The organism is Gilliamella sp. wkB178, assembly GCF_001690705.1.
Classification (GTDB): domain Bacteria; phylum Pseudomonadota; class Gammaproteobacteria; order Enterobacterales; family Orbaceae; genus Gilliamella; species Gilliamella apicola_K.
Genome location: NZ_LZGK01000011.1, coordinates 403,046 through 588,434 on the forward strand (window position 1 = coordinate 403,046; position 185,389 = coordinate 588,434).

Annotated in this window: 164 protein-coding genes, 7 tRNA genes, 2 other RNA genes and 1 riboswitch (1 of these 174 only partly in view); of the genes, 73 read left to right on the forward strand and 100 right to left on the reverse strand. The window is 36.7% G+C overall.

Annotated elements, in window-relative coordinates; translation table 11 throughout:
* Nucleotides 1-293, reverse strand: the beginning of a protein-coding gene (locus A9G13_RS03395; RefSeq protein WP_065556204.1) for an efflux RND transporter permease subunit. It extends 2,926 nt beyond the left edge of the window; the window shows 293 of its 3,219 coding nt (coding positions 1-293); its start codon is at nucleotides 291-293; its stop codon lies off the left edge, out of view.
* Between the two features lie 19 nt (nucleotides 294-312).
* A complete protein-coding gene (locus A9G13_RS03400) occupies nucleotides 313-1,509 on the reverse strand; it encodes an efflux RND transporter periplasmic adaptor subunit (protein ID WP_065556205.1) in 1,197 nt (398 codons plus the stop codon).
* Nucleotides 1,510-1,939: 430 nt separating this feature from the next.
* Here A9G13_RS03400 and zipA point away from each other — a divergent pair, with 430 nt between their 5' ends.
* From zipA to A9G13_RS03420, 4 genes are all read left to right on the forward strand, one after another.
* Complete coding sequence (gene zipA, locus A9G13_RS03405) at nucleotides 1,940-2,833, forward strand: cell division protein ZipA (RefSeq protein ID WP_176701939.1); 894 nt, start codon at nucleotides 1,940-1,942, stop codon at nucleotides 2,831-2,833.
* A gap of 249 nt (nucleotides 2,834-3,082) precedes the next feature.
* The gene (ligA, locus tag A9G13_RS03410; RefSeq protein ID WP_065556383.1) at nucleotides 3,083-5,113 is read left to right on the forward strand and encodes an NAD-dependent DNA ligase LigA; all 2,031 of its coding nucleotides are present in this window, start codon (nucleotides 3,083-3,085) and stop codon (nucleotides 5,111-5,113) included.
* A gap of 70 nt (nucleotides 5,114-5,183) precedes the next feature.
* Nucleotides 5,184-5,702, forward strand: coding sequence for an S-ribosylhomocysteine lyase (luxS, locus tag A9G13_RS03415; protein WP_065556206.1), 519 nt, complete (start codon nucleotides 5,184-5,186; stop codon nucleotides 5,700-5,702).
* Nucleotides 5,703-5,711: 9 nt separating this feature from the next.
* On the forward strand, nucleotides 5,712-5,900 hold the full coding sequence (locus A9G13_RS03420) for a 2-hydroxymuconate tautomerase (RefSeq protein WP_065556207.1): 189 nt from the start codon (nucleotides 5,712-5,714) through the stop codon (nucleotides 5,898-5,900).
* Between the two features lie 162 nt (nucleotides 5,901-6,062).
* Here A9G13_RS03420 and ribA read toward each other — a convergent pair whose 3' ends face one another.
* Nucleotides 6,063-6,668: a GTP cyclohydrolase II gene (gene ribA, locus A9G13_RS03425; protein WP_065556208.1), complete on the reverse strand. Its 606-nt coding sequence runs from the start codon at nucleotides 6,666-6,668 to the stop codon at nucleotides 6,063-6,065.
* 97 nt (nucleotides 6,669-6,765) lie between these two features.
* Between ribA and A9G13_RS03430 the strand changes: the two genes are divergently transcribed.
* The 6 genes from A9G13_RS03430 (at nucleotide 6,766) to A9G13_RS03455 (ending at nucleotide 12,543) form a co-directional block, all read left to right on the forward strand.
* Complete coding sequence (locus tag A9G13_RS03430; RefSeq protein ID WP_065556209.1) at nucleotides 6,766-7,485, forward strand: phosphatase PAP2 family protein; 720 nt, start codon at nucleotides 6,766-6,768, stop codon at nucleotides 7,483-7,485.
* A gap of 81 nt (nucleotides 7,486-7,566) precedes the next feature.
* Entirely contained in the window at nucleotides 7,567-7,872 is a 306-nt protein-coding gene (locus tag A9G13_RS03435) for a LapA family protein (RefSeq protein ID WP_065556210.1), read from the forward strand.
* Between the two features lie 12 nt (nucleotides 7,873-7,884).
* Nucleotides 7,885-9,063: a lipopolysaccharide assembly protein LapB gene (gene lapB / locus A9G13_RS03440; RefSeq protein WP_065556211.1), complete on the forward strand. Its 1,179-nt coding sequence runs from the start codon at nucleotides 7,885-7,887 to the stop codon at nucleotides 9,061-9,063.
* Between the two features lie 11 nt (nucleotides 9,064-9,074).
* The gene (locus A9G13_RS03445) at nucleotides 9,075-9,857 is read left to right on the forward strand and encodes a YchF/TatD family DNA exonuclease (protein ID WP_065556212.1); all 783 of its coding nucleotides are present in this window, start codon (nucleotides 9,075-9,077) and stop codon (nucleotides 9,855-9,857) included.
* Nucleotides 9,850-10,965, forward strand: coding sequence for a ribosomal protein uL16 3-hydroxylase (locus A9G13_RS03450; RefSeq protein WP_065556213.1), 1,116 nt, complete (start codon nucleotides 9,850-9,852; stop codon nucleotides 10,963-10,965). The genes A9G13_RS03445 and A9G13_RS03450 overlap by 8 nt, the downstream gene beginning before the upstream one ends.
* A gap of 336 nt (nucleotides 10,966-11,301) precedes the next feature.
* Nucleotides 11,302-12,543 carry an MFS transporter gene (locus tag A9G13_RS03455; protein WP_065556214.1) on the forward strand — a complete coding sequence of 414 codons (1,242 nt, stop codon included), beginning with the start codon at nucleotides 11,302-11,304 and terminating at the stop codon, nucleotides 12,541-12,543.
* Between the two features lie 37 nt (nucleotides 12,544-12,580).
* Here the strand turns inward: A9G13_RS03455 and A9G13_RS03460 are convergent, their stop codons facing one another.
* From A9G13_RS03460 to A9G13_RS03470, 3 genes are all read right to left on the reverse strand, one after another.
* Nucleotides 12,581-13,117: a hypothetical protein gene (locus A9G13_RS03460; RefSeq protein ID WP_065556215.1), complete on the reverse strand. Its 537-nt coding sequence runs from the start codon at nucleotides 13,115-13,117 to the stop codon at nucleotides 12,581-12,583.
* Between the two features lie 140 nt (nucleotides 13,118-13,257).
* Complete coding sequence (locus tag A9G13_RS03465) at nucleotides 13,258-14,145, reverse strand: SDR family oxidoreductase (protein WP_065556216.1); 888 nt, start codon at nucleotides 14,143-14,145, stop codon at nucleotides 13,258-13,260.
* 240 nt (nucleotides 14,146-14,385) lie between these two features.
* The gene (locus tag A9G13_RS03470; protein WP_065556217.1) at nucleotides 14,386-14,841 is read right to left on the reverse strand and encodes a hypothetical protein; all 456 of its coding nucleotides are present in this window, start codon (nucleotides 14,839-14,841) and stop codon (nucleotides 14,386-14,388) included.
* Nucleotides 14,842-15,241: 400 nt separating this feature from the next.
* On the opposite strand from A9G13_RS03470, the gene ilvG reads away from it, so the two are divergent.
* From ilvG to A9G13_RS03500, 6 genes are all read left to right on the forward strand, one after another.
* Nucleotides 15,242-16,918: an acetolactate synthase 2 catalytic subunit gene (ilvG, locus tag A9G13_RS03475; protein ID WP_065556218.1), complete on the forward strand. Its 1,677-nt coding sequence runs from the start codon at nucleotides 15,242-15,244 to the stop codon at nucleotides 16,916-16,918.
* A gap of 3 nt (nucleotides 16,919-16,921) precedes the next feature.
* Nucleotides 16,922-17,152, forward strand: a complete 231-nt coding sequence (gene ilvM / locus A9G13_RS03480) for an acetolactate synthase 2 small subunit (protein WP_065556219.1) — start codon at nucleotides 16,922-16,924, stop codon at nucleotides 17,150-17,152.
* Between the two features lie 170 nt (nucleotides 17,153-17,322).
* Complete coding sequence (locus A9G13_RS03485; RefSeq protein ID WP_065556220.1) at nucleotides 17,323-18,252, forward strand: branched-chain amino acid transaminase; 930 nt, start codon at nucleotides 17,323-17,325, stop codon at nucleotides 18,250-18,252.
* 107 nt (nucleotides 18,253-18,359) lie between these two features.
* Nucleotides 18,360-20,210: a dihydroxy-acid dehydratase gene (gene ilvD / locus A9G13_RS03490; RefSeq protein WP_065556221.1), complete on the forward strand. Its 1,851-nt coding sequence runs from the start codon at nucleotides 18,360-18,362 to the stop codon at nucleotides 20,208-20,210.
* Between the two features lie 2 nt (nucleotides 20,211-20,212).
* A complete protein-coding gene (gene ilvA / locus A9G13_RS03495; RefSeq protein ID WP_255307336.1) occupies nucleotides 20,213-21,754 on the forward strand; it encodes a threonine ammonia-lyase, biosynthetic in 1,542 nt (513 codons plus the stop codon).
* A 251-nt stretch (nucleotides 21,755-22,005) separates the two neighbouring features.
* The gene (locus A9G13_RS03500; protein WP_065556223.1) at nucleotides 22,006-22,995 is read left to right on the forward strand and encodes a Gfo/Idh/MocA family protein; all 990 of its coding nucleotides are present in this window, start codon (nucleotides 22,006-22,008) and stop codon (nucleotides 22,993-22,995) included.
* A gap of 120 nt (nucleotides 22,996-23,115) precedes the next feature.
* On the opposite strand, the gene A9G13_RS03505 is transcribed toward A9G13_RS03500, so the two are convergent.
* The 3 genes from A9G13_RS03505 to A9G13_RS03515 form a co-directional block, all read right to left on the reverse strand.
* On the reverse strand, nucleotides 23,116-24,036 hold the full coding sequence (locus A9G13_RS03505; protein ID WP_065556224.1) for an L-lactate dehydrogenase: 921 nt from the start codon (nucleotides 24,034-24,036) through the stop codon (nucleotides 23,116-23,118).
* Between the two features lie 775 nt (nucleotides 24,037-24,811).
* The gene (locus tag A9G13_RS03510) at nucleotides 24,812-26,227 is read right to left on the reverse strand and encodes a hypothetical protein (RefSeq protein WP_065556225.1); all 1,416 of its coding nucleotides are present in this window, start codon (nucleotides 26,225-26,227) and stop codon (nucleotides 24,812-24,814) included.
* Nucleotides 26,228-27,379: 1,152 nt separating this feature from the next.
* Nucleotides 27,380-28,768 (reverse strand): hypothetical protein, encoded by a 1,389-nt coding sequence (locus tag A9G13_RS03515; RefSeq protein ID WP_065556226.1) that lies wholly within the window; start codon nucleotides 28,766-28,768, stop codon nucleotides 27,380-27,382.
* A gap of 1,608 nt (nucleotides 28,769-30,376) precedes the next feature.
* Between A9G13_RS03515 and A9G13_RS03520 the strand changes: the two genes are divergently transcribed.
* From A9G13_RS03520 to A9G13_RS03535, 4 genes are read left to right on the forward strand one after another with little or no spacing between them, the layout of a single operon-like run.
* Nucleotides 30,377-31,237: a metal ABC transporter substrate-binding protein gene (locus A9G13_RS03520; RefSeq protein WP_141670862.1), complete on the forward strand. Its 861-nt coding sequence runs from the start codon at nucleotides 30,377-30,379 to the stop codon at nucleotides 31,235-31,237.
* Nucleotides 31,237-32,133 (forward strand): manganese/iron ABC transporter ATP-binding protein, encoded by an 897-nt coding sequence (locus A9G13_RS03525; protein WP_065556228.1) that lies wholly within the window; start codon nucleotides 31,237-31,239, stop codon nucleotides 32,131-32,133. Before A9G13_RS03520 ends, A9G13_RS03525 begins: the two co-directional genes overlap by 1 nt.
* Nucleotides 32,134-33,000, forward strand: coding sequence for a metal ABC transporter permease (locus tag A9G13_RS03530; protein ID WP_065556229.1), 867 nt, complete (start codon nucleotides 32,134-32,136; stop codon nucleotides 32,998-33,000). It abuts the gene before it with no gap.
* Entirely contained in the window at nucleotides 32,997-33,851 is an 855-nt protein-coding gene (locus A9G13_RS03535; RefSeq protein WP_081301143.1) for a metal ABC transporter permease, read from the forward strand. Before A9G13_RS03530 ends, A9G13_RS03535 begins: the two co-directional genes overlap by 4 nt.
* A gap of 24 nt (nucleotides 33,852-33,875) precedes the next feature.
* On the opposite strand, the gene dnaB is transcribed toward A9G13_RS03535, so the two are convergent.
* The 7 genes from dnaB to A9G13_RS03565 all read right to left on the reverse strand — a co-directional run bounded on the left by dnaB (nucleotide 33,876) and on the right by A9G13_RS03565 (nucleotide 38,529).
* Nucleotides 33,876-35,294, reverse strand: a complete 1,419-nt coding sequence (gene dnaB / locus A9G13_RS03540; protein ID WP_081301144.1) for a replicative DNA helicase — start codon at nucleotides 35,292-35,294, stop codon at nucleotides 33,876-33,878.
* Nucleotides 35,295-35,330: 36 nt separating this feature from the next.
* Entirely contained in the window at nucleotides 35,331-36,122 is a 792-nt protein-coding gene (gene truA, locus A9G13_RS03545) for a tRNA pseudouridine(38-40) synthase TruA (RefSeq protein ID WP_065556230.1), read from the reverse strand.
* On the reverse strand, nucleotides 36,109-37,113 hold the full coding sequence (locus tag A9G13_RS03550; protein WP_065556231.1) for an aspartate-semialdehyde dehydrogenase: 1,005 nt from the start codon (nucleotides 37,111-37,113) through the stop codon (nucleotides 36,109-36,111). Before A9G13_RS03550 ends, truA begins: the two co-directional genes overlap by 14 nt.
* Nucleotides 37,114-37,269: 156 nt before the next feature.
* Nucleotides 37,270-37,785 carry an endonuclease V gene (locus tag A9G13_RS03555; protein ID WP_065556232.1) on the reverse strand — a complete coding sequence of 172 codons (516 nt, stop codon included), beginning with the start codon at nucleotides 37,783-37,785 and terminating at the stop codon, nucleotides 37,270-37,272.
* A 99-nt stretch (nucleotides 37,786-37,884) separates the two neighbouring features.
* A complete protein-coding gene (locus tag A9G13_RS11150) occupies nucleotides 37,885-38,055 on the reverse strand; it encodes a hypothetical protein (RefSeq protein WP_176701934.1) in 171 nt (56 codons plus the stop codon).
* Nucleotides 38,006-38,269: a Txe/YoeB family addiction module toxin gene (locus tag A9G13_RS03560; RefSeq protein ID WP_065556233.1), complete on the reverse strand. Its 264-nt coding sequence runs from the start codon at nucleotides 38,267-38,269 to the stop codon at nucleotides 38,006-38,008. The genes A9G13_RS11150 and A9G13_RS03560 overlap by 50 nt, the downstream gene beginning before the upstream one ends.
* A complete protein-coding gene (locus tag A9G13_RS03565) occupies nucleotides 38,269-38,529 on the reverse strand; it encodes a type II toxin-antitoxin system RelB/DinJ family antitoxin (RefSeq protein ID WP_065556234.1) in 261 nt (86 codons plus the stop codon). Before A9G13_RS03565 ends, A9G13_RS03560 begins: the two co-directional genes overlap by 1 nt.
* A gap of 411 nt (nucleotides 38,530-38,940) precedes the next feature.
* Here A9G13_RS03565 and A9G13_RS03570 point away from each other — a divergent pair, with 411 nt between their 5' ends.
* Nucleotides 38,941-39,984 (forward strand): LacI family DNA-binding transcriptional regulator, encoded by a 1,044-nt coding sequence (locus tag A9G13_RS03570; protein WP_065556235.1) that lies wholly within the window; start codon nucleotides 38,941-38,943, stop codon nucleotides 39,982-39,984.
* 71 nt (nucleotides 39,985-40,055) lie between these two features.
* Here the strand turns inward: A9G13_RS03570 and truB are convergent, their stop codons facing one another.
* From truB to A9G13_RS03625, 11 genes are all read right to left on the reverse strand, one after another.
* On the reverse strand, nucleotides 40,056-40,961 hold the full coding sequence (gene truB, locus A9G13_RS03575; RefSeq protein ID WP_442902790.1) for a tRNA pseudouridine(55) synthase TruB: 906 nt from the start codon (nucleotides 40,959-40,961) through the stop codon (nucleotides 40,056-40,058).
* Nucleotides 40,962-41,027: 66 nt separating this feature from the next.
* Nucleotides 41,028-41,405, reverse strand: a complete 378-nt coding sequence (rbfA, locus tag A9G13_RS03580; RefSeq protein WP_065556236.1) for a 30S ribosome-binding factor RbfA — start codon at nucleotides 41,403-41,405, stop codon at nucleotides 41,028-41,030.
* A 65-nt stretch (nucleotides 41,406-41,470) separates the two neighbouring features.
* Nucleotides 41,471-44,131: a translation initiation factor IF-2 gene (gene infB / locus A9G13_RS03585; RefSeq protein WP_065556237.1), complete on the reverse strand. Its 2,661-nt coding sequence runs from the start codon at nucleotides 44,129-44,131 to the stop codon at nucleotides 41,471-41,473.
* Between the two features lie 17 nt (nucleotides 44,132-44,148).
* A complete protein-coding gene (gene nusA / locus A9G13_RS03590; protein ID WP_065556238.1) occupies nucleotides 44,149-45,624 on the reverse strand; it encodes a transcription termination factor NusA in 1,476 nt (491 codons plus the stop codon).
* A gap of 16 nt (nucleotides 45,625-45,640) precedes the next feature.
* Nucleotides 45,641-46,105 carry a ribosome maturation factor RimP gene (gene rimP, locus A9G13_RS03595; RefSeq protein ID WP_065556387.1) on the reverse strand — a complete coding sequence of 155 codons (465 nt, stop codon included), beginning with the start codon at nucleotides 46,103-46,105 and terminating at the stop codon, nucleotides 45,641-45,643.
* Between the two features lie 191 nt (nucleotides 46,106-46,296).
* Nucleotides 46,297-46,373: transfer RNA gene (locus tag A9G13_RS03600), tRNA-Met, on the reverse strand.
* Between the two features lie 221 nt (nucleotides 46,374-46,594).
* Nucleotides 46,595-47,401: a tryptophan synthase subunit alpha gene (gene trpA, locus A9G13_RS03605; protein ID WP_065556239.1), complete on the reverse strand. Its 807-nt coding sequence runs from the start codon at nucleotides 47,399-47,401 to the stop codon at nucleotides 46,595-46,597.
* Entirely contained in the window at nucleotides 47,398-48,591 is a 1,194-nt protein-coding gene (trpB, locus tag A9G13_RS03610) for a tryptophan synthase subunit beta (RefSeq protein WP_065556240.1), read from the reverse strand. The genes trpA and trpB overlap by 4 nt, the downstream gene beginning before the upstream one ends.
* A gap of 30 nt (nucleotides 48,592-48,621) precedes the next feature.
* On the reverse strand, nucleotides 48,622-50,004 hold the full coding sequence (gene trpCF / locus A9G13_RS03615; RefSeq protein WP_065556241.1) for a bifunctional indole-3-glycerol-phosphate synthase TrpC/phosphoribosylanthranilate isomerase TrpF: 1,383 nt from the start codon (nucleotides 50,002-50,004) through the stop codon (nucleotides 48,622-48,624).
* Nucleotides 50,005-50,015: 11 nt separating this feature from the next.
* Nucleotides 50,016-51,656 (reverse strand): bifunctional anthranilate synthase glutamate amidotransferase component TrpG/anthranilate phosphoribosyltransferase TrpD, encoded by a 1,641-nt coding sequence (trpD, locus tag A9G13_RS03620; RefSeq protein WP_065556242.1) that lies wholly within the window; start codon nucleotides 51,654-51,656, stop codon nucleotides 50,016-50,018.
* Nucleotides 51,656-53,218, reverse strand: coding sequence for an anthranilate synthase component 1 (locus A9G13_RS03625; protein ID WP_065556243.1), 1,563 nt, complete (start codon nucleotides 53,216-53,218; stop codon nucleotides 51,656-51,658). The genes trpD and A9G13_RS03625 overlap by 1 nt, the downstream gene beginning before the upstream one ends.
* A gap of 517 nt (nucleotides 53,219-53,735) precedes the next feature.
* Here A9G13_RS03625 and A9G13_RS03630 point away from each other — a divergent pair.
* Together A9G13_RS03630 and A9G13_RS03635 are read left to right on the forward strand one after the other, a co-directional pair.
* Complete coding sequence (locus A9G13_RS03630; RefSeq protein ID WP_065556244.1) at nucleotides 53,736-54,650, forward strand: SPFH domain-containing protein; 915 nt, start codon at nucleotides 53,736-53,738, stop codon at nucleotides 54,648-54,650.
* Nucleotides 54,651-54,754: 104 nt separating this feature from the next.
* Nucleotides 54,755-55,219, forward strand: coding sequence for an NfeD family protein (locus tag A9G13_RS03635; protein WP_065556245.1), 465 nt, complete (start codon nucleotides 54,755-54,757; stop codon nucleotides 55,217-55,219).
* A gap of 159 nt (nucleotides 55,220-55,378) precedes the next feature.
* On the opposite strand, the gene A9G13_RS03640 is transcribed toward A9G13_RS03635, so the two are convergent.
* The 6 genes from A9G13_RS03640 to dapD form a co-directional block, all read right to left on the reverse strand.
* A complete protein-coding gene (locus A9G13_RS03640; protein ID WP_065556246.1) occupies nucleotides 55,379-57,526 on the reverse strand; it encodes a carbon starvation CstA family protein in 2,148 nt (715 codons plus the stop codon).
* Nucleotides 57,527-57,843: 317 nt separating this feature from the next.
* The gene (gene btsR / locus A9G13_RS03645; protein WP_065556247.1) at nucleotides 57,844-58,563 is read right to left on the reverse strand and encodes a two-component system response regulator BtsR; all 720 of its coding nucleotides are present in this window, start codon (nucleotides 58,561-58,563) and stop codon (nucleotides 57,844-57,846) included.
* The gene (locus A9G13_RS03650; protein ID WP_065556248.1) at nucleotides 58,557-60,257 is read right to left on the reverse strand and encodes a sensor histidine kinase; all 1,701 of its coding nucleotides are present in this window, start codon (nucleotides 60,255-60,257) and stop codon (nucleotides 58,557-58,559) included. Before A9G13_RS03650 ends, btsR begins: the two co-directional genes overlap by 7 nt.
* Nucleotides 60,258-60,309: 52 nt before the next feature.
* Nucleotides 60,310-62,583 (reverse strand): beta-glucosidase BglX, encoded by a 2,274-nt coding sequence (gene bglX / locus A9G13_RS03655; protein ID WP_141670864.1) that lies wholly within the window; start codon nucleotides 62,581-62,583, stop codon nucleotides 60,310-60,312.
* A gap of 264 nt (nucleotides 62,584-62,847) precedes the next feature.
* Nucleotides 62,848-63,339 carry a YajQ family cyclic di-GMP-binding protein gene (locus tag A9G13_RS03660; RefSeq protein ID WP_065556249.1) on the reverse strand — a complete coding sequence of 164 codons (492 nt, stop codon included), beginning with the start codon at nucleotides 63,337-63,339 and terminating at the stop codon, nucleotides 62,848-62,850.
* Between the two features lie 105 nt (nucleotides 63,340-63,444).
* Nucleotides 63,445-64,269 carry a 2,3,4,5-tetrahydropyridine-2,6-dicarboxylate N-succinyltransferase gene (dapD, locus tag A9G13_RS03665; RefSeq protein ID WP_065556250.1) on the reverse strand — a complete coding sequence of 275 codons (825 nt, stop codon included), beginning with the start codon at nucleotides 64,267-64,269 and terminating at the stop codon, nucleotides 63,445-63,447.
* Nucleotides 64,270-64,491: 222 nt separating this feature from the next.
* Here dapD and A9G13_RS03670 point away from each other — a divergent pair, with 222 nt between their 5' ends.
* Genes A9G13_RS03670 through A9G13_RS03685 form a run of 4 tightly spaced genes read left to right on the forward strand, consistent with a single transcriptional unit; the run spans nucleotide 64,492 to nucleotide 66,262 of the window.
* Nucleotides 64,492-64,968 carry a hypothetical protein gene (locus A9G13_RS03670; protein ID WP_065556251.1) on the forward strand — a complete coding sequence of 159 codons (477 nt, stop codon included), beginning with the start codon at nucleotides 64,492-64,494 and terminating at the stop codon, nucleotides 64,966-64,968.
* The gene (locus tag A9G13_RS03675) at nucleotides 64,962-65,525 is read left to right on the forward strand and encodes a prepilin peptidase-dependent protein (protein ID WP_065556252.1); all 564 of its coding nucleotides are present in this window, start codon (nucleotides 64,962-64,964) and stop codon (nucleotides 65,523-65,525) included. Before A9G13_RS03670 ends, A9G13_RS03675 begins: the two co-directional genes overlap by 7 nt.
* The gene (locus A9G13_RS03680; protein WP_065556253.1) at nucleotides 65,509-65,946 is read left to right on the forward strand and encodes a DUF2509 family protein; all 438 of its coding nucleotides are present in this window, start codon (nucleotides 65,509-65,511) and stop codon (nucleotides 65,944-65,946) included. Before A9G13_RS03675 ends, A9G13_RS03680 begins: the two co-directional genes overlap by 17 nt.
* Nucleotides 65,939-66,262 carry a prepilin-type N-terminal cleavage/methylation domain-containing protein gene (locus tag A9G13_RS03685; RefSeq protein ID WP_176701940.1) on the forward strand — a complete coding sequence of 108 codons (324 nt, stop codon included), beginning with the start codon at nucleotides 65,939-65,941 and terminating at the stop codon, nucleotides 66,260-66,262. Before A9G13_RS03680 ends, A9G13_RS03685 begins: the two co-directional genes overlap by 8 nt.
* A gap of 17 nt (nucleotides 66,263-66,279) precedes the next feature.
* Here A9G13_RS03685 and A9G13_RS03690 read toward each other — a convergent pair whose 3' ends face one another.
* Nucleotides 66,280-67,035 carry an alpha/beta fold hydrolase gene (locus A9G13_RS03690; RefSeq protein ID WP_065556255.1) on the reverse strand — a complete coding sequence of 252 codons (756 nt, stop codon included), beginning with the start codon at nucleotides 67,033-67,035 and terminating at the stop codon, nucleotides 66,280-66,282.
* Nucleotides 67,036-67,172: 137 nt separating this feature from the next.
* On the opposite strand from A9G13_RS03690, the gene A9G13_RS03695 reads away from it, so the two are divergent.
* The 14 genes from A9G13_RS03695 to A9G13_RS03760 all read left to right on the forward strand — a co-directional run bounded on the left by A9G13_RS03695 (nucleotide 67,173) and on the right by A9G13_RS03760 (nucleotide 82,726).
* A complete protein-coding gene (locus A9G13_RS03695; RefSeq protein ID WP_065556256.1) occupies nucleotides 67,173-69,113 on the forward strand; it encodes an exoribonuclease II in 1,941 nt (646 codons plus the stop codon).
* Nucleotides 69,114-69,312: 199 nt separating this feature from the next.
* Nucleotides 69,313-69,555, forward strand: a complete 243-nt coding sequence (locus A9G13_RS03700) for a YecH family metal-binding protein (RefSeq protein ID WP_065556257.1) — start codon at nucleotides 69,313-69,315, stop codon at nucleotides 69,553-69,555.
* Nucleotides 69,556-69,715: 160 nt separating this feature from the next.
* Entirely contained in the window at nucleotides 69,716-70,381 is a 666-nt protein-coding gene (locus A9G13_RS03705; protein WP_065556258.1) for a hypothetical protein, read from the forward strand.
* Nucleotides 70,382-70,399: 18 nt separating this feature from the next.
* Nucleotides 70,400-71,962 (forward strand): glucan biosynthesis protein G, encoded by a 1,563-nt coding sequence (locus A9G13_RS03710; RefSeq protein WP_065556259.1) that lies wholly within the window; start codon nucleotides 70,400-70,402, stop codon nucleotides 71,960-71,962.
* Nucleotides 71,963-71,983: 21 nt separating this feature from the next.
* A complete protein-coding gene (gene mdoH / locus A9G13_RS03715) occupies nucleotides 71,984-74,338 on the forward strand; it encodes a glucans biosynthesis glucosyltransferase MdoH (RefSeq protein ID WP_065556260.1) in 2,355 nt (784 codons plus the stop codon).
* A 69-nt stretch (nucleotides 74,339-74,407) separates the two neighbouring features.
* Nucleotides 74,408-75,382 carry an elongation factor P--(R)-beta-lysine ligase gene (gene epmA / locus A9G13_RS03720; protein ID WP_218059137.1) on the forward strand — a complete coding sequence of 325 codons (975 nt, stop codon included), beginning with the start codon at nucleotides 74,408-74,410 and terminating at the stop codon, nucleotides 75,380-75,382.
* Nucleotides 75,383-75,384: 2 nt separating this feature from the next.
* On the forward strand, nucleotides 75,385-76,728 hold the full coding sequence (gene rmuC / locus A9G13_RS03725) for a DNA recombination protein RmuC (protein ID WP_065556262.1): 1,344 nt from the start codon (nucleotides 75,385-75,387) through the stop codon (nucleotides 76,726-76,728).
* 131 nt (nucleotides 76,729-76,859) lie between these two features.
* Entirely contained in the window at nucleotides 76,860-77,105 is a 246-nt protein-coding gene (gene xseB / locus A9G13_RS03730; protein WP_065556263.1) for an exodeoxyribonuclease VII small subunit, read from the forward strand.
* Nucleotides 77,098-77,967 (forward strand): (2E,6E)-farnesyl diphosphate synthase, encoded by an 870-nt coding sequence (gene ispA, locus A9G13_RS03735; protein ID WP_065556264.1) that lies wholly within the window; start codon nucleotides 77,098-77,100, stop codon nucleotides 77,965-77,967. The genes xseB and ispA overlap by 8 nt, the downstream gene beginning before the upstream one ends.
* A 27-nt stretch (nucleotides 77,968-77,994) precedes the next feature.
* Nucleotides 77,995-79,851 (forward strand): 1-deoxy-D-xylulose-5-phosphate synthase, encoded by a 1,857-nt coding sequence (dxs, locus tag A9G13_RS03740; protein WP_065556265.1) that lies wholly within the window; start codon nucleotides 77,995-77,997, stop codon nucleotides 79,849-79,851.
* 7 nt (nucleotides 79,852-79,858) lie between these two features.
* On the forward strand, nucleotides 79,859-80,143 hold the full coding sequence (gene zapA / locus A9G13_RS03745) for a cell division protein ZapA (protein WP_065556266.1): 285 nt from the start codon (nucleotides 79,859-79,861) through the stop codon (nucleotides 80,141-80,143).
* Between the two features lie 65 nt (nucleotides 80,144-80,208).
* A non-coding RNA gene (gene ssrS, locus A9G13_RS03750) (6S RNA) lies at nucleotides 80,209-80,389 on the forward strand.
* 24 nt (nucleotides 80,390-80,413) lie between these two features.
* Nucleotides 80,414-80,959, forward strand: a complete 546-nt coding sequence (locus tag A9G13_RS03755) for a 5-formyltetrahydrofolate cyclo-ligase (RefSeq protein ID WP_065556267.1) — start codon at nucleotides 80,414-80,416, stop codon at nucleotides 80,957-80,959.
* 306 nt (nucleotides 80,960-81,265) lie between these two features.
* Entirely contained in the window at nucleotides 81,266-82,726 is a 1,461-nt protein-coding gene (locus tag A9G13_RS03760; RefSeq protein ID WP_065556268.1) for a catalase, read from the forward strand.
* Nucleotides 82,727-82,793: 67 nt separating this feature from the next.
* Here A9G13_RS03760 and A9G13_RS03765 read toward each other — a convergent pair whose 3' ends face one another.
* The 5 genes from A9G13_RS03765 to purH form a co-directional block, all read right to left on the reverse strand.
* Nucleotides 82,794-83,417 carry a hypothetical protein gene (locus A9G13_RS03765; RefSeq protein ID WP_065556269.1) on the reverse strand — a complete coding sequence of 208 codons (624 nt, stop codon included), beginning with the start codon at nucleotides 83,415-83,417 and terminating at the stop codon, nucleotides 82,794-82,796.
* 13 nt (nucleotides 83,418-83,430) lie between these two features.
* Nucleotides 83,431-84,180 carry a 23S rRNA (guanosine(2251)-2'-O)-methyltransferase RlmB gene (gene rlmB, locus A9G13_RS03770; RefSeq protein ID WP_065556270.1) on the reverse strand — a complete coding sequence of 250 codons (750 nt, stop codon included), beginning with the start codon at nucleotides 84,178-84,180 and terminating at the stop codon, nucleotides 83,431-83,433.
* Nucleotides 84,181-86,577, reverse strand: a complete 2,397-nt coding sequence (rnr, locus tag A9G13_RS03775; RefSeq protein ID WP_065556271.1) for a ribonuclease R — start codon at nucleotides 86,575-86,577, stop codon at nucleotides 84,181-84,183.
* Between the two features lie 207 nt (nucleotides 86,578-86,784).
* A complete protein-coding gene (gene purD / locus A9G13_RS03780) occupies nucleotides 86,785-88,077 on the reverse strand; it encodes a phosphoribosylamine--glycine ligase (RefSeq protein ID WP_065556272.1) in 1,293 nt (430 codons plus the stop codon).
* A gap of 116 nt (nucleotides 88,078-88,193) precedes the next feature.
* On the reverse strand, nucleotides 88,194-89,783 hold the full coding sequence (purH, locus tag A9G13_RS03785; protein ID WP_065556273.1) for a bifunctional phosphoribosylaminoimidazolecarboxamide formyltransferase/IMP cyclohydrolase: 1,590 nt from the start codon (nucleotides 89,781-89,783) through the stop codon (nucleotides 88,194-88,196).
* 221 nt (nucleotides 89,784-90,004) lie between these two features.
* Here purH and A9G13_RS03790 point away from each other — a divergent pair, with 221 nt between their 5' ends.
* Nucleotides 90,005-91,015, forward strand: a complete 1,011-nt coding sequence (locus tag A9G13_RS03790; protein WP_065556274.1) for a hypothetical protein — start codon at nucleotides 90,005-90,007, stop codon at nucleotides 91,013-91,015.
* Nucleotides 91,016-91,206: 191 nt separating this feature from the next.
* On the opposite strand, the gene era is transcribed toward A9G13_RS03790, so the two are convergent.
* The 8 genes from era to A9G13_RS03830 all read right to left on the reverse strand — a co-directional run bounded on the left by era (nucleotide 91,207) and on the right by A9G13_RS03830 (nucleotide 100,624).
* A complete protein-coding gene (era, locus tag A9G13_RS03795) occupies nucleotides 91,207-92,112 on the reverse strand; it encodes a GTPase Era (RefSeq protein WP_065556275.1) in 906 nt (301 codons plus the stop codon).
* Nucleotides 92,109-92,786 carry a ribonuclease III gene (gene rnc / locus A9G13_RS03800; protein WP_442902791.1) on the reverse strand — a complete coding sequence of 226 codons (678 nt, stop codon included), beginning with the start codon at nucleotides 92,784-92,786 and terminating at the stop codon, nucleotides 92,109-92,111. Before rnc ends, era begins: the two co-directional genes overlap by 4 nt.
* An 8-nt stretch (nucleotides 92,787-92,794) precedes the next feature.
* The gene (gene lepB, locus A9G13_RS03805; RefSeq protein WP_065556277.1) at nucleotides 92,795-93,796 is read right to left on the reverse strand and encodes a signal peptidase I; all 1,002 of its coding nucleotides are present in this window, start codon (nucleotides 93,794-93,796) and stop codon (nucleotides 92,795-92,797) included.
* A 20-nt stretch (nucleotides 93,797-93,816) separates the two neighbouring features.
* Nucleotides 93,817-95,613 carry a translation elongation factor 4 gene (gene lepA, locus A9G13_RS03810; protein ID WP_065556278.1) on the reverse strand — a complete coding sequence of 599 codons (1,797 nt, stop codon included), beginning with the start codon at nucleotides 95,611-95,613 and terminating at the stop codon, nucleotides 93,817-93,819.
* A 138-nt stretch (nucleotides 95,614-95,751) separates the two neighbouring features.
* On the reverse strand, nucleotides 95,752-96,753 hold the full coding sequence (locus A9G13_RS03815; RefSeq protein WP_065556279.1) for a MucB/RseB C-terminal domain-containing protein: 1,002 nt from the start codon (nucleotides 96,751-96,753) through the stop codon (nucleotides 95,752-95,754).
* A gap of 6 nt (nucleotides 96,754-96,759) precedes the next feature.
* On the reverse strand, nucleotides 96,760-97,320 hold the full coding sequence (locus A9G13_RS03820; RefSeq protein ID WP_065556280.1) for an RseA family anti-sigma factor: 561 nt from the start codon (nucleotides 97,318-97,320) through the stop codon (nucleotides 96,760-96,762).
* A 43-nt stretch (nucleotides 97,321-97,363) separates the two neighbouring features.
* Nucleotides 97,364-97,939: an RNA polymerase sigma factor RpoE gene (gene rpoE / locus A9G13_RS03825; RefSeq protein ID WP_065556281.1), complete on the reverse strand. Its 576-nt coding sequence runs from the start codon at nucleotides 97,937-97,939 to the stop codon at nucleotides 97,364-97,366.
* Between the two features lie 219 nt (nucleotides 97,940-98,158).
* Entirely contained in the window at nucleotides 98,159-100,624 is a 2,466-nt protein-coding gene (locus A9G13_RS03830; RefSeq protein ID WP_176701942.1) for a class I adenylate cyclase, read from the reverse strand.
* 110 nt (nucleotides 100,625-100,734) lie between these two features.
* On the opposite strand from A9G13_RS03830, the gene A9G13_RS03835 reads away from it, so the two are divergent.
* From A9G13_RS03835 to A9G13_RS03845, 3 genes are all read left to right on the forward strand, one after another.
* Nucleotides 100,735-101,364 carry an NUDIX hydrolase gene (locus A9G13_RS03835; protein WP_065556282.1) on the forward strand — a complete coding sequence of 210 codons (630 nt, stop codon included), beginning with the start codon at nucleotides 100,735-100,737 and terminating at the stop codon, nucleotides 101,362-101,364.
* A 342-nt stretch (nucleotides 101,365-101,706) separates the two neighbouring features.
* Nucleotides 101,707-102,507: a YdgH/BhsA/McbA-like domain containing protein gene (locus A9G13_RS03840; protein ID WP_065556283.1), complete on the forward strand. Its 801-nt coding sequence runs from the start codon at nucleotides 101,707-101,709 to the stop codon at nucleotides 102,505-102,507.
* Between the two features lie 492 nt (nucleotides 102,508-102,999).
* Nucleotides 103,000-104,328: a gluconate:H+ symporter gene (locus A9G13_RS03845; protein WP_176701945.1), complete on the forward strand. Its 1,329-nt coding sequence runs from the start codon at nucleotides 103,000-103,002 to the stop codon at nucleotides 104,326-104,328.
* Between the two features lie 172 nt (nucleotides 104,329-104,500).
* Here A9G13_RS03845 and A9G13_RS03850 read toward each other — a convergent pair.
* The 23 genes from A9G13_RS03850 to A9G13_RS03955 all read right to left on the reverse strand — a co-directional run bounded on the left by A9G13_RS03850 (nucleotide 104,501) and on the right by A9G13_RS03955 (nucleotide 124,519).
* Nucleotides 104,501-104,575: transfer RNA gene (locus tag A9G13_RS03850), tRNA-Gln, on the reverse strand.
* A gap of 24 nt (nucleotides 104,576-104,599) precedes the next feature.
* Nucleotides 104,600-104,684 (reverse strand) — tRNA-Leu (locus A9G13_RS03855).
* Nucleotides 104,685-104,764: 80 nt separating this feature from the next.
* Nucleotides 104,765-104,839, reverse strand: a tRNA-Gln gene (locus A9G13_RS03860).
* 27 nt (nucleotides 104,840-104,866) lie between these two features.
* Nucleotides 104,867-104,951: transfer RNA gene (locus tag A9G13_RS03865), tRNA-Leu, on the reverse strand.
* 38 nt (nucleotides 104,952-104,989) lie between these two features.
* Nucleotides 104,990-105,066: transfer RNA gene (locus A9G13_RS03870), tRNA-Met, on the reverse strand.
* A 117-nt stretch (nucleotides 105,067-105,183) separates the two neighbouring features.
* Nucleotides 105,184-106,281 (reverse strand): hypothetical protein, encoded by a 1,098-nt coding sequence (locus A9G13_RS03875; RefSeq protein ID WP_065556285.1) that lies wholly within the window; start codon nucleotides 106,279-106,281, stop codon nucleotides 105,184-105,186.
* Entirely contained in the window at nucleotides 106,282-106,896 is a 615-nt protein-coding gene (locus tag A9G13_RS03880; protein WP_065556286.1) for a TIGR04211 family SH3 domain-containing protein, read from the reverse strand.
* Between the two features lie 157 nt (nucleotides 106,897-107,053).
* A complete protein-coding gene (recB, locus tag A9G13_RS03885; protein WP_065556287.1) occupies nucleotides 107,054-110,509 on the reverse strand; it encodes an exodeoxyribonuclease V subunit beta in 3,456 nt (1,151 codons plus the stop codon).
* Nucleotides 110,488-110,931 (reverse strand): phosphohistidine phosphatase SixA, encoded by a 444-nt coding sequence (gene sixA / locus A9G13_RS03890; RefSeq protein WP_218059138.1) that lies wholly within the window; start codon nucleotides 110,929-110,931, stop codon nucleotides 110,488-110,490. The genes recB and sixA overlap by 22 nt, the downstream gene beginning before the upstream one ends.
* Before the next feature lie 32 nt (nucleotides 110,932-110,963).
* The gene (locus A9G13_RS03895) at nucleotides 110,964-111,260 is read right to left on the reverse strand and encodes a YfcZ/YiiS family protein (protein ID WP_065556289.1); all 297 of its coding nucleotides are present in this window, start codon (nucleotides 111,258-111,260) and stop codon (nucleotides 110,964-110,966) included.
* A gap of 183 nt (nucleotides 111,261-111,443) precedes the next feature.
* The gene (locus A9G13_RS03900; RefSeq protein WP_081301146.1) at nucleotides 111,444-113,225 is read right to left on the reverse strand and encodes a DEAD/DEAH family ATP-dependent RNA helicase; all 1,782 of its coding nucleotides are present in this window, start codon (nucleotides 113,223-113,225) and stop codon (nucleotides 111,444-111,446) included.
* Nucleotides 113,226-113,567: 342 nt separating this feature from the next.
* Nucleotides 113,568-114,419 (reverse strand): lipoprotein NlpI, encoded by an 852-nt coding sequence (nlpI, locus tag A9G13_RS03905; RefSeq protein ID WP_065556290.1) that lies wholly within the window; start codon nucleotides 114,417-114,419, stop codon nucleotides 113,568-113,570.
* 24 nt (nucleotides 114,420-114,443) lie between these two features.
* A complete protein-coding gene (gene pnp, locus A9G13_RS03910) occupies nucleotides 114,444-116,558 on the reverse strand; it encodes a polyribonucleotide nucleotidyltransferase (RefSeq protein WP_065556291.1) in 2,115 nt (704 codons plus the stop codon).
* Between the two features lie 313 nt (nucleotides 116,559-116,871).
* A complete protein-coding gene (rpsO, locus tag A9G13_RS03915; protein WP_065556292.1) occupies nucleotides 116,872-117,141 on the reverse strand; it encodes a 30S ribosomal protein S15 in 270 nt (89 codons plus the stop codon).
* A 149-nt stretch (nucleotides 117,142-117,290) separates the two neighbouring features.
* Complete coding sequence (locus tag A9G13_RS03920) at nucleotides 117,291-118,214, reverse strand: LysR family transcriptional regulator (RefSeq protein ID WP_065556293.1); 924 nt, start codon at nucleotides 118,212-118,214, stop codon at nucleotides 117,291-117,293.
* Nucleotides 118,215-118,299: 85 nt separating this feature from the next.
* Nucleotides 118,300-119,052: a TSUP family transporter gene (locus A9G13_RS03925; RefSeq protein WP_065556294.1), complete on the reverse strand. Its 753-nt coding sequence runs from the start codon at nucleotides 119,050-119,052 to the stop codon at nucleotides 118,300-118,302.
* A gap of 2 nt (nucleotides 119,053-119,054) precedes the next feature.
* Nucleotides 119,055-120,122: a chorismate synthase gene (aroC, locus tag A9G13_RS03930; RefSeq protein ID WP_065556295.1), complete on the reverse strand. Its 1,068-nt coding sequence runs from the start codon at nucleotides 120,120-120,122 to the stop codon at nucleotides 119,055-119,057.
* Nucleotides 120,123-120,152: 30 nt separating this feature from the next.
* Nucleotides 120,153-121,046, reverse strand: a complete 894-nt coding sequence (gene prmB, locus A9G13_RS03935) for a 50S ribosomal protein L3 N(5)-glutamine methyltransferase (RefSeq protein WP_065556296.1) — start codon at nucleotides 121,044-121,046, stop codon at nucleotides 120,153-120,155.
* A gap of 139 nt (nucleotides 121,047-121,185) precedes the next feature.
* Nucleotides 121,186-121,273 (reverse strand) — tRNA-Ser (locus tag A9G13_RS03940).
* A gap of 68 nt (nucleotides 121,274-121,341) precedes the next feature.
* On the reverse strand, nucleotides 121,342-121,431 hold the full coding sequence (gene cydH / locus A9G13_RS11080) for a cytochrome bd-I oxidase subunit CydH (RefSeq protein ID WP_141670859.1): 90 nt from the start codon (nucleotides 121,429-121,431) through the stop codon (nucleotides 121,342-121,344).
* Nucleotides 121,432-121,474: 43 nt separating this feature from the next.
* Nucleotides 121,475-123,547, reverse strand: a complete 2,073-nt coding sequence (gene prc, locus A9G13_RS03945; RefSeq protein ID WP_065556297.1) for a carboxy terminal-processing peptidase — start codon at nucleotides 123,545-123,547, stop codon at nucleotides 121,475-121,477.
* A 9-nt stretch (nucleotides 123,548-123,556) separates the two neighbouring features.
* A complete protein-coding gene (proQ, locus tag A9G13_RS03950) occupies nucleotides 123,557-124,099 on the reverse strand; it encodes an RNA chaperone ProQ (protein WP_065556298.1) in 543 nt (180 codons plus the stop codon).
* Between the two features lie 63 nt (nucleotides 124,100-124,162).
* The gene (locus tag A9G13_RS03955) at nucleotides 124,163-124,519 is read right to left on the reverse strand and encodes a DNA-binding protein (protein ID WP_065556299.1); all 357 of its coding nucleotides are present in this window, start codon (nucleotides 124,517-124,519) and stop codon (nucleotides 124,163-124,165) included.
* A 166-nt stretch (nucleotides 124,520-124,685) separates the two neighbouring features.
* Here A9G13_RS03955 and A9G13_RS03960 point away from each other — a divergent pair, with 166 nt between their 5' ends.
* From A9G13_RS03960 to rnpB, 3 genes are all read left to right on the forward strand, one after another.
* Nucleotides 124,686-124,952: a helix-turn-helix domain-containing protein gene (locus A9G13_RS03960; RefSeq protein WP_065556300.1), complete on the forward strand. Its 267-nt coding sequence runs from the start codon at nucleotides 124,686-124,688 to the stop codon at nucleotides 124,950-124,952.
* A gap of 214 nt (nucleotides 124,953-125,166) precedes the next feature.
* A complete protein-coding gene (bamE, locus tag A9G13_RS03965) occupies nucleotides 125,167-125,529 on the forward strand; it encodes an outer membrane protein assembly factor BamE domain-containing protein (protein ID WP_065556301.1) in 363 nt (120 codons plus the stop codon).
* Between the two features lie 258 nt (nucleotides 125,530-125,787).
* Nucleotides 125,788-126,179: RNase P RNA component class A (gene rnpB, locus A9G13_RS03970), an RNA gene on the forward strand.
* A gap of 46 nt (nucleotides 126,180-126,225) precedes the next feature.
* On the opposite strand, the gene A9G13_RS03975 is transcribed toward rnpB, so the two are convergent.
* The 6 genes from A9G13_RS03975 to A9G13_RS04000 all read right to left on the reverse strand — a co-directional run bounded on the left by A9G13_RS03975 (nucleotide 126,226) and on the right by A9G13_RS04000 (nucleotide 132,496).
* Nucleotides 126,226-126,921 (reverse strand): DedA family protein, encoded by a 696-nt coding sequence (locus A9G13_RS03975; RefSeq protein ID WP_065556302.1) that lies wholly within the window; start codon nucleotides 126,919-126,921, stop codon nucleotides 126,226-126,228.
* 41 nt (nucleotides 126,922-126,962) lie between these two features.
* Nucleotides 126,963-128,414, reverse strand: a complete 1,452-nt coding sequence (tldD, locus tag A9G13_RS03980; RefSeq protein ID WP_065556303.1) for a metalloprotease TldD — start codon at nucleotides 128,412-128,414, stop codon at nucleotides 126,963-126,965.
* Between the two features lie 88 nt (nucleotides 128,415-128,502).
* Nucleotides 128,503-129,978 (reverse strand): ribonuclease G, encoded by a 1,476-nt coding sequence (gene rng, locus A9G13_RS03985; protein ID WP_065556304.1) that lies wholly within the window; start codon nucleotides 129,976-129,978, stop codon nucleotides 128,503-128,505.
* Between the two features lie 11 nt (nucleotides 129,979-129,989).
* Nucleotides 129,990-130,475 carry a rod shape-determining protein MreD gene (gene mreD / locus A9G13_RS03990; RefSeq protein ID WP_065556305.1) on the reverse strand — a complete coding sequence of 162 codons (486 nt, stop codon included), beginning with the start codon at nucleotides 130,473-130,475 and terminating at the stop codon, nucleotides 129,990-129,992.
* Nucleotides 130,462-131,304, reverse strand: coding sequence for a rod shape-determining protein MreC (mreC, locus tag A9G13_RS03995; protein ID WP_065556306.1), 843 nt, complete (start codon nucleotides 131,302-131,304; stop codon nucleotides 130,462-130,464). Before mreC ends, mreD begins: the two co-directional genes overlap by 14 nt.
* Before the next feature lie 148 nt (nucleotides 131,305-131,452).
* A complete protein-coding gene (locus A9G13_RS04000) occupies nucleotides 131,453-132,496 on the reverse strand; it encodes a rod shape-determining protein (protein ID WP_065556307.1) in 1,044 nt (347 codons plus the stop codon).
* 372 nt (nucleotides 132,497-132,868) lie between these two features.
* Between A9G13_RS04000 and accB the strand changes: the two genes are divergently transcribed.
* The 3 genes from accB to A9G13_RS04015 all read left to right on the forward strand — a co-directional run bounded on the left by accB (nucleotide 132,869) and on the right by A9G13_RS04015 (nucleotide 135,424).
* The gene (accB, locus tag A9G13_RS04005; protein ID WP_065556308.1) at nucleotides 132,869-133,333 is read left to right on the forward strand and encodes an acetyl-CoA carboxylase biotin carboxyl carrier protein; all 465 of its coding nucleotides are present in this window, start codon (nucleotides 132,869-132,871) and stop codon (nucleotides 133,331-133,333) included.
* 37 nt (nucleotides 133,334-133,370) lie between these two features.
* Complete coding sequence (gene accC, locus A9G13_RS04010; RefSeq protein ID WP_065556309.1) at nucleotides 133,371-134,717, forward strand: acetyl-CoA carboxylase biotin carboxylase subunit; 1,347 nt, start codon at nucleotides 133,371-133,373, stop codon at nucleotides 134,715-134,717.
* A 68-nt stretch (nucleotides 134,718-134,785) separates the two neighbouring features.
* Nucleotides 134,786-135,424: a bifunctional 4-hydroxy-2-oxoglutarate aldolase/2-dehydro-3-deoxy-phosphogluconate aldolase gene (locus A9G13_RS04015; RefSeq protein ID WP_065556389.1), complete on the forward strand. Its 639-nt coding sequence runs from the start codon at nucleotides 134,786-134,788 to the stop codon at nucleotides 135,422-135,424.
* 57 nt (nucleotides 135,425-135,481) lie between these two features.
* Here A9G13_RS04015 and A9G13_RS04020 read toward each other — a convergent pair whose 3' ends face one another.
* Together A9G13_RS04020 and A9G13_RS04025 are read right to left on the reverse strand one after the other, a co-directional pair.
* Nucleotides 135,482-136,252: an ABC transporter permease gene (locus A9G13_RS04020; protein ID WP_065556310.1), complete on the reverse strand. Its 771-nt coding sequence runs from the start codon at nucleotides 136,250-136,252 to the stop codon at nucleotides 135,482-135,484.
* A complete protein-coding gene (locus tag A9G13_RS04025) occupies nucleotides 136,249-137,190 on the reverse strand; it encodes an ABC transporter ATP-binding protein (RefSeq protein ID WP_065556311.1) in 942 nt (313 codons plus the stop codon). Before A9G13_RS04025 ends, A9G13_RS04020 begins: the two co-directional genes overlap by 4 nt.
* 221 nt (nucleotides 137,191-137,411) lie before the next feature.
* On the opposite strand from A9G13_RS04025, the gene mog reads away from it, so the two are divergent.
* The 4 genes from mog (at nucleotide 137,412) to cysS (ending at nucleotide 141,884) form a co-directional block, all read left to right on the forward strand.
* Nucleotides 137,412-137,981 (forward strand): molybdopterin adenylyltransferase, encoded by a 570-nt coding sequence (gene mog / locus A9G13_RS04030; protein WP_065556312.1) that lies wholly within the window; start codon nucleotides 137,412-137,414, stop codon nucleotides 137,979-137,981.
* A 124-nt stretch (nucleotides 137,982-138,105) separates the two neighbouring features.
* Nucleotides 138,106-138,564, forward strand: coding sequence for a transcriptional regulator ArgR (gene argR / locus A9G13_RS04035; protein WP_065556313.1), 459 nt, complete (start codon nucleotides 138,106-138,108; stop codon nucleotides 138,562-138,564).
* 106 nt (nucleotides 138,565-138,670) lie between these two features.
* A riboswitch (Lysine riboswitch) is annotated at nucleotides 138,671-138,845 on the forward strand.
* A gap of 78 nt (nucleotides 138,846-138,923) precedes the next feature.
* Nucleotides 138,924-140,288, forward strand: coding sequence for a lysine-sensitive aspartokinase 3 (lysC, locus tag A9G13_RS04040; protein ID WP_065556314.1), 1,365 nt, complete (start codon nucleotides 138,924-138,926; stop codon nucleotides 140,286-140,288).
* Between the two features lie 204 nt (nucleotides 140,289-140,492).
* Complete coding sequence (gene cysS, locus A9G13_RS04045) at nucleotides 140,493-141,884, forward strand: cysteine--tRNA ligase (RefSeq protein WP_065556315.1); 1,392 nt, start codon at nucleotides 140,493-140,495, stop codon at nucleotides 141,882-141,884.
* Nucleotides 141,885-141,948: 64 nt separating this feature from the next.
* Here cysS and trmJ read toward each other — a convergent pair whose 3' ends face one another.
* On the reverse strand, nucleotides 141,949-142,626 hold the full coding sequence (gene trmJ, locus A9G13_RS04050) for a tRNA (cytosine(32)/uridine(32)-2'-O)-methyltransferase TrmJ (protein WP_442902792.1): 678 nt from the start codon (nucleotides 142,624-142,626) through the stop codon (nucleotides 141,949-141,951).
* A 389-nt stretch (nucleotides 142,627-143,015) separates the two neighbouring features.
* Here trmJ and raiA point away from each other — a divergent pair, with 389 nt between their 5' ends.
* The 4 genes from raiA (at nucleotide 143,016) to A9G13_RS04070 (ending at nucleotide 146,917) form a co-directional block, all read left to right on the forward strand.
* Nucleotides 143,016-143,345 (forward strand): ribosome-associated translation inhibitor RaiA, encoded by a 330-nt coding sequence (gene raiA, locus A9G13_RS04055; RefSeq protein ID WP_065556317.1) that lies wholly within the window; start codon nucleotides 143,016-143,018, stop codon nucleotides 143,343-143,345.
* Nucleotides 143,346-143,449: 104 nt separating this feature from the next.
* The gene (pheA, locus tag A9G13_RS04060) at nucleotides 143,450-144,601 is read left to right on the forward strand and encodes a bifunctional chorismate mutase/prephenate dehydratase (RefSeq protein WP_065556318.1); all 1,152 of its coding nucleotides are present in this window, start codon (nucleotides 143,450-143,452) and stop codon (nucleotides 144,599-144,601) included.
* Between the two features lie 2 nt (nucleotides 144,602-144,603).
* Nucleotides 144,604-145,650 (forward strand): A/G-specific adenine glycosylase, encoded by a 1,047-nt coding sequence (gene mutY / locus A9G13_RS04065; RefSeq protein ID WP_065556319.1) that lies wholly within the window; start codon nucleotides 144,604-144,606, stop codon nucleotides 145,648-145,650.
* Nucleotides 145,651-145,723: 73 nt separating this feature from the next.
* On the forward strand, nucleotides 145,724-146,917 hold the full coding sequence (locus A9G13_RS04070; RefSeq protein WP_065556320.1) for an MFS transporter: 1,194 nt from the start codon (nucleotides 145,724-145,726) through the stop codon (nucleotides 146,915-146,917).
* Between the two features lie 62 nt (nucleotides 146,918-146,979).
* Here A9G13_RS04070 and A9G13_RS04075 read toward each other — a convergent pair whose 3' ends face one another.
* Together A9G13_RS04075 and tatA are read right to left on the reverse strand one after the other, a co-directional pair.
* A complete protein-coding gene (locus tag A9G13_RS04075) occupies nucleotides 146,980-148,164 on the reverse strand; it encodes an FAD-dependent monooxygenase (protein ID WP_065556321.1) in 1,185 nt (394 codons plus the stop codon).
* A gap of 10 nt (nucleotides 148,165-148,174) precedes the next feature.
* Nucleotides 148,175-148,351 carry a Sec-independent protein translocase subunit TatA gene (tatA, locus tag A9G13_RS04080; RefSeq protein ID WP_065556322.1) on the reverse strand — a complete coding sequence of 59 codons (177 nt, stop codon included), beginning with the start codon at nucleotides 148,349-148,351 and terminating at the stop codon, nucleotides 148,175-148,177.
* Nucleotides 148,352-148,993: 642 nt separating this feature from the next.
* On the opposite strand from tatA, the gene A9G13_RS04085 reads away from it, so the two are divergent.
* Both A9G13_RS04085 and A9G13_RS04090 read left to right on the forward strand, forming a co-directional pair.
* On the forward strand, nucleotides 148,994-149,683 hold the full coding sequence (locus A9G13_RS04085; RefSeq protein ID WP_065556323.1) for a LexA family transcriptional regulator: 690 nt from the start codon (nucleotides 148,994-148,996) through the stop codon (nucleotides 149,681-149,683).
* 242 nt (nucleotides 149,684-149,925) lie between these two features.
* Nucleotides 149,926-151,761, forward strand: coding sequence for an ABC transporter ATP-binding protein (locus A9G13_RS04090; protein WP_065556324.1), 1,836 nt, complete (start codon nucleotides 149,926-149,928; stop codon nucleotides 151,759-151,761).
* A 96-nt stretch (nucleotides 151,762-151,857) separates the two neighbouring features.
* Here the strand turns inward: A9G13_RS04090 and dacB are convergent, their stop codons facing one another.
* Nucleotides 151,858-153,294, reverse strand: a complete 1,437-nt coding sequence (gene dacB, locus A9G13_RS04095) for a serine-type D-Ala-D-Ala carboxypeptidase (RefSeq protein WP_065556325.1) — start codon at nucleotides 153,292-153,294, stop codon at nucleotides 151,858-151,860.
* Between the two features lie 176 nt (nucleotides 153,295-153,470).
* Between dacB and A9G13_RS04100 the strand changes: the two genes are divergently transcribed.
* Nucleotides 153,471-154,490 (forward strand): TerC/Alx family metal homeostasis membrane protein, encoded by a 1,020-nt coding sequence (locus tag A9G13_RS04100; RefSeq protein ID WP_065556326.1) that lies wholly within the window; start codon nucleotides 153,471-153,473, stop codon nucleotides 154,488-154,490.
* Between the two features lie 55 nt (nucleotides 154,491-154,545).
* Here the strand turns inward: A9G13_RS04100 and cycA are convergent, their stop codons facing one another.
* Nucleotides 154,546-155,919, reverse strand: coding sequence for a D-serine/D-alanine/glycine transporter (gene cycA, locus A9G13_RS04105; protein WP_065556327.1), 1,374 nt, complete (start codon nucleotides 155,917-155,919; stop codon nucleotides 154,546-154,548).
* A 200-nt stretch (nucleotides 155,920-156,119) separates the two neighbouring features.
* Here cycA and mltA point away from each other — a divergent pair, with 200 nt between their 5' ends.
* The 3 genes from mltA to asmA all read left to right on the forward strand — a co-directional run bounded on the left by mltA (nucleotide 156,120) and on the right by asmA (nucleotide 159,782).
* Nucleotides 156,120-157,208, forward strand: a complete 1,089-nt coding sequence (mltA, locus tag A9G13_RS04110; protein WP_065556328.1) for a murein transglycosylase A — start codon at nucleotides 156,120-156,122, stop codon at nucleotides 157,206-157,208.
* A 70-nt stretch (nucleotides 157,209-157,278) separates the two neighbouring features.
* Complete coding sequence (gene dcd, locus A9G13_RS04115) at nucleotides 157,279-157,860, forward strand: dCTP deaminase (RefSeq protein ID WP_065556329.1); 582 nt, start codon at nucleotides 157,279-157,281, stop codon at nucleotides 157,858-157,860.
* A 32-nt stretch (nucleotides 157,861-157,892) separates the two neighbouring features.
* Complete coding sequence (asmA, locus tag A9G13_RS04120; RefSeq protein WP_065556330.1) at nucleotides 157,893-159,782, forward strand: outer membrane assembly protein AsmA; 1,890 nt, start codon at nucleotides 157,893-157,895, stop codon at nucleotides 159,780-159,782.
* A 62-nt stretch (nucleotides 159,783-159,844) separates the two neighbouring features.
* Here the strand turns inward: asmA and hslU are convergent, their stop codons facing one another.
* The 11 genes from hslU to sucC form a co-directional block, all read right to left on the reverse strand.
* Nucleotides 159,845-161,173, reverse strand: coding sequence for an HslU--HslV peptidase ATPase subunit (hslU, locus tag A9G13_RS04125; protein ID WP_065556331.1), 1,329 nt, complete (start codon nucleotides 161,171-161,173; stop codon nucleotides 159,845-159,847).
* A 25-nt stretch (nucleotides 161,174-161,198) separates the two neighbouring features.
* A complete protein-coding gene (gene hslV / locus A9G13_RS04130; protein ID WP_065556332.1) occupies nucleotides 161,199-161,726 on the reverse strand; it encodes an ATP-dependent protease subunit HslV in 528 nt (175 codons plus the stop codon).
* A 155-nt stretch (nucleotides 161,727-161,881) separates the two neighbouring features.
* On the reverse strand, nucleotides 161,882-163,006 hold the full coding sequence (gene tolA / locus A9G13_RS04135) for a cell envelope integrity protein TolA (RefSeq protein WP_065556390.1): 1,125 nt from the start codon (nucleotides 163,004-163,006) through the stop codon (nucleotides 161,882-161,884).
* Nucleotides 163,007-163,038: 32 nt separating this feature from the next.
* On the reverse strand, nucleotides 163,039-163,458 hold the full coding sequence (gene tolR / locus A9G13_RS04140) for a colicin uptake protein TolR (RefSeq protein WP_065556333.1): 420 nt from the start codon (nucleotides 163,456-163,458) through the stop codon (nucleotides 163,039-163,041).
* A gap of 2 nt (nucleotides 163,459-163,460) precedes the next feature.
* A complete protein-coding gene (tolQ, locus tag A9G13_RS04145; RefSeq protein WP_218059149.1) occupies nucleotides 163,461-164,132 on the reverse strand; it encodes a protein TolQ in 672 nt (223 codons plus the stop codon).
* 9 nt (nucleotides 164,133-164,141) lie between these two features.
* On the reverse strand, nucleotides 164,142-164,537 hold the full coding sequence (gene ybgC / locus A9G13_RS04150; RefSeq protein WP_065556335.1) for a tol-pal system-associated acyl-CoA thioesterase: 396 nt from the start codon (nucleotides 164,535-164,537) through the stop codon (nucleotides 164,142-164,144).
* A gap of 180 nt (nucleotides 164,538-164,717) precedes the next feature.
* Entirely contained in the window at nucleotides 164,718-164,828 is a 111-nt protein-coding gene (locus A9G13_RS11325) for a cytochrome bd oxidase small subunit, CydX/CbdX family (protein ID WP_081301148.1), read from the reverse strand.
* A 9-nt stretch (nucleotides 164,829-164,837) separates the two neighbouring features.
* Nucleotides 164,838-165,974, reverse strand: a complete 1,137-nt coding sequence (gene cydB / locus A9G13_RS04155) for a cytochrome d ubiquinol oxidase subunit II (RefSeq protein WP_065556336.1) — start codon at nucleotides 165,972-165,974, stop codon at nucleotides 164,838-164,840.
* A gap of 19 nt (nucleotides 165,975-165,993) precedes the next feature.
* Complete coding sequence (locus A9G13_RS04160) at nucleotides 165,994-167,565, reverse strand: cytochrome ubiquinol oxidase subunit I (RefSeq protein WP_065556337.1); 1,572 nt, start codon at nucleotides 167,563-167,565, stop codon at nucleotides 165,994-165,996.
* 103 nt (nucleotides 167,566-167,668) lie between these two features.
* Nucleotides 167,669-168,538, reverse strand: a complete 870-nt coding sequence (gene sucD, locus A9G13_RS04165) for a succinate--CoA ligase subunit alpha (protein WP_065556338.1) — start codon at nucleotides 168,536-168,538, stop codon at nucleotides 167,669-167,671.
* An 18-nt stretch (nucleotides 168,539-168,556) separates the two neighbouring features.
* On the reverse strand, nucleotides 168,557-169,729 hold the full coding sequence (gene sucC / locus A9G13_RS04170) for an ADP-forming succinate--CoA ligase subunit beta (RefSeq protein WP_065556339.1): 1,173 nt from the start codon (nucleotides 169,727-169,729) through the stop codon (nucleotides 168,557-168,559).
* 177 nt (nucleotides 169,730-169,906) lie between these two features.
* On the opposite strand from sucC, the gene fldA reads away from it, so the two are divergent.
* The 5 genes from fldA (at nucleotide 169,907) to cls (ending at nucleotide 173,554) form a co-directional block, all read left to right on the forward strand.
* Entirely contained in the window at nucleotides 169,907-170,419 is a 513-nt protein-coding gene (gene fldA / locus A9G13_RS04175) for a flavodoxin FldA (RefSeq protein ID WP_065556340.1), read from the forward strand.
* 97 nt (nucleotides 170,420-170,516) lie between these two features.
* Complete coding sequence (gene fur, locus A9G13_RS04180) at nucleotides 170,517-170,975, forward strand: ferric iron uptake transcriptional regulator (protein WP_065556341.1); 459 nt, start codon at nucleotides 170,517-170,519, stop codon at nucleotides 170,973-170,975.
* Between the two features lie 69 nt (nucleotides 170,976-171,044).
* Nucleotides 171,045-171,590, forward strand: coding sequence for an inner membrane-spanning protein YciB (locus A9G13_RS04185; protein ID WP_065556342.1), 546 nt, complete (start codon nucleotides 171,045-171,047; stop codon nucleotides 171,588-171,590).
* A gap of 30 nt (nucleotides 171,591-171,620) precedes the next feature.
* Nucleotides 171,621-172,085 (forward strand): acyl-CoA thioester hydrolase YciA, encoded by a 465-nt coding sequence (gene yciA, locus A9G13_RS04190; protein ID WP_065556343.1) that lies wholly within the window; start codon nucleotides 171,621-171,623, stop codon nucleotides 172,083-172,085.
* Between the two features lie 5 nt (nucleotides 172,086-172,090).
* Entirely contained in the window at nucleotides 172,091-173,554 is a 1,464-nt protein-coding gene (gene cls, locus A9G13_RS04195) for a cardiolipin synthase (RefSeq protein ID WP_065556344.1), read from the forward strand.
* Nucleotides 173,555-173,599: 45 nt separating this feature from the next.
* Here the strand turns inward: cls and cpdA are convergent, their stop codons facing one another.
* Nucleotides 173,600-174,430 carry a 3',5'-cyclic-AMP phosphodiesterase gene (gene cpdA / locus A9G13_RS04200; RefSeq protein WP_065556345.1) on the reverse strand — a complete coding sequence of 277 codons (831 nt, stop codon included), beginning with the start codon at nucleotides 174,428-174,430 and terminating at the stop codon, nucleotides 173,600-173,602.
* 165 nt (nucleotides 174,431-174,595) lie between these two features.
* Nucleotides 174,596-175,225, reverse strand: a complete 630-nt coding sequence (gene nudF / locus A9G13_RS04205) for an ADP-ribose diphosphatase (RefSeq protein WP_065556346.1) — start codon at nucleotides 175,223-175,225, stop codon at nucleotides 174,596-174,598.
* 143 nt (nucleotides 175,226-175,368) lie between these two features.
* Here nudF and tolC point away from each other — a divergent pair, with 143 nt between their 5' ends.
* Nucleotides 175,369-176,721 carry an outer membrane channel protein TolC gene (gene tolC, locus A9G13_RS04210; RefSeq protein ID WP_065556347.1) on the forward strand — a complete coding sequence of 451 codons (1,353 nt, stop codon included), beginning with the start codon at nucleotides 175,369-175,371 and terminating at the stop codon, nucleotides 176,719-176,721.
* Nucleotides 176,722-176,818: 97 nt separating this feature from the next.
* Here tolC and A9G13_RS04215 read toward each other — a convergent pair whose 3' ends face one another.
* A complete protein-coding gene (locus A9G13_RS04215) occupies nucleotides 176,819-177,691 on the reverse strand; it encodes a LysR family transcriptional regulator (RefSeq protein WP_218059142.1) in 873 nt (290 codons plus the stop codon).
* A gap of 121 nt (nucleotides 177,692-177,812) precedes the next feature.
* Between A9G13_RS04215 and A9G13_RS04220 the strand changes: the two genes are divergently transcribed.
* Nucleotides 177,813-178,487 (forward strand): NADPH-dependent F420 reductase, encoded by a 675-nt coding sequence (locus tag A9G13_RS04220; protein WP_065556349.1) that lies wholly within the window; start codon nucleotides 177,813-177,815, stop codon nucleotides 178,485-178,487.
* 52 nt (nucleotides 178,488-178,539) lie between these two features.
* A complete protein-coding gene (locus tag A9G13_RS04225; RefSeq protein WP_065556350.1) occupies nucleotides 178,540-179,328 on the forward strand; it encodes an SDR family NAD(P)-dependent oxidoreductase in 789 nt (262 codons plus the stop codon).
* A gap of 195 nt (nucleotides 179,329-179,523) precedes the next feature.
* Here the strand turns inward: A9G13_RS04225 and A9G13_RS04230 are convergent, their stop codons facing one another.
* From A9G13_RS04230 to A9G13_RS11160, 3 genes are all read right to left on the reverse strand, one after another.
* Nucleotides 179,524-181,107 carry a hypothetical protein gene (locus tag A9G13_RS04230; RefSeq protein WP_065556351.1) on the reverse strand — a complete coding sequence of 528 codons (1,584 nt, stop codon included), beginning with the start codon at nucleotides 181,105-181,107 and terminating at the stop codon, nucleotides 179,524-179,526.
* An 896-nt stretch (nucleotides 181,108-182,003) separates the two neighbouring features.
* Nucleotides 182,004-183,395: a hypothetical protein gene (locus A9G13_RS04240; RefSeq protein ID WP_065556353.1), complete on the reverse strand. Its 1,392-nt coding sequence runs from the start codon at nucleotides 183,393-183,395 to the stop codon at nucleotides 182,004-182,006.
* A gap of 1,309 nt (nucleotides 183,396-184,704) precedes the next feature.
* Nucleotides 184,705-185,389 (reverse strand): hypothetical protein (locus tag A9G13_RS11160; protein WP_176701933.1); only part of this gene is annotated, 685 nt, incomplete at its 5' end.

Genomic DNA, 185,389 nt, shown 5'->3' on the forward strand with positions numbered 1-185,389 from the left:
GTTCCTGGTGCAAAGGTTAATGTTGTTTGCACAACACCTTGCGCACTACTGGTTGACTTCATATAAATCAAGTTATCTAAACCAGTTAAATTTTGTTCGACTAGCTGGGTAACAGTATTTTCAATAGTTTGTGCATCAGCACCCGGATAAGTAGCCGTTACGGTCACAGCTGGTGGTGCAATGTCAGGATACTGCTCAATGGCTAAAAGCTTGATACACAAAGCTCCGCCTAGCATCATCATGATAGCAATTACCCACGCAAAAACAGGTCTATCAATAAAAAACTTAGCCATAATTAAATCTACCCCTGTTTTATTTCATACTGTTTTTAGTGATATTATCTAACTGTTCTTGTGATAGAAGAGCCGGTTCGCCAACCATTTCGCCTTTCATTGGTTGTCCCATTTCTACAGGGGTCAAATTGAGTAATCCCGTTACAATGACTTGATCACCAATATCTATGCCCTTAGTCACCACCCAATACCCACTTACACCAGTGTAAACTTGGATATCTTGGCGATATTCAATAGTATTATCAGGTTTTAAAATTTTAGCGGTATATTGGCCTTTAACATTACTAGTTATACCTTGTTGAGGTACCAGTATGGCATTTTTGATATGACCCAGTGTCATTTGTGGTTTAACAAACATACCCGGTAAAATCTTGCCTTCGGTGTTTGGAAATTGCGAACGTAATGTTACAGTACCTGTGGTTTCATTAACGGAGATATCAGAGAATTTAATATTTCCAGGGTAAGCATACTTAGAACCGTCATTAAAAAATAATTCTACATTATCACCTTTGACTGGCTCAAAAATCACATTTTCATCTTGAAGATATTTATTATAACGGGTTGCAGCTTCAGTCATATCAACATAAATAGGATCTAATTGTTGAACTAAGGCTAAAGGGGTTGGTTGCCCTGCGGAGACTAAAGCACCTTCAGTTACACTTGATTTACCAATATAACCGTCAATTGGTGAGTACACTTTAGTATAATCTAAGTTTACTTTGGCCGTATGTTCTGCAGCTTGTGCCACTAATACACTAGCATCAGCTTGCTTGGCATCGGCAGCAGCTTTATCATAATCTTGTTGGCTGATTGATTTAGTAGTTAATAAGCCAGCATAACGTTTTAAGGTTAATTGAGCTATATTAGCATTTGCTTTAGCACTTGCTACACTAGCTACTGCACTATCATAATTAGCTTGATAAATAGCCGGATCAATTTGGTACAGTGATTGTCCAGTTTTAACATTGGAACTTTCGTCAAATTCACGTTTTAAAATAATGCCACCAACTTGTGGTCTAATTTCAGCGATTTGAGAAGCAACAACTCGTCCCGGCAAACTTACTTTTAAAGTGTAGTCTAAAGGTTGCACTTTAAATACAGTTACCTTGGGTATTTGACCACCAGCGCCTTGTGAATTGCTATTATCACAACTTGTTAATAAAAGTAGGCTGGTTAGCGCCATTGGTACTGTTAGTAATAGTTTGTTAAATCTCATATCAAAACGACCTCAGTAGACTTAATAATTATTATTTTAAAGGAATAATTAATTTTATTTAAAAGTAACGGGTGATTTTACAAAAAATATGCATAGATTGTAAGTAACTTTACAGGTTAATAGCACAGAGTTCTAAAAATTAACTATTTGAAAAGCTCCAATAAAAAAAATATCTGGATAATTATGATTATTTGCCGAAATAAAGTAATATATGTTTTAATCATTTTTAGTACTGAAAATATAGTACTAAAAAGTATTTTAAACAAAGTGATATACTAAACAGCCTTCAAAGGCAGTGGTAGTAACTATTTTTTAATTCAATTTGTTAACAAAATAAAAAGATTATATAGTGTTAGCAAATTAATAATTTAGTTTAACTGCTATTTGAATGCTATAAGTCTATATTCAATTTAATTTTGAGATGGTTATTATGGATAATTTACGTATTGTTCTGATTGTTGTTGCATCCTTGGTCATAATTGCATTATTGATTCATGGATTTTGGATCAATAAAAAAGAACGTTCTTCTCTTTTTAATTCAGCCAGAAAAGGAAAAAACTCGGTTAATACTCAGTCGTATGAGAATAATTACCAAGACGATTTAGGCGAAGATGATGTAATTTTGCTAACACCAAAAAATAAAAAAGATAATACAAATAACGAAAGTATAGTCGAAGAAGAAGTAATAGTTGCAGAAGAACCAATTATTCAACCTCAACAAGAAGATCTATTTGCTTATGATGATCGCTTAGACGATGAATTAGACGATGCCAAAGAGCCCACTATATCTGTTCACAATAAAATTGATAATAACACTTTAGAGACTCAAGATAAAAAACACCAATCCGAAGCTAACTCAAAACCAAATAAATCCGAAAAATTAAGTTTAAATACCAAAGACGAAACACAAACAGAAATTATTGTGTTAAACGTAACGGGAATAAATGGCAAATTATTGCAAGGTGATGTGTTATTAGCTAGCATTATGCAATCAGGATTTCAATTTGGTGACATGCGTATATTCCATCGTCATGTTGACCCTGCTGGTAATGGTTCTATACTGTTTAGTTTAGCCAATATGGTGAATCCGGGTTATTTAGATCCTGAAACCATGCATGAGTTTACCACACCTGGAGTTTCTATTTTTATGGTTGCACCTACTGAAGGTAATAACCAACAAAATTTCAAATTAATGTTACAAACTGCCCAACGAATTGCTGATGACGTAAATGGTGTTGTGTTGGATGATGAACATCACATGCTAACTCCACAAAAAATTGATAGTTATAAAAATCGTATCAAAAAGGCATGTAACGAAGTTTAATCATTTCAAAATTAGTAACAATTCTATGCAAAACCGCCAACTTTTGTTGGTGGTTGTAAGTAAAGTTCAAACAACAAGCAAGCTCGATTCCGAATTAGTTCGATACAATTTTGCAAGTGCTAGTTTATTCCACACAATGTTAAAACTGTTACAACTACAATAAAATAATTTAAGAGATAAAATAATTTAAGAGTTTTGATTATGTCACTATCTAATACAATAGAAAATTCAACTACGCAATCTAAATCGATAGAGGAAATTACTCAAGAATTGGCGTCTTTACGTAATCTTATTAGGCATCATGAGTATTGTTACTATGTGCAAGATGCACCAGAAATCCCTGATGCTGAATATGATAAATTAATCAAACAGTTGCAAACTATTGAACAACAACATCCGCAGCTTATCACCCCTGACTCACCAACTCAACGGGTTGGCGGTAGTCCATTATCCCAATTTGCAACGGTAAAACATGAAATGCCTATGTTATCGCTAGATAACGTATTTGATGCTCCAAGTTTTTTAGCTTTTGATAAACGCGTTAGAGATCGGTTACCGTCAAAGAATAACGAACCAATTGAATATTGTTGTGAACTTAAACTCGATGGATTAGCGGTAAGTTTACTTTATGAAAATGGTCACTTTATTCGGGCGGCAACCCGTGGCGATGGTACGACCGGAGAAGATATTACGGCTAATGTTAAAACCATCAAAACTATACCTTTAGTCCTTCATGGTGATAATATTCCCAATCGTTTAGAGGTCCGTGGTGAAGTTTTTATGACCCACAAAGGATTTGAAAAATTAAATGCTGATGCAGAAAAGCGAAATGAAAAAGCCTTTGCTAATCCAAGAAATGCCGCAGCGGGTTCTCTACGCCAATTAGATCCTAAAATTACTGCTAAAAGGCCATTAACTTTCTTTTGTTATGGAGTCGGTATCGTCGAAGGTGGTACACTTCCGGATACTCATTATACTCGTTTAATGCAATTTAAAGATTGGGGATTACCTGTTAGTAATAAAGTACAAATACGCCATGGTGCTCAAGAGGCATTGAATTATTTTGAACAAATTAGTGCCGAACGGATGTCATTGGATTTCGATATTGATGGTGTAGTAATAAAAGTTAACCAAATTGCCTTACAACAAGAATTAGGCTTTGTTGCGCGCGCACCACGCTGGGCTATTGCATTTAAATTTCCCGCTCAAGAACAAGTAACTCAATTAAGAAAAGTTGACTTCCAAGTCGGCCGTACTGGTGCAATCACACCAGTAGCTAGGCTTGAACCAGTATCAGTAGCCGGAGTAATTGTTAGTAATGCTACCTTGCATAATGGTGACGAAATAATTCGTTTAGGTATTCGAGAAGGTGACTACGTGACCGTTCGCCGCGCCGGTGATGTTATTCCTAAAATTGTTGCCGTACTATTAGATCGCCGACCAGCTGATACTAAACCCATTGTTTTCCCTACCCATTGCCCAATTTGTGGTTCATTAATTGTGCGTGATGAAGGGCAAGCTGTGTCCCGTTGTGCCGGTGGTTTAATTTGCCCTGCCCAACGTAAAGAATCTTTAAAACACTTCGTGTCTCGCCGAGCTATGAATGTGGATGGTATGGGCGATAAAATTATTGAACAGTTAGTCGATAAAAATTATGTTGAAACACCGGCTGATCTTTATAAACTCAATGTACCAATATTATGCTCTTTAGACAAAATTGGTGACAAGTCAGCTAATAATTTATTAAATGCCTTGAATGATTCTAAAAATACTACACTAAGCCGTTTTATCTTTGCACTGGGGATTCCTAACGTTGGCGAAGTAACTGCTGAAAATTTAGCCAACCAACTTGGTAATTTAAACGCGATTGCAAATGCTAGTTTAGAACAGTTACAAAAAGTAAATGATATTGGGGTAGTTATTGCTGAAAGCATTATAGACTTTTTTAAAGAACCGCATAACCGCAGTGTCATTGAACAATTAACCAGTCATGAAATAGGTATTCATTGGCAAGATATCGATATACAAGCACAGATAGTAACGACTACTTCACCTTTTTCTGGTAAAACTGTAGTATTAACCGGTACGTTATCTGTTTTAACTCGGGATGACGCCAAAAAAAGATTGAAGAGATTAGGTGCAAAAGTGACCGGAAGTGTTTCTAAAAACACAGATCTTGTCATTGCCGGTGAATCCGCTGGTTCTAAATTAGATAAAGCCCAAAAACTCAACATTACAATAATTGATGAGCAAGAAATGTTACGTTTATTAGATGAATAAACATACAATATCCAAGAACTAGTTAGATTATTAAATATCAAGTAACTCGCAAAAAACTAAGGAGAGAGTTATGCCATTATTAGATAGTTTTAAAGTTGATCATACCAAAATGAAAGCACCATTTGTGCGTGTTGCTAAAACCATGAAAACCCCAAAAGGGGATGACATTACAGTATTTGATCTACGTTTTACCATTCCCAATAAAGCACAGTTACCAGAAAAAGGCATTCATACTTTAGAACATTTATTTGCCGGTTTCATGCGCGATCATTTAAATAGTGATAAAGTCGAAATTATCGATATTTCGCCTATGGGTTGTCGCACCGGATTTTATATGAGCCTTATTGGTAAACCTAACGAATCAACAGTAAGTGATGCTTGGTTAAAATCAATGCAGGATGTAATAAATGTTAAATCGCAACAAGATATTCCGGAATTAAATGAATATCAATGTGGTAGTTATAAAATGCACTCACTAGATGAAGCAAAAGCCATCGCTGAACAAGTAATTAAATCCGGTATAGGTGTTTGCCATAATCAAGATATTGCATTAACAACTGAGCAATTAGCCAAAATTAACCATCGATAAGGAACTGTTATGCCAAATGTAGTCATTGATTTTATAGAAGGCCGAAGTGTAGAACAAAAAAGGGAAATGGCCAAACGTGTAACCGATGCCATTGTAGAAACCCTCAATTGTAAACGTGAAGCAGTACAAATAATTATGCACGAAATAACCAAAGACCAAATTGCTAACGGTGGGATATTACGTTGCGATAAAGATTAATAGTGATTAAGTGAATTATAAAATTATTATTAATATGGCTAATTAATCTCAAAATTTTATATCTATTTTGGGATTAATTAGTTTTAACAAATAATCAAGAACTGTTTAACTAAGCAATCCACTAGCTGAATAAAACAACCTGCATAAATAATAGTAAATACCTTAATGATCACAATGATGAAGATGTAATAAATGCCCCATTTTAGCGACTTTAGTCTCTAAATAATGTTCATTATTCGGGTTTTCACCTACTTCTAAAGGGACTCTTTCGACTATTTCAATACCTGCAGCTTCTAAAACTCTAATCTTTTCAGGGTTATTAGTTAACAAACGAATTTGCGATACACCCAATAAAGTTAACATGTCTGCACAAAGTGTAAAATCACGTTCATCGGCAGCAAAACCTAATTGATGATTAGCTTCGACTGTATCAAACCCTTGATCTTGTAAGGCATAGGCTCTAATCTTATTAAGTAACCCAATATTACGCCCTTCTTGACGATGGTAAATTAAAATACCTTTGCCTGCTTTAGCTATTTGCTGCAACGCAGCTTCTAATTGAAAACCGCAATCACAACGTAAACTATACAAAGCGTCTCCGGTTAAACACTCGGAGTGGATTCGAGTTAACACCGGTTGCGAATCGTTGATATTGCCAAATACTAATGCAGCGTGATCCTTACCTGTTGCAATCTCTTCAAATCCTACAATCTTGAAACACCCCCATGGTGTGGGCAGTTTCGCTTCTGCAACAAGTTTTATTTGCATCATTATCTCCAACTTTAAAAAACATAGATAAGAAATTTATAAAACAAAATATTATCTATGATAAAATAATCAAAAATGTGTTTAATTGAGTTTATAAATGGGGTTTGTAATAAAAAAAACAATAGCTTTATTGGCTATTTTTTTAATTGTACCATTAGTTATTATAGTCGCCAATTGGCATTGGCAACCAGAGTCTATAGATAATACTTCCGAGTATTTTTTTTGGCTCACCGAAACGGCTAGTTATCCTTGGGCCATAATCACATCAACGGCGTTGTTCTTGTTATTTTGTATATTAATACCAAACAAAAGCCCTAAAAAAATTGTGCTATTGTGGTTACTACTCACTACCACCATTTTAGGTGGACAAATTATTAAATCAATTATCAAATCTCATGCTGCAGAATCAAGACCATATGTATTATGGCTGACGCAAAATTACAATATTAGTGATGAACATTTTTATGCAATCCCTAAAATTGAACGCCAAGAAATAATCCACCAATTATTAAATGGGTCTTCAACTATTCCCCATTGGCTATCGCGACATTGGCAAAATGAAACTGGTTACGCTTTTCCATCCGGGCATACTTTATTTGCAACTACTTGGTCTTTTTTAGCCATTGTCTTATTAGGATTTAGGCGCCATTATTTAATTGTTTCTACGTTAATCCTATGGGCAGTACTAATGGAAATTAGCCGGTTATCATTAGGAATGCATTATCCTGATGATTTAATTTTAGGAACTTTTGTTGCATGGGTTATCTCATTAATCTGCTGTTTTTATGCTAGAAAATGGCTTATAGTAGATTCATAATTTTTTAAATCTGTAATTTTGTTAAAAATTGCAGATTTGATTTATACTTATGTGAAAAATAACAATAAAAAGGTTAGCATTATGAAATTAGTTATATCGATTCTATTGATAATTGTCATTTTTGCCATATCTATAACCATAGGTGCTGCTAATGATCAGGTAGTCACCTTTAATTATTTATTTGCCAAAACAGAACTTCGCTTATCAGTTTTAATGGCAATTCTATTTGGTTCCGGTTTTATTGTCGGTTGGATATTGACAGGTATCTTCTTTATTAAATCCAAATTACAACTTTCATCATCTAAACGAAAATTTAATAAATTACAAAAAAAATATGATGAAGAAGTAGCCAATAATCAACAAGTGAATTTAACTAACTCTAATTAAGAATAGAAAATTATGTTTGAACTGTTATTTCTGTTACTGCCAATTGCTGCTGCATATGGTTGGTATATGGGTGACAGAAATGCAAAACAAAAGTATTTAAATCAATCTAATCGGCTATCGCGTGAATATGTAGATGGTTTGAATTTTCTATTGTCTAATCAAAAAGACAAAGCAGTCGATCTATTCTTAGACATGTTAAAAGAAGATGAAGGTACGCTTGAAGCTCATTTGACCCTTGGTAATTTATTTCGCTCCCGCGGTGAAGTTGACCGAGCTATTCGTATTCATCAAGCATTAATGGAAAGTTCTTCCTTAACCTTTGAACAACGTTTATTAGCTATTCAGCAACTAGGTCGTGATTATATGGTTGCCGGTTTATATGACCGCGCTGAAGAAATGTTCCTACAATTAACTGAAGAAGAAGACTTTCAACAATATGCACTTCAGCAACTTATCATCATCTATCAATCCACTAGTGAATGGATAAATGCCATTAATGTTGCCACTAAATTAGTCAAACTTGGTAATGTAAAATATAAAACCAATATCGCCCAATTCTATTGTGAACTTGCCGCTTTAGCCATTGCTAATGATGATCTTGATAAAGCGTATAACTTATTATTAAAATCTGCCGCAGCCGACGCCTCGTGTGCTCGCACCTCTTTAATGCTAGGTCGAGTGTTAATGGTACAAGATAAAACCGAACAAGCTATCGTTACTTTACGACAAATCCTTGAGCAAGATAAAGCGTACATCGGTGAAGCTCTACCATTAATCAAAGATTGCTATATGCAGCTAAATCAACCACAAGAATTGCAACAATTTTTGAAATTATGTGTCGACCAAGATACGGGTAATGTGGCCGAACTAATGCTGGCGGATATCGTTGAACAACAAAAAGGCTTAGATTCAGCCCAATATTATTTGTATCGAGAATTAATTAAGCATCCAAACTTAAAAGGATTTTATCGTTTAATGGACTACCATGTCGCCGATGCTGAAGAAGGTAGAGCCAAAGAAAGCCTACTCTTATTACGTAATATGGTGGGAGAACAAATTAAATCTGTACCTAATTACCGCTGCACTAAATGTGGTTTCACGGTTAATTCAATCTACTGGTTATGTCCTGCTTGTCGTTCTTGGTCAACGATTAAACCAGTCCGTGATTTTGAACACCTTTCTGATAACTAAAAGAGTTGTTTATGTTTTTAATTGATTCGCACTGTCATTTAGATAGTTTGGACTTTAGTTCTAAATCTATTGACGATGTAATACAAACTGCTCAACGCAACGAAGTAAAGCATTGCTTAAGCGTGGCAACCACACTTTCTGGTTACCAATCCATGAAGCGTATGCTCATGCCCTATCAAAACCAATGTTCTTTTTCGTGTGGCATCCACCCGCTCAATCTGGATGATGAAGTTTATGATGCCGCACGCTTCGAAACTTTGGCTCAAGAACCGAATGTGGTTGCTCTTGGTGAAACGGGTCTGGATTACTATTACCAACAAGATAACATTGAGCAACAACAATATATCTTTAAAGAACATATTCGACTTGGTAGAAAACTAAGCAAACCAATAATTGTGCATACGCGTAATGCACGGCAAGACACCTTAACCATATTAAAACAACAACATGTCCATTCAGGGGTTTTACACTGTTTTACTGAAGATTTAGACACAGCTAAGCAACTATTGGATTTAGGCTTTTATATCTCGTTTTCAGGAATTCTTACATTTAAAAACGCCGAAAGTATAAGAGAAGTAGCTAGATATGTACCACTTGATCGTATTTTAGTTGAAACCGATTCCCCTTATCTGGCGCCGGTACCTTATCGCGGCAAAGAAAATCAACCCGCATATGTGCGCGAAGTTGCCAGTTATTTAGCCACTTTAAAAGGTATCGATTTGCAACAAATAGCTCAGCAAACCACGCATAATTTTTGTCAATTATTCAACCTGCAAGGGGGACTAAATGCATAACAAGTTAACCATAGACTGGGATGATTTTCTAACCAATTATTGGCAAAAAAAACCGGTTATTTTACGTGATGCTTTTGCTAATTTTAGAGATCCCATAACCCCCGACGAGCTAGCCGGACTAGCCATGGAAGAAGAGATCGAGAGCCGTATTGTATCCAATAAAAATGGTATTTGGGATGCTAAGTTTGGGCCTTTTATTGATTATAACAATTTAGGTGAAGATCATTGGAGTCTACTAGTACAAGCGGTAGATCACTGGCACGAACAAGCAGCAACCTTAGTTGAACCATTTAAATGCCTACCACAATGGCAATTTGAAGATTTAATGATTTCCTATGCAACTCAAGGTGCTGGCGTGGGCCCACATATTGATAACTATGATGTTTTTATCATTCAAGGCATGGGCTGCCGACGTTGGCAAGTAGGTGATCGTAACCCTAATTACAAACAATTTAGTGCTCATAAAGCTTTGTTACATGTTGAAGAATATCAACCAATCATTGATGAAGAGATCACCGCCGGCGATATTTTATATATCCCAATAGGGTTCCCACATAATGGGGTATCAATTGGCGAATCACTAAGTTATTCAGTAGGGTTTAGAACCCAAACTTCGCAAGAATTATTAAGTAATTTTGCAGATTATGTTATTGATAATTTGCCTAATGGCATCTTTTATCAAGATCCTAATTTAAAATTACCAAATGATGCCTATCGTATTCAAGCTTATGAATTGGCGAAATTACAAAATCAAATGATTGAGTTAATTAACAACCCAAAACTATTTAATGATTGGTTTGGTAAATACATAACTTTACCAATGCATGAATTAAATATTGTACCAGTAGAACCGACCTATTCATTTGACGAATTTATAGAATTATTCCAATCCGGACTAGAATTGTATCGAGTGCCTAGCATTCGTATTCTTAAAATCGGTGATTATGGTTATATTAACGGTGAAAAAATTGCATTACCAATGCCAATTATCGATGTTTTATGCGCTAACGATATACTTTATTATGAGCAGTTAGCCGATGACGCAACCCTGACTGTCATGCTTAACCTTGTTAATAAAGGTTATTGGTATTTTGCCGAACAACAATAAGTATTCATCCCCCTCCGCCGATGCAATTATCGGCGGTTTAGAAAATAATATTTTAAATAACCTCTATATAGTTATCTAATTATTGCCACCAATAAATTCAGTTTACAACCAAGCACCCTGCTTATAGCTTGGCATGCTTATTGATTAACTAATTTTTATTCTACTGATAAATTTTGTACACCAAAAAACTACTTTTTTACTACTTTTAATTTGGATTTTTAAAACGTTTGAGTATATACTTGCCAACGCTTTTAAATCCCTCCTGTTTAACAATGCGTTAAACATCTACAATAGCTTATTTAAGCAACTATATATCTTCAATAACTAGAGGTTAACATGAAAACTGATGCAAACTTAGTGCAGCAAGCAGAAAGTGAGAGTGAACATACAACACCTTATCAAAAGAGAACACTTTTTGCTTCAACTGTCGGTTACGCCCTAGATGGCATGGATATGATGATCTTAGGTGTTTGTTTTAGCCTAATTTCAGCTAGCTTTAACCTTACCAAAGCAGATCTGGGTACTTTAACCTCAGTAACGTTATTAGGTGCAGTACTTGGTGGCATCTTATTTGGAGTACTAGCCGACAAATATGGGCGGGTAAGAGTTTTTTCATGGACGATTTTAATTTTTTCACTATTTACAGGTTTATGCGCAATCTCCCCTAACTATGAAAGTTTTTTAGTGTTCCGTTTTTTAAGCGGCTTAGGGCTTGGTGGTGAATTTGGTATTGGCATGACGCTAGTTTCGGAAAGTTGGCCTAAAAATAAACGCTCACGAGCCACTTCGATTGTCGCTCTGGGTTTCCAAGTTGGTATAATTCTAGCAGCATTAACCGTTAATTTTGTGGGTGAGATTCATGGGTGGCGTTGGGCTTTTGCTATGGGCGTGTTACCTGCATTATTTGTAGCCTGGACTCGTAAAGGTTTAAAAGAACCGCAAATTTGGCAAAACATCAAAGACCAAAATAAAAATAATGTGGCGATTAGTAAACTGTTCAAAAACCCAAGAACTACCGCTACTACTATTGGTTTAACTATAGCTTGTGCAGTGCAGAATTTTGGCTTTTATGGCCTAATGGTGTGGATGCCCAATATGATTGCCACTGAACTTAAACTACCATTCAAAAACACCATGAATTGGACCATTTCTACCACTATTGGCATGTCTCTAGGGATTTTAGTTTTTGGTTGGTTATGTGACAAATTTGGTCGCCGTCCAGCTTATATTGTGTTCTTACTAATCTCAGCTGTATCTATTTGGTTTTATTTCCACCAAACTGACATGGTGGTGTTAATTATATTTGGCTCAGCTATTGGCTTCTTCGTAAATGGTATGATGGGTGGTTATGGTGCATTATTAGCTGAACATTATCCAACTGATGCTCGCTCCAGTGCCGAAAACATTATTTTTAATGTTGGCCGTGGTATTGCCGGAATATCCCAAGTGCTAATTGCTTACTTAGCTACCGTATATTCGATTAGTTATGCACTGGCGTTACTTTCAGCTACCTACTTACTCTCAGCCGCTGCCTTTGTATTCTTAATTCCAGAAACCAAAGGTAAAGCATTAGAATAGTAACTAATAACAGGGCTAATGCCCTGTTTTTCATGTTTTATTTATCTGAATTATCTTTACAATCACTAGGTTTGATGTTCAAGCTCAATACATTTTCGTCATTGATATAGTAATTATTGCTAACACCATCTGTGAATACTAGTTGTAACGCTTTCATAGTGGCATCTTTACCACAATAAAGCGCTAATAGATTATTTAACATCGCTTTTTGCGTATCCGCATTTTGTAAAGAGTCTTTGGTCATACCAACAACTGTATATTTATAACTAATGATATTATTATCATTAGTCACATCAACCAAGGTAGTATTACCGTCAAAGACTACTGGTAATAGTTTTTTTATGCCGTTAATCACTTCATCTTGAGCAACTTTGTAATTACCATCTTTGATTTTATTAATAGCATCTTCGCTTGCGGATTGGGTTTGGGCAAACAAATCTTTGGCTTTGTCATTAATATCAGCACTAGTTTGTTCAACTTTTTGTTTAATATCACTAACTGTAGATTTTGAATTATCACAATTAACTAAAAACAAGCCCATCATTGCCAATGTTATTACTTTAAAAATTTTCATTATTTTTTCCTTAAAGGATATGTGTTTGATATTGATACGATTATCTTTTACTAAAAAAGAGTGCACTAAATACTGCTTAACAAATAAAATTACCACAATAAAAGAGCTCTAAGCGGCTCTTTTATTAAGTTAAATAATCATTAATTAGTATGCAAACCGCCAGTGACACCATAAGTTTCGGCTGTGGTATAGCTTGATTCTTCAGAAGCTAAATGCACATATACACCACACAACTCAACTGGTTGACCGGCACGTTCTAATGGCGTTTGTTTACCAAATTCTGGTATCACTTCACTCGGTTGCCCACCGCAAATTTGTAGTGGGGTCCACACTGGTCCCGGAGCCACACAATTTACCCGAATACCTTTATGCCCTAATTGTTTAGCTAAACCACGAGTAAACGCAATAATTGCTGACTTAGTTGAAGCATAATCTAACAAATTAGCTCCCGGTTGAAAGGCTTGAACCGACGAAGTAGTAATGATGGTTGAGCCTGGTTTTAAATAACCTAAGGCAGCTTTAGTTACCCAAAATAGTGAGAACACATTAATTTCAAAGGTTTTTTTAAGTTGCTCGGTAGTTAAATCCATAATGTTTTCAACGGCAGTTTGTTTACCAGCAACCAAAGTCAAATTATCTAAACCACCAAGTTTATGATGTGCTTCTTCAACTAGCTTTTTGCAGAAAGACTCATCACTTAGATCACCCGGAATTAACACGGCTTTACGACCAGCAGCTTCAATGACTTTAGCCACTTCCTCAGCATCTTTTTGTTCATAAGGAAGGTAATTTATAGCAACATCTGCCCCTTCTTTGGCGTAGGCTATAGCGGCGGCGCGACCAATACCGGAATCACCACCAGTTACCAACATTTTACGCCCTACTAAACGTTGATGACCGATATAACTTTTTTCTCCACAATCAGGAAGCGGATTCATTTCACATTGTAAAGCGGGTGCCGACTGTTTTTGTTTTGGAAATTTATCGTGATAATATTTGGAAATTGGATTGTACGTTTGTTTACTCATAATTTTCTCCTAAGTTAAACATGCATTTATAAAAAATCAATATAACTTAAACAAAATCAATTAACTAACTACAAAATCCTATTGTTGAGAATATTCTACATCTGTAAAATATATAATTGATCTAAATGACTAGACTAGGTTATTGTTAATGTAAACCTCCTGCTTAAAAGCCAATAAAAACAAATTTGGGTGTAATTAAAGTTGTATAAAACGAAAAGCAGTTATCATTATCAAAACTAATTAAGTTTGATTGGGTGCACAATCACTAGGTTCGATTTCAATAATGATGATTTCTTGATTATTAATAAAATAATGATAATTGGCGCCATTGGGGAATAAAGTTTTTAGCTGCCTAATATCTTCGGTATCTTTACAATATGTTGCTAACAAATTATTACGTATTGTATCTTGAGTTGTTGGTAATAATAAAGCATATTTAGTTAATTTTTTTACATCATATTGATAATTAATCACGTTATCATTTTTATAAATACCCGTTAACGTAGTAATTTGATCAACCGTAATGGGTAATTTTTTTCTAATAGGATTAATCACCGCATCTTGAGCTTCATCCAAATAATTATCTGGCGATGAAGGTTCAATTATACTGTTATCATTCTGACTTGAATTGGGTTTGGCATTATCACAACTGACTAAAATTAAACTAACAAATATTAAAGCTATTTTTTTTAACATTTTCATATTCCCTAATTTAGTCACTAAATCGCAATTATGAAGACTTATAAAACTTAGCCAATATTTAGAACAATCTTTAAAATTTGTTTTTTTTAGATTTCTTAACATGTTATTTAGAACAATATTAAAAAGCAATAAAAAACAGTTGCACTTTTTTAAAAAACGAGTATTTTGTTAAAAATCAGTTTAATAAATGACAAGATAGTTTAAATATAACATTATGAATTTATCACTCACTACTCTCCTCATTAGCATTATTGTCAGCGTGGTCATTATTCCTGCGCGGGGGCGTTTTTTGAGTTAAATATATGTTGATATATAAAATCAAAACCCCCGCCCCAAAAAAGCGGGGGTTTTTTTTGAGGCTTAAATGATTAAAACAAAAACAAGTGAGGAATGAATGTTAGGAACACAGTGGATAGTAAAAACTCTAAAAGAAAAAGGGGTTACCACCGTTTTTGGGTATCCAGGTGGTCAAATAATGCCTCTTTATGATGCGCTTTATGATGGTGGTATTGAACATGTACTTTGCCGTCATGAACAAGGTGCCGCCATGGCCGCCATCGGTTATGCTAGAGCAACCGGAAAGATAGGCGTTTGTATTGCAACCTCAGGTCCAGGCGCTACTAATATCATTACTGGATTGGCCGATGCCTTAATTGATTCTGTTCCGGTACTTGCCATAACCGGTCAAGTTCCTAATTCATTAATAGGCACTGATGCCTTTCAGGAAGTTGATGTTTTAGGTTTATCCTTAGCATGTACTAAACATAGTTATTTAGTTGATAATCCCCAGGACTTACCTAATATCTTAGAGGAGGCGTTTAACTTAGCCAACTCAGGCAGGCCGGGACCCGTTCTTATTGATGTTCCCAAAGATATCCAGCTTGCTAACCTTGACTATCAGCAATACTTAACACCAACCACTTATAAACCTAAACTTAATAACCCTAAACTATCATCCTATACTCCTGCCGATATCCAACTGGCCAAAACCATGATTGCGCAAGCACAAAAACCAATGCTATATATTGGTGGCGGTGTTGGTTTGTCCGGGGCAATTTCAGAATTACGTGCATTTATGGTCTTGACCCAAATACCGAGTGTTTCAACATTAAAAGGATTAGGCGCTGCCGATCTTAATAATCCATATTATTTAGGGCTAATCGGCATGCATGGCTCTAAAGTTGCCAATTTAGCCGTTCAAGAATGTGATTTATTAATTGCCTTAGGTGTAAGGTTTGATGATAGAGTAACCGGTAATCTTAATGAATTTGCTCGTCATGCTAAAGTTATTCATGTAGATATAGATCAAGCAGAAATTAATAAATTAAAACAGACGCATTTAGGATTACAAGGTGATATTAAACAAGTATTACCACTTATTAACCAAACCGTTGCTATAGCACCATGGCAACATAGAATTGACGAACTAAAAAAACAATATCCAACCCGCTATGATCACCCGGGTGAACCAATTTATGCTCCGGCATTATTAAAAAATATCTCGGAACGCAAATCCGCCACCACTATTATCACTACTGACGTTGGCCAACACCAAATGTGGACTGCACAGCACATGCGTTTTAACCATCCACAAAATTTTATCACCTCTAGTGGCCTTGGCACTATGGGTTTTGGTTTGCCGGCAGCCATTGGCGCCCAATTGGCCAGACCGAATGATTGCGTAATTTGTATTTCTGGTGATGGTTCTTTTATGATGAATATACAAGAGCTAACTACGATTAAACGTAAAAAATTGCCGATAAAAATCGTATTAATAGACAACCAACGCCTAGGTATGGTGCGGCAATGGCAAGAATTATTTTTTAATGAAAGATATAGCGAAACTAATCTCTCGGATAACCCTGACTTTTTAATGCTAGCCAAAGCCTTTGACATTCCGGGGCAAAAAATCACTAGCAAATCCGAAATTAACTCAGCTTTGGATAATCTATTTAATTCACCTGGTGCCTATTTACTGCATGTCAGTATTGATGAATTAGAAAATGTTTGGCCATTAGTACCACCAGGCGCCGCCAATGAAAATATGCTAGATAAAAGTCACAAGGAGTAAGCCATGAGCGAATTAACTAACTACCAATTTACCATAAAGGCTTACGATCAATTAGGTTCACTAGAACGAATTTTACGAGTGATTCGCCACCGCGGCGGTCATCTTGAAAAGCTGCAAATGCAAACTGCGGAACATAATACCTTTGTATTAAACTTGGTGGTAACCACTAAAAGATCGATTACCAGTTTGCAAAATCAACTGGCAAAGCTAGTTGATGTAATAACCATTGAGTGATAGTTTTTTATTACTACCAAGTCAATAAAGTAATAACTAACAATTAGATAAGTATATATTTATAAGTTAAACAAAGTAGAAAGTATAGTATAATGCTTGACCGTTAATTAAGAAAAAGCACGCAGCAACATACATACTGAACAATTAAGAAAATTTGAGAGGAAAACAAAATGGGTTCTACAGCAAAATCTGATTATATTTGGTTTAATGGTGAAATGGTTCCATGGGCAGACGCTAAAGTACATGTAATGTCACATGCTTTACATTATGGAACGTCAGTGTTTGAAGGTGTTCGTTGCTATAATACGCATAAAGGCCCGGCTATTTTCCGTCATAAAGAACACGCACAAAGATTATTAAATTCAGCCAAAATTTATCGCTTACCTGTGCCCTATTCTCTTGAAGAAATCATGGCAGCCACAAGGCAAACCCTTATAAAAAATAAATTAAATAGTGCTTATATCCGCCCACTAGTATTTATTGGCGATGTTGGTATGGGCGTTAACCCACCAGATGGTTATAAAACCGATGTAATGATTGCTGCTTTCCCTTGGGGTGCCTATTTAGGTGAAGACGCCTTAGACCAAGGTATTGACGCTATGGTTTCATCATGGCACCGCGTTGCTTCCAACACCATCCCTGCGGCAGCCAAAGCTGGTGGTAACTATTTATCTTCATTATTGATTGGTTCTGAAGCCCGTGCTAATGGATTCCAAGAAGGCTTAGCCTTAGATGTTCATGGTCACCTTTCAGAAGGTGCTGGCGAAAATGTCTTTGTTATTAAAGATAAAGTGTTATATACACCGGTACTTTCATCTTCTGCCTTACCGGGTATTACTCGTGATGCCGTATTAACCCTAGCTCGTGATTTAGGTATCGAAATTCGTGAACAAACCTTATCGCGCGAAGCTCTTTACTTAGCAGACGAAGTCTTTATGACAGGTACCGCAGCTGAAATTACCCCAGTACGTAGCGTTGATCGTATTCAAGTTGGTATTGGCCGTTGTGGACCAATGACCAAACAAATCCAGCAAACCTTCTTCGGATTATTCAATGGCAAAACTGAAGATAAATATGGTTGGTTAGATCCGGTTAAATAACAAAGTATGCTCAAATCCACCGATAAGTTCGGTGGAGTTTTTTTTAAAAAATTGAATTAAGTACTGAAAAATCGGTCACTTACATAATAAAAACTTGGGAGCAAGAAATGCCTAAATATCGTTCCGCAACCTCAGTTGAAGGTCGCAATATGGCGGGGGCCCGCGCCCTATGGCGTGCAACGGGCGTAAAAAATGAAGACTTTGGTAAACCCATCATCGCTGTAGTCAACTCTTTCACTCAATTTGTACCGGGCCATGTCCACCTTAAAGATATTGGACAATTAGTTGCCAAACAAATTGAACAATCAGGTGGCATTGCCAAAGAATTTAATACTATTGCTGTAGATGATGGCATTGCAATGGGGCACAGTGGCATGCTGTACTCACTACCATCCAGAGAACTCATTGCCGATTCTGTAGAGTACATGGTAAATGCTCATTGTGCCGATGCCATGATCTGCATTTCCAACTGTGACAAAATTACTCCCGGAATGTTAATGGCTTCATTACGCCTTAATATTCCAACAGTGTTTGTATCCGGTGGTCCAATGGAAGCCGGTAAAACTAAACTATCCGATCAGATCATCAAATTAGATCTTATCGACGCCATGATTCAAAGTGCTAATCCTAATGTTAGTGACGACGACAGTCGTGTAATTGAAGAATCAGCATGCCCTACTTGTGGTTCTTGCTCGGGAATGTTCACCGCTAATTCAATGAATTGCTTAACCGAAGCCTTAGGACTCTCACTACCGGGCAATGGTTCACTAGTTGCCACGCATAAACAACGTGAACAATTATTCCTTGATGCGGCCAAACGTATTGTAGAAATTACCAAAAGTTATTATGAACACGATGACGAATCCTATTTACCACGCTCCATTGCCACTAAAGCCGCTTATGAAAATGCCATGTCATTAGATATTGCCATGGGTGGTTCAACCAATACGGTACTGCATTTACTAGCTACCGCCCAAGAAGGTGAAATTGACTTTACCATGTCCGACATTGATAGACTCTCTCGTAAAGTCCCGCATTTATGTAAAGTAGCCCCAAGTACTGCCATCTATCATATGGAGGATGTACACCGCGCTGGTGGCGTAATAGCGATCTTAGCCGAACTGGATAAAGCCGGCTTACTTAACCGCAATGTGCATAATGTGCTAGGGCTATCATTACCAGAAACCTTAGCTAAATATGACATTACCCAAACAACTGACGCCGCAATTAAAAAAATGTATCGCAGTGGCCCTGCGGGCATCCGCACCACTAAGGCATTTTCGCAAGATTGCTATTGGGACACCCTGGATGATGATCGTGAAAATGGTTGTATACGTGACCAAGCTCATGCGTACAGCCAAGATGGCGGATTAGCAACCTTATACGGCAATGTAGCCCTAGATGGTGCAATAGTTAAAACTGCTGGGGTAGCCGCCGAAAATCTAGTATTCCGTGGCCCCGCCAAAGTGTTTGAAAGCCAAGAAGACGCTGTAGATGCCATTTTAGGCGGTAAAGTTGTAGAAGGTGATGTGGTCGTTATTATTTATGAAGGCCCTAAAGGCGGCCCGGGCATGCAAGAAATGCTCTACCCAACCAGTTATTTAAAATCCATGGGATTAGGTAAAAAATGTGCCTTAATAACCGATGGCCGCTTCTCCGGTGGTTCATCAGGTTTATCCATTGGCCATATTTCGCCAGAAGCTGCTAATGGTGGCGTGATCGGATTAGTGCGTGACGGCGATATTATTGATATTGATATTCCTAATCGTAAATTGGTATTAGATGTTCCAGCCTGTGATCTTGATCTACGCCGGGTGGCCGAACTTGAACGTGGTGATAAAGCCTTTACCCCACATAAACGCGACCGCAATGTTTCATTTGCACTAAGAGCTTATGCTAGTTTAGCTACCAGTGCAGATAAAGGTGCCGTACGTGATAAAAGCAAATTAGGTGGCTAATTGTGAAACAACAAACGACAAATTTAACCGGTGCTGATTATTTAAAAGCAACCCTCCGCTCAGCAGTTTATGATGTTGCTCAAGTCACACCTTTAGAAACGATGGAAAAAATCTCCTCCAGATTAAATAACCAAATTTTCGTCAAACGTGAAGACCGCCAGCTGGTGCATAGTTTCAAAATCCGTGGAGCACAAGCAATGATTGCTAGCCTAAATGCGGAAGAACGCCAACGCGGAGTTATTGCCGCCTCAGCCGGTAACCATGCTCAAGGGGTAGCCTTATCAGCGAGCAGATTAGGGATTAGTTCCTTAATTGTCATGCCACTCACTACTGCCGACATCAAAGTTGAAGCAGTAAAAAGTTTTGGTGGTGAAGTGCTCCTATATGGTGCTAACTTTGATGAAGCCAAAGCTAAGGCTTTAGAACTAGTTGAACAACAAAATCGCATTTTCATTCCGCCATTTGATCATCCACTGGTTATTGCCGGGCAAGGTAGTATTGCCATGGAATTATTACAGCAAAATGCTAAACTCGATCGCATTTTTGTGCCAGTTGGTGGTGGTGGTTTAGCCGCAGGGATTGCTGTTTTAATCAAACAAATCATGCCATCAATCAAAGTCATCGCCGTAGAGCCCGCCGATGCTGCCTGCTTAAAAGCGGCATTAGATGCAGGTAAACCGGTTGATTTAGAACGTGTGGGATTATTTGCTGAAGGTGTTGCGGTTAAACGCATTGGCGATGAAACTTTCAGACTCTGCCAAAAATACATTGATGACATAGTAACCGTGGATAGCGACGAAATTTGTGCCGCTGTCAAAGATCTGTTTGATGATGTGCGGGCTATTGCGGAGCCTTCAGGTGCCGTTGCCCTTGCCGGGCTAAAAAAATATGTGGAACAACATAATATTTTTGGGGAAAACCTAGCACATATTTTATCGGGAGCTAATTTAAACTTTCACAACTTACGTTACATTTCTGAACGTTGCGAATTAGGTGAAAAACGCGAAGTTTTACTTGCCGTAACTATTCCTGAAAAACAAGGTAGTTTTTTAAGTTTCTGTCAACTATTAGGTGGCCGTTCGGTAACTGAATTTAGCTACCGTTATCATGATGAAAATTTAGCTTGTATTTTTGTTGGCGTTAAAATTTCCAAAATCAACGAAAAAGACGAAATCATGCAAGAACTCACCTCAGCAGGTTATCAAGTGGTTGATTTAACTGAAGACGAAATGGCTAAATTACATGTCCGCTACATGATCGGCGGTAAACCATTTAAACAGTTACAAGAACAAATATACAGCTTTGAATTCCCGGAATCGCAAGGTGCTTTACTCAAGTTTTTACAAACCCTAGGCACTAATTGGAATATTTCCATGTTCCATTACCGCAGTCATGGCACCGATTATGGGCGGGTATTAGCTGCATTTGAAATTAACGAAAGCAATAATAGTAATTTCAATGAACACTTAACCGAACTGGGTTATGGCTTCCATAATGAAACTGAAAACCCTTCGTTAAAACTATTCTTGACCAACCAACCTTAATCCCTTTAATAACGACTATTGCAAGCAATAGTCGTTGTCACTATAACCAATATAGAAGATTAAATGCTCCGTTAACAATCCTATTTAAGGATCATCCACAGCCTATTGCTATTATTAATGATTAAGTACATATTATGTATACAATAATAATATAAAATTCAATTTGATTGGTTAAAGTAAATAAGCAAATAATAGCAATATTCTCATTAGAATTTATTCATTTTACTAAATATTAAAATAGAGCCACCGCCATGATTAAACTCGCCATAATAGGCACTAATTGGATCACCGACAAATTTATTGCAGCTGCGTTGCAAAGCCAACAATACCAATTGGTAGCCGTTTATTCACGCAGCCTTGATAAGGGGCGACTATTTGCACAAAAATATCATATTGACAGCGTATATACCGATTTGGATGAGTTAGCTAAAAATCCGCAAATCGATGCCATTTACATTGCCAGCCCTAATTCATTACATTTTAACCAAGCAAAATTAATGCTCGAAAATGGCAAAGATGTGATTTGTGAAAAACCATTAACCTCAAATTTAAAGCAAACCCAAGCATTAATTGAGATTGCCATTAACCACCAGCAAGTCCTTTTTGAAGCACTAAAAACCTACTATTTACCTAATTACCAGCAAATACGCAACTATTTACCCAAATTAGGTAAAATCCATAAAGTGCTATTGAATTATTGCCAATATTCTTCCCGCTACCCGAGTTACTTAAAGGGGGAAAATCCTAACACTTTCAATCCATTATTTTCTAATGGGTCAATAATGGACATTGGTGTTTATCCGCTTAATTTTGCCATTGGCCTATGGGGCAAACCAACAACTATCTCAGCAACGGCTAGCTTACTCGAATCAGGTGTGGACGGGCATGGTTCGGTAATAATGGAGTATGAAGATTTTGAAGTCATCATTTGGCATTCTAAAGTGAGTAATTCCTATATCCCTAGCGAAATTCAAGGCCAAGATGGCGCCTTAATAATTAATCAGCTATCCATTTGCCAACAAGTCAGCTATCAACCTAGGCAAGCTGAGCTGCAAGATATTTCCGTACCGCAAAATAGTAATGACATGTTTTACGAAGCCAACCACTTTGCCCAACTGTGCCAGCAGCGGCAAATTGAACATAATGGCTTAAGCAATTCACTCACCGCAGCAGAATTACTAACTACTATAAGGCAACAAACTGGGGTGATCTTTCCGGCGGATCAATTTGATTTACCTTAACCCGGTAATAACCAATAAGCGGTGTTGGCAACCATTAAACTAACAATAAGTTAACCGTGCCACCACCGCTATCCATTAGCAAACTAATGCCAATAATCAAACTTGCCAGAGTTGTTTGGATTATTTAATCTGTTCAATATAGTCTTTTACAATGCCAATACTATTAGCAAAAAGTTGTTTTTCATTATCAGAAAAATCGAGTTCGATGATCTTCTTAATACCATGTTGATCCAAAATCGCCGGAACACCAATGGCAACATCCTTATAACCATATTCCCCATTCAAAATACAACTTAACGCTAAAGCACGGTGACTATTAGTAAAAATATGCTGACAAATTTCGGTAATAGTGCTGCTAATACCATATTCGGTACAATGCTTATATCTGACTATTTCAAAACCTTTTTCTTTCGCGACTTTACCAATTTCGGAAAAATCGAGCCTATTTTTATCTAATTGATTTAATTGAATACCATAAACCGACGAATGTGACCACACCGGGAATTGCGAATCGCCATGTTCACCCACAATAAAAGCATCGATACTTTGTGGCCCAATATCCATCTGTTCGCCCAACAAACGGCGTAGACGCACAGTGTCTAACCACACGCCAGTGCCAATAACTCGGTGGCGTGGCAAACCCGATAACTTCCAAACTTGGTAAGTAATCGCATCGCAAGGATTAGTGGCGATTAAAAAAATGCCTTTAAAACCATTTTTCATCATATTAGGCACAATACTAGCAACAATCTTAGAAGTACCAGCCAACTCCTCGGCCCTACTCTTTTGTGCTAATCCGGAAGTAACGGTAATAATAGCAATATCAATATCGGCACAATCGCTTGCTTCTCGCAAACTCACCTTAATCATATTTTGTCGATAAGCCGCAGCATCTAGTAAGTCTTGGGCATGCCCATAAGCTAAATCTTTATTAAGATCAACTAATGCAATTTCTTCACAAATACCACGATTGACAAACGTATAAGCTGTAGTCGAACCCACATTACCCACACCAATAATCATCACTTTACGCAATTTCATTTTGTACCCCATCTGAGTTAAGTTTACCCATTAACATTGAAAAACGCATAACCCCAAAATACCACTTAATACTTAAGCAATCTTATACCTATAAATAGCCAACCAGCAAGCGTAAAATTAGAAATGAGTTAACTAATTAGCTTAGTTGCCAACTAACCTTAAGGTGGATTTAAAACCATAGCCTAAATTGGTTGGATTTTGAATTTCCCGCCGTCGCACGGAATCTAAATTATCACTAATAATATGCTATTTTTATACTGAAACATACCCCTCTCAGGAAACATCTTAACGGGGAAGTTAATTATTTGAATCCGTTAGGTTGCGAGCGTTTTACGCTTGGGTGTTGGTTTTAATTCCCCCGCTTAAGTGGTGCCGAGGGAGGTAATTGGCATAGAACAACCGGCAGGAAGCCGGGTGAGCCGTGGGCGCACAGGGAGGTGCGATACGCGGCGGTTGGTTAAGTGCCAATTAGCGAGCGAGGGTAGTCACACAGTGACCACTACTTCCCGCAGTGTGTGGGGAGATTGTTAAGAGGGATTCACACCAATCCCTCTTAACGCCTAAGCGGCAGCGTAACTGATTAGCCAATTTTTATACTGAAACGTATACCTCTCAGGAAACATCTTGACAAGCATAAAAATGCCAGCGCTGTGGCTGGCATTTTAAAAAGCGGCTAGGTTTGCCCCTGCCGCTGCAACCGTCCTTTGGTTGCTTAAACTTTATTACCCCTTATTAAACACCTGTGACTTAAGGATTAAGGACTAAGAACTAAGGACTAAGGATAGGCGCAAACCCCGTAGGTGACGTAGGAGGGATTGACGCTGAAAACGTTGCCGAAGTTCGGCATGAGATTGAACTGGTACGAACCGTTGCTGTCGCTTGTACAGTAGCGGTTGTAGACGAAGCCGGCAGCGGTATAACCGGTCATGTCGCCCCATTCGGTGAACAAACCCGCACCAATATTACGTTGGTAATGATTACCATCTGATGACGGCGTGGCGCCCACTGCTCCTGTGCAAGGAAAACTTGGTTCTACACCAGAACCCGAACACACCGCGTTAGTTAAGTCTTTGACCTGGGGCAGACGGTAACCACCGCCTAAATTACTACACCAGGATGAGGTGTAAGCATAAATATCATCTCTATCTCCGCGGTTGACGAACCAATGCTGTAACTCAAAACCATATTTTAATACCTCTCTATTACTACTATCTTTACCGACTAACACGAATGTCTGTGGTAAGGTGGGTTTAGCAATACTACCCGGTGTGGCTGATTCTTGTTGCGCTGCTGTTGCAAACGGGCCAGTAAGGGTGACGCGGATGTTATTAGCATTATCGGGGGATGGCGTCATGGTAGCGGTTATACCTCCTTGGCTGACTGTTGTCCATGTCAATGCTGAACCTTTAACACCAACTATGTCTAAATCAAAATACAGATTATTAGCACCGGTAGTCGGGAAGTTACGACTGTAACCTGATGATTCAGTGGATTGCACCAGGAAGCCTTTAGTTGGGTTCCAGATAGTGGCGGGGCCGACGAAGTTCCATCCTGATGAACCCCAAATTGTCTCATTATTTTTACCATATTGTAGATTCGGCCGGGCGTAACAGATTGTTGGCACAGCTTTAGGACTAATATAATAAGTGGCGGTACCACCGCTGAAACTACTACTATTAGGCAGCCCATACTGAGTGGTTAAACTACCAGCAGTGCTGGTTAATTCCACTTTATAAGGCGCTTTATCACAAAGGCTTAATACAGTATCACGACTGACTACTTGTCCATTTTTATCGGTAATACGCACAGTTAAATCACCGCTAGCAGTAACACCATTAGCACCCTGGCCATCACCATCATCATCGCCCCAGTAATTATACGGGGCACTAATTAAGTCGTTTAAGGTAATGGAATCAGTAGTGGCTGGCACCAACATACCAATATCGGTAAAACTCTGGTTTTCCTTGAGTAATACTATTGGATTACTTGCAGTTGAGGTATTATCGGCTGGGGTATAAGTGATTTTAGTTGTGCCATCAGAGATAGTAATACCTAATAGACCATCACCCGTAGTAACCTTAGTTACCCCATTATCAAAGGTTAAATAGGGCTGACTACCATGGATTACCTGGGCGGTAGTAGCGGACAAGGCTTGGGTAGTGGTAGCATATGGCAACAATAGCAACGGCATTAAGGCTAGACAACGCTTTATACTAAAACCTAAACGCTGCGGGCGCTTAATTAATGATAATGATTGTAACTGCTGATTTTGGTTGCTGAATTGCCGACGGTGCGGGATTAAATCGGGGACTAAATTATCACTTCGGTGAAATGAGTCAACTACAGTGTGTTGAGATAGATTTTGGACGTAAAGCTGCCAGTGCTTGTGTCTTGTGTCTTGTGTCTTCCAGTATAAGGCATGATGAAGATTCCGTCAAGTAATTTTATGTTTTATTTACATTTTTTCCATTTGAGTGCGCGAAAATTAACCTCCGCACCACTCATCGCTAAAAGTATAACGCCTTGATAAATTTTAACTACTGTTTTGTTAAGTTTATTTGTAAAGAATAGTAAAGATGAAGGGATTTGTTTTATTTTTAAGCTGGGTTTGGGGTTGAGTTTTATACTGAAACGTATACCTCTCAGGAAACATCTTAACAGAGTTATTGTGCTTTAGTTATTTGAATCGGTTAGGTTTCGAGCGTTTTACGATTTGGTGATTATATTAATTGCGGAGTTAACGCTCGAGTAAGGGGATTTTAACGCGAAAATTCCCTTACAACCCAAACGCGGGCCTGCAGATGGTGGTCTACGACTGCCCTCCGCCTTCGCTTGGTCTTAACGCACCGGTCGTGATTTGTTCCTACAAAGCACTCCCTCGACAAACCTCCCTGTTTGCCGTGCTAACCGCCCTCAGTTGTCGGCACCATCCAACGGCCAATTTAACACCTAAAAACCCATTATCTAAATGACTTAATACCCTAGCCTATTACAGAATTGATGTTGCTGAATGCTGTTGGTTTTAATTCCCCCGCTTAAGTGGTGCCGATGGAGGTAATTGGCATAGAACAACCGGCAGGAAGCCGGGTGAGCCGTGGGCGCACAGGGAAGTGCGATACGCGGCGGTTCGTTAAGTGCCAATTAGTGAACGAGGGTAGTCACGCAGTGACCACTACTTCCCGCGGGGTGTGGGGAGATTGTTAAGAGGGATTCACACCAATCCCTCTTAACGAAAAAGCGGCTCGGGTTGCCCCTGCCGCTGCAACCGTCCTTTGGTTGCTTAAACTTTATTACTCCTTATTAAACACCCGTGATTTAAGGATTAAGGACTAAGAACTAAGGACTAAGGATAGGCGCAACCCCCACCGTAGCTGTAGTCGGGGTTGATGCTGTAAACGTAGCCGTTGCCCGTGTCGACACCGAACTGGAACGAACCGTCCCTGTCACTTGTCCAGTAGAGGGTGATGAAGAAGCCGGCAGCGGTATAATAGTCCATTCTGCCCCATTCGGCGAACAAACCCGCACCAATATTACGTTGGTAATGATTACCACTTGATGACGGCGTGGCGCCCACTGCTCCTCCTCGGCACCAAGAGCCTGAACCAGTTCCCGAACACACCGCGTTTGTTAAGTCTTTGACCTGGGGCAGACGGTAACCACCGCCTAAACTACTACACCAGGATGAGGTTTTACGATAAGTATATCTATCAGGTCCGCGGTTGACGAACCAATGCTTTAAGACAAAGCCATATCTTACTACCTCGCTATTACTACTATCTTTACCGACTAACACGAATGTCTGTGGCAAGCTGGGAGTAGCGATACTACCCGGTGTGGCTGAACTTTGTTGGGCTGCTGTTGCCGCCGGACCGGTGAGGGTGACGCGGATGTTATTAGCATTATCGGGGGATGGCGTCATAGTAGCGGTAATACCACCTTGGCTGACTGTTGGCCATGTCAATGCTGAACCTTTAACACCACCTATGTCTAAATCAAAATACAGATTATTAGCCCCGGTAGTTGGGAAGTTACGACTGTAACCTGATGGTGTAGTTGATTGCACCAGGAAGCCTTTATCTGGGTTCCAGATAGTGGCGGGGCCGGCGAAGTTATATCCTGTAAATTCTTGACCGTTGGTACCATAGGTCAGAATTGGTCGGGCGTAACAAATTTTAGGTGCAGCTTTAGGACTGATATAATAAGTGGCAGTACCACCGCTGAAACTACTACTATTAGGTAGCCCATACTGGGTGGTTAAACTACCAGCTGTACTGGTTAATGCCACTTTATAAGGCGCTTGACAGATATCTAAGCTGGCACTACGACTCACTACTTGATTGTCTTTATCGGTAATACTCACAGTTAAATCACCTGTAGCAGTAACACCATTAGCACCCTGACCATCACCATCATCATCACCCCAATAATTATAGGGTGCACTAATTAAGTCGTTTAAGGTAATGGAGTTAGCAGTGGTAGGCACCAACATCTGTACATCAGCTAAGGTTTGACCAACATCAGGTAACACTATAGGTGTAGTCGCTGAAGTATTGATTGCCGGTGTAATGTGAGTACCGTCAGATAAGGTAATCCATAACAGAGCATCCGTAGTTGTAACCCTAGTTACCCCATTATCAAAGGTTAAATACGGCTCAGTACCATGGATTACCTGGGCGGTAGTGGCTGACAACGCTTGGGTAGTAGTAGCATACGGCAACAATAGCAACGGCATTAAAGCTAAACAACGCTTTATACTAAAAGCTAAACGCGGTTGGCGGTTAATTGATGATAATGAATGTAACTGCTGTTTTGGGTGACCCGGTTGCCGACGGTGCGGGGCTAAATTGGGAACTAAATTATCACTTGGGTGAAATGAGTTAACTACAGTGTGTTGAGATAGATTTTTGACGTAAAGCTGCCAGTGCTTGTGTCTTGTGTCTTGTGTCTTCCAGTATAAGGCATGATGAAGATTCCGTCAAGTAATTTTATGTTTTATTTACACTTTTTCCATCTGAGTGCGCGAAAAATAACCTCCGCACCACTCAGTGTTAAAAGTATATCGCCTTGATAAAATTTAACTACTGTTTTGTTGAGTTTATTTGTAAAGAATAGTAAAGATGAAGGACTTTGCTTTATTTTTAAGCTGGGGTTGGGCTGAGTTTTTATACGCAAACATACCCCTCTCAGGAAACATCTTGACAGGAAATTAATTATGTAAATCCATTAGGTTTCGAGCGTTTTACGATTTGGTGATTATTTTAATTACGGTGCCGACGCTCGAGTAAGGGAATTTTAACGCGAAAATTCCCTTACAACCCAAACGCGGGCCTGCAGATGGTGGTCTACGACTGCCCTCCGCCTTCGCTTGGTCTTAACGCACCGGTCGTGATTTGTTCCTACAAAGCACTCCCTCGGCAAACCTCCCTGTTTGCCGTGCTAACCGCCCTCAGTTGTCGGCACCATCTAACGGCCAATTTAACACCAACACCTTAACACCCTAACCTATTGTTGAATTATCTGGTTTTTATGGTTATTGTTTTTAATTCCCCGCTTAAGTGGTGCCGAGGGAGTTAATTGGCATAGAACAGCCGGCAGGAAGCCGGATGAGGCGTGGGCGCACAGGGAGGTGCGATACGCGGCGGTTCGTTAAGTGCCAATTAGCGAGCGAGGGTAGTCACGCAGTGAACACTACTTCCCGCGGGGTGTGGGGAGATTGTTAAGAGGGATTCACACCAATCCCTCTTAACGCCTACGTGGCAGCGTGACCAGTCCTACAAAGCACTCCCTCGGCAAACTTCCCTGTTTGCCGTGCTAACCGCCCTCAGTTGTCGGCACCATCCAACGGCCAATTTAACACCAACACCTTAGCACCCTAATCTATTGTTGAATTAATTGGTTTTTACTTCCCGCGGGGTGTGGGGAGATTGTTAAGAGGGATTCACACCAATCCCTCTTAACGCCTACGCGGCAGCGTGACAGATTAGCCCGTTTTTATACTCAAACATCCCCCTCTCAGGAAACATCTTGACAGCAATTGTCTTAACCTCAAGCTGAATTTTTTATTTTAACTTTGCCATATAATCTATTAATTAAATAGATTTAATTATCTGCTATTTTCATTGATTTTTTTCTAAAATAGGTTGATTATTAAATAATTATTTTTTAATCATTATAACAAAAAGAAATTGATAACTATTCTATAAATGATAATAATTCTCATTACTAGTTTTATTTTAAAGTAGCATTATTGTTAAGTATATTTAAACAACAGGAGTGACTAATGGGGTTCAATTTCTTACCAAGCCGAAAGAAATTCTTTTTAATAATTTTTACTTCCCTGATGATTAGCATCGGATTTGCAAATTCAGCTATAGCCGCCAATAAAAAATTTAAAGTCGTTACCACTTTTACCATCATTCAAGATATTGCCAAAAATGTTGCCGGCGATGCGGCAACCGTTGAATCAATCACCAAAGTTGGCGCCGAAATTCATGAATATGAACCTACCCCACAAGACATTGTAAGAGCGCAATCTGCTGATTTAGTGTTATGGAATGGCTTGAACTTAGAACGTTGGTTTGAACGTTTTTTTGAAGATATTAAAGATGTGCCTGCCGTAGTAGTAACTGCTGGCATTGATCCAATGCCGATTCAAGAAGGTAGTTATAAAGGCAATCCTAACCCTCATGCTTGGATGTCGCCAACTTTAGCTTTAACCTATATTGACAATATTCGCGCAGCATTAGTTAAGTATGATCCGGATAATGCTAGTGTTTATAATCAAAACGCGGCTGATTACGCCGCTAAAATTAAAGCGCTTGATGCGCCATTACGTGAACGTTTAGCCAAAATCCCTAGCGAACAGCGTTGGTTAGTAACTAGCGAAGGCGCCTTTAGTTACTTAACCCGAGATTATAATCTGAAAGAAGCCTATTTATGGCCGATTAATGCCGAACAACAAGGCACGCCGAAGCAAGTTAAACATGTGATTGATTTAGTCAGAGCTAATAATATTCCGGTGGTATTTAGTGAGAGTACTATTTCCGACAAACCGGCTATTCAGGTAAGCCAAGAAACTAATGCCAAATATGGTGGTGTTTTATATGTGGATTCGCTGTCAACCCAAGATGGACCTGTACCAACCTATATTGATTTATTGAAAGTTACTGTAGAAACTATAGCCAAAGGGTTTGAAAAATAATGCCGAATATTTGCTTAAATGTTGATAACATTACCGTCACTTATAATAATGGTCATACCGCCATTCATGATGCCAGTTTTACGCTAAACGGCGGCACAATTTGTGCGTTGGTTGGTGTTAATGGTAGTGGCAAATCGACCCTATTTAAAAGCATCATGGGCATGGTGCGCCCAAAAATGGGGCAGGTTAGTATAAATAATCTCCCGGTCAAACAAGCGTTGAAACAAAATATTATTGCCTATGTGCCACAAACTGAGGAAGTCGATTGGGACTTTCCGGTGTTGGTGTCTGATGTGGTGATGATGGGGCGTTATGGGCATATGTCGTTTTTGCGCATCCCTAGTCAAGAAGATAAAAAGCAAGTGGATATCGCACTTGAACGCGTCAATATGACGGAATTTAAACATCGACAAATTGGTGAATTATCGGGGGGGCAAAAAAAGCGAGTGTTTTTAGCGCGCGCTCTGGCTCAGCAAGGTACTGTGTTGTTGTTAGATGAACCTTTTACTGGCGTGGATGTAAAAACTGAAAATGCGATTATCGATCTTTTAAAGGCGTTACGGAGCGAAGGGCATTTAATTTTAGTTTCTACTCATAATCTTGGTAGTGTGCCTGAATTTTGCGATCAGGTGGTGTTAATTAATCAAACTGTACTGGCGTTTGGACCAACAAAAACCACGTTCACTCCCGAAAACTTAATGACCACTTTTGGTGGTACTTTGCGCTATTTAAGTTTGTCTGGTGATAAATTGCATGAGGATTCCGATCCACGCATGGTTTCTGTTTTAACGGATGATGAACGTGCGGCAATATTTTATGGTGAAGGTAAACATGATGCACCGCATCAAGATTTGCTGATTGAACACCCTGATAATAAACCACAAGGACAAGACTAAATGGAACTACTATTTGAACCATTTACTTATGACTATATGCTCAAAGCAATTTGGGTGAGTTGTATTGTCGGTGCCGCCTGTGCGTTTTTATCGGCATTTTTGATGCTAAAAGGTTGGTCGTTAATGGGTGATGCCCTTTCACACTCGGTGGTTCCGGGCGTTGCCGGTGCTTATGCCCTTGGTTTGCCCTATTCAATCGGCGCCTTTTTTACCGGGCTTTTAGCCGCCCTTGCCATTGCCCTTATTCGTGCCTTTACTCGTTTGAAAGAAGATGCCATTATCGGTTTTATCTTTTCTACTTTTTTTGCTGTTGGTTTGTTGATTATTTCGTTAAATCCAACTTCAGTTAATGTGCAAACCATTATTTTTGGTAATATTTTAGGCATTGCCGATAGTGATATGTGGCAAGTACAGATTATTATTTTAGTCTCATTTATCTTACTGTTTTTTCTATGGAAAGATTTACTGGTGACTTTTTTTGACGAAGTGCATGCGCGATCGATCGGTTTAAACCCATTGCGTTTAAAGATCCTGTTTTTTACTATTTTAAGCGCGTGTACCGTGGCGGCACTGCAAACCGTGGGCGCAATTTTAGTCATCGCCATGGTGGTGACACCGGGGGCAACTGCGTATTTACTGACTAATCGGTTTTCGCGATTACTGATTATTGCGGTAATCATTGGTGGCTTAACCAGTGCCATTGGCGCATGGTTTAGTTATTTTTTAAATGGCGCTACCGGCGGCGTGATCGTGACCTTACAAACTCTTATTTTTATTGCTGCTTTCCTATTTGCCCCACAACATGGTTTAATCCCTAATCGGTTAAGGATTAAGCGCGATCTAGTAAATAAGGCAGCCAATATATGATGGAGTTATGGGATTTTATTAGCCACCCTTTTACCTATGCCTTTATGCAACGGGCAATTTTAGCGGCGCTAGCGACCGGATTTGTATGTGCTTTATTGTCCTGCTTTTTGGTACTTAAAGGTTGGTCGTTAATGGGCGATGCCATTTCACATGCGGTTTTACCGGGAATTGTGTTGGCTTATTTAGCGGGCATTCCAATTATTATTGGTGCTTTTGCTTCTGGCTTATGCTGTTCGGTAGCTACGGGTTACATTAAAGAAAACTGCCGCGTAAAAGAAGATACCGTTATGGGGATTGTGTTTTCGGGGATGTTTGCCTTTGGCTTAGTACTCTTTTCTAAGGTCGACACTTCGCAACACTTAAATCACATTTTATTTGGTAATGTACTGGGGACCACTTACGCCGAATTAAGCCAAATATTAACTATTGCGATCATCGTTTCGATTTTGGTCATTATTAAACGCCGTGATCTAATGTTGTTTTGTTTTGATCCGGTACAAGCCAAAGTCGTTGGTTTACCTGTCAAAGTGTTGCATTATGGTTTGCTGAGTGTTTTGGCCTTAACCATTGTCGCCTCGTTACAAGCGGTTGGCGTGATACTGGTGATTGCGATGTTAATTGCCCCCGGCATCACTGCCTTTTTATTATGCAAACGTTTTGAATTGATGTTAATTATTGCGATTATTGTTTCAGTATTTTCAACAGTAACCGGCACTTTGATTAGTTTTTATATTGATGGTGCAACTGGGGCTTGTATTGTTATTTTACAAGCAACTATTTTTATCTTAGCTCAGTGTTATCGCCTTATCGCTAATCGCGTCAAGCAAAACCATAGCTTTAATCCGGCGTAATGCTATTAGTATTTAGATGATGATTTACTCATCATCTAAATATTTACTGGCATCAGCATAGTTGTCAAAGCGTGAGAAGTGACCTTGGAATTTTAAGCGCACTTTCCCAATGGGGCCATTACGTTGTTTGCCTAAGATAATTTCGGCAACGCCTTTATGTTCGGACGCTTCATTATAGACTTCGTCGCGATAGATAAACATGATCACATCGGCATCTTGTTCGATTGATCCAGATTCACGTAGATCCGAGTTCACCGGGCGTTTGTCGCCACGTTGTTCCAAACTACGATTAAGCTGTGAAAGTGCCACTACCGGAATTTGTAACTCTTTAGCTAACGCTTTTAATGACCGTGAAATTTCTGCAATTTCTAAGGTACGATTTTCCGAGATATTCGGCACCCGCATTAGTTGCAAATAATCGACCATGATCATACTTAAACCTTTATGTTCACGGTAAATGCGGCGCGCGCGTGAACGTAATTCCATTGGTGTTAAGCCAGAGGAATCATCAATATAGATATTCTTCTTTTCCAGCAATAACCCCATAGTGCTAGAAATTCTAGCCCAATCATCATCTTGTAATTGACCAGTACGGATACGGGTTTGATCAACGCGTGACAGCGAAGCCAACATACGCATCATGATTTGATCTGCTGGCATTTCCAAACTAAAGATTAGTACTGGTTTTTCTTGCATCATCGCGGCATTTTCACACAAATTCATGGCGAAAGTGGTTTTACCCATGGATGGGCGTGCGGCCACAATAATCAGATCAGAGCGTTGCAAACCGGCGGTCTTTTTATCTAAATCAATAAAGCCAGTGGCTACACCAGTCACACCGTCATGTGGACGTTGGAAGAGTTCTTCGATTTTAGCCACAGTTGTTGCCAATACATCAGTGATGCTTTTAGGCCCTTCCCCTTGTTTAGTACGGCTTTCAGCAATCTGAAAAATTTTGCTTTCCGCTAAATCTAAAATTTCTGAACTATCGCGGCCTTCAGTGGAATAACAGTTATCGGCAATTTCATTAGAGGCGCTAATCAATTCGCGTAAAATAGCTTGTTGGCGAATAATATCGCTATAAGCCACCACATTAATGGCGCTAGGGGTGTTCTTTGAAAGTTCCGCCAAATAGGCAAAGCCACCAACATCTGCTAATACTCCTTTGCTTTCCAAACTTTCAGACAATGTAATTAAATCAATCGGCGTACCTTTAGTAATCAAGGTATGCATTTCAGAAAAAATCAATTGGTGATGGCGAGAATAAAAATCACGCTCGTTAATCGTCTCAGCAACGGTATCCCAACGTTGATTATCAATCATTAAACTACCCAATACCGCTTGTTCCGCTTCAATAGAATGCGGTGGTAATTTTAAATTATGCAGATTCGATTTGTTCGCATCTTTATTGGCATTGGTTTCATCAGTCTTCTTTGGATTCATTTTTCTCAAAGTTTAATCCTATCTAAATGCTTACGCTTATTGTAAAAATAATGGACCTAACGGCTGCTCAGGTATTTGGTATTCTGGTGGATAATCTACCTGAACTAAGTATAAACCTTCGGGTTTGGCTGTGGCTGCGGCTAAGGTTCTATCCTTAGCTTGCAACAGTTCTAAAATCCATATTGGCGGTTTATTGCCACAACCCACTTCTAACAAACTGCCAACAATATTACGCACCATATGATGCACAAACGCATTGGCTTTGACATCGACTATAATGTATTCACCTTGCCTTGTCACCTTAATATGCTGAATATTCCGCCATGGTGTCAGTGACTGACATTGCGCTGCACGAAAAGACGAAAAATCATTTTCCCCTAATAGGTGCTGTGCCGCTTGGTGCATTAAGCCTGCATCTAACGGTAAATAATAGTGCGTAACGCCTTTGGTTAAAATTGCCGGGCGGTAACGATGATTATAAAGCACATAACGATAACGTCTAGCTGTGGCGCTATGCCGAGCATGAAAACTATCGGCAACCGGTGTTGACCAGCGCACCGCAATATTAGGCGGTAAATTTGAATTTACCCCCATCGTCCAAGCACTTGCCGATCGCGTGGCATTAGTTACAAAATGCACCACTTGTCCGGTAGCATGCACGCCGGCATCGGTCCGCCCGGCACAAAACAAGCTTATCGTTTCGTTAGCAACAATCGATAAGGCAGTTTCTAACCTTTGTTGAATAGAGTCAACGGCTTGCTGGCGTTGCCAACCAAAATAGTCACTGCCATCATACTCGATCCCTAGGGCTATTTTACAGGTATTCATTAATGAGGATCTCTAACGTCTCAATCAACATTAATGCCCCCAAATAGCGAACATTATCGGCAACAGACCAAAATTGAATTTGTTCATAATTGCCATAACTGTGCCGTAAATTGGCAATTTTAATCGCTAGCGATTGCTCCGCCTCATTGCTAACTTGGGTGACCGGTGTAGGTAACTCACCTTCATGTATCTCAACACCATATTCACTAACGCGTGCGGTATCTAATTCAATCGGTAAACTGCTACTGACATTAACCGCTTGCGCCAGACCATAAAATACCGGCACCACCACTGATTCAATTGATACCGGCAAATCATAATTACAAATAACCTTACGGATCTGGTCAACTTGTGGTTGTTCACCTAATTGTGAATCATTGTTTTGCTGCGCAACTGGTAATAAGTTAAAGGCTAATTGTTGATCAAATAACTCATTATCAACTGGCATGCCATTGAGTAATCTGGCACTTTGCCCGGCCAGTTCATCGACGCCATTTTTTCCATACAATGATGCCGGAATAAAACTGGTCATATGCAAATTAGTTAATAGTTCGATATTAGTTAACGAAGCCACCGATCGTAATAACTGACAGACTGTGGCACTAGCTACTGCAATAATATTTTCATTGCGGTATTCAGTTAACACATTATTATTCACTCGCGGTACTAATAATGGAATGTGATCTTGCTGCGCAAAATAACCACTAGCGTCAATGACAACACACCCTGACTGAGCGGCCACTTGGGCATATTTTTCACTGGTTTTAGTCCCGGCAACAAACAAAGCAAAATGGCACTCACTCCATTCCATTTGGCTACTATCAATAACCGTCAGATTTTTACCGGCAAAACGCACAACTTCACCGGCACTATTATCACTACCAACTAAAAATAAATTTTCAATTTCAATTGCGCGTTGTTGTAATAATTCAACTAAAGCCGAACCAACTTGGCCGGTGGCTCCGACAATGGCAATATTCCATGCTGACATAATTTAAAACCTAAATAAAAAAATTTGCCGATGATTATATCACTTTATTGGCAAACACAGCGGAAAAAAGTAACTATCAATACGGCCAAAAGGTTAAGCGCATAAACTGGCGATTTTGGCTGGAATTATTAGCTATTATCACAACTTTTATTGGCGTTATTCTGATTTAAATAATTTGGTTTGTTGATCCAAAAAACTCAGTAAATCGGGGAAGCGATATTTGCCGGTCATGGATTTTATATTGCTAGCGGCGGCATCCAACTGCGTACCAATCGCGGTTACATAGAGTGGATGTTTACTGTTGCCACGTAACACCTCAATTAAATATTGGCTATTGCCTAAAAATGGCTTCTTCGCTACACCAATAATAGGAATAGTTTGCTTTAAGGCGTTGTACAAATGCCCACCTAAACCCAATTTGCCATCTTGCAGATGTACGTAGCCATCAATGATGATGGCGCTAATATTGCTTAAATCAATTTTATTTAACAAAGCCATAATGCAAGGTAATTCGCGTTGATAAAACTGACCAGATTGATAAGGGGCAACATTATCTTGGTAATCGGTAATGATGCCTGTGATTTCGGCTTTTGACGCTGACCAATGCTCAAACAAAATACCCACTGTTTTGGCACGATCTTGCATATAATAAACATCAATTGCTAGATACATTTTACTGGTTTCCTTACTTAAAAATGTATTATATGTGGTATATTTGCAGTAATTATATATAGTTAACTATATTTACTTTGATCTGAGTTATGAGAGATTTTAATCTGTTGTAACATGTTTTTGAACTATGGGTAAAGGCTTTTTTGCAAGCCAATAAGCAATATTATATTTTTTTATTTTGTTTGTTATATCAACTGCACAACCAAATATTTTATAGCGCTTATTTATCGTTATAATGACCTTTACATTGGTAAATTTCACAGCGGTCATTAACTACCTTGTAGACAAGTCTGTTTTTTGTGTCTATTCGCCTACTCCAAAAGCCCAACAAATTACCTGTTAATTGTTCAGGTTTACCTATGCCAGAAAAAGGGTTTCTGACTATATCTGTCAACAGTAGATTTATTTTTCTCAATGTTTTCTTGTCCTGTATTTGCCAAGCAAGATATTCTTCCCATCCTTTGGGAGTGAAATTTAAATCCATTACTCCATTGCCTTAAGCTCGGCTAGGTTTTTTTTAATGAATTCCCCGTTTTTTCCTTGTGCGATAGATTCTTTCAAGGCGCTTTGATTTTTATGGCTAAAAAATGGGTCTAACTCTGGTTTAAATGGTAAAGCACTATCAATAACCATTTGATTTAAAAATATGCGTACTGCCGTTGTTAAATCCATGCCTAAACCTTGAGCAACTTCTTGCGCATCTTTTCTTAATTTGTCATCTAATCTAATTTGTAAAACTGCCATTTTAACACCTCATTAACCCAATACAATATACATAAATTGTATTTCATATGTAATACATTTGCAATATTACTGCACTTATTTTGATTGGCTTGGCTAACACTTTTATCCCCATACTGCACTGAGACTTTAAAGTCGTCAGAACGGACAATGTATTTTCTAATTTTTCGCGCTCGGTCGGTATTGAAATTTCTATCTTCTATGGGTTAGATTTTTCTTCGGTTTCGGATGTGCTATAAGTGCTAACTAATTGTATTTCAATATAATCAACATATAACATATATATAAGTCAGTCAGCCATTCAAGCGCTACTAATAAAAATTTGGAACGCAGATCGTAAAATTAGATCGTAATAAAATACAAAATTAATGATTACCGCTAAAGTAAGGCATCTATAATAATTGAGCTATCTTGATGATTAAGAATAAAACCACTCTAGCAACTATTGCTAAACAAGCTAAGGTATCGATTGCAACGGTTTCGCGAGTTTTAAGAAAACCTAATTTAGCCTCACCATTAAGTCAATCTAAAGTCTTTCAAGCTATTCAAGAGTTGCGTGTAGATACTTATAATAAATTTAATGCCAATAATCCGGTTACTAATAACAAAACAATCTTAATTATTGATAACCAGCTTATTTGCCAAAGTTTGCTTAATTTTGGCATCGAGCAAGTTTTAAATGCCACTGGTTATAAAATATTTTACTTACGCTTTCCTTATTCTGATGAGACGGATATTCAGCATTTAATTAGATATGTTACTCAAAACTTACCCGATGGCATTATCATCATTAATGAGGCGCCCTACTTAAACAAACTCAGTCAATACAAGGCTTGTTTACCACCGATGATGCTGGTAAATCATTTTCATACCGATTTTAATTGTGTTTACTTTGACCACCTGGTAATGGCGCACCAAATAACTAAACATTTAATTAACCATGCTCACTCTAAAATTGCTCTATTGTTAAGTCACCCTGATAAAATCAGTTCCAGTCTTTTTCTGCAGGGTTATAAACAAGCACTTCATAGAGCCAATTTGGCTATAGACTCGGACTATATTATTAACGACTGTTTTACTTATGAACATGGGCAACTGGCTGTCAAAAATTTGCTGAGTAGCAATAAACCACCTACGGCTATTATCTGTGCCGATAACATTAGTTTAAATTACACCGATAAAAAATATTCTAGTGTGCAGCATTTTCAATTGGATTACAGAGTGGTACTTGGCGCCTTAGATCAGGCGCATGCCAGCCAAAGTAAAACACCAACTATAGTTTATATTAGCCACAGCAACCAGCGCCATTATAATGAACTGGATACTTTAACTAGAGTTTATAAGCCACTATATAAGATGGGGCAACAAGCCGCGGCTTTACTGAGTGAGAAAGTCAAAAAAAGTGATAACTTCACCAAGCACTATCATTTAATTAAAGCTGAGGCAATTTTTTATTAATATTTAACCATGTTCTATCAATGCTATAAAAAATTAGCCGTTATTAGTAATCAGGAATCATGCCTTTGGTACTATGTCGCAGTTGCGATCAAGCGTTTAGGGGATAACTTATTATCTAGCTGGCTGCCAAGCCCAATAAATTGCTCACCTTGATAAAGCCGCACTAAGGTTTTTGTTGGGGTATAGCTATCAAGCTCAATAATTCGCCCTAATAAAATCGCTGAGCCTTGAGCTTGCGTAAGGGTGATCATTGAATAAGCTTGTAAAGGGCTATCAACCGGCATTAATACGTGATCGCGTTCCGGCATAGCTTGTAATGCATCTAAAGTTAGCATTTTGGCAATAGGGTAATTCGCCACTTGCAAACGCCGGAGGTAGATCACATGGGCTCCGCAGCCGAGTAATTCACCTAAGTCATCAATAATGGTGCGAATATAAGTGCCTTTAGAACAGTGGATCTCTAAACTTAGTTGATTATTGCTGGCATCAAAACCTAAAAATTGATTCTCATAGACTGTGATCGGTCTGGCCTCACGTTCAATAACCATACCTTGGCGAGCATATTCATAGAGTGGTTTACCTTGATATTTTAACGCCGAAAACATGGTAGGTACTTGTAAAATATCACCCCGAAAATGTGTGAGTGCTTGCTGAATATCTGGTTCGGTAATCGTCACCGTTTTGGTGCTGATAATTTGCCCGTCAGCGTCGGAAGTATCGGTGCGCTCACCAAGTTTGGCAATCACTTGGTAACGTTTATCAGAATCGAGTAAGTATTGTGAAAATTTGGTCGCTTCGCCAAAACATATTGGCAACATGCCGGTTGCTAACGGATCTAATGCCCCGGTATGCCCGGCTTTTTTGGCATTAAATAGCCATTTTACTTTTTGCAGTGCATCATTGGATGTCATGCCTTGGGGTTTGTCTAATAATAAAACGCCGTGCAGATCACGGCGTGTTTTTTTAACATTCATAATGGTAAATTTATACTCAAACGTATGGTGCTCAGGAAACATCTTTACAATGCTTCAAGTCAACTATTCTTAATCTTTATGACGCTCATTATCGTGTTTGATAACATCAGATACCAAAGAAGACATCTGCATGCCTTTAACCAATGACTCATCATAAAAGAATTTTATTTCCGGAATGATGCGTAGCCGCATTGCCTTGCCAATCAATGTTCGAATATAGCCTTTGGCATCATTGAGTACCTGTAAACCTTGCTCAACAATTTCTGGATCATCATCATTTAAGAAGGTAACAAATACTTTTGCATACGCCAGATCACGCGAAATATCTACACCAGAAACCGTTACCATACCTAAACGGGGATCTTTAATTTCACGCTGTAAGATAATTGCGATTTCTTTTTGTAATTCATGTCCGACTCGGGATGAACGATTAAATGCTTTTGCCATATCTATTTTCCTCACACATGAATAAGCAAGGTTTACACCTTGCTTATAACATAATTACATACTTATTAAATAGTACGTTTAATTTCTATAGTTTCAAACACTTCAATAGTATCGCCAACACGAACGTCGTTATAGTTACGCACGCCAATACCACATTCCATACCGTTACGGACTTCGTTAACGTCGTCTTTAAAGCGGCGTAATGATTCAAGTTCGCCTTCATAAATAACCACGTTGTCGCGCAGTACCCGAATTGGATTGTGACGTTTAACTACGCCTTCAACCACCATACAACCGGCAATAGCACCAAATTTAGGTGATTTAAACACGTCACGTACTTCAGCAAGACCAATAATTTCTTGTTTGTACTCTGGTGCTAACATACCGCTCATGGCTTGTTTAACTTCATCAATCAAGTCATAAATAACTGAATAGTAACGTAAGTCTAAGTTTTCGGATTCAACTACTTTACGCGCTGATGCATCGGCACGCACGTTAAAGCCTAAAATAATCGCATTTGAAGCTGCTGCTAATGAGGCATCTGTTTCGGTAATACCACCAACACCAGAGCCAATAATTTTAACTTTAACTTCATCAGTGGATAGTTTAAGTAATGAATCACAAATCGCTTCGACAGAACCTTGAACATCAGCTTTTAAGACAATGTTAAGTTCAGACACGTCACCTTCGGTCATGTTAGTAAACATGTTTTCTAGTTTAGCTTTTTGCTGACGCGCTAGTTTAACGTCACGGAATTTTCCTTGACGATAAAGCGCTACTTCACGGGCTTTTTTCTCGTCACGGACTACGGTTGCTTCATCACCTGCTGATGGTACCCCGGATAGACCAAGGATCTCAACCGGAATGGATGGACCAGCGGCAGTGACTTCTTTACCAAGTTCATTACGCATAGCGCGAATACGCCCGTATTCAAAGCCACACAGAACAATATCACCTTTGTGTAAAGTACCAGACTGAACTAATACCGTAGCTACCGAACCACGCCCTTTATCCAAGAAGGATTCAATAACCACACCGCTAGCCATGCCTGATTCATACGCGGTTAATTCTAACACTTCCGCTTGTAATAAAATGGCTTCGAGTAACTGGTCAATACCGGTACCGGCTTTTGCTGACACATGCACAAACTGAGTATCACCACCCCACTCTTCCGACATTACGCCGTACTGAGCCAGTTCACCTTTAATGCGTTCTGGATCGGCTTCTGGTTTATCAATCTTGTTCACTGCAACCACAATTGGCACATTCGCAGCTTTAGCATGTTGAATAGCTTCAATAGTTTGTGGCATTACCCCATCGTCGGCAGCAACAACTAATACTACAATATCCGTCGCTTTCGCCCCTCGCGCACGCATTGAAGTAAACGCCGCATGGCCCGGAGTATCTAAGAATGTGATAGCACCATTTGGGGTTTTCACGTGGTAGGCACCAATGTGCTGAGTAATACCACCGGCTTCACCGGAAGCCACTTTGGCTTTACGAATATAGTCAAGCAATGAGGTTTTACCATGGTCAACGTGACCCATAATGGTAACCACCGGCGCACGCGATACTTTTTCTGCACCGGTGTCACGATCGCTCATGAGTGATTCTTCAAGCTCGTTTTCACGGCGTAATACCACTTTGTGACCCATTTCTTCGGCAACCAATTGCGCCGTTTCTTGATCGATAACCTGATTAATTGTCGCCATTGCGCCCATTTTCATCATGGTTTTAATCACTTCGGAACCTTTTACTGCCATTTTATTGGCAAGCTCAGCAACCGTAATGGTTTCGCCAATAACCACATCGCGGTTAACGGCTTGTACTGGTTTGGTAAAGCTCTGTTGTAAGCTGCTTTTGCCTTTCTTTTTATGACCACTACGAGTAGCGGCACGCGCTTCTTCACGTTCGGCTTTACCTTCAGATAATTTACTGCCTTTTTTCTGCTTAGTCTGTTTACCACTACGACCACGGCCACGAGCACCTTCTACTTCACGGTCGGTATCATCTTCCGCGGCACGAGCATATTTAGAAGTAGTAACGTGATAATCTTCATCTTCGCTATGATCGCTTTCGTCAACTTCACTATATTGTTCCGCTAATTTACGGGCTTCTTCTGCCATGCGTTTGGCATCGGCTTCTAACTTACGGCGGTTCTCTTCTTCAGCTTTGCGTTTAATTTCTTGCGCTTCGGCTTCTAAACGTGCTTTTTCCTCTTGTGCTTTTTTCACTTTTGGATCGGCTTGCTGTTCTTGAGTTTGCTTAGCCTTTTCTTGCTGAGCATGCTTTTTAGATTCAGTTTCTTGGCGTTTTTTGGCTTCGTCCACCGCTAATTTTGCCTTTTTCTCGGCATCTTTACGGGCTTTAATTTCCGCTTCTTGTTTAGCCTTTTGTTCGGCTTCCTTACGGGCTTTTTCTTGTTCGGCCGCTATCTCTGCCGGATCGCGTTTTACAAAAGTACGTTTTTTACGAACTTCGACTTTAATTTCTTTGCTTTTGCCACCACCACTGGACACATTAAGTGTTGAGTGAGTTTTACGCTGTAAAGTTAATTTTGTTGGGCCTTGCTGAGGATTTAAGTGCGCAAGCAAAGCTTCTTTTTCCTTTTGGCTAACAGTATCTGTTGCAGATTTTTTTATGCCTGCATCAGCAAACTGTTGCAAAAGAGTTTGCACTGGAGTGTTTATCTCTTGAGCCAGTGTTTCTATTGATACTTTGGTCATGTATTACTTTCCCTCAATTATTCATTTGCAAACCAACAAATATTACGTGCAGCCATAATAAAATCGCCAGCTTGTTTACTTGTTAAACCTTCAATATCCGCCAGATCATCGGTACCTTGTTCAGCCAAGTCTTCTAAGGTAATGATATCATGTTGTGCTAATTGATAGGCTAATTCTTGTGTCATACCTGACAAATTCAATAAGTCTTGTGCAGGCCTTTTATCACCGCTATGTGCTAGTGCTATAGTGGTTAACGCATCTTTAGCTCGGCTTCGTAATGCTTCGACCAGTTCTTCATCTAACTCTTCAATTTCCAGCAGTTCATCGACAGGTACATAAGCAAGTTCTTCTAATGACGTAAAGCCTTCTTCAACTAGTAGTTTGGCCAGCTCTTCATCAATATCTAAATGTTTCATTAAATTGTTAATTGCCGCAAAAGATTCTGCATGGTGTTTTTCTTGCAGATCGTCGGTGCTCATAACATTCAATGTCCAACCGGTTAGCTGTGACGCTAAGCGAATGTTTTGACCATTTCGACCAATGGCTTGCGGTAAATTTTCGGCATTTACCGCCACATCCATGGTATGTTTGTCTTCATCCACAACTATGGATACAACATCAGCCGGTGCCATAGCATTAATTACATATTGTGCTGGGTTATCGTCCCATAACACTATGTCAATGCGTTCACCACCAAATTCGTTGGATACGGCTTGTACTCGTGCACCACGCATACCCACGCAAGCCCCAACCGGGTCTATACGGCGGTCATTACTGCTTACCGCAATTTTAGCACGAGAACCAGGATCACGAGCAACACCTTTAATGTCGATCATTTCTTCACCAATTTCTGGTACTTCAATGCGGAATAATTCTTCCATCATTTCCGGATTTGAACGACTAATACATAGTTGTGCTGGTTTATTGTCTTGTTCAACTAAGTATAGTATACCGCGTACGCGGTCACCAATACGAAAGTTTTCGCGTGGTAACATATCGTGGCGTGACATCATAGCATCAGCATTATTACCTAAATCAAGAATAACACTATCGCGATTGGTTTTTTTAACAATGCCGGTAACAATATCACCAATACGGTTTCTAAACATGTCAATGATCATGGCACGTTCGGCTTCACGCACTTTCTGCACGATCACTTGTTTGGCTGTTTGCGTAGTAATACGGTCAAACGCCACTGATTCTATTTGTTCTTCAACATAATCACCTAGTTGTACTGAAGGATCTTCATATTGAGCCGCTTCTAGGGTGATTTCTTTAGTTGGTTGGGTAACTTCATTAACAACTTGCCAACGACGGAAGGTGTCATAGTCACCAGTTTTGTGGTCAATTTTAACTACCACATCAATGTCAACAGTATGTTTCTTTTTGGTTGCGGTCGCAAGCGCAGTTTCTAACGCTTCAAAGATTTTATCTCGAGTTAATGCTTTCTCATTTGATACTGCTTCCACCACAGCTAAAATTTCTTTATTCATCCTTACACCCGTATTTTTATTTATTAAGGTTAAAATTAGGTACAATATTCGCTTTTTGAATATTACTAAAAGCAAATACTTCATCATTATTATCAACTGTCAAAGTGATCATCTCATTATCGATCGCCTTAATTCTTCCTTTCCACTTACGCCGATTGGCAACAGGAATACGTAAACTTATGGTAATTTCTTCACCAATAAAACGTTGGTAATGTTCAAGAGTAAATAATGGTCGGTCCATGCCCGGAGATGATACTTCCAGATTGTAGGCATCTTTAATTGGATCTTCGACGTCCAGTACAGCGCTAATTTGGCGGCTAACGTCGGCACAATCATCAACAGTAATACCATTTTCACTATCTATATAAACACGTAATACCGGGTAACGGCCCCGAATATATTCGAGCCCAACTAATTCAAAACCAAGTGCGTTAACTGGTTCTTGAATAATTGCGGTTAATTGCTGTTCTATATTAGCCAAACAAACCTCCATAGTAGAAAATAAAAAAGGGCATGAAGCCCAATATTCCTTTAAATCTTACGCTTAAATCCCTACACGCAAAAAAAAACCTCGACAAGCGAGGCTACATTTAAAACTAACAATAATGAAGCCACTTGTTTCGAACTTTCATACAATAACAGGAAAAATTGATTTGTTAGTGAAAAGTTAAGTGGTTGCGGGGGCTGGATTTGAACCAACGACCTTCGGGTTATGAGCCCGACGAGCTACCATGCTGCTCCACCCCGCGCTAGATGGGTGACGAGTATACTGCATTTTGAATAAAATGCAACTGTGCACAGTACAATTTTTATTAGTTATTCTTGAAGTTATTGATAAATTTCACATACTAATTTGAAATTTTATTTTTCAATAATCGCTTATAACTCATTATGGTAATGCTCTACTAATTACTGCCGGTAAAACCAAAACCAAATAATAAATCCGCTGAATAATCAGCGGATTAATAGTTTATTTTTTACTTGCTGCTTTCATGGTTTTTACAAACTCAGCTAATTCAGTTAACATTTTTTGCGGATTGTTAAGGTTTTTCTCAATAATTTTAACTGTTGCCGAACCTGCAATTGCACCGGCAGCACCAGCTTTAATCGCTTCGGTCACTTGACTTGGTTCGGAAATACCAAACCCTTGAATTGCCGGTGGCGCACCATATTCAGCTAGTTTAGTTAATAAATGCGCTAACGGTTTATTGGCGCGATTTTCAGTGCCGGTAACGCCAGCTCGCGACACTAAATATGTGTATGCTTGCCCATGTTTGGCAATGTTTTTAATTACATTATCATCGGCATTAGGCGGACAAATAAAAATTGGCGCAATACCATATTTATTAGCCGCTCCGGTAAATTCTGGCGAGTATTCTACTGGCAAATCGGCAATCAATACCGAATCGACACCTGCTTTAGCACATTTAGCATAAAAATTGTCAATGCCATTTTTAAACACTAAATTTGCATAAATTAGTAATCCTATTGGGATATCAGTATTTTTAGATCTAACTTTAGCTAAGATTTCAAAACATTTTTCTACGCTGATCCCTCCATTAAATGCGCGGATATTGGCATTTTGGATGGTTGGACCATCGGCCATAGGATCAGAAAATGGAATACCTAATTCTAATGCATCCGCTCCTGCAGCCACCATAGTTTGAATAATTTGCAATGACAGCTCAGGATTAGGATCGCCAACTGGTACAAAAGGAACAAATGCACCTTCATTTTTGGCTGTTAATTGATTAAACAGTTGTTGATAACGGTTCATTCTATTTCTCCTCTTGCTTTTAAAATATCATAAACGGTAAAGATATCTTTATCTCCACGACCGGATAGATTAACAATTAATAACTGTTCTTTATTCGGATTTTGTTTGATCATCTTTAAGGCATATGCCAAAGCATGGGATGATTCAAGTGCCGGAATAATACCTTCATGACGTGATAATTCTTGGAATGCGTCCAAAGCTTCATCATCTGTAATTGACACATAATCCGCACGACCAATACTATCTAAATAAGCATGCTGTGGCCCAACTGCCGGGAAATCTAATCCCGCAGAAATGGAATAGGATTCTTCAATTTGGCCTTCGTCAGTTTGCATCATTGGTGTTTTCATACCAAAATAAATGCCTAATTTACCATGTTTAAGCGAGGCACCATGTTGGCCTGATTCTATGCCATGACCACCAGGCTCCACTCCAATTAATTTCACAGATTTATCATCAATAAAATTAGCAAACATACCAATTGCATTAGAGCCACCACCCACGCAAGCAATAACCGCATCTGGCAAACGCCCTTCTTTTTCGAGGATCTGTTGTTTAGCTTCACGGCTAATCATTTGCTGAAATTCACGCACAATAGTTGGGAAAGGGTGTGGACCAGCAGCAGTACCGAGCATATAGTGCGCTTTTTCATAACTCCCTGACCAATCGCGTAAGGCCTCGTTACAGGCATCTTTTAAGGTTGCGGAACCTGTTTCTACCGGGATCACCGTTGCCCCCATCAAACGCATTCTAAATACGTTTGGTGCTTGCCGTTTAACATCTTTAGCGCCCATATAAATGCGGCATTTTAATCCCAATAAAGCACAAGCTAACGCCGAAGCCACACCATGTTGGCCAGCACCAGTTTCGGCAATAATTTCGGTTTTACCCATGCGTTTGGCTAGTAATGCTTGCCCTAAAACCTGATTAGTTTTATGAGCACCACCATGCACTAAATCTTCGCGCTTTAAGTAAAGCTTAGTTTTAGTACCGGCAGTTAGATTTTTACATAAGGTTAGCGCTGTTGGGCGACCGGCATAATTAACTAGTAGATCGTTAAACTCTTTTTGAAAAGCAGGATCATCTTTAGCGGCTAAAAAAGCTTGCTCAAGCTGCTCAAGTACAGGCATTAATATTTGGGGTACATATTGCCCACCAAACTCGCCAAAATACGGATTTAATTTAGACATAATTATTACCTTTTAATTTAAATTATTCGATTAAATTTGTGCAAAAACGGCGGCTATTTTTTGTGGATCTTTTATTCCCGGGGACACTTCCACCCCGGAATTAAGATCAACGCCTATAACGCCAGTTGCTAATGCTGCTTTAATATTTTGTGGATTAATACCACCGGCTAAAATCACATTTTCCAGATTTTGGTCATTTAATAATGACCAGTTAAAACTTTTACCGCTGCCACCTTTACCATGGTCAAACACATAACGATCAATTAATGGATTATTATGTGCGGGGATGTTTTCAGCAATACTTAGTGCTTTCCATATTTGGCAATTTTCAGGCAAGTGATGGCGCAAAGTGTGTATATAGTCTTCATCTTCACTGCCATGAAGTTGCACTGCATATAATGACAGCTGTTTAGCAATCTGCGAAATCTCATCAATTTCGGCATTTTTAAAAACTCCCACCCAATTAAGGGGTGCCGCAGCAATAACCGTACGCGCTTTAACTGGCGGAATATAGCGTGGAGAATTACTAACAAAAATTAAACCACCATAAACTGCTCCCGCTTTATAAACAGTTAGCGCATCCTCGGCCCGAGTTAAACCACACACTTTATTTTCGCCAAGCATGACCTTGCGAATGGCTAAAGCTAGATTATTTTCCGCCATTAACGCACTGCCAATTAAAAAGCCATTCGCATAGTTGCTCAGTTCTTTAACTTGTTGATGGGTATAAATGCCCGATTCGCTGATAATAATGCGATCATCCGGTATGGTTTTAGCTAAGGTTTTTACCCGATTTAAATCCACGGTAAGATCACGTAAATTACGATTATTAATACCGATTACTTTAGCACCCAATTTAAGCGCACGTTCGACTTCACTGGCGGTACTGGCTTCGGTTAATACTCCCATTTTTAACTGATGAGCTAGTTTGCTAAAGCGTTGATACTCTTCGTCAGTAACCACGGACAACATCAATAATATTGCATCTGCTTGATAATAACGGGCCAAATAAATTTGATATTCATCGATAATAAAATCCTTACATAGTACTGGCTGCGTGACCTCGTTACGGACAATAGGTAAAAAATCAAAACTACCTTGAAAATATTTTTCATCGGTTAACACTGAAATAGCCGAAGCATAATCTTTATAAACTCTAGCAATACTGGCTGGATCAAAATCGTTACGAATCAAACCTTTTGACGGCGAGGCTTTTTTGCATTCTAAAATAAATACCGTTTTAGGCTTAGTTAAGGCTTGGTAAAAATCACGATCACTGGCGGTTATTGCTGATTTAAATGTTGCCAAAGGTTGTTGTGCTTGGCGACTTGTTAACCATACTTGTTTATCTGCAATGATCTTTTTCAACACTGTTGCCATTTCAACATTTTTAGTTAGTGCTGCAATTGCCATCTTATTTCCCTCTACTGCCTTGCTGCTAATTGAAGTAACAGTTGATAGGCTTTGCCGCTGCGCATCATCTCAATTGCTCGTTTAGCATTGTGTTTTAAATCTGACTCACCAAACAAGCTCATTAACATGGCTACATTAGCCGCAATAGCCGATTCATGCGCTAGCTTGCCATGGCCTTGTAAAATAGCCACTAACATATCGCGATTCATTTCTGGTGTTCCGCCTTCGATATCTTTTAAAGTGAACGTTTGCAAGCCAAAGTCATCTGGAGTAAGGCTAAAGTAACGAATTTCACCATTTTTAACTTCAGCAACTTGGGTTTCACCATGAATGGCGACTTCATCCATACCGGCACCATGTACCACATAAGCGTGAGTATAGTTAAGCATTGTTAAAGTTTCGGCAATTGGTTTAATTAAATCCGGATGATACACCCCTAATAAAATACGTTTAGGTCGTGATGGGTTAATTAATGGCCCAAGTACATTAAAAATAGTCCGCGTTTTTAACTGTTGACGGACAGGCGCTGCATGGCGAAACCCAGAATGATATTGCTGAGCAAACAAGAAACACACACCTAATTCGTCTAATGCCTTACGAGAGGATTCCGCAGACATGTTCAATTTAATGCCCAATGCAGACAGTACATCAGACGAACCTGATTTACTGGAAACCCCGCGATTACCATGTTTAGCCACTTTATAACCTAAAGCCGCCGCTACAAAGGCACTGGCGGTTGAAATATTGATACTATTAGTACCATCACCACCGGTACCGACAATATCAGTAAAGTCATAACTTGGGGCGGTAAACGGATCGGCATTTTCAAGTAAAGCTAACGCCGCGCCGGCAATTTCATCTGGCTGTTCACCACGGACTTTCATACTAATTATTGCTGTAGCCAAAACCGTTGGTGCAATTTTACCTTGGATAATCAGGTTAAATAGTATTTTACTTTCTTCCTGAGTTAAAACTTGTCCAAGGTACAACTTATTCAAAAGCGGTTGAATGTTGTATTCTTGCTTATCGACAATAGCTTCTGGTTGCGGTTGTGATGCTAATTGTTGTGCCGGAGGATTAAGTGCCCATGCAATAGTTTGTTCTAATAATTTCACACCATGAATGGTTAAGATTGATTCCGGATGGAATTGGAACCCACAAACGCGATCTTGGTCATTACGCACTGCCATAACAATATTATTGCAAATTGCATTAATAGTGAGTGATTTAGGGATATTTTCACCTTTTAATGAATGGTAACGCGCAACTGGTAACGGATTAGGTAAGCCTTGAAACATAGCTTGACCATCATGTTCAATTAGTGAAGCTTTACCATGTAAAATATCGCCAGCCGGCACAATGGTGCCACCATAAGACTCAACAATAGCTTGATGCCCAAGGCAAATACCAATAATTGGCAACTTACCCTTTAAGCGTTTAAGCAATTCCGGCATGCACCCGGCGCCACTTGGGGCGCCGGGGCCTGGTGATAAGAACAGAATCGGATTTTGCATCTGCGCTAATTTTTCAATAATCACATCGGCAGGAAGGGTATTACGATAAACCGTCACATGATGTTTGCTACTACGTAATTGATCGACTAAGTTATAAGTAAACGAGTCAATATTATCAATAAATAAGATATTAGCCATTAGAATACACCTTCTACATTATGTGCAGCCATAATTGCGCGCACTACCGCGCGCGCCTTATTGCGTGATTCATCCGATTCAGACTGTGGTTCCGAGTCCAACACCACACCACCACCAGCTTGTACCGTAGCGATACCATCTTCTACATACGCTGAACGAATCACGATACAGGTATCCAAATCACCATTAGCCGTAAAATAACCTATGGCGCCACCATAACTGCCACGTTTGATCTTTTCGGTTTCTGCAATTAACTGCATGGCTCTAACTTTAGGTGCCCCCGTTAATGTACCCATATTCATGGTTGCTTGGTAGGCATGCAGCGCATCTAAATCATCACGCAACTGCCCTACTACTCGCGAAACCAAATGCATCACGAAAGAATAACGATCCACTTTTAACAATTCTTTGGTATAACGGCTACCTGGCTGACAAATCCGCGCTAAGTCATTACGAGCTAAATCGACCAACATTAAATGTTCAGCCAGTTCCTTCTTGTCAGTACGCATTTCGAGTTCTAAACGACTATCTAAATCATGATCAATCTCACCATTAGCATTTATGCCTCGTGGCCGGGTACCTGCAATTGGGTAAATTTCTACTTGATTAGTAGCTTTAGCATATTTAAGCGCGCTTTCCGGAGAAGCTCCAAACAAAACAAAATCTTGATCTTGCATGTAAAACATATATGGACTTGGATTATTAGTCTTTAATACTTGATAAGCTGCCAACGGTTGCGGGCAAGGTAGGCTAAAACGTCGTGATGGTACCGCTTGAAAAATTTCGCCTTGTTGAATGGCATCTTGCATCTTTTTAACAATGGTATTGAAATCATCATCACTTTTATTACAGGTGACTTGCACCTGTGCCAATGGCTGCTTATTAATCGGTTTGCTTGGTTGCTGTAAAATTATTTGTAATTCATCTAATCTTTGTTTTAAACGAGCAATTTCATTAGCAGCGGAGGTAAAAGCCGTAGCTTTTAAGATAGAAGCATGATCTTTATGATTTATTTCTAATAAAGTTTCCGCCAAATAAAAGCAATAGTCTTGGCAACGTTGCTCGCTTGGTAATACTGGCAAATGTTCAAAGCCAGCCGCTAAATCATAGCTAAATAAGCCACCTACAAACAAAGCATCTTGACTGCAATCAGTTGGTACATTAACCACTTGTAACAAGGTTCTTAAAGCATCAAAAACAGATACTGACTTAAGCCTTGAATCTTCATCTTGCAGGTTATCTATTTCAGGAAACACTAAAACAAGTTGTTGCTGCGCTAGTTGGCTATCAGCAACTTTTTCAATCAATGCTTGTTGCAATAATGGTAATAACTTTTCACCATTGCTGGTTAATGCACTTATGGTTACTTGATTATTAATTGCGGAAATACGCAACGCACTATCAACAATCATTACACTTTTAATGCCCTGTTTATTATCAATTTCGGCAGATTCCAACAACAATGTTGCCGGACGACTCGCACATAATTGATTAAAAACCTGAGTCGGATCTTGATAATACCCCATTGCTTTGGTTATCTGTGTTAATGTCGGCTTATTCATTGTTGACTCTCTATTTTTAAATTTTTATCACATTATTTTTGATTATTACCCACTAACTAAAAAACCCGCAGTTAGCGGGTTTCGTGAAACAGACAATACGACTTCACCTCACCCGCCAACAGTGATACGCCACCAACCATAAACAGTTGTTTGTATAAATCTAGCGACTAGGTATTGTGATTGCATAGTAAGTTAAACCGGATAATTAATTTTGTACTATTAAACTAGTTCATTGATGCTTTGTCAAGCGATTATTTTATACTCACTTAATAAAATTCCTATTTACCGAAATAAAGTAAAATAAGGCGATTAATTCCAAGTGAATCAATCTAATAATGACATTAGTAACCAAGGCATTAATAAGGCTGTTTGTTAGCTAATTAGCGTATTAGCCAAAGCATAATCAGTAGAAGCTTGGATTTGTTCATCATACCAATTAAAACTGGTCAAAAAATCTAATAGCCTTTAGAATGACTAGAACTATCAACGAATAAATAATTTCAAGGGAATTTGATTTATGCCATTTTTTATCCTCATCGGTATTATCGTTTTATTAGCTATCGTTACCGTTTTCAAAGCAATCACTATTGTTCCTCAAGGTTACCAATACACTATTGAGCGTTTTGGTAAGTACACTCACACTCTTGAACCGGGTTTAAATATTATTATTCCATTTATGGACGGTATTGGGCGTAAGATTAATATGATGGAGCAAGTGTTGGATATTCCATCGCAAGAAGTTATTTCAAAAGATAACGCTAATGTGCAAATTGACGCCGTTTGTTTTATTCAAGTGCAAGAAGCCGCCCGAGCTGCATACCAAGTTAATCAACTTGAACGTGCCGTTATTAATTTAATGATGACTAATATTCGTACCGTACTTGGTAGTATGGAACTCGATGAAATGCTATCGCAACGCGATCATATCAATTCAAAATTACTAAGTATTGTCGATGAAGCCACCAGTCCATGGGGTATTAAGATCACCCGTATTGAAATTCGGGATGTGCGCCCGCCCGCCGAGCTTATTGCTGCCATGAATGCGCAAATGAAAGCTGAACGTAATAAACGTGCCGAAATTCTTGAAGCTGAAGGTGTTCGCCAAGCTGCGATTTTACGCTCTGAAGGTGAAAAACAATCTGAAATTTTAAAAGCGGAAGGTGAACGTCAAGCCGCATTCTTACAAGCTGAAGCGCGCGAAAGAGCAGCAGAAGCGGAAGCTAAAGCAACACAAATGGTTTCGGAAGCGATTGCAGCAGGAAACATCAATGCGATTAACTATTTTGTGGCACAAAAATATACCGATGCCTTACAACAAATTGGTTCAGCAGATAATAGTAAAGTCATCATGATGCCTCTGGATGCGGCAAACTTGATGGGTAGTATTGGTGGTATTGCTGAATTAATTAAAGATGCCAAACCAAATAAGTAATCAATGGCAATAATTTATATTGAAACGTATGCTTCTCAGGAAACATCTTGACAAGAAAGAGGAGCATTATCCCAATACCTAAATAAAATGAAAGGTAACCCATAATGATTGATTTTTTAACGGCTATCTATTATTCACCACACTGGGTATTTATTGCCTTAGGCGGTCTATTATTAATAGCCGAACTACTGGGCACCGGTGGTTATGCTCTATGGACCGGAATTGCAGCAATTATAGTCGGTTTAATTGCTTGGATCTTACCTTTGTCATGGCCAGTTTTATGGCTTTTATTTGCTATTTTCACCATAATCTCTGCCTACCTTTGGTGGTTATGGTTAAGAAAAAATGGCAAAGACAAATCAAGTAAAGGTGAAATTAACCAACCCCAACAAGATTTAATTGGCATTAAAACAGTGGTAACCGAAGCGGTGGTTAATGGTTTTGGGCGCGTTAAAATCAAAGATGGTAGTTGGTCAGCGCGCTGTGATAACGATTTGCCTATTGGTGAATTAGTAGAAGTTATCGCTGTTGACGGTTTAACCTTAACAATCAAACCAGTAAGTAAATAATTGTTATTTCCATAAATTAATTAAGTATCTGCCATTTAACAACTAGTTTTAAACTCGTTATCATTGCAAGCTAATCTATATAAAAAAGCCCAACTTAGTTGGGCTTAAATCTAATTGATTTAATAGAACATAATTGCTTATGTTCTGATTTATTAAATCTTAATGTGACATTGAAGTTTTAACACCTTCTTTTGGCATTGCCACATATGGAGTTTCTTTATCAGTTCTTTGTTTATTATTACGTACTTTAAGTGCTGTTTTAATACCAAAGAAGATAATACTATAAACCACCACCAAGAATAGAATACTGAGACCAGCATTGGTGTAATTGTTAATAACAATATGATGCATATTACCGATTTGTGCTGGAGTTAAATCAGCGCCTTCGGCAATGCGACGTTTGTATTCGTTGGCTAAGTAGAAGAATCCTTCTAATTTAGAATCGTCGCTGAATAGTTTCAATGCTAATGCCCAAGTTGTACAAACAAGCAACCATACTGCCGGAATGATAGTTACCCAAATATATTGAGCACGTTTCATCTTAATTAAAATAACGGTTGCAAGTACTAAGGCTACCGCGGCTAACATTTGGTTGGAAATACCAAATAGAGGCCATAAGCTCTTAACGCCACCTAATGGATCGACAACACCTTGGTATAATAGATAGCCCCACAAGCCAACACAACCTAATGTACCAACAAAACCAGCTAAGATAGAATCAGTTTTTTTCAAGAATGGTACAAAGTTACCTAATAAGTCTTGTAACATGAAACGACCAGATCGAGTACCGGCATCAAGCGCTGTTAAAATAAATAACGCTTCAAATAAAATACCGAAGTGATACCAGAAGCCCATATTGGCACCAGGAATAATTTGGTGGAATACATGAGCAATACCAACCGCTAATGTTGGCGCACCACCGGCACGATTCAATACTGATGGTTCCCCAATATCTTTAGCCGTTTGCATAATTTCTTCTGGTGAAATCACAAATCCCCAAGAACTTACAGTTGCAGCAGCATGGGCAGTTACGTCCTGCAGTTGTGACATAATCATTGGAGCATCTTCAGTGCCTAATCTATGTAAGTCAGGCATGGTGATACCTAAAGCTGCTGGAGGGGTATTCATAGCAAAATAAAGTCCAGGTTCAATAATTGAAGCTGCAACTAACGCCATTATTGCTACAAATGATTCCATCAACATGGCACCATAACCAATGAAACGAGAATCCATTTCATTAGCAAGTAATTTAGGCGTAGTACCTGATGAAATTAAAGCATGGAAACCAGAAACCGCACCACAGGCAATTGTGATAAATAAGAATGGGAATAAAGCACCTTTCCAAACTGGCCCGGTACCATCAATATATTTAGTAACATCTGGCATTTTTAAATCAGGATTCAAAATAAGAATACCTATTGCCAAGCCAACAATAACCCCAATTTTTAAGAAAGTAGCTAAGTAATCTCTTGGCGCTAGAATTAACCATACTGGTAACATAGCCGAAATAAAAGCATAACCAACTAACACGAAAGTAATAGTTGTATCTTTAAATGTTAATGCCGGGCCCCAATATGCATCATGAGCAATTACGCCACCAAACCAAATTGCTAATACCAGTAGCACAATACCAATAACTGATACTTCACCAACTCGACCCGGGCGAATAAAGCGCATATAAATACCCATAATTAAAGCGATAGGAACTGTTGAACAAACAGTAAACACACCCCATGGGCTTTCGGCTAACGCCTTAACTACGATTAACGCTAATACCGCCAGAATGATAAGCATAATCAAGAAACAACCAAATAACGCAATTGTTCCCGGAATGTTGCCCATTTCTTCTTTAACCATTTCACCTAATGAAGAACCATTACGTCTGGAAGATAAAAACAGTACCATAAAGTCTTGTACTGCACCGGCAAGGACTACACCAGCAATCAACCATAATGTTCCAGGTAAATAACCAACTTGAGCCGCCAATACAGGCCCTACCAGTGGACCTGCACCAGCAATCGCTGCGAAATGGTGACCAAACAATACATATTTATTGGTTGGCACATAATTCAATCCATCATTATTGATCACCGCCGGAGTAGCACGTGTTGGATCTAACTGCATTACATTTTTTGCTATATATAAACTATAGTATCGATACGCAACAAGATAGATCGATATTGCAGCTGCAATAATCCAAAGTGCACTGACATGTTCACCCCGCCTTAGTGCAAGAACAGCTAAACAACATGCACCAATAAAAGCTAGAATGAACCATGGAATATGCTTAAATAATTTATTATTCATATTGATTCTCTTCATGGATTCAAAGTTAAACAATTTATACTTAATCACCTGTTAAAGTTAAGTTTGGTTACTTATTAGTGATAAGTTAACAATAAAAAAATTTGTTAATTCCATCCCAACCCAATAAGTATGACTACAACTTATTAGCTTTCAGTATAGGTTTAAGGTTACGTTATACTCTAGGTTATAGTAATTTTTTGCTTTAGAGAATGATATGGATATTTAAGCTATAGGTTAAATCAAGATGGTTAGTGGTTAAAATAAGACCATGAGCGGTAAAGTTAACCATCAAAAGATGTAAGGAATAAGAGCAGTAATTACAATCCTAATAGTTCTTTTAGTAATTTTAGATAACGGCGACTGACTGGTACCGATACATCATTAACTAAAATAATATCTACACCACCGGCATCATTAAATTGAATCTCTTTTAGTTTTTTAAGATTAACTAAGTATTGTCGGTGGCAACGGATAAGTGGCGTTTTATCCTCTAAGGTTTTTAGTGTCAATTCAGTGAAATATTCATTATTAGCTTGATTAAACACATAGATACCACTGACTTTTGACGACACATAAAACACATCATCAATATTTAATAAATAAATCCGATTATGGCCCACACATGGAATATATTTAAGATCGCTGCTGACCCCTTCTAATTGATTAATATTCCCACTTGGAGCGCGATGATGCAAACGATATAAGGTTTTATTTAAGCGTTCCATTTCAACTGGTTTGAGTAAATAATCAACCGCTTGGGCCTCAAACGCTTTTACCGCAAATTCCCCATAAGCAGTTAGGAACACAATTTGCGGCATATTATCAGGATCAAGCATTGATAACATTTCAATGCCATTAATTTTTGGCATTTGAATGTCTAAAAAGACCACATCTGGTTGCAAGCGGTGAATTTCACGAATCGCTTCCATAGCATTATTACATTCAGCAACGATGTTAATTTCAGGATCATTTTCCAGTAAGCAACGCAAATTTTCACGTGCAGGTAATTCATCATCAACAATAATAACATTTAACATTGGATACTCGTTTCCTCTTCAAGAGGCAATGATAACATTACCTTGGTATAATCATCCGGTTCACACAGTATCTTTATACCATATTTTTCGCCATAACGAATATTAATCCTTTTATCGACTAAATTTAGACCCAATCCTTTCATGTCCTTTTTATTTTCGCGGTAATTACCGGCATTATCTATTACCTCTAAAATTAGTGTTTGGTCCTGAACATAGGCTTTTATAGTTACTCTACCAATACCTATCAACTGTGAAGTTCCATGTTTAATGGCATTTTCAACAATCGGTTGTAAAGTAAAGGCTGGTAAATGGGCATTTTCTAATTCTTGAGGGATATCGAATTCAATCGCTAGCTGATCCATAAAACGCATTTTTTCAATTTGTAAGTAAGCATTAATATGCTCTATTTCATCTTTAAGTGTGACTATCTCATCGGTGCGTTTAAGGTTTTTACGGAAAAAAGTAGAAAGATACTGAACTAATTGCGAAGCTTGGGCTTTATCCCGGCGAATCACCGCCAATAAGGTATTTAAGGCATTAAATAAAAAATGCGGATTCACTTGTGCGTGTAATAGTTTAATTTCAGTTTTGGACAGTAACTGTTTATAGTGTTCATTCTGACCTGCGAGAATTTGCGCCGATAATAAACTGGCTATACCTTCCCCTAGAGTACGATTAATCGAACTAAACAACGTATTTTTAGCTTCATAAAGTTTGATAGCGCCAACAACCGTATTATTTTCTCCACGTAATGGAATAACCAATGTCGAGCCTAAACGACAATTTTTGTTAATAGAACATTGGTAAGGTTGATGGACACCATCAAGATATTTAACTTCATTTTGTTCAATAACTTCTAAAGTACAATTTGAAGTAATTGGGGTACCAGGTAAATGATGATCATCACCAATGCCAATGAATGCTAATATTTTTTCCCGATCAGTAATTGCTACCGCGCCGACATTCAATTCTTGATAAATAATTTCTGCCACTTTAGTGCTATTTTTTTGATTAAAACCTTGACGCAATAGTCCTTCAGTACTTACGGCTATTTTTAAGGCCTTAGCCGAAAATGCTGAGGTATATCTTTCAAAGATAGCACGTCTATCCAATAAAATACGCATAAACATGGCGGCACCAATACTATTTGCCACAATCATTGGTGCGGCAATGCTGCGTACTGCATGCAAAACGACATCGAAAGGACGTGATATTAATAAAACCATTATCATTTCCAATGATTCGGTGAATAGCCCTAAAATTCCGACTAATAAAGGGTTATAAATTAAATCAACGCGTCCTTTCTTCATCAAAAAATAGTGCCATAAACCACTTAACAAACCCGTTAATATAGTTGATAGCATACAGCTTTCAGCAGTAATTCCACCTAAGGTGTAACGATGGATGCCCCCAGTAATACCGACTAACAAGCCCACCATGGGGCCACCAAGTAAGCCCCCCAAAATAGCCCCGATTGCTCGAGTATTAGCGATGGTATCTTCAATATGTAAGCCGAAATAACTGCCCATGATACAAAATGAGGAAAAGATTAAATAACAGATTAGTTTATGTGGCAAGTGCACGGTAACTTGCATTACGGGAATAACGATAGGTGTTTTACTTAGTAAATAAGCAATAACTAAATAAACACACATTTGTTGTAACAGTTGTAAGACGAGATCAAATTCAAACATAAGACCGCCAAAAATAACTCCGCCGAAACCATTGGCGGAGTGTGGTATAAGTTTATTTATCTAATAAAGTGAAGGTTTGTTTATCCTCGGTAGTAGAATCAGAACCGACAAACACATTGAATTGCCCTGGTTCAGCCACATACTGCATTTTATCATTCCAGAATTTTAACATTTCCGGTTTGATCACAAATTTAACTTCACCTTTTTCAAGAGGTTTTAAACTAATATTTTCAAAACCAATTAATTCTTTAACCGGCCTACTTACAGACGCAGTCACATCTTGCAAATAAAGTTGCACTGTGTGAACACCTGTTCTATCACCAATATTTTCCACATTAACAGTCACCACAATTTCGCCATCTTTAGTCATTTTATTACTTGAAAGTGAGTAATTAGTAGTGAAATTGGTATAACTTAACCCAAAACCAAATGGAAAAAGCGGTTCGTTAGGACTATCAAAATAAGAGGTAGTATATTTACCCATATTTTCGGTACCATGCGGGCGCCCGGTATTTAAATGGCTGTAATAGATCGGAATTTGCCCAACATTATCCGGGAATGTCATTGGTAATTTACCGGACGGGTTATAATCACCATACAAAACATCGGCTATGGCATTACCGCCTTCGGTACCCAAAAACCAAGTTTCTAACATAGCATCAGCTTGTTGATACTCTTCAGTTAAAGTTAACGGACGACCATTCATTAACACAATCACTAACGGTTTACGCGTAGCTTTTAAGGCTTTAATTAAGCGTTTTTGGCTAGCTTGTAATGATAAATCGGTACGGCTAGATGATTCGTGAGCCATGCCTTCGGCTTCACCAACAAACGCAACCACTACATCGGCTTTTTTAGCTTTCGCAACCGCTTCAGCAATCATTTTATCTGCTGGGCGTTCGTCAAATTTAGTGGTCATTTCATATAAATTTAAAAATTTATATAGTTGTTGATCTTCTGATAAATTAGCGCCAAAGGCATAACTGATTAAATCAGCTTTTTGAGCTACTTTTTGGATACCTTCTAACGGTGTCACTGCCAGTTTAGATCGTCCGGCACCAGACCAACTACCAAGAATATCCCGTTTTGAATCTGCCAGAGGCCCGATCACAGCAACTTTTTTGTTTTTAGCCAACGGTAACACTTTGTTTTTATTTTTTAATAAGACAATACTGCGGCGCGCTACATCTCTGGCTTCTTCGCGATGTAAGCGGTTATCTGCAAACATAGTATCAATATCTAATTTAGGATCTAAATTACGATAAGGGTCTTTGAATAACCCCATATCATATTTAAGTTCTAATACATGGCGACAGGCGTTATTAATTTCTGATTCAGTCAGCACACCTTCATTAACCAGTTCGGGAATGAATTTTAAAAAATACTCATCATTCATGCTGACATCAATACCGGCTTTAATGGCGACTCTAACTGCATCTTTAGCATCACTGGCAACGCCATGGTTAATCAGTTCTCGAATAGCACCATGATCGCTAATCACCACACCATCAAAATGCCATTGATTACGCAGAACTTCGGTTAATAACCAATGATTACCAGTGGCGGGAATACCATTAACTGATATTAGCGAAACCATAACCGCTTTGCTACCTGCATCTATTGCGGCTTTATACGGAACCAAATATTCTTGGAACATCTTGCGCTCACTCATATCAGCCGAGTTATATTCACGACCAGCTTCTACCGCACCATAAAGCGCAAAGTGTTTTACGGTGGTTACTAATGATTTTTTATCTGAAAGGATCTGTTTTTGCATTTTTTCTACAAAAATACGCCCAGCTTCTGAAGTTAAATAAGGATCTTCACCAAAACCTTCGGAAACTCGCCCCCACCTTGGATCGCGAGTAATATCCACCATCGGCGCCCAAGTGATATTAAGTCCATCTGATGTGGCTTCATCAGCCGAAACTTCAGCCGCTTTACCAATAGCATTACGATCCCAAGTCGCCGCGATGCCTAAATTAATTGGGAACACGGTACGGTGACCATGGATGATATCAAATCCAAATAACAGTGGGATTTTATTAGGTGTTTTTAACGCGCGATCCTGCATATTAGTTAAATCAGGCTCAACCACGGTATTAAAAATGCCACCAATTTCACCCGCTTCAATTTGCTCTAAGGCTTTGTCTAGAGTTAAATCACCTCCGACACTAATTAACCTCAATTGACCGACTTTTTCTTTGAGGCTCATTTTTGCTAATAAATCATCAATAAAGGCTTTTTTTTCTGGATCATTCGGACTCTCAGCTAACAATGCCCCCGAGAAAACCATCGCCATAAAAAATAAAACTAATTTTTTCATCATAATAAATATTGTTATAATTAAGAGGATAGACAAGCTAATAGCATAACGTATTCGCAAAAAAAAATCTCGAACTTTAAAAAGATTATTAGTTTTAAAAAACAAAGGGTTGGTTTTGAGTACAACTTTTACCGTGTTTATGTGAATTTTTATACTGAAACGTATACTTCTCAGGAAACATCTTGACAAAAGGTTGATTATAAAAAATCATTAACTCTGCCACTTCACCAACCTTAGCCAGCAAAGTAACAAAGTATAGAGGAACTAATCTCTAAAATTAGTAAATTGAAATGGTTGCCCTAATTCGGCCTTTTTAACTAAGGCCATTGTTGCTTGTAAATCATCTCGAGATTTACCAGTAACCCGCACTTGTTCACCTTGAACTTGAGCTTGAACTTTAATTTTGCTGTCCTTAATTAATTTAACTATCTTCTTGGACAACTCTTTATCAATCCCTTGTTTAAGTTTGACCGTAATACTGTAGAGTTTACCACTGTGTTCCATCTCTTCAGGAATTTCTAGAGCACCACTATCAATGCCGCGTTTAGCTAGTTTATCACGGAGGATATCTAGTAGTTGCTGCACTTGGAAATCGGATTGACTGGTTGCTTTAATAGTTTCATTTTTCTCGTTTAATTCAAATGAAGCTTCAACATTTTTGAAATCCCAACGGGTGGCTAATTCGCGGGTGGCATTGTCGACACCATTTTTAACTTCCGGCATTTGAATTTCAGATACAATATCAAAAGAAGGCATAAACTTTCCTCTTCTTAATTGTTATAAAAATATAACTAATTGTTTTAAAATAACTAAAATAAAGCGCTACCCATTAAGGCAGCGCTAAAGATCTAAATAAGACGATTAATCAATAGTACGTAATAATTCATTGATACCCACTTTACCTAAAGTTTTAGCATCCACTTTTTTGACTATAACAGCACAATAAAGGCTATATTTGCCATCTTTAGTTGGTAAATTACCCGAAACTACTACCGAACCGGCTGGAACTCGGCCGTAATGCACTTCACCAGTGGCTCGGTCATAAATTTTAGTGCTTTGACCAATAAAGACACCCATTGAAATCACTGAACCTTCTTCAACAATGACACCTTCAACAATTTCACTACGGGCACCAATAAAACAGTTATCTTCGATAATAGTTGGGTTAGCTTGTAATGGTTCTAAAACACCGCCAATACCCACTCCACCTGATAAATGCACATTTTTACCTATTTGCGCACATGAACCAACGGTTACCCAAGTATCAACCATAGTACCTTCATCAACATAAGCACCAATGTTAACATAAGATGGCATTAATACTGTGTTGCGGGCGACATAGGCACCTTTACGAGCAATAGCGGATGGCACTACACGGAAACCTTCTTGTTGGAACCTTGCTTGATCATACTCAGCAAATTTTAACGGCACTTTGTCATAATAATTAGTAGCACCACCATCAATTAATTGGTTTTCATTAATACGGAATGAGAGCAATACTGCTTTTTTTAGCCATTGATGAGTAACCCACTCACCTTTAATTTTTTCAGCAACTCGCATTTTACCGCTATCTAGTAGCGCTACAGATTGATTAATGGCATCACGAGTTTTTGCATCTACATTTGTTGGCGTAATATCGGCACGACGTTCAAAAGCGGTTTCAATAATAGTTTGTAATTGTTGCATCTCAAGTTTCCTTTAATTTATAAGTCCGTTAGCAAATAAAAATAGGCTCACAGTATAATATAATATGTTACGCTTTTTAAGCGGTTTGTCATATCTACACAATTCAACTAGCAAAAACCAAAAATTTGCGAGGCAGTTCCCAATATAACAAAAATCCTCAGGTCAATTGGTTAGTTATTGATAATATCACCGATATGTTAGGCTTTGATTAAGAATACCATTATGCAAAATGCAGGATTTTCCTTAATAGAAGTATTGGTAATTATTTGTATTAGTACCATTTTAGCGGCTATCGGCATCCAACAATGGAAGTCATTGCAACTTCGCAATGAATTGATTGTTACTACGCAACAGTTGGCGTATTTTTTAAATGAAGTTGAAGTTATGGCTTATACACATAATGACACTTATAATCTTCACCTTTTTTCATCACCTTGGTGTTTGGCGGTAACTAAAGAGAAACGCCCCAATAGTTGCGAACAAGGGTTGTTTAAATTTAATAAACCCTATGACTCGGTTGTTATCAATGGATTGACTGACAAAAAAACTATTTCTTTTTGGGGCAGAAGGAATATGGCGCAAACTATGTCGTTTCAACTCAAAAATGACATTGGGATGACTAAAGTGATTATATCTTTTCGCGGACGAATTCGCTTTTGTAGTAAAAATAATTTTTTAGCAGGCTTACCGCAATGTTAAAAGTAGCCGGCTTTTCATTACTAGAAGCGTTAATCAGCATTGTATTATCGAGCCTAATTGTAATTGGCTGTAGTTCTTTTTACCTACAATTACAAACCAATATAATACAATATTCTCAAACAATTCAATTACGTAATAATGTTAATCAGGCATTAGTTGGCCTTACCAAAGATATTCGTCGCGCAGGCTTTATTGCCAATGATCCAGCCAAAATGACTGCTAAAGCGCTAGATATTAATGCCCAACAAAATTGCGTCATTATTCGTTATGATAGTGAAATTCGTAATGATTGGATTTATAACCCTGCTAATAAAAAAGCTTCCGACATATTTGCCTATCGTTATCACAAAAACAATCTTGAATACAAAGTTGCCGCACTCGATTGCCAAGATCCTAATTGGGAAAAACTATTCGATCCAGCTAAATATAAAGTCACTCACTTTGTGATAAAGCCAATAAATAATGGTATCGAAATATCTTTAGCTGCAGAATTAATCAAAAATAAACACATCAACTATCAAGTAATTAAAATAGTTAAAAATGAAAACTTATTCTGATGCAGATAACATAACCTTTTCTGGTTTTAGTGCCATTGTCATGGTCTTCATCTTGATGATGATTGGACTGATAATAGTGACTGGCTTTAATTTATTAATTAATTCATGGCAAAAAACCGTAATTATGGAAAACCATTATTATCAAAAATTTAATCACGCCAGTTCAGCATTAACTTGGGCACTTTACCAAAATTGGTCAGTCCCAACAGCAAGTTGGCAATGTGCCATAGAATCGACTTATCAACTAAAAGCATGTATAAAAAAATCATTATTAACTATCGATAATTATGTTTTAGTACGTGGCGAAGCTGAGGATTTTTTCCTTTATACTTTAGCTTATTTTGATAATAATCAATTGGTTGTTGAAAAAGGTCACTGGCTCGATTATTGCCCGGAAAAAAGAAATTATGATTGTGAATAATCAAACCAGAACCGGATTTGGTTTAATCGAAGTGATGGTTGCTGTATTGCTGTTTGCCATAATTTTAGTTGGTTTTGTTAATTATCAGCAGGTGTTATTAAATAAATATCGCTATTTATCAATAAAACTGCAGGCGGGTCAAATAGCTTATCAGCTGCTGGATAGCTATCCACAAATTAACAATCAGCTCATACCACCAGAGTGGCAATATAGTATCAACAGTAAATCACTTAATTTCCGTTGTAAAATGGTAGTGGTTAGCATTATTCCTCCCCAACAAAGAAAGATTAAGCAGCAGCGACTATTTTGCAATTAATACCAGTTAAAATGAAATCAACCCTGATTATTTAAAAAGTGGTGTAAAATCTGTAAAACTTGGATCGTTTTTTCGGCATGCACATTATGCCCGGCTCCGGCTACTGTTTCTATTTTAGCTTGCGGGAATTGTTGTAAAATCTCCTTATAGTCGGCTTCGGAAATGTAATCAGAGTTACCACCTTTTATAAATAATGTGGGTTTTGCCCACGGCGAAATCCATTGCCAATCACAGAGATTAGCGTATTGTTTAACAATCACATCAGCATTAAATAACCAGTGTCCATTTTTGAAAGATTTTAGTAAAAACATGATAGTTGGCTCCGTCAAGCCAGTGACTGTCATTAGGTCGATGATTTGTTTTTTATCGGTTATATTTTGTGCCAAACATTGTGCTAACGCTTTTAAGACCAATGCATTGGATGAAACTGGGTATTTGACAGGCGCAATATCGATCGCCACAATTTGTTTAATGACATCAGGAATTACTTGTGTCAATTGCAAAGCAACTTTGCCCCCCATTGAATGCCCTATAAAAATTACATTCTGTAAACATAAATCATGACACAGTTCGGCAATATCATCGGCCATGCTTGGCAGTGTCATCTCATCAGACCATGGTGAAAGCCCATGATTACGCATATCAACTTGAATAGTTTGATAATTTGATTGTAAATCTTTAGCTAACATATTTAAATTATCTAAACTACCAAAAACTCCATGCAGAAAAACGATAGCCGAGCCACTACCTTGTAACTTATAATTTAATTTCATAAAGACACTTTATTAGTTAGGTTAATATCATCTAGTATACGTATTTTTTTAATACTTATCTTGGATTAATTCAAGGTTCACAATCTGAATAACTGTGATAGAATTCAAGACTGATTTTATTAATGATATTAAGTTACATGTTTCAAAATAATCCCCTACTTGCACAATTAAAACAAGAACTCCATGAACAAACTCCTCGGGTTGAAGGCATTGTTCGCGCCCATGACAAAGGCTTTGGCTTTTTAGAAGTTGATAATAAAACTAGCTATTTTATCCCGGTTAGTAAAATGAAACTGGTGTGTAATGGCGATAAAGTATCCGGCTCTATTATCAGCAATAATGATAAAGAATCATTCGAGCCTGAGCTATTAATCGAAACGTGTTTACAAAAATTTATTGGCAAAATTGGTTTCCAAGATCGGGCCATGGTTGTTTATCCTGAAAATATGCCTGCTAATTTTGCTATCCGTTGTAAAGTTAGTCCACAAGTATCAGAAAAATTGCAAGCAGGTGATTGGGTAGTTGCCACACTGGTTAATCACCCTTTAGACAAAGAAAGTCGTAATTTTCTAGCTGAGATTACGCGTTTTATTGTTGAAAGTACCTCACCTTTGCAATTATGGTTAAAAACCCTAGCACGTTACGATCTAGAAGCACAGGCTCCTCAAGCTGAAACCTTAACTATGCATGCGAGTGAAATTGAAAATCGTGTAGATCTAACCGCTGTTAACTTTTTTACTATCGATAGTGAAGATACCGAAGACATGGATGATGCTATTTCACTGATCAAAGATGAGCAAGGAAACTATCAACTTATGGTAGCCATTGCTGATCCAACCGCCTACGTATTACCTGATAGTCAACTGGATGAAATAGCAAAAATCAGGAATTTCACTACTTATTTGCCCGATTTCAACATCCCAATGTTACCTAGCAAGTTGGCCAATGATTTGTGTTCATTACATGCCAATCAAAAACGTCCAGCCATGGTATGTAAAATTAATCTTGATGCCAGCGGTAATATTAATCTTGATGATATTGCTTTTATGCTAGCGTGGATTGAATCCAAAGCCAAACTTTCTTATAGCAATGTGTCTGACTTTTTAGAAAATGGCAGTAAATTAGCATCTGATCAACCGACTTTACCCGAACAACTTAAACTATTATCTAATTTAGCTACAGTACGAATGAATTGGCGCCAAACCCATGCTTTAGTCTTTAAAGATAATAATGATTATCGCTTTATTCTGGATGAAAACCGTCAAGTTAAAGCAATAATTAAAGATTCTCGACGTATTGCTCACCGCATAGTTGAGGAAGTCATGGTAATAGCCAATCAAGCTTTAACTTGGCAATTAAAAAACCATATTGGTTTTGGTATTTTCAATATTCATTCAGGATTTGATAATAAATATATTGAACAAATTTTAAAAGTTTTGGCTGATAATGGCATCACTGAGTTTGATAAAGATTCGTTGTTATCTTTTGAAGGTTATTTACAACTACGGCGTCGGATTGAAGATAATGCCTTTTTAACTGCGCGGTTACGTAAATTTCAATGTCCGGCGGATTTTTCCATTACACCTCAACCGCATTTCGGTTTAGGGTTTGAATCTTATGCCACGTGGACGTCGCCTATTCGTAAATATGGTGACATGGTTAATCATCGCTTAATTAAAGCCTACATTCGCTCGCAACAGTTAATAGCGCCAGATCAAGAACAACTTAAAACCATGAATGAAAGGCGTAAAATGTTACGTTATGCCGAACGAGACATAGCGGAAAATCTTTATGCTCAATATTTAACCAATAAAATTGGTGATAGTTATACCGCCGAAATTATTGATATCAATCGTGGTGGTGCCCGTATCCGCTTAACAGACATTGGCGCTTTTGCGTTTGTACCACTGTCTATGATTCATGCGGTACGCGATGAAATTTCTGTAACCCCAGATGCCGGCAGTATAAAGATTAAAGATGAGATTTGTTATAAACTTGCTGATACTATTCCAATCCTAATTCATCAAGTCAAAAATGAGAATCAAGCTATTATTGCCAAATTAGCAATAAACGAATAGTTCAAGAATAGCATTTAACTCTCAATATTAAGCTATTAACAATATCAGTTACTACTTACCTCTTGAATTAGAGGTAAGCCACCAATATTTGAAGTTATTTTAACGATTAGCCTCTTTTTTTTCTCAATTAGATCTGCTATCTTGCTTCATTCATGAAAATTAATTATCACAACTTAATTAACAACAGTCAGAGGGAATTATGTTATCAATTCATGGGCATGAAGTTTTACATATGATGGATGGAAATAATTATACAGAATCTTCCCTACTTCAAGCTATTGAACAACGCTTTGGAAAAGATGCCAAATTCCACACTTGTTCAAAATCTGATATGGATGCACAGCAGCTCATTAATTTTCTTAAAGAAAGAGGCAAATTTAAGCCGGCTGACTCTAATGATACTAAGTTTACTGTCGATACTAAAAAGATATGTAACCATTAAATGATTAGACAGTTATTTTGCTTAGTATTTTTTTTATAAATTTAATTAATTAACCTAGTGTATTTATAAGAATATGAGTATATAATTTCGCGCTACTGCTATTGGTATTGTAGCTTTCACTGAAATTATAACTCAAGAATATGTTCATGGAATTTTATATATGAAAATAAGTAATATCCTTACATGTGCCATTGTCTCTATTCTTGTTATAAGTTGCGCCAAGAAACCTATTTCACAGTCGGTGAAAAATGAACAACCGATGGAAATAGATCCATTGACAACTTTACAACAGCAAACAGAGCATAATAACCCTTTTGTTGTTGATGCAAAAATTAAGTTGCTACAATTTGTAGGTGATAGTAATTTTAATAATTATATTACTAAACACGGTATATTGGCTTGTAATGGTAATGAAAACCAAACCTCCTGCGTTTTAAATTTTTATCTTCAAGAATACTATAAATTAAAATATGATGTACAAATAAAAAGAATAATTGAAGAAAACCAAACTGAACATGATATTGAATTAAGTAAAATTGAAGCGACTCAAATAAATATTGATAAATATTGTAAAATGTCAGCTGATTTTGTTGCGGCAATTTACAATAATGACAAATCTAACATTACCAAAAAGTTCCAACCATTATTTAGAATGACTGAACAAAATATGTCGACACTATATACCAAAGTTTCACGAGACAGTTATTCTCATTTTTTAATTGATGAAAACCCAAGTATGCTTCAAGAAATGAAAGCAGACTATGTGGAAAAATGTTTGGATAATCCAAAGGATAACATCATTAATTACTTCAACCTTTTTAGATAATACTAACGCGAGTATTTTATGCTTAATTTATTACCAACAAGTCATTTTAATAAAACCATAGCTTATAAATTACTAGGGGCATGTTCTATTGCTTGTATTAGTTTTTCCTCATGGGCTTTTTCGTTTAATGATGTTGTAACGCAAGCAGAAAACCTATCTAAACAAGCTTATGTACAACCAGAAAAAAACATTCCCAATGAATTAGCTTCATTACAATTTGCTGATTATCAGAAAATTTTTTTTAATCATTCCAAAGCTTATTGGGGTGATCGTAAAAGTCGTTTTAAACTTGAGTTTTATCATGAAGGTATGTATTTTGATACTCCAGTTAAGATTAATGAAATAATTAATAATCAAGCTCATGAAATCAAATTTGATCCTAGTTATTTTGATCTAAGTAAAGTAAATTTAGAAAATCTAGATACTAAGAATCTAGGATTTGCTGGTTTTAAAGTCCATTACCCAATCAATAATCCGACCAAAACCGATGACGAAATTTTTACCGCTTTGGGAGGCAGTTATTTTCGCGCTGTGGGTAAAGATCAAAGATATGGTCTTTCAGCTCGAGGGTTAGCGATTGACACTGGTGAAATGTCTGGTGAAGAATTTCCTCGCTTTAAAGAATTTTGGATCGAAAGGCCAGAACCTAATCAGAAACATTTAGTTATTTATGCATTGCTTGATTCAGCAAGCGTTTCTGGTGCGTATAAACTGACACTAATACCAAGTGTTGATACCACTATCACTGTTGAAGCAAAAGTATTTTTCCGTAATCCAGTTAAAAAACTGGGGATTGCACCTTTAACAAGTATGTTCTTATATGGACCGAACCAACCATCACCGATTTTAAACTATCGTCCGGCAATGCATGATTCTAATGGTCTATCTATTTTAGCCAATAATAATGAGTGGATCTGGCGCCCTTTAAATAATCCTAAGCGTTTATCATTTTCTTCCTACAGTTTAGAAAATCCTAAAGCATTTGGTTTGATCCAACGAGATAAAGGTTTTGATGATTATCAAGATCTCGATGATCATTATGAACAACGTCCTAGTGTTTGGGCAGAGATTTTAGGTGATTGGCAAAGAGGTCGTGTTGAATTGGTTGAAATTCCAACTGCTGATGAGACTAACGATAACATAGTTACTTATTGGGTACCTAAAAAACAATATGATGCGGGTGATACTCTAGATATTAAATATCGCTTACATTATTCTTTAAACGAATTGCAACGCTACCCGGATAATATAGCTAGAGCAATTAGTACCCGTTTATCATTAGGTGATATTAAACAAGCTAACTTAATCCGTAAGCTTGATGGCTCGAATGCTTATGTTATTGACTTCGCTGGACCGCAATTATCTGAACAAATACCAGTTAAAGTAATTTCTAGTATCAATAACGGTTCTATAGTTAGTTGTGAAGCTCAATACAATCCAGTTATTAAAGGTTGGCGAGTTATTGTGCGCTTTAATGTTGAAGATAACAAAAAGGCCACTGATATCCGCATACAATTGGCGTCAGAAAAAACTAATGAAGTTTTGTCTGAAACATGGAGTGGGCAATATCCTGCGCAATAAGCATAATCAAATGATAACGACATGAAAAAAGATTACTTTGTCAATCTTTCTGACGCTGAAAATTGGCGTCAGAAAGCTAAAAACGCGGCTACCATAACCGATAAACTGGCTTTTTTAAAATATCGCTTAAGTCAGATAGGTAACACTTCATCGTTTAACGATGCAAGGATGCAACAACCTAGTTACCCTAATATTGATCGGGTTGCTGTACAACCACAAATATGGAATCAGCATTACCAAGCTAAATCGAAATTAAATCTTAATGTTATTGCGTTGATCCGCAGACTTATTATGTTAGTCCTTATTGTGGTACAAACCTACTATGCCACCACTTACCTATCAACCTTATTACCCTATCAAAGTTGGCAACAAATCAACTTTATGAGCAATTGGGATATAAACCCTGAATTGGCAGTTTACAGTATCATTCCTTATATTGTTCAATGGATTATAATCGCACTATTTGCCATCTTATTTTTCTGGATATCAATTGGTTTTTGGACCAGTATTATGGGGCTAATTCTAGCGGTAATGGGTAAAGACCGTTATACCATTTCTATCCCTAAAGATCCTACTGCCCATATTGACACCAACCATCGTACCGCACTAGTTATGCCAATTTGTAATGAAGATGTAGCGCGTGTTTTTGCTGGAATACAAGCGACTTATCAATCATTAGTTGAAACCGGACATGCTGAATGTTGCGATTTTTATATTTTAAGTGATACCAACGATCCGGATCTTTATGTTAATGAACTAAAAGCTTGGGCTGATTTCAACGCACACAAATCAGATAATGGTTGTAACGTTTTTTATCGTCACCGCAAACGCCGTGTAAAACGTAAAAGTGGTAATATTGACGATTTTTGTCGGCGTTGGGGACATTTATATGAATATATGATGATTCTCGATGCCGACAGTATTATGACTGGCAATTGTATTATAAACATGATTGCCATGATGGAAATGACCCCTAAAGCTGGGATCTTACAATCACCACCAAAATCAGTAAGAATGAAAACGCTCTATGCGCGCATTCAACAATTTGCCAATCAAATTTATAGTGATATTTTTTGTGCTGGCACCCATTTTTGGCAATTAAGCGAAGCCCAATATTGGGGGCATAATGCCATGATTCGCTTAAAACCATTTATTGAACACTGTATATTATCCCCACTAAAAAAACGTAAAGCACCACTTCATATTTTATCGCATGATTTGGTAGAAGCCGCTCTAATGCGCCGAGCGGGTTATGGCGTTTGGATCGCTTATAATATGAGTGGTAGTTATGAAGAACTTCCTGGCAATATGATCGAGGATCTTAAGCGTGATAACCGTTGGTGTATGGGTAATTTAATTAATCTAAAATTAATTTTCAAAAGTGGAATTACCTTAACCCACCGCATAATGTTTGCTACTAGTGGTATGGCATATATTTCGTCATTATTGTGGTTGGTATTTTTGTTTTTCTCCACCCTGTTATTATTAGTATTTAATCTTTCAGATCAACAATACTTTTTCCAACCAAATCAATTCTATCCAACTTGGCCTAAATGGGATGAAAATTTAGCCATCCAACTACTATCTACTACCATGGTATTGTTGTTTGCGCCAAAATTCTTTAGCTACGGTATTATTATCGCTAGAAATGGAGCCAAAGATGTGGGTGGTATTTTTAAACTAACTTTATCGATCTTGATTGAAATAATTTGGTCTATGATTTTAGCGCCAATCCGAATGATTTTTCATAGTAAATTTGTGATAAAAGCTTGGTTAGGCAGCAAAATCCAATGGAAGTCACCATCTAGAAATGATGATGTTTTAACGTGGGCAGAATCTTTTTATTTTTGTTGGCCACTTTCTTTATTAGGCATTATATGGCTATGGATAATTATTTGGTTAAATCCACAATTTACTTATTGGTATATTGCTATTCTAATACCATTGACTATTTCTCCATTGGTAGTGCGCGTATCAGGACTTTCTAGCATTGGTATGAAAGCTAAAAAAGCCGGATTATTTTTAACCCCTGAAGAAACCCATCCGGCTCGAGCCGTAACACTAACTGGTGAGTATTTGGTTAATACGGAAGCGAATATCGTTGATCATGGTTTTATTATGGCCTTAATTGATCCTGTTTATAATGCCTTGGCTTGTGCATTATCTACCTCTAGACATTTAATTAATGATAAAAATCAACAGCGACGATTAGAACTTATTACACATTATCAACAAGTTGATTTAAATAAAATCAGCAAAGAACAACAATTAGCAATTTTAGAAGATCCTATCATTCTTTCCGCTTTACATGACCATATTTGGCAGGAACAAGAAAAATACGACAATTTGTTCACAATATGGCAAAATGAACAGTAGTAATAAGAAATAGGGTTACGCCCTATTTCTCTTCTTTTTAGTAATTAATTAACACCCACGGATATGTTTATGACTTGGCAACCAACTGCATCTATCGATAATTTACTTAAGCGCGCGAAAATTATTTCTCAGGTAAGGCAATTCTTTGCTGATCGCTGTATATTAGAAGTGGAAACACCTGCCATGAGTCAATATGCTGTTACTGATGTCCATTTAAGTTCATTCCACACCCTATTTTTTAAACCTGGCGAAGTGGATGAATTACAAGGGCGTAAGATGTCCCTTATTACTAGCCCTGAATATCACATGAAACGATTATTAGCGGCTGGGAGTGGTCCTATTTACCAAATCTGTAAGTGTTTTCGTAATCATGAAGAAGTTAGTCATTACCACAATCCTGAATTTACTATGCTTGAATGGTATCGCATCCAGTTTGACATGATGCAAATGATTAATGAAGTTGACGATCTGCTACAAAATATTTTGGATTGTGAGCCGGCTGAACGCATCTCCTATCAAAAAGTATTTCAACGCCATCTTAACCTTGATCCACTTGAAGCTGATCTGGCAACATTGACTAATGCTATTAATCAGCTTGATATTGGTTTTAACACCGAAAATTGTGATAAAGATACCTTATTACAGTGTTTATTTACTTTTGGGGTGGAACCACATATCGGCCAAGATAAACCTATCGCTGTTTTTAACTTCCCTGCCTCGCAAGCAGCATTAGCAGCAATTAGTCCTGAAGATCACCGCGTTGCCAGCCGCTTTGAGTTTTATTATAAAGGCGTTGAATTGGCTAATGGTTTTAAAGAGTTAACTAATCCTCAAGAACAAAAATTACGCTTTGAACAAAATAATCAAGCACGAACTAAACAAAACTTACCCACACAAAATATTGATATTACTTTATTAGCTGCTATGGAAGCGGGTTTACCAGATTGTGCTGGTGTTGCCGTTGGCTTAGACCGCTTAATAATGTTAGCGCTTAATACTATGACATTAGATGATGTAATTTCATTCACTTTTGATAGGGCTTAATTATGTTTGCATGGTTAGATTTAACTCAATGGATTGCGATTATTATTGCTTTAGTTGCATTGGTTTTAGTTGTTATGTTATTGAAATCCCAATTTGCTCTTAGCAATAGCAAGCAATTATTTGATTTACAATTGGCACAAAAAAAACAAGAAAATCAAACATTAGTCGATGAAGTAACACAGTTAGAAAATGAATTGAATCAGTATCGGCAACAAAATTTAGATCAGAATATTAAAATCAGTGAACTGAAAACGCGTTTACAAGAGACATTAACTTCCACTCAAGAACGCCAAACAATTCTTGAACAAAGCGAACAACGATTGACTACCCAGTTTGAAAATTTGGCCAACCGTATTTTTGAACATAGTGGCAAAAAGATAGAGCAACAAAATAAACAAAGTCTGGATTTTTTACTTGCGCCCCTTAAAGAGCAACTTGAAGGTTTTAAAAAACAAGTTCAAGATAGTTTTGGGCAAGAAGCCAAAGAACGGCATACACTAACTCATGAAATTCGTAACTTGCAACAACTTAATGAACAAATGACCAAAGAGGCAACTAACCTCACTAATGCCTTAAAAGGTAATAATAAAACTCAAGGCAATTGGGGGGAATTTATCCTTAGTCAGATCTTGGATAATTCAGGATTAAGATCCGGTTACGAGTATGAAACTCAAGTTAGCTTAACCAATGAAAATAATCAACGCTTGCAACCGGACGTCATTGTTCATTTACCACAAGGTGGCGATGTAATTATAGATTCTAAAGTTACCTTAGTGGCTTATGAACGTTATTTTAATAGTGATGACGAAACAGTTAAAGTTAAAGCAATGGCTGAACATTTAACTGCTGTACGTAATCATTTAAAACAATTAAGTCAAAAAGACTATCATAAACTTATTGGTGTTAATTCATTAGATTATATTTTAATGTTCATTCCGGTCGAACCGGCTTTTTTAAGTGCTATTGATCATGATCCGGGTTTAATTAACGATGCTTTAAAAAATAACATTATGATCGTCAGTCCAACGACTCTTATGGTTGCTTTACGTACTATCCATAATTTATGGCGCTATGAATATCAAAATCGTAATGCTGAATTAATTGCTGATAAAGCCAGTAAATTATATGATAAAGTCCGTGGATTTGTTGAGGATATGGAAAACTTAGGTAACTGCTTAGATAAAGCGCAACAAACTTATCAAAGTTCGATGAGTAAGTTATCAAAAGGCCGGGGTAATGTCATTGGGCAAATTGAACGCTTTCGCGAATTAGGCGTTGAAGTAAAAAAACCAATTAATCCCGATATTACTTTGTTAGCCACCGAGGAATTAGATAGTAAAAGCTAAAGTTAACAACTCCGATGATAATTTTAATCTATTGCTAAGATGCTTCATACCAACGTATGTTTCAATCTAAATGTTGATTCATCATTAAGTAAAATGCGAGTATACTTATCCAGTATCAAAAGGAATACAATATGGCAAAAAAACAAGAAAAAGAACTTAGTTTCGAAGAAACACTAAAGCAACTGGAAACCATTGTAGCTCAATTAGAAGGTGGTGATTTACCGCTGGATGAAGCATTAAATGAATTTGAAAAAGGTGTGAAATTAGCTCGTGCCGGTCAACAACAATTACAACAAGCAGAACAGCGTATTCAAATTCTATTAACTGAAAATAGCGATGCTGAATTATCTGATTTTTTAACTGATAATAATGAATAATTTTAAATCATTCCAACAACGAATTGACGCTTTTTTAGCAACAACTATCGCGCAATACCCTAATTCCAAACTACAACAAGCGGTTAGTTATAGTTTGCTTGCTGGTGGCAAGCGCATCCGCCCTATTCTAATTTATCTAACCGGTCAAATGTTTAATTGTCCATTAGCTAAACTCGATTTTCCAGCTGCCGCAATGGAAGCTATTCATACTTATTCATTAATTCATGATGATTTACCCGCGATGGATAATGATGATTTACGCCGTGGTAAACCAACTTGTCACATCCAATTTGATGAAGCCGAAGCCATTTTAGCTGGTGATGCCTTACAAAGCTTAGCTTTTACATTATTATCGGAAACACAACTAATTGATGATCAATCAAAAATCAACATGATTAAGGAACTAGCTCAAGCCAGTGGCCTTGCTGGCATGTGTTTAGGACAATCATTTGATTTACAAGCTGAACATCAATCAATCAGTTTAGAACAACTACAAAAGATTCATTGCTATAAAACTGGGGCTTTAATCAAAGCAGCCGTACGCTTAGGAGCCATTGCTAGTGGCGATATTGCCAAACTTTATTATTATGCTTTAGATAGCTATGCTGAAGCTATTGGATTAGCTTTTCAAATTCAGGATGATATTTTAGACGTTATTGGTGAACAAGCAATAATGGGGAAACCTCAAGGTTCTGATATGGCACATCAAAAAAGTACTTATCCGGCTTTAGTTGGGCTAGATAATGCCATAAATATGACACAGCAACTTTATCAACAAGCTATCGCTAGTCTTGAACAAATACCTTATAATAGTCAACCATTACTCGATCTTGCTGGTTATATTATTAATCGAAATAGTTAACAATTAGCTAAAAGATAATTTTACATAATGAATTTAGATAATTACCCATTATTAAAGCAAATAAATTCGCCTGAGGACTTAAGACATTACCCTCAGTCACAGTTGCCAGCAATTTGTCGTGAGCTAAGGCAATTTTTATTAGCATGCGTGAGTCAATCTAGTGGTCATTTAGCTTCAGGGCTTGGTGTAATTGAGTTAACCACTGCACTTCATTATGTTTATCAAACTCCATGGGATAAGATTATTTGGGATGTTGGTCATCAAGCTTATCCCCATAAAATATTAACTGGTCGCCGTGACCAAATGCTAACTATAAGGCAAAAAGGTGGTTTACACCCCTTTCCACATCGGAATGAAAGTGAATATGATGTACTGACCACGGGCCATTCATCCACTTCGATTAGCGTTGCTTTAGGGCTAGCAATTAGTGAACACAAAAAACACACCGGTCATAAAGTTGCTGCTGTCATTGGTGATGGAGCCTTGACCGCTGGCATGGCATTCGAGGCCATGAATCATGCCGGCCACATAAAACCTGACATGCTAGTAATAGTCAACGATAATGACATGTCAATTTCTGAAAATACCGGCGCCCTAAACCAACACTTGGCGCAAATTTTATCCAGCAGAGCCTATGCCTCGTTGCGTGAAAGTGGCAAAAAAGTACTATCGAATATTCCCCCGTTAAAAGAGTTTTTAAAGAAAACGGAAGAACACTTAAAAGGTTTAGTAACCCCAGCTATTTTATTTGAAGAACTCGGTTTTAATTATATTGGCCCAATTGATGGTCATGACGTTGAAAGCCTGGTCGTGACTTTACAAAAAGTTCGCCAATTGAAAGGCCCACAGTTATTACATATCATTACACAAAAAGGCAAAGGCTATGCTCCAGCTGAAAAAGATCCAACATTATGGCATGGTGTACCTAAGTTTAATCCGATTGATGGTGTGATCCCCTCGACCCCTAAATCAATACCTACTTATTCGCAGGTATTTGGTGATTGGCTGTGTGAAATGGCAGCAAAAGATCAACACCTCATTGCTATTACACCGGCAATGAGTGAAGGTTCGGGCATGACTGAGTTTGCTAAACGTTTTCCAGAGCAATTCTTTGATGTGGCTATTGCTGAACAACATGCAGTAACATTAGCAACTGGTTTTGCCATTGGTGGTTTTAAACCAATTGTTGCTATTTATTCAACATTTCTACAACGTGCTTACGATCAAGTGATTCATGATATAGCTATTCAAAACCTGCCAATTTTATTAGCTATTGATCGTGCCGGCATTGTTGGTGCTGATGGTGAAACTCATCAAGGTGCTTTCGATCTTAGCTTTTTACGCTGTATACCTAATTTTGTGATTATGACGCCGAGTGATGAAAATGAATGTCGACAATTGCTCTATACCGGGTATTTACATAATGGGCCAGCTGCAGTACGTTACCCGCGTGGTGACGCGCTTGGAGTAGCTTTAATGCCGTTGGCAGCAATCCCATTAGGACAAGCTAAAATCTGTCGCGAAGGCAAAACCATAGCTTTACTCAATTTTGGCACATTACTTCCTGAAGTTTTACACGCAGCTGAACAACTTAATGCTACAGTAATCGACATGCGATTTGTTAAACCATTAGATGAAAAACTAATTTTGCAGATTAGTCAAACACATAATATACTTGTTACTGTTGAAGAAAATAGTATTAAAGGTGGCGCTGGCAGTGGAGTCTGCGAATTTTTATTATCGAGAAAAATAAAATGTGATATTTTAAACATCGGATTACCTGACAAGTTTATTCCACAAGGGTCTCAAAGTGAGATGAGAACAGAGATCGGATTAAACAGTGAACAAATTATTAAAAAAATTAATGAATTTATAAATCAATAGGTTAATTATGGAAACTCAAGCTGTCACTATTCAAATTTTCGGACGAACTTTAAAGTTCAATTGTCCAGTTGATGAAGTTGAGGCATTAAGCACTGCGGCAAAAGATTTAGATAAACGCCTAATTAATTTACGCGAAAAATCACCTCATGTTGGTGGTGAACAACTGATTATGACTGCAGCCCTAAATATTTCGTATGAACTTACAAAAGAAAAAGAGAAAAATGAAGAATTTAGTAATCGATTAAAAATGCTACAACAGTTACTTGATTCCGCTTTAAATACCAACAATTAACGCTTTAAATTGTAAATTTACGCAAAATGTTATTGTATGATTTTCCAAATTTTGTATTATGATAAATATCTCTGGGATGTTCGCGATGAGGGTTAGTCCCCTGAGCCGATATTCTAAACTTAAGAACGAAGTGATTTTTGATTGGTGAGTATGCCTTACTTGTAAGGAAACCTAAAAATCGAAACACTAGTTCACCTTGAACCTTGGGTTCAAGGGTTACGACCCCAACGACATCTTGGAGAGCCTATCTACTTTTTATTGTGAAAACCAATGAATATTCGTCAAACCATGCGCCGAAGAAGGCGTGAACTATCACCAAGCCAACGCCATATTGCTCAACAAGCAATTTATTCAAAAATTTCTGCTCATCCAAGAGTAAATTCAGCAAAAAATATAGCCATATTTTTATCTTTTGATGGCGAAATAAATACTCAACCTATTATTGAGTATCTATGGCAACAAAATAAATCAGTTTATTTACCAATCATTCACCCATTTGCACCTAAACATTTACTTTTTTTAAACTACACCGCTAAAACTCCTTTAATTAAAAATCAATTTGGCATACTCGAACCACCTTTAAATGTGTTAAATGTTATTCCACTTCCTGAACTAGATATTATCTTTACCCCATTAGTTGCCTTTGATGATAGAGGTTATCGCATGGGAATGGGTGGTGGATTTTATGATCGTATGTTGGCTAATTATCAAGAACAACAAATCTTCCCAATTGGCCTTGCCTTCGCTTGTCAAAAAGTAGAAAAAATAGCCAATAAACCTTGGGATGTGCAATTACCAGAAATTATTTATGCTTAAAACTGTTATTAAATTGGAAATAAAAAATGTTGTTTTAAATTAACTAATTATTTTCATTAATAAATAATAATTTTGCTGGCCGACTGTCAATATCTATTTTAGAGATAGAATTTAGTTATTATCAATAGGTAATATTGTTCTTTAAAATAACTATAGATAAGCGTACAGTATAAATAAGTTTCTAAAACTATTTCTTTTTTACTACGCTCTACTGTCCTATACCTAAGCCTTAGGAATTTAATATTCAATTTGCTGGGTGTTCTATTCCATTAAGGCACTTTTAATATAAAAAAAAGGAGTGTTGCAATGTCAGAAAAAAAAGTACTAACCACTAATAATGGTGCTCCCATCGCTGATAATCAAAATTCTCGTACTGCTGGCCCTCGTGGTCCGGTCTTGATTGATGATTATCAACTAATCGAAAAACTAGCTCATTTTAACCGTGAGAATATTCCTGAACGCCGGGTGCATGCCAAAGGTTCTGGTGCACATGGTACCTTTACAGTAACTAATGATATCACCAAATATTCCTATGCAAGTCTATTCGCTAATGTTGGTAAAGAAACGCCTGTTTTTGCGAGATTTTCTACTGTTGGTGGTGAACGAGGTTCATCAGATACCGCCCGTGACCCACGTGGATTTTCGGTAAAATTCTATACCGATCAAGGTAACTGGGATATTGTAGGTAACAATACTCCGGTATTTTTTATCCGCGACGCGTTAAAATTTCCTGATTTTATTCATACTCAAAAACGCGATCCGAAAACCAATTTGAAAGATCCGCAAATGATGTGGGATTTTTGGTCATTATCACCTGAATCGCTACATCAAGTCACTATTCTATTTTCTGACCGTGGTATTCCGGATGGATTCCGCCATATGCATGGGTATGGCAGTCATACTTTTAGCTTGATTAATGCCGATGGGGTAAGAACTTGGGTTAAGTGGCACTTTAGAACAGAACAAGGTATCAAAAATATCCCACCAAAACGAGCAGCCGAATTAGATGGTAGCAACCCGGATTCAGCTCAAGAAGATTTGTTTAAAGCGATTGAGCGGGGTGATTTTCCTAAATGGCGCTTATATATGCAAGTGATGACCGAAGAACAAGCCAATAATCATCCGGAAAACCCGTTTGATGTAACTAAAGTTTGGTCACAAAAAGAATATCCATTAATTGAAGTAGGTGTAATGGAATTAAATCGTAATCCAGAAAATTATTTTGCCGAAGTTGAGCAATCAGCCTTCGAACCAAGTAATGTAGTTCCAGGCACAGGATTATCTCCAGATAAAATGTTGCAAGGTCGACTTTTTGCTTATGCTGATGCCCATCGTTACCGCATTGGTACCAATTACCAACAATTACCAATTAATGCGCCTAAATGCCCGGTACATAATTATCAACGCGATGGATCTATGCGTTTTTATAGTCCTGATAATGCTCCTAACTATGAACCAAATAGTGTTGATAGTGCGCCAAAACAACAATCACAATTTGCTGAACCTCCACTAACTGTTCTTGCAGGTACCATGGATCGACATGATCATCGTGTGGATGATGATTATTATTCACAACCAAGGGCACTATTCAATTTGATGAAGCCAGAACAAAAACAGTTGTTAATTGATAATATTACTGGATCAATGAAAAATGTTGATCGTGATATTCAAATTAGGCAACTAAAACACTTTTATAAAGTCCATCCAGATTACGGGCAAGGCATTGCCCAAGGATTGGGTATTGATATTGAGTTAATCAAAAGCTAATTAGTAAGAACACCATGCCGACTATGTTTAGTCGGCATGATTAAGTAGCAACTTTATAGTAAAACGATTATTTCTTTTTATTCTTTTTCAATTTTTTCAAAATCACAGTCATTAAAGGACGATGGCACTTATAAATCATATCTGGTGGCAACATGATTAACTCAGCAATTGGTTCTGCCCATACAGGAATTTCGGTATTTTCTGGGTTCTGATCATCGATTGGCGTATCAACTGTAAATAATTCGGTATTAGCAAACAGTTGTTGTTTTTTAACAATATCTTTATCATCGGTATCACTAAGCATTTTACAAGCATCTAATACTTGTTGAGCAAATTGTTCAGACCAATCTTCATCTGCATATCTAATTTTAATTACAGCGGCAATATGCCGTAACATATCACGAAAGAGCAGCAAATAGACCATTTGCACATTACGTCCGGATAACTTAGCTAACTGTTCATCGGTTAATGTATTATTAATTACACTTGGCCCCCATTTAAAAAATAGCGTTTCTTTATACATTTTTACAATTGGTTTGATGGATTTGTATTTAGTTTTTACCAAATTATCAATTTCACGGGACAATTGAAGGGTTGGGTAACCAACATGCTTACGTCCATTTAAATCACGTTCTGATAATTGTTGATCTTTTTGTTTTTTATTCAAAAATTTTTTCAGAAGATCTAGCATCTTATTTTCCTTGTTATTTATTTTTTTGCCTAACTATTTCAAATAAGCAAATACCTGTTGCCACTGATACATTAAGTGATGACACAATCCCTGCCATGGGAATACTCACTAATTCGTCACAATGTTCTTTAGTTAAGCGACGCATGCCTTCACCTTCAGCCCCCATGACCAAGGCCAATGGTATTGAAGATGTTTTATAAAAATCGGTTTGATAAAGTGTTTTATCTGCTTCACCAGCCGTACCAACGATCCATACTTGAAACTCATCTTGTAACATGCGCATAGTGCGCGCTAAATTAGTTACCCTGACTACTGGAACACTTTCGGCGGCACCACAGGCCACCTTTTGGACCGTCGAATTTAATGGTGCTGAACGATCTTTAGGTACAATAATAAAATCAACCCCAGCAGCATCGGCAGTACGAATACAAGCCCCCAAATTATGTGGATCAGTTACACCATCTAAAATTAAAATCACGGGCTGTTTCTTTTGTTGTATAAGCAATGGAATATCGTTTTCTTGATAACCTCGACTTTCTTTTACTATGGCTAAAATACCTTGATGCACACCATTATGCGTTTTTTCATCTAACCATTGGCGATTAGTTACCTTAACTGGCAAACCTAATTGTTCAAGTTCATGCACAACGGTTGTAAGGCGTTTATCTTCGCGACCTTTAGCTATAAATACTTCAATAATTCTTTCTGGTGAACGCGCGAGTAATGCCTCAATCGCATGGATACCATAAACAGTTTCACTCATCTATTTTTTACTCTTTGTCTTTTTATTACTTAATTTGCTTTTTCCGCGTTTTTTATTTGTACTTTTGTTGTTAATTTTACTGTTAGTTTTGCTGCCAGCTTTTGCACTTTTTGTGTTAGTCGCTGCTTTACTTTTGCGTTTCACAACAACATCAGCACTATTCTTGGCTACATTTTGCTTAATTTTATCTTTTGCCGTTTTACCTTGGCGTTGCGGCTTATTATTACTATCAACCAATGAGAAATCAATTTTGCGCTCTTCTGGATTGACATTATCCACTTTCACTTTCACTTTATCACCTAGACGATAGGTAAAATGAGTATTTTCACCTAGCAAACGGTTACGTGAAGCATCAAAGCTATAATAGTCATTTTCTAATGATGACACGTGTACTAATCCATCTATAAACAGGTCGTCAAGGCGCACAAAAAAGCCGAAATTAACCACACTGGAGATAGTGCCGTTATATACTTCGCCGACATGATCTTGCATATAATCACATTTGAGCCAATCAACAACATCACGAACCGCTTCGTCGGCTCGGCGTTCAGTCATTGAACAATGTTCACCAAAATATAACATTTCGCTGGTATTATAACGATGACCACCAGTTTTACTGGTCTTATGTTTTTCATTCGCTAACACCCATTTAATCGCGCGATGTAATAATAAATCCGGATAACGACGAATTGGGGATGTGAAATGCGCATATTCATCCAACGCCAAACCAAAATGTCCGCGATTTTCAGGATCATATATAGCTTGCCTCATTGATCTCAAAATAACGGTTTGTAACATTTCGCAATCTGGGCGAGTTTCTACGGTTTGCATTAATTGCGCTACATCTTTAGGTTGAGGTTTAGCCCCACCATTAAGTGTTAGTCCTAATTCACTAAGAATATTACGTAAATTATTCATGCGCTCTTCATCCGGCCGATCATGAACACGAAATAGAGATGGTATCTCGGCATTTATGACTAATTTAGCTGCGGCAACATTGGCTAAAATCATACACTCTTCGATAATTTTATGCGCATCATTACGCTCAGTCATTTCTATACTTTCGATGCGTTTATCTGCATTGAAAATAAATTTTGGTTCTTGTGATTCAAAAGCAATAGCCCCACGCACCTCGCGCGCTTTATCCAGTACTTTATATAATCCATATAGATTTTCGAGATGTGGAACCAAATCATGGTAATGTTGACGTAATTCCTCATCCCCTTGTAAGATTTTGGCAACTTTTGTATAAGTTAAGCGTGCATGTGAATTCATTACCGCTTCATAAAATTGATACCCCGTCAAACGACCTTTATTAGAAACGGTCATTTCACAAACTAAACATAAGCGATCAACTTGCGGGTTTAAAGAACAAAGACCATTGGATAATACTTCTGGCAACATAGGAATAACCCGAGATGGGAAATAAACTGATGTTCCACGAGCACAAGCTTCTTTATCGATTGCTTTACCCGGCCTGACATAATAACTCACATCAGCAATAGCAACCCATAAACGGTAACCGCCACCACGATTTTTCTGGCAAAATACCGCATCATCAAAATCACGCGCGTCTTCGCCATCAATGGTAACTAGAGGTAAATCGCGCAGATCTTTGCGACCTTTTTTGGCACTTTCAGGGACTTGTTCGGTGAATTTACTGGCTTCTTTATCAACGGCTTTAGGAAATTCATAAGGGATTTCATGATTACGCAAAGCTATATCGATGGCTAAATTAGTGCCCATTATTTCGCCAAGTACTTCTTTAATTATGCCTACCGCTTTTTGACGGCGCTCTGGTCGTTGTTGTAATTCAATTACGACCACCGAACCCATGCGCACAGTGCGGTCTGGCTTACCCGCTACTAAAATGTCAAAATTTAAACGACTATCATCCGGCACGACAAAACCAACGCCTTGTTCGATAAAATATCGACCAACAATCTGGTTGCTCCGCGGCTCTAAAATGCGCACTACACGGGCTTCAGTTTTACCACGATATTGGCTCCCAATCGGCTGCGCTAAAATAACATCACCTTGTAATACCTTTTTCATCTGATCCGGCGATAAATAGTAATCTTCAGGTTTGCCTTCAACGCGCAAAAAACCAAAACCATCACGGTGGGCAATTACACTTCCTTTTACCATATCGAATTTTTCCGGTAAGGCATAACATTTACGCCGCGTAAATACCACTTGCCCATCTCGCTCCATGGCGCGTAAACGGCGATGTAAAGCCTCTTTTTGTTCATCATTGTCGATTGACATTGCTTGAGCAATTTTTTCTAGATTAGCGGGTTTCGCTTCTTTAGTAAGATAATCTAAAATAAGTTCACGACTAGCTATTGGGGATTCATATTTCTTAGCTTCGCGATCATAAAAAGGATCTTTTATCATAAGCAATTTCCTTTGAGCAAATATTGGCTTAAGCATAACATAGAGTTAGATAACTTAAAATCCACAATCAATTTATTAACTATTAACCATGTATTAACACCGACTAATTTATACTGAAACGTATATGTCTCAGGAAACATCTTTACAAAAAAATATGGCGCTAAATAGCGCCATGATATTATTAGATTGATTAATTCAGTGATAGATTTATGCTTGGTTTTTCTCTCTATCAATTGCTCGATAGCCAATATCATGACGATAAAAGCAACCATGCCAATAAATATGTTTAATTTGTTCATAGGCACGTTGTTGCGCTTCATAAACAGTATTACCTAACGCAGTGACACAAAGCACTCGGCCACCATTGGTGTATACTCGTCCTTTTTCTAAGCTAGTCCCGGCATGGAATATTTTACAATCAGCAGTGGATTCTTCCGGTAAACCAATAATCACGTTTTGGGTGTTATATTCGCCAGGATAACCACCTGCAGCCATAACAACACCTAAAGCTGGTCGGGGATCCCATTGCGATTTAACAGTATCTAGTTTACCGGCAACCGCTGCCAAACAAAGTTCAACCAAATCAGACTGTAATCGCATAATGATTGGTTGGGTTTCAGGATCACCAAAACGACAATTAAACTCAATGACTTTGGGGTTGCCCTGTTTGTCAATCATTAAACCGGCATATAAAAAGCCAACGTACACATTGCCTTCCTGTGCCATACCATTAACTGTAGGATAGATAATTTCATCCATCACTCGAGCAAAAACTTTATCAGTAACTACCGGCGCCGGTGAATACGCCCCCATACCACCAGTATTTAATCCGGTATCACCATCGCCAACTCGCTTATGATCTTGACTGGTAGCCATAGGTTCGACATGTTTACCATCAACCATGACGATAAAACTTGCTTCTTCACCGTCTAAAAATTCTTCAATCACGACTCTATGACCAGCATCCCCAAAAGCGTTACCAGCCAACATGTCTTGCACGGCATCTTCAGCTTCTTTAACCGTGGTGGCAACAATTACCCCTTTACCAGCTGCAAGCCCATCAGCTTTAATAACAATAGGTGCACCGTGCTTACGAATATAAGCAATTGCGGGCTCAACTTCAGTAAAATTTTGATATTCTGCCGTAGGGATTTTATGCCGAGCTAGAAAATCTTTGGTAAAGGCTTTGGAACCTTCTAGCTGAGCAGCTGATTTTGATGGACCAAATATTTTTAATCCTGCTTTTTGAAAACTATCAACGATGCCAATAACTAATGGCGCTTCCGGACCTACAATAGTTAAATCAATTTGCTGTTGTTGAGCGAAATTAAGCAATCCACCAACATCGGTTGCTTTAATGTTAATGTTCTCTAGTGTTGGTTCAAGTGTGGTCCCGGCATTGCCTGGGGCAACAAAAACTTTTGTGACCAATGGGGATTGTGCCGCCTTCCAAGCAAGCGCATGTTCACGGCCACCATTGCCAATAACTAATACTTTCATACAAGATCCTTTAAATACTTCCCCTTGTAAGGGAAGGAAAATAGATAGAGTTTTATAAAGCTAGGTACAGAACTTTATGTTGTTTCTTAATACCAATTATACAAATTATCAAAATACTAGTGTCTAAAATGACGCATATTTGTAAAAATCATGGCAATATTATGTTCATTTGCTGCTTGAATGACTTCATCATCACGAATAGATCCACCAGGCTGGATCACACAAGTAACCCCAACTGCGGCCGCGGCATCAATACCATCTCTAAATGGGAAAAAGGCATCGGATGCAACCACTGAGCCTGCTACTTCTAAATTTTCATCAGTAGCTTTTATGCCGGCAATTTTTGCTGAATAAACTCGGCTCATTTGCCCTGCACCAATCCCTATGGTCATATTGTCTTTTGCATAAACAATGGCATTGGATTTAACAAATTTAGCAACTTTCCAACAAAACAGCGCATCAGCAAGTTCTTTATTGGTGGGTTGTCGTTTGGTAACTACTTTCAAGTCTGCTGTGGACACCATGCCTAAATCACGATCTTGAACTAAAAGTCCACCATTGACACGTTTAAAATCTAAACTTTGAGTGGCTGAATTAGACCATTCACCACATTGAAGCACCCGTACATTCTTTTTAGCGGCAGTAATAGCTAAAGCTTCTTGACTAACTGATGGTGCAATAATTACTTCAACAAATTGTTTGTCGACAATTGCTTGTGCTGTTTTAGCATCTAAAGTACGATTGAATGCAATAATACCACCAAAAGCTGAAGTTGGATCCGTTGTAAATGCATGCAAATAAGCATTTAAAATGGTATCACTGGTCGCCACACCACACGGATTGGCATGTTTTACTATCACACAAGCTGGTTCGGCAAAACTTTTCACACACTCAAGTGCAGCATCAGTGTCAGCAATATTATTGTAAGAAAGCTCTTTTCCTTGTAATTGTTTAGCTGTGGCAATACAGGCGTCTTTTATACCCTCTTCAATGTAAAAAGCCGCCGCTTGATGCGCATTTTCACCATAACGCATATTTTGTTTTTTAATAAATTGCAGGTTTAAAGTACGTGGAAATTCACCAGCTGGTTTTTCTGTTTCACCAAAGTAAGGTGGAACCAATTGACCAAAGTAATTGGCAATCATACCATCATATTTAGCCGTGTGCTCAAAGGCTTTGATCGCCAAATTAAAACGGTATTCCAAGGAAAGTGAGTTTTGATTACTATCCATCATAGCAATAATATTAGCATAATCATTACAATCAACGACAATAGCTACATCTTTATGATTTTTAGCTGCAGATCGAACCATTGTTGGCCCGCCAATATCTATATTCTCAACCGCATCCTCTAATGTACAATTGGTTTTGGCAACTGTTTGAGCAAAAGGATATAAATTAACCACCACCATATCAATTGGTTTGATCTGATGTTGTTGCATTATGGCATCATCAATGCCTCGTCGCCCTAAAATAGCCCCATGGATTTTAGGATGTAAGGTTTTTACTCTGCCGTCCATCATTTCCGGAAAGCCAGTATAATCCGCGACCTCAATCACCGGGATTTGGTGTTCCATTAGTAACTTAGCTGTACCACCTGTGGATAAGAGTTCTACATTTCGTTGAGATAATGCTTGGGCAAATTCTATTATTCCGGTTTTGTCGGACACACTAAGTAAGGCTCGACGGATAGGACGATGCTGCATGAAAAGGCTCCGAAGTTGATAGTTAACATCCAATTCTAGAAAGCCAATATTATATATAAAACCAGGACCATTGTTTAGAATTAACTTATTAAAAAGGATCAAAACATTTAAAATATAATATTTTCTTGCCGAACCAATTACAATTACATGTTTAATTCTTTTTTTGTTGTTATGAATTACAATATTAATGTTGAACAATATGATTTTAGGGATTAATACTTATGTCGATAACATGGATTCGCTGGTATGGTTTTCTGCAACCATTAGTTAAAAATTTTATAAATCATGCCAAAATTTTAGGGATAGTATTGATTTTTATTCTCATTCCTTCATCTGATAGCTTTGCACAGATAAAAGCTTACCGAAATATGACCGATCATAAGCTTTTTAATCCCGAGATCGATGATATCTATTTGTTAAATCTGGCTAATCTGGCTGAAAACGATAGTTATGATTTCGACAATAGTCTTTATGAAATTTATTTAGAGAAGTTAAATAAAATAGATGATACAGATATTACCAAATTAAATATACAGAAGATTAAGAAATATAAAAACCTTTATGTAGGAATGAAGTTAGTAAAATATGAATCAAGCAACTGGACTTTTCATGTTCTGGTTTCTAATATGGCTTTTACTTCATTAGAGCAGGCTAAATTATATCTATCTTCTCCATTGGTTTATAGTAAGCAAGATGATTTTTGGCTTGACGATATGGAAGTGGAATATTTTCGTGAAAATAGGATTATTACCAATGTTATTCGTAAATCTCAAAGTAAACCGATCCCTAACCCTTATAAATATGCGTTTATACCGAAGATAAATGATGTTTATATAATTGATTTAGTCAAATATGAAGCTGATAATCGTGAATACAGTTGGGAATATAGTAAAGACAATATTTATCAAAAATTATGGTCTGTAGATAACATTTATCCACCGGAATTTTATGAAAAAGCGGAAAATAAAAATAAGAAAGTTTATGTTGGCATGAAGCTGACTTCATATAGTGTAAAATATGATTCGTATGGTTTTGCTGTTACAACAACAGGTTTTTCATCATTAAATGAAGCTAAAATTAAACTACCTTTGTTTGATTTTAATCGTTCGTCTTTATCAATAGCTGGATCAGGTATACGGAGGATGATGAATGAAGGCATTATTGTCGATAAGGTTCGTGAATCTGAATATCATGTAGCAAACGTTGATAAAATCGATGAAGTCGATAATTAATAGTCATTTTTGAATTATTTTTTTTCAGTTTTATGGATTTCATGTTTTGGTGAAGTGGAGATTTGACTCTTGTGCTCACCCAAGAAACTTGTTTTTGTTAAGTTCTATTAATTCAGTAAATTTTTCACAAAAAAATCAGGTATATGCTGATACCTGATTTTTTATTTTTTGGATTAGATTAAATAAGATGATTAATCATCACTGTATCCTAAACTACGTAAAGCGCGCTCGTCATCAGCCCAACCTGCTTTCACTTTCACCCAAAGTTCTAAATGGACTTTGTTATCAAAGAAGGATTGCATGTCTTTACGCGCCTCAATACCAATTTTTTTGATTTTTTCGCCTTTATTACCGATGACCATTTTCTTTTGCCCATCACGCTCAACCAGTATAAGACCGTTAATACGATACATGCCGGTTCGTTCATCAACCTTAAATTGTTCTATTTCAACGGTTACAGAATAAGGTAATTCGTCACCTAAAAAACGCATTAATTTTTCACGAATAATTTCAGATGCCATAAAACGTTGAGATCGGTCAGTAATATAATCTTCCGGAAAATGATGTTCGCCTTCCGGTAAATGTTTTTTGACAATCTTTTTGATTATCTCTATGCCCTCACCTTTTTCGGCGCTAATTGGTACTACGTCCAGAAAATCAATTTTCTGACTAATTTCTTGAATATGTGGTAATAATTGGGTTTTATCAATCACATTATCGATTTTATTAATAACCAATAACACTGGGCATTTGCAACCTTTTAATTTATTCGCTACCATCTCATCATCATCATTCCAATGAGTACCTTCAACGACAAAAATCACCAATTCAACATCGCCTATTGAGCTGCTTGCTGCTCGATTCATTAGTCGGTTGATTGCTTTTTTTTCTTCTATATGTAGCCCTGGAGTATCAATGTAGATCACCTGATCATTATCTTGAGTATCGATACCAATAATTCGGTGGCGAGTAGTTTGGGCTTTACGTGAGGTTATCGAAATTTTTTGACCTAATAATTGATTTAATAATGTTGATTTACCTACATTTGGTCTGCCAACAATGGCAACAAACCCACAATGCTGTTTTATATCTGTCATTTTATACCTAATTGGTTTAGTGCTTCTTGAGCAGCAGCTTGTTCGGCTTTACGGCGACTTAAACCCCGCCCTAAATATTCATGGTTATCATTGTCAATTTTACATTGAATTAAAAATTCTTGTTCGTGATTATCACCCGTTACTTCAAGAATTAAGTAACATGGTCGCTCATGATGAATACCTTGCAAATATTCTTGCAGACGGGTTTTGGCATCTTTCTGTTTGATCCCTGGTTTTATTTCATCTAATCGTGACTGATACCAAGATAATATTAAATGGCGGATAGTTTCAATATCACTATCTAAATAAATTGCACCAATAATCGCTTCTACTGCATCAGAAATGATTGATTCACGGCGAAATCCACCACTTTTTAATTCACCTTGACCAAGAATTAAATAATCCCCTAATTTGAAGCTTTTCCCTATTACTGCTAGGGTTTGACCACAAACTAAAGTAGCACGCATTTGGCTCAAATCACCTTCATCTTGTTTTACAAAACGGTGATAAAGTTCATCTGCAATCACAAAACTTAAAATAGAATCGCCTAAAAATTCTAGACGTTCATTATGTAATTTATTAGCACTGCGATGTGTCAGTGCTAATTCAAGTAATGTAAGGTTTTTAAACTGATAGCCTAATGCTTGCTGTATTTGACTAAATTTTTTCATAATAGTTGTAATTAGTGTATGCCACCAATACGGTAAAATCGAATACCCGTTGGCCATTCATCCGGTTGTTTTTCAAAACTCATCCAAATTGCTACAGCTTTTCCAACAAAATTAGCTTCAGGAACGAAACCAAAGTAACGGCTATCACCACTATTGTCACGATTATCACCCATCATGAAATAATGACCTTCAGGTACTACCCAAGTAGCAATTGGTTGCCCTTCTTGGCGATAAAAATAACTAGGGTTTTCTTGTGTACCTACAGTAGTTAAAATGTTGTGAGCTTGATCACCTAATGTTTCTTGTTGTATCTGCATATTCAATGTCATTAATGAGTCAGTATCAACAATACCTTCATCTGCATATTGCTCTAAAGTATAAAAGTTAGGATTATTTTTATATTTTTGATGTACTTCTTTCCAATTGCTTGCTTTAGGCTCGGAATAATGCAAATCAAGTGGTTCTGATTGTTGCCCGGTACAATTTTCAGCTGTTGGTTGGCAAGCTGGATAGATTAGTAGTTTCTTTTCTTTAACTTGATAAACTATTTTATCACCAGGTACACCTACCACTCGTTTAATTAGATCTCTATACGGTTCATGCGGCTCTTTAAAAACAGCCACTTCACCACGCTGCGGATGACCAGTAGAAATAAGTACTGTATTAGTAATTGGATCACGTAAACCATAAGAATATTTTTGCACGGCAATAAAATCACCAATTAATAAAGTTTGGATCATTGAACCGGACGGGATTTGAAAAGGTTCTAATAAAAAAGAACGAATCACAAAAACCACAAATAAAACTGGAAAAAAAGATGCTAAACTTTCTACCCAACCTTTTGGTTTACCCACTTCAGCAAGTACTTTTCCATCGACTTCACCATTAGTTTGTTGGCGAACAGCTTCAACTCTACGTTGTCTTTCAGGTTTCCATTTGAATTTTTCAAGAAACCAAAAAATCGCGGTAATTAATGTAGCCAATGTTAATATGATGGCAAATGTTCCAGCCATTTTCTTCCCTCTTTAACTGTTTAATCTTTTCCTACATGCAAAATAGCTAAAAACGCTTCTTGTGGTAACTCTACATTACCAACTTGTTTCATGCGTTTTTTACCTTCTTTTTGCTTCTGTAATAGTTTCTTTTTACGACTAACGTCACCACCATAACATTTGGCTAAAACGTTTTTACGTAGCTGTTTAACTGTTGAACGAGCGATAATATGGTTACCTATGGCGGCTTGAATGGCGATATCAAACTGTTGACGAGGAATGAGATCTTTCATTTTTTCGACTAGTTCACGTCCACGATAAGCAGCATTATCTCTATGTGTTATTAAAGCTAAAGCATCGACACGTTCACCATTAATAAGTACATCTAATCGAACCATATCGGCAACCTGAAAACGCTTAAAGCTATAATCTAAGGATGCATAACCTCGAGAAGTAGATTTCAATTTATCAAAAAAGTCCAAGACTACTTCAGTCATCGGTATTTCATATGTTAAGGCAACTTGGTTACCATGATAAACCATGTGCGTTTGTATGCCTCGTTTCTCAACACATAAGGTAATCACATTACCTAAATAGGTTTGGGGAACAAGTATATTACACTCGGCAATAGGTTCGCGTAATTCTTGAATATTATTCACTGCCGGTAGTTTTGCCGGACTATCAACATAGATTATTTCATTCGAAGTGGTTAATACTTCATAAACTACTGTTGGTGCGGTGGTAATAAGATCTAAGTTATATTCACGTTCTAAACGTTCTTGGATGATTTCCATATGCAGTAACCCAAGGAAACCACAACGAAATCCAAAACCTAGCGAACCAGAATTTTCTGGTTCATAAAATAGTGACGCATCATTTAAACTTAATTTACCTAATGCGTCACGAAAGGATTCATAATCATCTGAACTAGTCGGGAATAAACCCGCATAGACTTGAGGTTTTACTTTTTTAAATCCAGGAAGCGGTTTATCAGCAGGAGTACGTGCTGAAGTTAAGGTATCACCAACCGGAGCACCTAAAATATCTTTAATTGCGCAAACAACCCAACCTACTTCACCGCAGTGTAAACATTCTTTATCCACTTGTTTAGGTGTAAAAATACCCAAGCGATCAACATTATAAGTCATGCCAGTACTCATCACTTTAATTTTATCGCCTTTTTGGAGTTCACCATTCTTTATCCGAATTAATGAAACCACACCTAAATAATTATCAAACCATGAATCAATAATCAATGCTTGTAATGGAGCATCGGTATTGCCTTCAGGTGGTGGGATGTCTTTTACTAATTGTTCTAAGACATCTATTACACCAACTCCTGTTTTAGCTGAACAACGAACGGCATTACTAGCATCGATACCGACGATATCTTCAATTTCTTCAGCAACGCGTTCAGGTTCAGCCGCTGGTAAATCAATTTTATTAAGAACTGGCACCACTTCAAGATTCATGTCTAAAGCAGTATAACAATTAGCTAATGTTTGCGCCTCTACACCTTGACCAGCATCAACAACAAGTAAAGCCCCTTCACAGGCTGCAAGTGAACGGGAAACTTCATAGGAAAAATCGACATGGCCGGGGGTGTCAATAAAATTAAGCTGATATGTTTGGCCATTTTTAGCATGGTAATCTAAGGTAACGCTTTGTGCTTTAATTGTAATACCACGTTCACGTTCTAGATCCATTGAATCTAGTACTTGAGCTTCCATCTCGCGATCAGAAAGACCACCACAAATTTGTATTATACGGTCTGAAAGCGTTGATTTACCATGGTCAATATGAGCAATGATTGAAAAATTGCGGATATTTTTATTCATATCAATAAATTATAATTTGTATTTTAGTTATGTATTGTTAATTATCTAAAATACCACTTAGTAAAATAATATTTTAAATAATCACGAAAGCAAATAGAAAAGCAACATTTTACACATTAATAGCCTGTAAGCATAGTATTATCGAGATGTTTCCGCTGTTTTTTCGACAATATTTTGAGCTATTCTTTCAATAGTTACTAGGGGTAAGTTACCAATAATAATAATATTTTTATTAGCAATATTGGTTGAAAATATTGATCTACCACCTTTTTGTATGAATTGGTTGGATTGTTTAGTTGCCTCAGATGAAACATTTACTGTGAACGAAAAGACACCATCTGAAAATAATTTAGTGGCTATATCTGAATTATAAAAATTTACATTATATGCAGCAATCTCTTTAAATCCATTAGGTAACCAAGCTAATCGCCATTCGTCTAATACATCATCTTGTTTGTCAATCGATAATAAAATTGGATAAGTCCGGCTATTGATATAATCGGCTATCTTTTTCTTATCAAAGTTTTTGTCAAGTAAAACGACTTTCAGTTGACTAATGATCTCATTATTTTGATCCAATAAGTCTATGCGCATTGGTAAATAAGTATCTTCATCGATCCATATAACATAGCTGTAACGATCTTTTTCTTTAGCTACCATTCTAACAAGTTGCACACTATGATTAGCTGTTCTTGTTTTTCCTAACAAAATAAAATCATATATGTCTGTAAGTTTTGTAAAATCATTATAAATGACATCTGGAAAAGCTTCGATAATGCGGGGACTAGTTATAGAAAATGATGGGCTATCGGGTTGAAAATAACTAGTGACACTGTTATGTAAAATAATTTCTTTCGCTGGCCCCTCAAGATAAAGTAAATAAGCATTAATATCTTCTTTTTTGGTTGCCCCTAAATGAGTATATTCGAAAGTAGTGGCATAATCATTTTTATCTTGGGAAACAAGATTAACACGATAGTTTTGTGTTTGCACTGCTTTAGTCATTTTATTTAATAGCATTAAGGCATCATCAGACTCAACTGCATAAGTGAATAAAGGTAAAAAAATAAAAAACAGAGTACAAATATATTTTCTACTCTGTTTAATAAGAAAAATCATTAAATTACGTTCAAATTTCATCTTGTATTAATGAGCATTTAACCTTTTTTGTAATTCATAATCTTGTACAAGTAATTTAATTTTATCATATTGTCTTTTTTCTAGTAATTGCTGATCATTCTTTTGTTGAACACCACCAACTGGGGCAACATTGACACCAACAGGAACAGTATTTAATGTTGGTACTCCATTAACTTCTTTAGTTTGATCTTGGTGGTACTGTACACCAGCAATAATAGCTAAGGTTACACAAGCAGCCAATCCAACTTGGCTTAAGTGTGTCATAACATCTTTCATACGAACCCAAAGCAAATTGCCTACTTTTGGAATAATGGTTTTGTGTGGGACCGGTTGTTCATCTAATTGATTATATAAATTATCATTAGCTATGGCCTGAGCTACTTGATTAGAAACATCTAATGTTAAAGCACTATTATGCAATTCACCGCGTAAGGCTCCCCTTACAATATGATAACGATGCCAACATAATCGTAAACTTTCATCGTTTGAGATATCATTAATTATATGATCATCTGTAAACTCACCGTCCATAAGTGATGAAAGTTGCTCTTTCTGTTCTTTTTGCATAGTAGATACCTTAAATTTACAACTGCTCTATTTAAATTTATTGTTAACCATTAATTAATGGCTTTATTTTTTCATCTATAACATCACGGGCTCTGAAAATTCGCGATCTTACGGTTCCAACTGGAGTATCCATAATTTCTGCAATTTCTTCATAACTTAAACCATCAATTTCACGTAATGTAATAGCCGTTTTTAATTCATCCGGTAAAGCTTCAATTGTTTCAAATACTACTTTTTCAACTTCTTTAGAAAGAACTAAACTTTCCGGGTTATCAAAATCTCTTAATGAATCAGCACCTTCATAACTTTCTGCTTCACTGGCATCAATGTCAGAAGAAGGAGGTCTTCGTCCTTGAGAAATCAAATAATTCTTCGCTGTATTTACTGCTATTCGGTACAGCCAAGTATAAAAAATACTTTCACCTTTAAATAAGCTTAAGGAGCGATAAGCTTTAATAAATGTTTCTTGCACAACATCCGGTACTTCTGATGCTTGTACATAACGAGAAACTAAATGAGCTAATTTATTCTGATAACGAACCACAAGCAAATTAAACGCATTCTTATCTCCTCTAAGTACACGATCAACTAATACTTGGTCTGTTACTTGCTCCGACATTGAAGGCCATTCCTCATTATGTTGATAATTGTCATTTGGCCTAAAATTATGCTATCAGACAATTAGATTCTTAAAATTAAAAAAAGTTCCCATTATTTTAATAGAAATTTCATTATTTTTTCTATTAAAAATAAATTTTTACTATTTTTATACTCAAATACAATAATTTTCTTAAAACTTTTTACAGAAGAAGAGTCATTCTAACACAAAGTAGATGTTTTAATTTAATAAAAAGATCTCTCGCTGACCATCTTGGTTATAGGTGATTTGGTAAAATTGAGGAAGATTAAAATTTACTGAACTACTGGTTATGAAGGTAAAACGATCATCTGACAATGCATAAAAATTATTAACATCTTTAACCATGTTTTCCTTTGAACCATTACAATTACGATATATTTCTATCTGATTATGTTCATTTAAAATATAGAGATCAAACCCTGTTTCCTTATCTTCAAAAAAGAACTGGATAATGCCTTCATAAGCTACACTATCAATCTCTTTAGGCAATTCGTTAGTTTCATCTAAAATATTTAAAGGCCTACCTTGAACTTTATTATTAGAAACAGCGCCATAAAAATCTATTGCATTATCAAATTGATGGAAAGAAACTCCCAAACGTTCAAAAAATAAATACCAAGATGAACCATTTATTCTAAGAGGTTTTACTTGAGTTGAGTTATTTTGCGTTGTTGTTAAACGTAATTCAATACAATCATCCATTAATTTTTTTACTTGATTCTTGATTTCAATATCTAAATACTGGCTATAACAAAAAATTTCCATTGAATGTGGTAAATCTGCATCTTTATGCATGCGGTTTAACAAGGCTTTAATTGCCTCTAATACGCATAATGAGTTGCTAAAATGTAATACCCTAATTTCATTCCAGGAATTTCGATAAAGCAGATCAATAGAACCAACTAGACTAATTTCTTTTTTACCATAATTTAAAGCATTGGTATTAATTTCATCATCATATTCTAAGTTAGAAGTAGGATCATTTTCTAAATTCAGAATAATAGCTAAGTGACGAATTTCGCATGGACCATATAACTGCTCTTCGGTTGCAGCAGGCACATCAATTGGAAAATATGCCTTTAAATCAGCAATTAATTTAGTAATTTTCCTATTACTACAATCTTCACCATCATGATAAAAAAATTCTGTTGTGTCAGCAATTAATCTATTGAAATAACACCAACCAACTAATTTAATAAGGTATTTACTGTATTCCAAATATTGATGGCCTATGATTGAATCCAGTCTAGGTTTTTGGTTATACACATACCAACCTGCTCGATTAATGCGATCTTCTTTGACATGAATAAATGTTAATGCTTCTTCTTGTAGGTTATTAGCAATATTAAGTTTTAATTCAGTTATTTTACTTGGTAAGACTTCAAAAGAAGCATAAAGTTTACGTGTTAATATGGCTAAATCTTGTGGACTAATTATTGAATCTAAATTATTACGTCGACCAAAATTAAGTAAATTACGGTAACCAGTCATCATCGCGTTCAGTAATATTTCGTGGATTTCCCGCACTTGTTCTATCTTCCAAGTATCACTGTCGTCTAATTTGGCAATAAGTTGTTGGCTCCATCCCCATTGTTTGACCAGATCACTAATAACCTCACGCCGCCAAGATGGCGATAATGTAGGTATTGATAATTTTTCTTTAACCTTTAAATAAAAACAATGTCTTACGAGTTCAAGCCGTTGAAAATCTTTAATTTCAATCAAATAATCTGTTATTCTCTGCAATAGGATATAATAAGAATCTAAATGACTACTCTGAATTTTGAAATGTTGTATACACTCTTTGATTTCAAGAGCTATTGGCCTATTTTCTGGATAAATCCAAGAATAAGCTTCAAGTAATAAAGTTTTTAATACCGCTTTGAATGGCGAATCTATACTTTTATATAGTTGCCATAAGCTAGCCCCAAAATATTCTTCTGCAGATAAATTATTTAAAGAACCAAAATCAATCCATTCCTCACGTTTGATGATTTTTTGACTAATTAAAGCATTAATACACTCACCATATGTTGGATAAGTTATATTATTAATGGTTAAATTGATGGGTACCGCAAACCATAATAGCAATTTCCCTGCTAATAGATTTGCTGAACGATAAAATTCTTCAAGTAATAATATATGTTGAGCAGAACCACAATTTTCACCCATTAAACATTCATGATGTTGATTAATAAAACGATCTGCATCAACAACAAATAATGTTAACTTTACTCCTAACCCATCAGCCCATTGTTCAATTAAACGGCATTTTTTTTGCAACATTTGTTTACCTGTTGCTGACAGATTATTTTCAATACATATCCAAATATCAAGATCAGATTCAATGGATTGACCAATGGAACAAGTGCTGCCCATTGAATATAATGCAGAAATATCATATTTTTTACTTGATGAAGCAATAAAATTATATTCTTGTTTAATTTGTTTATAAACCGATTCTGAAGGTTGATAATATGCAATACCTAATGGGCAATCTTCTTTAAAATAACCTGGTAATTCTGGACTATGAAAATGAAAAAGGGCTGGTAACAACGAAAATACACGCTGGAATTCAATAGACATTCCTGCTTGAGCTCGTTGACATTTTAGATGGGCAAGATCTTTAAGTTCTTTTTTTATTCTATTAATATAATATTGCATAGTATCATTTAGGAGAAACATGGGAACTACTAATGTACGATTTCAATCTAACATTTTATTGCAACAACGTAAATAGGAAGTAAATTTTATAACCAGACAAAATATTTATTATGATTACTATCACTGAGATATCTCAACAACTTGCAAAAAATAACTCAAAAAAAACAATTGCAGATAAAGCTTCAATATTAATACCTATTATCGAAATTGATGGGCAGCTTCAACTATTGTTTCAGATTCGTGCACAAACATTAAAATGGCAACCAGGAGATATTTGTTTCCCTGGAGGGCGCATCGAGCTAATGGATAGATCACCTGAACAAACAGCAATAAGAGAAACATATGAAGAATTAGGTATCCCTGAACAAGATATTACTATATTAGGTCAATTACCCAAGTTCCTAGCAACTCTCGGGTTAATTATTTACCCTTTTGTTGCACAAATATCTTCTTTAGATAAATTAAAACTTAATCCTAATGAAGTAGAAAAAATTTTTACCGTTCCGATTGACTGGTTTATAACTAATGCTCCTATACAAGCTACTATGGATGTTGGCCACAAACCAGCAGATAATTTTCCCTTTAATTTAGTACCAAAGCGTACACGAGAATGGCAAAAAAGATCTGAGCATAAAGTGCTTTTTTACCCCTATAATGAATATGTTATTTGGGGATTAACCGCACAAATAACATTAAATTTCATTAAAATAATTAGCAATATTGCTAACTCGATAAATTAATATGTATTCATGATAAACAACGCTATAAAGCTATTAATAATTAACATAAAAAGCTATTTTTAACAAAAAGTAGCTTTTTATACAAATCATGCTAAAAATAATATTTAGTAAAAAATACATCTTGAGAATCAGCTAAACAATCTTATATTTTATATACAAGTTGTTTGACATTTAAAACAAATGACTTCATGTCTACACATTATTAATCTATTTAAAATAACTTAATTCATTGCATAAAGAGATTTGAATGCTATATATAGTATGCAATTGTATTTTTATATTGAAAATAGCTGAAATATGAATTCTTAATTTCAATCATTTAAAAAATAAAGGATATTTATTATGAAAGGTTTAAATAAATCGTCTATTGCATTAGCAGTATTATTATCTTTACCTGTTGTTAACCTTTATGCAGCAGAGCCTCTATCAGCTAAAGATAGCAGCCACTTGATACCAATGAAAGAAATCGCAGTCACAGGTAAATATTTACAAGCTGATAATGCTGCTCAAGATATTTCAAGAGCTGCAGATGAAGCTGGCGCTAAATTTTATCACATAAAAGCAATTGAAAATGCAACTACAGCTGATTCAGCAGATCGAGCTATTGTCTATGCTGATATTTATGAATCAAATGTACCTTCTGCAGTTAAAAAAGAAGAGACTACTGCTAATGGAGTTGTCGCCTATGAACGTAAAAAAGCCCTTTATTATTTACCATTTGAAGTAGTTAAATTCAAAGGAAATTACAACAATACTTCTGAAATCATTAATTCTGCCAGTAAATTAGCTGCGGATAAAAAAGCATATGCCTTCTATGTTTACTCAATTTCTCCTGCTGATGTAAAAAACCAAGCACAAGATATTGATGTAGCTTTATACAAAAAAGATGCTCCTGTAAGAGATTATATTGTAAAAACATCTCAACAAGATCAAGAAGCGTATGAAATCAGTAGCGATGCCTTTAAAAAAATGAAAGCATATGAAACAATTAGTTTCCATGGTGTATTTAATAATACAGCTGAAATAAGTGCTGCAGCTCAAAAACAAGCCATTGCTCATAATGCCCATTTTTATTTTGTAAAAGAAGTATCAGCTAATCCATCTGGTACAGCTCAAACTGTTTATGTAAGTCTATATAAATAATTTAAGTTTTTTGTTGATTATCCACGTGTAGAGCTAAAGTTATACTCGTGGATAATTATTTTTATAAGATTTTATTAACAATAAACATAAATAGAATAAATTGTTATCACAATAACGAGTTAAAATATTTCTACCTGTCAGTCAACTACATCTTTATTGAAACTACTCTAATCATTCAATAAATAAACTTATTATCTAAAAATAATAATTAAGATTATTTTGCTTAATAAGCATCTCAGTAAATATGGCAAACCTGATTATTACAATGAATTCTGCCATTTAAATACTGTTTAATGCTATTAAAAACACATTTACCCTACAAATGTAATATGTTTGACTTAAAAATAACATTAGGAATATACATAAAAAATTCTTTTCTTAATTTACGTGATATTTATCACAAAATAAAATTCAAAACTTGTCATACCTATTTGTAAATGTAATATACCGAAAATATTTTTTATTATTTCGAGGTCTTATATGGAAACTATAATTAGTATGTTACCCATAATTTGGGTAGCAGTAGGTGTATTATTTTTATTAGTATTGAATATGAAGTTTAAAATAAATGGTATGTTGGCTTTATTATTAACTTCTATTCTTGTTGGTATATTAGAAGGGATGCCATTAGAAAATATCGGTAAATCAATTGAAAATGGTATTGGAGGAATTTTAGGTCATTTAGCATTTATCATTTTATTTGGAGCAATATTAGGTAAGTTAATGGTAGATTCTGGAGCGGCTCAACGAGTTGCTTCAACATTATTAATGAAATTTGGTCCTCGAAATGTCCAGTGGGCGATTTTAGTTATTGGATTAATATTTGGCTTAGCCATGTTTTATGAAGTGGCATTTTTAATTTTAGCACCGCTGGTAATTAGTATTGCAGTTGAAGCAAAAACACCATTTTTAAAATTAGGTATTACAATGGTTGCCGCAACAACTACAGCCCATAGTTTATTTCCACCTCAACCCGGTCCTACAGCTTTAGTTGCTGCATTAAATGCTGATATTGGTATGGTGTACATATATGGTGTTATCGTTGCTATTCCGACAATTATCTGTTCAGGTATTGTATTACCAAAACTATTAGGTAACTTAGAACGCCCTATTCCACAATTATTAGATCAACAAGAAAAATTTACCAATGATCAGATGCCTAGTTTTTTTGTTAGTTTAATTGTACCTTTGACCCCAGCGATTATAATCACTGCAGTAACTATAATGTTATTATTTATACCTGAAAATCAAAAAGGTACTATTTCATTTTTAAAGTTCATTGGTAGTGCGCAAATCAGTATGCTTATTGCAGTTATTCTTGCAATTTTTGCCTTTGGTATATGCCGGGGAAAAAGTATACTTGAAGTGATGAGCTCTTACAGTGTAGCTATTGAGAAAGTAGCCATCGTTGTATTTATTATAGGTGCGGGTGGCGCATTTAAACAAATTATTATGGATACAGGTGTTGGTAATTATATAGCTGATATGATGCGTGATTCATCGATCTCTCCTTTAATTATGGCTTGGTTTATCACAGTACTATTACGTTTAGCAACAGGCGCCGGTACAGTATCAGCTATCACTGCAGCAGGCATTGTTGGACCTATGATGCACACTTTCAATGTTAATCCTGCATTAATGGTTTTAGCTTGTGCATCTGGTAGCAATACATTTACTCATGTTAATGATGCTGCATTCTGGCTATTTAAAGAATATTTTGGACTCTCATTAAAAGATACATTTAAAACATGGGGATTATTAGAGTTAACTAATTCAGTGGTAGGTTTAATTATTGTTTTATTATTAAGTATTGTTGTATAAATTATTAATAATCAAAAGTTATACTAAAATATAATAAGTAAGAATAAGTGCCCAATAAATTTCATTGGGTATCTTATATCTGCTAATATGATTGAATATTTAATTCTGAATTTTTATCATAATCTTTAAGTTTTATTAACATGATCGTCTATAAAATTATTCCTAGCCTAAATGGCTGGGGTATCAGGATTCGAACCTGAGAATGGCGGAATCAGAATCCGCTGCCTTACCGCTTGGCTATACCCCAATATAAAGTAAGAAAAAAGACATTTGGTACGGGTAGTGAGATTTGAACTCGCACACCTTTCGGAACTAGAACCTGAATCTAGCGCGTCTACCAATTCCGCCATACCCGCTTAGAATACTGGAAATAAGTTATTTGCTTAAATCTAAAATAGTTTGGATTAGAATATCATAAAAAATATGCAGATTGGAATGGCTGGGGTACCAGGATTCGAACCTGGGCATGGCGGGATCAAAACCCGCTGCCTTACCGCTTGGCTATACCCCAATAGAGTTATTGGATATTAAGATTAAATGGTGCGGGTGGAGAGACTTGAACTCACACACCTTGCGGCGCCAGAACCTAAATCTGGTGCGTCTACCAATTTCGCCACACCCGCAGTATATACTTCCGGTAAAAGTACAACTTTAATCTTAATGGTGGCTACGACGGGATTTGAACCTGTGACCCCATCATTATGAGTGATGTGCTCTAACCAACTGAGCTACGTAGCCATTTCATTCGCAACGTCATAACCAACACTGCGAGGCGCATTATGCTTGTGTTACGCCAAATCGTCAACCCTTTTTTGGGGATATTTTAAAAAAAAGTCGTGATTGCTTAAGATGCAATCAAATCCAGTTTAATAACGCTTCAATTCGCTGTTTCTGCAATTCAAGTTGTATAAATTTGCCAACAAACCCTTGAGCAATAATATTTTGTACATTAACTTTTTGCGCTATTTTATAGGCTTCTATAAGGTATTGAGCTTGAGGGTATGATTTTGTTTTTACAAACGACTGACTTGCAATAATCAATTGCCGAAGATGGCGAGGACTACGCCATACATCAATTTTATTAAATAAATCGATAATTTGTTCTGCGGTAAATTTATCAATAAAATCCACATTTTTACGATATTGCTGAACCATAATAGCAATCTTACTAAAATTTTTAGGCGCTTTTATTTTATTACAGAGTAATTCAACGGCTATTTTAGTTGACATCTCCCCACATAACACAGCAAAACGCACAGTTAATTCCTCTGTCAATAAAGCTGAGCGCTTTAGTGCATCAACTATATCTGTCGTTAATATTAATGAAGGAAACCAATAAATAAGTACCCCACATTGTGCCAGAACTTGAAAATAAACTTGAGGATTTTGGGTTGATAAGGCTTTTTCAGTCTCTTTCCAAACTCGTTCTGCCGTGAGATAACTAACTTCTTTTGCTAATACTATTTGCTTCATTAAAGACATCGTTTCTTCTGCAATGACAAAGCCTAAATGATGATAACGAGCAGCAAAACGAGCAACACGTAGAATACGGAGAGGATCTTCGCGAAAAGCAGGAGAAACATGGCGAAGAATTTTTTGATTAAGATCATCAACTCCATGATAAGGATCAACTATATTGCCATTATCATCCATGGCGATAGCGTTAATGGTAAGATCTCGACGTAACAGGTCTTGCTCTAAAGTGATTTCTTTACCAAAATCACAAATAAAACCGGTATAACCTTTGCCTGACTTACGTTCAGTACGAGCTAAAGCATATTCTTCTTTGGTGATTGGATGTAAAAAAACAGGAAATTCTTTACCAACTTGTTGATAACCTGAGGAAATTAATTCATCGGGAGTAGCACCAACAACCACCCAATCGCGATCTTCAACAGGGAGATTTAATAATTTATCCCGAACACTACCACCAACAAGATAGGTTTTACTCATCTAACGCATCCAGCGATCTCTTTTGCGTCGACTAGGAATAATACTTGGTAGAATAAGTCCTAAAAGAAATCCACCACCAGCTACAAGCCCACCATAGGTAAACCAAGTAACAATAAGATCTCGGCGTTTATCATCAACCTGATTCATCATAGAGTCAATTTGTTTGCTCTGAGCTTTAACTTGTTTTTCTAATTCATTACTTTTGTTTTGCAGACTTTCAATCAATTTCTCATTATTTTGTAATTTTTGATTAGATTCATTAATAATATTCTGGTGGTACTGATCAGCATTGTCGGCCTTATCTTTATATTCAGCAAGCTTAGCTTCTAAAGATGGGAAAAGCTCTTTGTAACTTGGTTGTTCTTTAAGTTTTGCTGTTTCTATCCAAGCCACACTACCATTGCTAATCTGGATCCTAGTATATTTACCATCAGCACTTTTTTCTAATTCAGTCACTTTTTCACCTGCTTTAACTGAATTTGAATAGGCATATTGTGAACCAGGCCCACGACGTAAAAAAACATCAACATCATCTGTTACATATTTATCTATAGCATTAACCTGAAAAACAAGCATAAAAAAAGAAAGTAAGGTAATAATATTTTGTTTTTTCATGATATTTCAAATAATCATTAGTAAATGACTACATAATAGCATAAAAAAATAGCTTTTCGCATAATGATTTATAATATTTGCCATTAAAACACTATTGACTGTATCTTAAGAAATAAATTAACTTCTGAACTTATTTTTATATTTATCTAACTAAGATTTAGCCATCAAATAACTTATCCAGTTTTTCAATAAAATGCTGATGTGGTAAATGATAAAAAACACCGTTATCTGGCATGCCACGTAAGAAGAGATAATAAATACCGCCGAAATGTTTCTTATATTGATAATTTGGTAAACGGCTTTGTAAAAAACGGTGTAAAGCTAATGCATAGAGCTGATATTGTAAATCATAGCGGTGTTCACACATCACTTGTTTTAATGATTCTAAGTCGTAATTATCGACAGAATTACCTAACCAATTTGATTTATAATCAACAATATAATATTTACCTGCAAACTCAAACACCAAATCAATAAATCCTGTTAACATACCTTGTACTGTTTCAAATTCTAACGTAGGACATTGTTTTGATAAACTATCATACTCTTTACAAAGTTTATCTAATTGTTGACTTGTCACAGTATGACGAATAGGTAAATAAAATTGCAATTCATTAATACATTTAGTTTTCAATATTTGCCATAAAAATAAATCATTTTGATTAAGTTTTGTGGCTAATAATTGTTGCATCCAATTGGTTAATACTTCTAACCATGGTGACTCTAAATTAAGTTTATTGACTATTTCCAAACATAACTGATCAATATTATCCAGTGTTATTTTTTCCATTACTTTATGTAACAGAGTTCCAACATGAGCACCTTTAGGAAAATGATGAATATTATAAAGTATATTGCTAACATCATTAGCCGCTGATTCAGGATGATTTTCATCCCAGTCATCAATAATATCAGAATTTAAAGTCATTACTGTATGATGTTTTTGCAGTTCAGTATAGCTAGTCACTCGCCAACAGTTAGCAAGTTTACGCTGAAAAACATTGGCAGATAGAGTATGGTTAATCAATGTAGGTGGAACATACTGTTCATTTACAATTGGTAACTCGACGTTTATCAAATCAGCAAAATTTGCGATAGTCGTTAATTGATTTTTGAGTAAATGATTAATCGCTGATCGGTTTTTCTTCAAAGATGCAAGGCCAATACTACAATGATAGATAGAACGAGTCATGGCAACATATAATAAACGCAAATCTTCAGCAAGACGTTCATCATCAATTTGTTGTTTAATTTCTTCCGTTAATAACCATGCATAGCTAGGTTGATAATCATTATCTTTATCATGATAAAATTGAGTATCTGTCGTACGGTACTGAGCTATAAATGGTAGCCAAACTAATGGAAATTCAAGCCCTTTGGACTTATGAATTGTAATAATTTTAACTAGATCAGCATCGCTTTCTAGACGTTGCTCATGATTTTCTAAATTCAAATCAGGTTTAACAATTTGTTTAGTTAACCACCGAATTAAGGCATGAGGGCTATCCAACTCATCCGCAGCTTCTTGTAATAATTCGCCTAAATGCATCAAATTAGTTAACACGCGTTCACCATCTTGACGAGATAAGATATTTTCAGCTAAATGGCGTTTTTTCATCATCCTACGTAACATGACTAATACACCATAATATTGCCAAATAACTTGATATTGCTTAAATTCTTCGACTAAACTTTCCCACTTATCTTGGTCATCTATCATTTGTTCTAGTTGCATCATTGTTTGGCCTAATAATGAAGTCATTAATGCCGAACGCAATGTAGATTCATTTTCAGGCAACATTGCCGCTTGTAATATGCAAAGAACATCTTTAGCTTCCTGTGAGGAAAAAACACTACTATGATTAGACAAATAAACACTTTTGACACCACATGCAGCTAATTTTTGTTGCATAATTTCAGCCTCACGGCCAGTACGAACTAAAATGGCAATATCAGCAGATGTGACAGATCGTTGTTCATTTTCATTATTAGTCAAGATTGAAGCCCCTGAAAGCCAAGTTACTACTTGTTTAGCACAACAATTGGCAATATGCTCTTGATAATCAGCAATAGTTGATACCTCATCAGGCAATAGATAAGCGGTTAATGCATTAATTTTCTGATTATTAATTAACAAGTTTTTTTGCAGATTCTTATCCGCACAGCCCATTGGCAAAAAAGGAATATTCTCAAAAATAAAAGGATGATCATGATGTGAAAATAGTTCATTAACTGCATTTACCATAGATGATGATGAACGCCAGTTAACATCCATAGTAAAATAATTTTCGCCTACAGATTGTTTAGCTTTCAAATAAGTAAAAATATCAGCACCACGAAAACTATATATTGCTTGTTTAGGATCACCAATGAATAACAATCCAGCTTCTTTGTTTTGATTATTGTAAATACGATCAAAAATTTGATACTGAATAGGATCAGTATCTTGGAACTCATCAATCAATGCTACACAATATTTTGTGGCAATACTTTTAGCTAATCTGTTCCCTGTCTTAGCACGCAATGCACGATTAAGTTGTAACAATAAATCATCAAAGCTTATTTCACCGTATTTTATTTTTTCGGCATAAATACCTTGTCGAACTATTGCAACGATATCCATTAAAATCTGATTTTTTAAATCAAGTGGTTGCGAATATAATTCAGCAATTAATTCAAAAACAGCATGTATAGGTACCATTTTGCCTGGTTTTGTTTTAGAAACTAATATTGTTTGACTAAACTTTTTAAGTTCATCTGGTAATTCAAACGTATTGGTTTCTTGATTCGCCCACATCGATACTTTAGCAAGCCAATTTGGTAAATTACGGCTACTATAGGATTGTTTATTTACATCTGATTGCTTTATGATGCGAGTGATTTTTTCAAGTGAAGCTAGCCAGATTTTTTTTATTGCATCAATTTTTTTAAAGTTATTGTTATAAAAATCACTAATTTTAATTACAACATCGGGATTAAATTCCGTAGCATTATGTAAATCCCCATTTAGATAAGGTTTAATATCAGCTAATAATGAGATGGGATCTTGCCACGAATCAAGCACTAAATAAGCCAGATGTTTTTCTAGTGGGGTAAAATAAAAGCGCCAAAAATCTTGGACAACTTGCAACTGCAGTTGATACTCATCAGTCACTAAAATTTGCTCAAATAAAACCCCTGACTCAAAAGCATGACTAGTCAATATCCGTTGACAAAAACTATGAATAGTATAAATAGCAGCATCATCCATTGACTGTTGTGCTTCAGTTAACTTTTGGAGCGCAATTTTAGGATCATCTATTAATTTAATTAATTGTTGGTAAATAGGATCTGTGTGTTGACCTTGTAACAGGCCTAATTTTAGCTCTTGAATATTTTGCCGAATACGTGAACGTAGCTCTTGAGTTGCCGCTTTGGTAAACGTCACAACTAAAATCTTACTAACATCTAATGGTTTAGGGTAGCTATTTTTCCCAATACCAAGTAGTAATCTAAGGTAAATAAAAGCAAGTGAATAAGTTTTACCTGTTCCTGCTGATGCTTCAATCAAAGATCGACCAGTCAAAGGTAGGTCAAAAAGATTAAGTTTTTTTATTCCACTTGATGAAACCATTCAAGTTTTCCTACAATATCAAGGGATAAATCAATGCAGGCAATTGCCGCAGTAGTAAACATTGGATGAGAGATCTCAGGGCATAGTTCATTTACTAAATACCCTACTAAGGGAAGGTGAGATACTACAATTACATTGTTAACACCTGTTGATGATAACATTGCTAATAAATTTACTATTTTGGAAGGGTCGCCACTAGGAACAAGTATATTATTACTTTCAACATGTGAAACAACAAGTTGTGATGTCAATTCAGCAAAAGTTTGCTGGGCTCGTAAATAAGGACTAACTAATCCTAAATCAAATTGGTAATTTAGTTGCTTCAACCATTGAGCAGCTTGCTGTGATTGTTTTATACCACGGGAAGTAAGCGACCGGCCAGAATCTGATGAAGCAGAAAATCCTGCTTCACCATGTCTCATAATACAAACTTTCATTCGTGTTTAATTGTTTATTAACGTAATTTTAATTGAAAAATCATACATTCAGCACCACAGCAAAAGGTAAATTTTGCAGATAATTTATAACCGTCATTAACTTTTTCAATGTTACTATTAATTTCACAAGGCTCTGTTTCAACATCTTTTGCAGCTTGAGTTAATGAGGCTAATTTAGCTTGAGCTTCCGATTCAGTGGTAAACACACGCTCATATTCAGCACTACAATCTTCATTGTCAATAATTGTACCCACATCAACGCAACAACATGCAGGGGTTTCGTTTGCCTTACATTTATTTAAAGAATCTGCCATATTATACCTCTTCTTACCGATGGATTTTAGTATAGTATACTCTTAAACAGATTTAAGGGCAAAACTCAAAAAGTATTAGTATTATTTAATTCTAATGCTTTACCTAGAAGAACTGATTATCGTGATAAAGAATAGAGATAAAAGATGAAAAATTCCTCTACCATTATGGTAGAGGAATTAGTATTAAAATTTTGGAGCAGAGGAACGACCACTTCCGGATTGACGACTACGTTTCTTAGGTGAAGATGTTCCAGCTGAATCAGCTTTATTACTTCTTCGTCCACGTTTAGTTTCGGATGAACCTGTTACTAAGCTCATTTTCATTGGTTGGTTAAGTACTCTTACTTTTTCAAAGTGCTTTAATATATCTTTTGGCATTCCCTTTGGTAATTCTACTGTAGAATAGGTTTCATACAGTTTGATATTACCAATATAGCGGCTACTAATATCCGCTTCATTAGCTATAGCACCAACAATATGACGAACTTCAACACCATTTTCTTTGCCTACTTCAATACGATACATATCCATATCACCAACATCTCGTCGTTCACGACGTTTTGGTGTTTCACGGTTATCTCCTCGTAATCGACGTTCACCACTACCCCCAGTATGATCACGATTCTCTCGAGATGGTTTTAAGACCGGATCAGGAGGAAGAATTAATGAACGTTCTCCTTGAGCTAACTTTAATAAAGCTGTTGCAATAGTTTCTAGATCAGCACCACACCCTACTTGTATTTGTTCTAGTAGTGTCTGATATTGATCTAAATCACTACTTTCAAGTTGTTTTTGTACTTGCTCAGTAAATTTAACCAAACGACGTTTTTCTAATAATTCTTTGGATGGTAATCCTACTTCAGGAATCGGTTTTTTAATCGTTTGTTCAATATTTTTAAGTAAACGTCGCTCACGACTATCAACAAATAAAATTGCTCGGCCTGCACGACCAGCCCTACCTGTTCGCCCTATTCGATGCACATAGGATTCGGAATCTAACGTAATATCATAATTAATAACTAAACTAATGCGTTCAACATCTAAACCGCGTGCAGCCACATCGGTTGCAATTAAAATATCTAATCGTCCATTACGTAAGCGATCTAATGTTTGCTCCCGCAATTGTTGAGTCATATCACCATTAAGTGCAGCACAGCTATAACCATGTTTTTCTAGTACTTCTGCTACATCTAAAGTTGCGGTTTTGGTACGTACGAAAATAATTGCTGCATCAAAATCCTCTGCTTCCAAAAAACGAATAATCGCTTCGTTCTTACGCATACCTCGAACCAACCAGTAACTTTGATCAATATCTGGAGCTGTTTGATTAGTAGACTTAATCTGAACTTCCTTAGGGTTGTGCATAAATCGTTTAGTAATACGACGAATTGGTGCTGGCATTGTAGCGGAAAATAATGCTGTTTGGTGATCCTCAGGAATCGCCGCCATGATACTTTCAACATCATCAATGAAACCCATTCTTAACATTTCATCTGCTTCATCAAGTACTAAGCCTTTTAAATTAGAAAGATCCAATGTCCTACGATTTAAGTGATCAAGTAAACGGCCTGGTGTACCAACTACAATTTGTGGACCTTGCTTCAAAGCACGAAGTTGAACATCATAACGTTGCCCACCATACAATGGCAAAACTTTTAATCCTTTCATATATTTTGAATATTCAGCACAAGCTTCAGCAACTTGAATAGCTAATTCTCGGGTAGGTGCTAAAACTAAAAGCTGCGGAGCTTTAAGATTAATATCAATATTCATTAAAAAAGGAATCGAAAATGCGGCGGTTTTTCCACTACCGGTTTGCGCCATTCCTAATACATCATTTCCCGCTAATAATAGAGGAATACATTCTGATTGAATTGGTGATGGCTTGTTAAAACCAAGATCAGTTAGTGCATTAAGAATTTCCTCAGATAATCCAAGGTCAATAAAAGAAACTTCTGTTGTCATGTAAACTCGCTTATTATTTCTAACTATATAAACTAACTTTTTGAAATGTCATAACATTAACACTAATCCACAGTAAATAAGTATTACTAAGCAAGACTTAATAATTTATATTATTTGAAACATTTCAAATTAAAGAAAGTATATAAGAATATAATGCCAGCTTACTAAATTGAAAATTTACAACTCACCCCAATAACTAATTGTCAATAAATATCCTATCAAAATAAAATTTATTTTAATTAAACATAAAATTAACTAATAATATTATTTAAGAATACAATATTGGCAAATCAGAACTACGCTATAACAATATTTTCACTTTTAAAACTGGCATGACCCTTGTTACTTAGTTTCAAGTAACTTCATTTCGTATAGTGCCTGTTGATGTTCAACAAAGTTATAAATATTATTGGATAAAGCATATTTAAATAACATTTTGGCACGCTCGTTGTCACCTTTATTTAGATAATATTTACCTAAATAAAAGTAGGCTTCACAAAGACGTTCGGCTAATTGCCGATTATTTTCCACACCTTTTTGAAGATTTTGCATTAATTTAGATTCATTAATTTTCCCTAAATAAAATGCAATGATATCACTACTATAAATCGTTTTATCAGTCATAAGATCATAACGTTTTTGTAGCATTTTTCCGGCATCTTTATTATCGATTTCTTTTTCGATCAAATAAAGCCATAGAATTCTGATTGGTTCATTAACATCATATTGATAAAATTGCAGTGCATCACGCTGTGCTGCTTGATAATGTCCTGTACGGTATGAAGTAATTGCCCGATTCAAATAAGCATAAGCATAAGCACGATCTAGTTCTAATGTGGTATTAAAAGACATTAAAGCATTATCAAAATCACCGTCTCTTAATGCGTAAGTTCCTAAAAAATTGTAAACATCAGGAATTTCCGGATTAAAACTAAGTAATTGAGAAAAATCACTTTGTGCAAAAGCTTTAAACCCTAAAGAATCATACACAGTACCACGTTCAAAAATTAGCTGCATCCGTGTTACTGTGTCAATATCTCTGCGTGATAACTGCTGACTTAGCTGAGCAATTTTCAATTCATCATCATAAGAAACTTGTTCAGGCACTGATAGTAAAGGTTGAGAGTTAGAGCAACCCGATAAAAGAATAACAGTTAACAAACCGCATACAATCCTCAGGTTGAATAATCTCATTTCGAACTCCCAGTGAATAACTTTTTATTCTGCTATAGGTACGTCATCAGTTTTTGGTTCAATAGCATCTTTCATACTTAAACGAATTCGACCTTGGCGATCAATTTCTAATACTTTAACATTCACTTCTTGACCAACTTTTAGATAATCAGCGACTTTTTCAACTCGATGATCGGCTATTTGAGAAACATGAACTAGTCCTTCTTTTCCACCAATAATTGCAACAAAAGCACCAAAATCAACAATTCTGGTCACCTTACCTGTATAAATTTTACCAATTTCTACATCTGCGACTAAATTGTTAATACGATTCATGGCGTCTTTTGCCTTATTACCATCAGAGGCAGCAATTTTAACGGTACCATCATCAGTAATCTCAATCGTTGTTCCGGTTTCTTCCGTTAATGCTCGAATAGTGGCACCACCTTTACCAATAATATCACGGATTTTGTCAGGATTAACATTCATAGTATAAATGCGCGGTGCAAATTCGGAAATTTCTTTGCGAGGTTTATTTATCGCTTGTTCCATTACACCTAAAATATGCAATCGGGCACCTTTAGCTTGATTCAATGCTACTTGCATAATTTCTTTAGTGATACCTTCTATTTTGATATCCATTTGCAAAGCACTTACACCTTCACTAGTACCAGCTACTTTAAAATCCATATCACCAAGATGATCTTCATCACCTAAAATATCAGATAATACGACAAAATTGTCACCTTCTTTAACCAATCCCATTGCTATTCCGGCAACAGACGATTTAATTGGTACCCCCGCATCCATAAGAGCTAAAGAAGCACCACACACTGAAGCCATTGAGGATGAACCATTTGATTCAGTAATTTCTGATACTACGCGTACAGTATACGGAAACTCTTCAGGACTAGGCATTACGGCAGCAACACCTCGTTTTGCCAAACGACCATGACCAATTTCTCGGCGTTTAGGAGAACCAACCATACCAGTTTCACCCACAGAATAAGGAGGAAAATTATAATGTAATAAGAAACGGTCAGTATATTCACCAGTTAATTCATCAATTATTTGCGCATCACGTTCAGTACCTAATGTCGCCGTGACTAAAGCTTGGGTTTCACCTCTGGTAAACAGTGCACTTCCATGGGTTCTTGGTAATACATTAGTACGAATATCAAGTGCACGAATCATATCTTTTTCACGCCCATCAATTCGAGGTTCACCAGCAATAACACGTTTACGAACAATTTGACTCTCTAAATCAACAATAATATTGATAATTTCAGTTTCATCAAGTTCTTCATTTTGTGCTTTTAAAGTAGTCAATACATCATCTTTGATTAAATCAATCTGAGCATAACGCGCTTGTTTTTCAGTAATACGATAAGCTTCACCTAATCGATCTTTAGCAAGATCAGCTACAACATTATATAATGTTTCATTCTTTTCTGGCGCAATCCAATCCCATTTTTGGCAATTAGACTTAGCGACAAATTCATTAATATTATCAATCACTATTTGCTGTTGTTCATGACCAAAAACTACCGCAGCAAGCATTTGCTCTTCACTTAAAAGATCTGCTTCTGATTCAACCATTAATACAGCGCTTTTAGTACCAGCAACCACTAGATCTAAACGGCTATTTACCAGTTCTTTGACTGATGGATTTAATACAAATTCATCATTGATAAAACCAACTCTAGCTGCACCAATAGGGCCATGGAATGGAACTCCAGATAAACATAGTGCTGCTGAAGCACCAATCATTGCAACTATATCTGGACTAACGTCAGGGTTAACAGAAACCACCGTTGCAATAATTTGAATTTCATTGACAAATCCTTCCGGGAACAATGGTCGTAATGGACGATCAATTAAGCGAGCGATTAAAGTTTCACCTTCACTTGGTCGGCCTTCACGTTTGAAAAAACCACCTGGGATACGACCTGCTGCATAGCTACGTTCTTGATAATTCACAGTTAAAGGAAAAAAGTCTTGACCTTCTTTAACTTTTTTATTGGCTACAACTGTTACAAATACAGATGTATCATCCATATTTACCATCACTGCAGCGGTAGCTTGACGGGCCATGATACCTGTTTCTAATGTTACAGTATGACGACCATATTGAAATTTCTGATATGTCGGATTAAACAAAATAATGTCCTCTTGCTATTAATTATGCTGAAAAATATTAATTTCATAAAAAGTATTTTAAAATCAAACTTATATAAATTAAACAATCAACAATATGGGGATATTCAACAAAAGATTATTTCACTGTCACGACTAATGACAAATCTATAATTTATAGAGTTCTCATTAGTCGCGCGAAACATGAGAGATAATCATATATTTTGTTGATTTACAAAAATTACTAATTCAACTTTTTAAGGTTCTGCATTATATCAGAGCCCTATTTTTTCACAACGAAAAAGAGGCCTTAGCCTCTTTTCAAGTAGATTAATAATTAGCGACGTAAACCTAGTCTTTGAATTAATTGGTTATAACGTTCAATATCTTTACGACGTAAATAATCTAATAATTTACGACGACTAGACACCATACGTAATAAACCACGGCGGCTATGGTGATCTTTTTTGTGCTCAGTAAAATGACCTTGTAAATCATTAATACGTGCGGTTAAAAGAGCAACTTGAACTTCAGTTGAACCAGTATCATTAGTACCACGGCCATACTCAGCAACAATCTTCGCTTTTGCTTCTACAGTTAGAGACATAATAAACCTCTTAAAATTAATTTAAAAAATGGAGTGTCCGATCTCTAATTCAGATACCCCTCAATATTCATATCATATAATATGAATTGTGCGCAATTATACTGAAATTTACTAAAATAGCAATTTGATTTATTGCTATCATATTAGATTTACTTGAGTTGAAAACCATACTCTTCTTGAATTAATTTTTTGAGAGCCTCAATATAATTTTGCGCTGACATACTTAATTGGACTTTTTGTGAAGTAATCCAACCAATCAAGATTTTTTCCTCCACCTCAAGCGGTATAGATAAAATATCTGAGCCATTTAAATCTGTACTTAAAACCCCAGTACTAATGGTATAACCATTTAAACCATGTAACAAATTAAATAATGTTGCTCTATCACTAACATGAATACTTTTTTTATGATAAACAGTACTTAAAATTTCTTCCGAAAAATAAAAAGAATTATATTCCCCTTGTTCAAAAGACAAGTATGGATAATTTTCTAAATCGATAAGCGTCAAAGACTTCATCGCTGCTAAAGGATGATGTGTACTAATAAATACATGTGGATGAGCTTCAAATAGTGGATTAAAAGTCAGTTTATGTTCTTTGAGTAATCTTAAAATAACTTTTTGATTAAAATCAGTAAGATATAATATTCCAACTTCACTACGTAAATTAGCTACATCAGTAATTATGTCATAAGTTTTTGTCTCTCTTAACGTAAATTCATATTCATCAGTGTTATTTTTTTTTATAAGATTAACAAATGCATTAACTGCAAACGCATAATGCTGAGTGGAAATACTACACAATTGTTTAGAAGGTTCTTTTTTAGAATAATGTTGCTCTAACAGCTCAGCTTGATCTAAAACTTGTTTAGCATAACCTAAAAATTCAACACCATCAGTAGATAAAGAAACACCTTTAGAAGTTCGTACAAAAATTTCTATACCAAATTCGGTTTCAAGATCTTTAACAGCAGTTGAAAGGCTAGGTTGAGTAATATATAGATTTTTTGCAGCTTCATTAATTGAACCTGAGCGGGCAATTTCTATAATATAACGTAATTGTTGAAGTTTCATAATACTGCTTAAGTTAGGAATATGAAATTAATTATCTAATAAATTATAAATTCTTCCAATAGAAGAAATAATTACATTTATGCAGTTAAAAGAAATTTTCATAAATTAATTTAATACTCATAACAGTTGAAACGGTAATTAACATCGGTCTAATTAATTTACGCCCCTTAGCGATAACCATTTTGGCACCTATCCTTGCTCCAATAAATTGACCAATTAACATAATCAAACCAATTGACCAAACAACTTCTCCTCCAATTATAAAAAAAAGTAAAGCCGCAAAATTAGAAGTAAAGTTTAACACTTTGGTATGAGCAGTTGCTTTGGTAAGATTAAAACCAGCCAGAGTTATATAGGCTACAGCATAAAAAGATCCAGCTCCTGGACCAAAAAAGCCATCATAAAAACCTATTGTCAAAGCTGGTACTAAGGCAAATTGTAAAATAGAAAACCTACTTTTACGATCTTCTTCTCCAATTGTTGGTGAAAGTAAAAAATAAAGTCCTACACTAATTGTTAATACTGGTAGTAGCAACCGTAGAAAATCAGCTTTAATATGCATAACACATATTGTACCTATTGCTGAACCAATAAAAGCAAAACAAATCGCCCATTTTTGTTGTTTTAAATCAACCATCCGTTGACGAACAAAGTAAAGACTAGCAGAAAAAGAACCTCCACAACTTTGAAGTTTATTGGTGGCTAATGCACTAGCTGGTGGCAATCCAACTGCTAATAACGCTGGGACAGTTAACAAACCACCTCCCCCGGCGATTGAATCAATAAAACCAGCCAGAGTTGCAACAACAAAAAGCAAAATTAATAATTCATAATTCATCACTAAATTACATCATCACATTGGGCCCGATAACGAAGATAATGATCCATAAGTACAATTGCCATCATAGCCTCGGCTATCGGTACTGCTCGGATACCTACACAGGGATCATGCCTTCCATGAGTAGACACTTCGACCGTTTCTCCATAAATATTAATTGATTTACCAACTTTTTCGATACTTGGTGTTGGTTTAAGAGCAATACTAGCTGAAATAGTTTGACCTGAACTAATACCACCCAAAATACCACCAGCATGATTTGATAAAAAACCCTGTTTAGTCATTTCATCACGGTTTTCACTACCACGTTTATTAATCACAGCAAAACCATCACCTATCTCGACACCTTTTACCGCATTAATACTCATTAATGCATGAGCAAGATCTGCATCTAGTTTATCAAACACCGGTTCACCAAGTCCAACAGGAACCTTTTCGGCTAGCACACAAACTTTAGCTCCAATTGAATCACCATCTTTTTTTAAGGATCTTAGTAATTGATCAAGAGCGTCTAGTTTACATTCATCGGCACAGAAAAAAGGATTTTGCTCAACTAGTTGCCAATCTATAAGTTGGCATTCAATATTCCCCATCTGCGCTAAATAGCCACGAATAGTGATACCTAATTTTTCTTGCAAATATTTTTTGGCAATAGCACCAGCAGCAACTCGCATAGCGGTTTCACGAGCAGAAGAACGACCTCCTCCACGATAATCTCGGATACCATATTTTTTTTGATAAGTATAATCAGCATGGCTGGGACGGAAAATATCTTTTATTTGGCTATAATCTTGTGAACGTTGATCTGTATTTTCAATTAATAAACCGATACTAGTACCAGTAGTTAACCCATTAAATACACCAGAAAGTATTTTTACTTGATCTGCTTCCCTACGTTGAGTGGTATAGCGAGATGAACCTGGTCGACGGCGATCTAGATCATGTTGCATATCTATTTCAGTTAAAGCGAGCCCAGGAGGAACGCCATCAACAATACAGCCTAGTGCAACACCATGTGACTCACCAAATGTGGTAACTTTAAATAATTTTCCAATTGAATTTCCTGACATAATAATTTTATTCCAATTATTGCAAATTAGTTATTCAAAACAATAACGATATTTAATTAATTCTTCACATGTTAAAGAAAAAACTCCGTGTCCACCGTTTTCAAATTGAATCCAATTGAAAGGCACATCAGGATATTGTTCTTGTAAACTGACCCAACTATTACCTACTTCACAAACTAACACTCCATGTGGAGTTAAATAGTTTATCGCATCAAGCAAAATACGTTTTATTATATCTAAACCATCAAATCCCGCTTCAAGAGCCAATTTAGGTTCATATAAAAATTCATCAGGTAAATCACTCATATCTTCATCATCAACGTAAGGCGGATTTGACACAATCAAATCATATTGCTTCTCTGGCACCGCATTAAATAGATCAGATAAAATTGGCGTTACCTGATAAGTCATTTCATGCAAATCAATATTGGTTTGAGCAACATCAAGGGCTTCTAAGGAAATATCCGTGATATCAATCTGAGCGTCCGGAAAGGCATAAGCACATGCAATACCAATACAACCGCTTCCGGTACATAAATCTAAAATATTTTTAGGATTATAAGGTAATAATTCTTGAAAGTGGTGATTAATTAATTCACCAATTGGAGAACGAGGAATTAACACTCGCTCATCAATATAAAAACGGTGCCCACAAAACCAAGCTTGATTAGTTAAATATGGAGTAGGAACACGATCTACAATACGTTTTTGTATAATATCAAACAACTGCTTTTTTTCGTCATTGGTAAGATTTGCAGCAAAAAATTCTGGAGGAATAAACAACGATAAACCAAGCGTTTCTAAAATAAGTTGTTTAGCTTCATCGATAGGGTTATCGGTACCATGACCTAAATAAACATCTGATTGACTCATTTGAGATGTAGTCCAGCGGATAAAATCCTGAACGGTATATAAGTTCTCCATAGTAACTCCAAATGATCGCGGAGAGGAAGGTATTATTTATCATTAATGATGGCTAACCTTAAAACAAATTGCCAAAATAATATCTAAAGTTAACTTTGGCAATATTGTTAAGCCTAACTATTCTTAGCCTTCAATGACTTGGCGGTGAGGAAGGGATTCGAACCCTTGATACGTTGCCGTATACACACTTTCCAGGCGTGCTCCTTCAACCACTCGGACACCTCACCTAATTTTTATATAATGTTTTTACAAACAGGCCGCATACTATAATGATCACAAGATAATTAATCAAGTATTAATTCATCACCACAATAGCACCAAAGCCAGCCAAGATAACTAATATTGCAACTACAGTCATTAAAGAATATTTTAAATTTGAACTCATCTTCTTACCTCCTGCTAAATAATTTTACCTATAATTGTTAATATTATTTAATCGAAATATTAAATGACGTAATACCATTATCAGTTTTACGACTCTGTATTTTTGGATAATTAGTTGAAAGGTCAAGAAGAATTTCAACAGCTTCATCCAGATAAGCATCAGGTTGTTTATAATCTTTAGGTAGATCATCTATTTTAGTAATTGGCGGCAAACCAGCTCGATTTAAACGCTCATTCATTCTTTTCAAGTCGCGTTTATCATTTGTTTTTTGTTCTGCATCACGCGTATTTTTATTCAAAGAAACAATATATTGGCGATCTTTTTTATCATTAAATTGTTTAATATCTTCTTCTATATAAATAAACTCAGGATTTTTGGCAATACGTGCTAAATGCTGTGAACGTAAATCCGGTAATAGTGGCTGTATATTAGCTGCAGTAAGGTAATCTGCTGATGGTATTTTGTCCCACGGCATAGCATTATCTAAGAAGCGCTCACCTGTTTCATCAACATATTTAGTTTTACTCATTTCAATATCAGGCTCTACACCTTTTAACTGAGTACTACCACCATTGATCCGATAAAATTTTTGCACAGTATATTGTACCCCACCAAGTTCGGGCCAATTTGGGTGTAACCTAGCATCCACTGGATAAGATATATTACGAGATGTTTGTACCGTACCTTTTCCGTATGTGGTTTCACCAACTATAACTGCTCGTCCATAATCTTGCATGGCAGCTGAAAAAATTTCTGATGCTGAAGCACTATAACGATTTACCATAACAACCATCGGACCAGAATATTCGATGCCAAGGTTTTTATCATCATAAACAGTGACCTTTTGTAAATTATCGCGAACTTGAACAACTGGTCCCGCATCAATAAAAAGACCTGTTAAGGCAATGACTTCGGCCAACGAACCACCACCATTATCACGTAAATCAATCAAAAGGCCTTGTAAATTCTCATTATTGGCTTGTACTAATAATGAGCTAACTTTTTCGGTTAATCCCATATAAAAACTTGGTATTTCAAGAACACCGATCTTTCCTCTGGAATTATTGATAATTTTTAATTTCGCTTCACGATCTTCAAAATGAATTTTATCGCGAGTGATCTCAATAACTTTAGATTTACTCTTATTGCCAGCCGGTAAGATCTCTAATTTTACTACTGTTCCTTTAGGTCCCCGGATCTTATCGACAATATCATCTAGACGCCAACCAATAACATCTTCAATTGCCGAATTACTTTGCCCTACACCTATAATCTTATCTCCTACAGATAATAATTTACTTTTTTCAGCAGGACCACCAGTAACAAAAGACATAATCACCGTATAATCATCTTGTTGACTAAGTGTCGCTCCAATGCCCTCAAATGATAGACTCATTTCCGAATCGAAATCACGTTTTTTACGTGGAGCTAAATAGCTAGTATGAGGATCTATTTCCCGAGCAAAAGCATTCATGAAAACTTGAAAAGCATCTTCATTATTTGATTGTATAATGGTTTTTAAAACACGGTTATAGCGCTTAGATAATATATTTCTAATTTCTGTTTCATTTTTGCCTGATAAAGATAAGCTCAGTTCATCAAATTTAACTCTTTTGTTCCAAAATATATCCAACTCTTTTTCAGTAGTTGGCCACGCAATATCATCACGTTTAAAATCGATTTCATCATTTGCTGAAAAATCCATTGGTTGTTCTAAAATTTCAAGAGCATATTTGTAACGATTATAACGTTTCTGCATTGAAAGATTATAGATTTCATACGCAGTTTGTAAATTGCCATCTATTAATTCTTGACCTAATTGCTCTTGTCTATTTCTAAAACTATCTACATCACTTTGAATAAATAAAGCTTTACTACCATCTAATAATTTGAAATAGCGATCAAAAATTTTAGCTGAAAAGGCTCCATCTAAAGCAAAATTACGATAATGAGATTGTGTAAAATAATTGGTAACCCGTTTGGCAACAACTTCATGAATTTCATCTTGTTTTAATACTGGTAATTGTTCTGTAGTGGGCTGCTTAGCCTGAGCACTCTGATTAACAATACACAATACAAGGCTTAATCTAATAATACCTTTCAGTAATTTATTCATTCAAACCCTCTATCTATTCATAATATGCTCAGGTTTAACCATCAATTCCATACCAGAGCCAACCTTAACTTTAATGTGTTCTTTTTCAATATTGATTATTTGTACTTTTAGTAATTTATTACCTAACTGAACTTTAACAAAGTCACCTAATTGTAATGCTTTTACTTTTTTTAATGCTGGCCGAGAATTTTTTGATTTTTCTTTCTCTCGCTGTTTAGAGCGTTCTTTAACCTTTTGCTTGCTATCTTTTAACTGTTGTTGGGCATATTCCATCTGTTCTTTAGTTATTACATCAGTAGGATTACCGTCTAAATCTACGCGATGGACTCCTTCTTTAATGCTATATAAATAGCGCCAACTCATTGTGTAGCCTCGTAATGCGACTCGCAATTTCGTTTTACTTAACAAATCGTTATTCTCTAAATGCAATAAGATATCTTGAAAAATCCCAATTTTTAATGGTTTAGCTTCCCCTTCAAGGGTAAAACAATTGGGAAATTGTTGAGCTAAATAAACAATGATCTCTTTACTATTTGTTAACTGACTTTGCATTCGTTTTTCCGTAGCTACTAAATTTTTCTGACGTTAAAGTATATATCAGCTTATACAATAACACTAATTATCTTTTTGCTGTTCTTTAATAAAATTAATAAAATCTTTAATTCCATTTCGCATCAACCATGCAGCAACGAGAGACTTTTCATCCACAGATAACTGTTCAAATGCAGTCATCCAAAGTTGCAATGGTTCAATAGGCGAAACCAAATAAGTGGCACTATCCTCTTCAATAAATAAAGCCTTTTTTACGTCTAAAGGCAAACTACCAATGTAATATTCAACCGCTTTACCACGTACACCTGTTCGCTTACGCGCGGTCCAATTTTCAGCTCGCGCTTTCCGATTAATACCTTGTGTTGTTGACGGCATCCCAGCAATATTAGATAGCTCTTTAGGTGAGAACCATTCCTTCATTTTAATCATCCTGCATACAAATAACTAGAAAAAGTTATAGAAATTAAAGAAACTTTGATACAATAAATAAGAAACAAAAATCACTAATGATAAAAGACTTACTCGTTTCAATAACAAAAAAGCATAACATAGTTATACAAGGTTATAAACTAAGAAGGAATAAAAAATGGAAATAAAAACTAATGACTGGCACCAAGCAGACATTATTGCTGCACTGAAAAAAAGAGGTACAACACTCGCCGAATTATCTCGTCAATCAGGCTTTAGTTCATCAACTCTTAGTAATGCATTAGTTAGACCATGGACTAAAGGCGAGGTTATTATTGCTAACGCCTTAAATTTACAACCCTCTGAAATTTGGCCTAGTCGCTATATTAATTCAAATACCAATCAACCGATTAAAAGAGTTTTAAGAAGTAGTAAAAATAAATAAACCAATATAAAATGGAAATAATAAGAAAGTTTGGAAACATAATTTACAATAAAAGTTTCCATTTTTTAAAACCCTATATAAATTGTTTTAGTATTTATATTTATGGGTACTATTTTTCACCAAACATATTACCGTCTAACTTAATCTTGAACGTTCCTATGCATATGTTAATATTAAGACATAAATCATATTATTTTCACATATAGGTAATGTAATGAAAATTATTAATAAAATTATAATGATATTATGTTCAATCACAATATTAACCGCATGTTCACAAACTAATCTTGTAGAACAAGGCACTCCATTAAGTAAAGAAAAAGTAAGTCAAATAGTAGAAGGTTCAACTACTGAAACGCAGGTACTCAATCTATTTGGCGAACCAACAACTAAAAAAGTAATTAATGCGAATGAAACTAAATGGACTTATACCTATATAAAGAAAAATTCTACTAGTCATATGTTGATAGGTGAAACTCAATATAATATTGTTGAAGGTACATTAGATATAATAATCTCTAAAGGCGTTGTAACCTGGTTCAACTACGATGAAAATCACAAACAGAAAAAATGGTAACAATTAACTAATTTACCTCATTAAGGCATTATATTAATGCCTTAATGTTTGGTTTTAATGAAAAAAATTATCATTCTAGTAACTAGGTTCTGGTTAAAAACTACTACTAATGAAAAGCCATTCTTCTACTAATTTATTATCTAATAGATCTAAAAATAAATTTAATAAACAGCAGTAAATCGCTTATAAATCACTCACTTATTATTTAAATAAAATCAATTTGTAGACAAAATAATACATTAAGTTATACTCATCGACGAAATTATCCAGACAATCGCTGCTCTGTTGTTGTCCTTTATAAAACGAGGAGACAAACAGAGGGGAGGAAAGTCCGGGCTCCATAGGGCAGAGTGCCAGGTAACGCCTGGGAAATTTTGGCGTGAGCTAAAATTTACGACTAGTGCAACAGAAAGTATACCGCCGATGACTTATTTTATAAGATCAGGTAAGGGTGAAAGGGTGCGGTAAGAGCGCACCGCACAACTGGTAACAGTTGTGGCATGGTAAACTCCACTCGGAGCAAGGTCAAATAGGGATCCATTGGCGTGGCCCGCGTTGGATCCGGGTAGACTGCTTGAGCTAATGCGTGAGTGTTAGCCTAGAGGAATGATTGTCCACGACAGAACCCGGCTTATCGGTTAATTTCAATTATATATAAATTGGCGCCTTATGGCGCCTTATTTTTATACTGGTAACCTAATTATTTTTTGAACTTTTAACGTTTTTTGTTCTTTTCTTTTTATTAATTGCTCGTTTTATTACTAATAAAATTGATGCTGCCAAACCAATTCCTATTAAAATCACAGGAATCATCATAAGGATCAACATAAATTGTTCTTTATAAGCCTTAAATAAAGGAGATAAACCAAAAAGATAACCCAAACCAGTAATAAAGAAAATCCAAAGTGTGGCACTAATCCAATTAAAAATATGAAAACGCCTACTATGTAATCCTGATAATCCTGCCATTATTGGTAATAATGTTCGAACAAAAGCAATGAAACGACCGATAAATAATGCTTGTAAGCCATACTTATGAAATAGCATCTTAGCCTTATCATGATATCTAACAGGTAAATGGGCTAGCCAACCTTGTACCATCTTGGTATTGCCTAACCATAATCCCTGTATATAGCCTAACCAAGTGCCAACTGCAGCACCAGCAATTAATACGATATTAATTAATCCAAAATGGAATACATCTTCACTGATAAATACGCCAGTCAAAAACAGTAAACTATCACCTGGTAAAAATGCTGCAGGTAATACTCCATTTTCTAATAAAAGAATAACAAATAGCATACTATAGAGGATCCATACTATGCTCGGATCTTTTAACACTCCCAAATCCATTCCCAGAAAAGCATGATAAATTGTAAGTATTGTTTCCATCTATTCTAAAATCCCATCGATATAGATTTATTAGTTAGCAACTAAATTGTACCGCCAACTGTTAAATTATTTACTTTTAAAGTCGGTTGCCCAACACCGACTGGAACACTCTGACCTGCTTTACCACAAACGCCAACTCCAGAATCTAATTCAAGATCATTCCCCACCATTGATACTTGTTGCATAGTTTCAATTCCTGAACCGATTAAGGTTGCACCTTTTACTGGAGTAGTTATTTTACCTTTCTCAATTAAATAGGCCTCGGAAGTAGAAAAAACAAATTTACCTGAAGTTATATCAACTTGTCCACCAGCAAAATTAGGTGCATAAAGACCATAATCAACACTACTTATGATATCAGTAAAACTTGACGTTCCAGCTAACATATAGGTATTAGTCATTCTCGGCATTGGTAAATAAGCATACCCTTCACGACGACCATTACCAGTTGAATGATAACCCATTAATTTGGCATTTAATTTATCAAACATATAACCTTTTAAAATACCGTTTTCAATGAGAATAGTTTTCTGGCTTTGCGTACCTTCATCATCAATAGAAATTGAACCACGACGATCTTGAATAGTCCCATCATCAACAATAGTACAAAGTTCCGAGGTGACTTGCTTACCTATTTTCCCTGAAAAAACAGAACTATTTTTACGGTTAAAATCGCCTTCTAATCCGTGTCCTACTGCTTCGTGTAATAAAACGCCAGGCCAACCGGCACCTAACACTACTGTCATTGTTCCTGCAGGTGCAGGTTTAGCCGCTAAAGAAACTAATGCCAATCTTACCGCTTCACGGGTATAACTATCAGCATAACTTTCATTAGTTTTTGGTTCGTTAGTTAAAAAATATTCATAACCAAAACGACCGCCACCACCACTACTACCTCGTTCACGTTTACCATCTTGTTCCACTAACACAGAAATAGATAAACGTACCAATGGTCTAATATCAGCGCACAAAGTGCCATCAGTACCGGCAATTAATATATCCTCATAACTACCAATTAAACTGGCAGTAACTTCAATAACCCGTGGATCCAGAGAACGTGCTAAATGGTCAATTTGCCGTAATAAAGCTATTTTTTGTTCCTGAGTAAAACTATTTATGGGATTAACAGATTGATATATAGAGATAGTCTCAGATGCTTTAAATGGTGTAACCACTAAAGGAATTGTTTGTTTAGTAATTGAATTAGCAGCTAATGCACTTTGTTCTAAACGCGGTAAAGAAAGCTGATCAGTATAAGCAAATCCAGTTTTTTCGCCGATAACTGCTCTTACACCAACCCCTTGGTCACGATGAAATGAAGCATTTTTAATAATACTATCTTCAAGTGACCAACTTTCATAATAGCCAGATAAGAAATAAAAATCACCAAAGTCAATTTGTCTAGAACTTAATATATCTAATAGATTTAAAAGATCTTGCTGACTTAAATTATTTGCGTGTAATAGACGTTCACTTACTTCAGTTATTATCATAGATTCCTTAACTCATAATCTTGTATTCAAAATGTTTTTATACTAAAACACATAGTGTTCAGGAAACATCTTAACAAAGCTAAATACCTTACATTAATACTACATCATATTGCTCTTGAATATAAAGTGGTTCTATTTTAACTTCTACACGTTTACCTACAAACACCTCAACCTCTGCAAGAGCGTGAGACTCATCGGTAGTCAATGCGTTAGCAACTGCTGTTGATGCATAAACCAAAAAATATTCAGAACGGTGAGCTTTATATATACGTACAATTTCTCTTAAAATTTCATTACAAATTGTTTCAACAGATTTAACTATGCCTCGTCCTTTACATGCTGGGCATTCTTCACATAAAATATGACCAATACTTTCACGAGTTCGCTTACGCGTCATCTCCACTAAACCTAATGCAGAAAAACAATTAATCGTAGTTTTTGCTCGATCTTTTGCTAGCGAATCCTGCAATGATTGTAGAACTCTTTCACGATGGATATCTTCTTGCATATCAATGAAATCAATAATAATTATTCCACCTAAATTACGTAATCTTAATTGCCTTGCAATTGCAATGGTAGCTTCTATATTGGTATTGAATATTGTCTCTTCTAAATTGCGGTGACCAACGAAAGCACCAGTATTGATATCTATCGTAGTCATTGCCTCGGTTTGGTCAATAATTAAATAGCCACCTGATTTTAATTTTACTTTGCGTTCAAGAGCCCGTTGGATCTCATTCTCGGTACCGTAGAGATCAAAAATAGGAATATTACCTCTATAGTGCGATAATTTACTAGTAACTTCAGGCATGAATTCTTGCGTAAATTCAACCAAGAGATCATAAGTTAATTTCGAGTCAACTAAAATTCTTTCAATTGGATCACCAACAAAATCCCGAAGGACTCGTTGGGATAATTCTAACTCACCATAAACAAGATTTTTGCTAACCGGACGGGCCATACGTTGTTGAATTTTAGCCCATAATCGTTTTAAGAAATTGGCATCTTGTTCCAACTCGTAGGCATGAGCACCTTCTGCCGCTGTTCTAACAATAAATCCACCTTCATCAGTGACATATTGTTCAACAATTTGTTTAAGCCTTTCCCTTTCTTCTTCACTTTCGATTCGTTGCGAAGTTGCGACATGAGCAGAATTAGGTCCGGGCATTAAAACTAAATAACGTGAAGGTAAAGTTATATCTGTAGTTAATCGAGCCCCTTTGGTACCTAGGGGATCTTTGACCACTTGCACCATTAAATCTTGTCCTTGGCGAACAAGTTCTGAAATATCCTTGACTTGGAATTGCTCTTGCTCAGTATCAGACACACATTCCGTATGAGGCATAATATCAGATGCATGTAAAAAAGCCGCTTTTTCAAGCCCTATATCAACGAAAGCTGCCTGCATACCAGGCAAAATACGAATAATTTTACCTTTGTAAATGTTGCCAACAATGCCACGTTTAGATTCACGATCTACATGAATTTCTTGCAATACACCATCTTCAATATATGCTACTCGCGTTTCTGAAGGTGTCACATTCATTAATAATTCAACAGACATAAATATTCCTTTTAATTAATTGCACAACTCCGTCTTATTTGTCGTAACAATAGATATATTCCTGTCCATAAAAAGCCATCAACGCAACTCGACAATAATATAAGTGGTGACATAGTTATTGTATGATAAATACTAACTTGAAATACAAACACTAACAAATTGTAGCACACCGAAACACCGAATAAGATAAATGCCTGTTGCCATAATGCTAAGTTGCGGATCAATTGAAACTTGAACATAATTAAATAGGCAATTAACGAAAAAATAAATGCATGTACACCAAGTATGGTTCCTGTACATAAATCTAAAATTATGCCAAAAATAAATGCAGTTCCAATTCCAACTCTGTGAGGTAAAGCTATTAACCAATAAGCTAAAATTAACATTAACCAATGAGGTTTAAACATATAATAAGATGTTGACCATGGTATTATTTGCAAACATAAACCAACTACCAATGTTAGCCATATAATCAAAATTCGATTACGACCCCTCATGTTTTACTCCTTGATCACCCCACAGTAATAATAGATAACGTAATCGTTTTAAATCTGCTGTTGGAGTTGCTGAAATAATGGGGGTTGAATCGCTAATATCAAGTTTAACCGAACTAACCACTGCCACAGGGTACCCCTCAGGAAAGCGACCATCAAGACCTGAAGTGACTAAAATATCACCTACTTTAATGTCGACATTATTTGGTAAAAAATCGAGAGTTAGATCATTATTACAACCATTACCAACAGCCACCATAGAAATATCATTTCTTAAAACTTGCACCGGTATGGCATGCTGATAATCACACACTAAAATGGCACGACTTGTCGTTTCTGCGGTTTCGTAAATCTGCCCAACAATGCCTTTTTCATCTACTACTGGTTGCCCAATATAGACACCATCACCTTTACCTTTATTCAACACAATTTGATACACATAAGGATCGGTATCAGCTAATAAAACTTGTGCCGCCATTTTATGCTCATCATGCCGTAAAGGCGAACCAAGTAATTCTCTTAAACGATTATTTTCATGCCTTAAATGTTCCAATAATAAAAGATCTGCTTTTTTTTGTAGTAACAGCTGATTTAATTTTTCATTTTCAGCAACTAATGTTTCTCGAGTTTTAGACATTTCATAAAGTTGATTAAACGAGGATTCAGGCGCATTAGATATATGATAAATAGGCGAAATGATTGTATCTAAATAATAACGAATTTCTTTGAAAGGTCGATAATTTACATCTAAAACAATCAGAATTAGGGCTAATAGCAATGAAATAAATAATTGCACACTTAAAGGCGAACGTTTTGAAAAGAGTAATTTCATTGTTCAATATTTACCTGTTTTATACTCAAGCTCTAATTAAATTAGAATATGAACCCGTCGACAACGTCGACGGTAAAGATAGTAAGGTTTTAAACATGTTAACCATATAATTAATTATAACAAAATTAACAACATGGCAAGTCAACGTTTACTCTTCACTAAAGAGATCACCACCGTGCATATCAACCATATCTAAAGCTTTTCCGCCACCTCTAGCAACACAGGTAAGTGGATCTTCAGCAACAACCACATGAATACCGGTTTCCGCAGATAATAATTTATCAATGTTACGCAATAAAGCACCACCACCAGTTAATACCATGCCATGTTCAGAAATATCAGAAGCTAATTCCGGAGGGCATTGCTCTAATGCAACTTTAACGGCACTTACAATACCACTTAAAGGTTCTTGTAGCGCTTCTAAAATTTCATTTGAATTCAAATTAAAACTACGCGGTACACCTTCAGCTAAATTGCGTCCACGAACTTCAATTTCAAGAACTTCATCACCTGGATAGGCACTACCAATAACATGCTTAATTCGCTCAGCGGTAGCTTCACCAATTAAAGCACCATAATTACGGCGAACATAGTTAATAATCGCTTCATCAAAGCGGTCACCACCTATGCGCGCAGATGCAGAATAAACTACACCATTTAGTGATATAACGGCAACTTCAGTAGTTCCACCACCAATATCAACAACCATAGAACCTGTTGGAGCAGAAACTGGCAAATCAGCACCGATTGCTGCAGCCATTGGTTCTTCAATTAAATATACTTCACGGGCACCAGCACCCAATGCTGATTCTCGAATAGCACGACGTTCAACTTGGGTTGCCCCTACAGGTACACAAACTAGTACTCGTGGACTAGGTCTTAAAAAACTATGACTATGCACTTGGCGAATAAAATACTGCAACATTTTTTCAGTTACAGAAAAGTCAGCAATAACACCATCTTTCATCGGTCTTATTGCAGCAATATTACCAGGAGTTCGCCCTAACATTTGTTTCGCAGCATGCCCAACAGCAGCAACACTTTTTGGTGTCCCGGTGCGATCTTGACGAATGGCAACAACTGAGGGTTCATTTAGAACAATACCCTGCCCTTTTACATAAATAAGCGTATTAGCTGTACCTAAATCTATCGATAAATCATTAGAAAACAAGCCACGAACTTTTTTGAACATAATAAAAACTCTTCCTAGAATTAATCTTGTTTAAATGTATTTGACTACTTAGAAGCAGAACTTGGAATAAAAACGACCTATTATTAATTTTATTAATTTCGCAAAATAATATGCTATTAGTGCTTTTACGCCATCGCCTACCTCAATAATAATTGAGGTTTAACATTGTATCGCAATTATAAAATAATACCTAGAAAATAGTATAGCAATAGTTTGTAAAGGAGATATATAATGACAAATTGTGTTTAACAGTGTATCCTTCCGCGTTAATGCTTAGTTATAGCCTTATTATCATTTAGAGCAATGCTTTTAGGTATAAAAAGGATGCATTATAATAATTGTTATTTATATCAAACAAACACGGTGTAATTCATGGATATACGCAAAATTAAAAAATTAATTGAGTTAGTTGAAGAATCAGGTATTTCTGAACTTGAAATTTCTGAAGGAGAAGAATCGGTTCGAATTAGTCGTACTGTTCCAACAACAAACTATTCTGCGCCAATACAAAATATTCAAATTCCTCAAGCTGCGCCAGTTGTGGTTGCCCCTAACGCTTCAACTGAAGTTGTTAGTGAGTCAGCAGAGCCTACTACAACAACAGATAATATCATAAAATCACCAATGGTTGGAACTTTCTATCGTACACCAAGTCCAGAATCAAAAGCTTTTGTTGAAGTTGGGCAAACGGTAAATGTTGGTGATGTCCTTTGCATTGTTGAGGCAATGAAAATGATGAACCAAATCGAATCAGAAAAAGCTGGTACTATCAAAGCTATTTTAGTTGAAAATGGTCAACCAGTTGAATTTGATCAGCCACTATTCATTATTGAATAATACGAATTTATATACTTATACGATTAAGAGATTGAATATGCTTGATAAAATTCTTATTGCGAACCGTGGAGAAATAGCTCTACGCATCTTACGAGCATGTAAAGAACTGGGTATTAAAACTGTCGCGGTTCACTCAACGGCAGATAAAGATTTAAAACATGTGTTACTTGCTGACGAAACTGTCTGCATCGGTCCGGCAGCTTCAGCAAAAAGTTATCTTAATATTCCCGCATTAATTTCAGCAGCTGAAGTAACTGGCGCTGCCGCTATTCATCCTGGTTATGGCTTTTTATCTGAAAATGCTGATTTTGCAGAACAAGTTGAACGTTCTGGTTTTATTTTTATTGGACCAAAACCTGATACTATTCGCTTAATGGGTGATAAAGTCTCAGCTATTCATGCCATGAAAAAAGCTGGAGTACCTTGTGTGCCTGGTTCTGATGGTCCACTAAGTAATGATATGGAAACCAATAAACAAATTGCCAAACAAATTGGTTATCCAGTTATTATCAAAGCTTCTGGTGGTGGTGGTGGTCGAGGAATGCGTATTGTTCGCGAAGAGAAAGAGCTTGAACAATCAATTAAAATGACCAAACTAGAAGCTAAAACTGCTTTTAATAATGACATGGTGTATATGGAGAAATTCCTAGAAAACCCACGTCATATAGAAATACAAGTTCTTTCTGATGGGCAAGGTCATGCCGTTTATTTAGGAGAACGTGATTGTTCAATGCAAAGACGCCACCAAAAAGTTGTTGAAGAAGCACCTGCAGTAGGTATAACAGCTAAAATGCGGCAGTTTATTGGAGAGCGCTGCGTAAATGCATGCATCGAGATCGGCTATCGTGGAGCAGGTACTTTTGAGTTTTTATTTGAGAACGGTGAATTTTATTTCATTGAAATGAATACTCGCATTCAAGTAGAACACCCAGTTACAGAAATGATAACCGGTGTAGATCTCATTAGAGAACAAATTTTAATTGCCACTGGTAAACCGCTATCAATAAAACAAAGCGATATTAATATCAAAGGTCATGCCATTGAATGCCGAATAAACGCTGAAGATCCAAAAACATTTATGCCTTCACCAGGCAAAATTACCCGTTTCCATGCACCTGGAGGTTTCGGAATTCGTTGGGAATCCCATATTTATGCTGGTTATACTGTACCACCTTATTATGATTCAATGATTGGTAAATTAATTGCCTATGGTGAAACGCGAGCAGTTGCAATTGCACGCATGAAAAATGCGCTAGCTGAACTTGTTATTGATGGCATTAAAACTAATATTGAACTGCATATTGAAATAATGAATGATAAAAATTTCCAAAAAGGTGGCACTAATATTCACTATTTAGAAAAGAAACTAGGCATTTATGAATAATAAAATAATCTCATTTACTAGAGATTAATAAGATATTTAATTAACAATATGAAATGGATAAAGAACAAATGAAAAACTGGAAAAAAAGTGCTGAAGAAATTTTAACTATGGGCCCAGTGGTTCCTGTTATTGTGATTGAACGTTTAGAAGATGCTGTTCCATTAGCTAAAGCTCTTATTGCTGGTGGTGTTAAAGTATTAGAGGTTACTCTAAGAACTGCCTGTGCGCTAGATGCCATCAAGAAAATCATTAAAGAAGTTCCTGAAGCCGTTGTAGGAGCAGGTACTGTAACTACTGTTGAGCAATTAAAACAAGTTACAGATGCTGGTGTAGAATTTATAATTACCCCTGGTATTACTGATGGTATTTTGAAAGCTGCCGTTGAAGGTTCGGTACCTGTAATCCCTGGTATTGCTACTATTTCTGAACTATTAACTGCCCAAGAATATGGTTTAACTGCATTAAAATTCTTTCCTGCAGAAATAAATGGTGGCGTAGCTGCATTAAAAGCCTTTGCTGGTCCTTGTAGTTATATGAAGTTTTGCCCAACTGGTGGTGTAAACTCTAAAAATTACCGCGATTATTTAGCATTAAATAATGTACTTTGTGTTGGTGGTACTTGGTTCATTCCAACCGATGCCATTGCTAAAGGTGACTTTGCTAAAATAACGCAAATGGCTAAAGAAGCCGTTGCTGGTGCACAATAAAAATTGATACCGCCGAGAAATCGGCGGTATCATCACAATCAATACTACTCATTCGCGTCAGTTACGTAATCCCTTACCTTTCTCAATTAACCGCCAAGCTAATAAATAAAGAACTGAAACGAATAAAATTAACATCGAAAATGTTACCCATAATGACACATCACTAATACCTAAAAAACCATAACGAAAACCATTAATCATATACACAATTGGATTGAGTTTAGATACCCACTGCCAAATAGCTGGTAGCATAGTTATTGAATAAAATACTCCACCTAGATAAGTTAACGGTGTCAAAACAAAAGTTGGTATAATACTAATATCATCAAAACTTTTAGCAAAAACCGCATTAAGTAAGCCTGCTAATGAAAATAAAACGGAAGTTAACAATAAAGTACAAATAACAAAAAACCACGAGTGAACTTGATAACTAACAAAAAGCAATGACACTATAGTGACTAAAACCCCTGTTAAAATACCCCTCATAACACCACCGCCAACATAACCCCAAATAATAATATGTGTTGGCACTGGTGCAACCAATAACTCTTCAATATTATGCTGAAATTTCGCACTAAAAAAAGATGAACAAACATTAGTATAAGAGTTAGTTATCACCGACATCATAATTAGCCCCGGCACAATGAATGCCATATAACTAAAGCCCCCCATATTTCCTACTCGCGAACCAATTAAATTCCCAAAAATAATAAAATACAGTGACATGGTGATAACAGGAGGAATCAAAGTTTGAATCCATATCCTTAAAAATCGCGTAACTTCCTTACGCCAAATACTTTTTAAGGCTATCCAGTATAAACTATTCATGAAATTCCCCCTTTCCCTTGACTGTCATCATGCAAAAGGCTTACGAATAACTCTTCTAATCGATTAGCTTTATTGCGCATACTAATTACTTTAATTTGTTGTTGATTAAGTTGCTCAAATAAATAATTTAACCCCAATTTTTTATCGATTCTCACTTCTAACTCACCAGGTTCAATTTCTGAAAAACAATAATCATTTAATACAACTGGGTTAGCTGTGGGTAAATAGTCAATAATAATTGTTTCTGATTGACTATTAGCTAACAGATCACGCATGGACGAATTTGCAATTAATTCACCATGTTGAATAATACCAATATGGCGGCAAAGCATTTCTGCCTCTTCTAAATAATGTGTTGTAAGAATTATAGTTATACCTTGTTGGTTAATTTTACGCAGGAAATCCCACATCGACCGTCGCAACTCAATATCGACACCTGCAGTAGGTTCATCGAGAATTAATAATTTAGGTTCGTGAACCAAGGCTCTAGCTATCATTAAACGCCTTTTCATGCCCCCTGATAACATACCAGCTCGACTATGGCGTTTATCCCATAGATCTAAAATTTTTAAATATTTCTCCGCTCGTTCTAAGGCTAACTTACGCGGCAAACCATAATAACCACCTTGATTAGCGACTATTTGTATCACTTCCTCAAACTGATTAAAATTAAATTCTTGTGGCACAAGGCCCAATTGTCTTTTGGCATTAACCACTTCAGTATCTAAATCATAACCAAAAATTTTCACTTGACCTGAAGTTTTAGTAACTAAGGAACTAATAATACCAATTGTAGTAGATTTACCTGCACCATTTGGTCCTAACAAAGCATAAAAATCACCAGACTGGACTGTCAAATTGATACCTTTTAATGCTTGTACACCATTTTTATAAATTTTTTTGAGCGCGATTAATTCTAACGCCGGAGTGGCTAACATAAATTTATCCTAAGTGAATAATTTGCTAATAATTAGGGATTTTATTTTTTTAATAAATTTATCAATATAGTCAATCTAATCTGTTGTTGTAAAGGTATTTTTAGTATTATTCGTAATAACTAAAATAAAATTATGCTGAGCATAATGGCATAACCTAATTGCAATAACCTAATATTGGTAATAAATTTATAGGTAAATAAGATCATTAAGGAATAAATAGTATGCTTAAAATTGGCTTAGTTTCTGTATCAGATAGAGCATCAAATGGCACTTATCAAGACCAAGGTATCCCAGCACTGATAACTTGGTTACAAACAGCATTAATAACCCCTTTTGTAACTGAAAATCGAGTCATTCCCGATGATCAAACTATCATTGAAACAACCTTATGTGATCTAGTTGATAATTTACATTGTGATCTCATTATAACTACCGGTGGAACGGGTCCGGCATTACGCGATGTTACTCCTGATGCCACATTGGCTATTGCAGATCGTGTTATGCCTGGATTTGGTGAACAAATGCGGCAAATTAGTTTACATTTTGTGCCTACAGCTATTTTATCAAGACAAGTTGCAGTTATTCGCAATAAATGTCTAATTTTAAACCTCCCAGGGCAACCTAGGTCGATCCAAGAAACACTTGAAGGCGTTAAAGATGAACAAGGGAATGTCATTGTTAGTGGAATTTTTGCCAGTGTTCCTTATTGCATCCAATTACTAGATGGACCTTATATAGAAACGCACGAACACATTGTTAAAGCTTTTCGCCCAAAAAATGCGCGTAAATAGAATTTATAATTTTATGCAGATTTAATGCATAATTATGTAATATTATTGTATAATTACCCAATAATATATACAAATTTATACTGCTTTATTGAAAATAATAATTAACCACCTTCCAAGGAATATTATGAAACAAGATGAACTCACTAAAACTTTCAAAGAAATGCTTTTACAAGAAAAGTTCAGTTCACAAATTGAAATAGTTCAAGCTTTACAAGAACAGGGATTTGATAATATTAATCAATCTAAAGTATCAAGAATGTTAACTAAATTTGGCGCAGTGCGTACCCGGAATGCTAAATCAGAAATGGTATATTGCTTACCAACTGAAATGAGTGTACCTACAACTAGTAGTCCATTAAAAAATTTAGTGATAGATATTGATTATAATAGTTCCATGGTTGTTATACGCACCAGCCCTGGTGCAGCGCAATTAATTGCTCGATTACTCGATTCAATTGGTAAATCTGAAGGTATTTTAGGATCAATTGCTGGCGACGATACCATCTTTAGTACACCAACCAAAGCATGTACTGTCAAAAAATTATATCAAACTATCATTGAATTATTTGAACGTGAATTATAAATATTTGTAATAAAACATCCTAATAATAAATAATTTTTTGATATGTAATCTATTGACATAATTAACAAAACCGTTAATCTTATGATTACTCAAATAATTGAGATTTAAAAAAAGAAGAGGCGCATTACTCAGGTAAATCATTTTAGGTGCTGGAACCGCTAACAAATGATTAAGGGGATGTAATGCCGAGGTTTGATTGTTAATTCAGCAACCAATCAAATCGACTGCAAGGGCTGAATCCCTTGGGTTGTCACCCTAACAGGTGGAGCGCTTCATGGTTTGTACTTTTTCATCTGCAAATTGAACATTCCTCTCGCTCTATCTCTTTTAAAAATAAAAATTTTTAATATGAGGAATCCATGGAAACATCATTTGTAATTGCCAAATTTGGTGGGACTAGTGTTGCAGATTATCCTGCAATGGTAAATAGTGCTAACATTGTTATAGCAAACCCTAAGGTTAAAGTTGTAGTGTTATCAGCTTCCGCTGGTATAACTAATTTATTAGTTGCGCTAGCAGAAGGACGAGCCCCCGATGTTCGCGCACAACATCTTGCTAAAATTCAAACCATTCAATACAACATCTTAGAACAACTACCTGAAAACCCACAATTACGCGCTGAAATTGATCAGATCATTAGCAATATTGCTTCACTTTCCGAGGCAGCTAGCCTTGCTACTTCACCAGCTTTAACTGATGAACTTGTCAGTCATGGTGAAATAATGTCTTCTAAGCTTTTTGTCGAAATTTTGAAAGAACAACAAAAACATGCTATTTGGTTTGATGTTCGTAAAGTGATGCGTACTGATAATAAATTTGGCAAAGCCGTGCCTAAAATAGAAGAAATTAAACAACTTTGCTGTGCACACCTAAAATCATTAATCAATAATAACATTATTGTTACGCAAGGATTTATTGGTAGTGAAAGCTCTGGTAAAACCACCACATTAGGTCGAGGTGGAAGTGATTATACTGCGGCGTTACTTGGCGAAGCATTAAATGCAACGCAAATTGATATTTGGACCGATGTAGCAGGTATCTATACTACCGATCCTCGCATAACACCAGCAGCTAAACGCATTGATGAAATTTCATTTGCTGAAGCGGCTGAAATGGCGACTTTTGGAGCCAAAGTCTTACACCCCGCCACACTAGTTCCTGCTGTGCGCAGTAATATTCCTGTTTTTGTTGGTTCCAGTAAAGCCCCTCAAGCTGGGGGCACAATTGTTTACAATACCAATAGTATTACCTCAGAATTGCCTTCATTTAGAGCATTGGCACTCCGGCGCAAACAAACATTACTGACACTAACCAGTTTAAACATGCTCTATGCCCAAGGTTTTTTAGCTAATGTATTTACTATTTTAGCTAAACATAATATTTCCGTAGATTTAGTTACCACTTCTGAGGTAAGCGTTGCCTTAACTATCGATACCACCGGTACTAATACCAATGGCAATAGCTTATTAACCAAAGCGCTGTTTGATGAACTTTCTACTCTTTGCCATGTTGAAGTACAAGAAGATCTGGCATTAATTGCGATTATTGGCAATAACCTTACAACCACTAAAGGTGTAGCCAAAGAAGTCTTTGGTGCCTTAGATGATTTTAGCATTCGCCTTTGTTGTTATGGAGCAAGTACCCATAACGCTTGCTTTTTAGTAAAAAATAATGAAGCAGATACTATTATAAAATTATTACATCACAATATTTTTGAAAAATAGGCTCAATACTTAATTGCTACAATAATTCCGTCGGTAGTCGCCGACGGAATCTATAAAATCGGTTTTAACACAGTCTATTACTAATCCATCGTTCTATATTATTATTGTCTGTAATTGCAAGTTGATTGAGTAAATACCCTTTTTTTGTTATATTGCCACCAATTTCATTTCTGTAAATATGTCAATTTATCATTAGGATATTTTATGCTTAAGATCTATAACACCCTCACTCGTGAAAAAGAACTATTTCAATCTATTACCCCCAATAAAGTTGGGATGTATGTGTGTGGAGTGACTATTTACGATCTTTGTCATATTGGCCATGCCCGTACTTTCGTCGCCTTTGACGTTATCACTCGCTATCTACGTTTTTTAGGTTATGAATTAACTTATGTCCGCAATATCACCGATGTTGATGACAAAATTATTAAACGTGCGCTTGAAAATGGTGAAACTTGTGATCAACTAACTGACCGCATGTTACAAGAAATGTATGCCGATTTTGACGCACTTAATATTAAACGACCTGATGCTGAACCGCGAGCTACTCGCCATATGCCACAAATTATTCAGTTAGTCGAAGAACTACTCAAAAAAGATCATGCGTATATTGCCGATAATGGTGATGTTATGTTTGCGGTAGATAGTGATCCCAATTATGGAATTTTATCGCGTCAAAATTTAGAACAGCTTCAAGCCGGTGCACGTGTAGATGTGGTTGACGTTAAACGTAACCCAATGGACTTTGTACTTTGGAAAATGTCCAAACCTAATGAACCTAGCTGGGATTCCCCTTGGGGTAAAGGTCGTCCCGGTTGGCACATTGAATGTTCGGCTATGAATAGCTACCAATTAGGTCATCATTTTGATATTCACGGCGGTGGTTCTGATTTGATGTTTCCTCATCATGAAAATGAAATCGCCCAATCAACCTGTGCGCATGACGGGCAATATGTCAACTATTGGATGCATTCTGGCATGGTAATGATTGACCAAGAAAAGATGTCTAAATCATTAAATAATTTTTTCACTATTCGTGATGTGTTAACACACTATGATGCCGAAACAGTCCGTTATTTTTTACTGTCTGGCCATTATCGTAGTCAATTAAATTACACTGAAGAGAATTTAAAACAAGCCCGAATAGCACTTGAACGTTTATATACTGCGTTACGTGATACCGATGCTAACCATCCGCACACCACGCCAGATAGTGATTATTATCGGCAATTCTGTAATGCCATGAATGATGACTTTAATACTCCGGAAGCATATTCAACCTTATTTGATTTAGCTAGAGAGATTAATAAAGCTAAAGCCGATAATGATATGTCATTAGCCAATGAATTAGCTGCAGAATTACGTTATTTAGCTTCAGTTCTTGGGCTGCTAGAGCAAGACCCTGTTAAATTTTTGCAAGGTGAAAACCAAGATGATGTTGATGCCAACTTAGTTGAAGCCTTGATTAAACAACGCAATGAAGCACGTGCTAATAAAAACTGGGGTCTCGCCGATGATGCCAGAGACAAATTAAATGCCATGAATATTCTTGTTGAAGATGGTGCCAATGGTACTACTTGGCGCAAAAAAAATTAATAAATTTCTATTAATAGACAATTATTAAAACACCCACATTTTTGTGGGTGTTGTTATTGAACAATTATCTTAGCTTCTTATCAATTGAAGTTAAAATCCCACGTAAAATATTCAATTCTTGTTGCTCAATATGTGCGCGCGTAAATAACCGCCGCAAACGCCCCATAATTTGCCCCGGGTGATTAGCATTAATGAAACCGGTATCTAATAAAGTCTGTTGTAAATGCTGATAAAAACGCTCAATATCAGCATTACTTGGAAAATCAATATCGGCTACTTCAATCGGTTGGCTGGTAAGATCTTGAGTATTTAACATCGACATGCGAATTTCATAACAAAGCACTTGCACCGACATAGCCAAATTTAAAGAACTATAATCAGGATTAGCTGGAATACTAACATGGTAATCACATTTTTGTAGTTCATCATTAGTTAAACCAACGCGTTCACGACCAAATACCAAAGCTACTTTGCTATTAACCGTTTGTTGTATGATTTTGTCAGCACACTCTTTAGGCGTTAAATTAGGCCATTGTAAACTACGAGAACGAGCACTGGTTCCTATCACAAGATTACAATCAGCAATCGCTTGGTTTAGTGATGAAAAGATCTGCGCATTTTTAATAATATCACTGGCTCCGGCCGCTAACGAAATTGATTGAGAGTCAGGCTTAATAATTGGATTAACCAAGCAAAGATTAGTTAATCCCATAGTTTTCATAGCTCTGGCGGCAGAACCCATATTGCCTGTATGAGATGTTTCAACTAAAACTATTTTAATATTATCTAAATAATGCACATTATCCTCATTCATAACGCTTAAAACTGCTAATTATAGTTAGTATATACTAAAACAAATTCAAGGTGCATTTAGATTAATTACTGCTGGCAAGCACAGTAACATTTAGACAATATTATTTATACTACTCGTAATTTATTGCTACTACTGTTTTAAAGCAGATAAATTAAATTTATCACAAATTAAGCAAACAATTTATTTTCTATTTAATTATATAATAATCAAATTGTTATAATTTTTTTATTGACGAAATACAAATAATTTGCCAATGTAGTCATTAGCAACATTAATCATGTTAGCAATATTGGTTAACAACTATAAGGAGGTCTACTATGACTTTAAGTATTACCAGTAAACAAATGGATATAACTCCAGCAATTCGCAGTTATCTAGAAGATAAATTTACTAAATTAGATAAATGGAGAGCACAGTTAATAAATCCTCACTTTATTTTATCCAAAGAACCCGATGGATTTATTATTGATGCAACGATTGCTACAAAAGGATCACCATTAGTTGCTTCTGCTAAGCATATAGATATGTACGCTGCAATTAATGATCTTATTGGTAAACTTGAAAAACAGCTTAATAAACTTCAACATAAAGGTGAATCCCGCCGTGCTTTTGACAGCATAAAAGGGACTGTACCTGAAGAAGAATAGTTGAGACCATCCCAATAAATTTAATTTAAAAAGGCACTTTAAGAGTGCCTTTATTTTTTTGCTTGCTATAATATTGTATCGCTTGTTAATAATATAAATCAAAAATGACTGCTAATCCTTTATTACCATTACGAGACCAAATTACCGAACTTGATAAATCCTTGTTAGCTATTTTAGCTAAACGCCGTGAACTTGCTACTGAGGTAATTCATACCAAAATTGCTGCTAACATTCCTGTTCGTGATACTGAACGTGAACGCTCACTAATAAAAACCTTAATTAATCAAGGTAAAGAATATCATCTTGATGAAATATTTATTAAACGCTTATATCAGATCATTATTGAAGATTCTGTGCTATTGCAACAAAAAATTCTGCAAGAAAAACTGAATCATGGAGCTATTGTTACTGCAAAAGTGGCTTTTCTTGGCCCAAAAGGGTCTTATTCGCACTCAGCCGCTCGTCGTTATGCTAGTACACACTTAGAAAAAATGATTGAATCCGGTTGTACCACATTTAAAGATATTTTCGAACAAGTTGAAAAAGGATTTGTCGACTATGGTATTTTACCGATTGAAAATTCGAGTTCTGGTTCTATAAACGAAGTCTACGATTTATTGCAAAAAACAAATTTACACATAATTGGTGAACTTTCACTACCTATTGATCACTGCATATTGGCAATACCAAATGCTCAGCTTGAACAAATTGATACTGTTTATAGTCACCCCCAACCTTTTCAACAATGTAGTCATTTTTTAGAAAATTTCCCTCATTGGAAGATTATTTATTGCGATAGCACTTCGTCAGCAATGGAAACAGTGGCTAAATTGAATAGCCCCAAAGTTGCAGCTATGGGTAATAAAGACGGTGGTGAACTATATGGTTTACAAGTACTTGAACATAATTTTGCTAATCAAAAAGAAAATATTACGCGCTTTATTGTGCTCGCCCGTAAACCTGTTGATGTTTCCGAGCAAATCCCGGCAAAAACCACTATTTTAATGAAAACCGGGCAGCAAGCAGGTGCGTTGGTGGATGCTTTATTAGTTCTGCGCGAACATAATATTGTCATGACTAAACTTGAGTCTCGCCCGATTCATGGTAACCCGTGGGAAGAGATGTTTTATATTGATTTACAAGGCAATATAAATTCTTATGAAATGCAAACTGCGTTAAAAGAATTATCAGCAATTACTTTGTTTTCAAAAGTGTTAGGTTGTTACCCAAGTGATTCAGTTGCGGCGGTAATATAATTATTGTGACAACACAACATTTTTCGCAAGCGGTACTGCAATGGTATGAGCAATATGGTAGAAAAACATTACCGTGGCAGATTGAAAAAAGTTCTTATCATGTTTGGTTATCGGAAGTCATGCTGCAGCAAACCCAAGTTGCTACAGTGATCCCCTACTTCAAACGTTTTATTGAACATTTCCCAACTATTGTTGATTTAGCTAAAGCGCCAATTGATAGTGTGCTGCACCTGTGGACCGGGCTGGGTTATTATGCGCGGGCACGTAATCTACATAAAGCCGCACAAATAATTAGTGAGCAATTTCATGGTCAGTTCCCCAACCAATTTGCTGATGTGCTGGCACTACCTGGTGTAGGCCGCTCAACCGCAGGGGCGATCTTATCGCTGGCACAAAATCAACATTATTCAATTTTAGATGGTAATGTAAAACGGGTGTTAACTCGTTATTTTTCTATTGAAGGCTGGCCGGGTAATAAAACGATTGAAAACAAACTATGGCAATTAAGCGAACAGGTGACACCACAGCAACAAGTTGCAAAATTTAATCAAGCAATGATGGATATTGGGGCGATGGTTTGTACTCGTAGCAAACCAAAATGTACGATCTGCCCTTTACATATTGACTGTATCGCATATCGAACAGCAAGTTGGCAACAATTCCCAACTAAAAAGCCCAAAAGTACTATGCCGGAAAAAACGGCTTACTTTTTACTGCTTGAACAAAATCAATGTGTTTGGCTTGAAAAAAGACCTGCGGTGGGCATTTGGGGAGGATTATATTGCTTACCCGAGTTCGCTAGTGAACAAGCATTATTTGAATGGTTAAATCAACATGGAATCAAAACAACTACTCCCAAGCAGTTAATCTCATTTCGCCATACTTTTAGTCATTTTCATTTGGATATTATCCCTATCCATTGTGAAATATTAAATTATAATAAATGTTTAGATGAATCCGTTGGTTGTTGGTATAACCTAACAACCCAAGATGCCAAAATTGGACTAGCAACACCTATTCATAAATTATTACAGCAAATAACTAAGTGATCTCATCATCCTGCAAATTTTGCCTTTTTAGGATATAATCTACCATCATTTTTACTCCCATTTACTTCTATTTATGCACAGCAAACAATCTCAAGGTTTATCGGCTTGGTTAGTGTTTTTAATGGCATTTGCTATTGGTGTAACTATTGCTAGCAATTACTATGCGCAACCACTATTACATTCCATTACTGCCGATTTACATATTGCTATTGAACATGCCGGCTCCATTATTATGGCCGCTCAATTTAGTTATGCTGTCGGGTTACTGTTTATTACTCCACTTGGGGATAAAGTTGAGCGTAAACAATTAATCCTTATTTTGATGATTTTAACCACTTGTGGACTTATAGTTAGTGCCTTATCACAAAATTTATGGATGTTAATTATTGGTACTGCAATAACAGGATTATTTTCCGCCGTTGCCCAAGTGCTAATTCCTTTTGCAGCTACACTAGCAAAACCAGAACACCGTGGCAAAATTGTGGGTACATTGATGAGTGGTATGTTATTGGGAATATTGCTAGGGCGATCATTTGCTGGTGCAATTTCATCAATTGCTGATTGGCACGATGTTTATTGGATCGCAACTGTCATCATGATCATCGTAACTCTCCTTCTTGGACTTTCTTTACCAAGTTATCGCAATAAAACCAATATTAACTATTGGCAATTAATGTTTTCAATTGGCTCCCTCTACCGACAGGAACGCACATTAAGAATTCGCTCGGTACTTGCAGTAATTTCGTTTGCCATATTTTCACTCTTATGGACACCTTTAGCCTTTTTATTAAGTGATCCTCCTTATCATTATTCTGATTTTATTATTGGCTTATTTGGTTTTGCCGGAGCAGCTGGGGCCTTGGGATCACCAATTGTTGGCAAATTATCCGACAAAGGCAAAGGCTTTATAGCTACCTCAATTGGCTTGGCTTTGCTGTTACTTTCATGGTTACCACTATCGTTAGCTCATTACTCAATAATTGCTTTAATCTTAGGTGTAATACTGCTAGATTTTGCCGTACAAGTCACCCATGTTTCTAATATGAATGCAATTTATCAAATCAGGCCAGAAGCGCGTAGCCGCATGAATACCGGGTACATGGTTAGTTATTTTATTGGCGGAATGTTAGGCTCAGTGACATCTACTTACTTATACAGCCATTATGGATGGTTTGCCATTATTGTTACCGGAATTATACTTGCTTTAATCGGCCTTATCACTTGGATATTTTATACTAAAACGTATACTTCTCAGGAAACATCTTGACAAAATAAATCTAACTTCTTTAAATAAGTAGCCTAACATAATGAATAAAAATTAAATAGCTGTTAAATATGCATTGCATATTTAATTAGCTGTTTTTTTAATGGTGAACAGTGATCAATGGCATTCATTCCAAATGTACGGAGCATTTTTTTCAATAAAAGATCGCCATTAAACATATCTTGGATTGTCCGCATTGTGGCTAACATAACTAAAGTATCTTTACGCCGAGCAAACTGATACGCTTGCAAATTTATTGGCAGGCCAATGTCTTTGTTACAATTAATTAAGTTTTTAATCGTTGCCACTAAAAGTGCTGAATCTTGAAAACCTAAATTAACCCCTTGCCCAGCTAGCGGATGAATAGTGTGAGCAGCATCCCCAATCAGAACTAACCGATGTTTTATAAACCGTTTTGCAAACCGCGCTTTAAGAGGAAACACCATGCGCGGATTAATTAACTGACAATGCCCCACTTTGTCACCGGTTAAAGCCATTAGCTCATTAGTAAATTCGGATTCCGGCAGAGCAGCTAAATTAGTTGCAATTGCAGGTTTAGTTGACCAAACTAGGCAGCTTTTATTAGCTTGCCAAAGCGGTAGAAAGGCTACAATCCCATTTGGGTAAAAAATCTGCTTAGCACATGATTGGTGCGGATACTCTGTGGTCACTGTTGTTATCAAGGCATGATGAATATAATCTCGAGCGATAACTGAGATATTTTGTTGTTGGCGTATCCATGAGTGCGCACCATCAGCTCCAATAACGAGCTTAACTTGTAAGATTGTATTATCAGCTAATGTTAAATAAGCATAATCATCATTAAATACACTATTAACAGCTTCACTGTTAAAAAAACTAATATTCGAACAAGTTAATGCGTATTGATAAAGATAATGTGAAATGACATGATTTTCGATGATATAACCTAAATTTTGATAACCAAAATCTTGAGCCTGAGCTGATAGCTGAGCTTGCCCGCCTTTTTCCCAAACTGCTATTTCAGAAAAATCTTGGACGCGTTGACTGGCACACAAATCATCCCAAATACCAATTTGAGCAAAATAATGTTGGCTTGAACCATTAATTGCTGAGGCACGTACCCCTATTTTATCAGAATCTAAATCTGCATATTGCTGAACTTTAGTATCAATAAGCACAACATTAAGATCACATTGACTAAGCGCACAAGCTGTAGCTAAGCCAACTAACCCTCCCCCTACAATGGCTACATCGAAACTAATACTCATAATAATATGCTTACTTTTTATCTAAACTATTATCATTTTTAGAGTCATTCTCATCATCATTCATTGCTTTTTTAAAGCCTTTTAATGCAGTGCCAAGATCTGAGCCTAAATTACGTAACTTTTTAGTTCCAAATAATAAGACAACTACGGCAAGGAAAACTAAAAGGTGTGGAATACTGAATGACATAGGCAAGTCCTCTTAAAATAGACATGATGATTGTATTGCTTATTGGATTTAAAAACAGTTTGCTATGGTTTTTATTATACTATGTTTATAAATGGATTTCATGATGAGTTCAAGAATAAAAAAAAGACCTGTATAAAAATATACAGGCCAACATGAAATATAAGGAATATAAGGAAAGAAAACAATGAAAAATCCTTACCCTGCTTATTATCCATTTTTTTTCGCTAAAGTCAACGTTTTTATTTGTTTTTTGTGATATTATACATATGATAAAAAAACCAAATAAATCAAGCGCAAATAAAATAAAACAGGAATACAACCTAAGTAAATATATAGCGCCACATTTGACATATATCAATTTTATTAATTTTAATTCATTTAAAGCATAACAAATAAGTTAAAAACAATAAAAAACGATAAGTTTAAGCAGAAAAAACATAAATAATCGCATTTTTAAAAATAAAAAAAGTATATTTTAAAATAAAAAATACCACGTAAAAATAATTAAACAACACAATAAAACAATATTAAAAAAGGAAATACACATTTTAACATCGTTTTTTCATCAAATAGATGTGTGTGAAAATTTTATAATATGAATTATAATAATAATATGGATGAATAAAGAAAAAAGAGTCAGCAATGAATACAATTAAAAATAAAAATGTAAAAACTTTCAAAGACAGACTACAAATTTCAATGCAAGGATTATCCGTTTCTGCCTTTGCAAAAAAGTGTGACATGTCGGAAACTGTTATCAGAGATTATTTATCTGGAAAAACCTACCCTTCACTTACCCGTTTAGAAGTTATTGCCGAAAAATGTAATGTTTCTTTCAACTGGCTTGCTACGGGGTATAAATTGGAAGTGTTAGATTCTGAAGATGATGAAGATGTCTATAATGAAAATATCTATCGCATTCCCGTTTATAAAAAACAACAACCGTCAAAAACTGAAGCACAAACGCAACGCTATATTCGTGAAACACCACCGGTCATGAATTACCCTATTGTAGAAGGTTGGGCTTCCCATCGAGGATTAGATATACACAAATTAATTATCTACTGGGCTAAAGGTGATTTAATGTTACCGGAAATTGAAAATAACAATGGCTTAATTATCAATACCGAAACTGCCGATATAATCGATGGTGCCATTTACCTAATTGAGTATGAAGATTTTACCTTATTAAGAAAAATTCGCTTAACCCTTGGTAGTTGGATATTAATATGTAATAACAATCAATATCCAACCATTGAAGTTCCTAAAGCGGATTTCAATAAATACCGGATTGTTGGTCGCGTGGTGCAAATAATTAAAGATATTTTTTAACCGATTAATAGCCATAAATTATCTTTCACGATATAATCACATCAATAAGGGGAAATTATACGCACTTTCCCCTCGTTTTTTCATTACTTCAGTAACAATAAGTATAAACTTAAGCGGCTATCATTATGGCTTTTATTTAATTTTTTAGTACTAGACTGTTCTAGTTTTTGGCTCTATCCCTTCATGTTAAATGTCATTGATATAATTATCAGTGAACAATCTTATTAATAATTAGGTTCGTTATGTATCGATTTTTTGAAAAAATGGTATCACCTTATCCTCAAGATGAACCACAACCTGCAGCTAAAAATATTTTTAGTTTCATTTTGCAAGCAACTAAAGGCACACGTATTTTTATATTATTACTGATCATTCTGAGTGCATTAGGTGGAGTTTTTGAAGCTTTTTTGTTTGCTGCACTTGGTAAAATTGTCGATTGGTTAGCCGTTGTTGAACCGGATAAGTTTTGGCAACAAGAAAAAGGTACACTAATGTTATTAGCATTAGTTATCATAGCAAGTACATTGATAGTTGGATTACAAACTATCATTAAACATCAGTGCTTAGCTGGTAATTTCCCAATGCGGATGCGTTGGAATTTACATAGATTAGTGCTTAATCAAAGCATGCAATTTTTCCAAGATGAATTCGCCGGAAGAATTTCAGCCAAAGTTATGCAAACGGCATTAGCCGTTAGGGACACCTGTTTTTTAATTGCTGATATTTTGATATTTGTTCTGATCTCATTTATCACTATGGCTACAATAATCGGCCAACTCGCACCTTGGTTATTACTGCCCTTCGTAGGTTGGTGTGTTATTTATGGTGTTGCCATGTATTATTTTATTCCCAGGCTCAGTAAGGTTGCCAGTATGCAAGCCGATGCTCGTTCAACTATGACGGGGCGAGTAACTGATGCTTATACTAATATTATGACCGTAAAATTATTTACCCATGCGGGAAATGAAGCTAAGTATGCCCAAGAATCAATGGACGATTTTTTAGTCACCGTAAATAAACAAATGCGCTTAGTGAGTAGTTTTGAAATAGTGAATCATTTATTAACTATTTCATTAATATTAAGTACCACTGGTGTAGCTTTATGGTTATGGACAAATCAATTAGTACAAATTGGAGCAATCGCTACCACCACAGCGGTGGCATTGCGTTTAAATGGGTTATCACATTGGATCATGTGGGAAATCGCTGGTTTATTTGAAAATATTGGCGTTGTTGAAGATGGGATTAATACCTTTTCCGCCACTAAAACAGTAGTCGATCATCCCCATGCTACTTCACTTAAAGTTAGCCAAGGCAAAGTGGAATTCAAACATGTTTACTTCAGTTATGAAGAAAAATCACATACTTCGGTGATTCAAGATTTTGACTTAACCATTAATCCTGGTGAAAAAATTGGCTTAGTGGGTCGTTCCGGAGCAGGTAAATCAACACTTATTAGTTTATTACTACGTTTTTATGATTTACAAAAAGGGCAGATTATTATTGACGATCAAGATATTACTACCGTTAGCCAAGAAAGTTTACGTGCTCAAATTGGCATGGTAACGCAAGATACCTCTTTATTACATCGTTCAGTACGCGAAAATTTACTCTATGGCAATAATTCTGCTAGCGAACAAGAAATGATAACAGCCGCCCAAAAAGCTCAAGCCGATCATTTTATTCAATCATTAGTCGATGCCAATGGTAGGAAAGGTTATGATGCTTATGTTGGTGAACGCGGTATTAAACTATCTGGGGGGCAACGGCAACGTATTGCTATTGCTCGTGTCATTCTGAAAAATGCCCCTATTTTACTTTTAGACGAAGCAACAAGTGCCCTTGATTCTGAAATTGAACAAGCAATCCAAGAGAGTTTATACACCTTAATGGAAGGTAAAACGGTTATTGCTATTGCTCACCGGTTATCAACCATTGCGGCAATGGATAGATTAATCGTACTCGATCAAGGTAAGATTATTGAACAAGGTAACCATCAGCAACTGCTGCAAAAAAATGGTTTATATGCACAACTTTGGAAGCACCAAAGTGGTGGCTTCTTAGGAGATACTATCTAACTAATGCTTTATGCTGTCAAAATATTTCAGGTCAGTTATATGTTTTACTATAAAAACACTTACCTGACCTGTAAATAAATTCTAATTAAGCAATTATTAATTAATGAAATTTTTATAAAATTCTGATTCAAATCGCATTATAGCACCATTTTTAGGTTCACCTTGACTATCAGCTTGATAACCCGATAATAACTGCACAAATGCAACATAACTACCATCCGCTTGCTGAATAAATCCGGCCAAATTATAACTGCCTTGTATATATCCAGTTTTTGCTCGAATAGCTTGTTTGAATGGTGGTTGACTAAAACTCTTACGATACTGCAGTGTACCATCGACACCAGCAATTGGCAGTTTTTCAATAATACCGAGTTGCGAATTATTCATCGCGATATACTGCAGCATTTCCATTAATTTATCTGCACTAACTAAATTGAGTCGGGATAATCCAGAGCCATCGGCTATCACCAAATTTTCAAGATTGATTGCTGCTTTTTTGCGTAAAATTTGCTTGACCGCATCCCCACCATTACGCCATGTTCCCTGAATATTAAAATAATGTGCTCCTAAGGTTCTAAAAATAGCATCAGCATACAAATTATTTGATTTTTTGAGCATCACGGTTAATAACTCGGAAAGAGGTGCTGATTGACTTGAAGCTAATAAGGTTAGCTTTGAATTTGTCTTTTGATTTTTTTCGATAAGCGCGCCACTATAAGTAATCTTTTGTTGTTTAAGTTCATTTTTTAAAATTGAAGAAAAATAGTCAATACCGTCAAGTACGGCAAATTTTAACGGTGTTTTTTCAGAACTTGCGGCGATACATCCAGATAAGTGGTAGCGATTTTTGTCAGCATAACTGACATCTAATTCACAATACTTATCATTTAAATCCTTACTATTACCAGCGATGGTTTTTACATTAGCAGTTACTATTACCGGATTACTAGATGATACCGAAACTGATGCGCTACTACCCACTTTTCCAGGTGTAATAGTGGCATAAAAACAATTATCATCAATAATGGCGGCCGATGGCGGGGCATTATAACAAGCTGTTAAGTTATTCCATGACCAACCTTCGGCTTTATCGTGACTGGTAAATATTGAAGTGTCTAACACAATATTTCCGGATATTTTTTCTATACCTTGTTGACGTAAAGAAGCGAGCATAGTCTTCAATCTATCTCTAGTAAAAGTGGGATCGCCACTTAACTGAATAATAAGATCACCATTTAACTGTTTGTTACTAATTGAGCCATTAGTTAATATCTGAGTTACAAAACGAAAATTACTACCTAATTCTAATTGTGCTGCTAGTGCAGTTATAACTTTTTGAGTACTAGCCGGCTGTTTAAATTGATCACTTTTATATTTAGCTAATATTTTAGGATTATTACCCACAGATTGTACTAAAATAGATAAATCACTACCTTTAGGTAAAGAAGCAATATAAGGTTCAACCGGTTGTGCTTGTAATAAGAAAGACATAAAAGGAAGAATAAATAACAAAAATATTCTAAAATTGGTCATAGATATTGGCTCAAAATGTTATAAAACTAATACAGTTAAATAGGGATCACAAATATATCTTTTTTTGATCTTGCTATCAATATATACTCAATCACTTTTATAAGTATGTTTTATTAATACAGATGGCAGAATTTACAAACTAAATTACTTCAATCGCAAACTTAGGTGTCATAAATATGGTTCAAAGCTCATTAGGGTTTCCAATAGAAACTGTATTAGTATTTATTGGATTATCCATAGTTGCAATCTTTATAGATTTATATGCCCACCATCAAGATAAGCCAATTACTCTGAGTAATGCTATTATGTGGTCCCTTTTTTGGATTGTTGTAGCTTTAGGTTTTGCACTTTATTTATATCTACACCATGGTAGTGAAGCAGCTAGTTTGTTTATTACCGGTTATGTACTTGAAAAAGCATTGTCTGTCGATAATCTTTTTGTAATTATGGCGCTGTTTTCATGGTTCGCAATCCCCAATAATTATCGTCATCGTATCCTTTATTGGGGAATAATTGGCGCAATTGTATTCCGCGCTATTTTTGTCCTTATTGGTACAGAATTATTATCTTTAGGGCCATGGATGGAATTAGTATTTTCAGTAATTGTGGCTTTTACCGGCATAATGATGTTAAAAAAACAAGATAATACCGAGATAAAAGATTATTCCAAACATATTGCCTATCGTATTGCAAAACGCATATTCCCAACCTACCCTAAAATAGTTGGCCATCATTTTCTATTAAGTCAAAAACAACTAGATGCTGAACTGGGTAAATCTGAAAATAGTGATTTAATCAATAAGATCCCAAAAAGTTTTTTATATGCCACTCCACTGTTTTTATGCACTATGGTAATTGAACTAAGTGATGTTATGTTTGCCTTTGATTCCGTTCCTGCAGTCATAGCGGTAAGCCGCGAACCTTTAATCGTTTATAGTGCCATGATTTTTGCTATTTTAGGCTTAAGAACGATGTATTTTGTATTAGAAGCTATGAAACAATATCTAGTACATTTAGGTAAGGCTGTTATCTGTTTATTGTTTTTTATAGCTATAAAATTAGCGCTCAATGCAAGTAATCACTTATTTGGTCATGGAATCGATATCAGCCCAATAATAAGCCTGTATATTGTATTAGGTATGCTAGCACTCGGTATTATTGCTAGTTTTATTTGGCCTGAAAAAAACGACAAGTAATAATGGTAGGCTAAATTGAACTATGGCAGGAATTAACCTGCCATAATTATTAAGTTTATTGACGTTTTAATGAACGGAAATAATAGCTTATTCCTAAAATAATAAACCAAATTGGTGTCGCGATTAAAGCTTGACGAGTATCAGTCTCGAAAGTAAGCAACACAATCACAAATACAAAAAATGCAAGGCATACAAAGCACATGCTCACACCACCAGGCATTTTAAATTGCGATTGCTGATGTAATTGACTTCTTTTACGACAATAAGCAATATAAGAAATAAGAATCATTGACCAAATAAACATAAATAAAATAGCTGATATCGTGGTTACTATGGTAAACGCTTCCATAACATTCGGCACCAAGTAAATTAACACCACACCACCAAATAAACAAGTACAGGAAAATAACAAGCCATTAGCTGGAACCGAACGCCGAGACAATTTACCAAAACGCTCAGGCGCATCTTGTTTTTTGGCTAAACCAAATAACATACGACTTGTCGAATAAATACCACTATTTGCCGATGATGCTGCCGAAGTAAGCACAACAAAGTTAATAATACTGGCTGCTGCTGGTAAACCAATCAAAGTAAATAATTCTACAAACGGACTTTTATTTGGAGAAATAGCACTCCATGGTGTTACACTCATAATAATAATTAAAGCAAATACGTAAAAGAAGATTATACGTACAGGCACGGAATTGATAGCTCGGGGTAAGTTCTTATTAGGATCTACCGTTTCGGCAGCTGTTGTTCCTACTAACTCAATACCCACAAAAGCAAAAATAGCTATCTGGAAGCCAGCAAAAAACCCCATCGAACCATTAGGGAAGAAGCCACCATACTCCCAAAGATTGGAAAATGAGGCAATAGTATTGGTTTGTTCAGAATGAAATGCGGTAATGATTAATACCAGACCAATGGCGATTAGAGCTAGAATCGCTATAATTTTAATCATTGAAAACCAAAATTCAGTCTCACCAAACATCCTAACTGTTAATAAATTCAATACTAACAAAACAGTAACGGTTAAGATCATAGGTATCCATGCTTGTAAATCTGGGAACCAGTGCTGGGCATAACCGGCAATGGCTACCACATCGGCGATACCCGTAATCACCCAACAAAACCAATACGTCCAACCAGTAAAAAAACCAGCCCAAGGTCCTAATAAATCATTAGCAAAATCACTAAAAGATTTATAGTTCAAATTTGATAATAGAATTTCCCCCATGGCCCGCATAACAAAAAACAGGATAAAACCGATAATCATATATACAAAGATAATAGATGGTCCCGCCAGACTAATTGTCTTCCCGGAACCCATAAATAATCCAGTACCAATTGCACCACTAATGGCAATTAGTTGAATATGGCGGTTGGAGAGGTTGCGCTTAAGATCATGGTTTGAAGATTTATTACCCATCGCTATTATTACCTTTCTTTTTTCATACTTATTAGGTTTTATTGTGGAAATATAAGACTATAAAGATTAAAACCTCAAATCGCAAGCTGAATCGTTATGAAAACTTTTTATGACAATATAGTAATTATTGGTAGTTTCTTATAATAGAATTGTGTAGCATAACCATCTATGCTTTTAACTTATTATAATTAATTATCAAGATGAAAGAAAACAACACTTATAAACGTCTTTATATTTCATGTATTTTACTGGTATTATTAGTATTAACTGGCTGCCAAAGTAATTCAAATAAACAAGTTAAACTTGGGCAACAATATAAAGATGGTAAACTTACATTACCACTCAATGTCCGTCATCCTCAACTAGGTATTCCCGTAAATATTTCCGATTATATAATCCAAATTAGCAAAATAAAATCAACATCACCTGCTTTATACCGTAAAAACGAACATATTTATAACGCTATTGATGCATGGATAAACCGTTCTTTAGGTGCTGATGAATTTAATAAAGTTGGTCTAAACAGCTATGAAATGGCAGGGCAAGATGGCTTTGGTAATGTCCATTTAACGGGTTACTATACTCCAGTAATCAAAGCCAGACACACTCCAACTGCTGAATTTAAATACCCAATTTATAAAATGCCCGCGGCTACTAAAGGCCGCTTACCCAATCGCGAACAGATTTATAATGGAGCCCTTGCAGGTAAAGGATTAGAACTCGCTTATAGTAACTCATTAATGGATAATTTCATTATGGAAGTACAAGGCAGTGCTTATATCGATTTTGAAGATGGCTCACCATTAGTATTTTTCTGTTATGGTGGCAAAAATGGGCATGGCTATTCCAGCATTGGGCGATTACTTGTTGAACAAGGCGAAATAGAAAAGGAAAACATGTCCATACAAGCAATAAAAGATTGGGCCAAGAATAAAAGCGAAAAACAACTCAAAGCATTGTTTATTCAAAATCGTTCTTTCGTATTTTTCAAACCACAATATAATGCCGAAGTAAAAGGCGCCGCAGCAGTTCCTTTAATTGCCAATGCTGCCGTTGCATCTGATAAGTCATTAATTCCATTAGGCTCGGTAGTCTTAGTTGATGTACCATTGCTTGATAATGATGGGCAATATAGAGGCCGACGAGAAACTCGTTTAATGGTTGCACTCGATGTTGGTGGCGCAATTAAAGGGCAACATTTTGATCTTTATCTAGGGATCGGTGACAAACCAGGTAAACTAGCAGGTTATTACAACCATTATGGACGCGCTTGGGTAATAAAACCTTAAATGAACCTCATCGACGCCACTTAAGTAACCTGATAAAATGGTAGCAATGTATAAGTTTTAAGGATATTTCATGAGATTGTGCGACCGAGACATTGAAGCATATTTACACAGCGGTAAACTGAAAATAGTACCACAACCAGCGCCAAATTGTATTAATGGAGCAACTGTTGACGTTCGGCTAGGTAATCAATTTAGAACATTTCGAGAACATACCACTCCTTACATCGACTTAAGTGGTCCTAAACAAGAAGTGTCAGCTGCGTTAGAACGAGTTATGAGTGAAGAAATGATACTGCCTGAAGGTGAGGCTTTTTATCTCCACCCGGGTGAACTAGCACTTGCGGTAACATTAGAATCTGTCACTATCCCTGATGATTTAGTTGGTTGGTTAGATGGTCGTTCATCTTTAGCTCGACTTGGTTTAATGGTGCATGTAACCGCGCATCGTATTGATCCTGGTTGGCAAGGTCAAATTGTTTTAGAATTTTATAATTCAGGCAAAATTCCGTTAGCCCTCCGTCCGGGCATGACAATTGGAGCACTTAGTTTTGAAACCTTAACCGGTCGGGCTCAAAGGCCTTATAATCGTAGACAAGATGCAAAATATAAAGATCAGCAAGGTGCTGTTGCTAGTCGTATTGATAAAGACTAATACCATTCATTAACTTAATAAAGGAACATAAAATGTTCAAAAGAATATTGGTTACCTTCTTTATTCTAATTTTGATTATTGCTATTGCTATCGTTTCATTAATTGTTTTTGTTGATCCTAATAATTTTCGAGGCTTTATCTCCTCTACAGTCAAAGATAAAACTGGCTATGAATTAACCATTGAAGGCAATTTACGCTGGCATATTTGGCCGCAAGTAAGCATATTAAGTGATTCAGTAACACTGTCTAATAATGGTGCCCAAAAACCAATGTTAACGGCGGATAATATGCGGCTGGATGTAGAATTATTGCCTTTATTTTCCAAAAAACTTGCAATAAAAAATGTGTTTATTAAATCAGCTATTATTAATGTTACCAATGAAAGTAAAGGGCAAAACACTCAGTCGCAATTGCAAGTTCAGTCCCAAGCAACCACTACAACAAATCAAACTGCAAGAAATAAAGAATTACAAGATTCGTCTGATTGGACCAATAGTTTAAATAAATTCGAACTTACTGATAGTACTATTGTAATACAACATAATGACGATTTAATTAACTTTAGAAATCTTAATTTAGTAGTTAAACAAACTGCCAATAAAACTATTTCCGTTGATTTAAAAGGAAATGTTGATAGGAATCAACAGGATTTATTCTATTCAGTTCAAGCAAATGTTAATTTAGCTCAATTCCCTGAGCAAGCAATCATAGAAGTCAAAAACATTGACTACACCTACAAAGGCATTGGTGTACCTTTAGGTGAACTAAAAGGTAACCTAAGAGCTACTTTTGATTATCAACAAAGCCCACTCATATTGAAAAGTCAAAATTTGCTGTTTTCAGTTAATAATAATAATTTTAGCGGCATGCTCGTTGCCAATTTAGATAAAAAGCCTGAAATTGAATTACAGCTCAATGCCGATAAAATCGATATTACACCTTTTCTACAACCTAAAGGCACAACCAACGAAAACAATACCATTCAACAAACTGCACCGGTAGTATCCAGTGTTAATAATTCTAATAATGAACTGGGTGTTTTAAATACATTTAATGCTAAAGCCAATATTGACATCAAAGAATTAATTGCCAAGCAGATAACATTAAATAATATCAATTCTAGTTTAGTTAATAATGAAGGTATTACCACATTTAATAATATCAGTTTTGATTTTGCTAAAGGTAATGTTACAGCTACGGGAACTGCTAACGGCAAGCAAAAAAATACCCAAATAAAACTTAATACTAAAATTAATAACGTTGATCTTAATACCTTTTTCAAACAAATAGAGACACCAAATGATCTAGAAGGGGCATTCAACGCTACCGGAGAGTTGGAAACCAATACCCTTACACCTGCAAAACTAATAGAAAGTTTACGTGGTAATTTTGCTATTAATGTTACCAACGCTAAACTCATTAATATTAATATTCAAAATATTATCCAAGCAGCTGCTGCACAGTATACTAGGGATATAGCTACCCCTGAAAACCAAAAAAATTATACTGAATTTACTAAAATATTGGCTAATGGTTATTTGAATAATGGCAATATGCAATTAGATTCCTTAACTGCTAACTCTGAAACTCTCGATGTCATTGAAGGCTCGGGAAAAGTTGGTATGATTAAACAAGATTTAGATGTTAATTTAAGTTTAAAAATGTTAGGTGGTTGGCATGGTAAAAATGAGACCATTGCAAAACTTCAGCAATTAACCATTCCACTGCATATTTTTGGTAAATTTGCTAATCTTCACTATCAAATTGATATGGAAAAATTAATTAAGGATTTGCTGGAAAATAAACTGCAACAAAGTTTAGACAAGCTACGTAATAAACTTGAAAATCGTGATTCAAAAGACGATTCAAAATCTAAAAAACATAAAGCTGCAGATATTTTGGGTGGATTATTAATAAAATAACTTACCTTTAAATAAAAAAAGGTGAATTAATTTCACCTTTTTTATTGGTTATAACTAGTTAATTATAAGATAAATTTGCTAAGATCTTCGTCAGCAACCAGTTTATCTAAATGGTCACCAACATATTTAGCATCAATAGTAATAGTTTGACCACCAAGTTCACTAGCCTCAAACGATACTTCTTCCATTAAACGCTCTAGTACGGTATGCAATCTACGCGCACCAATATTTTCGTTTTGTTCATTAACTTGCCAAGCCGATTCAGCAATTTTGCGAATGCCATCTTGAGTAAAATCAATAGATACACCTTCAGTTGCCATAAGCGCTTTATATTGCACCGTAAGTGACGCATTAGGTTCCGTTAAAATGCGTTCAAAGTCTTCACTAGTTAATGCTTGTAATTCAACACGAATCGGTAAACGCCCTTGAAGTTCAGGAATCAAATCAGAAGGACTCGCGGTTTGGAAAGCCCCTGATGCAATAAATAAAATATGATCGGTTTTTACTGAACCATGTTTAGTTGAAACCGTACAACCTTCAACTAAAGGCAATAGATCTCGTTGTACACCTTCACGAGAAACATCTGGTCCAGATGAATTACCTCGTTTACAAACTTTATCGATTTCGTCGATGAATACAATGCCATTTTGTTCAACCGCTTCGATGGCCTCATGTTTAAGGTCATCAGGATTGACTAATTTGGCTGCTTCTTCTTCAATCAATTGTTTTAAAGCATCTTTAATTTTCATCTTACGTGGTTTACTTTTTTGCCCACCAAGATTTTGAAACATAGATTGCAATTGATTGGTCATTTCTTCCATACCTGGAGGAGCCATAATTTCGACACCAATGTTCACACCAGCTAATTCGATTTCAATTTCTTTTTCATCAAGCTCACCTTCGCGCAATTTTTTACGGAAAGCTTGTCTAGCAGTAGAATCAGAATTATTTTCTACTTGCCCCCAACCATCTTTAGCCGGTGGTACCAGTACGTCTAAAATACGATCTTCTGCAAGCTCTTCAGCACGATTCCGATTTTTCTCAATGGCTTCTTGACGAATCATTTTTACCGCTGAATCAGTTAGATCGCGAATAATTGAATCAACTTCTTTACCAACATAACCGACTTCGGTAAATTTAGTTGCTTCTACTTTTATAAATGGTGCATGCGCTAATTTTGCTAAACGTCTGGCTATTTCAGTCTTACCTACACCAGTAGGACCAATCATAAGTATATTTTTAGGTGTTACTTCATGGCGTAACGCTTCATCCAATTGCATACGGCGCCAACGATTACGTAGTGCTATTGCAACAGATCGTTTTGCTTTTTCTTGACCAATAATATGTTGGTTTAATTCGCTGACAATTTCGCGAGGAGTCATTTCAGACATATATATATTCTCTTACTCGGATTAATTAATAATTTAGTTCTTCGATAGTTTGGAAGTTATTGGTATATACACAAATATCACCCGCAATCGACAACGATTTCTGGACAATATCATGAGCAGATAATGAGGTATTATCTAGCAATGCTCTTGCTGCTGCTTGAGCATAAGGACCACCAGAACCAATGGCAATTAAATCATCTTCTGGTTGAATAACATCCCCTGTTCCCGTAATAATCAAAGATGCACTTTCATCGGCAACTGCAAGTAAGGCTTCTAATTTACGTAACATTCTATCGGTACGCCAATCTTTAGCTAATTCTACCGCCGATTTGGTTAAATGACCTTGATGCATTTCTAATTTACGTTCAAAAAGTTCAAAAAGTGTAAAAGCATCTGCCGTACCGCCGGCAAAGCCTGCAATTACTTTATTATTATATAAACGACGGACTTTACGCGCATTACCTTTCATTATAATGCGTTCCCCAAGAGTAACCTGACCATCACCACCAATAACAACTTGTCCTTCACGACGAACACTGACAATTGTTGTCATATTCTGCTCCTTCTCTTACTTAAATAACTTTGTTTAGAATGATTAAGGGATATATTGGGACGATTAATCCATTTTCAACATCTTTTAGATAAAGATGTTGTAGATTTATATTTAAATAGGATCTTCTCAGTCAAGAATGGCTTATTTTACTGTTATTATTTAGGTTGGAAGTCAATAATCATGGTTTTCACATCATTATAAAGAGTGCTAGATGGCTTTGGAATAACAGCTAATTTAGTCGCAGCAAGTGCTTCACGACATAACGCATCATCTCCACCTTCAGCAGCCACATTGAGTAATAATCCATCCGGTGCGATTTGAATTCTTAATACACAATTGCGACCACTATACATTTTATTTGGATTAATAAACTTATTACTTATTGCGTTTTGCACCAAGGATTTATATTTATCTAATTCACCATTAGAAACCCCTTTGCGTGAAGCAGTTGTGCCTTGAGTTGGTGCCCCTGAAGAAGTAAGTCCACCTAAAAGATCATTAATCGCTTTATCATTTTTAGCTGCTGCGGCGGCGGCTTTTTGTTTAGCAGCCTTATCTGCAGCGGCTTTTTCTGCCGCTGCCTTATCTGCTGCCGCTTTCTCTGCAGCGGCTTTTTCTGCCGCTGCCTTTTCTGCTGCGGCTTTTTCAGCTGCTGCCTTTTCTGCTGCCGCTTTTTCAGCGGCTGCCTTTTCTGCTGCTGCTTTTTCTGCTGCCGCCTTTTCTGCAGCGGCTTTTTCAGCTGCTGCCTTTTCTGCTGCAGCTTTTTCAGCGGCTGCCTTTTCTGCTGCTGCTTTCTCTGCAGCGGCTTTTTCAGCTGCTGCCTTTTCTGCTGCCGCTTTCTCTGCAGCGGCTTTTTCAGCGGCTGCCTTTTCTGCTGCTGCTTTTTCTACTGCCGCTTTTTCAGCGGCTGCCTTTTCTGCTGCCGCTTGTTCTTGTTTTTGTTGCTCGGCAGCTTTTAATCTTTCTTTTTCAATTTCTTTAAGACGTTGCTGTTCAGCTAATTGTTTTTCTTGTAATTCTTTAGCTTGATTATCTAACTGTTGTTGTCTTTGCTGCTCAGCTTTTTGCTGGCTCATTTGATTTTGTAATTGCCTTTGATATTGTTCGGTCATAACAGAAGGATCAACCATGATGGCATCAATAGATTGTCCATTGATATCGCCATAGCTAGAATCGCTATCTTGAAGAGCCCTATAACCTAATATAAAAATTAATATTGCATGCAAAATAACAGATATCAGGATTGGTATATTTAATTTTGAATTTCGCTTATAAAACATTGCTGACATTTTTAATATAGTGTTATGATTAATTAAATCGGTTGAGTCATCAAACCAACAGATTTAACTCCGGCAGATTGTAATAAATTTAACGCCTTTATAATCTCTTCATAAGGAACATTTTTAGCTCCGCCAACTAAAAAAACAGCCTTTTCATTTAGTGACATTTGCTGCTTAACTTCAGCAACAATTTGTTCCTGAGGTAAATTGGATTGACGATCTTGATCAATAATCAATGCATACACACCAACATCGGAAACTTCGATAATGATCGGTTTATTATCCGAAGGAGAAACTGTTTTCGATTCTGTAGATTCTGGAAGATCAACTTCAACACTTTGACTTATAATTGGTGCTGTGGCCATAAAAATAAGCACTAGCACTAATAGCACATCCAATAAAGGAACTATATTAATTTCAGATTTGGTTGAATAACGTGAACGCTTACTCATAATTATTTCCTAACAGCAACTGCTTGACGTTGTAAAATAGCAGAAAACTCATCAATAAAGTTAAAATAGTTTTGTTCTATTCTACTAACTTTTAACGATAAACGATTAAATGCTAACACCGCAGGGATTGCAGCAAACAAACCGATGGCGGTGGCAATTAGTGCTTCGGCAATACCCGGTGCAACCATTTGTAAAGTTGCTTGTTTCACCGCACCAAGGGAAATGAACGCATGCATAATCCCCCATACAGTACCAAATAAACCAATATATGGACTGATTGATCCAACTGTACCTAAAAATGGAATATGCAATTCTAAATTGTCCAACTCACGATTCATTGCTAAACGCATTGAACGAGAAGCCCCATCTAAAGCAGCTTCCGGCATATTAGGATTAATTTGGTATAAGCGAGTAAACTCTTTAAAACCTGAATAAAAAATATGTTCAGTGCCAGTAATTTCTTCTTTATTAAATCTGGCTTTATCAAACAAAGCATTCAATTCATCAGCAGCCCAAAAGCTATTATCAAATTGTTCAATTTGTTTTTTAGCTTGCCCAAGAATTTTAGTGCGTTGGAAGATAATAGCCCAAGACATCACAGAAAAGCTAAGTAACAATAACATAACACCTTGCACTAACAAACCTGCATGCAAAAATAGATCAATAATATTCAGATTTTCCACTTATATAAACTCCAAAACTAATAAATCTGGAAGCCCACATGGCTTCATTTTTTTTATATCAACACAAGCAATAATTACATCAGCAGTACTAATCAGTTGCTTATTTTGATTAAATATAGACTGCTTAAAAATAATAGATGCTTTACGAATTTGTTCAACTCTACTGCTAATATTTAGCATGTCATCTAAACGAGCTGGAAAGAGGTAGCTAATATCCATCTTTTTAACAACAAAAGCAATACCTTCTTGCAATAACTTTTGTTGACTTATATCAAGTTGCCTTAATATTTCTGTTCTAGCACGTTCATAAAAAGCAAGGTATCTAGCATGGTAAACCACACCACCGGCATCGGTATCTTCATAATAAACCCTTGCATTCCAATTGAATTCTTTCATATGAAAATTTCACACTCGATAAAATTAATGCGTCATTATATCTGAATATAAAATTTGCTGCACTATGATATAAAAATAGTTAAATGTAAACAATTATCATTTATAACTTATTCAAATTTAATATTAACTAAAATTAAAAAGGTGACCTTTGCCACCTTTTAGATTATATATTTTTATTTATTACTTATTCTGAGATTCTTGATCACCGTTGGTATGTTCAATCCATAGTCCGGTTACGACGGCCAACATACTTGCCGCAAGAACACCTACAAACCATAAAATATAATACATAATTATTCCTTAATAGAGTGAATGTTTATTGTTCTCAATATGATTTTTATCAAGTCGTCCAAACATTTTAATGTAAGCCCAAATTGTATAAAAAAGAACAATTGGTAAAAATATGACAACTACACCAAACATAATATTAAGTGTTAATTGGCTAGACGAAGCATCCCATATGGTCAAACTAGCATTAGGCATAATGCTTGATGGCATAATGAATGGGAAAGTTGCAATACCATAAGTAAATAGCACACATGCAATCGTCAAGCTTGATAAAATAAACACCAATCCATTTTTATTTAGACCAGAGCAAATAATAGTTAATAATGGTAATACAATACCTAAAATAGGTACCGCCCATAAAATAGGATGATTCATATAATTAGTTAACCATGAAACATCCGTAGAAACAGTTTTATTTAGTGGGTTTGAGACACCATTATAATCAATAACACTAGTTATTTCATAACCATGAAGACCAAAAGTTACCCACACCCCTGCTAGTACAAAAGCCACAATCATAATTAAATTAGCAAGTTGTGTTGCTTTTCTAGCCCGTAAATAAAGTTCACCCGAGGTTTTCATTTGTAACCATGCACCACCATGAGCAACAAATAACATTAAGCTTACAACCCCAACCAATATGGCAAACGGATTAAGCAAACCAAAGAAGTTACCATCGTAAAACACCCGATAAGAGTTATCAAATCTAAATGGAACTCCTTCTAACAAATTACCAAATGCAACACCAAAAACTAAGGCTGGCACAAAACTACCTATAAAAATCCCCGCGTCCCACAAATTACGCCATTTAGAATTTTCAAGTTTACTACGATAATCAAAACCAATCGGTCTAAAAAACAAGGCACATAACACTAAAATCATGGCAATATAAAAACCTGAAAATGAGGTTGCATATGCCATTGGCCAAGCTGCAAAAATACCTGCTCCACCTGTGATTAACCAAACTTGGTTACCATCCCAATGAGGTGCAATCGCATTAATCATAATCCGACGTTCAGTATCGGTTTTGCCAATAAGTGGTAATAAAATTCCCACGCCCATATCAAAGCCATCTGTGACAACAAAAGCGATTAAAACCACGCTAATCAATATCCACCAGATAACGCGTACAATTTCGTAATTAATCATTGTGTATACTCCCAATGTCCTATTCTGTTACCGGTTGAGTTTTTTCATAATAATAGTTGCCAGTACCTAACGAGCTTGGACCTAAACGTGCAAACTTAAACATTAAGAACATTTCAGCAATTAAGAATAGCGTGTACAGGCCACAAATAAGAATCATGGTAAACAACACTTCACCTGCTGTTAAAGACGAATTCGCTATACCTGTTGGTAAAATATCCTGAATAGCCCATGGTTGTCGACCATATTCAGCAACAAACCAACCACTTTCACATGCTAGCCATGGGAATGGTAAGAAGAGAACTAACAAACGATATAACCAACGTTTTTGACCAATTCTATTTTTATAAGTTGTCCATAAAGCAATTCCTGTACCTAGAATCATCAAACAACCTAAACCAACCATTATTCTAAACGCCCAAAATAGTGGCCAAACCGCAGGAATTGAATCTTCCGCCGCTGCTTTAATATGTGCTTCGGTAGCTTGAGGAATGGTAACATTATCACGATCAGTAAAGCGTTTAACCAAGTAGCCATAACCTAAATCTGCTTTATTAGCTTCAAAAGCTTTGATTATTTCAGGATCCTGCTCACCTTTTTGGATTTTTTCTAAATTGGAGTAAGCTAAAATCCCATTACGAATTTTGGTTTCATTATTGCTTAAAATATCTTTTAAACCGGTTACTTGCGTATCAAATGATCGTGTAGTCATGATTCCCATTACATAAGGGATCTCAATGGCAAATAAGTTTTCTTTATTTTTTTGTGATGGGAATGCAATAACATTAAAAGATGCAGGTGCCGGGTGAGTATCCCACTCAGCTTCAATTGCCGCAAGTTTAGTCGGTTGCACAGTGGTCATTTCATGACCAGCTTCATCACCCATAAGTGCCACTACAATCGACATTACAAAACCAAACATAGCGGCTACAGCAAAAGAACGTTTAGCAAAAGCTACATCACGTTTTTTAAGTAGATAATAAGAACTAATACTCAAAACAAAAATGGCACCAGTTAAATAGCCTGCAGCAACAGTGTGAACAAACTTATATTGAGCAACCGTATTGGTGATCAAATCAAAGAAGCTTGCCATTTCCATACGAGAGTTAATAGGATTAAAATCAGAACCAACTGGAAATTGCATCCAACCATTGGCTACCAAAATCCAAAGTGCAGATAAATTAGAACCAAACGCCACACACCAAGTAGTCAGTAAGTGTTTACCACGACTCATTCTATCCCAACCAAAGAAGAATAATCCCACCATAGTTGATTCTAGGAAAAATGCCATTAAACCTTCAATAGCTAGTGGTGCACCAAAAATATCACCTACATAGTGCGAATAATAAGACCAGTTAGTTCCGAATTGAAACTCCATGGTTAAGCCTGTAGCAACACCAACTGCAAAGTTAATACCAAACAGTTTGCCCCAGAACTTAGTCATATCTTTCCAAACTTGCTTACCACTCACAACATATACAGTTTCCATAATTGCTAACATAAACGCTAAACCTAGCGTTAATGGCACAAAAATGAAGTGATACATTGCAGTAAGTGCAAATTGGAGTCTAGATAGTTCTACTAAATCTAACATATTTGCTCCCTATTCCTTAAATGCCCACAAAATTTATAACGTTATTATTTGTTATTCTACACTAATAAATCAAGAATAAAAGTTGATATATGTCAAAAAAATGTTAATTAAATTGTTTTTTTACAACCTCTCCAATATCAGCAAGACTATTAACGACAATTATACCGGCTGATTGTAATACTTTGGTTTTTTCTTTGGCGGTGCCTTTACTACCCGATATAATCGCACCGGCATGCCCCATGCGTTTGCCTGCAGGAGCTGACACTCCGGCAATATAACCAATAACCGGTTTAGTAACATGTTGTTTAATATAAGCGGCAGCCTCTTCTTCAGCTGTACCACCAATTTCACCGATCATTACAATAGCTTTGGTTTTGGGGTCATTTTCTAACAATTCCAAAATAGTAATAAAATCGCTACCAGGAATAGGATCACCACCAATACCCACGCACACCGATTGACCAAGCCCAATATCAGTAGTTTGTTTTACGGCTTCATAAGTTAAAGTACCAGAACGTGAAATTATGCCTATTTTACCCGGCAAATGAATATGACCAGGCATAATTCCGATCTTACATTCATTTGGCACAATAATACCCGGGCAATTAGGTCCTATCATTATTACATCGTTCTGTTTCAATTTTTCTTTAACAATTAGCATATCTAAAGTTGGAATACCTTCAGTTATACAAACTATCAATTTAATTCCTGCTGCAATCGCTTCCAAAATAGAATCTTTACCAAATGCGGCCGGCACATAAATTACACTGGCTGTAGCTTTTGTTGCTTCAACCGCTTCTTTAACGGTATTAAATACCGGTAAACCTAAATGCGTGGTACCACCTTTTCCAGGTGTTACACCACCTACTAATTTGGTGCCATATGCCAGTGCTTGTTCAGAATGGAAAGTCCCTTGGCTGCCTGTAAAACCTTGACAAATAACTTTGGTTTCTTTATTAACTAATATCGACATAATCAACCTTTTCCTAAATTAGAGTGCCAACGCAACGATTTGTTGTGCTGCACCAGTTAAACTTTCGGCACTAATCACATTTAATTTACTTTCAGCTAAAATTTTTCGTGCTAACTCGGCATTATTCCCTTCCAAGCGGACCACAACAGGAACCGCCATACCAATTTCTTTAATCGCAGTAATTATCCCTTCAGCAATAAGATCGCAACGAACAATACCACCAAAAATATTAACTAAAATTGCTTTAACATTTTTATCCGATAAAATTAATTTAAACGCCTCACAAACTCGTTCTTTAGTGGTACCACCACCGACATCTAAAAAGTTAGCCGGATCACCGCCATACAGTTTAATAATATCCATGGTAGCCATGGCTAAACCGGCACCATTAACCATACAACCAATATTGCCACCTAAAGATACATAACTTATCCCTTGTTTAGCGGCAATAGATTCACGTTCATCTTCTTGAGTGGTGTCGCGTAAAATATTTAATTTTGGATGCCTAAATAAAGCGTTATCATCTAAAACAATCTTAGCGTCTAAGCAAATAAGTTCTTCTTTATCAGTAATAACCAATGGATTGACTTCGGCCAATGAAACATCATTGTCTAAAAAAAGGTTGGCGAAATTGACAAATAATTTTGCAAATTGATTGATTAATTTACCGGTTAAACCTAATTTAAAAGCCAATTCACGGCCTTGGTATGCACAAGGACCGGTTAATGGATCTAAGGCTATCTTATGGATTAAATGTGGAGACTTTTCAGCAACGGTTTCAATTTCCATGCCGCCTTCAGTGGACACCATAACCACCACGCGCTTACTACTACGATCAACAACCGCCCCTAAATACAACTCTTTATGAATATTGGAAGCTTTTTCAATTAAGATTTTATTAACCGGTTGCCCTACAGCCGTAGTTTGATAAGTTACCAAATTTTGACCAAACCACTTTTCAGCAAATAGTTTTACTTCGTTGAGATCTTGAGTACAAATCACGCCACCCGCTTTGCCCCTACCGCCGGCATGAACTTGGCATTTTGCTACCCATTTACCTAAATAGGTCTGGGAAGATAACTCAGCTAAGACATCTTGTATTTCATCGATAGAATTACAAACATAGCCTTCCGGAACAGGTAAATCATATGCTTTAAACAGGTTTTTAGATTGATATTCATGCAGGTTCATAAGGAAATTCCACAACTTAAGTTGATTAAAAACTGGCACAATTCTAATGCAAGATAAGTAAATTGTGTAGTAAATAATATATCATGTTTCATGTAATTGAGAATTATTGCTGATAATAAGTGACAATGATATACTCAAGCAATATTTTAATAAGGTAACAATAGTAAAGGAACTAATATGGCACAAGTTGGCATTTTTTTTGGTAGTGACACTGGTAATACAGAAAATGTAGCTAAACAAATCCAAAATATTTTAGGTAATGATAAAGCCGATCTTTATGATATAGCTAAAAGCACTAAAGAACAGATAGAACAATATGAGTATCTGTTTTTCGGCATCCCGACTTGGTATTATGGTGAATCTCAATGTGACTGGGACGACTTCTTTCCAAATCTAGAACAAATAGATTTCAAAGGCAAAACTGTAGCTATTTTTGGTTGTGGTGATCAAGAAGATTATGCCGAATATTTTTGTGACGCCATGGGCACCTTACGCGATATTATTCAACCGAAAGGCGCTAAAATCGTCGGCAATTGGCCAACCGAAGGTTATCACTTTGAAGCTTCTAAAAGCCTAGTTGACGATTCCCATTTTGTAGGTCTGGCTATTGATGAAGATCGCCAACCGGAATTAACCCAAGAACGCATTAATAATTGGGTACAACAGGTTAAAAGTGAAATGAATATATAATCTATTGAAATGATTTCTTTTATTTTCCTCATATAGTTTCTATAATAGAAAAACTAAAAAATATTAGAAACGTAAACTACACAAATTGGGATGTAATATGACAAATCATGATAGAGACAATAATGCCGCATTAAAAAATGCCGGTTTAAAGGTTACGTTACCACGATTAAAAATTTTAGAATTATTACGTGACCCAACGTGTCAACATATTTCGGTTGAAGATCTTTACAAAAAACTACTGGATATGGGTGAAGAAATTGGGTTAGCAACTGTATATCGAGTTTTAAATCAATTTGATGACGCCGGCATTGTTACTCGTCATAACTTTGAAGGCGGTAGATCAGTATTTGAACTGGCTACTCAAAAGCATCATGACCATTTAATTTGTTTAGATTGTGGTGAAGTATTTGAATTTCGGGATGAAATCATCAACCGTAGACAAAAAGAAATTGCGGAGCAATATGGTGTTAAATTAACTTATCATAGCCTGTATCTTTATGGTCATTGCCATGCAGGTAATTGTAAAGAACATCCGGAACTGCATACCAAAAAATAAGCCTATTTCTATAGGCTTATTATTTATTGAAAATATCAATAATTTATAGGGTTATTAGGTTAATAATTAATGAAACAACTTTTGAATTTTATTCCACTTATCTTCTTTTTTGTTTTTCTATCCATATATGATATTTTTGCTGGTGTGCAAGCATTAATGATCAGTGCCACGGTTTCATTTATTATCCTGCTAATCATCTACCGTAAAATAGATAAAATAGAATTAATTTCCTATCTTATGATCATTGTATTTGGTGGCTTTACGCTGTATACCCGGGAACCTAATATAATCAAATGGAAAGTTACCATTATTAACTTTGCTTTTGCGGCAGCATTGTTAGTCAGTCAGTTTATGTTCAAAAAAAACCTACTGCAAACCATGTTAGGTAAAGAAATTCAACTAAACCCTATTGTTTGGAATAAACTCAATTTGTTATGGATCAGCTTCTTTATGTGCTGTGGCATAGTAAGTTTAGCTGCAACTTACTACACCTCTGACGACTTTTTTTGGAAATTCAAAGTTTTTATTTTACCTGGTGCCTCATTATTATTATCCTTAATATCAGGAATTTATATTTATAAAAACATGCATAAAAGTGCTAATGAGAGCAACTAATATCACAGTAATCGGCGGAGTATTCTATTTATGAAACAACCAGACACAACTGCAACTCCTAAAGGGCAATTAGTATTAAGAACACTCGCTATGCCAGCAGACACCAACCCACATGGGCATATTTTTGGTGGCTGGATCATGTCACAAATGGATCTTGCCGGTGGCATACTAGCTAAAGAAATAGCCAAAAAACGAGTGGTTACTGTCAATGCTAGTAGCATTACCTTCCACAAACCAGCTATGGTGGGCGATGTTGTTTGCTGTTATGCTCATTGCCTTAAAACCGGCACCACATCAATTACTATTGGCATCGAAGTTTGGATTAAAAAGATAACTGACACTGACGAAGTCTGTCAGCGATTCTGTATAACTGATGCCACCTTTACCTATGTAGCAGTGGATAAAGATAACACGCCCAAACCATTGCCGGAAGCATTTCAACATTATGATTGCCATGTTGATCCTATTAGTAAATTAAATCTAAGCAATTGTTAATCGATATGCAATTTACCTCATTCCATGCATTAATCAGTTCACTAATATTCCTTTGTTATTGGTTGATCATTGTTGCCACCACATTACGCATTGTCTTTAAACGCCGGCCAACAACTTACGTGATTGCTTGGATGCTGGTTATCTATATCCTACCGCTAGTTGGGGTAATTCTCTATTTTGCATTAGGGGAAGCTCATTTAGGGCAGCAACGCGTTAAACGCGCCCAAAAAATGCGCCCCACTATTACCAAATTTATCAATAAATTAAGTGTATTTCAGGACATATTCACCGACAAAGTTAGTCAAGTTAGCAAACCTATTTTCCAACTGTGCAAACACCAAACCGGGCTTGATGGCATTAAAGGTAACCACATTGAACTGCTTAGTAATACAGACGCCATTTTTGATCGCCTAATCGCCGACATCAATCAAGCCACATCTAATATCGAAATGGTATTTTACATATGGAATAAAGGTGGCCGAGCTGACGAAGTTGAAGAAGCCCTAATCCAAGCCAGCAAACGTGGGGTAACTTGCCGTTTAATGCTTGATTCGGCTGGTAGCCGGAATTTTATCAGATCAAATGCTAGCAAAAAAATGCGGGATGCTGGCATAACCGTTATCGAAGTCTTAAAAGTCAACTTATTTCGCTTCATGTTTAGGCGGCTTGATCTGCGGCAACACCGCAAAGTAGCTATTATTGACAACTATATATCTTACACTGGCAGCATGAATATTGTTGATCCACGCTTCTTTAAACAAAATAAACATGTAGGTGAATGGGTCGATGTCATGGTGAGAATGAGTGGTCCGGTAACAACACTAATGGGCGCCATTTATACCAGTGACTGGGAGCTGGAAACCGGTGATTATTTAGCCTTGCCACAAATTACCGATTTTGCTGAACAGCCGGAAGAAAAAAAACACATCATGCAACTCATTGCTTCCGGGCCAGGTTATACAGAAAACATGATCCATCAGGTGCTGTTAACCGCGATTTATGCCGCCCAAGAGCAAATTATTTTCACCACCCCTTACCTAGTCCCTAGTGATGACATTTTACATGCTGTTTGTACTGCCGCCCAACGAGGGGTTGAAGTAATTATTATTGTTCCGAAAAAGAATGACTCGTTAATGGTCAAATGGGCAAGCCGGGCTTTCTTTTCGGAATTATTAGAGGGCGGGGTCAAGCTTTACCAATTTAATGATAATTTATTACATACCAAAAGTGTCTTAATTGATAAGCAACTGAGTCTGGTTGGTACCGTCAATTTAGACATGCGCAGTTTATGGCTAAATTTTGAAATTACTACGGTAATTGATGACGCAGAATTTGCTCGATCATTAGCAATCCTTTTACAAACTTACTTAAACAATTCCGATATAGTTAATATTGAGGAATGGGAAAAGCGCCCGATCTGGCAACACGTTGTTGAAAGGTTATTTTACTTCTTTGCACCACTTTTATAGTAAAATCAAAACAATAGCAATCAATGCAGCCAGTTATTATTAACTTTAATAACCATTTTTAGACAAATCTGGCAAAAATCGATTATTATTAATTCGATAAACTTGTGAACTCAGTGAACCATCTTGATTTAGACTAATTTCTCTCCAGCCAGGGGCATCTTGATCCGATACCTGAAAATTATAGCACCCAGGTTTAAACTGCACACAAGTAGACGGCGTAGAAAACGCCTTACAATTATGCCATATTTGCTCTTGTTGCTGGTGAATATGCCCCCAACCTAAGCCTTTAATCATAGAATTATTCTTAATAATCAGCTCTAAATCGGCATTATTTTTTAGAATATGCTGATCTAACCAATGGCAACTTGATGAAATGGGGTGATGGTGTAAAAACACCATGGCCGCCCTATCGGGATGACTGGTTAAGGCATTTTGTAAAAACATGAGTTCGGACTCAGGCAACACCCCATAAGCTTGGCCAACGACTTGGCTATTTAATAACACAATCAGCCATTTATCACCCAATAACACCACCTTATTGGCTGCAAGTTGATAATCATTAAACACCTCTTGCATATAAGGGTAAACATCATGATTACCAGCCAGCCACACACAAGGCACAGCCAATGTTTTTATTTCCTCGGCAAACCGTTGATAAGCTCGTTTAGAACCATCTTGGACAAAATCGCCCGTAGCCACAATTAAATCGTAATGCCTTTTCTGGTGCTTAATTTCATCAATAACGGCTAAAAAACTAGCATTCGAGTTAACGCCCAATAATGAGTCACTATCATCAGCAAAAAGATGAGAATCAGTAATATGCAGTATTTTTCCGCAATTTGCATCCTGAATCGGCAACTGTAATAGTGACTCCAAAATTCACCTCATTAACGCATTAGTCATATCATTATTGTTAATAACAATAGCAACAATAATAATGGAAAGTTTTAATTATTTTTATTATAAATCCTAAAGTTATAATAAAGTGTAAAGTAAATCACATTTTTACGAAATAAATAATTTAATTGCTGAATTAATTCACTATTGCCATTGTTTTTTTAACGACATATGGTTCAGTTGCAACCATTGCAGAGCAATAATAGAAGCGGCATTATTGATTACCCCATTTTCAACCCATTGGTAAGCTTGCTCGCGGCTAACTACATGCACTTGAATATCTTCGTTTTCTTCCGCCAAGCCATGCACACCTTTGGCAGTGGTGGAATCAACCTCACCAACTAAAATATGCAATTTTTCGGTCAAACCACCCGGCGACGCCAAATAACTAATAATCGGTTTACAGCGACCAATAGTTATCCCTGCTTCTTCAAACGCCTCACGTTTAGCAACTTCTTCGCAAGATTCATTGCCATGATCCATCATCCCGGCAATTAATTCCAACATCCATGGGCTATCTTGAGTTTCAATCGCCGCAATGCGGATTTGTTCAATTAAAACCACTTGATCGCGTTTAACATCATAGGCTAACAACACCACTGCATGCCCACGTTCTAAAATTTCTCGGGTAACGACTTCGCTCTTAGTACCATCAAATTTACGATATTGAAACCGGTATTCCAACAGTGAAAAAAAACCGCGGTACAAACTTTTCTTAGTTAAATTAAACACATCTTTTTTGTCAAAAAGCACCGGACTATTTTTAATTTTCATACAGATTCTCGATTTTTAAGTCAAATTTTAATAAAAAGTGCGAATAGTATACAAAGTATGCTTTCTATATACTAATTATCTGCTAAAATTATGCAATTGAATTTACTAATAATATGTTTTATTGTTTTTTAAAGAGAAGATTAATGAAAAAAACTTTAACCTTTTTAATTGGCTTAGCTTTGAGCCAATCTGTTTTTGCTGAAAATTTGGTTCAAGTCTATGAACAAGCAAAAGAAACTAACCCCGATCTCCGTAGTTCATTAGCCGAAAAGGAAAAAGCCTATTCTGCAATTTCTGGTTCCCGAGCAAGTTTATTACCGCAAGTGGGCTTAAGTGCCTCTTATGGTGTTGCCCATGGGCGCCGAGATACCAGTGGTCAAAAAAATAAAAGTGGCAATTTATACCAAGTAACCTTATCCCAAAGTATTTTTGATTATTCCAACTGGAAAGCTCTGGACATAACCAAAAAACAAGCTAGTATTTCTGACATAGCCTACCAATACCAAGGGCAAACATTAATCTTAAATACCTCAGTAGCTTACTTTAATGTACTTAAAGCACTGGATGCACTAAGTTATATTGATGCACAAAAAAAAGCAATTTATCGTCAGTTGGAACAAACTCGCCAACAACACCAAGTTGGTTTAGTGGCAATTACCGATGTGCAAAATGCGCAAGCTAACTATGACCTTACTGTAGCGCAACAAGTTAATGCCTTAAATGACTTAAATAACGCCGTTGAAGATTTACGCCAAGTTAGTGGTCGTTTCTATTCAACCCTAGCCAGCATTAATACTAATACCTTTAAAACTGAAGCGCCAACGCAAATCAGTAACTTATTACAGCAATCGCAATCGTCAAACCTGAACCTATTAACTATGAGATTAAATCAGGAAATTGCGCGTGAGCAAATTAAACTAGCCCAAGCAGGGCATATGCCAACAGCCAGTTTGGATGCCTCTACTAATCTAAATAAAAATGACAACTATGGCAATTATTCCATGGCCAACAGTGCACGACGTAACGGCAAAACCTATTCAGGTGATAATAGAGTTGGCGTCAGTGTAAATATGCCAATTTTCTCTGGTGGCGCGACTGTGTCCAAAGTTGAGCAAGCTCAACATAACTTTGTTAGTTTTAGCGAAAAGGTAGAAAGCACTAACCGTAGTGTGGTGAATCAAGTGCGTTCATCTTATAACAATATTTCATCATCAATTAGTGCCATCAAAGCTTATCAACAAGCGGTAGTTTCGGCGCAAAGCTCATTAGAAGCAACTTCATCTGGTTATGAAGTGGGTACGCGTACAATTGTTGACGTGTTAAATGCCACCACCCAATTATATAGTGCCAAACGCGATCTATCTGATTCCAAATACAATTATCTAACTAGCTTAATACAGTTAAAATACTCAGTTGGTACCTTAACTGCTGATGATTTAGTCTTCCTAAATAATATGCTAGGTAAAGAAGTAAGCACCATAGCTACCATAAATTAACCAATTCAATAACTACATATAACAAGGCGATTAAATCGCCTTTTTTTATAACTAAATGACCAACTTGAAAATTGTTGATCTGAATTAAAATCGAGTGTTAAAAATCCGAACTCAGCACAAAATCAATAAACAAACTCAACTTTGGTAAACGTTGAGCATCGGCCGTATAAAGCAAATGCATTTTTTTAGCTGGTGGTAAATAACCTTGTAAAATTGGCAGTAATTTTTTTTGTTTGATTAAGTCGGCAAGCATAAATTCCGACAACATAGCAATCCCTAAACCTTCAACGGCCGCCACAGCAAGCACTGAAGCATCATTACTCTTAAATGCCCCGGTAATAGGAATTTGCACTAATTTACCATTAATAGTAAACGGCCAAATATTATCATTACCATTAATATTAACATATTGGTAAATTAAACATTGGTGATCCTTAAGGTCATCGGGTGTAGAGGGAATACCATGCTCAGCCAAATAACTAGGCGCCGCGGCAAAAATAGGTTGATAAGGGCTAAGTTTACGGGCAATTAAACCCGAATCATTCAATTCACCAACCCGAAAGGCAATATCAAACTCCTCTTTAACCAAATCGACATAACGATCACTAAGTTGCACATCCACATTAATTTGCGGGTAGCTTTGCATAAAATGACTAATTAAAGGGATTAATGTAAAGCGCCCAAAACTCACTGGCGCACTAATCCTAATTCTTCCCTTTGGTTCCTCACTAAACTGTTGTGCCAATGTCTTGGTCTTCTTTACTTCGCCAAGAATAACCAAACAACGGTCATAATATTGTTTACCAAATTCAGTTAGCATTTGTGAACGCGTGGTGCGATTAAGTAATTTTAAGCCTAAATGATTTTCTAAAAAGGCAATATATTTAGCCACCATTTGCGGGGAGGTATTTAACGAAATCGACGAAGTAGCAAACGAACCTGTTTTAACCGTTAATACAAATGCTTCCATACATCTAAATAAATCCATATTAATAACTCTCAGTTGTTAATAAATCAATTATAACTATATTTATTATCTTTTAATTTACAAAGATAATACACCATGGTTGTCCTAAATAGGAAATATTTCAATGAAAAAGATTGGCATAATTGGCGCTGGATTTGTTGGTCAGGCCTGTGCAACTCTATTTATGCAGGCTGGTTACCAAGTCATGTTAAGTAATTCAAGAGATAAAAACACACTATTTAGTGTAGCTAGAGGTATAGGTTGTGAAATTGGCTGTCAACAAGAAGCTATTGAATTTGGTGATATCATCATGGCTGCAATTCCATTCATCAACTATCCACAACTGCCAACTGAAATGCTTGCCAATAAAATCGTTCTTGATACCATGAACTATTATCCTAAGCGTGATGGACACTTCCAACAATTAGATAATTATGAAATCACAACCAGTGAATTAATTGCAAAGCATCTAAATAAATCTAAACTTATCAAAGTGTTTAATGCTATTTTGGCAAAAGATATCGTTAAAGATGCAAAACCAAACGATAAATTAAATAGACGTGCAATTCCAGTTGCAGGAGATGACTTATTAGCTAAACAAGTAATATTTGAGTTACTCGATCGTGTGGGTTTTGATTATGTTGATGTCGGCTCTTTATCTGCAAGCTGGAAATTTGAACGAGCTAAACCAGCTTATTGCTTCCCATTTAACCGCCAACAGTTACAAAATGCTTTAATGCAAGCACAAAGAGACATTGAGTTACCAGAAAACTCATGGAATAAGTTATTACAGAATTAAACAACAATAATTAATATTCATTTATAAAAACTCTAATGAAAGGTAAATAAACATGCAACAAACAGATAAAAAATATACCGTTATAACCGGTGCTAGTTCTGGAATTGGCTATGCTACCGCCCTTGCCTTTGCTAAACGCAACCAACATCTAATTGTAATCGCCAGGCGCCAAGAGCAATTAGACCAATTAAAACAAAAAATTGCCGCTATTAATCCCCAATTAGAAGTGGTAATTAAGGTATGTGATTTATCAAAACCAGCGAATGTACATGCACTTTTTCAACAACTAGACCAATATTTTATTGAAACTTGGATTAATAATGCCGGTTTTGGTAACTATGGTAGTGTTGGCGATCAGGACTTAAACAAAATAGAAACTATGCTGCACTTAAATATTGAAGCGCTAACCATTTTTTCCTCACTCTATGTGCGTAAATACCAAAACCAACCTGGCACCCAAATTATTAACATCTCATCACGCGGTGGTTACACCATAGTTCCGAATGCGGTCACCTATTGTGCAACTAAATTCTATGTTAATGCCTTTACCGAAGGCTTAGCCCATGAATTAAAACAAAGCCAAGCACAATTAACCGCCAAGGTGCTGGCGCCCGCAGCCACCCAAACTGAATTTGGTCAAAAAGCCAATAATACCACTGAATATGACTATGATAAGAGTTTTGCCAAATACCACACTGCAGAGCAAATGGCAGAATTTTTGCTAGCCCTATACGATAGTGACAAAACCATTGGCGAAATTAATACTAAAGATTTTTCATTTTCGTTAAAGGATAGCATCTTCCCATATTCCGGCGATCCTAAACAAAACCAAAAAAGTTAATACTTGTGTATACGCAAACGTATACCTCTCAGGAAACATCTTAACAATAATAAAAAAAAGCCAGCATTGATTGCTGGCTTTTTTATGCCGCGGCTCGGGTTGCCCCTGCCGCTGCAACCGTCCTTTGGTTGCTTAAACTTTATTACTCCTTATTAAATACCCGTGACTTAAGGATTAAGGACTAAGAACTAAGGACTAAGGATAGGCGCAAACCCCGCGGTAGGTGTCGGTGAAGCTGAAGGTGCGAACGGCGCCGTTGCTCGAGCGGACAGTATAGTTGCCGTCACGTGTCCGGTAGTAGTCGTTGACGAAGCCGGCGGCATAATCGCTCATGTAGCCCCATTCGGTGAACAAACCCGCACCAATATTACGCTGGTAATAATTAACAGTTGATGAAGGCGTGGCGCCCACTGCTCCTTGGCAATAAGAGCTCGAATTAATTCCCGAACACACCGCGTTAGTTAAGTCTTTGACCTGGGGTAGATGGTAGCCTAAACTACTACACCAGGATGATTGGTTATCATAAGCATAATAACCACTTCCGCGGTTGACGAACCAATGCTGTAACTTAAAACCATATTTTAATACCTCGTTATTACTACTATCTTTACCGACTAACACGAATGTCTGTGGCAAGGTGGGTCTAGCAATACTACCCGGTCTGGCTGAACTTTGTTGCGATCCTGTTGCAAACGGACCGGTGAGGGTGACGCGGATGTTATTAGCATCAGCGGGGGATGGCGTCATGGTGGCGGTAATACCTCCTTGGCTGACTGTTGGCCATGTCAATGTTGAACCATTAATACCACTTATGTCTAAATCAAAATACAGATTATTAGCACCGGTAGTCGGGAAGTTACGATAGTAACTTGATGATGTAGTTGACTGCGTCAGGAAGCCTTTAGTTGAGTTCCAGATAGTGGCGGGGCCGGCGTAGTTGCCGGTGCCTTGGTGAAGACTCGGCTGGGCGTAACAGATTGTAGGTGCGGCTTTAGGACTGATATAATAAGTGGCCGTACCACCGCTGAAACTACTACTATTAGGCAGCCCATACTGGGTGGTTAAACTACCAGCTGTACTGGTTAATACCACTTTATAAGGCGCTTTACATAAATCTAAGGTTTCACTACGACTCACGGCTTGGTTTAATTTATCGGTAATACTCAACCTTAAATCACCGCTAGCAGTAACACCATTAGCACCCTGGCCATCACCATCATCATCGCCCCAATAATTATAGGGCGCACCAATCAAAGTGTTTAAGGTGATTGAATCAGTATTGGTAGGCACTAGCATACCAATATCGGTAAAGCGCTGATTAGCTAATGGGAGTACTATGGGGTTGGCTGCGGTTGAAGTATTATCCGGTGTGTAGGTAGTTTGAGTAGTACCGTCGGAGATGGTAATACCTAACAGACCATCCGTAGTAGTAACCTTAGTTACCCCATTATCAAAGGTTAAATAGGGCTGAGTACCATGGATTACCTGGGCGGTAGTGGCGGACAACGCTTGGGTAGTAGTAGCATACGGCAACAATAACAACGGCATTAAGGCTAGACAATGCTTTAAGTCAAAACCTAAGTGCAGCGGGCGCTTAATTAGCGATAATGGCGGTAATGGTGTTAATGATTGTAGTAGCCGTAATGGTATTATTGAAGATAACGGCCGATTGAGGCGACCAAGTTGCCGATTATGCCGACGGTGCGGGGCTAAATTAGCTTCCAGTACCTGCCTTAATTTGGATATGCATGCATATTTTAATTTGGGCGCTGACGCCAAGGCTAAATCTGAGATTAAATCGGCGACTAAATTATAACTTCGGTGAAATGAGTCAACTACAGTGTGTTGAGATAGATTTTGGGCGTAAAGCTGCCAGTGCTTGTGTCTTGTGTCTTGTGTCTTCCAGTATAAGGCATGATGAAGATTCCGTCAAGTAATTTTATGTTTTATTTACACTTTTTCCATTCGAGTGCACGAAAAATAACCTCCGCACCACTCATCGCTAAAAGTATATCGCCTTGATAAAATTTAACTACTGTTTTGTTAAGTTTATTTGTAAAGAATAGTAAAGATGAACGATTATCCTTGCGGAATTGGCCATTTTTATACTGAAATATACCCCTCTCAGGAAACATCTTAACAGAAGCTAATTATTTAAATCGGTTAGGTTTCGAGCGTTTTATGGTTGGGTGATTATTTTAATTACGGTGCCGACGCTCGAGTAAGGGAATTTTAACGCGAAAATTCCCTTACAACCCAAACGCGGGCCTGCAGATGGTGGTCTACGACTGCCCTCCGCCTTCGCTTGGTCTTAACGCACCGGTCGTGATTTGTTCCTACAAAGCACTCCCTCGGCAAACCTCCCTGTTTGCCGTGCTAACCGCCCTCAGTTGTCGGCACCATCTAACGGCCAATTTAACACCAACACCTTAACACCCTAACCTATTGTTGAATTAACTGGTTGTTACTTCCCGCGGGGTGTGGGGAGATTGTTAAGAGGGATTCACACTAATCCCTCTTAACGCCTACGCGGCAGCGTGACTGATTAGCCGATTTTTATACTGAAACGTATACCTATCAGGAAACATCTTGACAAGCATAAAAATGCCAGCGTTGATTGCTGGCATTTTTAAAAAGCGGCTCGGGTTGCCCCTGCCGCTGCAACAGTCCATTGGCTATCTTTTTAAGACGCATATCCCGTACCCCTCGAAACGTGTGGCTTGTCTGAATTTAGAACCGGTATTTGAAGCAATAGTATATTGACCACCACCCCAGTACCAGGAATTATTGTATCCGGAACCTGCATAAGCGCTTACGTCCCCCCATTCGGTTAAGAAACCAGCACCAATATTACGGTGATAACTATTATCAGGTAAAACCCAGCCAGCAGAACTTGTGTATGCAGCGTTGGTGACGTCATCGTCTGATACCAAAACATAACCCAAATTATAACACCAATTTAACATTTTGCTTTTATTTTCCCAAACCGATCCGCGGTGAATAAACCATTTCTTTATTACAAAACCATAACTTAATACCTCTCTATTACTACTATCTTTACCGACTAACACGAATGTCTGTGGCAAGGTGGGAGTAGCGATACTACCCGGTGTGGCTGAACTTTGTTGGGCTGCTGTTGCAAACGGACCTGTGAGGGTGACGCGCACCGAAGAGGCACCATCAGGATTAAACTTAGAATCTACTGGTGGATTCAATGTCATAGTGGCAGTAATACCACCCTGACGAACAGTTGGCCAAGTTAAAGTTGAGGCATCAATACCAGTCACTAGTAAATCAAAATGCAGCTTATTGGCACCAGTAGTTGGGAAGTTACGATTGTAGTCTGATGGCGTAGTGGATTGCACTAGGAAGCCTTTCTCCGGGTTCCATATATCGGCCGGACCGAGGAAGTTTCCAAAATAGTCATGCTCTCTTCCTGCTGTAGCTGCCTCATTATTTTTACCGTAGTTAAGATTCGGCCTGGCGTAGCAAACTGTAGGCCCTGCTTTAGGACTGATATAATAAGTGACTGTATCTCCACTGAAATTACTACTATTGGGCAGCCCATACTGGGTGGTTAAACTACCAGCTGTACTGGTTAATACTAATTTATAGGGTGGCACTGAAGTACCACAAGTATTAAGAATAGTATCACGACTAACAACTTGACCGTTGCTATCGGTAATACTAACAGTTAAATCACCTGTAGCGGTAATACCATTAGCACCCTGACCATCACCATCATCATCGCCCCAATAATTATAAGGGGCACCAATTAGAGAGCTTAAGGCAATGGAATTGGTATTGGTAGGCACCAGCATACCTACATCAGCGAAACTTTGATTGGCCTCTGGAAGCTGTATTGGGTTTGCTGCGGTTGAAGTATTGGTTGCCGGAGTGAAGCGAGCACCGTTGGAAAGTTTAATACCTAATAGATCATCCGTAGTCGTGACCTTAGTTACCCCATTATCAAAGGTTAAATACGGCTGACTACCATGGATTACCTGGGCGGTAGTAGCCGACAACGCTTGGGTAGTAGTAGCATACGGCAACAATAGCAATGGCATTAAGGCAAAACAACGCTTTAAACTAAAACCTAAACGTGAATGGCGCTTAATTAATGATAATGATTGTAACTGCTGATTTTGGTTGCTGAATTGCCGACGGTGCGGGATTAAATCGCGGACTAAATTATCACTTGGGTGAAATGAGTCAGCTACAGTGTGCTGAGATAGATTTTGGGCATAAAGCTGCCAGTGCTTGTGTCTTGTGTCTTGTGTCTTCCAGTATAAGGCATGATGAAGATTCCGTCAAGTAATTTTATGTTTTATTTACACTTTTTCCATTCGAGTGTGCGAAAAATAACCTCTGCACCACTCATGGTTAAAAGTATATCGCCTTGATAAATTTTAACTACTATTTTGTTAAGTTTATTTGTAAAGAATAGTAAAGATGAAGGGATTTGCTTTATTTTTAAGCTGGGGTTAGGCTGAGTTTTATACTCAAACATACCCCTCTCAGGAAATATCTTGACATAGATTATTGTGATTTTATTATTTGAATTCGTTAGGTTTCGAGCGTTTTATGCTTGGGTGATTATTTTAATTACGGTGTTAACGCTCGAGTAAGGGAATTTTAACGCGAAAATTCCCTTACAACCCAAACGCGGGCCTGCAGATGGTGGTCTACGACTGCCCTCCGCCTTCGCTTGGTCTTAACGCACCGGTCGTGATTTGTTCCTACAAAGCACTCCCTCGGCAAACTTCCCTGTTTGCCGTGCTAACCTCACTCAGTTGTCGGCACCATCTAACGGCCAATTGAACACCTAAAAACCTATTATCTAAATGACTTAATACCCTAACCTATTGCAGAATGCTGTCGGTTTTTATTCCCCCGCTTAAGTGGTGCCGAGGGAGGTAATTGGCATAGAACAACCGGCAGGAAGCCGGGTGAGCCGTGGGCGCACAGGGAGGTGCGATACGCGGCGGTTCGTTAAGTGCCAATTAGCGAGCGAGGGTAGTCACGCAGTGACCACTACTTCCCGCGGGGTGTGGGGAGATTGTTAAGAGGGATTCACATCAATCCCTCTTAACGCCTACGCGGCAGCGTGACCAGTCCTACAAAGCACTCCCTCGGCAAACTTCCCTGTTTGCCGTGCTAACCTCCCTCAGTTGTCGGCACCATCCAACGGCCAATTTAACATCAACATCTTAACACCCTAACCTATTATTGAATGATTGGTTTTATGGGTGTTGGTTTTTATTCCCCGCTTAAGTGGTGCTGAGGGAGGTAATTGGCATAGAACAGCCGGCAGGAAGCCGGGTGAGCCGTGGGCGCACAGGGAAGTGCGCTACGCGGCGGTTCGTTAAGTGCCAATTAGTGAACGATGTTGGTAGCGCAAACCTCATATTCACAGTGGTCGTCGGGGGTGTTGCGAACGTCTGACACCTTGGCGCCGTCGGTCGAGTTGACACACCACATGTCCCGAGAGTTAGCTTTGGTGCTTGTCCAGTAGAACGCCGCGCCTCTGAAGTTTGTACTGAAGCCGCTACCGGTATAACTTGGCATGTAGCCCCATTCACTAAACAGTCCAGCACCGATATTACGTTGGTAAGTGCCTACAATAGCTCCGGATGAATTGCGGCTAGCGTTATTAGTTAACTCTTTGAACTCTGCCACATGATAGCCTAAACGGCTACACAAGGATAAAACGTGAGCATACTTATCACAATTGCTTCCGTTGTTGATGAACCACTGCTTTAAGACAAAGCCATATCTTACTACCTCTCTATAACTACTATCATAACCTACTAACACGAATGTCTGTGGCAAGAGGACAGTTTTAATATTAGAGTTCATATGTGGACCGTTGAGGGTGACGCGGATGTTATTAGCATTATCGGGTGATGGCGTCATGGTAGCGGTAATACCTTCTTGGCTGACTGTTGGCCATGTCAATGCTGAACCTTTAACACCACCTATGTCTAAATCAAAATACAGATTATTAGCACCGGTAGTCGGGAAGTTACGATTGTAACTTGATGGTGTAGTTGATTGCACT

Excerpts from the sequence above, each read along its gene's own strand:
- A9G13_RS03400 (WP_065556205.1), bottom strand. The coding sequence starts at position 1,509 with ATGAGATTTAACAAACTATTACTAACAGTACCAATGGCGCTAACCAGC.
- zipA (WP_176701939.1), top strand. The coding sequence starts at position 1,940 with ATGGATAATTTACGTATTGTTCTGATTGTTGTTGCATCCTTGGTCATA.
- luxS (WP_065556206.1), top strand. The coding sequence starts at position 5,184 with ATGCCATTATTAGATAGTTTTAAAGTTGATCATACCAAAATGAAAGCA.
- A9G13_RS03420 (WP_065556207.1), top strand. The coding sequence starts at position 5,712 with ATGCCAAATGTAGTCATTGATTTTATAGAAGGCCGAAGTGTAGAACAA.
- ribA (WP_065556208.1), bottom strand. The coding sequence starts at position 6,668 with ATGCAAATAAAACTTGTTGCAGAAGCGAAACTGCCCACACCATGGGGG.
- A9G13_RS03430 (WP_065556209.1), top strand. The coding sequence starts at position 6,766 with ATGGGGTTTGTAATAAAAAAAACAATAGCTTTATTGGCTATTTTTTTA.
- A9G13_RS03435 (WP_065556210.1), top strand. The coding sequence starts at position 7,567 with ATGAAATTAGTTATATCGATTCTATTGATAATTGTCATTTTTGCCATA.
- lapB (WP_065556211.1), top strand. The coding sequence starts at position 7,885 with ATGTTTGAACTGTTATTTCTGTTACTGCCAATTGCTGCTGCATATGGT.
- A9G13_RS03445 (WP_065556212.1), top strand. The coding sequence starts at position 9,075 with ATGTTTTTAATTGATTCGCACTGTCATTTAGATAGTTTGGACTTTAGT.
- A9G13_RS03450 (WP_065556213.1), top strand. The coding sequence starts at position 9,850 with ATGCATAACAAGTTAACCATAGACTGGGATGATTTTCTAACCAATTAT.
- A9G13_RS03455 (WP_065556214.1), top strand. The coding sequence starts at position 11,302 with ATGAAAACTGATGCAAACTTAGTGCAGCAAGCAGAAAGTGAGAGTGAA.
- A9G13_RS03460 (WP_065556215.1), bottom strand. The coding sequence starts at position 13,117 with ATGAAAATTTTTAAAGTAATAACATTGGCAATGATGGGCTTGTTTTTA.
- A9G13_RS03465 (WP_065556216.1), bottom strand. The coding sequence starts at position 14,145 with ATGAGTAAACAAACGTACAATCCAATTTCCAAATATTATCACGATAAA.
- A9G13_RS03470 (WP_065556217.1), bottom strand. The coding sequence starts at position 14,841 with ATGTTAAAAAAAATAGCTTTAATATTTGTTAGTTTAATTTTAGTCAGT.
- ilvG (WP_065556218.1), top strand. The coding sequence starts at position 15,242 with ATGTTAGGAACACAGTGGATAGTAAAAACTCTAAAAGAAAAAGGGGTT.
- ilvM (WP_065556219.1), top strand. The coding sequence starts at position 16,922 with ATGAGCGAATTAACTAACTACCAATTTACCATAAAGGCTTACGATCAA.
- A9G13_RS03485 (WP_065556220.1), top strand. The coding sequence starts at position 17,323 with ATGGGTTCTACAGCAAAATCTGATTATATTTGGTTTAATGGTGAAATG.
- ilvD (WP_065556221.1), top strand. The coding sequence starts at position 18,360 with ATGCCTAAATATCGTTCCGCAACCTCAGTTGAAGGTCGCAATATGGCG.
- A9G13_RS03500 (WP_065556223.1), top strand. The coding sequence starts at position 22,006 with ATGATTAAACTCGCCATAATAGGCACTAATTGGATCACCGACAAATTT.
- A9G13_RS03505 (WP_065556224.1), bottom strand. The coding sequence starts at position 24,036 with ATGAAATTGCGTAAAGTGATGATTATTGGTGTGGGTAATGTGGGTTCG.
- A9G13_RS03510 (WP_065556225.1), bottom strand. The coding sequence starts at position 26,227 with ATGCCGTTGCTATTGTTGCCATATGCTACCACTACCCAAGCCTTGTCC.
- A9G13_RS03515 (WP_065556226.1), bottom strand. The coding sequence starts at position 28,768 with ATGCCGTTGCTATTGTTGCCGTATGCTACTACTACCCAAGCGTTGTCA.
- A9G13_RS03520 (WP_141670862.1), top strand. The coding sequence starts at position 30,377 with ATGATTAGCATCGGATTTGCAAATTCAGCTATAGCCGCCAATAAAAAA.
- A9G13_RS03525 (WP_065556228.1), top strand. The coding sequence starts at position 31,237 with ATGCCGAATATTTGCTTAAATGTTGATAACATTACCGTCACTTATAAT.
- A9G13_RS03530 (WP_065556229.1), top strand. The coding sequence starts at position 32,134 with ATGGAACTACTATTTGAACCATTTACTTATGACTATATGCTCAAAGCA.
- A9G13_RS03535 (WP_081301143.1), top strand. The coding sequence starts at position 32,997 with ATGATGGAGTTATGGGATTTTATTAGCCACCCTTTTACCTATGCCTTT.
- dnaB (WP_081301144.1), bottom strand. The coding sequence starts at position 35,294 with ATGAATCCAAAGAAGACTGATGAAACCAATGCCAATAAAGATGCGAAC.
- truA (WP_065556230.1), bottom strand. The coding sequence starts at position 36,122 with ATGAATACCTGTAAAATAGCCCTAGGGATCGAGTATGATGGCAGTGAC.
- A9G13_RS03550 (WP_065556231.1), bottom strand. The coding sequence starts at position 37,113 with ATGTCAGCATGGAATATTGCCATTGTCGGAGCCACCGGCCAAGTTGGT.
- A9G13_RS03555 (WP_065556232.1), bottom strand. The coding sequence starts at position 37,785 with ATGTATCTAGCAATTGATGTTTATTATATGCAAGATCGTGCCAAAACA.
- A9G13_RS11150 (WP_176701934.1), bottom strand. The coding sequence starts at position 38,055 with ATGACCGCTGTGAAATTTACCAATGTAAAGGTCATTATAACGATAAAT.
- A9G13_RS03560 (WP_065556233.1), bottom strand. The coding sequence starts at position 38,269 with ATGGATTTAAATTTCACTCCCAAAGGATGGGAAGAATATCTTGCTTGG.
- A9G13_RS03565 (WP_065556234.1), bottom strand. The coding sequence starts at position 38,529 with ATGGCAGTTTTACAAATTAGATTAGATGACAAATTAAGAAAAGATGCG.
- A9G13_RS03570 (WP_065556235.1), top strand. The coding sequence starts at position 38,941 with ATGATTAAGAATAAAACCACTCTAGCAACTATTGCTAAACAAGCTAAG.
- rbfA (WP_065556236.1), bottom strand. The coding sequence starts at position 41,405 with ATGGCAAAAGCATTTAATCGTTCATCCCGAGTCGGACATGAATTACAA.
- infB (WP_065556237.1), bottom strand. The coding sequence starts at position 44,131 with ATGACCAAAGTATCAATAGAAACACTGGCTCAAGAGATAAACACTCCA.
- nusA (WP_065556238.1), bottom strand. The coding sequence starts at position 45,624 with ATGAATAAAGAAATTTTAGCTGTGGTGGAAGCAGTATCAAATGAGAAA.
- trpA (WP_065556239.1), bottom strand. The coding sequence starts at position 47,401 with ATGAACCGTTATCAACAACTGTTTAATCAATTAACAGCCAAAAATGAA.
- trpB (WP_065556240.1), bottom strand. The coding sequence starts at position 48,591 with ATGTCTAAATTAAATCCGTATTTTGGCGAGTTTGGTGGGCAATATGTA.
- trpCF (WP_065556241.1), bottom strand. The coding sequence starts at position 50,004 with ATGGCAATTGCAGCACTAACTAAAAATGTTGAAATGGCAACAGTGTTG.
- trpD (WP_065556242.1), bottom strand. The coding sequence starts at position 51,656 with ATGGCTAATATCTTATTTATTGATAATATTGACTCGTTTACTTATAAC.
- A9G13_RS03625 (WP_065556243.1), bottom strand. The coding sequence starts at position 53,218 with ATGAATAAGCCGACATTAACACAGATAACCAAAGCAATGGGGTATTAT.
- A9G13_RS03630 (WP_065556244.1), top strand. The coding sequence starts at position 53,736 with ATGCCATTTTTTATCCTCATCGGTATTATCGTTTTATTAGCTATCGTT.
- A9G13_RS03635 (WP_065556245.1), top strand. The coding sequence starts at position 54,755 with ATGATTGATTTTTTAACGGCTATCTATTATTCACCACACTGGGTATTT.
- A9G13_RS03640 (WP_065556246.1), bottom strand. The coding sequence starts at position 57,526 with ATGAATAATAAATTATTTAAGCATATTCCATGGTTCATTCTAGCTTTT.
- btsR (WP_065556247.1), bottom strand. The coding sequence starts at position 58,563 with ATGTTAAATGTTATTATTGTTGATGATGAATTACCTGCACGTGAAAAT.
- A9G13_RS03650 (WP_065556248.1), bottom strand. The coding sequence starts at position 60,257 with ATGTTTGAATTTGATCTCGTCTTACAACTGTTACAACAAATGTGTGTT.
- bglX (WP_141670864.1), bottom strand. The coding sequence starts at position 62,583 with ATGAAAAAATTAGTTTTATTTTTTATGGCGATGGTTTTCTCGGGGGCA.
- A9G13_RS03660 (WP_065556249.1), bottom strand. The coding sequence starts at position 63,339 with ATGCCTTCTTTTGATATTGTATCTGAAATTCAAATGCCGGAAGTTAAA.
- dapD (WP_065556250.1), bottom strand. The coding sequence starts at position 64,269 with ATGCAACAATTACAAACTATTATTGAAACCGCTTTTGAACGTCGTGCC.
- A9G13_RS03670 (WP_065556251.1), top strand. The coding sequence starts at position 64,492 with ATGCAAAATGCAGGATTTTCCTTAATAGAAGTATTGGTAATTATTTGT.
- A9G13_RS03675 (WP_065556252.1), top strand. The coding sequence starts at position 64,962 with ATGTTAAAAGTAGCCGGCTTTTCATTACTAGAAGCGTTAATCAGCATT.
- A9G13_RS03680 (WP_065556253.1), top strand. The coding sequence starts at position 65,509 with ATGAAAACTTATTCTGATGCAGATAACATAACCTTTTCTGGTTTTAGT.
- A9G13_RS03690 (WP_065556255.1), bottom strand. The coding sequence starts at position 67,035 with ATGAAATTAAATTATAAGTTACAAGGTAGTGGCTCGGCTATCGTTTTT.
- A9G13_RS03695 (WP_065556256.1), top strand. The coding sequence starts at position 67,173 with ATGTTTCAAAATAATCCCCTACTTGCACAATTAAAACAAGAACTCCAT.
- A9G13_RS03700 (WP_065556257.1), top strand. The coding sequence starts at position 69,313 with ATGTTATCAATTCATGGGCATGAAGTTTTACATATGATGGATGGAAAT.
- A9G13_RS03705 (WP_065556258.1), top strand. The coding sequence starts at position 69,716 with ATGAAAATAAGTAATATCCTTACATGTGCCATTGTCTCTATTCTTGTT.
- A9G13_RS03710 (WP_065556259.1), top strand. The coding sequence starts at position 70,400 with ATGCTTAATTTATTACCAACAAGTCATTTTAATAAAACCATAGCTTAT.
- mdoH (WP_065556260.1), top strand. The coding sequence starts at position 71,984 with ATGAAAAAAGATTACTTTGTCAATCTTTCTGACGCTGAAAATTGGCGT.
- epmA (WP_218059137.1), top strand. The coding sequence starts at position 74,408 with ATGACTTGGCAACCAACTGCATCTATCGATAATTTACTTAAGCGCGCG.
- rmuC (WP_065556262.1), top strand. The coding sequence starts at position 75,385 with ATGTTTGCATGGTTAGATTTAACTCAATGGATTGCGATTATTATTGCT.
- xseB (WP_065556263.1), top strand. The coding sequence starts at position 76,860 with ATGGCAAAAAAACAAGAAAAAGAACTTAGTTTCGAAGAAACACTAAAG.
- ispA (WP_065556264.1), top strand. The coding sequence starts at position 77,098 with ATGAATAATTTTAAATCATTCCAACAACGAATTGACGCTTTTTTAGCA.
- dxs (WP_065556265.1), top strand. The coding sequence starts at position 77,995 with ATGAATTTAGATAATTACCCATTATTAAAGCAAATAAATTCGCCTGAG.
- zapA (WP_065556266.1), top strand. The coding sequence starts at position 79,859 with ATGGAAACTCAAGCTGTCACTATTCAAATTTTCGGACGAACTTTAAAG.
- A9G13_RS03755 (WP_065556267.1), top strand. The coding sequence starts at position 80,414 with ATGAATATTCGTCAAACCATGCGCCGAAGAAGGCGTGAACTATCACCA.
- A9G13_RS03760 (WP_065556268.1), top strand. The coding sequence starts at position 81,266 with ATGTCAGAAAAAAAAGTACTAACCACTAATAATGGTGCTCCCATCGCT.
- A9G13_RS03765 (WP_065556269.1), bottom strand. The coding sequence starts at position 83,417 with ATGCTAGATCTTCTGAAAAAATTTTTGAATAAAAAACAAAAAGATCAA.
- rlmB (WP_065556270.1), bottom strand. The coding sequence starts at position 84,180 with ATGAGTGAAACTGTTTATGGTATCCATGCGATTGAGGCATTACTCGCG.
- rnr (WP_065556271.1), bottom strand. The coding sequence starts at position 86,577 with ATGATAAAAGATCCTTTTTATGATCGCGAAGCTAAGAAATATGAATCC.
- purD (WP_065556272.1), bottom strand. The coding sequence starts at position 88,077 with ATGAAAGTATTAGTTATTGGCAATGGTGGCCGTGAACATGCGCTTGCT.
- purH (WP_065556273.1), bottom strand. The coding sequence starts at position 89,783 with ATGCAGCATCGTCCTATCCGTCGAGCCTTACTTAGTGTGTCCGACAAA.
- A9G13_RS03790 (WP_065556274.1), top strand. The coding sequence starts at position 90,005 with ATGTCGATAACATGGATTCGCTGGTATGGTTTTCTGCAACCATTAGTT.
- era (WP_065556275.1), bottom strand. The coding sequence starts at position 92,112 with ATGACAGATATAAAACAGCATTGTGGGTTTGTTGCCATTGTTGGCAGA.
- lepB (WP_065556277.1), bottom strand. The coding sequence starts at position 93,796 with ATGGCTGGAACATTTGCCATCATATTAACATTGGCTACATTAATTACC.
- lepA (WP_065556278.1), bottom strand. The coding sequence starts at position 95,613 with ATGAATAAAAATATCCGCAATTTTTCAATCATTGCTCATATTGACCAT.
- A9G13_RS03815 (WP_065556279.1), bottom strand. The coding sequence starts at position 96,753 with ATGAAATTTGAACGTAATTTAATGATTTTTCTTATTAAACAGAGTAGA.
- A9G13_RS03820 (WP_065556280.1), bottom strand. The coding sequence starts at position 97,320 with ATGCAAAAAGAACAGAAAGAGCAACTTTCATCACTTATGGACGGTGAG.
- rpoE (WP_065556281.1), bottom strand. The coding sequence starts at position 97,939 with ATGTCGGAGCAAGTAACAGACCAAGTATTAGTTGATCGTGTACTTAGA.
- A9G13_RS03830 (WP_176701942.1), bottom strand. The coding sequence starts at position 100,624 with ATGCAATATTATATTAATAGAATAAAAAAAGAACTTAAAGATCTTGCC.
- A9G13_RS03835 (WP_065556282.1), top strand. The coding sequence starts at position 100,735 with ATGATTACTATCACTGAGATATCTCAACAACTTGCAAAAAATAACTCA.
- A9G13_RS03840 (WP_065556283.1), top strand. The coding sequence starts at position 101,707 with ATGAAAGGTTTAAATAAATCGTCTATTGCATTAGCAGTATTATTATCT.
- A9G13_RS03875 (WP_065556285.1), bottom strand. The coding sequence starts at position 106,281 with ATGAGTAAAACCTATCTTGTTGGTGGTAGTGTTCGGGATAAATTATTA.
- A9G13_RS03880 (WP_065556286.1), bottom strand. The coding sequence starts at position 106,896 with ATGAAAAAACAAAATATTATTACCTTACTTTCTTTTTTTATGCTTGTT.
- recB (WP_065556287.1), bottom strand. The coding sequence starts at position 110,509 with ATGGTTTCATCAAGTGGAATAAAAAAACTTAATCTTTTTGACCTACCT.
- sixA (WP_218059138.1), bottom strand. The coding sequence starts at position 110,931 with ATGAGACATGGTGAAGCAGGATTTTCTGCTTCATCAGATTCTGGCCGG.
- A9G13_RS03895 (WP_065556289.1), bottom strand. The coding sequence starts at position 111,260 with ATGGCAGATTCTTTAAATAAATGTAAGGCAAACGAAACCCCTGCATGT.
- A9G13_RS03900 (WP_081301146.1), bottom strand. The coding sequence starts at position 113,225 with ATGACAACAGAAGTTTCTTTTATTGACCTTGGATTATCTGAGGAAATT.
- nlpI (WP_065556290.1), bottom strand. The coding sequence starts at position 114,419 with ATGAGATTATTCAACCTGAGGATTGTATGCGGTTTGTTAACTGTTATT.
- rpsO (WP_065556292.1), bottom strand. The coding sequence starts at position 117,141 with ATGTCTCTAACTGTAGAAGCAAAAGCGAAGATTGTTGCTGAGTATGGC.
- A9G13_RS03920 (WP_065556293.1), bottom strand. The coding sequence starts at position 118,214 with ATGAAACTTCAACAATTACGTTATATTATAGAAATTGCCCGCTCAGGT.
- A9G13_RS03925 (WP_065556294.1), bottom strand. The coding sequence starts at position 119,052 with ATGAATTATGAATTATTAATTTTGCTTTTTGTTGTTGCAACTCTGGCT.
- aroC (WP_065556295.1), bottom strand. The coding sequence starts at position 120,122 with ATGTCAGGAAATTCAATTGGAAAATTATTTAAAGTTACCACATTTGGT.
- prmB (WP_065556296.1), bottom strand. The coding sequence starts at position 121,046 with ATGGAGAACTTATATACCGTTCAGGATTTTATCCGCTGGACTACATCT.
- cydH (WP_141670859.1), bottom strand. The coding sequence starts at position 121,431 with ATGAGTTCAAATTTAAAATATTCTTTAATGACTGTAGTTGCAATATTA.
- prc (WP_065556297.1), bottom strand. The coding sequence starts at position 123,547 with ATGAATAAATTACTGAAAGGTATTATTAGATTAAGCCTTGTATTGTGT.
- proQ (WP_065556298.1), bottom strand. The coding sequence starts at position 124,099 with ATGCAAAGTCAGTTAACAAATAGTAAAGAGATCATTGTTTATTTAGCT.
- A9G13_RS03955 (WP_065556299.1), bottom strand. The coding sequence starts at position 124,519 with ATGAAGGAATGGTTCTCACCTAAAGAGCTATCTAATATTGCTGGGATG.
- A9G13_RS03960 (WP_065556300.1), top strand. The coding sequence starts at position 124,686 with ATGGAAATAAAAACTAATGACTGGCACCAAGCAGACATTATTGCTGCA.
- bamE (WP_065556301.1), top strand. The coding sequence starts at position 125,167 with ATGAAAATTATTAATAAAATTATAATGATATTATGTTCAATCACAATA.
- A9G13_RS03975 (WP_065556302.1), bottom strand. The coding sequence starts at position 126,921 with ATGGAAACAATACTTACAATTTATCATGCTTTTCTGGGAATGGATTTG.
- tldD (WP_065556303.1), bottom strand. The coding sequence starts at position 128,414 with ATGATAATAACTGAAGTAAGTGAACGTCTATTACACGCAAATAATTTA.
- rng (WP_065556304.1), bottom strand. The coding sequence starts at position 129,978 with ATGTCTGTTGAATTATTAATGAATGTGACACCTTCAGAAACGCGAGTA.
- mreD (WP_065556305.1), bottom strand. The coding sequence starts at position 130,475 with ATGAGGGGTCGTAATCGAATTTTGATTATATGGCTAACATTGGTAGTT.
- mreC (WP_065556306.1), bottom strand. The coding sequence starts at position 131,304 with ATGAAATTACTCTTTTCAAAACGTTCGCCTTTAAGTGTGCAATTATTT.
- A9G13_RS04000 (WP_065556307.1), bottom strand. The coding sequence starts at position 132,496 with ATGTTCAAAAAAGTTCGTGGCTTGTTTTCTAATGATTTATCGATAGAT.
- accB (WP_065556308.1), top strand. The coding sequence starts at position 132,869 with ATGGATATACGCAAAATTAAAAAATTAATTGAGTTAGTTGAAGAATCA.
- accC (WP_065556309.1), top strand. The coding sequence starts at position 133,371 with ATGCTTGATAAAATTCTTATTGCGAACCGTGGAGAAATAGCTCTACGC.
- A9G13_RS04015 (WP_065556389.1), top strand. The coding sequence starts at position 134,786 with ATGAAAAACTGGAAAAAAAGTGCTGAAGAAATTTTAACTATGGGCCCA.
- A9G13_RS04020 (WP_065556310.1), bottom strand. The coding sequence starts at position 136,252 with ATGAATAGTTTATACTGGATAGCCTTAAAAAGTATTTGGCGTAAGGAA.
- A9G13_RS04025 (WP_065556311.1), bottom strand. The coding sequence starts at position 137,190 with ATGTTAGCCACTCCGGCGTTAGAATTAATCGCGCTCAAAAAAATTTAT.
- mog (WP_065556312.1), top strand. The coding sequence starts at position 137,412 with ATGCTTAAAATTGGCTTAGTTTCTGTATCAGATAGAGCATCAAATGGC.
- argR (WP_065556313.1), top strand. The coding sequence starts at position 138,106 with ATGAAACAAGATGAACTCACTAAAACTTTCAAAGAAATGCTTTTACAA.
- lysC (WP_065556314.1), top strand. The coding sequence starts at position 138,924 with ATGGAAACATCATTTGTAATTGCCAAATTTGGTGGGACTAGTGTTGCA.
- cysS (WP_065556315.1), top strand. The coding sequence starts at position 140,493 with ATGCTTAAGATCTATAACACCCTCACTCGTGAAAAAGAACTATTTCAA.
- trmJ (WP_442902792.1), bottom strand. The coding sequence starts at position 142,626 with ATGGGTTCTGCCGCCAGAGCTATGAAAACTATGGGATTAACTAATCTT.
- raiA (WP_065556317.1), top strand. The coding sequence starts at position 143,016 with ATGACTTTAAGTATTACCAGTAAACAAATGGATATAACTCCAGCAATT.
- pheA (WP_065556318.1), top strand. The coding sequence starts at position 143,450 with ATGACTGCTAATCCTTTATTACCATTACGAGACCAAATTACCGAACTT.
- A9G13_RS04070 (WP_065556320.1), top strand. The coding sequence starts at position 145,724 with ATGCACAGCAAACAATCTCAAGGTTTATCGGCTTGGTTAGTGTTTTTA.
- A9G13_RS04075 (WP_065556321.1), bottom strand. The coding sequence starts at position 148,164 with ATGAGTATTAGTTTCGATGTAGCCATTGTAGGGGGAGGGTTAGTTGGC.
- tatA (WP_065556322.1), bottom strand. The coding sequence starts at position 148,351 with ATGTCATTCAGTATTCCACACCTTTTAGTTTTCCTTGCCGTAGTTGTC.
- A9G13_RS04085 (WP_065556323.1), top strand. The coding sequence starts at position 148,994 with ATGAATACAATTAAAAATAAAAATGTAAAAACTTTCAAAGACAGACTA.
- A9G13_RS04090 (WP_065556324.1), top strand. The coding sequence starts at position 149,926 with ATGTATCGATTTTTTGAAAAAATGGTATCACCTTATCCTCAAGATGAA.
- dacB (WP_065556325.1), bottom strand. The coding sequence starts at position 153,294 with ATGACCAATTTTAGAATATTTTTGTTATTTATTCTTCCTTTTATGTCT.
- A9G13_RS04100 (WP_065556326.1), top strand. The coding sequence starts at position 153,471 with ATGGTTCAAAGCTCATTAGGGTTTCCAATAGAAACTGTATTAGTATTT.
- cycA (WP_065556327.1), bottom strand. The coding sequence starts at position 155,919 with ATGGGTAATAAATCTTCAAACCATGATCTTAAGCGCAACCTCTCCAAC.
- mltA (WP_065556328.1), top strand. The coding sequence starts at position 156,120 with ATGAAAGAAAACAACACTTATAAACGTCTTTATATTTCATGTATTTTA.
- dcd (WP_065556329.1), top strand. The coding sequence starts at position 157,279 with ATGAGATTGTGCGACCGAGACATTGAAGCATATTTACACAGCGGTAAA.
- asmA (WP_065556330.1), top strand. The coding sequence starts at position 157,893 with ATGTTCAAAAGAATATTGGTTACCTTCTTTATTCTAATTTTGATTATT.
- hslU (WP_065556331.1), bottom strand. The coding sequence starts at position 161,173 with ATGTCTGAAATGACTCCTCGCGAAATTGTCAGCGAATTAAACCAACAT.
- hslV (WP_065556332.1), bottom strand. The coding sequence starts at position 161,726 with ATGACAACAATTGTCAGTGTTCGTCGTGAAGGACAAGTTGTTATTGGT.
- tolA (WP_065556390.1), bottom strand. The coding sequence starts at position 163,006 with ATGTTTTATAAGCGAAATTCAAAATTAAATATACCAATCCTGATATCT.
- tolR (WP_065556333.1), bottom strand. The coding sequence starts at position 163,458 with ATGAGTAAGCGTTCACGTTATTCAACCAAATCTGAAATTAATATAGTT.
- ybgC (WP_065556335.1), bottom strand. The coding sequence starts at position 164,537 with ATGAAAGAATTCAATTGGAATGCAAGGGTTTATTATGAAGATACCGAT.
- A9G13_RS11325 (WP_081301148.1), bottom strand. The coding sequence starts at position 164,828 with ATGTATTATATTTTATGGTTTGTAGGTGTTCTTGCGGCAAGTATGTTG.
- cydB (WP_065556336.1), bottom strand. The coding sequence starts at position 165,974 with ATGATTAATTACGAAATTGTACGCGTTATCTGGTGGATATTGATTAGC.
- A9G13_RS04160 (WP_065556337.1), bottom strand. The coding sequence starts at position 167,565 with ATGTTAGATTTAGTAGAACTATCTAGACTCCAATTTGCACTTACTGCA.
- sucD (WP_065556338.1), bottom strand. The coding sequence starts at position 168,538 with ATGTCGATATTAGTTAATAAAGAAACCAAAGTTATTTGTCAAGGTTTT.
- sucC (WP_065556339.1), bottom strand. The coding sequence starts at position 169,729 with ATGAACCTGCATGAATATCAATCTAAAAACCTGTTTAAAGCATATGAT.
- fldA (WP_065556340.1), top strand. The coding sequence starts at position 169,907 with ATGGCACAAGTTGGCATTTTTTTTGGTAGTGACACTGGTAATACAGAA.
- fur (WP_065556341.1), top strand. The coding sequence starts at position 170,517 with ATGACAAATCATGATAGAGACAATAATGCCGCATTAAAAAATGCCGGT.
- A9G13_RS04185 (WP_065556342.1), top strand. The coding sequence starts at position 171,045 with ATGAAACAACTTTTGAATTTTATTCCACTTATCTTCTTTTTTGTTTTT.
- yciA (WP_065556343.1), top strand. The coding sequence starts at position 171,621 with ATGAAACAACCAGACACAACTGCAACTCCTAAAGGGCAATTAGTATTA.
- cls (WP_065556344.1), top strand. The coding sequence starts at position 172,091 with ATGCAATTTACCTCATTCCATGCATTAATCAGTTCACTAATATTCCTT.
- nudF (WP_065556346.1), bottom strand. The coding sequence starts at position 175,225 with ATGAAAATTAAAAATAGTCCGGTGCTTTTTGACAAAAAAGATGTGTTT.
- tolC (WP_065556347.1), top strand. The coding sequence starts at position 175,369 with ATGAAAAAAACTTTAACCTTTTTAATTGGCTTAGCTTTGAGCCAATCT.
- A9G13_RS04215 (WP_218059142.1), bottom strand. The coding sequence starts at position 177,691 with ATGGAAGCATTTGTATTAACGGTTAAAACAGGTTCGTTTGCTACTTCG.
- A9G13_RS04220 (WP_065556349.1), top strand. The coding sequence starts at position 177,813 with ATGAAAAAGATTGGCATAATTGGCGCTGGATTTGTTGGTCAGGCCTGT.
- A9G13_RS04225 (WP_065556350.1), top strand. The coding sequence starts at position 178,540 with ATGCAACAAACAGATAAAAAATATACCGTTATAACCGGTGCTAGTTCT.
- A9G13_RS04240 (WP_065556353.1), bottom strand. The coding sequence starts at position 183,395 with ATGCCATTGCTATTGTTGCCGTATGCTACTACTACCCAAGCGTTGTCG.